The organism is Pragia fontium DSM 5563 = ATCC 49100 (assembly GCF_900112475.1).
GTDB lineage: Bacteria > Pseudomonadota > Gammaproteobacteria > Enterobacterales > Enterobacteriaceae > Pragia > Pragia fontium.
Genome location: NZ_FOLW01000005.1, coordinates 57,672 through 254,654, shown reverse-complemented (window position 1 = coordinate 254,654; position 196,983 = coordinate 57,672). Strand labels below are relative to the sequence as shown.

Below are 196,983 nucleotides of genomic sequence, written 5' to 3'. Positions count from 1 at the left end.
GGGATCTTGACTAATAAATGAACGTGATCTAATTGAACATTTAATTCCACTATTTCTATATGGAGCTGTTCACTCAAAATTCTTATTTGTCTGTACACCTCTTTCCCTACATTATTTTTCAATATTCGGAATCGGCATTTGGGCGTCCAGACTATATGGTATTGACAATGCCATAGCACATGCGATGCTTTTTCGAATCTACTCATGGTTAAATCCTTATCAGTTATGGGGATAACAGATTCGGATTTTCCCATGAGTAGCCTTACTGGCAGAGCCTAAAGTCGATAACCACGTCCATAGGACGTGGTATTCAGTTAGAAATAAAAATAGCCAACTTCGGTTGGCTATTTTATTGTCAAACCTTGGTTAAATTAGGTTCTATGGATATTCTGCTCGTCATTAATCGAATCCTAAACTAATCCTCACTCAAAGAAGACGCTTCAATCCCCTTGCCATTGTTTCTGATTACATAGCCAAAGCTTAAGAACGTATGCAGCAACAGCGTAGAAAATAGCAGCACGCCAAAAATGTCCACTACAGGCAGATAAAATAGCCCACAAAAGGCCAATAGCAGGCCGATCGCAATCCATCCTAACCAACCCCATACCTTACCGTCAGAAATAGCGCCTAGCGTTAATGTCGCGCTCAGAATTAAAGTAAACAGTATCGGTTGATGCCACTTCTGTTCCCAAGTGCCTTCATGGTGAATATAATAGAGCACGATACCAAATAGCAGCACGCCTCCCGTCGCCAGCAGCTTAATCGATACCGGAAAGACCTTACCCGGTTTAATATTTGGTTCTTTTAACCGTAAAAACCGAAAAAATGGTAGGTTACTGGCCCAGAATGGATTATTGGTTTTGGTCGTCTTCGGTACACCATAAACAATGCTGACCTCGGTTAATTCCGGCTGGAAACTCCCAAACAACTTATCCCACCACAAAAACGTGCCGCCATAATTGGTGTTGATATACTGCTTATTGGCACCATGATGAATACGATGATGTGCTGGAGTAATCATAAAGCGCTCCAGAATGCCCGAATGGCCGACAACATCATTATGGTTATAAAACTGTACCGCATAATGAATGCTCGATACGGTAATGAAAATCTCCAGCGGCACACCCATCACTGCCAAAATGGTAAAAAACGGGATAGAACTTAATGAGGAATACCACGAGTTACGAATTCCCAAGGACAAATTATAGTGTTCTCCCTGATGATGAACTTCATGGATAGCCCATAAAAAGCGCCACTGATGATGCAACCGGTGTAGCCAATAAAAACAGAAATCCCAGGCGAAAAAGGTAAATACCCAACACACCCAAGGGCTAACCGATGAAAACAAATCAAAGCTGAAATAATTAAGTACCCAGGCAAAACAGGCAATTTCCACACCGCGAAATAGCCACATTAAAATATGACCGGAATTCAGATTGAAAATAACATCAACCCAAGGAATAACCTGCCCGCGAAAGTTTTTTAATACCCACAGCTCAAATAACATTAGGCCAATCATAACCACCAACGGTATTGCCAGTGCATTCATTTTTAGACTCCTTTCCTTACTCTTCCTGATGACAACATGCTGATATTCGCTTCCTCACCTTCCTATCGGTAAGCCTTAAGCAAATCCATCCAGATATCACGGCCAACGCGATACCACCGCCAAGATCTATCGCCAAATGTCTACGGGTTTGAATGATTGAATAACAAATAGCGATTCCCCAAAGGCTAGCCACTACGCGATAAACCTTGCGCCGATTTCCCAACATAGCCCAGCCACACAGCAACGTTAGCGCTGCATGTAATGAAGGAAAACAGTTCTGACTTGAATCAACTGTAGCCATCAAGCGCCATATCTCGTCATTAAAATCACTACCGGTAACCGGCGGATAATCCAGCGTTGTTGGAAATAATAAAAATAGTGCGCCGCTAAAACAGGCACACAGTTGCATTGAGCGCCTTAACCAAAGAATTCGATTGCTGTCGGCCAACCAAAAAACCGCTGGGATAAAGAGAAAAAATGAACAGTAAAGCCAAATCCCGGAGGTACTAAAAGGAATTAACCGGTCAATAAAAGATTCGCCGATCGTTCGAGCCGGTGCCTGAATCAGCCCGGTAGTGGCATAAACGATACCAACAAACCCCCAACCATATATCAGCTGTCGCAGTCGACCTTGAAAGTCCATTATTCCGCATCTCGAATATGTAATATGCGCCGCCTTTTCTGCATAAAAGTCGCTGAAGTTAGCTGCGAAGACAGACTCCAACTCAGGCGGGAAGTCTCCACACCCAACTGCTCAAATGTCTGAATCAGTCTCTGCTGACACTGTACAACCAACGCGTCATCCCCTTCGACCGACAGGGTAAGATGGGTTTGTTGACTTAAAGTAAGCTGATAATCTGCCGTTAACGGTAACGTCTGAGCAAAGACCCGTGAGCATACGTCGGCAAAAACCGAAATAACTGAGCTATTCTCTTTACCCGGTAGAGTTAATACGTCATCACAGCGCCCTTCTATACGCTCAATCGCCATGCTATGGCTACCGCATGGGCATGGCGTATTACGTTTGATAAGGACGTCATCCAGACGATAACGAACAATCGGCTGCGTAGTGCGGGTAAAATCGGTAATGATAGGCACAAAACGCTGTTCATCCAGCCACTGCGGTTCGAAATGAATAAACTCTTCGTTTAAGTGCATGGTGCCGTGGGCGCAGGTCACGCCGAGAAATCCTTCCGTTGCCTGATACACTTCCCGCACATCACCGAAAACCTCTTTTAATAAAGCTTTATCTATCGGTTCCAATACTTCCGCAACGGAAATTACGCACTGTGGTTTTAGGGTCGTCTGCTTATTCACCACGGCCAAAGCCAGCGCTCTTAATACCTGAGCCGGTGCCACCACAATGGTTGGTGAATACCTTTCAAGCTGTCGAATGTGGTGGTCAAAAGGGGAAAACAGATCAAAAAATCGGAAAGAAATCCAACGGCTGTCTATCGATGAATAAAGATTATTATTAGCCCTTAAGAATAGAGCTACTCGTTCGCCGTAGAATAAACCTCTGGGTAATAATTTAGCCAATAATGTGCCAGCCCAACGCGTCTGTTCCTGCGGACTCACCACAAACACACCACGACGGTGGGAAGTCCCGGAGGAAAGTCCAACACTATAGCCGTTCACCGTCGGTGAAAAATCCCGTGAATTCTCTGATTGCAAAGCACAATTCAATACCTGTTCCAGCTGTAAACCCGCGGTATTCATCTGATCAAAGTTAGCCATCATGACTGCCTTATCCATCATCGGCCATTCAGTTCTGGGCTGATTCACATAATGTTGAAAATAAGGACTGGCAGACATCACCCGCCGGGCAAAATGGACTAAGCGGCGGTCTTGGTAATTTTCCAATGCTTGTCGGTTAGCAAAATGACGTTTTCTGGTCTGGTAATAGGACCAGAGTATTTTCACCAGACGCATTACAAATTACCCTCATGACTTAAATATATTCTGACATTTCCTTTATCTAGCTGATGCAAATCACTCAGGGTTCGATAATAAGCTTTGCTATCCGCCATGATGATATTTGCCAGACGGGAAGGTCCCCTTAATTCACGATAGTTTTTATCCGACCAAGCTGCATCAGCGGCAAGCAACACCCACCCTTCAGCCGTGAGCACAAAGGCGCCAATATGCCCTGCCGCATGGCCAGGCAGTTCAACCAGCATCACTTCCTTATTACTGTCCGGTAATACATAAGCACGTTGAAATGGCCGTAACTCAGCAGGTAAATCAACTTGCTCAAACTGCTCAATAAAAGAAACTTGAGATTCAAAAGACGCTGGAATTAACGCTGGTACAAAACCCTGCTTCAACGCACTAAACCCGGTTAAGGGACGAATATCATGCCATCCGCTACCAGAGCAGATATAGCGGGTATCGGTAAAGTCACGTAATCCAGCAATATGATCGCCGTGGAAATGAGAAAGAATCAGACCATTCAGATCCTGCGGTAAGATTCCTTTTTGCCTCAACTGGTTGGCAATCGATGCTGAAGATTCAAAATAGACCGGGGTAACCTTACGGTAAAGAGCAAATACGCCATGGCGAGTCGCATCATAGAAATGGGTTGCATATCCGGTATCCCACAGCCAACGTCCAGAACCTGCCTCTATCAACCAAGTTCTGGCCGGAAAGGCGCAGACGGATAAACCTGCCCCTTTCAATGCGACGCAGGCAACGTGAGTACAGTATCCAGCTTCAAACGAGGTAATGGTTGCCATACGGTTTATGCTTCCCCATTCTCTTTCAGCCACTGAGCTGTCAGCGCCAATCCCTGCTCCATACTATAACGCGGGAAATACCCCAGTTCTCTTTGGGCTTTCGATGAATCCAACGTCATATCAAAATTCAATGCCCCCATACTATATCGGGTAAACGCCGGCTCACGGTGGCTATAACCAGAATATCTTTCCATCAGTCCAGCCACACGACTGAGCAACCAATAAGGAACAGACTTAATCCGGTATTGCATATTCAGCATGTCCAATAGCTGGCCTACGGCTTGCTTCAACATCACCGGCTGTTGGTTAGTAATATTATAAACCGCGCCAGAAGGAAGCGGCTCCACATGCGTTGCCAGTTCCATCGCATGAACCACGTTCATCACATAAGTCATATCCATCAGCGCTTCTCCTCCTCTGGGTAAAGGAAGAACGCCCCGACGTTTTTTCAACAGCGATAAAATACGAGGAAGCAATACGCGATCCTGAGGCCCAAACAGCGCTCTGGGACGCAGGATAATAAATCGAGTGTCCGGATATTGAAGGACTAAACGTTGGATCTCCCGTTCCGCTAATAGCTTTGTTACTGCATAGTGATTAACCAACTTAGCGGACTTGAAAGTTTCAGGAATATCACGGAAGTGGCGATAGTTAAAATAGATAGAAGGCGTGGAGATATGAACAAAGCGTTTAACTTTCCGCTCTCCCGCCATGGTGGCCAATAAACGAGTGGCTGTCACATTGGCTGAAAAGAAATCGGTGTAATCTCCCCAAGGAGAAGACTTTGCAGCACAATGCCAAACGGTATCTACCCCATCAAACAATGCGTCTTCCTGCTCAGGCGTTATCATGGATAAATCGGCCTGTACAAAAGGCACGTCGAGCTGTCGCAGTTTTTCACCCTGTTCAATATCTCGCCCAGTGGCAATAACAGGGGTATTATGTTGTTGTAAATACTCTACCGCATTTCTACCCAATCCGTGCGTTGCACCGGTTACTAATATCGTCATACCGTCAACACCATCCCACCCAACGTTAGGCCGGCCGCAGTACCGACAAGTAAGACTTTAGCACCTTCCGTCAAACGTCCGGTCACCATCGCTTCATGTAAAGCCGTTGGTATCGATGCCGATACCTGATTACCATGACTGTGATAAATATCAATGATCGCACTTTGGGGCAGCCCTAAACGCCGGGACATATGCTGCATTGACAGATAACTGGCCTGATGAGGAACCACTAAATCAACCTCATGATAGTTATAACCTAAAGGTTCAAATAGTCTATCCAGAAAGCCTTCCATCAGTTTCGATGCCAGCTTAAAGACTTTTTTGCCATCCATATGAAATAAGAAATCACTGTCTTTCATGCCGCTGGTTGGATTACAGCGTGTGCCACCGGCCAGAATCTCGCAGTAGGTTTTCCCTTCAGGATAGGTTTCCATGCGGTAAGCTTGGCACCCTACCGTCTCCGATCCTATTTCAACGATGGCCGCTGCTGCGCCATCGCCAAAAATCAGCGAGCTCTCTGGGTCGCTCCAATCAAGCCCACGTGACGGGATCTCTGCAGAGACAATGGCAATACGCCGATACGTTCCGCTGTTTAATAGCGTCGCCGCAAGCTGTAAGCCCGCCATGAATCCTAAGCAACTCGCGTTGATGTCAAAAGCGCTTATCCCAGCAGGCAAGCCTGCTGCCTGCATAATTCGGCAGGCCATCGAGGGCAAGGCTTGATCGGGAACCGCTGAAGTAGACAGGAGTAAATCGATTGAAGATGAGTGGATCTGAGCTGCATTAATAGCATCACGTAATGCTGCCGCAGCCAAATCAGATTGGAAATCATTCACTGAAGAAAAATAACGATAATCTACCCCTGATTTTTTCTTAACAAATCCACTTGTTTTATTTAAACGTAAATCAAGTTCTGAAGAGGATATCTTTTCTGCAGGCAATGCCTTACCGGTTGATATAATCCTTATAGGTAACATAAATTCCTCTTTACCCGTCCTTAGAGGAGGGGGATATTACGTTTCCCCCGCCAAAATAGCACTAAGCCAGAACTTATTTTTACCAAATAAAAACTTAAATAAGTATTAGTAAAGGTAACTGAGTATTATTTTACTCATCGATTGATCTACAGATCCGATATAACATTTAGATAACAGATATAAAAAACGAGGATAGTTATGTTCAATTTCGATTACTACAATCCAACTCGGATTATTTTCGGTACCGAGCGTATTAAGGATCTTGATCTACATATTCCGGCTAATGCAAACGTACTGATCACCTATGGTGGAGGCAGTGCCAAAAAATTCGGCACGATTGATGAAGTCAAACAGGCACTGGGCTCACGTAATTATATTGAGTTTGGGGGTATTGAACCCAATCCACATTACGAGACGTTAATGAAAGCCGTCAACATTGTAAAATCTGAAAAAGTCGACTTCCTTATTGCCGTTGGTGGTGGCTCGGTTATTGATGGCACTAAGTTTATCGCGGCGGCAGCCTATTTTGAAGGTGATGCTTGGGAGACCTGGATCAGTAATCCACCACTGGATCGCGTCTTACCTATGGGTTGTGTTGTCACCCTGCCGGCCACCGGTTCTGAAATGAATGGCACTGCCGTGATCAGCAATACAGCCTTAAATGCAAAGTTAAGCCACAAACACCCTCTTCTTTTTCCACGCTTCGCTATTCTCGATCCAAGAAAATCCTATACGCTACCGACCAAACAAATTGCTAATGGTGTGGTTGATACTTTCGTACATATCGCAGAACAGTATTTGACTTATCCGGTATATGGCAAGGTTCAGGATCGTTTTGCCGAAGGATTAATGCTGACTCTGATAGAGGAAGGTCCAAAAGCGCTGGCTGAACCGGATAATTACCATGTCAGAGCGACAATTATGTGGAGCGCAACTCAGGCCTTGAATGGACTGATTGGCGCGGGTGTTCCCCAAGACTGGGCAAGTCACCGTATCGGTTACTATTTTACTATTCATCACGGACTCGATCATGCCCAGACACTCGCTATTCTGCTTCCCGCCGTCTTGGATGTTCAAAGGGAAAGTAAGCGCCTCAAATTACTCCAATATGCTGAAAGAGTATGGGGAATCACGCAGGGGAGCGATGATGAGCGGATAAATAGTGCCATACAATTAACAAGAAAATTTTTTGAAAATATGGGTCTTCCTACCTACATAAGGGCGTATGGCATACCAGAATCATCCATTGACGAAGCAATTAACTATTTAAAAAGATTTAATTTATTACCCCTAGGTGAACATAAAAACATCACAGCGATTGAAGCCAGGAAAATTCTGAGCTTAAGTTACTAAATGAAGCGACAGGAAATAATAACGTTATAAAGACTTGTTCATTTCCTGTCGACATACTATTATATATAGCGTATCAGGTTAGATTACCTGCCTATACACTGTATATAACTCACCAAGCATTCTACCACCTGACGTAACATTCGTTATCAATGCTACAGTGTCTCGCTTGGGCTACCATTTAATTAAGTCTGAAATAAAGTAAATATAATGAGCGATATCGATTATTTAATGATGTTCCGTAAATGTTCTAATCACGATAGCTTAGAACGCCTGTATGACAAACTAAACTATTCTTTAGTAGATAATAATATACTAGCTAATATGTATCGTGCTGCCGATCATCGCCGTGCAGAACTAGTTGCTGGCAAGTTATTTGATTTAGGTAAAGTACCAAAGACTATTTGGTCTCAGGTAAAGTAACCTTATTTAAGCAAGACAATATATAAATAGTTTATAAATTATCATCAGTCTTAAGCGCTACGGATGATTGTATGATTAATATCTATTGTACTGCTTTATGCTGTTACTAAGTGTTTAACCCTTATATACAGTAAATCATTATGATCGCTATCTACCATTAGCTATCCTGACACGATAGCTACTTGTGCTGGTTAATGCACATTATCTCTTCATCCACTGACGATACTTCATAAAATTTAAGTCCTTATATAATACGAACCTCGAAATAAAGATATCTAAAGTAATACTCTTTCTGTTTAGTATTACATTGTCTTTATCACCTGATAAAACAAACCAAATAGATATAAAAATAACGGGGAAAAGCCTATCATTATTCCTTTAACTTCTCTTTAATAGACATTAAATATGAGTTTTTATTCTTCCTCCCCTATTAAAATCTTACTAAACCTCAATTATTTCTAACTCGCAGCGACCATGTAAGCACCATAATATGCCTACACATATAAAATAGAATAAATTAGCTCATCATCTTGACCTGGCTCAATTATTATTGAATGTTTAGATAACGGGTTAATGATTTACATCTTGCTCACAGAATTTTTCATTTTTAACTAATTCATCACTTTTATTCAGTATATAAATTGCCAGCACAAGACAAAACCAGACTATCTACAACCTGTTTAAACTATTCTGGCTAATATCATGATAGTTTCTTAAGCCAGACCAGCCTGACAATAGCTTTAACTATCTGCTTATCTTTTAAGGTTTATTACCCCGCTAACTCTGGCTGATTTTTTCTAACGGCCCATCGCCATACATCTAAAAAGTCACTAAAAACGATACAACGTCTTGGAAGGGACAAAACAGGCCAATGATAAAGAGAAGTGCTCTCGGAGCTACCAACGTCATCATTTCCCGAGGAAAGCATATCTTCCAACTGACAGGATAGTTAAACAATCACGCAGCATAAAAAATCAGCCAACTCGACAGTAATTTTGTTTAACATCACACCAATTTGCTCAGTTGATGAACACTCAAACAGAAGATGATAATTTAGCGTTGACAGCCCCAATAGAGATAGATATGATTCGCCCCGTTCAAACGATTCCTCTGTAGTTCAGTCGGTAGAACGGCGGACTGTTAATCCGTATGTCACTGGTTCAAGTCCAGTCAGAGGAGCCATATTAGCATTTCAGATAGTTTGGATGCGTCCATACAAGACCTGAAATGAATAAAGTTAAAATCCTCCTTTTGGAGGATTTTTGCTATCTGGCGGTAAATAACAGCGTTAGTTGTTTTAGGCCAGCATACAAACGCAATATCACTTCTGTAAACCTACCCTAGTCTACTTCCAGCAGTTATATCAGTTTCCTTAACACAGCAACCGGCTCATATTCTCATGATGCTATTTATCATAGATGGGTATCGGCCACTCATTTAACGGTATTGGTCGTCCAAAATAATATCCCTGCCCTCTCGGGCAGCCAAGTTCACGAAGCTGTTCTGCAACCTCGGCGGTTTCAATCCCCTCAGCAACCAACGGCACGGACAACCCAGAGGCTAAACGAATAACCGAAGAGATAATCGCCTGACTTCGGGCATTCTCCAATACACCGCTGACAAAATCCCGATCTATCTTCAAACAGTCAAACTTCAGACGATATAGATAGGAAAGGCTGGAGAATCCTGACCCAAAGTCATCTATGGCTATCGAGACACCCAACGCCCGAATACGCTCAAGCTGTTCAGTAATAATGGTCCTTTTTTCAACAAACAGGGATTCCGTTAACTCTAACGTTAGATTAATCGGGGAAAGGTTAAATTCACTGATGGTTTCAACGATTAAATCATAGAAATCAGCCTGCATTAATTGCCGAGCAGAGACATTAATATGAATATCGAAATCAGCAGGCCAGCCAGACTGAATTTTTAATGCCAGTTGGCGGCAGGACTCTCTTAAAATCCATCGGCCGATAGAAAGAATCAATCCCGACTCTTCTGCCAATGGAATAAATACATTAGGAGGTACCATTCCGTACGCTTTACTACGCCAACGAATCAGTGCTTCAGCGCCGACAATATGGCTATCACTTAAATTAACGATAGGTTGAAAATAAACCAGTAATTCATCATTATTTTGTGCCTGACTAAGCTCCGCCAACATTTGAGTATTTTCAACCGCTCGACTCATCATTTCAGGATGATAAACCTCATAGGCGCCGCTGCCTTTCTTTCTGGCGGCAACGAGTGCCACCGAGGCATTTCTCAGGCTATCAGCCAAAGACCGATCGTCAAACTCATCCTGTAAGAATCCAATATTGCCTGAAAACAATAAGTGTTCACCTTCATAGCCCTGAGAACGCGCATACAGTTGAATATATTTATTCATTTCCTGAGAGCAGGCTTCACTACTACAGGTTTTTGGATAGCAAATAGCAAACTCCACATCATTGACCTTTGCTAATAAAGCGTCTGGAGGAACGATGGCTAACAGGTGCTTAACAAACTCACGTAATAATGATTCTCCTTTCTGGTAGCCAAGACTATTGTTCATTTCAGTCATATTATCCAGACTAACCAGAATCAGGCATTTCCACTGTTGCTGTTCCCCCTGAGCCACCAGCTCACGCATTCTTTCCTGTAATCCTTCTTTACTCAATAACCCGGTAACAGAATCGTAATACACTTGATGTTTTAAGCTGGAAAAGGCTTTAGATAACGTTGATGACATATCATTAAATGCATCATTTAACAGCTTAATCTCTTTAATCTCAAAATGGGATTGCTGGGTCGGCGACCATTTCAATTTAGCAATCAAACGGGCTTGCTTAGCCACTTGCAGAATAGGCGTGGTAATTTTTGATAAGATTATCCAGGCTAACGCTACCCCTACGATAAAGATAAACAGGATCAGTGAAATAGTCACTTTACGGTTAACATCGAGAAAACCGACAAAATCACTACGAGGGACAGCAACGATAATCCGCCAGTTATGCAGCCCTAACTCCTCACCAAAAGGAACCATTCGCCCATAATAGGTTTCATCTCCAACGGTAAATTTAGTTTTATGGATGCTCATATCAGACAGGTAAGGTGCCATTGTACGCACAATGATACTTTCGCTATCTACCGGCTTAAGTAATTGCACATTTTCCTGCTGGGTCAATTCCGACGTTTGTATGGTGGTCTTTTTTTCATCGGTTGAATGTGAAATGATTTCGTTGGCACCATTCACAATAAAAATGACACCATTGCCTAAATTAGGTAACTCCTGCAAATAACGATTAAATTTATCTAGTTTAATATCCGTAGAAACAACCCCAACATAGCGCTGTTCAATATCATAAACCGGGGTGCTATATGAAATACTGATCCCCCTGACCGCATCTAAGTCCCAGTATGCTGTGGTCCAGAATGATTTTCTGGTTTTATCCGCCATCCTAAACCAAGGACGCACTCTGGGATCATAGTCACGAACGCGATTAATCACCGGCGTATTCACATCCAGTCCGGAATAAAAATTCAATACCCCATGCGTTCGTTGGTCTTTTAAAATTAAAGTCAATTTATCAGTGACGGTTTCACGACTAACACCAATATAGTCGCCATTTACCGAACCAAAGGCGAGCAGACTAAGCTGAGGGGAGTAAGGAAAAACGCGTTGTAGAGTTCCAATCAGTGACGGTTCCAGCTTCATCATATCAACGCTATCGCCGGTCAAAGCCTGTTGCATACTCATTTCAACCGATGCATTGGCCTGTATCGGGACTTTAAGAAAGTTAAATAAATTAGTCTGAACAGATTCAATATAAGCAGAAGTCACTTTGTCACTGAGACTATCAAAAACCCGGTTTTCGCTGCGAAGCTGTAAGAAAACGGCTAAGCCAAACATAATGGTCAATATAGAAACAAAAAGCGATATAACAACCAGTTTTAATGATACTGTGTTTAATAATCGCACATACTCACCACTCACATATATAAAAAATAATCAGCGTTTAAAAACAATAATGACGCTATCATCAAGATGATAGCTAATGTTTTTTACCCGAGTTAAATGCCTCCTGCATGACCTGTTTTAAGTCTATATCACTTTCTGTTATTACTACACTGAACATCAACACATTTTCTGACAATTATCCGTTTTCTTCATTTTTCTCGATCATAAAGCCAGTATTGATTTTACCCACAGTGAATTAGCTATGATAAAATTTCATGCCGAATAATTCAGCTAACTGATTAAAATAAAAGCGGATAAGCCTAATTCTGCACGAAGTATAAGCAAACGCACCGGATTAATTTTTTGATCGGTTGACAGAGTTCCGGTTGGCAGATATCATGCGCCCTGTTCAGACAATTCCTCTGTAGTTCAGTCGGTAGAACGGCGGACTGTTAATCCGTATGTCACTGGTTCGAGTCCAGTCAGAGGAGCCAAATTCGAAGAAGCCCGCTTTTTAGCGGGCTTTTTTATTGCCTGTCATTCTGTAGCAGCTCAAAAACGACAATAAAAAAGCCCCAACAAGAGATTGTCAGGGCTTTAGGATAAAACATATTGTAAATTAAACATTAATACTTCAATTAATTATCACTAACACAACTAGATGTACAAGTTTTTCATAAGAGAAAAATTAAGCATTTATAGTTAAAAATCCCTCCGATTTATTGACCGAAACACTATACTTTTCTACACATTTAAACCAATGATGTTAGTTCGTTTCCAATATTCGACTAACTCAGTACACCACCTGCGTAACAAGCTTCCAACTCACCAGTCTGAAACTGCTACACGCCCTTTCGTTCCCAGTACGCGATGTTACTTTAACCTACATGACCTGACTTCTATCGCGATGCAAACAGTACTAACTTAATAACAAACCTCAATCGCGATTTATTTCAAATTAACATCCGTTAACTACAAGGCCCTTATCGCGTTTTAACTAACGCGCCGACGCTATTGAATCAATCCAGAAGACTGATTGCGCCTGCGTTACAGACCAATTTAACCCTTTATTTAATCCTGTCAATACTGTTTTTTAATACAGTAAAAATAACATCTCAGAGCATAAATTTTTTGCCATCCAAACAATCATTTACCCCCCTACTCTAAATTACTGTCACAGATAAATTTCAAGATACAGGCTTTAGTATTCTCATCTCAATGTGAATACATTTGCATTCTGCAAGCGAATGATTAAACAGCGACTATACTTGTTTAAAAGCTGAATATCGCAACAGCCATAAACTATATATTCAATTGATTTATATAAATTTTATCAAAACAAAGCATACGGAATATTTATACGAATTTAGAGATTTGTGACAATAGTCACCTTATGTTAACAACATTTATTTTACGCTATAAAATAAATAAGCTAAGTGAAATTACCCGTTAAATTTAAACTTGTTCTCAACTAACAACACACCAATTTAAACCATAGATTATTCTGGAGTACTTCCATGTTTAAAAACCTCTTTGCAAATTTGCAAAAAGTCGGCAAGGCACTGATGTTACCCGTATCAGTTTTGCCTATCGCCGGTATTCTTTTAGGTGTTGGTGCCGCTGATTTTAGTTGGTTACCCACCATTGTATCAAAAGTCATGCAGCAGGCTGGTGGCTCCATTTTCGATCAAATGCCCCTCTTATTTGCTGTAGGTGTCGCTCTGGGCTTTACCAATAATGATGGTGTTGCTGGTCTGGCATCCATTGTTGGATACGGAATTATGGCCGCTACCCTCAAAGTTATGGCTGAAACTCTTGGCGTTGCCAAAATTGACACCGGTGTTCTGGGCGGGATTCTGGTTGGTGGTTTAGCGGGTTATTTATTTAATCGCTTCTACCGTATCCAGCTACCGGATTATCTCGGCTTCTTTGCGGGTAAACGGTTCGTGCCAATTATTACCGGCTTTGTTTGTATTGCGCTGGGTATCATCCTGTCATTTATTTGGCCTCCGGTAGGAAATGCAATTAGTGCGTTCTCTCAGTGGGCTGCTTACCAGAACCCGGCGATGGCTTTTGGTATTTATGGTGTGGTTGAACGATCGTTGATTCCTTTCGGCCTACACCATATCTGGAACGTGCCGTTCTTCTATGAGGCAGGCCAGGCTTGCGTAATTAATAACAAAGTCGTGGCCGGTATTGCTAATGAAGCAGCCTGTACCGCCGAGAATGGTCGGTGGATCACCGGTGAAATCCAACGTTACCTTCAGGGCGACCCAACGGCAGGCAATATGGCCGGTGGTTATCTGTTTAAAATGTGGGGCCTGCCAGCGGCTGCCATCGCAATGTGGCACACCGCGAAACCAGAAAACCGTGCTAAGGTCGGCGGTATCATGGTATCTGCTGCACTAACCTCATTCCTGACCGGTATCACAGAACCTATTGAATTCGCCTTTATGTTTGTGGCTCCGGTTCTGTATGCTATTCACGCCCTACTTGCTGGTCTGGCCTATGTGATAACCATTCTGTTGGGGGTTAAACATGGTATGACCTTCTCGCACGGTGCGATTGACTTTACACTGTTCTACCATCTATCAACCAAAGGCTGGATGTTCTTTGTTCTTGGCCCTCTATATGCCCTGTTCTATTACGTTGTCTTCCGTTTTGCTATTGTAAAACTCAAGCTTAAGACGCCTGGCCGTGAAGATGATACTTCCGCTGAAACAATAACTGGCACCAGTAACGGTATCGCCGCCGATCTGGTTGCGGCTTTCGGCGGTAAAAACAATATTACCAATCTGGATGCCTGTATTACCCGTTTACGCGTTGGTGTCGCTGATGTGTCTCAGGTCGATCAAGATAAACTGAAAAAACTGGGCGCCGCCGGTGTTGTCGTTGCGGGCTCGGGGATTCAAGCTATTTTCGGAACCAAGTCTGATAATCTGAAAAGTGATATGGATGAATATATCCGTAACCATTAACCGTTTCTCTGGTTAAACGTACGAAAATGCCGTGTTTAACACGGCATTTTTATTTCTTGAATCAAGGATATTCTATTCATATTCAGTGCTCTGTTTACCTGTCAGTAGAATCCCAGACATAAAAAAGCCCCGCATAGCGAGGCCTTAGCAATAAAAATAAATACTTATTTCACTTCGGACTTAGTTTTCATTTTCTGAGAGATATCGCGACGCTCTTTGGAGAGTTCAGCATTTTTGATGATGTATTCATCAACGCGCTCTTCATAGTCGCCTTTCATGTTGGCGATAATCGCCTGAATATCCTCAATGCTCATACCCGGCTTGATGTATTCGCTCAGGTTCTCAAGCAGTAATACGCGCTTTTGGTTATCACGGATTTTCTTTTCGTTATCCACAATTTCACGTTTTAGTTTATTTTTACGGCGGGACAAGCGTACATACTCCAGCACATTTTGAAATGAAGGTTTCGCGTTTTCCATCATAATACCCTTACTTAATAAATAAACAGTTCATCATCACAACGTTAACGACGATACTACGTAAGTCAGACCTGAACTGCTACTGAAATGATATCTTTCTGCTCTATCGACTATAGATAAAAAATCCGGACTATGCCGGATTTTTAATTTCATCAAAATTAACTTATTCCATCCACTCGGTATGGAATACGCCATCTTTATCGATACGCTTATAGGTATGAGCCCCGAAGTAATCACGCTGAGCCTGAATCAGGTTAGCTGGTAATACTTCTGCACGATAGCTGTCGTAATAAGCAATCGCCGCTGAAAGGGTTGGCGTTGGAATACCGTGTTGTACCGCATAGGCAACAACATCACGCAGCGCCTGCTGATATTCATCAGCGGTTTTCTTAAAGTAGCTAGCCAATAACAGGTTAGCAATATCACCATTTTCAGCATAAGCATCGGTAATTTTTTGCAGGAACTGGGCGCGAATAATACAACCAGCGCGGAAGATTTTCGCTATCTCACCGTATTGTAAGTTCCAGTTATACTCGTCTGAAGCCGATTTCAATTGAGCAAAACCTTGCGCGTATGAAACGATCTTACCTAAATACAAGGCACGACGAACTTTCTCGATGAACTCGGCTTTATCACCAGCAAATGCCTGAGCTTTAGGTCCGGTCAGAACTTTTGAAGCAGCCACACGCTCGGTTTTCAATGCTGACAGGAAGCGGGCAAACACAGACTCAGTAATCAGCGATAAAGGTACTCCGAGATCCAGCGCGCTTTGGCTGGTCCATTTACCGGTACCTTTCTGAGCGGCTTCATCCAGAATAACATCCACTAAATAATTGCCGTCTTCATCTTTCTTACGGAAAATATCGGCGGTAATTTCAATCAGGTAGCTATCCAGCTCACCTTTGTTCCATTCAGTAAAGGTTTCAGCCAATTCGCTATTACTCAGGCCAACAGCCTGTTTCAATAGTGAGTATGCTTCAGCAATCAGTTGCATATCGCCATATTCAATACCGTTGTGTACCATCTTCACGTAGTGACCTGCACCGTCGGAACCGATATAAGTAATACACGGTTCACCGTTTGCTCTGGCTGCAATTTTCTCCAGAATCGGGGCCACTAACTGATAAGCTTCTTTTTGTCCGCCCGGCATGATTGAAGGCCCTTTTAGTGCGCCCTCTTCACCACCGGATACGCCAGTACCAATAAAGTTAAATCCTTCGGCTGACAGCTCTTTATTACGACGAATAGTGTCTTGGTAATAGGTATTACCGCCATCGATTAAGATGTCACCTTTGTCCAAATAAGGTTTCAAAGAGTCAATGGTTTTATCCGTTGCCTCACCTGCTTTTACCATTAACAAAATACGACGCGGTTTTTCTAACGAATGAACAAACTCTTCAACGGTATAACAGGGAACCAGTTTTTTTCCTGGATTCTCAGCAATAACTTCATCAGTTTTATCGCTGGAGCGGTTAAAAATAGAAACAGAATAGCCACGGCTTTCAATATTTAACGCTAAATTGCGGCCCATTACCGCCATTCCAACGACACCAATTTGCTGTTTAGACATAAAGACTCCTAGCTGACAGGACATATTCACCGGTTAAAATCGGACGACAAGTGAACAACTTATTTATAACAAATATCATAACTCACGAAAGTGACAATTGGTACGATAGAAATCGCTATCGCAGTAATTGCTAACCATGATGTTGACTAGCTCATCAATCAGAAAAAACTATCGGGTCACGCAGAATCAATCGATTAAATTGATATTGATTAATGGATAAATTTTCCGAACAGCGCTACAGGCGAATAAAAAAGGTCAAATTATCAGCAACCAACCGACCATTGCGCTTCAGCAAGCATTAACCATGAGATAAATTATTGTCGTCATCACATTTACCCCCTACAATCATTGCCGCAGCATGTGCTGTCAATCTGAAGGTAACCACCTGACTTATGGAATGGATCGCTGATCCAACAATTTGGGCCGGCCTCGCAACCCTGGTTGTGCTCGAAATCGTTCTGGGTATTGATAACCTTGTCTTCATCGCTATTCTGGCGGATAAGCTCCCTAAAAAGCAACGTGACCGCGCACGCGTCGTTGGTTTAGCCCTCGCTTTAGTTATGCGTTTAGGGCTGTTAGCCAGTATTTCCTGGCTTGCCACGTTAACCACGCCTTTATTCATCATTTTTGAACAGCCTTTTAGCGGCCGTGATTTGATCATGCTGGTTGGTGGTCTATTCCTGTTGTTCAAAGCCACCATGGAGCTAAATGAACAATTAGAAGGTAAGGATCACCAGGACTCATCCCAGCAAAAAGGGGCTAAATTCTGGGCCGTTGTTGCCCAAATTGTGGTGTTGGATGCTGTTTTCTCCCTAGACTCCGTCATTACTGCGGTAGGTATGGTCGATCACTTGGCGGTAATGATGATCGCCGTGTGTATTGCTATGAGCCTGATGTTAATGGCCAGCAAGCCGTTAACCCGTTTTGTCAATGCGCACCCGACCATTGTTATTCTGTGCCTAAGTTTTCTGTTGATGATTGGCTTTAGCCTGGTCGCTGATGGTTTTGGCTTCCATATTCCGAAAGGCTACCTCTACGCGGCTATTGGTTTCTCCATTCTGATTGAAGTGTTCAACCAGCTATCGATAGCTAACCGTCGTAAATATTTGTCATCCAGCCGCCCGCTACGCCAACGTACCGCTGAGGCGGTTCTCCGTATGCTCAGTGGTAAACATGAAGAAGCCGAGCTGGATAACTATAGTGCTAATCTGATCGCTGATAAGCCAAGCGATGAAGTCTTTAACCAACAGGAACGCCATATGATTGAGCGAGTGTTGGGACTGGCTCAGCGCTCGGTTGGCAGTATCATGACTTCTCGTCATGATATTGAAAACATTGATTTAAGCGAATCCGATGAAGAGATTCGTCAAATTCTGCATAAAAATCAGCATACGCGTTTGGTTGTGACGGAAGATGGATCGGTTGATGAACCGCTCGGGGTGATTAATGTTAACGACCTGCTGAAACAGCAATTGGAGCAGTCTGAGCTGGATATTCGCTCATTGCTCAAGCAACCGGTCATTTTCCCAGAAACGGTTTCGTTGCTAATGGCGCTGGAACAGTTCCGTCAGGCGAAAACTCACTTTGCCTTTGTCGTTGATGAATTTGGTTCTGTTGAAGGTATCGTTACCCTAACTGACGTCATGGAAACTATCGCCGGTAACCTACCAGTTGATGGTGAAGACATTGATGCACGCCACGATATTCATCATGAAGCCGATGGGAGTTGGATTGTGAACGGTTATATGCCGCTAGACGATCTGGCTATTTATGTTCCAATCGATATCGAAGAGAAACGCGAATACCATACGGTCGCCGGTCTTCTTATGGAGCATACTCAGCGAATTCCTGACGTGGGTGAACAAATTAAAATCGGTGACTGGTTATACGAACCACTGGAAGTCAGCAGCCACCGCCTTCTTAAGGTACGAATAACTTGCTTGCGAGAACCGGAACCTGACGAGGAATAGTTGAAAAATAGACAATAAAAAAGGCGCAAATAGCGCCTTTTTTATTTTATCCCTCAGAAGCATCAGAATATTTTATCCAACAGCTTCTTAACCTCTTGGGTTTCTTTCTTATCTTTATTCTTATCGATCCACTTATCGATCGCTTTCCCAACCTGCCCTTTTATCTGGTCACGTAGTAATTGCTCAACGTTAAGCTGATAACTTAACTTACTCCAGGGGCCATAAATCCGCAGGGGAATCGTACTATTTTGCAGAGCGGTCACAATATCTGACTTACCGCTCCATCCTTGGGTTACGCGAATTTTCAAATTCATATCACAGGACTTTCCAGGCAAATTCAATACGCCAGTACCCGCAACCGCCAGCATCTCAGAAGCACCATTTAACCGAGTGATTCTAACCTGTCCTTGATTCAATACCGTATCAACTACCAGACGTTGTACTTCTGTATAACGCTCATAGCGCTCTGCCCCTTTTACATCTTTATTACTGCGGGACACGGCCTGTTGAATAAGCTGTTGTATATTTAAACCGTGTAAGCGAGCGCCATCAATTGCGATATGGGCATTCCCCTGCCAGTCCTTATCAAACCGGCTGATATCATTCCCAATGTTGTGAAAGGTACCTTGCAGGCTCAATTGCCCGGTTAACGTTTCGGGATAATTTAACGCTTTTAAAATATCGCCCATGGCAACATTCTGCACTATCGGTTTAAGCGTGATTTTTGGCGTCGCTGCCGTGGTATCTACCGTTCCCGTCACGCTAACTGAACCGCCAACCACATTGCCTTTTAGGGTTTCAATGATCGCGGTACCCTGCTGATTATTCGCCTTCAACACCAGATTACCAACGGATAGATTGCGAAACGCCAGCTGACTAACCTCAACTGACAGCTTGGCGTTAAAATCCTTCAGGAAAGAGAGATCGGGTTGCTCCGATAATCCATTAGCTGAAGAGATAACTGGTGCTGGTGTTTCCTTGCTCTCATTACCTGACGTTGATGCATCGGTTGATACCACAGGAAAAATTTGATCCAAATTAAGACTGTCAGACTTGATTGCCAAATCGTATTGAGGAACATCACCGAGTGAAGCTGAAATATCCAGCGTTAGCTGATTATCATTAAAAGTTAAATTCATCGGTGAAATTTTGATGCTTTGAGGTGCACTTTGATACACCAAACTAAATGCACTCGTTCCTTTAAATCCCTCACTTGGGATATCCGCCCCCTCAAGCTGATAATCAATATTGCTAATATCAAGCCCTAACGTTTGCGGAAAGTGGCGTAAGTCGACCGCACCGTCTAAAGAAAAACTTAATTCTCGCTGGTCACGGTTAATACGTGCCTGTGCCGAGATATCCGCCTGCCGCGCTTCGGTGCGCGATAATGTCAGATTAATATCCCTGACATTGATAATATCATTTTCACTGCGCTGCCAAACTAACAGGCTATCAGTAACAATTATTTTATCCAGTTCCAACGACCAGCCGGATGCCGATGCTGAAACAGTAGGCTTACTTTCATGGCTATTGCCCGGAGCGATGGGTGCATTTTGCTCTGTCTGCATTTGGCTTTCAGGCAACAGTTGAATAACCCCGCCCTTCAATACCACATTCTTGACCACTAATTGATGGGAAAGCAGCGGAAAAAGCTCAACGTCCAAACGCATATTATCTGAACTGACCAGTGGCTTGGTTGCACCTGGCGCCGTCAACGTCATTTGACCGGCTAAAATACTGAGCTGAGGCCAAACATGCCAGCGTAAATCGCCATCGATTTTGAGCTGGTAGCCGGTTTTATCCTCAACTTTCTTAACCATATAGCCACGAAACTCATTGGGATTGACCAACAGAATAAGGGCGGCCATTCCGGCGAGGAGTACCGCCAGAATAATGGCCAATACGGTTAAAAGTCGTCTCATGGTATATTGTCCCCAACGGTAACGATTATAAACTTAATCCATTAAAAAAATTGGTTTAATCTTTATCAATACGGCTGGCAACCGCGCCTTGCTGGTCTTTATACTTAGCATCTTCTCGGCGATGATAAGGTCGAGCCGCCGGGCCACTCAAGGGCTCAAAACTCAATGCACCAATAACCATGCCCGGGCGCAAAGCCAACGGTAGCTTACCTGAGTTATAGAACTCCAACACAATATTGCCCTGCCAACCAGGATCAATTCGATGGGCGGTCACATGAACCATCAATCCTAACCGCGCCAGCGAAGAACGACCATCCAACCAACCCACCAGATCGTCAGGAATAGAAACCGACTCCAGCGTTACCGCCAATGCCAGCTCTCCTGGATGTAAAAAGAAGGCTTGGTCTGCAGATAAATTAATCTCATCACTCATCACCCGTTCAAGCGCTGCTGAGACTTCTTCTTTTGGCCCACTCAGATCGATATAAGCTGCCGTATGACCGAGAAACACACGAAATTGATTGCCTAAACGTACATCAACAGTTGCACCATTAATGCGTTCAACAGGTGGTCTTGGGGTAATTTCCAGCTTGCCGCTGTCGAGGTAAGCTTCAATATCCCGATCGCATAATCTCATTCCGGTCATTCTCCTGTTTTTATTCTCTAATAACTGATGGATTCAATACTGATTGTTGGCACGGTTCAAACTTTTACGCGCTAACGAATACCTATTATATTATCACCAGTTGGTAAGAGTATCCTTTTAATAATAGCGAGATTTTTCCGTCACCCACGGATTAAGCGAGAAAAAACTATCCTGCTTATCTGTCATAACAGATAAACGAAAAATATCGACCTGATGATGGTGAGGGTAAAGAACTACGCCAGACTCCGTGACGGGCTGGCGTATCTTATATAAAGCGTTTAACGATAGATCACCGTTAAAGCATAGTTCTGATATTAATTTCTGACGGAATCGCCTGACCTTGCCAGTAAAGCTCAGCAGCCACGTTTGCCGCAAGCTGACGATAAAGCTGGCTATACTCACTTGCCGGATTAGAAACAACCGTTGGTTCACCACGATCCAAATCTTCACGAATACTGATATGTAACGGAAGTTGCCCCAGCAGTTGGCTACCGTGTTTAGCAATCAGCTTTTCAGCACCGCCGGTACCAAATATCGCTTCCTGATGACCACAGTTGCTACAAATATGAATGCTCATATTCTCAATAATGCCCAGCACTGGCACATGAACCTTCTCAAACATCACCAGACCTTTCATCGCGTCGACTAATGCAACGTCCTGAGGGGTGGTCACGATAACAGCGCCGGTAACTGGAATATTCTGTGATAACGTTAGTTGTATATCCCCGGTTCCCGGCGGCATATCAATCACTAAATAATCCAGATCGGGCCATAATGTATCTTGTAATAGTTGCAGTAACGCCTTACTGGCCATCGGACCACGCCATACCATCGCGTTGCCGTCTTCCACTAAATAACCAATCGAGTTAGTCGCCAAACCATGAGCCATAATCGGCGCCATATGCTCGCCATCCGGCGAGGTTGGTCGTTCACTTACCGTCCCCAACATGGTTGGAATAGATGGGCCATAAATATCCGCATCAAGAATACCCACTTTGGCACCTTCAGCCGCTAAGGCTAACGCTAAATTCACTGCCGTACTGGATTTACCGACGCCGCCTTTACCGGAACTAACGGCAATAATATTTTTTACGCCTTTAACGCCGGCCTGATCGTTCGCCCGTTTTAACGTGGAAATATTGTGCTGTAAACGCCATTCAATTGAAGCTGCACCGGTGAGCTTGATGATCTCAGCGGTTTTTTCAGCTTTTAGTGCCGCAAAGCCACTCTGCCAGGCAAACGGCATGTGTAATTCGATATGCAGTACATTATCAAGCAGTGCACAGTGATGAAGCGCTTTTAATTGAATTAGATTTTTCTTCAGCGTTGGATGGGCAAAGGTGGCAAGCAGTTCTGTTACCTGATGATTTAACGCTTCTGGCGTTAATGGGCCCTGGGATTGTTGATTCATCCCTACTCCTTTTTTATTATCAGTGATGTTAACTACAACTATTATGAATGACGACACATATTGCCATTAGCATAACAGAAGCTGAATAAAAACGCGTAAGCAACTGCACACCAGAACAAACTTTATCGTGCCTCCTGCATCGTTAAAATCCCTCCAGCCCCCGACCGATTATAAATTTATCACGGTCAGAACCGAATACGCCCTAGCCGAGTTAGGTTCAATCAGTTAACATCATCAGTTCCCATTGATTACACATTCAAAAGATAAGACTCACACTATGGCTCAAGTCGCGAAAAAAATACTGGTGACCTGCGCGCTCCCATACGCAAACGGTTCAATTCATCTCGGTCATATTCTCGAGCATATTCAAGCAGATATTTGGGTTCGCTATCAACGAATGCGCGGACATCAGGTTAACTTTATCTGTGCTGACGATGCCCATGGCACGCCAATCATGCTTAAAGCTCAACAGCTTGGCGTGACGCCGGAGAGTATGATTGATGAAATGAGCCGTGAACACCAGCAAGACTTCGCCGGCTTTGCTATCAGTTATGATAACTACCACTCTACGCACAGCGAAGAAAACCGTGAGTTATCCGAACTTATCTATGGTCGTTTAAAAGCCAATGGCTTTATTAAAAACCGGACCATTTCTCAGCTATTCGATCCTGAAAAATCGATGTTTCTGCCAGACCGCTTTGTTAAAGGCACCTGTCCGAAGTGTAAAGCACCGGACCAATATGGTGATAACTGTGAAGTCTGTGGCGCAACCTATAGCCCTACCGAGCTGATTAATCCGCGTTCGGTGGTCTCCGGTGCCACGCCGGTGATGCGTGAAACAGAACACTTCTTCTTTGACCTGCCAGCGTTTCAAGACATGCTACAGGCCTGGACCCGCTCCGGAGCCTTGCAGGAGCAAGTGGCTAATAAAATGCAGGAGTGGTTTGATTCCGGTCTGCAACAGTGGGATATCACCCGCGATGCCCCTTACTTCGGCTTTGAAATTCCGGATGCGCCGGGCAAATATTTCTATGTCTGGCTAGATGCACCAATTGGTTATATGGGGTCATTTAAAAACCTGTGTAATAAGCGCGATGACTTAAGTTTTGACGAGTACTGGCGCGAAGGTTCTGACGCGGAGCTGTATCACTTTATTGGTAAAGATATTGTCTACTTCCATAGCCTGTTTTGGCCGGCCATGTTGGAAGGTAGCCAATTCCGTAAACCCACTAACCTGTTTGTTCACGGTTATGTGACAGTGAATGGCGCGAAAATGTCGAAATCTCGCGGCACCTTTATTCAGGCCAGCACCTATCTGAAACATTTGGATCCGGACTGTCTGCGTTACTACTATGCCGCTAAACTCTCTTCACGCATTGATGATATCGACCTGAATCTGGAAGATTTCGTACAGCGCGTTAATGCCGACATCGTCAACAAAGTGGTCAATCTGGCTTCACGCAACGCCGGCTTTATCAATAAACGCTTTGGTGGCCAACTATCGGCTAAATTAGCGGATAGCGAACTGTATAAAACCTTTACCCAAGCAGCGAAACAAATCGCTGAATACTACGAGCAGCGTGAGTTTAATAAAGCCATTCGTGAAATTATGGCGCTGGCCGATATTGCCAACCGCTATGTTGATGAACAGGCTCCGTGGGTGGTCGCGAAAGAAGAAGGTCGTGATGAAGACCTACAGCTAATTTGTTCGATGGGCATCAATATGTTCCGCGTATTAATGACCTTCCTGAAGCCGGTACTGCCAGCGCTGTCAGAACGAGCTGAAGCCTTCCTGAATCAGGAACTGCACTGGAAAAATATTGAACATCCGCTGTTAGACCACAAAGTAAATGGCTTTAAAGCGCTGTTTAATCGTATTGACCGCGATAAGGTTGATGCCATGGTGGAAGCGTCCAAAGCAGATCTGTTGGCAACCCATGCAGCCCCTAAAGCGGCAGTCAGTGGCCCGCTGGCGGAAGAACCTATTTCCGAGACCATTACCTTTGATGATTTCGCTAAAGTAGATTTACGCGTAGCGTTAATCAAGCAAGCTGAAAACGTCGAAGGTTCCGATAAGCTGTTAAAGCTGACCTTGGACCTCGGTGGTGAAATCAGACAGGTGTTCTCCGGTATTAAGTCTGCCTACCCCGATCCGAAAGCCCTTGAAGGTCGCCTGACGGTAATGGTGGCTAATCTGGCACCAAGAAAAATGCGCTTTGGTGTATCAGAAGGCATGGTCATGGCAGCAGGTCCTGGCGGCAGCGATATCTTCCTGCTAACCCCAGACAGCGGCGCTCAGCCGGGAATGTCAGTTAAATAATTCCCATCGAAATAAACGTAAAAAGGCTATGGTAACTCCATAGCCTTTTTGTTTACCTCAGGACATCTATCAGAATGAATAGTCCGCAGCAACGAAGTAACGACGCCCTTCTTCGTTATAGCTGTACACATCCCTATCCAGATCTTTATCAATCAGGTTAAGAACCCCAGCACGTAATTTAAGATTTTTAGTCGCCTGATAGGCTCCACCGGTATTCCAAACCACATAACCTCCCGGCGTCTTGCTGGCTGAGGTCGTTGCCCGTTGTTTGCCGGTATAGTTAGCCGCTAAATAGAAAGACCAGTCGTCTACCGGTTTCCAGTCCAACGTTCCATTTGCCGTATGGAATGGGCGCTCTTTCAACGGCTTATTACCACCATTACTTAAATCACGCGCATCGTTATAGGTATAGTTTAACTTCGCTTTCCAGGCATCGTTAATCGGTACCGCTAATTCGGTTTCAACACCGCGGACTCTGGCTTTATTCACGTTATAATAAGCAAACACTGGCTTTCCGGTAGTGGGATCAAAACCAACAAAGTTCGGGTAGCCCGGTGCATCCGCTTTATTTTGCGTCCGATTAATACTGATCATATTATCGAGGTTGTTTTCGAATACGGTAACGCTACCGCTGACGCCATCCAGAATCCCTTCATCTCCGGCATAATAAAGGCCGAGCTCGTAGTTCTCACTGGTTTCCGGCTTCAAATCCTGGCTACCAACAATAGTACAGGCACCACGACACGAATTTGATTGCCAGTCTGGGCTAAGCTGTAAGAGCGATGGTGCTTTAAATGCTTTCGCCCATCCGCCTTTCACCGTTACCGTATCCGTTGCGGAATAAACCAAATAAGCCCTCGGGCTCCAGTGATTACCATAGTTCTCGTGATCGTCAACCCGCGTACCGGCAGTTAATGCCAAGCTTTCCAGAATACGCCATTCATCTTCAATAAACAGCGCATGCTGTTTGGCTGAGGTCGAGCCACTGCCTTTTAGGTTCACCGTATCTTTCAGTTCATCCTTTCTCAACTCACCACCAAAGGTCAGCGTCTGATTAATTGCGTCAATAGGCAGAACAAATTTACCATCGGCAGAGTTACTTTCAGACGTTAATTTGGCCGTGCTGTAGTTATCAATTTTTTCACCATAGAAACGGAGCTCTGAATTAGCAAAACCCCAATTACCATTATGAGAAAGGCCATAGTTCTGGCGCTCAAGACGAGTGCTGTCTAATGAGTCTGACTCACGATCCTGCCGGTCAAAACCATAATTGACCAAAAACTCATGATCCTGATTCGGAGTAACAGAAAATTCGACGTTACCATCACGGCTCTTATATCCTTCGATACCGCCGGTAATACCATCAGCCGCCGTTGCGGATTTATTTGGCGCGTCTTTATCTCGATAAGCGAAATTACCATAGGTTTTTACCGACAACAGGTCATCAATCAATGGACCGCTGGTATAAATACTGGTGTTATAGCTATCCCCTTTATCACGGTTCTCCTGAATGGTACCATCTACGCTCACGGTTCCAGTCCAAGTCTTCTTCACTTTTTTGGTGATAATATTCACTACACCACCTAGTGCATCAGAGCCGTATAACGATGACATTGGCCCGCGAACCACTTCAATACGCTCAATCGCATTGACCGGAACCCAACTTAGGTCATAGTCATTATGACGAAACACCGCATTACGGGAGTTTACGCGTTTACCATCAACCAAAATCAGCGTATAGCTGCTATCCAGCCCCCGAATGCTGACGCCTTTACGGTTATCCCCTTCATTCGTCAATTGAATACCCGGAACTTCCTGCAAAATATCCTTCAAATTTTGAACCGGTTTCTTTTGTAGTTCTTCCGCCGTAATCACGCTGATACTGGCTGGTGCATCCTTTACGTTTTGAGCAACTGACGATGCGGTGACTACCATCGTGTCATCGGTAGCGGCAACAAGTGATGCACTGGTCAATAAAAGTGGGGCAAATATTCCTGCCCGGGTAATTGGGTTAAATCTTAACCTTGCCATCTGAATCCTCATCCTCAATATATTGATATCATTATAATAATTATTATTTTATGTAATTAGTTAAATGCTCACTTAACCTAATACGCAAAATGAGCCCATACATTAATAGAAATGGTTATCATTATCAACAGTTAAAATAACAAGATTATATATTGATTTATATGGTTATTTTTAAGAAATGCAGGAGGGCGGCCAGCAAAATAGTCTGGCTCATTATTTAAGCTCGTCATGTTACTGTAAATGGCCGAGCGTCAAGTTAAGGTATCAGTCCTAAGAGGAGTAACGGATAGTTATCGTTATCAGCCCGGTAAACAAGGAACGAAATCTATAAATTTTATTAGACTTAATTGAATCATTCCCTCGGCTAAAATTAATTATTAAGAATGATAATAAATATCATACTTATTTAATATATTGTTAGTGATTTTTTGCGATAGAAATCTAACTTTCTGTTGAATCTAACGGGTTTTAATTGACCGATTGCTCAACCAAACCATCAATCAATACTTGGGGCCGTCCTTGTGAGCAACACTCTATACGACCGCATACACCATACACTTTTGCTAAACTATCTGGCGTAATCACCTTGTCAGGTTTACCATCAGCGATAAGTTGCCCATTTTGCAACATCAAAACATGATCTGCATGGCGCAGCGCAATATTAATGTCATGGACCACTACCACCGTGATGATGTTGCGCTTTTGCGTTTCTTTACGTACCAAATCCATCACATGGAATTGATAGTTGAGATCCAATGCACTGAGCGGCTCATCCAATAATAACAGCGAAGGCTGACGAATCAGAGATTGAGCCAGGCCGACTAGCTGTTTTTGACCGCCGGAAAGCTGATCGAGATAGTTTAATGCCAAATGAGAGATGCCTAACTGCTCAAGTAAAGCCATGACTTCCGCTTCACCCTTTTCAGAGTGCCCATCACCCGATGCCCGTTGTGCAACGACAATCGACTCCAATACGTGTAAATGTACGCCCGCAGGTAATGACTGCGGCAAATAGACCACACTTTTTGCCCGTTGAGCAAAAGGCTGCTGCATCAGATCTTGACCATCTAACAAAAGCTCACCGGTTGCATGATTCAATCCGGCCAACGCTCGTAACAGCGTTGATTTTCCACTACCGTTAGGACCAAGCAATACAGTAATTTCCCCTCTGGACAAATTAGGGATCGACAAATCGGTAATGATTTTCTTTTTCGGATAACCCGCATTGAAATGTTTTGCCTGTAAACCGCTCATCATACTTGCCCTCTATGGCGCAGAATGATGCTCAGAAAGAACGGAACGCCAACCAATGAAGTTACAATACCAACAGGAATAATCACGCCCGGAATCAGATTTTTGGAAGCAACGGACGCCATAGATAATACCAGCGCCCCAATCAGAGCACTGGCAGGAAGATAGAAACGGTGATCTTCGCCAAAAATCAGGCGAGCAATGTGTGGAGCAACCAAACCAATAAAGCCGATTGGCCCCACAAAAGCCACCGCCAGCGCCGACAGAATACTAATACGTAACAAGGTCGTTAATCGTAAGCGACGGACATCAATACCAAAGCTGATGGCCCGATCTTCCCCTAATCTGAGGGCAGTTAGTTTCCAGGCATTCCACATCGACCATGGGAATAACACCAGAAACACCACCAGCAGAATAGCCAGTTTAATCCACGTCGCTCTTGCCAGACTGCCCATGGTCCAGAACACCAAACCTTGTAAGGTATCTTCTGAAGCAATGAACTGCATCATGGAAACTAATGCGTTAAAGCTAAATACCAGCGCGATGCCAAACAACACCACGCCGGAGGTCGCAACACGAGTCCAACGGGTAACCGCATCCAGCATAAACGCCGCCAATAGCGCAAAAATAAACGCATTGGCCGAGATAAACCATTGCGGATCGATACCAGGAATACCAATGCCCAATACGATGGCTAATGCCGCACCAAATGCCGCAGCCGAAGAAACACCCAACGTAAATGGACTGGCTAAAGGGTTATTCAGAATGGTCTGCATTTCCGCACCAGCGAGTCCCAGCGCCATCCCAACCACAATCGCCATTAAGGCATACGGCAGCCGAATATCCCATACGATAACTTGCGTACCGGCATCCACACTCTCCGGATGCCATAACGTTTGCCATAATTCCGCTATCGTGAGGCCCGAAGGCCCCAGGATAAAATCAAGCACAAGGGATCCAATAATGGCTAATAACACCACGGCCAGGATCATTAAGCGTTTCCGTAAAATATGACGATAACGCCCCATTACACCCGTTTCTGCCTGGGCTTTGGCTTCAGCTATTGGATCTGTACTTATGCTCATTCAATGACAACCGTTGTGACTCTAATTATAAATTATTTACGTTCTTCAGTCGGTAAACCAACCCAATAGGTACCTGATGGCTCAATGGCCAGAAACTCTTTATATAAGGTTTCCATGGTTTTCTGCGTATCAATATCTTTAAATTGTTCAGGATAGAACCATTTACCAAACTCTTGAATCGCCAGAACATTATAAGGAGAGTTATAGAAACTGTGCCAAATAGCGTAAGTCTTACCCTCTTTTACTGCGGGTAACGTATCAATTCCTTTGCGTTTTAATACGCTGTTTAAACTATCACGAGCAACCTGATAAGGTACGTCTGCGCCCAGTTTAACCCCAGGACCTTTCGCATCAGTGGCGCGAGCACCGCTGGCAATATAAACATCAGGATTGGTAGCTATAATTTTTTCAAGGTTAACCGTGCCTAATGCACCCGGTAATAAACCTTTAGCAATATTAATGCCGCCAGCCTGATCGATGAAGTCCCCCATATTACCGTTACCGGCAGTACCACAGCAGTCTTCCGCAGTACCGGCTTTCAGCTCGATAAAGACTTTAGGTTTCTTATCTTCAGGAATATTTTTGGTTACGTCGGTAATTTTCGCCACGTTATCCTGATAAAACTGGATATAACGTTCAGCCTGCTGCTCTCTGTGCAGTGCTTTACCTAAAATACGCATGCTTGGCACGGTATTTTTCAACGGCGCAGTACGGAAATCAATAAACACAACGGGCACACCCGCTTTTTCCAACTGGGTCACCAATTCACTATTACGGCCAGGCCCATGACCTGACAAGCCGAAAATGGCCACGTCCGGTTTTAGCGTCAATACTTTTTCCGGACTGATACTTTCAGCCGTTGTGTTGCCAATCAGTGGAATTTTATCAATTTCAGGAAATTTGGCTTTATAAGCCGCGTAGGTATGAGGATCAAGCTTACGAAAATCACCTTGCCAACCAGCAATACGCGCCAATGGCTTATCGCCTTCTAATAGTGCAACGGCGTAAATCAGACGCCCTTCACCCAGCAAAATCCTATCGACTTTCTTTGGTAATTCAACCTTGCGGTCTGCAATATCGGTAATCGTTTCAGCCCATGCGCCTGCACTTAACAGCAGTGAACTACCTAACAATAAGGATACGCCGAAATGTTTGGTCAACGAACGCTTAAGTTGCCTCATAATGATGTCTCTTCCCTACGGGTTTAAAGAATGCAAACAATAATGCAAAAGAGAACGATTATCAATAACAAACACAATAAAAGCGACAAAATATAGAGCTTGATCGTTAAGCAGGAAGGGATTTTGATACAATCGAGGAGGTTATTTAATGCTAAAAACAACAAACCGGAAATGGCTGCGATCGACATCACGCCCATTTCCGGTCTTAAGAACTAAAACGACATCAACAAAAAACTATTCAGCTACGCTCTTTTTAGGTGCATAGGTCGCAATATATTGCTGTGCTAATTTTTTGGAAGAAGCGTATTTACCCACTTTGCTCAGAGAAGGTACTAACCTTTTCATCACCATCTTAGCGGTTTCTGCTATCTCAGCATTACCATATTCAGCAACAGTGGCATACCAGGCATAAGCTAACTCATCGTTCTTATTAATGCCCCGGCCTAAATAATAAGAACCAGCCAGATTAAACTGAGCTTCCGTAATACCCTGATTAGCAGCTTTGGAATACCAATAAACCGCCCGCTCAGCATTTTTCTTCACGCCTTCGCCATGAGTATAAGCAGCACCCAGATTATTTTGAGATTTAGCGATACCTTTTTCAGCGGCCAATCGATCCCAATGGATGGATTGTTCAAGGTTATATGCCGTTCCCTTACCATTTAAATAGAAGGAAGCGACCTGCCCCTGTGCATGGGCATTGCCCTTCTCAGCGGCTTTCTTATACCAAACGAACGCTTCAGCATAATCTGGTAGCAGATTCATACCGTTAACATACATATCACCCAGTTTAACCTGAGCATCAACATCGCCGTTATTCGCTGCATCTTTCAGCCACTGTATGGCTTTTTGCTTATCACCAGACGCTAAAAAAATCTCACCCATCTGACGCTGAGCCTGCTGATTTCCCGCATTCCCTTGATTTTGCAATTGAGAGAGATATTGCTGTAACCCTCCCAGCATATCCTGCCGAGAAACGTCGATCGGCTGACCAAACGAAGAGTCTTCTCCCAGCTCCTGTTTTTTGGTCGCTACACAGCCAGACAAGATCAGAGATAAAATCCCCAATACCAGCGCATAGTGACAGCCTTTAATCCGCATAACGGTTATTTCCTATCAGCTTGCTGTAACAATAAGGTAAAGATCTGGTTGTCAATTAATTGGCAGCTACGGGCAAGCTTTGCCTGATAAACGCTATCCATAACGTTAACCATATCTGGTGAAAGCGTGGCGCGCATTGACAGGTATTTGGTCGCGGATTGCATATCCGCATCCATTACCATTTTGTTTTCATTGTAGCTATTCCAGTCCAGCTTTTTTAATGCTTCAAGTCTGGTCATGCATCCCTGAAAACGTTGACTATAGGCCGACTGTTCACTCACAGCCGCTGCCTGAGGAACTTTCTTCTTTTGCAAATTCGCACAACCGCTGGCACTAACAATCGCAACTCCCAACGTGGCCAACATCAATGTTCTTTTCATCAATCTGTTACCTTAAATAAATTGATTGCAGTTTTATGAATTATAATTAAATAGCAATGCACAAACCAAGATCTATCACATACTATGTGAGCAATGAATTGAATATGACTAACAAATCTCAGCTCATGTTGAGCGTTAAATAACGGTAAAACGGCTATCTAAAGCAATTCTCACTCAATACTTTGCCTAGTTTAATATAACACCGCCAAAAGAGATACGATTAAAAAGGCTCTGAAGATTACGGATATTCAGATCGTTAAATTAAACCAGCCCAGATAGCGAATGCTTATTTGCTTAATAATTATTCATCCCGCCGATTAAACGAAAAAGCGGCATATAAAATGCCGCTCTGTTCTCAGGATAATGACGCTTATTCCTTAGTAATCTGATCGCCAGGAAAATCCATCTCTTTATACTTAACAAATTTGGTTCGCTTAGCAATTTTATAACCAAACCAAATCGCTAAAAATAGCGGTATACCAATATAAGTGGCCGCAACCCCTGCCCAGTCAATATTATCTTCCAGGAATGCCTGATAGTTTTGCCCAAGGGTAATAATCAAGCACAGTACGAAAGCAAAAATAGGACCCAGCGGGAAGAAACCTGAACGATAAGGCAAGTCACTCAAAGAACGCCCCTGAGCAATATATCCTCTGCGGAAACGGTAATGACTAATGGCAATACCCAACCAAGCAATAAATCCGGTCATACCCGAGGTATTCAACAACCATAAATAGACTTGCTGATTACCAAACATTGAAGTCAGGAAACAAAGTCCAGCAACAACGGTGGTGGCAATCAGTGCATTACGCGGTACACCACCGGATGAGAGTTTGGCAAAAATCTTCGGTGCTTTACCTTCCGCGGCCAGCGCATACAACATGCGTGTTGATGCATACATACCGGAGTTACCAGCAGACAGCACCGAGGTTAAAATCACCGCATTCATTATCGCAGCAGCGGATAACAGACCGGCATGCTGGAACACCAGGGTAAACGGACTCACGCTGATATCAGTTTCATCATTGCGCAATAGGCTAGGATCGGTATAAGGAATTAATACGCTGACAATCAAAATGGCAAAGATATAAAACAGCAGAATACGCCAGAACACCTGACGCACAGCACGAGGAATATTTTTTCCTGGATCCGCTGACTCACCGGCGGCAATACCAATCAGTTCCGTTCCCTGAAATGAGAAACCCACGATCATCGCTACCCCAATCATGGCGGAGAAACCGCCGGAGAATGGCGCATCACCAATCGTCCAGTTATGCCAACCTGACTCTGGCCCACCTTTCATGATGCCAAAAATCATTAAGATACCGAGCCCAATAAAAATGATCACCGTGACCACTTTAATCAGCGCAAACCAAAATTCAGCTTCACCAAATCCTTTAACTGAAATGTAATTCAGTAAGAATATTATGGATAAAAACAGCGCACTCCAGATCCAAGTGGGCAACCCAAACGGCGGTTCCGGAAACCAGTATTGCATCACCAACTGCGCAGCAACCAAGTCAACCGCTACTGTTACCGCCCAGTTATACCAATAGTTCCATCCCAGTGCGAAACCAAAACCCGGTTCAACATATTTAGCGCCATAGGTAGAAAACGAGCCGGAAACCGGCATATAGGCAGCCAGTTCACCCAAGCTGGTCATCAAAAAATAGACCATTAGACCAATCAGTGCATAAGATAACAGCGCGCCACCCGGTCCAGCCTTCGCAATAGTTGCACCGGATGCCACAAACAAACCAGTACCAATCGAACCGCCAACGGCAATCATAGTTAAATGCCGAGCTTTCAATACCCGGCGCAATCCCGGTGCTTGTTTGCCCTGTGAACTCTTAGTCTCTACCGATGCCATTCGTAACCTATCTGTCTACACATAAAAAGAGCGCGATTGTAACAAAGGATAGGTTTACCGATAACCGATAACCTCTCAATATTAGATTCGTTCATAATTAAACAAATATTATTAGCAAAACCCTATAATGTTACTTTTTATTGTCGGTTACTCTGGACGCTGAATTTCATTCAGCACCTCAGTAGAAAAATCACAGTAGGTTAAAAAACGCCGTAAACTGGCGGAAATGTGCTTTTGACGATGATAAATCAGGTACAGCGTGCGCTTCAACGGAGCAAATGGAATGGTTAACTCAACCAGAGAACCACTTGCAAGCTGTTCTTCTACCACTCTGCGGGACAGACAGCTAATACCAATACCATGCCGTACCGCATGTTTTATGGCTTCAGAATTACCCAGTTCCAAAATGGGCCGTGCTTTGGGTAAGTGTGACATCAAGCTATGCTCTAGAACGTCACGCGTACCCGACCCTGTTTCTCGTAATATCCACGGTGCATTGGCCAAGTCTTCAATAGAAATGGAGCCTTTGGTTAAAGGGTGACCTGCGGCGGCAAACACCACCAGCTCATCACTCAGCCATGGGCGAGAAATTAGATCCGGACTGTGGCAAGGGCCTTCGATTAATCCTAAATCTACCCGAAAATCTGTCGCCGCCTGAATCACATCACGGCTATTACCGACGATCAACTCTAATGGCGTATGAGGAAAGTCCTGACGATAGTGAGCAAGAATTTCAGGCAGCATATAATTGCCAATAGTGGTACTGGCACCAATTCTTAGGGCACCACTATGTTTATCAAATAGTTGTTCTACTTCCTGAGCCTGCTCCAATAGTATCAACGCCTTTGGGTACAGTAGCCGACCATTTTCATTCACCACCAAACGCTTACCCACCCGATCAAATAGAGAAGCATTTAGTTGCCCTTCCAAATCGGCAAGAGCAGCACTAACCGCTGATTGAGACAATGACAATGCGGATGAAGCCTGAGTGGTCGATCCACTTTTCAACACGCTGACAAATATTTCAAGCTGACGCAAAGTAATATGCATGTTCTGTTCCTTACCACTTATAGCGATAGGTTATAAATATATAATCAATTTCTCTTTTATAGCTAATTACTTTATTTTGTAGACCTATCTCAGTTACTCAGGCCGTTTTGACTTATGCCACAAACCAACAATCAGACTACCGCAGAACATACTCCACCAAAACTTATTATTCGGTTATTACCGGGCCTACTGCTTACTGGTGCTATTACCGGACTGTCTATTTACGCAGCAAACCAACCCGCCATTGCACAGCTTGGTCTTAGTGCCCTGACGCTGGCCATTGTTATCGGTATGGTACTGGGTAATGTGGTATATCCTTCCATTGCATCGAGTTGTGATGCCGGTGTCCATCTGGCCAAACAAAAACTCTTGCGTTTAGGCATCATCCTGTATGGTTTTCGCCTTACTTTTCAGCAAATCGCTGATGTTGGCGTCAGCGGTATTATTATTGATGCCTTAACGCTGATTTCAACCTTCTTCTTAGCCTATTGGTTAGGAATGCGTATTTTCAAAATGGATAAACAGACCACCATTTTGATTGGTGCCGGCAGCAGTATTTGCGGTGCTGCTGCGGTAATGGCTGCCGACCCGGTGGTTAAAGCTGAATCAAGTAAAGTGGCGGTTGCCGTAGCTACCGTGGTCATCTTCGGTACCATCGCCATGTTTCTTTATCCATGGCTCTATCAACTGGACATGCAATACCATTTGTTAGGCTTTTCTGACAATGAGTTCGGTATTTATATTGGCTCAACTATTCATGAAGTTGCTCAGGTTGTGGCCGCCGGACGTGCCATCTCTGATGATGCCGGAAATAGTGCAGTTATTGTAAAAATGATTCGCGTTATGATGCTAGCTCCCTTTCTACTAATACTCTCCAGCTATATAAGCCGAGGAGAACAAGCGACACAACTGGGCAGTGGTGAAATACAGAAATCACCCATCGTCATTCCATGGTTTGCAGTATTTTTTATCATGGTTGCGGGATTCAACTCACTAAACTGGTTACCTCATGCCGTTGTTAGTGCTCTGGTCTATATTGATACCATTATGCTATCCATGGCGATGGCCGCTTTAGGCCTGACAACTCACGTTAGCGCCATTCGACAGGCGGGTATCAAACCCATGTTACTGGCTTCTATCTTATTTATCTGGCTTATTGCCGGCGGTGCCTTAATCAACATGGCCATTCTTCATTTTGGTATCTAAACTCACCTGATTCTCCTGCTGTTAAGGTTAAAGATTTGTTAATAGGTGTCACAGGGTAAAATGTGAGATAATCAAAGCCGATAACACAGGAGAATAAATATGAAGTTTGTTGGTGCGCACGTTAGTGCATCCGGTGGGGTAGATCAGGCAGTGATCCGCGCTCATGAGTTAGAAGCTACAGCGTTTGCATTATTTACTAAAAATCAACGCCAATGGCGGGCTGCACCGCTAACGGAAGAAGTGATTAGCGCTTTCCGCCATGCCTGTGAAAAATACCACTATGAAGCCAAACAGATTTTACCCCACGATAGCTACCTGATTAATCTTGGTCATCCCGTAGAAGAGGCGCTACAAAAATCTCGTGAAGCTTTTATTGATGAAATGGAACGTTGCCAGCAGTTGGGTTTAACGCTACTGAATTTCCATCCGGGCAGTCATCTGCTACAAATCGATGAAGATGAATGCTTGGCTAAAATCGCTGAATCAATCAACATTGCCTTAGATAAAACCCAAACTGTCACGGCAGTCATTGAGAATACCGCCGGTCAAGGAAGTAATCTGGGGTTCAAATTCGAACATCTGGCGGCAATTATTGACGGTGTGGAAGATAAAAGCCGAGTTGGCGTTTGTATTGATACCTGTCACGCCTTTGCCGCTGGTTACGACCTTCGTACTGAAGAAGCTTGTGATAAAACCTTTGCCGATTTTGACAGAATTGTCGGTTTTCAATACCTACGCGGTATGCATTTAAACGATGCTAAAAGTGAATTCGGTAGTCGAGTCGACCGCCATAATAGTTTGGGTGAAGGCAATATTGGTAAAACGCCATTCAGCTATATTATGCGCGATAGTCGCTTTGATAATATTCCGCTGATATTAGAAACCACTAATCCTGATATTTGGAAAGATGAAATCGCTTGGCTAAAGAGCCAACAGAAAGTGACAGAAACGGCATAATCAGCCAGTCCGCCAATCAAAAAGCCACTGATTTTATCCAGTGGCTTTTTAATACTCTGAATCTATCAACCATTAGTTAAAGGGCTTTAACTCAACTTTCGACATCATCGATGCCAGTTGCATCCGATCTTTAATGCCGACGTTGCTCTGACTAACAGCCAAGACCGCCACCGCAGTGGCCAAACGCAATGTATGTTCGCTGGATTCACGCATCAGCAAACCATAAATCAGGCCACCTACCATCGAATCACCGGCACCGACGGTGCTGACAACTTCACAAGTTGGCGGTTTCGCTAACCAAGCACCGGAGGCATTAACCCATAACGCCCCTTCGACACCAAGGGAGATCACCACATGGGCAATACCATCTTCACGCAACGCATGAGCCGCTTCCACCACATCTTCCAGTGTTGGTAATGGACGCCCCATCCAAATCTCCAGCTCGCGTCGATTAGGCTTAACTAACCACGGAGAGGCTTTCAAACCGGCAGAAAATGCTTCCCGACTACTATCAAAAATAATGCACGGACACTGGCTACGTAGTTGGCGCATCCAGTCGCTAAATGATTCGGGATCAACACCGGCAGGTAGACTACCGCTGACGGCAACCATATCAAACTGCCCTAACCACGACAGGGAGTCCGCCATAAAGCGCTGCCAATCAGCCGGACTCACTTCAAAACCTGAAAAATTAAAGTCAGTCACATCATTATTTGCTTCAGTCAACTTCACGTTAATTCGGGTGCGCCCCGGAACAACCTGAAAGCGGTTGGCAATACCCAGTTCACTGAATAACTGCTGAAAACCATCCTGATTATCTTTTCCTAAAAAACCACCGACGGTGACATCAATACCTAAGTCTTTTAATACCTTAGCGACATTGATTCCCTTACCGGCCGCATGTAACCCTGCCGTTCTCACTAAATTAACATCACCCAAAGCAATATTTGGGCAATAGCCAACTAAGTCATAAGCAGGATTTAAGGTTATTGTCGCTACACGTCTGTTCATCGATCTCTTCTTTCATCTGTCAAATCTGTCAGCCACCACCGTTTAAAAAGCAAAAAACGCTGATGCGTTCCCCTGTTTATCTTTGGTGGATCGTTTCAGGTGATTCTAGCGTGATTTTTGTGCAATTGCTCGACTATTACCTGAATATTTGATTTTGATAGAGGAAATTTACCGTTCGATTAACAAGGTGTGGTTAATATTTCTAGTTCTCGCAGATAATCCAGTGCTTCATCCCGGTTATTCAAGCACATATCAAGACAGGGCTTTAACTGAGCACACACTTTAGGTCGTTCAGGATGATGAAAAATATTGCAGCGGAAATTCTGATCTAAATGGATACACGGAACATCAGCAGGTTTACCGTCAGGCATGCCGGGAATAGGACTGGATATTGATAATCCGATACAACATGCACCACAACCAGAACGACATTCCATGGAACATTTTCCGTAATAACAAGAGCAGGCGGTGACCATAGCAGTCCTGCATCATAATAACCAGTGGTTACTAATAGACAGGTTAAAATAGCTAACCCACCGCGAACAAACCGGTTTAATTATCGCTATCGACAAACAAAAATTTGTTTACAAAAACCGGCATCCGCGTATCATCCCACTAGTACAATACAACATCCAATCAGGAAAGCATTAACATGTCCCAAACCCAGCCTTTTAAGCGCCCTTCTGTCTTCGGTGGCGCGATGATCATTGCCGGTACTGCCGTTGGCGCAGGAATGTTCTCGATTCCTATTGTTACCTCTGGCGTTTGGTTCAGTGGCTCGACACTTATGCTTATCTATACTTGGTTTTGCATGTTTATGTCCGGGTTAATGTTGTTGGAAGCTAACCTCAATTACGCGATGGGCTCTAGCTTTCATACGATGGTGAAGAGCCTGTTAGGCAATCTGTGGAACACCATCAATGGCTTGTCCGTCGCCTTTGTGCTTTATATTTTGACCTATGCCTATATTTCAGCCGGTGGCTCGATTATCAGCCATACCTTAACGTCGGTCTTACCGATTAATCAGACCATGGCCGGGCTGATATTCGCGATCTTAGTCGCATTTATCGTTTGGTTATCCACCAAAGCCGTTGACCGAATTAATAGCATTCTTATTGGCGGTATGGTGATTACTTTCGTTTTTTCCGTTAGCGATATGTTTACGCAAGTTCAGCCAGACGTGCTATTCAATCGGAATGAAAGCCATGCTGAATATCTGCCTTATGCGCTGGCAGCCTTACCTTATTTATTAGCTTCATTTGGTTATCACGGTAATGTGCCGGGCCTGGTGAAATATTACGGCCAACATACCCAGTCAGTGGTTCGTAGTCTGTTGTTTGGTACCTTAATTGCGTTGGTGATTTATTTACTGTGGCAGTTCGTTATTCAGGGAAACATCCCTCGTTCAGCCTTTAAACAGGTAATTTCTGAAGGCGGTAATATCGGGAATCTTCTGGCACAGTTGGATAATGGCACCGTAACCCCAATTGTAAAACAACTGCTTAACGCTTTCTCTTATATGGCATTAGCCAGTTCATTTTTGGGTGTATCCCTGGGTTTACTCGACTATATTGCTGATTTCTTCAAGTTTGAAGATACCTCCAGCGGCCGGACAAAATCGGCGTTAGTGACCTTTGTTCCACCGACTCTGGCCGCATTATTCTTTCCTGATGGCTTTCTCTATGCCATTGGCTTTGCGGGTTTAGCCGCGACCATCTGGGCAGTCATTGTGCCTGCCATGTTGGCGCGTTCAAGCCGTAAGCGGTTCCCAGCAGCGAAATATCATGCCCCTGGAGGCAATTTCATGATCTATTTCGTTATTCTGTTCGGCGTGATAAACATCATTGCCCACATTAGTTCAATGCTTAACCTGCTGCCCGTCTATAAATAACCCACTCAGGCATCAGACGTTTTGCTCAGTTCTGATGCCTCAACCACCTCCATCGACTGTTTATGACTTTTATTTGTTTGCTGACATCTTTTTTCTTGCCAGTTTTCCTGCTCACGAGTAATTTGTCGCCAATCATTCTAATCAGTGAAAAACAGGTCACTTTATATGCCAAGAGCAAATGAAATAAAACGCGGTATGGCGGTTAACTACAATGGAAAAATGTTGTTAGTGCGCGATATCGAAGTCCAGAGCCCAAGCGCCCGCGGTGCAAGTACACTCTATAAAATGCGTTTCTCGGATATTCGTACCGGACTTAAAGTAGAAGAACGCTTTAAAGGTGACGACATTATCGATGAAATCAACCTGAGCCGTCGTCAGGTGACATTTTCCTATATTGATGGTGATGAATATGTCTTTATGGATGATGAAGACTATACCCCGTACATCTTCAAAAAAGAGCAAATTGAAGAAGAGCTGTTATTCATTCCTGAGGGTGGCATTCCTGGTATTCAGGTATTGACCGTAGAAGGTCAAGTCATTGCGCTTGAATTACCGCAAACCGTCGATATGGAAATTATTGAAACGGCACCCGGCATTAAAGGCGCCTCAGCCAGTGCCCGTAATAAACCGGCAACGATGAGCACAGGTTTGACGATTCAAGTGCCTGAATATCTGGAATCCGGCGAAAGAATTCGAATTCATATCCCAGAACGTCGTTATATGAGCCGTGCAGATTAATAACCTATAAAAACGCCCTGTCTGCAACGACAGGGCGATTCTTGATAATTCCAGCTATTTATAGGTAACTTCGGTTATGCCCAGCCCTTTCGCTTTATCTAACCAGTAAAAATGGACATTCGAAGAATGATCGACAGAAGCCATCTCTACATTATCCCGCGTTTTACTGATCGCCATCTGGCTTGTCACGACCTTATTACCTTTTGCACAAGTTTGGGTAATACCTGTATCGTTAGTTGAAAATTGGCACCCGGTGTCTACTACAACACCATAAAATGTAATTCGACCAGTATTATCTGCGTAAGTCACTGATAACGGTACAATCCATGTAATAAGTAATAAAAGCGCTTTCGCACAGAACGAGGTTTGATATTTCATAATGAATATCTCCACCAGTATACTTATTAACAAACGAACCTTTAGCAGTCACTCCTATATAACTCGTTGTTACCCCATATCCCTTCGATGCCAAAGAACCTAGTAAGATATAGCGGCTATTAATAACCAAACTTAAGTAAGCCATCCAAAAGGAACCAATCACCATCGTGTTTAGTCACCTTTTATTACTAAGTTATAGTTTGCTATTGCAATAAATTCAGCCCTCATCCGTAAAGTAACGTAAATATTTATTACTCAGAATGGCATCGCCTCATAAAGCACAATACAAATAGGTAATTAACAATCATTCGCTTATTCTTTCCACCTTATCTATAATTCCGGGCGTTGTTTAGCCCTGATGGAGAGCCTGATTCATGACCAATGTAAACTTAATTACCGGATTTCTCGGCAGTGGGAAAACAACAACCATCCAACACTTACTGAACCAAAAACCGGAACATGAAAACTGGGCTATTTTGGTTAACGAATTTGGTGAAATTGGTATTGATGGTGCACTGTTAGCCAATCAAGGTGCGGTCCTGAAAGAAATTCCCGGCGGTTGTATGTGCTGCGTGAATGGGTTACCAATGCAGGTTGGTTTGAATATGCTGCTAAAACAGGCCAAACCCGATCGATTACTGATAGAACCTACAGGTTTGGGCCACCCAAAACAGATATTAACCATGTTAACTTCTGAAGTTTATCAACCATTGCTCAATCTTCAGGCCACGCTATGCCTGCTCGATGCCCGACAATTATCAGAAGAGCGCTATCAGGAAAACGAAAATTTCCGCGATCAATTGGCCGCAGCCGATATTATTTTAGTTAATAAATGCGATACCTATAGCGTAGAAAATAAAAACACCTTTATGCAATGGTATGAAAACAATGGGCTTAATCGGCCATTTCACTATATTGAGCAGGGGAATATTGCGGCGGAATTACTCAATAGCCCACGCCTTAATATTCAGGCATTACCAGACGGTAACCACCATCACTCACCTCGCCCAAACGGTCTGGCCGCGCTTCAACTACAAAATAATAAGGGTTGGCGTCGCGCCCTTAATCAGGGCCAGGGTTATACCAGTTGCGGATGGATCTTTGATGCAGAAACCTGCTTTTCAACAGCAGCGCTGCTGGATTGGGTCAGACTTTCTCCGGTTGATCGCGTAAAGGGTGTAATGCGTATTCCGGAAGGAACAATTGTCTTTAATCGCCAAGGTTTCGATCTTAAGATCGAGACCCAGCCAGTGGCTCCAGTCGACAGCCGGGTTGAATTAATTCACAGCGCTGATGCTGCATGGAACGATTTGCAAAACGCACTGTTAAAAGCCCGTGTTAATATAGAGTAACTCACCGGAGCTCCGGAAAGGGTAATTATTTGTTAATTTTAAAAGGTATTTCAATGAGCTTTCGCCAACTTCCTGCGATTCTATTACTCAATATATTTGGCATAGGTTTATTCCTTTCCTGGTATTTACCCGAAAACCATGGTTTTTGGTATCCAATAGATTCCACCATTTTTTACTACTTTAATGCCCATCTGGCGGATAACTCAGGGTTTCTAAAGCTGGTAGCAATCACTAATAATCGAGCGTTCGATGGCGTTTCCCTACTCGCTATGGGCATTCTGTTTCTACACTTTTTCCTTAAGCAAGATGCAACAGGAAAACGCAGAATGATTATTATGGGTGTGGTTATGCTACTTACTGCGGTTATTCTTAACCAATCTGGACGACTTTTTCCGATTGAACGCCCCAGCCCAACGCTGACCTTCAGCGGAATTAATCGAGTAAGTGAATTAACGGGTATCCCAACTAAAGACGCTTCCCGAGATAGCTTCCCTGGCGATCATGGGCTAATGCTGATGATTTTCGCTGGATTTATGCTGCGTTATTTTACTCGCTGGTCATTTTGCATAGCCGTAGTGTACGTCGTTGTCTTTTCCTTACCACGCATTATGATTGGCTCCCATTGGTTTACCGATATTTATGTGGGTGCACTCAGTATGGTCTGCATCGTATTGAGCTGGTGGCTACTCACCCCGGCTTGTGATGCTGTTATCGATGGAATCAATCGACTTATTCCAGGTAAACACAGGCCTGTAAAGTAATTATCGCAACAGGCCGGTTCTGTTTTTAATACCGGCCTTAGCTCACAAAACAGCCAAAAAAATCGTTTTGTAACACTTTTAAAGTAAAAAAAATCTCGCAATCGCGCTTTTAATCAAGTAGTCTCCCAACGTTTGTGCGCATTAATTGCGGATAAGAGCATAGTTGAGAGGTTAATTTTCTCTGGTGTCATGCTCAAGTATAAGTGTTTGATGTTTCCATATCGGAGAGCATCAAACCAGATTACAAACCCGTTGAATAACGACTTTGTCGTTAAGGACTACACAGGAATTCCACAAAAATGGTCAAATCTCAACCAATTCTGAGATACGTTCTACGATTAGCGCCTGCCGTAGCCGCAATCGTAATGCTATCTGGCTGTGGCACGCTTACCTCAACGGCAGAGGCGTCGAATTCAAGAAATTCACAAACGCACGCTGCTAAAGAAAGACAGGGCTTAGCTCTACAAACGTCTCAGGATGAGTTTGAATCAATGGTTAAGAACGTTGACATCAAGTCGCGTATCCTTAATCAATATGCTGGTTGGAAAGGCGTCCGTTATCGGATGGGCGGTTCCACCAAGAGTGGCGTTGACTGCTCCAGCTTTGTGCAAATTACCTTTCGTGAACAGTTTGGTTTGACGCTACCGCGCTCTACCTCTATGCAGCAAAGCGTCGGTAAACAGATTAATCGTGGGAAGTTACGTCCGGGCGATTTAGTTCTGTTCCGTGCCGGCTCTACGGGTCGTCACGTCGGCATTTATATTGGGAATGATAACTTCGTTCATGCTTCAACCAGCAATGGCGTCATGATTTCCAATCTGAATGAAAAATACTGGAACAACCGTTATCATCAGGCTCGTCGAGTATTAAGTAAAAGTTAATTTATTAAAAAAGCCAGCCTGAATACATTCAGGCTGGCTTTTTTATTCAGTTTTTTCATCATCCCCTCTTTCCTTTGCCGATTCCGCACTATCTTCCCACTGAACCAACTATATAACCGCCATAACATGTTATATACTAAACAATACTTTATGCTAACAGTGTCACGGTGAGCAGGGCGTGTTTGTCTGATATATTATGCCTCTCTCATTTACGAGTCAGAAACCCTTATGAATACATTGCAGTCAAATCAGTGGAAAAAGTTAACCGCCATTTCCTTTCTTCTATTTATCTTGATATCTGCATTAGTATTCAGTGGCAGTTCGTGGGCAGAAGCAACCCCGGATACTTCTAAAGTAAAAGAAAGCTTTTCCCTTTCACTATTGGGAACACCAAAATACCCCAAAGACTTTAAGCACTTCGACTACGCTAATCCAAAAGCGCCCAAAGGCGGAAAGATCACGTTACCGGCTATCGGTACCTATGATAACTTCAACGTTTATGCCTTACGCGGTAATCCGCTAAGTGGCTACGAGCGGCTCAACGATACGCTGTTTACCTCTTCAGAGGATGAAATCAGCAGCATCTATCCACTGATTGGCTTATCCGTCCGCTATAGCGATAGCTACCAGTGGGCAGAGGTTTCCATCAATCCTGATGCTCGTTTCAACGATGGAACAGCAATTACCGCAGAAGATGTAGCATTTACCTTTGAAAAGTTCATGACAGAAGGCGTTCCCCAATTTCGTAGTATTTATAAAGGCGTCAAAGTTCAGGCAGTCTCTCGCTTAGTGGTGCGGTTTGAACTGCCTAAACCAGACCGAGATCAAATGCTTGGCCTAATCGGTGGACTTCCGGTATTACCTAAACATTTCTGGCAACATCACAGTCTTGGCGAACCTCTGTCCACCCCGCCCCTCAGCAGTGGCCCCTATACGATTAGCGACTATAAATTAGGCCAATACATCGTTTATCAACGGGCTGAGAATTATTGGGCAGCCAATCTGCCAGTCAATCAAGGGCGCTATAACCTGAATACCATTCGCTACGACTACTATCTGGACGATAATGTGGCACTGGAAGCCTTTAAAGCCGGCGCTTACGATCTGCGTGTCGAGTCTTCCCCTAAAAACTGGACCACCCAGTATCAGGGCAAGTTTTTTGATCTCGGTTATATCGTGAAGAAAGATCTGGAAAATCACTCGGCTCAGGATACGCGCTGGCTGGCGTTCAACGTTAAGCGCCCTATTTTTGCCGATCCGAAAGTGAGACAAGCGCTTATCCTCGCCTTTGATTTCCACTGGATGAACAATGCCCTGTTTTACTCTGCCAACCAACAACCGCGCAGCTTTTTTCAAAATACCACCTATGAAGCCACTGGTCTGCCTGATAAAGATGAGCTGGACTGGCTAATGCCGTTAAAAGATAAAGTGCCGGAGGAAGTGTTTACTCAAACATATCAACCTCCCATCACCGATGGCTCCGGCAATAACCGCCGCAATTTACTTCAAGCCGTTAAGCTATTGCAGCAGGCCGGCTGGGAAATAAAAAATAATCAGTTGGTTAATAGTAAAACCGGTCAACCTTTTACCTTTGAGTTACTGTTGCTCAGCGGCAGCGATGCACTGTACGTTTTACCCTTCCAACAAAGTTTGGCCAAGCTGGGAATTAAAATGAATGTCCGAACCGTTGATAGTTCGCAGTATGTCAGCCGTTTACGCAGTCGTGATTTTGATATGATTCCCCGTCGTTACCCAGGCATGGAATATCCATCAACCTCACTGTTGATTTATTGGAACACCGCTTATCTCGACTCTACGTACAATACCCCTGGTCTTAGCGATCCGGCGGTGGATGAGCTAACGCAAAAAATTTCCGATCATCAGGGGCAGGAAAAACCGCTGCTCTCCCTTGGTAGAGCCTTGGATCGGGTATTAACCTGGCATTATCTGATGATTCCAATGTGGTACACCAATCACGACCGTTTTGCCTATTGGAATAAATACGCGATGCCAGCGATACGTCCCAAAAGTTCACTGGGATTAGATACCTGGTGGTACGACGCCGATAAAGCCGCTCAGTTACCTGAACAGCGTCGCTAAGGAGCACTTGTGATTTCATACATACTTCGCCGACTTCTGCTGCTTATTCCCACCCTATGGGCAATCATTACCCTTAACTTTTTTATTGTACAAATCGCCCCTGGCGGTCCAGTTGATCAAGCGATTGCCACCATTGAACTCGGTCATCAGAGCGGATTTGGCGCAGGAGGACCGAGTTTAACCGGTCCCGAAAAAGGGGGGCTACTTCCAACAGGCGATCGACAATATCAAGGCTCCAGAGGATTAGATCCTGAAGTGATTGAGGCCATTAAAAAACGCTTTGGTTTTGATAAGCCCTTACACGAGCGTTACTTCGACATGCTGTGGAGCTATATCCGCTTTGACTTTGGTGACAGCCTGTTTAGAGGCTCTTCCGTCATGGGACTGATTAAGCAATCTCTGCCGGTCTCCATTACCCTTGGCCTATGGAGTATGTTAATCACTTACCTGATATCCATCCCGCTGGGTATCAAAAAAGCGGTGCGCAGCGGTTCCTCTTTCGACGTTTGGACCAGTAGCATGATTATTGTTGGCTACGCGATTCCTTCATTTCTGTTTGCCGTCTTACTGATCATCATTTTTGCTGGCGGTGGCTATCTGGACTGGTTTCCTCTACGCGGACTGACCTCAAATAATTTTGATAGCCTGCCTTGGTATGGCAAAGTTACCGATTACCTGTGGCATATCGTATTACCGGTAACGGCAACGGTTATCGGTGGTTTTGCCACCCTAACTATGTTGACCAAAAATTCATTTATGGATGAAATTCATAAGCAATATGTGATTACCGCCAGAGCCAACGGATTAGAAGAAAAACGGATTCTATACGGTCACGTATTCAGAAATGCTATGTTGCTGGTTATCGCTAGCTTCCCGGCAACATTTATCGGCATGTTCTTTACCGGTTCCCTCTTGATTGAAGTGATATTCTCCCTGAATGGATTAGGCCTGTTAGGTTACGATGCCACCCTGCAACGTGACTACCCGGTAATGTTCGGTACGCTGTATATCTTTACCTTGATCGGATTACTGTTGAATATTATTAGTGATATTACCTATACGCTGGTTGATCCAAGAATTGATTTTGAGGCCCGAGGATGAGTAGATTAAGCCCCATTAATCAAGCCCGCTGGCTAAAGTTTAAGCATAATCGCCGCGGTTACTGGTCCCTATGGATCTTTGCTATTTTGTTTATCGTCAGCATGGGGGCTGAGCTTATTGCCAACAACAAACCACTGCTGGTTAATTATCAAGGGCAATATTACACACCATTTCTGGTTAACTACCCTGAAACCACTTTCGGCGGTGAGTTTCAGACCGAAACCGATTATAAAGATCCCTATGTCGTCGATCTGATTAACAAAAACGGCTGGGCTATTTGGCCACCGATTCACTTTAGCTACAATACCATTAACTATCAGAGCTCATCCCCTTTCCCCGCTCCTCCGTCACTCTCTAATCTATTGGGGACTGACGATCGTGGTCAGGACGTGCTCGCTGGTATTTTATATGGCTTTCGTATTTCCGTTTTATTCGGCCTGTCTCTGACGTTGATCTCCAGCGTTATCGGTATCTCCGTTGGCGCAACTCAGGGGTATTACGGTGGTAAAATCGACTTGGTTGGCCAACGATTAATCGAAGTATGGTCCGGTATGCCCACCCTATTTTTGATTATTCTGCTTTCCAGCGTTATCCAGCCGAATTTTTGGTGGCTACTGGCCATTACCGTGCTATTTGGTTGGATGGGATTAGTGAGCATTGTCCGGGCTGAATTTCTACGCACCCGAAATTTTGACTATGTCAGAGCCGCCAGAGCGATGGGGGTAAAAGACAGAACAATCATGCTGCGCCACATCCTGCCCAATGCCATGGTGGCAACGCTAACTTATCTGCCTTTTATTCTGTGTGCCTCCATCACGCTGTTAACTTCGCTGGATTTTCTGGGATTTGGTTTACCTTTAGGTTCCCCGTCTCTCGGTGGGTTACTCCTACAGGGAAAAAATAACCTTCAAGCGCCATGGCTGGGTATCAGCGGATTTATCGTACTGGCACTTTTATTATCACTGCTGATTTTTATTGGCGAAGCAGTACGCGATGCATTTGACCCGGCTAAGGCTTACTAATATGACAATGAAACCGATACTGGATATTCAAGACCTGAGCATCGCTTTCCGTCAAAACGGTCAGGAAAATCAGGTTGTCGACCGGCTCTCTTTACAAATTGAAACCGGTGAAACGTTGGCGCTAGTCGGCGAATCTGGCTCGGGCAAGAGCGTTACTGCGCTATCGGTCTTGCGCCTGCTGCCGACGCCCCCGGTTGTCTACCCTTCTGGTGATATTTTGTTTAACGGCGAATCACTGCTCCATGCCGACGATAAAACGTTACGCTATCATCGCGGTAACAGTATCTCTATGATATTTCAGGAGCCGATGGTTTCTCTTAACCCGCTACATCAAATTGAAAAACAACTATCGGAAGTGTTATTGATTCACCGCGGTATGGGAAAGCAGACGGCCAGAGGCGAGATTCTTGAAGTTCTACAGCGTGTACGCTTACGCGATGCCAAAGCACGCCTGAATGCCTATCCTCACCAGCTGTCTGGCGGTGAGCGCCAACGAGTCATGATAGCCATGGCTATTCTTACCAAACCTAAATTATTAATTGCCGATGAGCCAACCACCGCACTGGACGTGTCTGTTCAGGCTCAGATTCTACTGCTACTCAAAGAGCTTAAGCAGGAAATGAACATGAGTATGCTGTTTATTACCCATGACCTGAATATCGTGCGTAAATTAGCGGATAATGTCGCCGTTATGCATCAGGGGAAATGTGTTGAACAAAATTCCCGAGATAAGCTGTTCAGCTCTCCACAACACGACTATACCCGAAAACTGCTTAATTCTGAGCCTAAAGGCCAACCCTTACCCATTCAAGAAAACAGTAAAACTTTACTGGAGATAAAAAACCTGACTATCGGTTTTCCTCGCCCTGCTGGATTTCTCAAGCCAAGAATTGAAAATCGAGTGGTTAACAACATCAGTTTTTGTATCCGCAAAGGAGAAAGTCTGGGTTTAGTTGGGGAATCCGGCTCAGGAAAAAGTACTACTGGTCTGGCCTTGTTACGCCTGTTAGCATCCCAGGGAGAAATCTGGTTTGATGGTCAGCCACTTCATACGCTGAATATGCGCCAAATGCTGCCTTATCGCAGTCGAATACAAATCGTGTTTCAAGACCCTTTCTCTGCTTTAAACCCACGCTTAACTATCAGTCAGATTATCGCTGAAGGCCTGGAAGTTCATCAGACTCTGTCTTCGCAAGAACGGGAAAGTCGAGTAATAAAAACTATGCAGGAAGTCGGACTCGATCCTGATACTCGCCACCGCTATCCGACAGAATTTTCAGGCGGCCAGCGACAGCGCATCTCCATTGCCCGAGCGCTTATTTTACAGCCTGAACTCTTGATATTGGATGAACCAACCTCCTCGTTGGATCGTTCCGTACAAGCACAAATTCTGGCGCTACTAAAAACGTTGCAACAGCAGTACCAGCTCACGTATTTATTTATCAGTCATGACTTACAGGTAATACGCTCACTCTGTCATCAGATTATCGTGATGCGTAATGGCGAAATTGTTGAGCAAGGAGCCTGTGAAAGCGTCTTTAACGCACCACAGCATCCTTATACCCAAAACTTATTGGAAGATTCTCGCTAAACAGTTTCGGCTATGAGGGCAAACAGAAAACGTCAGAAGTGAAGAACAATTAATAGCGTATTGCCACTATTAATTGTGGGGTTGAAGAGGAATAAAGTCAGCAATCGCAACACCCAGGTTTTTCAAATAACCTAATGCAATCGCTTCATCGTTGGAGTTGACGAACAGGCAAGGCTCACCATCAACTTCAATAACGCTATTTTGGATATTGATACCGTTTAGATACTGACTAATTTTGCCCATCACTTCCCATGAATGAGCACTAGGATAACCTAATAGTTTTAAACCAATCAGATTACCGTTATTACCCATACCATCATCAAATACCTCGGGTAATTCCGTTGGCTCGACTCGACTTCCTACCTCTCCGGCATACCAATGGTAGAATTGAGGCAAGCGCTGAAGAACAGATAGCTTCATAAAATCCACTCAATACTCATAAAAATAATATACAATTTTTTCACAAATTAATCACATCGTAAAGGACATTCCTTATTATTCTTCTGTTTTTATATAAATAACCAAACCTAACTGAATAAACAGAAACATCCCCTAATTTTCACCCAAAAAAATGCAATAAAACGTACATATTAAGAAACAGATAAATCAACCCTTTATTTTTACTGCTGTTTATACAGCAAATCAAAACTATTTATACTCTGATAAATAATCACTTGAGTCATTAATCCAGAAAATATCTAAGGGGGAGATTTCAACAAATATATCGTTTGATTATGTCGCCGTTAAGACGACATATAGATCAGGAAAACTTTAAGCTTTAGTTAAATTAATGTGTATTTTTGCGCCATGAACGCCAATAGAAAAATACGGCACCTATCACGCAAAATGCCATGGAAGAAACCATTGGCCAAGCGGTATTCGCAGTCATTAGCGCTAACCCCCCACCCACCGCTGCACCCACCCCAAAACGCAGGGTGCCAGCCAGTGAAGCTGCCGTACCGGCCATATGTGGGAAGTCCTCTAAAATAATCGCCATCGCATTAGAAGAGATCATAGAAATGCAGCCCATATAACCCGCAACGCCAATCACCAAAGACCAAAAACCCAGTCCGGCGACCAGAGAAAACACCAACCACATTCCCATAATAAACTGAACGGTTAGCCCTAAACGCAACATTTTAACCGCCCCCATACGACGGACATTGCGGCTGTTAATCGTTGTCATAATAAACAGACAAACGATGTTTAAAGCAAAGTAATAGCCGAAATTTTGCGGTGATACACCATTCAAACCAATATATACAAACGGACCGGCACTCAAAAAAGAGAACATACCGGCAAAAGAGAATGCGCTGGATAACATATAGCTAATCACCCGGCGATGGCGAAACAGAGAGGCAAAGTTACGCAGCGTGGTCATAAAATTGAATTTCTGCCGATTCTCTTTACGCAGCGTTTCAGGAATACAAAACTTAACCAACAATACCGCTAATAATGCGGTACCACTTAATACCCAGAAAATAGCGTGCCAACTGAACCAAATCAGTAAAAAACCGCCAATAATCGGCGCCATTAGCGGGGCGATTGTCATCACTAATGTCACAAATGACATCATGCGTGAGAATTCTTCTTTACTGAACATATCGCGCATTAATGCACTAATGACCACGCTTGCAGAAGCAGCAGCCAGCCCGTGCAAACAACGTAATAAAATGAGTTGCTCCACCGTTTGTACCAGCGCACAGCCTGCCGCAGCCAAAGCAAACACAAAAACACCGCCGATAATCACCGGCTTACGACCAATACTATCCGCCATCGGGCCATAGAACAGTTGTCCAACGGCAAATCCGATAATGTAGGCACTCAACGTTAGCTGTACCATGCCATCACTAACGCCAAAATCCAGCGCGATGCCAGGCATAGCCGGTAAATACATATCGATAGATAGCGGCATTAACATCGATAACAGGCCAAGAATGAATATCAGGCCACGTCGGGAACCTCCCGGCGTTATCTGCTCAGTCGTATATTGTGGTGCAGGATTTGACACTAAAAACGTTCTCCTGATACAGGACGTATCTATTAATAACGGTAAACTCAGGCGTTGGACTCGCTCCAACTAATGACGCAAATCACTACTATTTGCTCAGCCCAACGCTATCGATTTCTTGCTGCGTTAGCGCACGATACTCACCAGGCTGCAAATCTTCATCCAGAACAATATCGCCGATTCGCTCGCGATGCAGCTCAACCACATGGTTCCCTACCGCAGCAAACATTCTTTTAACCTGATGATAGCGTCCTTCCGAGATGGTCAGGCGTACCAGATTATCTTCAACCTGCTCAAGCAAAGCCGGTTTAGTCAGATTCTTCTCGCCGTTAAGCTGAATACCAGCAGCAAACTGCTCAGCGGTATTTTCCGCCACAGGATGTTCCAACGTCACCAAATATGTTTTTTCACAGTGATGACGAGGCGACGTTATTCGATGAGACCATTGCCCATCGTCAGTTAAGAGCACCAACCCGGTCGTATCCATATCCAGACGTCCGGCGGAGTGCAACTTTTCCGCAACCGGTTCATCAATAAAATAGAGGATGGTCGGATTGATTGGATCGTCAGTGGAACAAACATACCCTTGAGGCTTATGTAACATAAAATAACGCGGCCCACTGAGCTGCTGGAGTGAATTGCCATCGTATGCCACATCATCTTCCGGCTGAATTTTATAAGAACCGCTTTTCGCGATTTCACCATTAATTGTCACCAGCCCAGAACGCAATTCACGCACCACTAAGCTACGGCTAATACTTAACTGTTGTGACAAAAACTTATCCAATCGCATGCATTGTATACCCAATAATAAAGTAGCCCATTAGTATACTCTTTCCCCTTGTCCAAACCTATAAAGACTCGCCCTGAATACATAGGAAAGGCATAATAAACAGAATTTCTCGTTAACTCCGGAGATAAAAATGTCTTCAATTCATGGTCATCAAGTATTGGAAATGATGATTGCTGCTGATGAACTCTATACCACGGAAAGTCTGATTGCGGCTATCCAACAACGTTTCGGTCAAGAAGCCCGCTTTCATACCTGTGCTAAACAAGGCCTGACCGTTGCTGAGTTAGTCGATTTTCTGGCCTCTAAAGGTAAATTTATTCCTGCCAATAGTGGTTTCACCACGAATATCAGTAAAATCTGCAATCACTGATGGCTTTTACCTTACGCCCTTATCAGCAGGAAGCGGTTGATGCAACGCTGAATTATTTCCGCTCACGCCAGGAACCGGCGGTCATAGTCTTGCCTACAGGGGCAGGAAAAAGTCTGGTGATCGCGGAATTAGCCCGCCTTGCCCGCGGAAAAGTGTTGGTGCTGGCCCATGTTAAAGAGCTGGTGGCGCAAAACCACGCCAAGTATTGTGCTTACGATCTGGAGGCGGATATCTTTTCCGCCGGGCTACAGAAAAAACAGAGTTCCGCCAAGGTGGTATTTGGCAGTATTCAGTCCGTTGCCAAAAATCTCCACGCCTTTAATGATAAATTCTCTTTACTGATTATCGACGAGTGCCATCGCATCAGCGATGACGGCGAAAGCCAATATCAACAGATTATTCAGCACCTGCGTCAACAGAACCCTAAACTCTGTCTGCTGGGATTAACCGCAACCCCTTATCGACTAGGTAAAGGTTGGATATATCAATATCATTATCACGGAATGATTCGCGGTGACGAAAATTGTCTGTTCCGCGATTGTATCTATGAACTGCCGCTGCGCTATATGATTAAACATCACTTTCTGGTACCACCAGAACGATTGGATATGCCCATTGTGCAGTATGATTTTAGTCGACTGGAAGCCAGCAGCAATGGACTATTTCGCGAGGTTGATCTTAACCGCGAGCTAAAACAGCAGCAGCGTATTACTCCGCATATCGTTAGCCAAATTATGGAGTATGCGCAAACTCGTAAAGGGGTGATGATCTTTGCCGCTACCGTTGAACATGCCAAAGAAGTTTATCACCTATTACCAACGGGTGAAGCCGCGTTTATCAGTGCCGAAACGCCATCGGATGAGCGGGACCAACTGATAGAGGAATTTAAAGCACAACGGTTACACTACTTGGTTAACGTGGCGGTCCTGACCACCGGATTTGACGCACCGCACGTTGATTTAATTGCCATATTACGCCCAACGGAATCTATCAGCCTGTATCAACAGATTATCGGACGCGGGCTACGCCTGTCACCGGGTAAACAAGATTGCTTGATTCTGGATTATGCCGGTAATCCTTATGACCTATTTACCCCTGAAGTTGGCGGAGCCAAACCAAAAAGTGACAGTCAACCGGTGCAGGTTTTTTGCCCATCCTGCGGTTTCGCCAATATGTTCTGGGGAAAATGCAGCCCAACCGGAGAAGTCATCGAACATTTTGGCCGCCGCTGTCAGGGAATATTAGAAGATGATGAGGGCAATCGCGAACAGTGTGATTATCGCTTTCGCTTTAAAACCTGTCCGCACTGCGGAGCAGAAAATGATATTGCAGCCCGTCGCTGTCATCAATGTCAGGAAGTATTAGTCGATCCTGACGATATGCTGAAAGACGCGCTCAAGTTAAAAAATGCCAAAGTTTTGCGCTGTAGCGGCATGCAGCTAAAACGCGGACAGGATGATAAAGGGGAATGGCTCAGTATCACCTATTATGATGAAGACGGAGCGGATATTACCGAACGATTCCGCTTAAAGACCCCAGCCCAACGCACGGCATTTCAGCAGCTGTTTATACGCCCACACCAAAAAGCGCCTGGTGTTCCTTTGCTATGGAACAATGCCAACGACGTTATTCGACAGCAAGATTTGCTCCGTGCCCCTGACTTCGTTATCGGCACGCTACGTGGGGAGTTTTGGCGGGTGCGCGAAAAAATGTTCGACTACCAAGGACGCTACCGCCGAGCCAATGAACTACGTGGATAACGGTTTTATTTGCCGTAGGCGGTGAATTCCGTTAGAATCCCGTCCGCTTAAAAAGCAAGATCGCTCAACCTGCTGCTGGGTCGCCTGTAGCGGGATTTAACATTCTTTAAGAGAAAAGAAAATGTTTACTATTAATGCTGAAGTACGTACCGAGCAGGGAAAGAGTGCGAGCCGCCGCCTGCGTCATGCTAACAAGTTCCCTGCTATCGTTTATGGCGGAGCTGAGAAGCCAGTTACCATTACACTGGATCAAGATACTCTGATGAACATGCAAGCTAAGCCAGGCTTCTATGAAGAAGTTCTGACTCTGGATATTGCTGGTAAATCAGTAAAAGTTAAGATTCAGGCGACACAACGCCACCCGTTCAAACCAAAATTCGCTCATATCGACTTCGTTCGCGCTTAATTGCTTGATGTCATGAGTGCTGTTAATTGTTAAATTAACAGTGAACGTAAAAAACGCCGCATTAGCGGCGTTTTTTGTGGGTAATAACCACTAAAATGACGATTAATTATCACCACCGCTTAAACGGCGCTGTAATTGATCGCGTAAGTTTGGTGGCAGCCCTTTCAAGGTCAATGAATCACTGGCCGGATCCCAGAAAATTCTTTCCCCCAACAGCAATGCATCAAAGCTGATGGTCACTCCGCCACCGCTGCCAGAGAACTTGGTTAACTGACGCAATGTCCCACGGTCTGCAGGAAAGTGTTCTTCTAGCTCATAACCATTATCATTGGTAAATTGCTGAAAATCCTTCTCCCCTACCGGCGGTAACTCTTTCGCCAAATCTTCAATGGCAATCTCTTCCCCTGCCTGTAGCTGACCATTGCAGTAGGTATAAACCTGCTGGCGATAAGATTGACGCTCATTCTTATTCAGTTGGCCTTCCGCACAGTAATCATCCACCGCCTGAAGTAAACCACGGTTCTGTGCTTTAGCATCCAGCCCTTCGCTAGCCGACAGAAAATCCATAAAGAAATCGGAGACTTTTCTTCCTACTCGCCCTCTGAGGAAAGTCAGGTAGCGCACTGATTCCGGATTGGTTTCCCATTCAGTTAAGTCTACTCGAGCAACGATATCTGCCCGATCGATATCCAGATAATGGGTTGTGGTAATATCTAGCTGATCGTTAACCAGCATACTGTTACAGCTGCTTAATACCGCCACCAGCAGATATTCAACTGCAAGATAACGGTACTGACAAAAAACAACGATACCGCCTTCGGCAAAAGGGTATTTCGCCAGTTCATCCCGTAATAGCTCAGTGCTGTTACGTGTGAACTGTAGAAAGGTCTCATCACCTTTACGCGCGCTTTTTAATGCTTCGGCGAACTGGCTCTCGACATTAAATAATCCAAATGCTTTACTTTTTCCGCTATAGACTCGGTGCAGCTCTGCCACCATGTCTTCCGTAGCCTGATTATTAGTTAACGGTGAATCACGCAGTACAACATCAAGCGTTTGTTCATCACGTTTAATCAACTGATGTAAAACAATCTGATCAAGATCCAGACTCATAAAAACTCCTCTCAGCATCCCAAAACACGGTGCTTAACGACCTCAAATAATGGCGTACATCATAACAGATGCCATTGTGCAAATTCAGTATTAAATGCTCGGCTTCGCGCAGTTTTGTTTTATAGGCTATATACCTTATATCAGCAAATAACCTTTTTCCTGAGAAGGGTAATCGCTCTATTCGTCTTATTAATCAGGATTAGAAGTAAGATTTTCTATATAAACTACAGAAAAGAATCTATCTATACGTTAAGATAGGCGACTTTAAATCATTAGATAAGTACATAAAGCACAAACTTATGCCACAAGCTTCCCGTTATAGTGATGAACAAGTAGAACGATTACTCACCGATCTGGTTAACGTTCTGGAAAAAAACCATACGCCGACTGACCTGTCGCTGATGGTTTTAGGTAATATGGTGACTAACCTGATTAATACCAGTGTTGCACCCGCCACCCGACCGGCGATTGTTCGTTCTTTTGTTGAAGCGTTACAAGCTTCCATCAGAGATGATAAGGCCCATTAATTTGTTTACCCGAAAGTGAATATGGTAACAAACCGTCAGCAATATAAAGAGAAAGTCTCCCAGATGATAAGCTGGGGACACTGGTTTACTCTCTTTAATATCATACTCAGCCTGGTGCTGGGCAGCCGTTATTTGTTCATTACCGACTGGCCAGGCACCCTATTTGGCCGAATATATGCGTTGGTAAGCTGGCTGGGACATTTTGGCTTTATCACTTTCGCGGTTTATCTACTGATTCTGTTCCCGCTGACGTTTATTATTATGTCTCAGCGGTTGATGCGGGTGATCTCTGCGATTCTGGCTACCGCCGGACTAACCTTACTCATTATCGATACTGAAGTATTCTTCCGCTTCAGGCTACATCTCAACCCTACCGTCTGGAGTCTGTTAATCAACCCGGACGAGAGTGAACTGGCTCGCGACTGGCAAATATTGTTTATCAGCGTACCGATTATCTTCCTGATTGAGATGCTGTTCGGCACCTGGAGCTGGCAGAAATTACGCAGTCTGAACCGACAAACGTTCGGCAAGCCATTGGCCGGTATTTTTATCAGCGCCTTTATTTTTACTCATCTGGCCTATATCTGGGCAGATGCTAATTTCTATCGTCCGATCACTATGCAGCGGTCCAATCTACCGCTGTCTTATCCGATGACCGCTCGCCGTTTTCTGGAAAAACACGGTTTATTGGATGCTCAGGCCTACCAAAGCAAACTCACCCAGCAAGGAAATCCTGAAGCGGTTGAGGTTGAATATCCACTGGCAAAACTGAGCTACCTCGATAGCCAAAGCAATACCAACCTATTGATGATTGTGGTGGATGGGATACGCAATCAGAGCATCGCTCAAGATATGCCTAATTTGGTATCTCTGGCTGATAGCAACGTTCAATTTACTAACCATTACAGTACCGGCAACCAGCAAGATACCGGTCTGTTTGGCCTGTTTTACGGCATTTCCCCCACGTATATTGATGGAATTTTAGCCGGCAGAAAACCTTCGGTGTTAATTAGCGCCCTTAGTGAGCGTAATTATCAGTTTGGCCTGTTCTCTTCATCTGGATTTAATACCCCACTTTACCGTCAGGCTCTACTGTCAGATTTCTCATTACCACAGCCAATTGCTCAGGCTAACCAATCAACTACAGCCCAGTGGCAAGAATGGTTAGAAAGAGTATCGGGTAACTCGCCTTGGTTCTCTTATATCCAATATAGCAATAATGATATCCAGAAGATCAACGGTAACACCGCCCCTAATAGCTTTATTAAGGCATACCGCTCTTCAGTTCAGGATATTGACCAACAAATATCTGATGTGATGCAAACCTTATCACAACGTGGTTTGCTGGATAAAACCGTGGTTGTGATTACTGCGGCCCATGGTGTGGAGTTTAACGACTCAGGCCAAAATAATTGGGGATTTGGTCAAAACTACAGTCGTTATCAATTACAGGTTCCGCTGGTGATTCACTGGCCGAATACGCCTGCGCAAAAAATTGATAAGCTGACCAATCACGAAGATATTATGGCCACGCTAATGCAGCGTTTGTTACAGGTAAAAAATGCCGGTAGCACCTATACCCAAGGTGAAGACCTATTTAATGCTCAACGCCGCTACCCATGGATTACCGCTGGGGATGGAAAACAATTGGTAGTCATTGAACCCAATCACACTATCTTGATTGGCACGGATGGCCACTATAAGACTTACGATGCCAATTACCATCGCCAGAAAGATGAAAAACCGAGTCTGGCGCTGCTACTACAGGTGCTAACCGAAGTTAAACGTTTTATCGCTAACTGATTAAAACTAAAGCAATCGTTGCGTTCTACTCTTGCAATAATGATAATAAACGGTAGTATTACCCACTGTGTTCGGCACGTAGCGCAGCCTGGTAGCGCACCGTCATGGGGTGTCGGGGGTCGGAGGTTCAAATCCTCTCGTGCCGACCAAATTACCCTGAATAATCAGCCTATTATGGCTGATTTTTTTATGTCTGAATTTAAATTAGGGTAAAACTAGGGTAAAAACCATATCAAAAAACCCTCCGAAGAGGGTTTGGTTTAATGGGTTGGGTTTTCTCTGGTGTCTTCCTTCTCAAGTGCTCTCAATATTTCAAATGCAAGTGTGAATAACTCATTCTTGTTGAAATAACCGGAGCAACGCAGAAAGGAGCATAGCTGAAAAATTGACACTTCTTGATTACCATCCAGGTGTAAAGTCTCCATCATGCCAACCACCTCTGTTCATTAAACAGAGTATGTAGCTTGGTTAACCCCTTACCCGTGACCAATGTAGTGATAGATTGCTGTAATCCATTTTCTGGATGATTGTATTTGCTGATCTTCACATCCAGAAGGCCAGCTTCAATCTTAGACTGGTACGGTTCGTTTTTTCGCGTCATCCAGCCTTTCTGGCGCATAAATGAGCATAGGCGATTACGACCAGTGTTTAATGACTTAGCAGCCTGAGCAATACTGATTGCATCCTCCGCCACTGCTACCGCATCGTGAAACAAGGCTTTAGTTGCTAACTCTTGGTTTTCTATTAATAACTTTTGCTCTACCTCATCAGCCCAAGCCCGTGCAGCTAAAGCAGAATTATTAAAATCAGGAAGTGATACAGATGCTTTAACTTCATTAGACTCCAGAGTAAACAACAGCGTTGAACATGATTACTCAGTCAGTACTATGTACTCGTCACTTACTCTCTATTCGTGACAACTCCACCTAGCCCCTCTTCGGGGGAGGTAATCATTATCAAGCCCACGCAGTGAATGAGCTTTGTAATAAAAGCCGGAAATGAAAAAGCCCCGACAGATGTCAGGGCTAAACTTTCATTACGGATATAGTTATTCGATACCGTATTTGTTATTGGTTACAAATTTTGGTTCTTTCCAGTTCGGGTCTTTTTCTGGAAGCGGTTTTCCATTTTCTAACAACTTACCTTCGCGGATTACTCGCTGATATGTTTCCAATAAATGACCATTCGCAACAATCTCGAATTTGTAATTAACATACATCCGATCGATACTTGGGTAAGGAGTTCGTGGAGCAAAATGCAGAAGAACATCTTCTACACTCTCGTTTTTATAAATACCTTCAAGATCTAACATCACTTTCCCTCCTCTGCTTTGCGATAGGCTTCCTCAGCCTCAGGCGTATATAACGAGTGCATTTTCTCATTAATCTTATAGTCTTCTAGAGTGGCAGTATGGGTGTTATTCCAAACCTCAGATGGATTTTTGGGGCGTTCACCATCTTTAATCCCCAGATTTCTATAGCGTTCAAGTTCCCTGATCTCATGGGTATAAAAACGCTTATCGGTATCAGTGACTGCAAGTTCACCTTTCAGGATCTTTTCCAAGCGGTCAATCTTAGCCCCTTTCCAGTCCATATTCTGGATCGGACCACCGGCCTTATCCGTATTGTAGTTACGCCCGCTATACTCACCCTTTGCGTTAGGTAGAACACAACAGCTTTTCCATCAATTTTAATGAGTATTGGGTCTGGTAATTCAATGGCAATACTTTTGAGAATTAGATCCCAAATATTAGAAAAGCTCTCCCATTTTTGAGATATATCTAAATTAATATATTACCCATCTTCTTTACTTAATCGATATGCCGCGTGGTCGTGAGTTTCAGATATCATTTTCTCAAACTCTTTCCGTGATTGTTCCATAGCTAAGCCTTCCAAATTAATACGATAATAACGATAGCGCTGGAGATTGCACCGATGCTGTATGCGAACGTTTCAGGCCAGTTCATTACCACTCGCCTTCAGACGTAAAAAAGGCCACCGATAGCATATCGACAGCCTGTTGTACAAGTTCACCATTGATTAGAAGGGGAGTATTAGATTACTTTGCAGTTAAACTCATTCTTAGAGAACTATATGCACCACATGTATCACAGGTCAGATGCCGCTCAAATTCTAAAGGATTAGCTTTATTTTTTACATCCTGCACTTTTAAAAAACCTTGTTGGCAAACGGGGCAAAGAGTTTTTGCTGTTGAATCTGCTTTTAATGCTATTGCTGCATCAACCCATCGTTTTGTTATTTCACTATTCATACTACTTACTCCTTAAAGTACTAGATGCTTTTTCTGCAAAATCATAAGCTGCGTAAGTCTCTTGAGAAGCTAAAGCCTCAGAAACTCCGTTACCAGAATTTGAGGTATTTAATCGATATAATTCGTGTAACACCGTTTTTTGTAATTCAACTTTTGATTTAAAGGCTTCAGGTCCAAGATAGAAACCATTGTCACCAAACATTGTCATTCCTGAAGCTGGTAAATTAGGTTCGTATTGTATTATCCGATTATTAATCACAACAGTTACTGCCTGACCTTTTGAGTGTGCTTGCTTGATCTGATCCATAACTTTGGAATCTAAAATTCCCTGAGCCTCATTGATGATTTTTATTTCAGTTTGATTAAAACCTTTTGATGCATCGCCATTACTACTAACCACCACATAAACCGGCTCAACCCCTGAGCCCTTAGCATCCAGTTGCCAGTAAATAAAGTCAAACGTTTCATCTGGTACTGGTGTGGTGAGGATCAGCGGCTTATCAATCGTCTCGATTGTCGTACCGGTATGCACCGGCGTGACCGGCTTCGGCGAACTGTTTCCGGTATGAGGGGGAAACATTGGCCCCGTTGGTGCTGGATTGATCAGGATAGTTCGTTCTGGTACTCCACCCATAGCGGGTATAATGATACTGTCCAGTCCGGTCACTGCATCCCGTACCGCATTAAGCACTGGTACCGCTTTTGACAGTGCCCCACCTGTTTTCAGCAGTTTAAACTCAAGCTGGTTGCCATTCATCATCAACGAACCCCGGGCAGGTAAGTCGATGGTTGGCCTGCCCGGCAAGACGGTCTGTTTTCCTGACAGGGTTGTCAATGGTAAGGATAATAGCGCCAGATTTTGCCCGTTCCATTTATCACTGCCTTGTCCAGCCTCTGAAGGCCACATTCCCATGACGACTGCCGCTGCAATTGGACCCGCTGTACTTGCCGTCGCTGTTGCGGCCAATGCCGCAAGTGCGCGTGCAATGGCTCCGGACACAGCGCTCGCAACTTGTGTAACGGGGGTCAATACCCCGCTCCCTGCAATTGAGAACTGTATCGCTCCCGGTGCACGACTTAACGCCATAATGCCCGCTGCCTTTAATGCATTGCTCGACGCAGTGGCCATTTCTGGGGTATAAACAGGCACAGGTTGAACGCCGGTAAGCTTAAATAAAGCCAGGCAATTCTCTTCCTCCGTGGTAAAACACAATGAAATACCCCCTCTATTGTTATCGGCAACCCAGCCTAATGGATGCATATAGCAGGCTGCGTCCTGTGACTTAAATTTAAATTTTCCCTCTCCGAGATAATTAATAATAGGTTCCTCATCACGGGATGAGAGGGTACGGCTCTCTTTACTCATGTATTAACTCCTTTTTGAACCAATGATAACTGTATATATATACAGCACCATTAATATACAACTAATAGTTGTTAACACCTAATAAAGGAGATCTCGTATTTCACTAAACTTCAGCATAAAACAAAACGAATATCGTAATCATCAGCATAATGCACGATAGATTTACCTTATATCCCTAAGTTTCTAACTGACTTACGGCTTACCCGTCAACAAGATTGAATCACCTCCCGCGAGAGTTATCCACCTTCTCTATCGCTGATATCTGGTTATTACACTGCTCAATCACTGCCAGCAGCTCAGCGACATAACAGGGATAATCGCCGTAATAACGCACCTGATAATCAGGGGCTAGGCACGGTCGAAATAGCGCCTTTGGTATTAGCAGCGGTGGCCTTGACCTCGGCGACTCGTTCACGCAGCCGCTGAGTGACAGAGTCAGGCACAGTAACGCACTTACTATTGACCTGCGTGGCTGTAAGTTGTTTTTGCAGATCTTGGTCCGATTATCACTAACCTGCTTTTGCTCAGCCACATTATCTATCACCTCCTAAATCTGCCGGTGCTGTTTCTGGAGTTTGGCTGAATAAGCCCGCTCCTCTGCTAACGCCACCACAGCCTGTTGCTTCTCATTTCTTAACTGGCTCAGTTGATTACCAAGCCAGCAGGCATGGAGCAGCAACAAAACAATGCATCATAATTGCCCCTGAGTTAATGGCCCCTAACAAGCTGAGTGACATCTCTTTCGAACTTAACGAGATCAACTTTAAGCAATTGTTCAGCTTCTATCGCGGTAATGATATCGCCACACCTAACACCCTCAATGTGTCCGTATCCGATCGTTAACACACCAGCTGGACAAACATCAGCTTTCAATTCCCGAGACTCGAAACCTTAATTAGGTCGATGCCCTTTTGACTAATTATCATCGCCTTGACCTCCGATTCTTTTAAGAAAACGCTTTTCGAGCACTTTGATAAATTCAGCTCCAGACCAACCAGCTAGGCCAGCAATACCACTGGCAAACTCAGCTGCCCATGTGTAATAACTCGCGGCAAGCAAAACCAGAGCACCAGCAAAAATAGCGACAATCGCCTGTAGTAGAAGAATCGACCAGCGGAATTCTTCACCGTTTAGGATTCGATAGGCGTAGCTTGCAACGGCACCAAGCAACGTCATGACTAAAATCAGCACATAACTAAATGAGCTGTAGTTTTGGGGTTCTTTTATTGGCATATGTATTTATCCCCTTCAAGGGGAGCGGTGTGGAAGATAACCAAAATCACGTTGATTAATGACAAAAGCATTTGATTTTTTAGCTCGCCTTAAGCAAGCGGTGCCGAGTCACATTGAACCGAAGTTTAAAACCGCTGATGAACTGAGGGCGTGGCACGATGAGCAAGGCCTCATTGCTAGCGCTCAGATCGCCGAGACTATCAAGCAAGCTAGAATCCGCACAGTGATGGGACGCTCAAGCATTCAGAAATTATATGAGAACTGTACACTCGATAACTACAACGCAGAAACGGAAGGGCAACGGAACGCGTTAACGAAGGCGAAACCATTAACCAGTTAAGTTAGAAACAGAATAAATTACCAGCGTTACAATATATTAAAAATCTCTGTAATATAACGTTATACAACGTTAAAAATCATATATTTTTATTATCATGATTTATTTATAGAAACAGAATTAACATTATAATAAATATTTCAGAATAAATAAGAGATTTATAAAAACATTTATTCCTATCTGGACACCTCCTTCAAAACCCATCATAAAAAACATTATAAAACCTGTGGTTATAATTAGATTTTGGATAAACAAAACACCTTACAAGATATAAGTAAAAAATACGCCATACTCTAGGAAAATAATTAGCACTAAGAATCAAGAAAATAAATAAAGATAAATCCCATAAGATTAATGACCAGCAGTTATGTACTATACGAATGCAACAAAATAAATACTATTTTTTATCATTCTTATAAGGAAGTACATAATGAAAGAATTAACTCTGGCAGAAATTGAAACGGTAAATGGCGGATTTGGCTTATTAGCAGTACCAGCTGGAATTGGTCTTAGTTTGTTTATTCCGACCATCGTTTTGGGAGCAATTAGTGGGCCGCTTACCGGTGGTCTGGGTTTCGCAGTTATGGCGGCAGGGATTGTCGGGACTAGCCTCTCTGGTGCCGCAATGGTAGCAAGTATTGCCCTTCCTATTCTTTAATAACCTATAAATCCAAAGCTGCTGATTTATTAGCAGCTTTTATTTTGCGATATTATATAAAACTTACTACCGAATAATCAGTGGCAAGTAACTAGTTAATTCCATCGATAACTTTATTTTCTATCAACAGCTTCACAATGTGACATTCATCCGATTTATATATGCTATTCGCTGACTATAATAATAATTCGTACATTATTTTAGGGAGGTGTTATGTTTCCAGAATACAGAGATCTAATCTCTCAGCTTAAAACTACTCATACTCGTTTTCATTCGCTGTTCGATAAACATAATAAGTTAGACCACGAAATCCTCCGGCTAGAAGCCGTCAGCCGTAATACGCTTAACGATCAAATTTCACAGTTAAAAAAAGAAAAGTTGCGCATCAAAGATGAGCTCTACAATATCTTGCGCGAAGAATCTAACGCCTAGACTTTCGGCGCAGTAAGAACCCGCTCAATGCGGGTTCTTTTAAGTTATTATCATTCTTCCTATGACCAACATCGCTCTTCTCCATGAGTTTTCCCCTTCCGCAAATTAAGATATCAGAATGAATATCCTTAACTAAAGCGCGTTTACCTCATTATACGCAAACAATACTTATGGATATCTTAATGAAATTATTATAGTTATTGCAATAAACAGCCTATTGACCGCGTTAAAAATCAATATCCTGTTGCATTATAAAATCGCCTTAATATACTATATATATATACAGTATTTTAAACAGTGCTATTGAGGTTCAAGATGCAAGTTGAAATTTCTATACGCAAAGAAGATCGATTGCCAGCAGGGGCTGAAGCCGCATTAAAGGAAGAGCTTGAAAAACGCCTGTTTTGTCATTTTGCCGATGTTCGGGTCAGGGTTCGTCGTGGCACCGCCAATGACGTTACCGTGCTGGGCGGAATGAAAACGGATAAAGAACTGGTCACTGAAATCTTACAGCAAACTTGGGAAAGTGCAGATGACTGGTTTGATGCTTACCAGTAATGCTTAAGTTTAAGTTATCAAGCAATCTACAAGCACATAAATATGTGTATACAAAAACTGCACCTTAACCAGTTGATATCCAACTTTTTAGGTGCAGTCTAGTTTTTCTAACAATTCGCTATAATAACGTTGCTTATTGAGAGCGTATCGCTAGTATCGTAGCTCTATTTTCGATTAAATGATCGACCGATGTATCTGACAATTTAACCGTAAAAGTACTGTCTTTTTTCACGGCCAGATCGCTGTAAATAATAGGCGTATATTTCTTATCACCAAAATTTACATACGAAGATAAGAAAATTAATTTTAAGTCGCTGGCTGAATCGTTTTTTACTTCAACTAAAATATTAAGCTTTGTTACACCCAGCGATAATCTATCCATTGATTTCTTTATCTTATTTTTAAAAGACTCCGAAATAGCAATACCTAAACCAATATTTTCATTGCCGTAAAATAGAACGTCTTGTGTAATATTTCCGTCAACCACTTTACCCGCATGGAACACGGTGTCAAAAACAGCCAGAGACTTCATATTACTGGTGTAACACTCTTTAAATTTAGCTCCAGCAAACACACCTGGGATCTTAGTCTTAGCTTCAGTCAATGACTTGGATTCTTTTCTTGAATCTCGATAGTCGTTACAAGCAGGAACTTCGACGGTAATCATACCCGATACTTCTTTGGGCGTTTCTGACGTTAAATCAGAAAAATTCATCTTTGATGCCATATCAATTTTACACGCCGAAAGCGCTAAAATCATAGGAACAACCAGTAGTATTTTTTTCATCCCTACCTCAAAAATTATAATTAATATTAGTATGTTATTTTCTTTTTCATCATATCAATAGCAAATGTAAAACTCACCAAGCGAAAAAATTCAATGCATTATTCTTGAACGAGCTCACACATTTAAGACACTAAAAAATCAACATTATCAAATAAATAGGAAAATTTAATAATAAAAACCCTATTACTTAAAAACCAATAAGAGTAGTTAATTAAAAGATATTATTATATTTTTATATCACTAGCTTCAGCCGGTAGTATTTTATTCAATTTATATATACCGCTTATATCGATGACCAAACCACTTATTTCCGATAGCTGATTTAACGCTTAAATAACAGCCAATAAAAAAGCCAGCATTATGCTGGCTTTTTTAATAGATTAAGCTGACAGATTATTCGTCTTTCGGCTCATCTGTAGCATCACCGGCAACGTCTGCTGATGGTGCATTCGACATTTCTTGCTCATCTTCATCACCGCAAGAAATTTCTTCATCATCGTCTTCAGGCTCAACAACGCGCTGCAGACCAACCACATTCTCATCTTCCGCTGTACGAATCAGCGTTACACCTTGAGCATTACGGCCAACTACGCTAACTTCCGATACGCGAGTACGCACTAAAGTACCTGCATCGGTAATCATCATAATTTGATCGCAGTGATCGACCTGAACCGCACCGACAACATTACCGTTGCGCTCACTCACCTTAATCGAGATAACGCCTTTAGTACCGCGAGACTTGACTGGGTAGCTGGACAAAGGCGTACGTTTTCCGAATCCGTTTTCAGTTACGGTAAGAATATCGCCAATACCAGTGGAAGAATCTTCCTCTGAACCGTCAATATCTTCATCTTCTTCAACGATTAACTCTTCGGCTTCGATATCTTCAATATCCAACGCTTCAATATCCAACGCTTCAATATCAGCATTTTCAATATTGAGATCTTCAGCATCGCTTACCAGTAGTTCATCAGCATTGCCGACTAAAACAGCACCATCAATATTAGGAATGATCAGTGAAACCACTCTATCATCATCCGCTAATCTGATACCGCGAACGCCACCAGCGGTACGTCCCATAGAACGTACGTGTTTCTCAGAGAAGCGAACTACTTTACCTTTGGCAGAGAACAGCATGACTTCACTACTACCATTAGTTAAGTCAACGCCAATAAGCTCATCGCCTTCCTTCAGATTAACCGCAATAATACCAGCGCTACGTGGGCGGCTGAATTCAGTTAATTGCGTTTTCTTCACGGTACCGCTAGCGGTAGCCATAAAGATGTTCAGCCCAGCTTCATATTCACGCACCGGTAGAATAGCGGTAATACGCTCATTCGGTTCCAGCGGCAGAATATTAATGATTGGACGACCGCGGGCTCCGCGGCTGGCTTCTGGCAACTGATAAACTTTTAGCCAGTACAAACGACCACGGCTGGAGAAGCAAAGAATCGTATCATGGGTATTGGCTACCAACAGACGATCAATAAAGTCTTCTTCTTTAATGCGTGCTGCTGACTTACCTTTACCACCGCGACGCTGTGCTTCGTAATCAGACAGAGGCTGATACTTCACATAGCCCTGATGCGATAAGGTCACAACCACGTTTTCCTGCTCAATCAAATCTTCGATATTGATATCGGCAGTATTCGCAGTAATTTCAGTGCGGCGTGGATCGTTATACTGATCGCGAATGGCTTCAAGCTCTTCACGAATCACTTCCATTAAGCGCTCTGGATTTTCCAAAATAAAGATCAGTGCCGCAATTTGCATCAACAGTTCTTTATATTCATCCAGCAGTTTTTCATGCTCAAGGCCGGTCAAACGGTGTAAACGCAGCTCAAGAATAGCCTGTGCCTGTTGTTCGGTCAGATAATACTGGTTATCACGAATTCCAAACTCAGGTTCCAACCACTCAGGGCGAGCGGCATCATTACCAGCGCGCTCAAGCATCGCTGCAACGTTACCCAGATCCCATGCCCGAGCCAATAGCGCGACTTTTGCTTCCGCAGGCGTCGACGCAGAGCGAATCAGTTCAATAATCGGATCAATATTGGCCAGTGCAATCGCCAGACCTTCCAGGATGTGTGCACGCTCACGGGCTTTACGCAGTTCAAAAATAGTCCGGCGCGTAACCACTTCACGGCGGTGGCGAACAAACGCCTCCAACATCTCTTTCAGGCCCAACAATTTTGGCTGTCCCTGATGCAGGGCAACCATGTTGATACCAAAAGTGACCTGAAGTTGAGTTTGTGAATAAAGATTATTCAGCACGACTTCCGCAACGGAATCACGCTTCACTTCAATCACAACACGCATACCGTCTTTGTCCGACTCGTCGCGCAGAGCACTAATGCCTTCAACTTTCTTGTCTTTTACCAGCTCGGCAATCTTTTCGATTAAGCGAGCTTTGTTCACCTGATACGGGATCTCATGAACAATAATCGTTTCACGACTCGTCTTCTCATCGGTTTCGATTTCAGCACGAGCGCGGAGGTAAATTTTACCACGGCCAGTTCGGTATGCTTCTTCGATACCACGACGGCCGTTAATAATCGCGGCGGTCGGGAAGTCAGGTCCTGGGATGTGTTCCATCAGCCCTTCAAGGGTAATGTTTTCATCCTCTATAAAAGCCAAACAACCGTTGATGACCTCAACCAGGTTATGTGGCGGTATGTTAGTTGCCATACCGACCGCAATACCAGAAGAACCATTAACCAGCAGGTTAGGTATTCTGGTAGGCAATACGGTAGGAATTTGTTCTGTTCCGTCGTAGTTTGGCCCGAAGTCAACGGTTTCTTTATCAAGATCCGCCAACAGGTCGTGAGCCATCTTCGACATACGAATTTCGGTATAACGCATTGCTGCGGCTGAGTCACCGTCAATGGAACCAAAGTTCCCTTGACCATCGACCAGCATATAACGCAAGGAGAATGGCTGTGCCATACGAACAATCGTATCGTAGACAGCACTATCACCGTGCGGATGGTATTTACCGATTACGTCGCCGACTACACGCGCCGATTTTTTATATGGTTTATTCCAATCATTACCGAGTACGTTCATTGCGAATAATACGCGACGGTGTACTGGCTTCAGTCCATCTCGAACATCTGGTAATGCGCGCCCAACAATAACGGACATCGCATAGTCAAGATAAGAGTTTTTAAGCTCATCTTCGATATTGACCGGCATAATTTCTCTGGCAAGGTCGCTCATGGAGCCGCTATCCCTCTAATATTATCAGCCCGGAAAAGGTGCAAAATTATATCACATAACGCAGCTTGTTTCTAATTTTCACCGCTTTATCTTAGTCTACGAAGATAAATCTTCACACCCTATGATAAGTAAGGTCTTATCAACGCTGATGAATCCGGAAAAGCTAACGCATTTATTTAGTTAGAAAAAACAGTTCACAAAGACAAGATGACAAATTTATTATGAACTCAGGTATAATTGCCCTTCTCTAATATCACCCATTCAGGTATGCCGTATGAACTCATCAGAAAACGTCGATCACAAAGAGATTGCTAAATTTGAAGCAGTCGCCTCACGCTGGTGGGATCTCGAAGGTGAGTTTAAACCATTACACCAAATAAATCCGCTGCGTCTGGACTATATTCAGCAACGCGCCAACGGTATCTTTGGCAAGAAAATTCTCGATGTCGGCTGCGGTGGCGGTATTCTGTCTGAAAGTATGGCCAGAGAAGGTGCACTGGTCACGGGATTGGACATGGGCTCAGAACCTTTACAGGTTGCCCGTTTGCATGCACTGGAAAGCGCCCTACCGGTTGAATATGTTCAGCAAACCGTTGAAGCCCATGCCACAGAACACGCCGAACAGTACGATATTGTAACCTGTATGGAAATGCTGGAGCATGTTCCCGATCCGGCATCGGTTGTCCAAGCCTGTGCCCGGTTAGTCAAACCAGGTGGTCATGTATTTTTCTCAACCATTAACCGTAATACCAAAGCTTGGCTCATGCTGGTGGTTGGTGCAGAATATGTGATGAACATGGTGCCGAAAGGCACCCATGACGTTAATAAATTTATTCGTCCATCCGAACTAATAAGCTGGATTGATAGCACTACGCTACGTGAACGCCATATGACCGGGTTACATTACAATCCCCTCATGAAGTCATTTAAGTTAGGCGGAAATGTTGACGTTAACTATATGGTTCACTGTACGCGCGATGAATGATTATTATGTTGCTAAAGCGTTAACAACGTCGTTTGTCAACGCTTATTGTTGAGTAAAAGTCCAAGTGTTGAATAAAGCGGCAGTTGAAAAATATTTTACCAAAAATAAGTATCCTATTATCATAAGACCATTGGTTAATAACCTCCGATACCACGGTAACTTAGCGCGCTTATCCCAAAAGTTATCCACACATTTGCCCGATTTTGTTCACTTGCAAAAAACATCATAGAACACTATCTTGTAGCTTATATTCCTAAACACCCCTATATATTGTGTTTTAGTTACGAAACCACACAAGGCTCGTAACATTACGAATACCTGAATTAAATCACACAGTCCTTACGGAAAGGTAGTATTACGCTATGAATCAAAGTCTATTAGTCACTAAACGCGATGGCAGCAAGGAACGCATTAATCTCGATAAGATTCATCGGGTTCTCGACTGGGCAGCGGAAGGCTTAGAAAACGTTTCTGTTTCTCAAGTTGAGTTACGCTCACACATCCAGTTTTATGATGGGATTAGAACCTCAGATATCCATGAGACGATTATCCGAGCTGCGGCAGACTTAATTTCACGTGACTCTCCTGACTATCAATATATGGCAGCCCGTCTGGCCATTTTCCACCTGCGTAAAAAAGCCTATGGTCAGTTTGAACCACCAGCGCTATATGCACATGTGAAAGACATGGTTGAACAAGGCAAATACGATAAACATCTGCTGGAAGATTATACTCAGGAAGAGCTTGAGCAGATGGATTCCTTTATCGATCACTGGCGTGATATGAATTTCTCCTATGCGGCCGTTAAACAGCTGGAAGGGAAATATCTGGTTCAAAACCGCGTTACTGGTGAAGTATACGAAAGTGCCCAGTTCCTTTATATTTTAGTGGCGGCCTGCCTGTTCTCACGTTACCCACGCGAAACCCGTTTGGACTATGTGAAACGTTTTTATGACGCCATTTCCACGTTTAAAATCTCACTGCCAACCCCGATTATGGCTGGCGTGCGTACCCCTACTCGCCAGTTCAGCTCTTGCGTATTAATTGAGTGTGGCGATAGTTTAGATTCAATCAATGCCACTTCTAGTGCCATTGTTAAGTATGTTTCTCAACGCGCAGGTATCGGGATTAATGCCGGTAGAATCCGTGCTCAAGGTAGCCCGATTCGCAACGGTGAAGCATTCCATACTGGCTGTATCCCATTCTATAAACACTTCCAAACGGCGGTAAAATCCTGCTCTCAGGGCGGCGTACGCGGCGGAGCAGCCACCGTATTTTATCCGTTATGGCATTTGGAAGTGGAAAGCCTGCTGGTATTAAGAAACAACCGCGGAGTGGAAGAAAACCGCGTGCGTCATATGGACTACGGTGTTCAGTTGAACAAACTGATGTATCAGCGTTTGGTTAAAAACGAAAGTATTACTCTGTTCAGCCCGTCAGATGTTCCGGGACTGTACGACGCCTTCTTCGCCGATCAGGACGAATTTGAGCGGTTATATACGAAATATGAGGCTGATTCCTCTATTCGTCAGCGTCAGATAAAAGCTGTTGAACTGTTCTCTCTGATGATGCAGGAACGTGCTTCTACCGGCCGTATTTATATTCAAAACGTTGACCACTGTAATACCCATAGCCCGTTTGATCCGACTGTTGCACCGGTTCGTCAATCTAACCTGTGTCTGGAAATTGCCCTGCCAACCAAGCCGCTGGACGATATCAATGACGAAAAAGGTGAAATTGCCCTGTGTACGCTTTCAGCATTTAACTTAGGTGCCATTGACAGTCTGGACGAGCTGGAAGATTTAGCCGTGCTGGCGGTTCGTTCTCTGGATGCATTGCTGGACTATCAAGACTACCCAATTCTGGCCGCTCAACGCGGTTCTATGGGGCGTCGTACCTTGGGTATTGGCGTGATTAACTACGCTTATTATCTGGCTAAAAACGGCGTACGCTACTCAGACGGCAGCGCCAACGGCCTGACCCACAGAGCTTTTGAAGCCATTCAATATTATTTGTTAAAAGCCTCCAACGAACTGGCTCGTGAACAAGGCCCATGCCCATGGTTTAACGAAACGCGTTACGCCAAAGGTATTCTGCCCATTGATAACTACAAAAAAGATCTGGATTCATTATGTAATGAACCACTTCATTATGATTGGGAAGCACTGCGCCAAAGCATTAAAACTCATGGTTTACGCAACTCCACGCTGTCAGCCCTAATGCCATCAGAGACTTCATCGCAGATCTCTAATGCCACTAACGGTATTGAACCACCGCGCGGTTATATCAGTATCAAGGCATCGAAAGATGGTATTCTGCGTCAGGTAGTACCGGATTACGAAAAACTGCACAATTCCTATGAATTATTATGGGATCTACCGAGCAACGACGGTTACCTGCATCTGGTTGGCCTAATGCAGAAATTTATCGATCAGTCGATTTCCGCCAATACTAACTACGATCCAAGCCGCTTCCCGGGTGGAAAAGTCCCGATGAAGCAACTATTGAAAGATCTGCTAACGGCTTATAAATATGGTGTAAAAACCCTTTACTACCAAAACACCCGTGATGGTGCTGAGGATTCTCAGGAAGATTTATTACCGGCTAAGCAAGACGACGATGGCTGCGAAAGCGGCGCTTGTAAGATCTAATGAATTTCAGGGGGGCATTTGCCCCCTTATGACAGGGATAAATTATGGCTCACACTTACACGACGTTCTCTCAAAATAAGAACGATCAACTACAAGAACCCATGTTCTTTGGCCAGCCAGTTAACGTGGCCCGCTACGATCAGCAAAAACATGAGCTGTTTGAGAAACTGATTGAAAAACAACTCTCTTTCTTCTGGCGTCCGGAAGAAGTGGATGTCTCGCGCGATCGTATTGACTATCAAGCCTTGCCTGAACACGAAAAACATATTTTCATCAGTAATCTGAAGTATCAGACCCTACTGGATTCTATTCAGGGCCGTAGCCCAAACGTGGCTTTTCTGCCGTTGATCTCTATTCCTGAGTTAGAAACCTGGGTGGAAACCTGGTCATTCTCCGAGACCATTCACTCCCGTTCTTATACTCATATTATCCGTAATATCGTTAATGACCCTGCAATTGTCTTTGACGATATCGTGTCTAACGAAGAGATTCTCAAGCGCGCCAAGGATATCTCCGGCTATTACGACGATCTGATTCGACTGAGCAACTACTATCATTTGCTGGGTGAAGGTACCCACCAAATTAATGGTAAAAGCGTTACCATAAGCCTGCGTGCCCTGAAAAAGCAGCTTTATCTGTGTCTGATGAGCGTTAACGCACTAGAAGCCATTCGTTTTTATGTTAGCTTCGCCTGCTCATTTGCTTTTGCTGAACGCGAACTGATGGAAGGTAATGCCAAAATTATCCGTCTGATTGCCCGTGATGAAGCGCTGCACTTAACCGGCACCCAGCATATGATTAATCTGATGCGTTTGGGTAATGACGATCCGGAAATGGTGGAAATTGCCAAAGAATGCCAACAGCAATGCTACGACCTGTTTGTGCTGGCTGCTCAGCAAGAGAAAGAATGGGCTGACTACCTGTTCCGCGACGGCTCGATGATTGGCCTGAATAAAGATATTCTGTGCCAGTATGTGGAATATATTACTAATATTCGTATGCAAGCGGTTGGGCTGGAATTACCGTTTGAAACTCGCTCTAACCCAATTCCGTGGATCAATGCTTGGTTGGTCTCTGATAACGTTCAGGTCGCCCCACAGGAAGTAGAAGTGAGCTCTTATCTAGTCGGCCAAATTGACTCTGAAGTTAATGCTGACGACCTGAGTGATTTTGAACTATAAGTTTTTATCACTCGAGTAAACAGCAGACCGACAGTGAAGTTATACCTCATTGACGCCGATATCCCGGTTAAAACCGGGATATCGATTAACATTCAATACACTTTAACTACTCATCAAAACCGCGAAGCTGTGGCTTATGTAGTTTCGCTACCCATTCGCCATCAGTTTTCACAAAGCCTACCTTATCGCGATTACTTCTGACTTCATGAGATCCCGCCGGTTTAAAATCAGAATAAACGTCACACACCATCGCATCCGGTTCCTGAATTTCGCAATTATCAACCGCCATAATCTGTAAGCTACCAATATCGTTTTTTACCATATCCATTGCCATTGAATTATCATGCTGTTTGGCATCGTGTAAAAACGCATTTTTTACCGCACTATCAGCTTCAGAGATGGTCGGTATCATTGCTTCCTCATTCGGAGCAACACAAGCCGTTAATAACAGAATGCATATCCCTACCCAATAACGCTTTTCCATAAATGTCCTTATATCTGTCATTTCACCATTACAATTTGCCTACACAATAATGGACTAACTCTTTCATTTCCTTCGATATGGTCAAGTTTTCTGTTATTAACTGATAAAAAAATCAGAGGTCATGAACCTACATAACTAACAAAAATCCCTACAACATCATATTAAGCATGCTGTAGGGATTAGGGTAACTATTAATTGCGATTAATGAGCCAGAGTTTCAGCCTGTTCCAGCCACTCGTAATGACCAAAAATAGTGCGCTGGTTTAACCAGCGAGACAACATATCTAACATCAGCATCACACTAACATCTTGCTGAACCTTCACGCTGTGGTGACGAGGCATATAGCGTACGCGTTGAGCATAGCAACCGGTTGGGGTATAAAGCGCCAAAGACAGACAGCCTTCATGATACTGGCCAATCGCCATACCAATCTGGGCATTATTTTTCACGGCAATATCTGAAGCACGGGAAAGCAGTGTTTCCAGCGTCTGCTCATCCCCCTTAACGTAAACTTCTGCCCCGTTGAGTACTGTTCCTACCAAAGACAGATTCCAACTGAGTAAACCCGCACTAAACTGTTCACTTAAAGCAACTTGCAACTGCCGTTGATGCAAAGCACGACTCACTAAAACCGGTAACCCTTCGGTTCCTTCATATAATAGATTGTCATCGACGCCTTGCTTGATGATCTGCCAGTTTCGTAGCATTTCCTGTCGCTGGCTAGCCGGGCCGGTCAGTTTCAATTCAATAATTGGCATTGAAGAGCGGTAGCCCATCACACAGCCTTCCGGCAACGTCAGGACATCAAACTGCTGAGCCAGACTACTTTCGGTACGACCAAAGCTGGTTAAACGCAAACAAAGAGGCGGCTCATCCAAAGTATAACGCTGGCGTAAGCGCGGTAGAATTTGGTCTTTTACCATCACTTTGAATTCTGAAGGCACCCCTGGCGTAAAAAACATCAGACAATCATTAAGCATAAATGAGAAACCACAGGCCGTACCCACCGGATTATCCACTAATTCTGCACTTGCCGGGATCATCGCCTGCTTACGGTTAGTATCAGACATCACGCGCCCACGGGATGCAAAATAGTTTTCCATATAGGCTATCCACTCAGGGTGTTCAACCAACCCTTCTCCCAGCGCCGTTGCTGCCGCCAGTGCGCTCAAATCGTCACTGGTTGGCCCTAAGCCACCGTTAACAATCAGTACATCCGCATGATGACTGCGCTCAAGGATCGTATTCACCAGACTATCCAAATCATCCCCCACAGTTGTCCGGCTACTGAGTGGTAATCCCTGTTGGAAGAAACAGTCTGCCAGCCAGGCTGCGTTGGTATCAACGATTTGCCCATGCAGAACTTCATCTCCCGTACTTAACATCTCAACCACTAACATCTTAATGACTCCTGTTCACGATGACTGGATTACCCCGCCGCTGGTCAATCTATTTTATGCCGGATAAAACCGACATTCAGCTAAAATAATACGCTCAACGATGCATTTATTTGTTTATTTAATCAGCTCAATGGTTAAATAAAAACCACAAACCCAGCTTAATGTAAAGATAAAATTACACCTCGTATCAATAGTTTGACAGCTTTGATTATCTCACATACCCTACTTCAACCCTCCGGTAGCCATGCTTTCGGGCTATCGAGCAATGAATAAACAATGAATAGCCACAGTGCTATTTTGTCGTTTATCAAACCTATTCACATAACGAAAATAAATCGAGGTTCGTGTGAGGAATCGCACCCTAGGCAGTATATTTATCGTCGCAGGTACCACCATCGGTGCCGGTATGTTAGCTATGCCACTCGCTGCGGCAGGCGTCGGATTCGGCGTAACCTTTGCTATGTTGGTTATTCTATGGATGATGATGTGCTACACCGCCTTGCTGCTGGTGGAAGTTTATCAATACAGTGATGCCGATGACGGCTTGGGGACTTTGGCTCACCGTTATCTGGGCACCAAAGGAAACCTGATCGCCGGGTTTGCCATGTTATTTCTGATGTATGCTTTGGTCGCTGCTTATATTAGCGGTGGTGGTGAATTACTGTTAGTTAGTATGAATGATTCCCTCAGTCTCGATTTACCTCATATGTCCGGGCCACTGATCTTTACCATCGTTGGTGGTGGCGTGGTTTGTATCGGTACCCATTCCGTAGACCTTATTAATCGCTGTTTATTTACCGCCAAAATTGTTTTTCTGGTGATCATGCTTTCCTTAATGATGCCACACGTACAGAGCGTCAACCTGACCACGCTACCGCTGGAACAAGGTTTGGCTATTTCAGCCATTCCATTAATTTTCACCTCATTCGGCTTCCACGGCAGCATTCCCAGTATTGTGAAATATATGGGAGGGGATACCGCCAAGCTGCGTAAAATCTTTATTATTGGTAGTGCCATTCCGCTGGTAGCTTACATTTTATGGCAACTGGCTACGCTGGGCGCTATTAGCTCAACCACGTTTGTCGGTATTATTGCTGCGGAATCTGGCCTTAACGGGCTCCTGCAAGCGGTGAAAGAAGTGGTGAATACTCCAAGCGTTGAAATCTCGGTGCGCTTGTTCTCCGCATTGGCATTAGCCACCTCATTCTTAGGCGTTGCCCTGGGATTATTTGACTATCTGGCTGACCTGTTTAAGCGCAACAATAGCACCTCAGGTCGTTTACAGACGGGCCTGATCACCTTTTTACCACCGCTGATGTTCGCCCTGTTTTATCAGAAAGGTTTTATTATTGCGCTAGGTTATGCGGCGATTGCCCTGTCGGTTCTGGCGTTGCTACTACCAGCTATGCTGGTCATTCAAGCGCGTAAACAGCACACCGAAGGTTACCGGGTACCTGGTGGGTCTTTGGGGGTAATACTGGCTCTGTGTTTTGGCGTTGCTATTATTTTTATCCAAATAGGTATCGTATTTGGCCTGCTACCGCAGGTTTGATATCCCCTAATCGGTTCCCCTGATACGCTTTGCCCGCCTTTAGTCATATGGCGGGTTTAAGTCAGGGGAATATCAATTTCTGTCATTTAATCAAACGGCGTTAGCACTCAGCCCAGAGCAGCAACGCATCAAAAACCGCACTGCGGCGTCAGATTAAAAGAGCGGCCATCATGCAATGGCCACCCTACTTCCATTATTTCCGATTAAGTTGATAAGCTTGCTGTATGGCTAACAGACTCATAAACCCGACGACAATTAAATAATAACTCGGGGATAAGTTGTCTCCAGTCATGCTAATCAATAAGGTGCAGAACATCGGTGCAAAACCACCAAATAGCGTGACGGCTACGTTATAGCTGACGGCCATACCGGTAGCTCGCGTTCTGGTTGGGAAAATATCGGCCATCATCGAAGGCACGGTGGCAAAATAAATCGACTTTAATATCGCCAACCAACCTACCAGTAAAATTAATGATACTGCGCTGAGGTAGTGAATCATTAACCAGAATCCAGGATACACGGTGATCAATAACACCACCAGCGAACCGACCATCAACGGGAAACGACCTTTTTTCTCCGCCCATAATCCCACAAACGGCGTCAATATCATGAGAATAGCGCCGGAAACGATCGTTGCACCAAATGCAGTCGTCGCAGGCAAGCCCAGCGTTTTAGTGGCATAGGCGGGAATATAGTTCAGCATATAGTTAATCGCCGTGGAGATAACCATCAGTCCGCTGGCAATAAAAAACAGTTTCTTCTGCGTCTGAACAATCTCTTTTATCGGATTTGCCGACTTCTCCGCCTGAGAAAACGTTTTTGACTCATGCACATGTCGACGAATGTACAGTCCTACCGGGCCGATTATCAAACCAAAAAAGAATGGAACGCGCCATCCCCAATCATACAATTGTTCTTGGGTTAATACGCTGGACAAAACAAAGCCAAATAGTGCAGCCAATAGTGAGCTCACGCCTTGAGTCGCAAACTGCCAACTGGCAATAAACGTTTTACGTTCTGGAAAATGCTCAACTAAAAATGCCGTGGAACTACCAAATTCACCACCGGCGGAAAATCCTTGAATCAACCGGGCAACCATAATCAAAATTGGCGCACTAATACCTATGGTGGCGTAAGTGGGCATCACGGCGATCATCAAGCATCCCAGCATCATTAATGCAATGGACATCAAGAGTGACGCCTTTCGCCCCGCTCTGTCAGCATAAGCCCCCAGAATAACAGCACCAAAAGGTCGGATTAAAAACGACAGTCCAAAAGTACCGAAAGTAATAATTAACGAAATGGTTTCATTTTCATTGGGGAAAAATGCCCGCGCAATGTAACTGGCAAAGAAAGCGTAAACCGCAATATCAAACCATTCCAGCGCATTACCAATGCAAGTGGCAAACAGCGTTTTATATAAATGAGGCTGGTTATTCTGTTTATTTATTGATGCATCCATGACTATCCCTTAGGTTTACCTGTTGTTGCTTGATATTGCTTGTGCTGGTTAATAATTTGTTCTCCTTGCTCACCAAGTTGCCAAAACAATCGCGCCATAATGTGCAATCCTTCATAAGCGATGCTTTTTAGCATATGTTCATTGACGGCATGTTGACCACAGGCCGGGTAAGAGTGAGGGATCCAGAGCGTAGGAAGCCCTAATATGTCACTGAAAATATCATTCGGTAACGATCCACCTAAATTAGGAAGCAAGGCTGGTACTTTATTGGTTGCCTGCTGCATGATATCTAATGTCCAGTTCACCAATGGATCGGCTGGGTCAAAACGGGTGGCCGGAGTCATGCCACCAATTTCTACATCGACCATGGTGAAACCATGCTGGTCTAAATGCTGTCGCAGGTATTGAGCAATATTCTTATAGTCGGTACCCACCACAAAGCGTAACTGACAGGTAGCCTGAGCTCGTGCGGGAATCGCATTCATCGGGGCTTGGGGGTTACCGGTGGTATAAGCCAACACTTCTAAACTGTTCCAGGCAAAAAGCTTTTCCGCCGCCGTCAGCCCGGCCTCTCCCCAATCATGATTGACTTCAGGATCGCCTTCTTGACCTGCGGGTTCAATATCACTAAGAATCTGACGAACCGTTTGGCTTATCGCCGGTGGCTTGAGTCCTTCAACTAAAATGGCGCCACTGGCGCTAACCAATGACGCAATGGCGTTGGCTAACTGAGTCCCCGGATTCGTCAGTAATCCGCCCCAATTACCCGAGTGATAAGCCTGCTGTCTGGCATGAATTGATAAAGAAAAATTTACGCATCCTCGGGAGCCCAAAAATAACGTTGGTCGCTGTTTATTCAGGCGAGGGCCGTCAGAAGCAATAAAAACGTCTGCCTTAAGTTGTTCTTTATAGCGCTGAGCAATTTCTGCTAAACCTGGGGATGATATCTCCTCACCCATTTCAAACAGAATTTTGCAGTTAAAGCCTAGCCGCTGTTGGCGGGCATGATAGACCTGTTGTAACGCTGATAGATTAATTGCATGCTGTCCCTTATTATCGGCGCTTCCCCGCCCATACCAGCGTTCCTCCTCTTCAACCAGCTGCCAAGGGGATAATCCTGCTCGCCAATTTTCCGCGTCACCCCAAACCACATCGCCATGTCCATAACAAAGTACGGTTGGTAATGCCGCATCTTCTATTCGTTCAGCAATCAATAAAGGGCGGCCTTCCACAATAGGATTATCAACTTTCTGTAGGGTAAATCCCATCGAGGTTAACTCTGGAGCAATCACCTCATCCAGATAACTATCAATAGCCGAATTACTGCCTATTTTCTGGCTTTCTGTTTGGTAAGCAATTTTTTGTGCCAGTCGATCTTTAAATTCATTTTTAAAAAAATCATCAATATTATTTAATAGCACTTGAAACATAATGTTTCCCCTGAATTTACTTTAGAATCAACTTATACCACATCAAAATGATACTTACGATTCTAAGCTAATGTTACGTAACTCCCTTGGTATTAAAGGCGTTACCCCCCCAATCAATAGGCTTAATATTCACCAGATTGACTACACTGATAGTGACAATAGGCAGTAACAATTAGCTATCCCTGACGAATAACCATACTAATAGTAGAGATTTCCAACGATAGTCTCTGACAGTTTTACCGTGGTACGACAAATATTTGTCCGATGTTTAACAGGAGAAAGTGATGAGTGATAAGAAATTAACGACGACAGCCGGTGTACCCGTAGTAGACAATAATAACGTAATAACCGCAGGCCCCAATGGCCCAATGTTATTACAGGATATTTGGTTTCTGGAGAAATTGGCACACTTTGACCGGGAAGTGATTCCTGAACGCCGCATGCACGCTAAAGGTTCCGGTGCTTACGGTACTTTTACCGTAACTCACGATATCAGCAAATATACCCGAGCCAAGATATTTTCCGAAGTGGGTAAAAAAACCGATTTATTTGTCCGCTTCTCTACCGTTGCTGGTGAACGTGGTGCCGCCGATGCCGAACGCGATATCCGCGGTTTTGCTATCAAGTTCTATACCGAAGAAGGCAACTGGGATCTGGTGGGTAACGATACCCCGGTATTCTATTTACGCGATCCACTGAAATTCCCCGACCTCAACCACGTGGTGAAGCGCGATCCACACACTAACCTACGCAATCCAACCTACAAATGGGATTTCTTCTCTCAGCTACCTGAATCTCTCCACCAATTAACGATTGATTTCAGCGATCGTGGATTACCAAAATCCTACCGTCATATGCACGGCTTCGGTAGCCATACGTTTAGCTTTATCAGTGCCGATAATCAACGCTACTGGGTGAAATTCCACTTCCGCTGTCAACAGGGTATCGAAAACCTGATGGACGATGAAGCCGAACTGCTGATTGGTAAAGACCGTGAAAGCTCACAGCGCGATCTATATAACGCCATCAAAGAAGGTAACTTCCCGCGCTGGAAGCTGTTTGTTCAGGTCATTGCTGAAAAAGATATCGGTAAACTCTCTTACAGTCCATTTGACCTGACTAAAGTCTGGTTACATAAAGATGCACCATTAATTGAAGTGGGCGTTATGGAGCTAAACCGGAATCCGGACAACTACTTCGCCGAAGTTGAGCAAGTTGCCATGAATCCGGCAAACATCGTTCCGGGTGTCAGTTTCTCGCCGGATAAGATGCTACAAGGTCGTCTGTTCTCCTATGGCGATGCCCACCGTTACCGTTTAGGCGTCAATCACCATCAGATTCCGGTGAATGCGCCACGTTGCCCGTTCCATAACTACCATCGCGATGGCGCGATGCGCGTTGACGGCAACAGCGGTAACACCGCAACCTATGAGCCAAACAGCTTTGGCTTATTTAAAGAACAGCCTGACTTCAGCGAGCCACCATTGAGTCTCGAAGGCGCAGCCGACCATTGGACTCAGGATGATGATTACTTCAGCCAGCCTCGTGCACTGTTCAACCTGTTAAGTGCCGAAGAACATCAGCGCATGTTCAAGCGTATCGCCGGTGAACTGTGTGAGGTTCCATCAGAAATTCAGCAGCGCCAAATTGCTCTGTTTACCAAAGTCCACCCTGACTATGGTAACGGTGTAGCGAACGCGCTGAAAAACATGAAGTAATCACCATGTATTAGCCCTGTGCCCGTTGATTAATCATCAACGGGCACTTTTCGGTCTTCCTATTCCCTTTGCTTTGGTTAGAATAGCCACCTTAATCCATTGACCATAATGCGCCGTTTGCTACCGCCGATCTTCTTATGATTCTACTGATTGATAACTACGATTCCTTTAGCTACAACCTGTACGACTATCTTTGTCAATCTGGTGCTCAGGTCGAAATCATCAAAAATGACCAGCTCTCGCTACCACAAATTGCGACGATGAATCCGGCTGCCATCATTATCTCTCCCGGCCCCGGCACGCCAGAAAATGCCGGAATCACATTAGCTGCCATTCGACAGTTTGCTGGCAAAATCCCTATGTTAGGCGTTTGCCTTGGTCATCAAGCTATTGCTCAGGCTTTTGGCGCAAAAATAATTAAGTCACCGGCACCGGTTCATGGCAAAACTGAACAAATAAAACACGATAATCAGACCCTATTTCATAACTTGCCTAATCCGCTTCAGGTCACACGCTATCATTCACTGATGATTGATCCTTCCTCGCTATCCGATAAGTTCACTATTTCAGCGGCTACCGATGACGGGATTATCATGGCGATTCGCCATCATCAATGGCCGTTGGAAGGGGTGCAGTTTCATCCGGAAGCAATACTGACCGAGTGCGGTTTGCAGCTACTAAAACAATTTTTAACCACTTATACCCATGAGATTGCCTGATATGACACTACGCTTCGATTTTCATCAGCAGCCTCTATTTTTTCATCATCCTGAGAAGATTATCCAAACCTCAAAAGTTGATGAAGTTATCGAAAAACTGGCTCAGGTAGAGCAAGCCGTTGCCGATGGATTTTATGCCGCTGGTTATCTTGCCTATGAAGCCGCCTCGGCATTTCAGCCCTACTATCAAACCCCACCGCAGGGAAATATGCCGCTATTGTGGTTTGGTATTTATACTAAACCAGAAACAGACTGTTCCGACTCCCCGAACGAGTTTCCTCCCAATAGCTTAAGTCCATGGCAGCCGCTCACCAGCGTAGATGAATATCGTCAGGCTATTACCCGTATCAAATCAGAAATAGAAGCGGGCAACACCTACCAGACCAACTACACTATTCGGTTGACTGCCGATATTACCGATGCCAGTGATAACGCCAGCTATGAGTTTTATCGTTATCTGCTTAATGCTCAGCAGGCCAACTATGCGGCCTATCTGGATATCGGTCGGTTTAAAATTCTTTCCGCCTCACCAGAACTGTTTTTTCACTGGCGGCAAGGAACCCTGACCGCGAAACCAATGAAAGGAACCGCGGAAAGAGGCACCAGTTCAGACAACGATTTATTGCATCAGCAAATGCTGGCGAACTCGGTCAAAGATCGGGCGGAAAACGTGATGATCGTTGATTTGCTGCGAAATGATATGAGCCAGGTGGCCATTCCCGGCACGGTGAAAGTTCCTTCCTTGTTCGATGTGGAGCAATATCCTACCGTCTGGCAGATGACCTCAACCATTACGGCTCAAACCAAACCGGAAACTCAATTAACCGATATTCTACGGGCGCTCTTTCCCTGTGGTTCTATTACCGGAGCCCCTAAAGCCAGCACCATGAAGCTGATTTCACAGTTGGAACCTCAGGCACGGGAAGTTTATTGTGGCGCGATTGGTTATATTACGCCACAGCGAGAAGCGCTGTTTAGTGTACCCATTCGTACCGTGGTATTTGATAGCCAAACAGCCAAAGCCAGCTATGGCGTTGGGGGAGGAATTACCTGGGATTCAACGGCGGAAAATGAATATCAGGAAGTATTAAATAAAGCGCAAATACTGCGTGGTATTACCCTGCCTCAACAATTATTAGAAAGCCTGTTACTGCGGGATGGGCAATATCACTTGCTGGAACTGCACCTAAAACGTCTGGCCGCCTCTGCCCGTTACTTTAGCTTTAACTATCATCATCAAGCCATTACCCAACAGCTTAAAGATTTTTCATCAACCCGAACCAAGGGAAGTTGGAAAGTACGACTGCTGCTTAATAAAACAGGCGACCTCACGCTAACCGGTGAACAGATCCAACCATTAACCGAGGTTCTGAGCGCAAGCTGGGCAGCAGAGCCCATCAATAGCCATAATCGTCTGCTCTATCATAAGACCACTCGCCGCGAATTCTACCCATCGGCTACGCTACAACATGAGTTTTTACTGTATAACCAGCACGATGAAATCACAGAGTTCGTAAACGGCAATGTGGCATTATTGATTGATGGTCAATGGCTAACGCCAGCGCTTTCCTGTGGTTTACTGGCAGGTACCGAACGTGAGTCTCTATTGCTGGCGGGAAAAATTAGCGAAGCGGTATTACCAAAAGAAATGCTGAATAAAGCGGAGAAAATCGCTTTTATTAATAGTGTCAGAGGATGGCGGGAAGTTAAGTGGCAGAATAACCATTAATCAGCAAAGCCATTGTGGGCTAATCAACAATGGCTTTGCCGTTATTTATGCTGAGGTAATCCGGTTACCCATTCTTTTAACGCCTGACGTGAAATTTTAATGCCGCCAGACTTCAAGTTTTCGGGTAAAAGGTAATAAAAATCGGGCTTTTGAAAACTGGCAACTTTGCCCTCTAACCAATCCGCGAGTTTATCGAGTTCCAATCCGGGCAAAGCATCAATCACCGCAACCGGGCGTTGGCCAAACTCTTGGCTCGCAACGGGCACTACAAATGCTTGCTCGATCAATGGATGACCAACCAGCACCCGCTCAATATCTTCCGGCTGAATCCCCTCTCCGGCACTGAAGAACAGGTTATCCAGACGACCTACAATATACAACTCACCGTCTCTTATCTCACCACGATCGCGAGTATGAAACCAACCTTGCTCATCACACAATGGGCGAATATCGCCGTTCAACCAATAACCTAACGCTTGACCACTGCCGCGTAACCAAATCTCATGCTCAACAATACGCAGCTCTCGGCCCGGCAATGGCAAGCCTACGCCAGATGTTTCATCGGCCGGTTTAGCGCAGGTCGTCGATGCCATTTCGGTCATGCCATAACCACACCAACAACCAATACCTGCCTGTTGAGCACGCTCGGTTAACTCAACGGGAATTGCCGCACCACCCAGTAGAACCTGTTTTAACGACAGACTATTAGCATCATGTTCAAGCAGGCGCCACAATTGAGTGGGCACCAAAGAAGCATGAGTACAGCCGCTCAACGCCGCTGATAAAGGATGCATATGGCGTTGAACCAAGATTGCCCCTTTTAATAGCCAGCGCCATAACACACCCTGCCCCGACACATGAAACAGCGGCAACGATAGCAGCCAACTGTCTCCTGCTTCAAACTGCATACGCTGCAATAATCCATGAGCATTGGCTAAGTGAATCTGTGGCGTATGTACCGCCGCTTTTGGTAATCCACTGGAGCCGGACGTCAATGTCATGGTTAACGCCGGTTGATCAGACCAAGACGCGGTAGCAATAGCATCTGACTCAGGAATATTTTCCCAGCAAAATTCGGACAGTGGTTTAACACCGGGGGGCCAACTGCCTTGCTGAGCACACCAGCCATAATCGATATTCAGCATGGGTAGCAGTTGAATTTGTAATGATATGGGCAGTTGAGGATTTAGCGGTAAAACTCGCGCCCCTAACTGAAGTAGCGCTAAATAGGCTAAGAGCAGTTCAGGACTATTTTTCCCTCTCAGAGCAACGCCATTTCCCTTTCTTACGCCATCGCGATAGAAAACAGCGCTGAGGGCATTTAATTCATCAGCCAGCTGCTGCCAGCTAACTGAACGTTGTTCTCTGATTAGCGCCGTGGCATCAGGGCGCTGTTTTGCCCATTGTTGCCACGGCCAGTCATCAAACTCAGGACAATCTAACGACGCCATACCACGTCCAGCGAATCCACATCCAGCACCGGTAACTCACTCTCCGGCCAAGGACGTACCAGCTGAGATTTCATCAAAGACAGCGTATCTAATCCAGGAATGGTATCCGGAGTCAACCAAGCCGCCATTCGAGCTAACTGGGTCAGACCAAGGCTGCTTTCAATAGAAGAGCTGATAACCGCCATTAATCCCGCTTGATGCGCTTGCTGTACCAGCATCTGGCAATGCTGAATACTCCCCACCAGCGTTGGTTTAATCACGATTGCCGCCAACCCGGACTCAGCCTCTACCATGAAATCTGCTTCGCGCACGCTTTCATCCCAGGCAATGGCAATACCGGTATCGCGGGCAAACTCACGAGATTCATCGCGAGTTTTACACGGCTCTTCCAGAAACTGAATGCGGCTACGAAACTCTGGCTGCACGTATTTGGCGAAACCGTCTGCTTTAGCTCGAGTCCAGCTACGATTAGCATCCAAACGCAGCTTCAAATCGGGAATCGCTTCCAGCAGCAAATTGACAATCATACCGTCGCGTACCGCTTCATATAGACCGACTTTGACCTTAGCGACTTTTTCCCCAGGCATACTGCCTAATGCGGCAAACAGTTCATCAGGATCGCCGTTACACAAAGGAGCTTTACGATAATCAGCCTTTTGCGGTAAAAAACCATTCAGTTCCGCCATGGCACAGCTTAAACCAAACGCCACCGATGGTAACGCACTCTCAAATGCCTGCTCACCGTTAACCCAGCTATGTAGCCATCCTAGCGTTGAGGCCTCCGCTTCATCCAACGTCTCTTCAGAAAACTCCGGCAGTGGGGAGATTTCTCCCCAGCCCTGCTTACCGTTTTCCGTCAGACAAACCAGAAGTCCATCGCGCGTTTTCAGCCGCTGATGACGTAGAATCACCCCTGCCTCCATCGGCAGGCTAAAGCGGTAAAGTTCAACCTTACGCATTATGGATTACGCTTAAATTTAGTGAAGTCTGGCTGGCGTTTTTCATTAAACGCATTGCGTCCTTCCTGACCTTCATCAGTCATATAGAACAACATCGTGGCATTACCCGCCAATTCCTGTAGACCGGCCTGACCGTCACAGTCAGCGTTCAGCGCAGCTTTCAAACAACGCAGCGCCATCGGGCTGTTTCTTAACATTTCACGACACCAGCGAATAGTCTCTTTTTCCAGATCGGCAACCGGTACCACGGTGTTAACTAATCCCATATCCAACGCTTCCTGAGCATTATACTGACGGCACAGGAACCAAATTTCACGGGCTTTCTTCTGACCAACAATACGTGCCATGTAGGAAGCACCCCAGCCACCGTCAAACGATCCAACCTTAGGACCGGTTTGGCCAAAAATTGCGTTTTCTGCGGCAATGGTCAGGTCACACATCATATGCAATACATGGCCACCGCCGATAGAGTAACCAGCAACCGCAGCTACAATAGGCTTAGGACAGGTACGGATCTGGCGCTGGAAATCCAGCACGTTCAAGTGATGTGTACCGCTGTCATCTTTATAACCGCCGTAGTCCCCGCGAATTTTCTGGTCTCCGCCGGAGCAGAATGCTTTTTCACCTTCACCAGTGAGAATAATGGTACCAATCTGATCGTCATAACGGGCATCTGCCAGCGCCTGAATCATCTCTTTCACCGTCAACGGACGAAATGCATTACGCACCTCAGGACGGTTAATGGTAATTTTAGCGATGCCGTCAGCAGACTTATGGTAACGAATGTCCTGAAAACCTTCAGAGCAGTCCTGCCATTCAATCGGTGCGTATAGTTCCTGTTCACTTGGATAAAGCATAGTTAGCATTCCTTCAAAAAATTAATCAATTGATCGGCAAACCCCTTCGGGTTAGCAACGTGTGCATTGTGGCCCGCAGCAGCAACGATACGCAGCGGAAAATGGTTCTCCAGCGCAATCTGTTGAAACTTTGCATCCTGTTCACCACATAAATAACAAAAAGGTAAATTCCGTTGTGTTACTAACTGACTAAGCCGTTCCGTCAACCAAGGCTGTTGACCCAGAGACGTTGACTCCAGCATCTTTGCCACCCCTGCACTGCTATTGGTACCACGGCGTAAAATCAACCGTTGGCGAGCCTCTTCATTTAAGCTGGCAAATACCGGCTGGCGATACCATTGGTCCAATACGTCAGGTAACGGATGGTGACGAAATTTATCCGCCCAGAGCTGGTCATGTGCCTGACGCTCATCCCGCTGTTGTTGATTGATTAATCCGGGATTTCCTCCTTCAATCACCAACCCCGCTAAACCATCATCAGCGGAAAAACAACCATGATACATGGCACAGCGTCCACCTAATGAATAGCCAATAAGTATATAACGTTGAATGTCATGAGCCAGCAAGGTTTCCCTTAGTTGGCCGCTCATTTGTTCAAAGTTCTCTACCGCAACCGGCTTCGAGCCACCGTGCCCCGGTAAATCAATTGTCATACAGGACCAACCGCTGATGTGAGGTAACACCTCTTGCCAGTCCTGACCATCACCTAACAAACCGTGAATAAATACCAACCAAGGCTGACACTTATCAGCTCCCTCTGCTGGATAACACTTCGCCGCCAACATCAAAACTGAGCCGCGTCTTGAACCATTTGGCTCAACGTTTGTGCTCCGTCATGGGGCGCAACCTGTAATTCCAACAGGAGTATGCCACCTTGCTGCCAGCATTGTTTAACCGCCGCTTGCAGTTCATCCCAGTTTTGTGGGCTGGCATAGTTTAAACCAAACATGGCGGCGGCATGTTTAAAATTCACACCATGCGGCATACGGTAGAAACGTTCTCGTTCTGCTTGCGGCGTGGGTAACAGGGAGAAAATAGAACCACCATCATTGTTCACCACTACCAGCACGGTTGGCGCCGTACATTGGCTTATTAAAGCCAATGAGTTCAGGTCATACAACGCAGAAATATCGCCTATCACCGCCAGCATAGGTTTATCGACCGCGCGCTGAACGCCAGCCGCGGTAGACAGTAGGCCATCAATTCCACTGGCGCCCCGATTACTGTAAACCGGATAGCCTGCGGGAAGCTGCCCCAGCGCATCAATTAATCGAACAATTAAGCTATTTCCAGCCCAGAAGATACCGTCTTCAGGCAGTAAACGTTCCAATCGGCTGGCCATCTGGGCTTCACCAAATTTATCAGCCAATTGCTTCTCTACATACGCTTTGGCGGTATTCGCGATTGATTCCAGTTCAGGAGCCCATGGTAAATTCTGCTTCGCGGGGTGCAACTGCAACCAAGCCGAGATATCCGCCACCAAACGCCTTCCACGATGGTTTGCCGGATCCAAGCGACCACTAAAATTATCAATTAACCAATATTCCTGCGGCTGGCAATTAGCCTGCCACTGCAACATACGTTTGCCCGTCAGGCTGGCGCCAAACTGCACCACAATTTCAGCCTGTGCTAATAGCGCCTGGGCTTTAGGATTATTTAGCCATAAATCGGCGCAGGGTAACGGTTGTCCTGAGCTGGACAGTACATCCCCTAATAGTGGCCAGCCTAAAGTCTGAGCCCATTGCGCCACCTGACGCCCCTGCTCCGCGCTCATTCTCGCCGCCACAACAACGCCACGGCGCTGCTGCCAGTTTCCCCAATCGGGCTGCTTAGCCAGCGTATATTCTGCGCCGGTGATTAACCACGGTTTATCGCTTTGCCACCAGTCACCCAGCGTATCTGACCATTCAGCATAGGCTGATGTCTCTCCACCGTACAACGGTTCGGCAAACGGGCAATTAATATGTAAAGCCCCTTGCTTGAGTTCGCCCATAGCCCGATCGACGGTAGACGTCAGCCAAGCCGCCGAAATATCCGGCGTTGGACGAGGTAACGAAACCGATTGAGTTAAATGATGGGAAAAAATTTCTTGCTGATAAATCGCCTGATTAGCACCGCAGTCAATCAGTTCTGGCGGTCGATCTGCCGTTAACAGCACCAGCTTTTCTCCAGTTAATCCGGCTTCAATCAGTGCCGGATAAAGATTAGCCACCGCGGTACCGGAGGTCACAATCACCGCTACCGGCGCCTGTGTAACTTTAGCAATACCCAGCGCTAAATGACCCAAACCGCGTTCATCAAAGTGGGTATGACAAATTATTTTAGAATTAGCCGCTGCTTCCAGCGTCAGAGAGGTAGAGCGAGACCCCGGAGCAATACAAACATGTTGAACCCCGTGACGGGTCAATGTTTCCAATAGTACTGCCGCCCAACGGCGGTTAAACACACTTATCGACATGGGGAACTCACCGAAACTCAGCTTAATCGATTGATTTTGCTAAGGAATAGAATTCATAATTGACACATATCTTACACCAACACCCCATGAGCGACAATAAAACCAACAGGATGAAAAGGGTTACGAGTAAAACGTATTGATTTTTAAGTCAATCTATCGATATTGATAAACCATATTTTATCGTTACAGCCATCGCTAAGTTATCAATAAGTGAAATAAAACGGTTTAGGTAACAATCAGACACATTTATTTTCCGTTGATAACAGTTGGTATCGTGAGGATAGCCCTTTAATTCAACCGAACAACGGGAGAATCCAGCAGCGCACTTAGCCGCACCTCGCTGTTTTCCGGCTCTTCATCATGATCGTAGACCAGTACTTTAAAATCCTGATATTTTGGGATCGCCTCATATTCTGGCGTTTGTAGAAACTCAATCATAAGCTGCGCCAACAGGCTCAACCAATATTGGTATTTTTGTTCTTCATTAATCTCAAAATAGGAATAATCAGGGTCTTCAACGCAGTTCATACTGCTAAAGCACTGATACTGCCAGTCACCGGTATTGTATTTCAGGCTTAAAATGCCCTCATCAGACTGGTAGTAGGCTCTACGGGCGCCCGTTTGGTAGTAATGCAGGATATCATTCAGATGACTATGAGTGGTCAGACATAAATTCAGCTCGACGCCTTCTCGGATATGGCAGTCAAAAGCAAAAGCGGAGAACACCTCTCCCGGATGAGCGTTAACAAACTGGCTCACTTCATTTTTGACAAATAGCATAATCTTATCGGCAGAGGCCTGATTGTATTTATCCAAGGCGGATAGTCTCCTGTCCATAGAATCCGAATTAATGATAATACCAATCAGGCTCCGTTTCGCCCGCATTTGGATGACTGTTATATACCGGTACTAATGATGGATAAAACCACAAACTGGCTGGTGTAACGGTCTTTCTGTTCCAGGGAATCGAACCTAAAAACCAAAAGTGCCAGAATTGTAACTTCGCCTCAGGATTACTACTGAGCAGTTGGTCAAAAGTTTCAAGTTTCCCTACCGATATGGCTAAGGCATGGCGATAAATATCGAAAACAAATTTGGAACAAAACTGGCGGGATGACTCATAGTTAAACCCGGTGTGATAGAGCACGTTCAAACGAGGCGGCACTTCTTCCACCAAGGCCTGTTTTTGCTGTTCGGATAACCCGCCCTGCAAGCGACGGACGCCATAACGACCGTCAACAGAACGGGCAACAAATTTAGTTAACGTGGTGGTTTGCGACAGCGGCACTCGGCTTTCTGCCACGATATAATCGTTCCCATCATGACCGATAATCACACCAACATGATTACTCCAGCAGGCAGAGGCGGCTGAAATCTGGCGAAACAGTACATTACCAATACAGGTAAAAACCACATCACCCACTTCGTAGGGGGTAGGATAATTAACGTTCATAGCGATTCCCTTAACTGACAGACGTTTTATCTAATCCGATATTTCCCACAAATTAGCCAGAGTTTGGTCAGGAATCAACGGCAACGACAAACCTTTACCCTGCCTGACAAATCTTATACATCAGTAAGTTAGTGACTATTCATTCTCGTTTGAATCCCTGTCGTCTTCCTGAACTTCCAGCACATAATAGGCTACGGCACAGAATAAAGAATTCAGCCTGCGCATATCCGCCAACAGTCCCATATGCAATGAGCTGGTTTCCATGCTCTGTACATTTTGCTGATGAAGACGATCGACGTGCGCCAGTGCATAACGCTGATTCACTAATCGAAAACGGTGCTTAGCTCGACGTAAGCGCTTAGCATTATCAATATCACCGGACAGGAACACAGACATGGCCAAATCCAGATTTTTCACCAGACGCACATGCAATGTATTCAGTTCCTCAATGCCCTTGATGGAGAAAGAACGATTTTTACTCAGCGACTTAGAAGCCATTTCTGACGTCATACGGTCAATAATTTCACCGGCCTGCTCTAGATTTACAGTGGTCTCAATAATCTCTGCCCAGCGACGGGAGTCCACATCACTGAGCCCATCCTGAGGAAGGCGTGCCAGATAGAGCTTAATTGCCCCATATAGCATATCGCTTTCATCTTTCAGGTGTGCCACTTCCCGTTTATGCTGCTGGTTTCCCTGCAATACTTCATTAAACCCTAACAGCATTTGTTCAATGACATCCCCTAACCTCAGCGTTTCTCGTACCGCATTAGCTAGCGCCAATGATGGCGTATCCAAAGCCGCAGTATCCAGATAACGTGGGGTTAATTGACTGGTCAGCGTCGGGTCTTCTGAGATGAGACGCGTCGTTAGTCTGGCCATCGGCTCCACTAAAGGCAGCATCAGCAAACAGCGCAACAGGTTGTAAATGACATGAAAATAAATCACCACTTCCGCCGGTGGAAGTGAGTACTGACGAAGCCACTGAGTAAACAGACCAATCCACGGCACCACCAAAATACAGCCGATAATTTTGAACAGCAAACTACCCAGAACTAAACGGCGAGATATGGCACCTTGACCTCGGCTACTCAGCATGGCCAAAAATCCACTGCCAAGATTAGAGCCAATCACGATACACAGCGCAATATTTAAGGGAACCAATCCGGTTGCTGCCAGCGTTGCCGTCAACAAGACCGCCGCCAGACTGGAATAGCTGATCATCGCAAACAACGCACCAATCAGCAAAGCCAGAACGGCATCTCCCGCCAGCGATGAAAACACTTCGCGCACCGCGCTGGCCTGAGTGATCGGTTCAGCGGATACCACGATCAATTGCAGGGCCAGTATTATCAATCCCAAACCGATACAGGCACGACCAACCTGACCAATACGATTTTTCTTCTGGCTGAGAAAGGTGATTACCCCAAACAGTATTAATAACGGCGAGAGCCAGGACAGGTCAAAGGTTAATACCCGCGCCATCAGCGCAGTCCCCACATCGGCACCCAACAAAATCACCAGCGCTGGGGACAACCCGATCAACCCCTGAGCAACAAAAGAAATCACCAGCAACGCTGTCGCGTTACTGCTCTGCACCAGTGCCGTTACGCCAACGCCAGCAACAAATGCTCTGCCCTTCTTCTGGATGCTGGCACTCAGCACCCGACGCAGATCCGAGCCAAATACCCGCATAACGCCAGTACGCACAATATGCGTCCCCCAAACCAGCAGGGCCACCGAAGAAAGTAAATGAAGCAAAGTCAGCATAACAATATCCTGTTATTCAATGTCAGGAAAACAACCCTTACTGATTAAATGAGATCGACCACCTGTTTGAAATTCAAATAAAATAGAGACATAAGACGCAGATGATAACGTCCTATGCCTATTATGGACAATTAACGATAAATATTCAGATTATGATGAATAATTGACAATAATTTTTGATTATCTACGTTTTTCAATACGGTAACCGGTTTGCCTTGCGGTAGCGCAATCCCCACATCTAAACGAAGATTATGCGGATCACGCTGCCAGGTCGTCCCGCGAGTCAATACCCCCTCCAACGCAACATCCACGTATCGAGTCACTGTCGTCGCGACACTATGATCCAATAACCAAGCCACCACCAAAACATCATGAATCCAACAACCGGGTAACTTACGGGTTTGGATAGAATAATCAATCCACGGGCGTATGGTTTCAACCAGAAACTCACTCAGCGGTGTATTGATCTCAGCAATCCGATCGAGATCCTGATGTAACATCTGTGTTTGAACCGTCGCATCCATCGGCACCAGGGTAATATTAGCTCCACTGGTCAACACCACGTGCGCCGCTTCAGGATCAATACCAAAATTGGTATCTTTGATATAACCCTCTACGTTAAATACGCCGCCCATAATCACAATTTCAGCCACCGCATTAACCATCTCTGGATAAAGCTGTATCGCATGAGCGATATTAGTCAGTGGCCCGATCGCCACCAGCGTAATCTCTCCCGGATTATTGCAGATCAGCTCACCAATAGCGTGCGCTGCCGCTGGCGCTTCATAAGGTGCAATACTGGGTGCGGGTACGCCACGCCATAAGTCAATCAGACCGCTGCGTTCAGCACCATGATCGAGCCTGTCCCGCCACGGTGCGGCTGGCTCCACCAGCGCTTGAGACGCCCCACGCCGCACGGGAATATCTAACCCTAAACGTTCCACCATCGAGCGGGCAACGGAAAACCCCACCGTGCTGGCGGTATTACCCGCCACCGTCGTAATCAACTCTAAAGAAATATCTGGTGCAGCAATGGCTAATGCTAACGCCAGACCATCATCAACATTGGCACCAGCTACGCCATTTCCCGGATCGCAATCAATAATTAAACGCATATATTTATCTTTTCAGTTTAACGGAGTGTGCCGGAACTACTGGCGAACACCCACAAGATTCACCAATCTGCAAATCAAAAGCAAACTCACGTAAGTCAGGAGAATTATTCCAGTTTTTCAACATTTCAATGGCCGCTTTCGCCATTTTACTAACGGGTTGGCGCACGGTGGTTAATGAGGGCACATTAAACTGTGACTCATCCGTCCCGTTAAAACATACCAATGCCAGTTCATCAGGAACCGAAATCCTTTGTTCCGATAGCGCCCGTAAGCAGCCTAGCGCCTGTAGTTCATTGGTCGTAAACAGTGCTCTGGGTAACGTTCCTTTCAGCATCTGCTGCGCTGCCTGATACCCCCCTTCACGGGTATAGGTAGTCGCGAAGATCCATTCTTCTCTAACGGTTAAGCCTGCATGTTGTAATGCTTCACGCCAGCCGCTAATGCGATCCTGAGTGTTTAGCATATCCCGTGGACCACAAATAATGGCAATATCTTGATAACCATGTTCAATCAAATGAGAGGTAGCCTGAAACGCCGCCGCTTTTTCATCTACCCGAATAGAACTAACGTTCATCTCGGGATCAACCCGATCCAACATAACAAATGGTGTACCGCTGGCCTGAATCAATTCAATGTAAGGGTGACGGTCAACGCTGGTATACAGCAAGCCATCAACCTGTCGAAGTAACAGGTTATTTATTAGTTCCAATTCTCGTTGGCGATCGTCACCGGCATCTCCCAATAACAACACCTGCCCATGCTTAAACGCTTCTTGTTGCAGTGCATGAGCCATAGAAGAGATAAACGGGTTAGAAATATTGGGTACCACCAAACCATAGGTGCGTGTTGTTCCGGAAGCTAACGCCCGCGCAATCCCATTCGGGCGGTAACCGGTTTTTTTAATCGCAGCCAACACGCGTTGCCGGGTTGCCTCTGCAACCGGGCGCGGCCCGTTATTCATCACATAGCTGACGACAGCAACCGATGTTCCTGCTTCACGCGCCACATCAGAACGCGTAACCCGGCGAGGATGTTGATTCAACACTGAATGACTCACTTAATCTACCCAATAAGTATCACGAATACTGGATTATCAAACGGTTATATAGGGTAAAACGCCCTACTGACGAAAATACCCGGTTCAGGCAGTAACATACCATTTTACCGGGTATTAATCGGTACTCATTGTGTTAAATTGCGTCGTCCGGCAAATTGAGATCGCGTCCGCGCGTTTCTGGCGCAAAGAACGTCGTTACCAGACCAATACCGGCCATAAACATAAAGTAAGCCGCAATAGGCCACCAGTGACCGGTATACGACAACATAGCAGAAGCAATCAACGGAGCCGTACCGCCAGACATAATGGAACCCAGCTCTTTAGCTACTGCCATCTTGGTATAGCGATTGGTCACGCCAAACAGTTCAACGCCCCATGCTGCCTGTACGCCAAAGATACCTAACGATGCCAAGCCCATACCGACAATAATGGTGCCGATAACAATAATAGGCTCACGAGTTTCTAACAGCATAAAGGCCGGGAATGCATACAGCACCAACAGAATACAGAACCAACGATAGGTAATACGACGACCGAAACGGTCAGATAACCAGCCCGCCAGTGGGATAATCAAGAAACCAAGCAGCGAAGCAATAAATACCGCCATGGTTGGTACCGATTTATCCACCATCAATACTTTGGCGACATAACCAATAATAAAGCCTTGTGCCAGATAAGAAGGGCCATTCTCACCGATACGTAAACCCACCATAATCCAGAACGCTTTGGTACGTTTCCAGAAGCTACGGGTATCTTTCTCTTCAATATGCTTACGCCCTTCTTCCAACGCCTGACGGCGCTGTTGCTCCAGCAGTTCTTTTTGGCGTTCAAATACTGGGGTTTCACGCATATTACGACGAATAAATAGCGCTACCGCAGCAATCAGAATGCTGGAAAGGAACGGAATTCGCCATCCCCAATCCAACAGGGTTTGCTTATCCATCTGTAGCACAATCAGCCAGACCAATGACGCCAGCAATGTCCCACTGTTTGATCCCAGCGCAATAATCGAGGAAACCAAACCGCGCTTCTCAGCTGGCGCATATTCCCCTAGCATCACCGCACCGCCGGATAATTCAGCACCAGCCCCCAAACCTTGCATAAAGCGCAACAGAGCCAGACAGGCTGGCGCCCATAGGCCAATAGCCGCATAGCTTGGAATTAAACCGATTAAGGTGGTTGAAGCCCCCATCAGGGTAATGGTTATCACCATGACCGTCTTCCGGCCTTTGCGATCCCCTAACCAGCCAAAAAACAATGCGCCAATCGGCCGGGCAACAAAGCCAACTGAATAGGTTGCGAAGCTGGAAATCAACGCCACTACCGGCGTGGCATTCGGGAAGAATACATCACCAAAAATAATACCCGCCGCCAGACCATACAAAGCAAAGTCAGCATATTCCATGGTTGTACCAAGCCAACATGAGAATGTGGCTCGCCAGAAATCCTTGCGCCCTTCCTGTGTCGATAGCCTTTCGTCGGCAGCCAGCATTTCTGTTGGTGCCTGAGTGGCTGACTCAGAATGATTTATTATTGTCATTAACGATCCCCTGCATTAATACAGATTAATTACCGGTTTTCCCGGCGATCACTTGGTTAAACCGTGCGGTTCTGATAAACACCAACACTGAAAAAAATAGAATGGATCCGTCCACCATTCTGTAAAGTTTATCTACTCGCGTAGATATATCAAATCTACTCGCGTAGATTTTGATGTGATTCACAGAATGCGTTGTTTTTTACTCTGGGAATATGACAAATAGATGAATCAGGGAAAAAATATCAGATCACAACCAGCGCCGAACTCGCTTACGGTAAGCCTGATAACGCTCACCAAACACTTCCATCAGGGCTTTCTCTTCAGGAATAATCTGAAAGCGCGTAATAAACAGCACAAAAAACAACACGCTCAGCACTGTCCATGGATTAGCCAAATACAGACAGACGCTCAACAACAGTAAAGCTAACGCTAAATACATCGGATTGCGGGAAAAAGCATATAGCCCATTCACTACCAGAGTACTGGCTGATTGCACTTTAATCGGATTAACCGTGGTCTTCACACGTATAAAAGCCCTCAAGCTGATTAAGCCAATCAGGCCAGAAGCCAGAAAACTTACACCACAAAGTGCCATTAACAAGGTTGTTTGAGGGAAATTGACGGGCAACAGCCAGTTCAATAAAGCAATTAATAATAGGGAGATCATAAAAATGATCGGAGGTGGGATGCGTAGCTCTAAACAGGACAGATTCATGTTGTTCTCCACAATTAACATTTAACGGGAACAGAGATCGGACAATTACTCCCCTTCTCTCTCCAACAACGTTCTAAGCCCAGCCGCTTTATTCTCTATCTCCAGCCATTCTTGCTGTGGATCCGACTCTGCAACGATACCCGCCCCAGCATACAGGTGAATATTGTTACCCTCTATCAGCGCAGAACGCAGAGAAACCGCAAACTCAGTCTGATTTAAAGAAAGATACCCGGCTGAACCGGCATACCAGCCGCGAGTAAAAGGCTCAAACTGCAGAATAAACTGACGGGCCGGTTCGCGAGGTAGTCCTGCAACCGCTGCGGTTGGCTGTAAGCGCTGTAAGCTATCAGCATCATCGATCTTGGCCAAATCAGCATGAATGCAGCGACGTAGATGTTGAACCTTACGCAAACGCACGATCTCCGCAGGCAATACATCAATAACCAAAATACCGCCCTGCAAGCGCTGACAAATATCATCGACTACCAGCAAGTTCTCATGCTGGTTCTTCTTGTCCCGCATCAGCCAATCGCCCAATCGCTTGGCTTCCTGATTATCCGGCGAACTCGCCACGGTTCCCGCCAGCGCTTCCGTTGTCAAACTACGCCCCATGCGTAAGAACAAACATTCTGGAGACGAGCCCAGAAAGGCGGTTTCGCGATCCATACGCATCATAAAATGGAAACAGTGATGATTGACCGCAGCACTGGCGTTCAGAAACGCCGCAGGATTCAAGGGCGCATTGAGGGAAAGTGTGGACTGGCGAGCTAATACCACTTTCTCAAACTGACCTTGGCTAATGGCTTCCAGTGCCTGATCCAATAAATCACACCATCCCTGCTTTTCAGGTTGATGGTGAACCGCATTAATTTTTACATTAAGAGGAGCCAATGGCTCACCGGCGGTTAATAACTTCAGGCTTTGCTGTGCAAGAGCAACATCATCCGCCAGCGATGTTTCACTGTAGAGATTCACCACCAAACGAGCACCGTCGGCATCGCGTAGCATCTCAATACGCGGTAGAAATAACGCGCTTTTTGGCCTATCCGCCGATGGCGCTTCAACCTGATCAAAGGTATTCAGCCCCCAGATACGCATGTTGCCAACGTCATTGCTAATCAGAAATTGACGGGCTGAAGCGGCATCATTAAATCGCACCACTTCACCGCATACTGCGGCCTCTTCTTTATCGTCACGCTGACGCCAGTAGAACTGAGGAAAAATCGGTTGTGCTGCCAGCCAAGGCAGTAATGAAGAGCGTTGTTGAAGCGTTAAAGGAACCGAAATACGTTCCCTTCCTGGTTGCGGGCGAGCAGCCTCTTGCAGGCGCTGATGCAGCAGCTTTACCAGTTCAGACATTTGCTTCACTACAACCTCTCGGGACATAAAACTAAAGAAACGGATTATACGGCGGATTTCGTCGAAAATCAGATAAAAAAACACCTGCCCACATCGAGCGATATTATCAAATTGATGAAGAAAGGTATTAATTGCCAAACGACAGGGGCGATTTACAGGCTACATCCTATAACCTGCCCTTCGGGCCAACACTTCATGTTGTTCAACGCCATTCCTGACGGCGGTGTCCGTGGGGGGGCGTAGGAAATCCAGGCCTGTCGCACTCCACGACTAAGTATTGGTGATTTTCCGACTACGCACGATGATCATATTCATGCTTGTTTTTTACCGCCGGAACGTTCACCACACTTAATAAAAAATTTGTCCACAATATAAAATACCGGCCATATTGGCCGGTATTTTATTATCTGAAAATCAACCAGAATTACATTGGCAATGCGTATTTGGCTAACGCAATCAATGGCTCCGGATACAGACCGAAGAACACCACCGCCAGCGCAGACAATAGCACCACGACACCACCGGCCGTTAATGCCCAATTGCTTGGCGTATCACGGCGCAATTCCTGAGGTGCGTCCAGATACAGACTGACCATAACGCGCAGGTAGTAGTACAAGCCAATCGCACTACCTACCACCACAGTGGCAGTTAACCACCACAGATCGGCGCTGACACCAATGGCGATAATGTAGAACTTACCAATAAAGCCTAATGTCATCGGCACACCGGCCAAAGAAAGCATCATCACGGTTAATACCGCAGACAGAATCGGCTTATGCCAGAACAGACCGCGGTAAGAGAACAGCGACTCAGCATCAGGGCCAGTATACGGACTGGACATCAGGCTAACTACACCAAAGGCACCCAAGCTGGCAAACAGGTAACCTGCCAGATAGACGTTAACCGTTTCAATGGATAGCTGATTACCCTGAACAGCAATCAGTGCCACCAACAGATAACCAAGATGGGCAATAGATGAATAACCCAGCATGCGTTTAATGTTGCTTTGGGTGATAGCCAGAATGTTGCCAAATAAAATTGAACAGAAGGCAATAATCGCCAGCACAGTACGAACGGACTCACTGTCGGCAACCGGTGCGTACATAAACATACGCACTAACGCGCCAAAAATTGCAATTTTACTGGCGGTTGCCAGGAAAGTTGATACCGGCGCAGGCGCGCCTTGATAAACGTCTGGCGTCCATAATTGGAATGGCACTAATGACAGCTTAAAGCCGAAACCAACCAACATCAGACCTAAGCCAATAATCAGCAGCGGTTGATGCAGCGCCTGATCGCCCATCGCCCGACCAAGGTCAGCGAAGGACAAGCCACCGGTTCCGGCATACAGCAGCGCCATACCAAACAGCAGGAAAGACGATGCAGCAGCGGACAGAACCATGTACTTAATGGCCGCTTCCAAAGAACGACGCTGGCGATAGGCATAGCCCACCAGACCAAACAACGGCAGTGAAAGCAGTTCGATACCGATAAACAGCGATGCCAGATGGTTGGCGCTAGCTAATACCACGCCACCCAATGTCGCAATCAGCACCAGTAGATAAAACTCTTCTTTATTATCTGGGTAACCACTCAACCATGGGTAGGCAAAAGTACAGGTAGCCAGACTGGCCAGCAGGACCAGAGCAGTAAAGAAGATGGCAAATCCATCGACTCTTAATAGCGGCGTCACATCCATTGCCGGTTGCTGTCCAACAATGAACAGCGAAAGCAGCGCAACGTTGAGGCCGATAACCGCAATAGTTGCATTAATGAAGTGATCGCGTCGCCACGCAATGGATAGCATCACAACGACCACGGTCAATCCAACGATTAACAGCGGTAACAGAGCAAGCATATGTTGTGCAGTTAGTGTCATGGCGATTTACTTTCCTATAGACATGTCTGGAGATACGGAAGCCGCAGCGTTATACCATTGAGAAATGGTGCTAACCGCTGAATGTGACGTATCCAGAACCGGCTGAGGGTAAACGCCTAACAGTACCAGCAATACCACCAGCAGCAGAACCATCGACAATTCTCGTGCGTTCATACCAGCAATGGGCTTATCGGATTTTGGTGCACCGTAGTAAGCACGCTGCATCATAACCAGTGAGTAAACTGATGCGAATACCAGACCAAAGGTTGCCACAACTGTAATAACCGGAACTACAGGATAGCTACCAAACAGAATCATAAATTCACCAACAAAGTTACCGGTTCCTGGCATACCTAAAGTGGCAACCGCGAAGAACAGCGACAGTGCAGGTAAATAACGGATGCGTTTCCACAAGCCACCCATTTCACGCATATCACGAGTATGCAGGCGCTCATATAACTGACCGCTGATGATAAACAGGCCAGCAGCTGACAGGCCGTGGGCAATCATCTGCACCACTGCGCCTTGATAAGCCAACACGCTGCCGCTATAAATAGCGATCATCACGAAGCCCATATGGGAAATACTGGTGTAGGCAATCAGACGCTTAATATCGGTCTGAACAAATGCCATCCACGCACCGTAGAAAATACCCAGTACGCCCAGCCACATTGCTATTGGCGCAAATGCCTGAGAAGCTTCCGGGAAAAACGGTAGGCTGAAGCGCAGTAAACCATATGCCGCGGTTTTCAACAGCAGACCGGCTAAGTCAACGGAACCCGCAGTTGGTGCCTGACTATGGGCATCCGGTAGCCAACCGTGTAACGGTACAACCGGCATTTTCATCGCAAAAGCGATAAAGAAACCCAACATCAACAGATACTGCACTTCATAAGACATTGGCGTGTTCAGCAAATCTTCATAGTTGAAGGTCATAACGCCAGTGGCTTTAAAGTGAACAAACACCAAACCAATGATGGCAATCAGCATGAACAGGCTACTGGCCTGAGCATAAATAAAGAATTTGGTCGCGGCACCGATACGGGTTTTACCGTCGGATCCTTTATGACCCCACAGGGCAATCAGGAAGTACATCGGAACCAGCATCATCTCCCAGAAGAAGAAGAACAGGAACAGATCCACCGCCAGGAACACGCCCATAACCCCGCCAAGAATCCACAGCAGGTTTAAGTGGAAGAACCCTTGAGAACGCTGACCTTCTGTCCATGAACAGACGATAGCCAGCAAGCCCAGAAAAGCCGTCAAAACAACCATCAGCAATGACAGTCCATCTAATGCCAGATGGATCTGAATGCCAAGGCTTGGGATCCAGTTGATACGGAAAGGTTCAGCTAACCACAGATTCTGTGGAGAGGTCACGGTAAATCCGCTGTCCATCCACAAATACAGGGAAAGAACCAACGTTAACCCCATCGTTATCAGCGCAACCCAGCGAGGCACTGCTTTGCCCAGGCGCTCACTCGGCCAGCAAAGGAAACCGCCGATAAAGGGTAAAAGTATTAGCCAAGGTAGTAGCATGGCGTTTTATGTCCTTTATTTGAATAAACTTTATTAGAAAACGTTAAATTTTTCGCGTCTAAGTTATTCAGTTAAACCAACAACAACAGAGCCAATACGACCACTGCACCCAAACCTATTGACGCGGCATACCAGCGCAACAGACCATTCTCACTGACGACCAGCGTACGATTGCATAAGCGAACAAACATCGCGGTCAGATTCATCAGAGAGTTCAGTGGATCGCGTTGCAGCAGTTTGGCCACGGCCAGATAAGGTTTAACAAATACTTTGTCATATAACCAATCAAAGCCCCACGCGTTATACCACCAAGTAGAGAGCAGTTTGCCCGGTCCACTTTGTGCAATGCTGGTCACCAGCTGACGTTTGCCAAGGTACAGCATTGCTGCCAGCAAGATACCTACGATGGCCACGCCGCCGGATACCATCTCCAGAATCAGTTTGCCCTGCTCCGGCCACTCATGAACGGGTAACACACCGTTCAACGGTAGCGCGACAAAGGCACCAATCGCAGTAGACAACACCAGCAGAACCACCAGCGGTAAACTATGAGCAATACCACCAACGGCATGCGCCTTAGTCTTCTCTTCACCGTGGAACACGATAAAGATCATCCGGAAGGTATACAGTGAAGTCAGGAACGCCCCAACCAAACCGGCCAGCATAAGATTAAAGTGACCTGATGCGTAGGCTTCAAACAGGATCTTATCCTTACTAAAGAAGCCAGAAGTCACCATTGGCAGCGCAGACAACGCAGCGCCACCTACCAGGAAGCAGATATAGACCAGTGGAATCTTCTTACGTAATCCACCCATCTTGAAAATATTCTGCTCATGATGACAGGCTAAAATCACCGAACCGGATGACAGGAACAACAGCGCTTTAAAGAACGCATGGGTCATCAGGTGGAAAATTGCCGCATCCCACGCCTGAACGCCCAGAGCCAGGAACATATAGCCCAGTTGACTCATGGTTGAATAGGCCAGTACGCGTTTGATATCAGTCTGTACCAGTGCAGCAAAGCCAGCCAGCAACAGGGTTACACCACCAATCACACCGACCAGATTCAGCACATCAGGCGTCAGCAGGAATAAACCGTTGGTACGCGCAATCAGATAAACACCGGCGGTCACCATGGTTGCGGCGTGAATCAGCGCAGATACCGGAGTTGGACCAGCCATCGCATCCGCCAACCAGGTTTGTAACGGTAACTGAGCCGATTTACCGACCGCACCGCCAACTAACATTAGCGTTGCCCAGTTCAGTGCCGTTGAGCCCACTGCGAATTTCTGCGGAGCCAGTTCCATCATGTCACGAATATTCAACGTACCTAATTCGTGATACAGGATAAACAGGCCAATTGCCAAGAACACGTCACCCACTCGGGTAACGATAAAGGCTTTCATTGCCGCAGCGCCATTGCTTGGGTTGGTATAGTAGAAACCGATAAGCAGATAGCTGCACAGCCCTACCCCTTCCCAGCCCAGATACATCAGCAGCAAGTTATCAGACAGTACCAAAATAACCATACTGGCGATAAACAGGTTGGTGTAGGCGAAGAAACGGGAGTAACCCTCTTCACCGCGCATATACCAAGACGCATACAGGTGAATAAAGAAGCCCACACCAACCACCACGGATAACATGGTGACTGACAGACTATCCAATATTAGCGTTACGCTAATATCAAAATCGCCCACCTTCATCCAAGTCCAAAGCGGCTGATCGACAACGGCAGCGTTATCACCCAGAGAAACAAAATTGAATACTATCCACGCTGTGACTAGCGCCGCCAGGCCAATAGAACCCACACCAACAATGGCAGAGGTGTTCTCAGACCAGCGACCTCGCGAGAATGCCAACAGCAAAAAGCCCAGCAGAGGTAGCAGAATAGTTAAAAATAGTAGGTTATTCATCCGCGCATCTCACTGACAGAGTCTATATTCAGGGTTTGACGACGACGATGAAGCTGTAACAACAAAGCAAGACCAATACTGGCCTCTGCCGCTGCCAGGCTGATAACCAGAATGTACATTACCTGTCCATCCGGTTGTTGCCAAAAGCTACCCGCCACTACAAACGCCAACGCTACGGCGTTAATCATGATTTCAAGGCTGATCAACATAAACAACATATTACGGCGAATCAGCAGACCGGTCAGACCCAGCGCAAACAAAATCGCGGCGAGTATCAGACCATGTTCCAATGGGATCATGCTTGTTCCTCCGTCTTGTTGATTGACGCTTCAGCGCTCTTGTTTTCACGACCTAAGTGGTAGGCAACAACAAGACCAGCAAGAAGCAACATCGATGCTAGTTCAACCGCCAGAACATAAGGCCCAAACAGTGCAATACCCACGAGCTTAGCATCCACCATCTCACCGTGAATAGGTTGACCGGCTGCGCTATAAATACCAATACATATGATAACTAACAGAACCAAGCAAAGTGCCGCAGGACCAATCCATACGCTAGGCTTTAACCAATCACGTTCCTGATTATTCACTTTATCGCCAAGATTAAGCATCATCACGACGAAGACGAACAGCACCATAATGGCACCGGCGTAAACGATAATCTCAAGCGCAGCAGCAAAGTAAGCGCCCAGTGAGAAAAACACACCAGAGATCGCTAACAGTGACACGATTAAATAAAGTAATGCGTGTACTGGGTTGGTATGAGTAATTACCCTTAGCGTCGCCAGAACGGCAATCGCCGCTGAAATATAAAATGCAACTTCCACGTTCCGCTCCTTTAAGGTAACAGACCTTTGAGGTCAATGGGTTTAGACTCGTTTTCCGCTTCGCCTTTACCCTTGCCGTCAATCGCCATACCGGACATACGGTAGAAGCTATATTCAGGGTATTTACCCGGACCAGAAATCAGCAGATCTTCTTTTTCGTACACCAAATCCTGACGCTTAAAGTCAGCCATTTCAAAATCTGGCGTTAGCTGAATTGCCGTGGTTGGGCAAGCCTCTTCACACATTCCGCAGAAAATGCAGCGTGAGAAGTTAATACGGAAAAACTCCGGATACCAGCGGCCATCCTGCATCTCGGCTTTTTGCAGCGAGATACAGCCAACCGGACAGGCAACCGCACACAGGTTACAGGCTACACAACGCTCTTCCCCATCAGGATCGCGGGTCAGGACGATGCGGCCACGGTAACGCGGCGGCACATAAATAGGTACATCGGGATACATCCTCGTGTCACGCTTATGGAACGCGTGAAGAAAGATCATCCACAGGCTACGCAGTTGGGTACCAAAGCCAACCACCAACTCTTTTAATGTCATGGTTATCTCTCTCCCTTATTGCGCTCTTAGCAAGATGACGGCTGCAGTGACCAGCAGATTAAGTAACGTTAGCGGCAAACAAACACGCCAGCCGAAGGACATCACCTGGTCATAACGAGGACGCGGTAGCGACGCACGCACCAGAATAAACATCATCATAAAGAACCCGGTTTTCAGCGCAAACCACACAATCGGTGGTAAGAATGGCCCCTGCCAGCCGCCGAAAAACAGCGTCACAATTAAGGCAGAAATGGTCACGATACCGACATATTCACCCACAAAGAACAAACCGAATTTCATACCGGAATATTCAATGTGGTAACCATCGGCCAGTTCCTGTTCAGCTTCTGGCTGGTCAAACGGATGACGGTGACAAACGGCAATACCGGCGATAACAAAGGTCACGAAGCCGAAGAACTGAGGAATAACAAACCAAACGTCGGCCTGTGCTTCAACGATATCGCGCATATTGAAAGAGCCGGTCACCGCAACAATACCCATCAGAGACAAACCCAGAAACACTTCATAGCTCAAGGTTTGTGCTGAGGCGCGCATCGCCCCCAGCAAAGCGTATTTGTTGTTACTTGACCAGCCAGCAAATAGCACCGCATAGACCGCCAAACCTGCCAGCATAAAGAAGAACAGAATGCCGATATTCAGGTCGGATGCACCCCAGGTTGGGGTGATCGGTACAATAGCAAACGCCAACAGCATCGAGCTGAAAGCAATAATCGGCGCCAGCGTAAAGATCATCTTGTCAGAGAAGTTGGGAACCCAGTCTTCTTTAAAAAACATTTTGATCATATCGGCAACGATTTGCAGTGAACCAAACGGCCCTACGCGGTTCGGTCCATAGCGATCCTGAAACAGAGATAACAAGCGGCGCTCACCGAAACTCATCAGCGCACCACAGGTTACCACGACCAGTAGGATCACTACGGCTTTACCAACTGAGATTAAAATGTCGGTAACTTCCGGAGTCAGCCAACTCATACTGTTGCCTCCTTCAGATTTTCTACGCGCTCACCGACCAATGCAGGAGAGATACCCGGCAGGCCTAGTGGTAAACCGATTAACCCTTGCTCCAGCGACTCACTGATTTTTACCGGCAGCTTCAGATCGGAGCCTGAACAGCTGAAGGCAATAACCGAACCGGCGCTAACGCTAAGTTTCGCCGCATCCTGAGGATTCAGCATGGCATAGGCTTCAGGCATACGCTCTTGAATCACGTCTGAACGCTGAGAGGTCTCATCACTACCAAACAAATGGTAGTAAGGCGCTACACGCCAGCTATTTTCATCACCGGCTTTCGCCTGCACTGTCGCATCAAAGTAAGCGAAAGAAGCGTTGTCAGGTTTCTCAAATAAGCGAATACCCGGATCTCCTGCACGCAGCTTACCACCCACTTCAGACTGGAATTTATTCCAGGCTTGCGGTGAGTTCCAGCCTGGAGCCCAGGCAAATGGAATTTGCTGACGGTTAGCTTCAGGAGCACTGTAACCTTCCATCGAGTAAGAGAAGGCAGTGTCATTATCCTGAGGCTGACGTTTTTCATGTACGCTCACATCAGCCATCATCGCGGTACGACCGCTGTAACGGTGAGGTTCACGGGCAAGTTTCAAGCCTTTAATGCGGAAAGAAGCATCTGGAGCAGCATTCACAATACCGGCTAAATGCGGGAACTCTTCAGCCACTGCGCTGACAACGTGATCCAACAGCGTCCAGTCAAGACGACGGCTGTTATATACGCTATCCAGCGAATGCAGCCAGCGCCAACTTTCCAGAATATAAGTTTTCTTGGTCGGGTCTTTATCGTAGAAAGATGGCTCATAAACCTGGAAGAAGCGCTGAGCACGTCCTTCTTGGTTCACCAACGTCCCATCGCTTTCTGCGAAGCTAGCCGCAGACAGAATCACCGTTGCCTTATCCATTAGCTCAGTACGCTGATGGTCAAGTACGATCAGATTCTCTAATTTAGCCAGTGCGTTATCGATACGGGCTTTAGAGCCGTGACGATAAAGGTCATTTTCCATCACGATCAGGGTATCAGCATCACCGCTTTCGATTTGCGCCAATGCCTCATCAATAGAACTGCCGCCTAACATGGCGACGCCCATACTGTTTGCTTCAGCAGCCACAAAAGTGATGCCAGTTTCCAAACCCTGCTTATTCAGAGCCAGCGCAATATTGGTAGCTGCCTGAATAATCGCGTCGCTGCCAGCACCGCTGCCGGTAACAATCAGTGGTTTCTTCGCACCGGACAGTGCCTGAACGATGATATCCACTTTACCTTTCAATTCGGCCGGTAAATCAGTTGCCGGAGCAGAACCGTCGATGGCGTGTGCAATAGCAAAGCCTAAACGAGCCTGATCTTCAACTGAAGCGCTGTAGTTCCACGCGGCAATATCGTCAAGACGGGTTTTATCTACGTTGGTCACAAACAGCGGATACTTAGCGTGTTGACCAATGTTCTGTACCGCAGCGATTTGCCAGTCGGCAACGCGCTGGGCAGCCGCCATGGCGCGAGCTTTACCCTTAACTGCCTGACGCAGCGCCAGCGCAATACGTGCGCCGGTTTGCGTGACGTCTTCACCCAGCACCAGCACCGCATCATAGCTTTCCATATCGCGCAGTGAAGGCGTATGCAAACCGCTGTCACGCAATACTTGCTGCATCAGTTGAACGCGAGCTAATTCGCCAGCTTCCATACCGGTAGAGAAATTCTCTGCACCAACCAGCTGACGTAACGCATAGTTACTTTCCAGACTGGCACGCGGTGAGCCGATACCAACGATCTTCTTCGCCTGACGCAATACGTCTGCGGTACCCTGCATCGCCTGTTCCGGATTCAGTGCAATCCAGTCCTGACCGCGTAACTGCAACGGACTACGAGGGCGATCTTTCAGGTTGACATAACCGTAGCCGAAACGACCGCGGTCACATAAGAAATAGTGGTTTACCGTACCGTTATAGCGGTTTTCGATACGGCGTAATTCGCCATAGCGTTCACCCGGGCTGGTATTACAGCCGACGCTACACTGCTGACAAACGCTCGGAGCGAACTGCATATCCCATTTACGGTTATAGCGTTCAGAGTGCGTTTTATCAGTGAATACACCGGTCGGACACACTTCAACCAGGTTACCGGAGAACTCGCTTTCCAGCGTGCCGTCTTCCGGACGCCCAAAATACACGTTGTCATGGGCACCGTATACGCCAAAGTCTTCACCACCCGCATAATCTTTGTAGTAACGCACGCAGCGATAACAGGCGATACAGCGGTTCATTTCATGGTTAATGAAAGGTCCGAGATCCTGATTGTTATGGGTACGCTTGTTAAAACGATATTTGCGGAAGCTATGACCGGTCATCACGGTCATATCCTGTAAGTGACAGTTTCCGCCCTCCTCACAGACCGGACAGTCGTGAGGATGGTTTACCATTAAGAACTCCACGACGGCTTCGCGGAATTTTTTGGCTTCTTCATCTTCAATAGCAATATAGCTACCGTCAGATGCCGGTGTCATACACGACATAACCAGACGCCCGCGTTTATCATCAGGCCCCTGGAACTGCTTCACCGCACATTGGCGGCAAGCGCCGACGCTACCCAGCGCCGGATGCCAACAAAAGTAAGGAATATCGAGGCCCAGTGAGAGACATGCTTGTAGCAAGTTCTCCGCACCATCAACTTCGTATTCTTCGCCGTCTACATGAATCGTTGCCATAGTCAGCATGCTTCCTGTAGCCCGCAACTGCGGGCATATAACTTTAAAAAATTCGTTCCCGGATCCTGTCGTCTATATGACTAACTTTACCAACGCTGCTTCAGCAGGTTTGGTTGGATCCCGGCGATCGGATTCAGGTTATTAAAGGTTTTCTCTTTAATGCCCGCTTCAAACTCTTCACGGAAATACTTAATCGCGCTCTGTAGCGGCTCAACGGCTCCCGGTGCTAATGCACAGAAAGTATGGCCTGGAGACAGGAAGCGACACAGTTGCTCAAGGGTTTCAACATCCCCCGGCTGGCCCTCTCCCCGCTCTAACGCAGTTAAAATCTTCACGCTCCACGGCAGACCGTCACGGCATGGCGTACACCAACCGCAGGACTCGCGCGCGAAGAACTCCTCAAGGTTGCGGGTCAATCCAACCATACTTATTTTGTCATCGACGGCCATTGCCAACGCAGTACCTAAACGGCTACCCGCTTTGGCAATATTGGCAAAGTCCATCGGTAAATCGAGGTGCGCGTCGGTCAGGAAGTCGGTTCCTGCCCCACCCGGCTGCCAGGCTTTCAGCTTCAGACCGTCCTGCATCCCACCGGCGTAATCTTCCAGCAGTTCACGAGCGGTGATACCAAAAGGCAGTTCCCACAAACCCGGATTTTTTACCCGGCCGGAGAAGCCCATCAGTTTAGTACCCGCATCTTCACTCTTACCGGCAGACAAACCGCGGTACCAGTCTGGACCGTGCTGTACAATTGACGGCACGTTACACAGGGTTTCCACGTTGTTTACGCAAGTCGGTTTACCCCATGCGCCGGACGTTGCCGGGAATGGAGGCTTAGAGCGAGGATTGGCGCGACGACCTTCCAGTGAGTTAATCAGTGCGGTTTCTTCACCGCAGATATAACGACCAGCACCGGTATGCACAAACAGCTCAAAATCAAAGCCGCTGCCTAGAATATTTTTGCCTAAGAAACCCGCCTGTTTCGCCTCTTCAATAGCGCGACGCAGGTTTTCTGCCGCTTCAATATACTCGCCGCGTAAGAAGATATAGCCACGATAAGCTTTCAGAGCAAAACCACCGATAAGCATACCTTCAACCAACAGGTGAGGCAGTTGCTCCATCAGCAGACGGTCTTTATAAGTGCCCGGCTCCATCTCATCCGCATTACACAGAATGTAACGGATATTCATGCTTTCATCTTTCGGCATCAGGCTCCACTTAAGACCAGTGGAGAAGCCCGCACCGCCGCGACCGCTTAGGCCAGAATCTTTAACCGTTGCTACCACGTCATCAGGTGCCATCCCTTTAAGGGCTTTCTCTGCACCAACGTAGCCACTCTTACTACGATATTCTTCGAACCACACCGGCTGCTGGTCAGCGCGCAAGCGCCAAGTCAGCGGATGCTGCTCTTCAGTAAGAATGCGTTGAGTTCCTAATAATGTTGGCCCGCTCATTGATATTGCTCCAGTAGTTTCTCAATATCTTCCGGCTTCAGATGCTCGTGTGTATCTTCATCGATCATCATGCTTGGTCCTTTATCACAGTTACCTAAACAGCAGGTTGGTAACAGCGTAAAGCGGCCGTCAAACGTCGTTTGACCCGGTTTGATATCCAGTTTTTTCTCAAGAGCAGCCTGAATTCCCTGATATCCATTGATATAGCACACCACGCTATCGCAATAGCGAATCACGTGACGGCCAACCGGACGGCGGTAAATCTGGCTGTAGAATGTCGCAACCCCTTCAACGTCACTGGCCGGAATGCCTAATACCTCAGCAATAGCAGGAATGGCGCCATCCGGAACCCAACCACGTTTCTTTTGCACTAGCTTCAGTGCTTCGATTGATGCTGCACGCGGATCTTCGTAATGATGTTTCTCGTGCTCAATCGCCTCGAGTTCTTCCGCGCTCAGCGTGAAATTTTCTTTATCGGTCATAACTAGCGATCCACGTCTGACATAACAAAATCAATACTGCCCAGATAGACAATTAAGTCGGATACCAGGCAACCACGAATGACGGACGGGATCTGTTGTAAGTGTGCATAGCTTGGCGTACGAACCCGAGTACGGTAGCTCATGGTGCTGCCGTCGCTGGTTAAGTAGTAGCTATTGATCCCTTTCGTTGCTTCCACCATCTGGAAAGATTCATTGGCCGGCATAACCGGACCCCATGACACCTGTAAAAAGTGGGTAATCAACGTTTCGATATGCTGTAGCGAACGCTCTTTCGGCGGCGGCGTAGTCAGTGGATGATCTGCTTTAAACGGCCCTTCAGGCATGTTTTTCAGGCACTGATGCAAAATACGCAGGCTCTGACGTAGCTCTTCAACTTTCAACATCACGCGGTCATAACAGTCACCGTTGTGACTAACCGGAACGTCGAATTCAAAGTTTTCATAACCAGAGTAAGGACGCGCTTTACGAACGTCGAAATCGATACCCGTTGCACGCAGACCAGCACCGGTAACGCCCCATGCCAGCGCTTCTTCAGCACTATACTGGGCAACGCCGACTGTACGGCCTTTCAGAATGCTGTTTTGCAACGCGGCTTTCACATAGGAATCGAGACGCTTCGGCATCCACTCCAGGAACTCCTGTAGCAGCTTATCCCAACCTTTTGGTAGATCGTGTGCAACGCCGCCAATGCGGAACCAAGCCGGATGCATACGGAAACCAGTGATGGCTTCCACAATGTCATAGATACGAGCACGGTCACTAAAGGCGAAGAACACCGGTGTCATCGCACCAACGTCCTGAATATAGGTCGAGATGTACAGCAAATGGCTGTTAATGCGGAAAAGTTCAGACAGCATCACGCGGATGGTTTTTACTCTGTCTGGAACTTCAATACCGGCCAGTTTTTCAACTGCCAGTACATAAGGCATTTCGTTAACGCAGCCGCCCAGATATTCAATCCGGTCAGTAAATGGAATATAGCTATGCCATGACTGGCGCTCACCCATTTTTTCAGCGCCGCGATGGTGATAACCGATATCCGGTACACAATCGACGATCTCTTCACCGTCTAACTGCAGAATGATACGGAAAGCACCGTGAGAAGATGGATGGTTAGGACCCAGGTTAAGGAACATAAAGTCCTCATCTCTGGTTCCGCGCTTCATACCCCATTCTTCAGGTTTGAAGGTTAATGATTCCATCTCCAGATCTTCTTTTGCCTTAGTCAGAACAAAAGGATCGAATTCAGTCGCACGAGCCGGATAGTCTTTACGCAGCGGATGCCCTTCCCAAGAGTCAGGCATCATGATGCGACGCAGATTTGGGTGACCATCGATGGTAATACCAAACATTTCCCAAGTTTCACGCTCATACCAGTTAGCGTTCGGGAACAGGCTGGTTACTGTTGGCACATGCAGGTCGTTTTCCGCCAGCGCAACTTTCAACATAATGTCTTTGTTGCGATCGATAGAGATCAGGTGGTAGAAAACGGAAAAATCCGCAGCCGGTAAACCGTTGCGGTGGGTGCGTAAACGTTCGTCCATACCGTGTAAGTCAAATAGCATGACGTACGGCTTTGGAAGTTTACGTAAAAAGGTCATTACCTCTAAAAGCTGCTCGCGTTTAACCCACACTACCGGTACGCCGGTACGGGTAGGTTGAACGGTAAAGGCATCTGGCCCAAAACGGTTGCGCAGTTCACCTATTACCGGATCATCAAGATGATCCCTGGTTTCCCAAGCGGGTTGGGCGAGCTCTTGCGTCATCGGTTCTGTCATAATTGTTTTCGCCGCTCATTACTCAAATAAAATTCTGGTGTTTACTTAATCATGCTGATTCACACGGATTAAATTTCGTCAGGGGTACGCAGATTTGTTACAGCAATACGCTCAGCGCGTTTGCGTTCTTTTTCTGACTGCATCTCTTTACGATAAACGCCCTGCTCACCGACAACCCATGAAAGCGGACGACGTTCCTGACCGATAGAATCACGTAATAACAGCAGAGCCTGCATATAGGCTTCCGGACGAGGCGGACAACCGGGAATATACACATCAACCGGAATAAATTTATCAACGCCTTGAACAACTGAATAAATGTCGTACATACCGCCGGAGTTAGCACAGGCACCCATGGAGATAACCCATTTAGGTTCCAGCATCTGATCGTATAAGCGCTGGATAACCGGAGCCATTTTTACGAAACAGGTACCGGCCACCACCATAAAGTCAGCCTGACGCGGAGAAGCACGCAATACTTCTGCACCAAAGCGAGAAACGTCATGAACGGCGGTAAAAGAGGTCACCATTTCTACATAGCAACAGGAGAGGCCAAAGTTAAAAGGCCAAAGAGAGTTTTTACGCCCCCAGTTCACCACATCATGAAGGGCATTATCGAGCTTGCCCATGAAAATGCCTTTATGGGCATCTTGTTCCAGGGGATCGGTGACAATTTCCTGTTTTTGTAGCGGATAACGGTCGTTTTCACCGTCAAGATCTACGCGAGTGAGCGTATATTTCATCTTCAAGCCTCGCTTTACTGCAAGTTACTGGGGTTGTTCTTGATCTGCCGTTTAGAACGCTGTGGCGTCCAATCCAGCGCACCGATGCGCACCAGATAAAATAATCCGGCTAACAGAACAAAAATGAAAATGGCAGCTTCGATAAAGCCAATCCAGCCGCTTTCACGCACAGATACGGACCAAGCGAACAGATACAGGGCTTCTACATCGAAGATAACGAAAAACATGGCAACCAGATAAAACTTAGCGGAGAGGCGCAAACGCGCGGATCCGACTGCGTCAATACCTGATTCATAAGGCGTATTCTTTGTTCTTGCTCTGGCGCGACCGCCAAGGAAATAAGCTGCAGTTAACATGACGGCACAAAGGCCCAGTGCAACAACAATAAATACGGCAAAAGCCCAATGATGGGCGGCGACTTCAGTACTTGTAGGCATATGCTCTTACTACTCTTTAAAAAAATAGTATTTACCGGGTTGTTCTCAGGGAGCCAATCCGATGACTACGACAATTAAAAGGGAGATAAAACGTCCGTACCTAAAACATCTTCAGGTTCATTGTCTTACGCAATGATTAGCGTGGAGCTTCACTCTTTTTCACAACATTCTATCAACATCGACAAAACATTTTCTAATACAAATCACAAAACAGAGATAAAAACAGCCGATCTAACTAAATCGAGTCAGCTGAGAAATAACTGAACCCAATCAAACGACTATTCTGACAGAAATAGATATTTTTACCACCATTGCACAAGAAGTTTTTCTTTGATGTAGAGCACATCATGAAACATTTTTAGCCTAAATCAGGCATATCTATAGTGCCTCGTTTTCTATTATCCGCTTTCTACGCCTGATCGCAAAGAAATGCTTGGCATAACTAAAACTATCACTATTGGAAATAATTCTAAGAGAAATGAATAGCACCGTTAAGACGTGTTCACACCGTAGTAACATTACTGGTAATTATCTGACAAGTGATAACCACTCAATATAGAAGCATTGGTATAAGATGAGGCTGAATTACGCCCTGTTTTACTTGACTAACTCACTCTTGATGACAATCATATTGCCACAAAATAAAAGCATACTGCATTCCCCCAAGGTCAATGTTACATGGACATCAATAAAATAATCATTGTAAGTAATGCTCTTTCTGGTTTTGGCGGTACAGAAACAGTAGTCAGGGCGGTCATTGACTTTCTACAACGTGATAACCCAGAAATAAAAATAAAATTATGCTTTATTAATCATGGTAATGGGGTAGAAAACAAAGCATGGCTAGGGAACAATGATAATATTTCTCTTACATCAAAGATTTCCAATAATAAATTAAAACGTTGGAGTATTAGTTTATCTCTTGCCAGGCAAGTAAAACGCTATCAACCAGACGTTATTATTGCGCTGGATCCCCTATCTTGCTATTTATCTGATTTATCGAGAAAATTTTTATTTAAGCAAATTCCATTGATATCATGGGGGCACTATACTCTTGATTGTATCTATCGCCCCGACTATTACCGCTGTGCAGACGCACACTTGGCAATTAGTTCAGGTATCGCACGACAATTACAAAACATGGGAATTCCAGCTCAAAAAATCGATACTATTTTCAATCCAACCAGTAAGAGCTGTATCACGATTCCCCGGCCAACAGCTGGAACCACATTCCTCTATCTAGGGCGGATTTTATTTGAAGAGCAAAAGAGAATTAAAGATCTGTTAGATACGCTTGCTCATATAAAAGGTGATTGGTCTTTAGATGTTGTGGGAGATGGAGCCGATCTGGAGCGCTGTAAACACTACGCCCTAAGTTTAGGTATCGCAGAAAAAGTGACCTGGCACGGATGGCAAGCATCACCTTGGGAATATATTAATCAATCAATAAAAATGGTTACAACCCAAGTAATGACATCAGCTTATGAAGGGTTCAGTATGACTATTGGTGAAGCCATGTCACGAGGAATTTATTTTGTTAGCTCAAACTGCCCTACCGGGCCGGAAGACATTATCATTGAACATGTTAATGGCGAAGTCTACCAACCAGGCGATCTCCAACATTTACAACATATTCTACAAAGTATTGTTGATGGAAAAATACTACCAGAATCCTTGGCTATCAAAAACTCAATCCAGAAATTTTATGATGAACACTATTTTCCTCGTTTTAAAGCAGCACTGATAGAATCAATAAAAAAATCCCGACACTAAACAGCCTGGGGTTTTAATATCCTACATACTCCTCAGATATCATTATCCAAGATAATATAGATGTCATCACCAGATTAACGATGGCCGCAGCCGTCATCGTTAATACCGTTTGTTTAACCATCCTAAAATAGTGATACGGTAGCGATGGCTAAAACTGCTCCGGTAACCGCTAAAACCGTCCAGCCAAAAGAATGCTTATAATTATGTTTAGGGTATTTATCAGTGTGATAAACCATATACATTTATGCCCAATTCCCTTTATTGATGAATAAAATGACTAATTTGGCTAATTTTCACTCACTCTCTTCACTAAACTAGCAATCAAATCCACTATTAATGGTATAACTTACCTTAAATACCAACGTATAAAATCAAAAAACCAATCACAAAAGCCAGTAAAAACAAAAAAACCAGTTCATAACTCTAATAAAATCCTTTTCTCACCAAATAATCATATATTTTATGCTAAAAGGCTTGCGTAAAACCTGTCAATCATAGAGTATCCACTTCGAATAGTAATCCACTGAAATTTTTACTCTCAGGAGAGGAATAATTCACTTTATTCAAGAAAAGTGAATTTAAATTCATAAAGAGTGGGTTACTGCATAATAAACTATTAGAAACCGGTCACTGAATTGATTGTTTATTAATCTAATCAATCTATTACTGGTTTTTGTACGACAAGGAATAACTCATGACCCAGCGTTTAAGCCGAGCCGATACCATTGGTTTAGGTTTGATGACTTTCGCTTTCTTCTTAGGTGCCGGTAACATTATTTTCCCTCCTCTGGAAGGTCAATTGGCAGGTACCAATGTTCTTTCAGCGATGTCTGGTTTTCTACTCACCGCCGTAGGTCTTCCTCTTATCTCGATTATTGCCGTTGCTAGCGTTGGCGGTGGCCTGCCATCGATGACTAAGGATTTACCAAGAGGCACCGGTACTTTTGCCGCCGTACTGCTGTTTATTATTATCGGTCCTGCTTTTGCGACCCCACGTACTGGACTCGTCGCTTATGAAATGGCTATCAAACCGCTATTTGGTACTTTTGGCGGCGATAACCAATTAGTTTTGTCTGACAGTATTAAGCTGGATAAAACTCAAGCGATGGTAACAACGCTGTTCTTTATTGTGACCCTGATGTTTTCATGGAGCCGCGGTAAACTGATCGATAATATCGGTAAAATCCTGACGCCTGCGCTGTTCCTGCTACTGATTTGTCTGGCTATCGGCGTGTTGGTCGCTCCGCAGGGTGAGTTGGCCGCCCCCGTTGCCAGTTACCAAGATACCGCCTTCTCCAAAGGTTTTATCGGTGGTTATAACACCATGGACACTTTTGCTGCCCTGATGTTTGGTATGTTGCTGGTCGATGTATTGCGTGGTAAAGGCGTTACTGAACAGAAAGCCACCTATAAATATCTGGTTATCGCTGGCTTTATCGCCGCAGCCGGACTGGCATTTGTTTATATTTCACTCTTCTGGTTGGGTGCAACCTCTTCAACCGTCGCACCCGGCGCGGCAAATGGCGGTGTAGTGCTGGCCGCTTATGTGCAAGCTCTGTTTGGACAACCAGGCCAGTGGATTCTTTCCGGCGTTGTGTTATTAGCCTGTTTGACCACTGCGGTTGGTTTAGTCAGCGCCTGTGCTGATTACTTCTCAACCTTAACGCCGCTGCGCTATCGTCAGTGGGTTATTGTGCTATGCATCATCTGTGCGTTAGTTGCTAACGTTGGGTTGAGCCAGTTAATTGCCTTATCGGTACCGGTTCTGTTGGCCCTCTATCCCCTGACTATAGCTCTGGTGGTACTAACATTCCTTCGTCGTTGGTTACCTAATCCTAAATATGCTTTCCGTACCGTAATGTTTGTCGCACTGATTTTCAGTCTGTTAGACGGTATGCGTGGTATTTCTGCTTTACAGAACGTTGCTTGGGTTAAAGGTCTGTTGGATGGCCAAACTAAATATATGCCGCTTGCTGAGCAAGGTATGGCGTGGATGATACCGACCGCTATTGTTATGGTGTTGGTATTTCTGATACCTGCAAGTAAAAAGCAGGCTGATATTAAGTAATCTGGTTGTTGTTTTTGATTAAGGCAGCGGAAACGCTGCCTTATATTTTTGACCGGTCCAGTTAAATAATGGTGGATGTGACTCATGTCATTACTGGAACTCGTCTTGATGGGGTAACGTAAACATTGTTCTAGTTGCTCCGCAGGAAGACAATTAGTACTCGATACCAAAATGCGTCGTGCCTGGAATGGCTACGGGCACTCCGGCTGCTACGACCCCCACGCCATTCCCTCCCGCCGATTGAGTGTATTAAAGTAAGTTAATCATCAACCTAACACAGATTGTTTTATTGTTTAAAAACCGCTTTACCCCCTAATTTGCTAGCCAATTATGTATATACATCCCAGTCGTTAATCCGCTAAAAATGCAGAGCCATTCTTTTTCTTCGATAAAAGCAAACAATCCCTTGTCAATTTGTATATCCAGTAGTAGGATTTTGCAATATACAGGATGATATACATTTTATTAAGGCGGTATAGCATGACGGTTTCAAACGAGTGGATCGATCTAACCTCTTTTAAAAGCGGTAATTCACAGGCTCTGCGTTTAAAGAAAGAGCTGTTGGATGCGGCTCCAGCTTTTGCTTCCGGGGCGACGTTGCGTCTACTATCTGATAATACGGGTATTATCGTCGCATCAGAAGAGAATCAGGTTGAGCAGCCGAACAATGATCCGATGGTTAACGCTATGTTGGATGCAGCCGAGCAAAGTCTGACCACACCAAAGATCGCCCCTACCGTTACCGTTGATGCTGCCGGTCATAAGACCGTTGAAAAATCCAGAAAGCTGGATAATGTCTGCTATGACATTCGTGGTCCAGTGCTGAAAGAAGCTAAACGCTTGGAAGAGGAAGGTAACAAAGTCCTTAAGCTGAATATTGGTAACCCGGCTCCGTTTGGTTTTGAAGCGCCGGATGAAATTCTGGTAGACGTTATCCGTAATTTGCCAACCGCTCAGGGCTATAGCGACTCAAAAGGTCTGTACTCTGCTCGTAAAGCGATCATGCAGCATTATCAAGCACAGGGCATTATGGATATCACCGTTGAAGATATCTATATCGGTAATGGTGTATCAGAACTGATTGTTCAGGCGATGCAGGCTCTGCTTAATATGGGCGATGAAATGCTCATCCCTGCACCGGATTACCCATTATGGACCGCAGCGGTATCTCTTTCCGGTGGTAACGCCGTTCACTATATGTGTGATGAAGAATCTGACTGGTTCCCAGATCTGGATGATATTCGTAAAAAGATTACTCCACGTACCCGCGGTATTGTCATTATTAACCCTAACAACCCAACGGGTGCGGTTTACAGCAAAGAATTACTGTTAGAGATCGTTCAGATTGCCCGTGAACATAACCTGATTATTTTTGCCGACGAAATCTACGACAAGATTCTTTATGATGATGCCCAGCACCACTCTATTGCAGCACTGGCACCAGATCTATTGACCGTAACCTTTAATGGTTTGTCTAAAACCTATCGCGTTGCTGGTTTCCGTCAAGGTTGGATGGTGCTAAGTGGCCCGAAAGGACACGCTAAAGGCTATATCGAAGGTCTGGAAATGCTGGCCTCGATGCGTCTGTGTGCTAACGTGCCAATGCAACACGCTATCCAAACGGCAATTGGCGGCTATCAGAGTATCAATGAATTTATTCAACCGGGTGGCCGTCTGTATGAACAGCGCAACCGCGCTTGGGAATTAATTAATGATATACCAGGTGTATCCTGCGTGAAGCCGAAAGGTGCGCTGTATATGTTCCCAAAAATTGACGCTAAACGTTTTAATATTCATAACGACCAAAAAATGGTGCTTGACCTGTTATTACAACAGAAAGTTCTGCTGGTTCAGGGCTCCGGCTTTAACTGGCCATACCCTGACCATGTGCGTATCGTTACCTTACCTCGGGTAGACGAACTGGAAATGGCGATTGGTAAGTTTGCCAAATTCCTTGAGACCTATAAGCAAGCATAATCTGTTCGCTTTGGCGGTGAGCTTTTCACCGCCATATACATTTCTTGATTCCCCCACCAGTTAAAAATATTCACATATTCAGTTTGCACTCTGCGCAATAACTCCCCACAATCTAGCCCTGTTTTATACCTACTGAGGTGCCCATCATGAGCCAGAACCAAAGTCATTTTTTTGCCTATTTATCCCGACTGAAACTGATTAGTCGCTGGCCTCTGATGCGAAATGTGCGTACTGAAAACGTCTCTGAACATAGTTTACAAGTAGCCTTTGTTGCCCATGCGTTAGCAGTAATTAAAAACCGTAAGTTCAACGGTAATCTAAGTCCCGATCGGGTGGCGCTATTAGCGATGTATCACGATGCTAGCGAAGTCCTGACCGGCGATATGCCGACGCCAATCAAGTACTACAATCCGCAGATTGCCCATGAATATAAGAAAATTGAAAAAGTCGCCCAACTCAAACTAATTGAGATGTTACCGGAAGAAATTCAGCAGGATTTCCGCGCTATTCTGGATGACGATTATTACAACGAAGATGAAAAACTGGTTGTGAAACAGGCTGATGCCCTGTGCGCTTATCTGAAGAGCTTAGAAGAACTGTCTGCGGGAAATAAAGAGTTTAAACTGGCTAAACAGCGGCTGGAAAAAACCCTTAAGCTACGCCATAGCCCGGAAATGGAATACTTTATTAAAGTATTTGTGCCTAGTTTCAGCCTGTCGCTGGATGAGATTAGTCAGGATAGCCAGCTATAGCTAAATGAACTGGTTATCATCCAACAAGATGATAACCAGAATCAGTGACTAGCCTCTTAGCGCCTGAGCCGGAGAATAGCGATAGGTCAACAATGCAGGAACCAGCAAAATTACCGCTAAAACACCCCACATTATTGCTATCATCAGCAAATCTTGCTGTTTAATCTCAACCGGCAGCGCCATACCGTAACGCGTGGTAATGTTCGCCGATATCCATAGAGTCGCCAGATATCCAATCAGCACACCCAACGCCATACCGATGGTCATTATCAGCATCAAACCGCACCAAACCAACGAAATGACTCCCCTCTGTGGTGCGCCAAAAGCCCGTAGAGCCCCCAGTTGACGCTTGCGCTGCTCTAAATGAATAACTACTACCATCAAAATAGCCACCACGACCAGAAATTGAGTACCGGTTGCTACCCAGGACAGAATTTGTCGGGCGTCCCCCAGTGTGCCATATAACCGCACCAGTACTTCGCCCGGGAAAACCGCTTGGCTTTCTCCTCCGCGATATTGCGTTCTGAGCTGATAAGCCCCGGCGATGCTTTTTGGTTTAACGATTATTGCCGATATAGCGCCAAATTGCTCATCATGAGTATCCCCCTCTTTATGAACCACATGGTGTAAATCCCATACTGATTTAATGGGAACCAAAATCGCCTTATCCCACGTATCGTGACTTAGCGGTAACACTTTGGTTACGGTATAGCTGGCCTCATTATGTTGATGCGCACCTTCAGCGCCAATTTGACCGTGAATCGGTATAATCTTGTCGCCAATAGCCAGTCCACTCGCCCCACCAACAATCGCATCATGATCACTTTGGAAAACTTTATCACTGGTCGATAAACGATCGGCGATAAGATGGTCATCAGTACCGATAACCGGCATTCCCATATAGCTATCGCCAAAAGCGAGCGGAGCGGCCCACTCCACCAGCGGATTATGTTGTAATTCACTGAGCACTTTTCCATCCAATAAAGGCAGCAAAGATGGTTGAAGAAAGACGGTAGACAGAACGAGCTGCGTTTCACTGCCTGCGGCGCCAATCACCAAATCAAAGCGATCGGCAGCTCTGGCACTGCCTTCACGCAGCGCTCTTTCCTGAAGATTCACCACCATACTAAAAGCAATGGCGCACGCGATCAGGATAATCAAAACCAATGCACCGCCCCACAAACGTTTAAAGTCTGCGTATATCACGCCAAAAGGGATCATAATGGCCTTCCTACGGCAATATCCTTCACCGGTCGGCCGTTCTGCAGAGTGATATGGCGGTACATCTCGTTAGTCAGGCGAGAATCGTGGGTAATACAGATGAGTGTTGATTTTTCTTCTCGCGCAAAATGAGTCAACAGTTGTATAACCTGTAAACCATTTTCCTCATCCAGACTAGCGGTTGGTTCATCAGCAATCACAATAGACGGCTGTGGTAACAGCGCTCTTGCAATAGCTACCCGCTGTTTCTCACCGCGAGATAACGTGTCAACGCACTGCTTCCCTTGCCGAATACCCACCTGCTCCAACAGGTCTTCCGCTCTGGCTTTTAACGTCGACGGGATACGCCAGCGATAAAAACGTGACGCTAGCAATACATTATCCAATGCACTTATTCCCGGATAAAGATGAAAGTCCTGCATGACAAGGCCTATTCTGGCCGCTCGCCAACGGTCGCGTTTGCTTTCTGACAATCGACCAATATCCTGCTCATCCCAGAAAACCTGCCCGATATCGCATCGCTCAAGACCACTGATGGCATTAACCAGCGTGGTTTTACCACTACCTGAAACACCGGTTACCGCCACATGAGAGCCTGTGGCTACCACCAATGTTGGGATAGACAATGCAGCCTGTAAGCTACCGTTAAATCTTACCTGTAGTTGATTAATAAACAGTTCTGACATGATTCCCCCTGATTAAAGCTGGCTGAACTCGGCATCTCTTAGCCGCAGTAAGCTGACAAATCCGCTCTGTGGATCGCGCCATGTGCCGTACTCTAACGTTCCACTCACCTTAATCATGCTGTTATTCTGCACAAAGGTTTGCCGCTTTGTCAGATACACCACCAAAATGTCTTCCGGCCAATCTGCGTCGGATGAACAGAATGGGCACAGCGCCATTGGCATCTTAGTTAACACAAAGAACTGCGACTCCGCTTTCAAAGGTGGTGCCATAAATCCCTTTATCTCTATCTCTTGACCAGATAGCTGTTTAACCCGATCGGAAAACTCCAAACCTAAAACGCCAACATGACCATAAAACTGTTCAAATGACAGCGTAGGTTTAGCTTTAAGTTGAATGGAAATCAGACACAGCAGCAGGAGTAGAAAAGCGCAGTAAACGGCAGAAACCTTTTTAAAACCGATAGGGCCGGGATTATCCCGGCCGCTGTTATCAACAATCGTCATGATTATTGCCCTTGCTTACCATGACCTAATGACAGTGCATCGGTAATTACTCGAAACAGTTCGGTATTATCCATATAGCCACGAATACGTTCAGAACCAGGACCGGATGCTTGAACAATCATGTCATCGACGGAATGTACGCCAGTGTCGGCATCACGGGGAATATTTCCGGTTCTTAATACTGCTCCCGGAACATCTTTATAGGCCGCATTGGCAATATACTCACCTTTCTCATTCTGAATGGCCGGGACAAAACGTCCATCCAGCTTAGGCCGGAAAGTTTCATAATAGTCAGGGAAGTTATTGAAGAACACTGCCAGGCGTTTGGATACATCGACTTTATCCGGATAACCGTCGCCATTTTTATCCTGATAGTTCGGATAGCCTGCCGTCTCATACACCCCAACCTTTTCACGCATGTCGCTACCCGGTTTATTATCGTCAACGGTACCAATAATTGAGATACCGTGAGTATGATCGCCAGTGACGATAATCAGCGTATCTGGGTGAGTTTCGGCAAATTTCTTGGCCACGGCTACCGATTGATCCAGCATGATGGTGTTATAGATGGAGCGCTCCCAATCCAGCGGATGAGAAGCCTTATCGATCAAGGCTGACTCTACCATCAGGAAGAAGCCATTATCATTTTTCGACAGTACATCCAACGCCGTTTGCGTCATTTCCGTCAGATCTGGCTGGTTAGGGAATTTTTTGGTGACATCATTTTTCAGAAAACGACGATCCAGCACATCATCCATATTACCGGTATGGAACAGTCCCAAGAGTTTACTGGCACTGGCTCCCTGTTGCTTGAGGGAATCAGCATCGGTAGCTAATTGATATCCCGCCTGCTGAAAACGTTCAATATAGTTTTGGTCATCTTTACGCTTAGAGCCCGGCGTGGTTTGCGGCAGGAAATAGGCCGAACCTCCTCCCAACATCACTTCCGGTTTGACGTCATAAAACATGCTAACGATTTCAGACTTATCCGCACGACGACGAGTATGGGAAACAACGGCAGCAGGTGTGGCGTCTTCCAGTTCGGCATCACTCACAATACCCACCGACATATTGGTCGTGCGTTTCAGAAGTTCCCCTAACGTTTCCTGCTTGGGATGATTAAGGGAATCTTTGGCGCGGCTGACGTAAACGCCCAACGCGTTAACGCCAGATTTATGGCCAGTCATATAGGCGCTCATGGTATTGGCGCTATCAGCAGCAATTGAGTCGGTGCTGGAGGTGCCAATAAAGGCCATATTCGATAAATCATCCATCGCCAGACGACCATCGGCTTTTCCTTCGGTAATGCCCTTGGACAGAATACGAGCGCCGGTACGATGCGCTACGGAGAGGCCATCACCGATAAACAGAATCACATTTTTAGCCTGGCGTTTTGCTGGGGTTTGATAGATATTCCAGCTTACGCTGCCTTTTTCATCACCGGCAGAAACCTCCACTTTATAAGCACCCGGTGACGTTAAATCGACGTTTTTCACTACCAATGAAGAGGCTTTAGCACCGTCTTCATTTTTAATAAATTCACTCTTCTTGCCCCAGACCTGCTGGTAATCCTTTCCGTTGATTTTTACGCTAACCTTTTCGGGGTTAACTTCCTGCTCAAACTCAACTTTAAAATCAAATTTTCCACCGGTTAGCATCGTTGCGCGATCGATAGGATAGATATTCACGGCAGACGCCGTAACGGGAACTAAAACCGGTACCAATGCCAAAGTCATGGGAATAAACCAACTTGCCTTCATCCTGTTTCTCCTGATGTTTTCATTTTCAGAAGCAAGATTACTCAGCGTAAATGTCAGTTTTATGAACGAATGATGACTGAAATATGTATCAGAACGGGAACAGTAACGGAATAATGACCACGCTAATCACCATCACCAATAGCGTAAACGGTACGCCAATACGGATAAAATCGCTAAATTTATATCCCCCCGGCCCCAATACCATGGTATTCACCGGTGAAGAAACAGGCGTCATAAAAGCTGCCGATGCAGCAACCGCCACCACCATCGCAAAAGGTAAGGCTGAAACACCCATTTGGTTAGCAGCACCGATCGCAATCGGTGCCATCAATACTGCCGTTGCGGTATTGGATATAAACAAACCAATCACAGCACACAGAACAAACAGGCTAAGTAAAACCACCCTCGGCCCCATATCCCCGACGGTATCCATCAAACCCTGTACCACTAAATCAATACCGCCGGTTTTTTGCAGGGCCTGAGCAAACGGCAACATACCGACAATCAGTATCAAAGTTGGCCAGTGAATGGATTTATATGCCCCTTCCATATCAATACAGCGGAATTTTCCCATCAGCAAACAGGCCAACAGTGCGGCAATCACGTTTGGCACAATATCGGTCACCATCAGGAAAATCATTAAAATCAAGCAAAGCAGCGCATGAGGAGCCTGACTGGTAGCTGGCGCGACCTCGTCGACTTCGGCAGGTAAATTCATCACCAAAAAATCGCGAGTATTGGTTTGTAATTGACGAATCTGACGCCAGTCACCAATAACCAACATCATATCGCCAACCTTCAGCTCTTCATCTATTTGGCTGTTTTCAATCAATTTGCCATTGCGACGTATACCGATAACGTTCAAATTATAGCGGGTACGAAACGTCATCTGGCGCAAGGTCTTGCCAATATATTCAGAATCCGGAATGAGAGACACCTCAGCCATACCCACTTCACGCGCCTGTTCAGAAAAATACTCACCGCGCAAAATCATCGGCTCAAGCAGCTCTTCGGTACAAAAATGGCGTACGTCAACTTCCGGACCGTGAATATCCACCAGCAAAATATCATGTACCCGCAGTTCAGTGGCGGCAAAGGCGCTAATCATCACCCGACGAAATTTACGCCAACGTTCAATACCAATAACGTTGGCACTGTAGCGCGAGCGTAGATGTAGTTCATCCAACGAGCGCCCAATCAGCGGAGAACCCGGACGAATTGACAACCGACGAGCGCGGCCGCTGAGTTTATAATCATGAATCAGATCGCGCATGGTACGACGAGAGCGAGATTTAGGGCTGGTCTGATCCACCGGCTTCACCAACCAACGCCGCACCAGCAGCATATAGCCAATACCAAACAACAAAATCAAAATGCCAATGGGCGTAAAGCTGAAGAAACTGAATTGTCCGGCACCATAGCGTTCCAATTCACTGTTAACCACCAGGTTTGGCGGCGTTGCTACCAGCGTCATCATACCGCTGATAAGGCCAGCAAAAGCCAGTGGCATCATTAAACGACCCGGTGGCCGTTCCATACGAGAAGAAACACTCATCACAACGGGAATAAAAATGGCCACTACGCCGGTTGAGCTCATCACCGACCCCAAACCAGCAACGGCCAGCATAAGCAGCACCAACAACTTAGTTTCGCTGCTGCCCGCGACTCGCACCAACCAGTCTCCAACCTGATAAGCAATACCGGTACGTACCAGCCCCTCGCCGATAACAAAAAGTAAGGCAATCAGAATAACGTTAGGATCGCTGAAGCCGGAAATAGCTTCAGGAAGAGTAAGAATACCGCTGGTGACAAAAACAGTGATCAGCAATAGCGCGACAACGTCCATTCGGACTTTATTGGAAACAAACAAAATGATTGCGACAAACAGGAAGCATACCACCCAGAAAAGCTGGCTATCGGCTAAGGTACCCATCATGGTTAGTAATCGATCAATCACGGTTGCTCCCTACTGTTTAGCTAAACATACTGCTCCACATCAATATATTATTAGAATTCAAGTTATATAAAATACCCGGTTCAATGCCGTTTTTTATTATGAATGACAAAGTTAACCTATTTTTAACCATTAAAGTGAAAAAATATGCGATTTAACTTAAAAAATTAAAATAAAATACGTTGTGAGATGAATTTCAATGAAAAGAAAAATCTTCAACCATCATAATGAAGTTACAGATAAATTCTATTTTCAAGGCGATAAAAAAAGCTCCTTAATATGGAGCTTTTTTAGATTTATGCGGCTAATAACGCATTGGACTAGCGAAATTGGATTCTGACAATGTTATCAGCATAATCTAGCGTAATCTGCTCAAGTGAATCCAATACCTTATCCACTCGTGCCAGCTCTGGCGTATTCGCCGGTACGTTAACTGCAATCACTTGGCAACCTGCCGCCAAACCGGAGGCCAGACCTGCCGCCGCATCTTCCACGGCGATACAGTGAGCAGGCTCTAATCCTAAACGTTGCGCGCCGAGTAAATAAGCATCCGGCTCCGGTTTACCACGCGCCACTAATTCAGCGGTAATAAACACCTCAGGAAATGGAATACCCGCCGCTTTACATCGAGCATGAGCAATCGGCACCGTACCGGATGTCACAATAGCCCATGGAATACTTAATGTATCCAACTGATTAAGCAACTCTATCGCACCCGGTAACGCCACAATCCCCTCGGTATCAGAGGCTTCGATTTGTTCCAATCGGTCAAACTCATGCTTAATCTCTTCATCACTGCGCCCTTTCATAAAGTGGCGTAGGGAAGTGATAGCCTGTTTACCGTGGATAAAATCCAGTACTTCCTGAGGATCGGCGTTTAGACGTTGCGCCAATCCCAGCCACGCCCGCTCAACAACCGCCAGAGAACTGACCAACGTACCATCCAGATCAAACAGAAAACCTTTACCTTTCAATTCGCTATTCCCATCAATAAATATCATTACACTCGATACCCTATCGGTTTAAACCGATAGGGTATCGAAATCTATTAGGCATTAATGATTTGTGAAATCTCGATAGCGCACAAATGGTACTGGCGCGGACAGGATTGCCAGATTGCCAACATGCGCTGATATTTATCCCACATTTTAGTCTGTGCGTTAAAACCGTGGGTGCCGGAGTCAAAGTGAGTATAACGACCTTCGGTATTGACCAGGAAGCGAACATAGCTTAAGTAGCGTGCTTCTGTGGCGGCATCAAAACCGAGAAATGCGATACGGCGTTCATCAATTTCCGCTTTATCTTTCAGATGGTCGCGCAGGTTTTCAAAGGAAACGCCTAGCGCATGATGCATTTCCATAATATTAATAATAGTACGGCAGGTGTCTTCATTCAGTTCACCGAACTCTCGCTCCAGTTCCTTCATCTGCAAACCAAAACCCCGCTCGATAATGGTCTGTAAACGACGATAGCGCTCGGCGTTTTCAGGATCCATCATGGTCATCATTTTATATTGGTTTGAGAGGATTAGCCGTTGGGCATTAGTCATTTCCACGATAACAACTCCTAAGATTCAAAAATAAAAAATAAATCTGTGTGTGAATAAAAACACCATCACTAATGCCTAGAGAATGTCATATTGCGCAACAGAGTGATACACATTCAGTGTAATTTTTTGTTTAGTCTATCGGTGATAAATAAGCAGAAAATAGAGGTGAATGGGTATCAGGATAAGTGAACGTATCGTTAATTTATTGATTAAAGTAATTCACAGCACTCACATCGTCATTCCGGCGAAAGCCAGAAGCTCGCCCTTAAACCAAACGCTGCCATTAAGCTAAAAACCAGATTCCGGTTTTCACCGGAATGACGAGGATGGTGTGAATGACTGTGATTACAGTGATAACAACGATGGCAACGATGGCAACGATGGCAGGAATTATGGTTCAGTTGATCAATTCAAGTCTATCCACAGCACTCACATCGTCATCCTGGCGAAAGCCAGGATCTCGCCCTTAAGCCAAATGCAGCCATTAAGCTAAAAACCAGATTCCGGTTTTCACCGGAATGATGAGGATGGTGTGAATAACTGTGATTACGGTAATGACAACGATGACAGGAATTATGGTTCAGTTGAGCAACTCAAGTCTATCCACAGCACTCACATCGTCATCCTGGCAAAAGCCAGGATCTCGCTCTTAAGCCAAATGCTGCCATTAAGCTAAAAACCAGATTCCGGTTTTCACCGGAATGACGAGGATGTTTTCAACTGTTCTAAGCTGTCAAACTAAAGCTCATCCAGAAAGGTTTTATCCAACTGCTTAAAGGCGTGGTTTAGTAGTTCAGCCAAATGCTGATAGGTAGGTTCCTGCTCCAACGGTGCGATTTCCTGCCCCGCCTCATTCAGTTTGTCACATAATTCATGAAACCATTGCTTTAACGTTGGTGGCAAAGTGGAAACGGATCGTTTCCCCAACCACCATAGTCCTTGCATCGGTAGGCTACAGGCAAAAATAGCTGCGGCTATTGCTGGCCCAAGTTGGCCATTCATTGCAATCTGCCATGCTAAAGTAAAGATGGCGATGGGTGGCATAAAACGTACCCCAAACCGCGTTGCAGTCGTAATGCGGTTTTCGGGAAAGACTACCGCCAAACGTTTTTCATTCGGCCATGTCTTCATGTAGGTTTGCCCACGTTGAAATATCTGCACCCAACGAATAGGACCTGATGAACGTAACATTTTGTTTGCCGCCTTTGATTTCAGAACGCGCTAATATGTACATTATGTCGCCATCCGGATTATAATGCACTTTCAAATAATTTCGTAAATTTTAAAACATTTGCATAAAAAACTTGATGTAGTTTAATAAATATCAATTTTTTTTGCATTTCAGTTTTGCTTTTACACTGGCAGGCATTATCCTAGCAGCGGCCTTTCGGCCATGTATTATGATTACGAATTATTGTGGATAAATAATTACCAATAACCTGTCTTCAGGCAATTGTGTACAATAATAAAGATCAATACGCGGGTACGCAGCAAACGATCGCTTTTAGGGTTCGCCCATAATTGTGATGCTACGCTTGCCCTACTTTTGTTTTCCCAATCACGAATAAAATAGGTACTTCTTATGTCGAGTAAGCTGGTTCTGGTTCTTAACTGTGGTAGTTCTTCTCTGAAATTTGCCATCATTGATGCTGCCAATGGCGAAGAACACCTTTCTGGTTTAGCCGAGTGTTTTAACCTTCCAGAAGCCCGTATTAAATGGAAAATGGACGGCGGTAAACACGAAGAAGCCCTTGGAGCTGGTGCGGCACACAGCGAAGCTCTGAATTTCATTGTTAATACTATTCTGGCTCAAAAACCGGAACTGTCAAACAACCTGACGGCTATTGGCCACCGTATCGTACACGGCGGAGAGCAGTTCACTCAATCAGCCGTTATCAACGCGGATGTGTTGAAAGGTATCCAGGCTGCTGCGCCATTTGCGCCTCTGCATAATCCGGCTGGTTTAATCGGTATTGAAGAAGCATTCAAAGCGTTCCCTGCCCTTAAAAATAAAAACGTGGCCGTTTTTGACACTGCCTTCCATCAAACAATGCCTGCAGAATCTTATCTGTATGCTCTACCGTATAGCCTGTACAAAGAGCACGGTATCCGTCGCTATGGCTTCCACGGTACCAGCCACTACTACGTTAGCCGTGAAGCAGCCAAAATGCTGAACAAGCCGGTAGAAGAATTGAACGTGATTACCTGTCACTTAGGTAACGGTGGTTCAGTTTCCGCTATCCGTAACGGTGAATGTGTTGATACTTCTATGGGTCTGACTCCGCTGGAAGGTTTGGTCATGGGTACTCGCAGCGGTGATATCGATCCAGCGATCATTTTCCATTTATACGATGTAATGGGAATGAGCATGGAACAGATCAACACCATGCTGAACAAAGAATCTGGTTTACAAGGCCTGACCGAAGTAACCAGCGACTGTCGTTATGTTGAAGATAACTATGCAGACAAAGAAGACGCTAAGCGTGCTATGGACGTATTCTGCCATCGTTTAGCTAAATATATCGGTGCTTACTGCGCATTGATGGATGGTCGTCTGGATGCCGTTATCTTTACCGGTGGTATTGGCGAAAATGCGGCAATGGTTCGCGAATTAGCCTTAGGTAAATTAGCCCTGTTAGGCTTTGATATTGACCATGACCGTAACTTGGCTGCCCGTTTTGGCAAATCAGGTAACATTGCTAAAGACGGTACCCGTGCTGCATTAATCATTCCAACTAACGAAGAATTAGTTATCGCTCAAGACGCCTCCCGTCTTACAGCGTAAAAACAATAACACCGTCAGCTCATGCTGGCGGTGTTGTTTTGACGAAAGCATAACCTAAAAGAGGTTTAGTCGTGTCTCGTACCATTATGTTAATCCCTACCGGCACCAGCGTCGGGCTGACCAGTGTTAGCCTAGGTGTCGTTCGCGCTATGGAGCGCAAAGGTGTCCGTTTAGGCGTCTTTAAGCCAGTAGCCCAATCCCGTTCTGGTTCTGATGTGCCAGACCAAACCACTACAATTCTTCGTGCCAATTCGAATGCGGTTACCGCACAGCCGTTAAGCATGAGTCAGGTGGAAAGCCTGCTGGGTAGCAATAAACAAGACGTCCTGATGGAAACGATTGTTGAACGTTACCAGGAATGTGCCAAAAATTCTGAAGTGATACTTATTGAAGGTTTAGTGCCCACTCACCAGCACCAGTTTGCTAATGCACTAAACTATGAAATTGCTAAAACGCTGGGCGCAGAAATTGTGTTCGTTATGGCATTAGGTAATGATTCTCCGGCGCAGTTAAAAGAACGCATTGAATTAGCCCGTTCCAACTTCGGCGGCAATAAAAACGAAAACATTACCGGCGTTATTATCAATAAACTGAATGCTCCGGTTGATGAACAAGGCCGTACTCGCCCTGACCTGTCAGAAATGTTTGACGATTCATCGGCTAAACAGCCGATCACCGTTGTAGATACGGCACAATTATTTACTAATTCTACGCTGCCAATTTTAGGCTGCATCCCGTGGAATCTGGATCTGATTGCTACCCGTGCTATTGATATGGCTCATCACCTTAAAGCTCGTATCATTAACGAAGGTCAAATTCGTACTCGTCGTATCAAGAGCGTCACTTTCTGTGCTCGTAGCATTCCAAATATGCTGATGCACTTCCGTCCAGGTTCACTGTTAGTAACCTCTGCCGATCGCCCTGACGTTCTGGTTTCAGCTTGCTTAGCTGCAATGAACGGCGTAGAGATCGGTGCGATTCTGTTAACCGGCGACTATGAAATTGACGAACGCATACACAAACTATGTGAACAAGCGTTTGAAACTGGCCTACCGGTATTTATGGTGAACACCAATACTTGGCAGACCTCTCTGTCACTGCAAAGCTTCAGTCTGGAAGCACCAGCAGATGACCATGAGCGTATTGAATTATCACAGGATTATATTGCCAGCCACATCAATAGCGAGTGGATTGATACGCTGACGGCTAACTCTGAAGGTTCCCGCCGCATGTCTCCTCCTGCCTTCCGTTATCAGCTCACAGAGCTGGCACGTAAAGCCGGTAAACGCGTCGTTTTACCTGAAGGTGATGAGCCGCGTACCATCAAAGCTGCAGCTATCTGTGCAGAGCGTGGTATTGCGCAATGTATCCTATTGGGTAATCCGGAAGAAGTTAAGCGCGTTGCTGAAGCGCAAGGCGTTGAGCTGGGTAAAGGCGTAGAAATCGTTGATCCGGCAGAAGTCCGCGAGCGTTATGTTCCTCGTTTAGTGGAACTGCGTAAGAGTAAAGGGATGACCGAGGTAGTTGCCCGTGAGCAACTGCAAGATAACGTGGTTCTGGGCACTCTAATGCTGGAACAGAGCGAAGTTGACGGTCTGGTTTCCGGTGCTGTTCATACCACCGCTAACACCATCCGCCCACCGCTACAGTTAATTAAAACAGCACCGGGAAGCTCACTAGTTTCTTCTATCTTCTTCATGCTGCTACCTGAACAGGTTCTGGTTTACGGTGACTGTGCGATTAATCCAGATCCAACCGCAGAGCAACTGGCTGAAATTGCTATTCAGTCCGCTGACTCCGCCGCTGCTTTTGGTGTTGATCCTCGCGTCGCCATGATCTCCTACTCTACCGGCAACTCCGGTACCGGTAGTGATGTTGATAAAGTCCGTGAAGCAACCCGTCTGGCTCAGGAAAAACGTCCTGACCTGGTGATTGATGGTCCGTTACAGTATGACGCCGCCATTATGGAAGATGTTGCCCGCTCTAAGGCACCTAATTCTCCAGTTGCCGGTAAAGCGACCGTATTTATCTTCCCTGACCTGAACACCGGTAACACCACTTATAAAGCCGTTCAGCGTTCTGCTGATTTGGTTTCTATCGGTCCGATGTTACAAGGTATGCGCAAGCCAGTGAACGACTTATCTCGCGGTGCACTGGTTGACGATATCGTGTATACCATCGCACTGACGGCTATTCAGGCTGCACAGAACCAGAACTAATCTGCTATTGCAGGCATAAAAATGCCGGGCTCTGATAAAGAGCCCGGCATTTTTTATGACCGAATAGAACGTTAGCCTGATTAATTTACTGTGATTCGACCTGTTCCTGCTCCATCTGTTGTACAGGATTTCGGGTCAACCAGAGATTCAGCGCTTTTAGCGAATCCGGCGTAAATTCATCAGCTCGGCTCTGAATATCTTCCAGCGTCAACCAGTGTACGCTTTCAATCTCTTCTTCCTGTAAGGCAAACGGGCCGTGTGACACACAGCTAAATAACGATCCCCAAACCATACAGCTATCTGATTCGTAATAAAAAGTGCCATGGTCGGCAAAAGGAACATCCGCAATCCCCAGCTCTTCTTCTGCTTCACGACGAGCCGATGCCAGCATATCTTCACCCTGCTGTACCACTCCGCCTGCAGTCGCATCCAGCCATCCCGGATAGAAGTCTTTTATATCAGTACGACGCTGAACCAAAATTCTTCCCATACCATTATGAACCACAATATAGGTGGCTCTGTGGCGCAAGTTTTTCTCTCTCATTTGCATACGGGTAACTTGAGCCATCACGTTATTGTTTTCATCAACAACATCGACCCACTCAACCTGTTCGGTCTGGTTTTGTTCTTCCATCTATGAAAGCCTTTTTATAACGATGCCTGAACAATGGGTTCCGCGTGCTGCAAACTCAACACTTGCAGTTCCCCATCCCTCAACATACCAAAACTTGCTGGGTATCCACCTTTCGGTAAACTGGCAGACCCCGGATTAAATAGATAAACATCCTGCCGCTTTTCGGCCTGCGGGATATGTGTATGCCCATAAACAAAAACATCCCCGGCACGTAGCGGAGGAAGTTTATCAGGGTAATAGTGATGGCCATGGGTCAAAAACAAGCGCCGCTCGTTGAGCAATACCTGTTGCCATGTTGCCTCTATAGGGAAGTTTAATAGCATTTGGTCAACTTCACTATCACAATTCCCACGAACCGCAACAATTCTATCAGCAAACCGATTAAGTTGCAGTGCCACTTCTGCCGGATTATAGCTATCCGGCAATGGGTTACGTGGCCCGTGATAAAGCAAATCCCCCAATAAAATTAACCAGCCGGCACCTGAATGCTCAAACCGCTCTAATACCTGATGAGTAGCAGATAAAGAACCATGTAAATCAGAAGCAAACATCAGTTTCATTGGTCATGACCCCAAGTATGAAGTGAATTTGGGTTAATATTTTATGATTAATCGCTTGATAAAAAGGACCTAAGTCAGCGCATTCTACTGCATAAAAATCATCTTATCTCGTCATAATATACATAATGGCATTAAGGAGAAACTAAGCGAATCGGTTTGTCTCAGACGTTTATGGCATGAACAGCGCCAAAATGAGGTCCCCCCCCTCAATTCGCGGCCAAAAGCACCATTACCTTAATCAGCAGCGATCGATCATCATTGCACAAAAATACAGATTAACGAGCAATGATCAGGTTAAAAAATAAAGTTGTGAGCAAAAGGAGTATTTTACGCTAACTATCCGCTATTATTATCAATACAGACAAGACGGTTTCATTGCTTATGACTGCTTTAGGAGTTCCCTCATGCATATACTGATCACAGGTGCCACAGGACTCATTGGTCGCCATCTGACGAAAAACCTGCTATTGCAGTCTCATCGCATTACTGTCCTCAGCCGTAATCCGCTGCATGCTCACACCCTTTTTGATGATAGCGTTAATTATCTGGATTCGCTGGATACTCTAAATTCACTGGATGGATTTGATGCCGTCATTAACCTTGCTGGTGAGCCTATTGCCGATAAACGCTGGACCAGTGCACAAAAAACACGCCTGTGTAACAGTCGTTGGCAGTTGACCGCTCAACTCAGCAAATTAATTACCCAAAGTGAAAATCCACCATCGGTGTTTATTTCTGGCTCTGCGGTAGGCTATTACGGTAATCAGGGGCAAAGCGTAGTAACCGAAGATGACAGCCCCCACCCTGAGTTTACCCATACCCTATGCCAACGTTGGGAAGAGGAAGCCTTGCTGGCCAAAAGCCCGCGCACCCGGGTCTGTCTGATACGTACCGGTATTGTGCTCTCTACTGAAGGGGGAGCATTAGCCAAAATGCTACCCATTTTTAAAATTGGCTTAGGTGGCCCTCTGGGTTCAGGTTTGCAGTATATGCCGTGGATTCATATTAACGACATGGTGGGTGCCATCATATTTTTGCTCACCACTCCCGGTCTTGAAGGCCCATTTAATATGGTTTCACCTTATCCGGTACATAATGAGCTATTCACCGATCTACTCACATCGGCTATCGACCGACCCCACTTCTTCCGTACCCCTGCATTTGTAATTCGTCTTCTGATGGGGGAATCGGCTGTTTTGGTGCTTACTGGTCAGCGAGCGCTGCCGAAACGTCTGGAGAATGCGGGCTATCGTTTTGAATTTACGGAGCTGGATAAGGCGTTTGAGAATCTTTTCCAGAATAAGTAAAGCAAGGTCGGTGTTCATTTCGTCATCCCGGTGAAAGCTGGGATTTGCTCTTAGGCTATCCGTTGCTATTAAGCTAAAACCCAGATTCCGGCTTTCGCCGGAATGACAGGGGTGATGGGAGTAATGAGAGTAGCGAAAGTGGCGGGCGATAATGACTCAGCTTATCCATTCAAGTCTCCCCACAGTACTCATATTGTCATCCCAGCGAAAGCTCTGATGAATCCCCAGAAATTTTTTCTTTGGGGATTCAAAGGATTAAAGTGGGTATTTTGTGAGCGATTTATTCCACTTATTAGTGACTCATTCAGAATATGCTCGCATTCCCCCCTTCGTCGTTCCGGTGAAAACCGGAACGCGTAGCCGCAGGCGTAGCAAACATTCGCATAGCGAATGGCCCGAAGGGGAGCGCAGCGAATCATCTAATGTTTTAGCTTAACGACAACGCTTGGCTTAAGAACGAGGTCCCCGCTTTCGCAGGGATGACGGTATAAATGCGGGAATGACAATATAAATCATAGTTAAGAATTCATGTTTATTTTTCTGGGAATTCCTCAGAGCGAAAGCTGGGATCTGTCCTTAGACTACCCGCTGCTATTAGGCTAAAACCCAGATTCCGGCTTTCGCCGGAATGACTGGAAGCTATGGGAATAATGAGAGTGGCGGAAGTGGCGGAAGTGGCGGAAGTGGCGGGCATAATGGCTCAGCTTATCCATTCAGGTCTACCTATAGCACTGATATCGTTATCCCAGTGAAAGCTGGGATCTGCCCTTTTTAATCACGCAACACATTTAATTTCTTGATTAACCATCAAGACTTACCCTGCCAGCGTTTAAACAGGTCCTGCTCCAACTGAATATCAAACTGATCTAACACCCGGTTAATCGTCTGATCAACAATATCCATGATGCTTTCAGGGCGATGATAGAAAGCCGGTACCGGAGGCATAATCACCGCCCCCAGCTCGGCGGCCTGAGTCATTAAGCGCAGGTGTCCAAGGTGTAGCGGGGTTTCTCTCACGCACAATACCAGCGGTTTTCTCTCTTTCAACGCTACGTCAGCCGCTCGGCTTAATAGGTCATCGGTATAACTGTTAACAATGGCCGACAGGGTTTTCATTGAACACGGTAAAATAACCATTCCATGACAGCGGAACGAGCCAGATGAAACGGATGCAGCAATATCACGAACATCATGCACCACCGAAGCCAACGATGTGACATCCTTCAGGCTGAAATCCGTTTCCAACGCCAGCGTTTGGCGCGCGGCATTACTCACGATCAAATGAGTTTCAACCTCCGGGCAATTTTGCAGTATCTGCAATAAACGAATGCCATAAATCGCACCGCTGGCACCAGAAATGCCGATAATTAAACGTTTCATGATAAAGACTCTTTTGCATTCGCTGATAATGGAAGACTGTGCCGCAATCATTAAGGTTAATCAATCATAATCAAACAGCAATAAAAATGCCGGACTGAATCATTCACCCCGGCACAGTTTAGCAGAGAACGATTTACCCTTCGTTATACAACTCCAGATTTTCAGCATTGTGCTGTTCGGTATCCACTTTAGTATCGTCGCTACGCAATGTATCAAGATAATCGAGATAATTCTGATCGATATCTTTTGTCACATAGATACCGTCAAATACTGAACACTCAAACTGCTCAATATCGTGGTTATCATCGCGAACTGCCTCGATCAAATCATCAAGATCTTGGAAAATCAACGCATCAGCACCGATAATCGCATTAATCTCCGCCACTTCCCGACCATGTGCAATCAGTTCATTAGCGCTTGGCATATCAATACCGTAAACGTTAGGAAAACGCACTTCTGGCGCAGCCGAAGCCAGATAAACCTTCTTCGCCCCCGCTTCTCTTGCCATTTCAACAATCTGTTCAGATGTGGTACCGCGCACAATGGAATCATCCACCAGCAGGACATTCTTATCACGGAACTCTGCACGATTGGCATTCAATTTACGGCGAACTGACTGTTTACGCGCCTGTTGGCCGGGCATAATAAAAGTACGACCAACATAGCGATTCTTCACAAAGCCCTGACGATAAGGTTTATCAAGAATACGCGCAATCTCCAGCGCAATATCACACGATGTTTCTGGGATAGGAATCACCACATCGATATCTAAATCGTCCCATTCACGGGCAATTTTCTCTCCCAGCGTTTTCCCCATACGCACACGAGCGCTGTATACCGAAATTTTATCGATAAATGAATCCGGTCGAGCAAAATAAACGTACTCAAACAGACAAGGGTGGCTTTCAGGATTGTCGGCACATTGTTGAGTAAACAATTGCCCTTGCTCAGTGACGTAGATAGCCTCTCCCGGCTCGACATCGCGAAGGAACTCAAAGCCCAATGTATCTAACGCGACGCTTTCTGATGCCACCATATACTCAACACGGTTATCCTCTAGCTTACGTTTACCAATAACTAGCGGACGAATGCCATTAGGATCGCGAAATGCCAGCATACCGTGACCAATAATCATCGCCACACAAGCATACGCGCCACGAATCATCTTATGAGTATTACGCACTGAGGTAAAAATATCTTCCGCCGTTAAGGGGTAATGGCGAAAGTTATCCAGTTCACTGGCCAGAATATTCAGCAATACTTCAGAATCAGAAGTGGTATTGATATGGCGACGAGCCACTTCAAACATCTTCTGTTTCAATTCATGGGTATTGGTCAGATTACCATTATGGGCCAGAGAGATACCGTAAGGGGAGTTAACGTAGAATGGCTGCGCTTCAGAAGCGCTGGAGCCTCCAGCAGTAGGATAGCGAACGTGGCCGATGCCCATATTGCCTTGCAAACGCTGCATATGCCGCATTTCGAACACATCTTTTACCAGTCCGTTGGCCTTTCTTAAACGAAAACTATTATTTGCATCTATCGTTACAATCCCTGCTGCATCTTGCCCACGGTGCTGAAGCACTGTAAGCGCATCATAGATGGATTGGTTAACGGGCGTAAAACCAACAATACCGACAATACCGCACATGTTGTCTTTTCCTCATCAGTATCACCGCACGCCCATCTAACAATCATGCTATTACATAGTGTGCGGCAAGAAACTCGACGAACTCTGCAAGTAGTCAAAGAACCACTTGATAATATGGCTAAACTGCGGGATTAGCTGGGATTGAGCCCAGTCTGAACTATGTGAGAACGATGTAAACGAGTCTAGGAAAAACAGTAGTGCTGCCACAATCAGGGCGCCACGCAATGCACCAAAACAGATGCCTAAAACGCGGTCAGTACCTGAAAGGCCAGTATGTTTTACCAGCGATCCGATCACATAGTTAACAATAGCGCCCACAATCAGCGTCGCAATAAATAGCGCGGCAATAGCGATTCCATTACGTACCAGTTCATCCTGAAACTGGGTAAAGTAAACCGTTAGATATGGGTAAAACTGACTGGCAACAAAGAACGCTGCTACCCAAGTCACTAACGACAAAGCCTCGCGAACAAATCCGCGAATCAGGCTGACCAGTACTGAAAAGCCAATAACACCAATAATGACATAGTCAACCCAATTCAACATACGTACATCCATGCATTTATATTGTGAAACTTCATAAAATCAGCCTATATAAAAACTACGCCATCTGATTTTCAGCGCATTCTAACAGAAAAAGAAAACGTTTGCGTATCGATTTTATCATTACGCAAACGTTATCGTACGGCACTATATGCTTTAACCTGTCCACTCAAACCCGTCAAGCGTTTAAGTTCAGGCAATGCAGCCTCAAGCTTTTGCTTTGATGGATCCGGACCTACTACCAACCGGGTAATTTTCCCCTGCACCGGCGTTGCTGGGATCGTATAAACCCGATGGCCTGACAAACGAAGCGTTGCGACCAACTCATTAACTTTGTCCGCATTCTTTAGGGCACCAAGCTGAACAATATAGGCCTGACCTACCGGAGGTTTCTCTTTCGGTTTTTCCGACTCTACCGGTTTATTATTGGCAACGGGCTTTTGCTCAGTTGGCTTCGGTACAACAGGTTTGGGTTCAGGTTTACTCTCTGGGGGCTTAGTTTGAGTGACCTGGGGTAGCGTTTCCGGCTGAGCATTTACCGCTGTATTACCAGCGGTAGTCGAAGCCAGCGGCGGTGGGGCTATCCCGGTGTTCGCATTATCAACGACTTGACCGTTGCCCACTGTCGCCGTTGCACCAGGATTAACCGGCGGCAAATTATGGTTTACCGAAGGTAAAATTTCGGTATTCCGATCGTCACCTTCTTTTGGTACCAACGGTATTGCCGCAAACTCTTCTTCATAGTGTTTCTTCTTACCATCAAACAAACTGGGAAGTACGATGACACCAATAGCAACAATAATGACGGCCCCTACCAATCGGTTTTGAAATTGACTAGCCATCCTGTTCTCCTGTACTTGACGCCAGTATTTCCATCACATGTGCAACGGTATGGAAAGAACCACAGACGATAATCATGTCCTGACTACCGGCATCCTGTAGCGCCTGTTGCCAGGCCTGTTTAACATCAGTAAACACGCTTGATTGCGGTAAATATTGAGCCAGTTGCTCTGCGTTAGCGCCACGAGGTCCTTCTAGAGGCGCGCAGTACCAGATATCTACCTGTGGCTTAAGCAACGCCAGCGTGCCTTCTATATCTTTATCTGACAACATTCCCACTACAGCATAGACTTTTCCATCACGATGCGGCAGTGCCGCAAGACGCTGGGCTAAATAGCCAGCGGCATGAGGATTATGGGCAACGTCTAATATCCTCAACGGTGATTGTCCAATAACCTGAAAACGTCCCGGTAAGGCAGCCTGCATCAACCCTTGACGGATGGCCTCATGACTCACTTTCAAAGATGAATAATGCAATGCTGATAGCGCTGTCGCCGCATTAGGCAGAGGAACGTTTGGTATCGGTAAGCCTGCAAGTTTTTCCTCAGCAGCCTGCCAGCACCAGCTCTCGCCCGACGCTTCCAGTTCAAAGCACCAGTCATATCCACGACGATACAGCGGAGAACCAAGTTCAGCAGCAACATCAGCAATGCTTTGCGGCATATCAGGTTCACCCACTACCGCAGGTTTATCTGCACGGAAAACGCCAGCCTTCTCACGGCCAATACTCTCACGGTCGAAGCCTAACCAGTCGGTATGATCCAGCGCAATACTGGTCACTACAGCCACATCTGAATCCACAATGTTGGTGGCATCCAGACGCCCACCTAAGCCAACCTCTAAAATCACCACATCCAAATTGGATTGTTTAAACAGTTGAAGGGCAGACAGAGTACTAAATTCAAAATAGGTTAAAGACGTCTCCCCTCTTCCCTGCTCAATCAAAGCAAAGGCTTGGGTATGCGCACTCTCAGGTAGTTCTTGCCCCTGTATTCTTGCTCTTTCAGTATAGCGAATCAGGTGCGGGGAACTGTAAACACCCACGCGAAACCCTGCTGCCATAAGAATCGTTTCCAGAGTGCGGCAAGTGGTACCCTTGCCATTAGTACCGGCAACGGTGAAGACATAAGGCGCGGGTTTAAGCAGGTCGAGGCGCTCTGCAACAGAACGAACACGTTCCAGGCCTAGTTCGATAGCCTGATTATGCAGATGCTCAAGATAATAAAGCCACGAGGCAAGAGGCGACGTGGCTTGAGGTATATCTAGATCTTTCATGATTCCCGTTCACTTAGCTACGGTTTCACTCTTGTGCAACCCGACCAGATAATCATGGCCGGGTTGTTCGTTTATAATTAATGAAGTAACCAATACGGCTTACTTTTCAGTATCTGATACAGATACTGAAGCCTCGGCTTCATTAACACCTTCATCAGGCAGAGGCTGATTAGTCATTTTGGCTAACAGACTCGCCAAACGTAGGCGCATTTCAGGACGACGTACAATCATATCAATCGCCCCTTTCTCAATCAGGAATTCACTACGTTGGAAGCCCGGCGGTAACTTTTCACGCACGGTCTGCTCAATAACCCGTGGACCAGCAAAACCAATTAATGCTTTAGGTTCAGCCACATTAACATCACCTAACATCGCTAAACTGGCTGACACGCCGCCCATCGTTGGGTCGGTCAACACGGAGATGTAAGGCAGTCCGCGTTCTTGCATTTTAGCCAGTGCAGCACTGGTTTTCGCCATTTGCATCAAAGAAAACAGCGCTTCTTGCATACGGGCACCGCCGCTGGCAGAAAAACAAACCAGTGGACAATTATCTTCTAATGCCTGCTCAACGCCGCGAACAAATCGAGCGCCAACCACGGATGCCATTGAACCGCCCATAAATGAGAACTCAAACGATGCCACAACCACTGGCATACCGTACAGCGTTCCCTTCATGACGACTAAGGCGTCTTTTTCATTGGTTTCTTTTTGTGCAGCCGATAAACGGTCTTTGTATTTTTTAGAATCTCTGAACTTTAGCAGATCTTTCGGTTCAAGCTCACTACCCAGCTCGACTTCACTCCCCTTGTCCAGGAAACTGTGCAGGCGCACGCGGGCACCCATACGCATGTGATGATCGCATTTAGGGCAAACGTCTAAATTACGATCCAACTCAGCGCGATAAAGCACTTGTCCGCAGCTGTCGCATTTGGTCCAAACCCCTTCAGGGATATTAGCTTTACGCGTTGGAGCGCTACTTTTACTTAAAATTCGTTCAATCCAGCTCATTGATGACCTTTCTGTTTAAACCAAGCATAGCGTTGGTCAGCTATTCAGACGGATATCTTCCCGTGATAATGACTGTCAATGTCAGACACAAAATACGCCGCCCATTAAACCATATCACCCTGACAGATTGGACTAAAACTTGTCAGGGCCCCTTTATTCTCTCTGGCAAAAAATATAATCGATTGAATTATTGTATTTTTTTATTTTTTGCTGCAGCTCGCCGATGGCGTAAAACTTCAATTACCCCAGGCATAACGGAAATAATAATGATGGCAACAATCAATAATTTTAAATTTTGCTGCACAATTTGCAAATCCCCGAAAATATATCCTGCATAGGTGAATAGCACAACCCAAACCACCCCACCGATAATATTATATGCGGCGAAACGACGATAGCTCATCTCACCCATACCCGCAACAAAAGGGGCAAAAGTGCGGATAATCGGTACAAATCGCGCCAGAATGATGGTTTTTCCACCGTGGCGCTCATAAAATTCGTGGGTTTTAACCAAATAGCTGCGGCGAAATATTTTGGAGTCCGGATTTTTAAACAGTTGGGCGCCAAATAATTTACCGATGGTGTAGTTTACCGCATCACCTAAAATAGCTGCAGCAATCATCAATCCTACCATTAAATGCACATTAATATCATTGCCCGGTAAAGCGGATAATGCACCTGCGACAAACAGCAATGAATCTCCGGGTAAAAATGGCGTAACCACTAAACCGGTTTCACAAAATAAAATCAAAAACAGAATGCCATAAACCCATGGGCCGTAATTTTCAAATATCTGAGCCAGATGCACATCAATATGAAGAATAAAATCAATCAAGTAAGTAATATATTCCATAAAGGGTGTTAATCATCCACAAAAATTATCGTTTAAAAAAAGCGGCCCTAAAGGCGATTTAGGTAATTGAAAGGTATCCGGATAATCTACCGCAACCAAATACAATCCTTCCGCTTTCGCCGTTGCTGCAGCTAAAGTGCGATCTTTTTCGGCCAAAAGCTCAGCCATCCATTCTTCACTTTGGTTGCCACAACCTATTTCCAGCAAACTACCAACAATATTTCTAACCATATGATGAACAAAGGCATTAGCCTTAATATCTACCACGACATAGGCACCCTGTCGTGTCACCTTTAAATGTTTTACATTACGCCATGGCGTACGCGACTGACATTGAACAGCCCGAAACGAAGTAAAATCATTTTCACCCAATAAACATTGCCCGGCACGGTGCATACGCGACTCATCCAGCGGTAAATGAAAATGCGTTACCCCGTGACTCAGTATAGCTGGGCGTAAACGATGGTTATAAATAATATAGCGGTAACGGCGTGCCGTTGCACTGAAGCGTGCATGAAAATCCTCATTAACGCTTTTCATCCATCGTACCGCAATATTAGAGGGTAAGTTAGCATTTACCCCCATCGTCCAAGCGACATCTTTTCTGATGACATCGGTTTCAAAATGCACCACTTGCCCGGTCGCATGCACACCTGCATCCGTCCTGCCGGCACAAAAGACGCTAACGGGCTGATTAGCCACCGTCGTTAAGGCTTTTTCCAAATGCCCCTGAACACTGGCGACTTCTTGCTGACGCTGCCAGCCGTAATAACCACTGCCATCATATTCAATGCCGAGCGCAATCTTCGTTTTGCCTACGGCAGACATTAGTACATGTACTCCTGAATCAGGCTTTCTGCTGTTTTAACCGCCATTAGAGCACCACCAAAACGCACATTATCCGCCACAGACCAGAACTGTAATTGTTCAGGAATGCCATAGTCATTGCGTAAGCAGCCAATACTCAAGTGTGGATTACCGGTCGCATCCCCTACTTGGGTAGGATAATCATCCGCTTCACTGATTTGCAAATCATCGGCATTCAGCAGTTCACCCATCGCCTCTTCGGCGGACAATGGACGCAGACCTTCCATATGTACCACCTGCGCATTACCGTAGAACACCGGAGACTGGATGCAGGACACAGAGATAGCCAGACCGTCATCCTGTAATACTTTACGAGTTTCATCCACGATGCGGCGCTCTTCTCGCACACTGCCTTCTGAATCTGGCAACAGCGGTAATAGGTTAAACGCCAATTGTTTACGGAAAAATCCCTCTTCTACCGGTAAACCGTTCAGTAAACGCGCACTTTGTCCCGCCAGATCGTCAACCGCCGCTTTACCATGAGCCGAAGCAGACAACATGGCGATAACTTGAATACGTGACAAACCAGCCGCTTCGGACAATGGTTTAATCGCGGTTAACAGTTGGCTGGTTAAGCTATCCGCTACTGCAATAATATTGCGATTACGATACTCTGCCAGTGCATGATTGTTCACGCCCGGCACCACTAATGGCACATCATGCTCCAGAGCAAATAATCCACTGTTATCAATCACTAAACAACCGCTATTAGCCGCTTCTTCAGCATAGCGAGCTGCAGCTTCTGCGCCGCCCACAAAAAATGCCAGTTGAGCCTGTGACCAATCGAATTCAGCCGCATTCTGTACAATAATACTTTTGCCATTAAAACGAACTGTTTCACCAGCAGTACGCTCACTGGCTAACAGATAAAGCTCTCCTACCGGGAAATTACGCTCTTGTAATAGCTCAATCAGAGCCTCTCCCACAGCGCCAGTAGCACCGAGCACGGCAATTTGCCAACCATCAGTCATGCTGAATTCTCCGAAATAATTGCATTATGCGTTTCCCAACAAACTCTCTCTGTTATTCAGAGAAAAAATGTTTAAACGCTATTTGATCGTCTGAGTCTGGTATTAGGCCAGCCTGGCGCTGAAACCCAGTTGCTGTAGCAGTGCAGCGCTGTCTGCATTATCACACGCTACGGTTAGCGAGGACCACTCTCTGCGCTCAACATACTCTTTACGTAAACGGTCAAATTCACCACGTTGACCGGCAACCCGTCTTAACGGGGCGTCATCACGACGCACATCATACACCAGATGGATTAATCGTTTTAGCCTGTGTTCATCCAATTCACCATTAAAGGTTATATGATTGAACTCGGCCTGAGGTAATAAGCCGGTTAGGTCGACGCTTTTGGGTTGGCCGAGAAACTCACTGAACGCCTGATAAATCTGAGTAGTGCCACGCGCTTTGCCTTCCAGGGTATAACCAGCAATATGTGGCGTCCCAATATCCACCATCTTCAGCAGGGGCAGTAATAAATCGGGTTCGGGTTCCCATACATCGAGTATGGTGCTGAGGCGCTTGCCTTTTTCTAAGGCTCTCATCAAAGCAATATTATCAACAACCGCACCACGACAGGCATTGATCAAAATACGCCCCGGTGGCAGTGCCGCCAAGACCGCCTCATCAACCATATGGAAGGTTTTATCAATCCCATCTTTATACAGCGGCGTATGAAAGGTTAATATATCCGCTTCTTTGACCAGCTTTTCCAGCGGCCAAAATGTTTCGCTGTTATCGGTTCTGGCGCGAGGGGGATCGCACAATAGCGTTTTAATACCCAGCGCCTTCAGGCGATGATTCAATCGAGAACCAACATTGCCAACCCCGATAATCCCGATAGTTTTATCTGCAAGCCGGAAGCTATCCCGTTCCGCCAGCATTAGCAGGGAAGAAAATACGTATTCCACCACCGCAATGGCATTACAGCCCGGCGCGGCAGAAAATCCGATGCCGTTCTGCTTTAACCAAACCTCATCAACATGATCGGTGCCTGCCGTAGCTGAGCCAACAAAACGCACCTGAGAGCCACTAAGCAGCGCCTGATTGACTTTAGTGACTGAACGCACCATCAAGGCATCAGCATCCACCAGTGATTCACTATTTAGCTGACGACCAGCCACCAAACGTACATCGCCCAATTGCCCAAACAGCGCCGGGGCATAAGGCATATTTTCATCAGCCAAAATTTTCACGTGATTGTTCTCTTTTTAATTCTGCATCGGCTTAAATAATCCATTGCGTTGGAACCATTGATAATAAAACATGGCATCAATGACCGCCAGTCACTATGATAAACGGGTTTATCGGTACTAAAGTTTGCCTATTACCCTATTAACAGCCGCTAACTCACACAATGTAATCAAGAAACCATCGGTTGTACACGCATTCCCTGATTTATCATGGTGAGAAGTAAGTGGTTATGAATGTCTTAGCCGAACGATTAAGTATTACTGCTATTTTGGTTGCAAGGATATGGAGTTTATATGAAACGTGCAGTTGTGGTTTTCAGTGGCGGTCAGGACTCAACAACCTGTCTGATTCAAGCGTTAACACAATATGATGAAGTGCATTGTGTCACGTTTGATTACGGTCAACGTCATCTGGCTGAGATAGAGGTCGCCAGAAATTTAACCAAACAGCTTAACGTTGCCGCCCATAAAGTGATGGATGTGGGTTTATTAAATGAATTAGCCATTAGCAGCCTGACGCGGGATAATATTCCCGTTCCGAAAAGCTCAGATGATGGCATTCCAAATACCTTTGTTCCTGGTAGAAATATTCTGTTCCTAACGCTGGCAGCCATCTATGCCTATCAAATTAAAGCAGAAGCAGTGATCACTGGCGTGTGTGAGACCGATTTCTCCGGCTATCCTGATTGCCGAGACGAGTTCGTTAAAGCGCTTAACCACGCTGTTGCTTTAGGTATGGATTACCCGGTCCGTTTTGATACGCCGCTGATGTGGCTGGACAAGGCCGAAACCTGGGCGTTAGCTGACTACTATGGCAAGCTGGATTTGATCCGCAATCAAACCTTGACCTGCTATAACGGTATTCAAGGTGATGGCTGTGGTGAATGCCCTTCCTGCCATTTAAGAGCCAATGGTCTGAAAACTTATCTGGCAAATAAACAGCAAACCCTGCAACAGTTAAAAATTAAGCTGAAACTCAACTAATATCCAATGATGCAACAGCGAGCCCCGTTACTTAACGGGGCGGTAAATAGATACGTTTATCTCCCTTGATTATAGATGGCTAAACCTGACGCTTTCATTATCAGTGTTATGCTATCTCAAAGCTTAAGGCGGGATAAATTACGCTCTACGGTCGCTATACCAATCCCCGGCACCTCTTGTAACTGCTCCAGACTGGCAAACGGGCCATTCTGCTCACGGTAGTTAACAATATTTTGAGCTTTCTTAATCCCAATACCGAGCATCACCTCAGCAAGCTGTTCAGCGGTGGCCTGATTAAGGCTAACCTGAGGTTCTAACACCTCTTTCGCTGTACTGGAGGATTGAATACTGGCAACAGGTGCCGTTTCCTGAACCGAACCTTGCTCCGGTGCAGCATTGCTTACTGCTGGCAATAATAATGCGCTGATAAACAACATATGGTGTAATTTCATAACTGATTTTTTCATACGGATATCCTTATATAAATTCACTGCGTCATCTGGCAGTCGCATTACATTGTCAATATCGGTAAAAACAGACAATCGGTAGATTACAGATATGCAAAAGGCCGCTAAAGCGGCCTTTGACTATAAGGAACGGTTACATATAAATGCGGTAGTTACCGCATTTATTCCTATTACTGTGCCAGTTCGCCAATCTTGATTTTCGCTTGCTCACGCAAATTACCGACCAGCGCATCCAGAATCACACCGCTATCCTGTTGTACCAGTGAGGCATTGAAAGCCTTGGTCTGGTCTGCATCCAATTTACCCGGATGTACCGCATCCAGAGCAACCAAAACCACAGCATCGTTCTTATCGGTAGAAACGCCATAAACCGGCTGCCCTTCTTTTGGCAACGCTAAAGCAAATACGCTGTCGGCCAATTGGGTATCTTCCGATAAACGGGTGATCACTTGCTTATCACCGAACTTAACGTTTGCTGCCTTCAGGGCTTCATCCCCTTTACCAGCTTTCAGTTCAACCAAAAGTTGGTCTGCTTGTGCTTGCGCCATCTTCATCACGTTCTGACGCTTCAACAATGCAGTGATATCCCCAGAAACCTGTTCAAACGATTTGATCGCTTCCGGACGATGATCGGCAATACGCAGAACAAATGCACGATCGCCTTCCACGGTAATCAGCTCAGAGTTAGAGCCTGGTGCCCCTTTAACTCCAAACAGTTCACCACCAAAAACGGCCTGAGCAACTTCCGGATAAGAAAGCGCTTTTGGCATATTGTCGCGAGTGAACCAATCACTTTCTAATGCTTTCAAACCAGATTGCTTTTCAGCATCTGCCAGTGACAGATTATTACTACCCGCACCATCAATAAGCTTAGTCTGCAGGTCTTCGTATTTTTGATAGGATTTATCCTGTAATAGATTCTGCGCGATTTCATTTTTCACTTCATCCAGCAGTTTTTCTTTTGCCGCCTGAGTATCGTTCAAACGCACAATCAAATAACCCATATCTGAATGAATAACGCCAGAAAGCTGACCTTTTTCCGTCAACTTGGCATTAGCAATTTCATCAGGAACCGCAGTGGCCTCTAACCAACCGATATCACCACCTTTAGCAGCGGAGTCTTTCTCGATGGATTTTTCTTTGGCTAGCGTCACAAAATCAGTACCATTCTTCAGCTGTTCCAGTGCGTCTTTTGCTTCGCTTTCTTTTGCCAGCACAATAATGCTGTAGCTAGTCCGCGCTTTCTGAACATACATCGGTTTATTTTTTTGGTAGAAATCCGCTATTTCCTGATCGCTCACTTTCAAACCATCAGCCAGCGATGCAGCATCAACCTCAATATAGCTAACCTTCACGCTTTCAGGGGCAGTAAAACGATTTTTATTCTGCTCGTAAAACTCTTTCACCTGCTGCTCTGAAGGCATCGCCTCTTTTTTATCTGCCAGCGCTTTCATATCAATGTTGGCTAAACGCACATCACGCTGTTGATGAATCAGGGCAATAACCGATTGAGCCTCTGTAGGCAGCGCAAAGTTGCTTCCGGCAAATGCCGCCAGCAGTTGTTGTGTTAACAGCTGTTTACGCACCATCTCAGCATACTGCTCAGGCGCTATCCGAAAACGATTTAATAAATCGCGGTATTTGCCGTTATCAAATTTACCATTGGTGGCAAACTCTTCTGAATTTTGAATATTTAACTTAACTTGATCGTCACCAATCGCTAAACCGATCTTAGCCGCATACTGGTCGAGCAGCGTGTCATTGATCATACGGTTAAGAACCTGTTGACGCATTTGCTTTACGTAGCTTTCATTGCCGGCCAGCTGAGAAAATTGCTCGCCAAGCTGCTGTTGTAAACGGTTTCGCTCATCGATAACAGCATTCTCAAACTTAGCGCGGTCGATTTCTTGCCCGTTCACTTCAGCAACAGATGAATTAGAGCCGCTGCCCAGGTAGCTACCTACACCGGTTAAAACAAACGACAATATAATCAAAGCAAGGATAACTTTAAGCACGACACTATTCGAGGCCGCGCGTAGATTGTCCATCATAGGGTGACAACTCTCCGCTGTAATAGGCTAAATCATGAAACGAGCAGATTAGCCGTTCATTAACGACTGACCAACCGGTTTACGTCCACCTTTAAAAGGCATAAAAAAAGCGCACCATCATGATGCGCCTCTATTCTATCAGTTCATTGCCCGAAGGTAATACCTAACTGAGCAAAAACCGCTAAAATCTTAGTTAACAGCGTCTTTCAGTGCTTTACCAGCGCGGAATGCTGGAACTTTCGCTGCTGCAATTTTGATTTCTTTGCCAGTTTGTGGGTTACGGCCAGTACGGGCAGCACGCTCACGAACAACAAATGAACCAAAACCAACCAGAGAAACCTGATCGCCTTCTTTCAAAGCGTCAGTTACTGCATCAATGATGGCATCTAATGAACGGCCAGCTGCAGCCTTGGAAATATCTGCTCCCGCAGCAATTCGGTCGATCAATTGTGATTTATTCACTATAAAATCCCCTTAACGATAAATTGTCGTCCCTGATCATCGATAGGGATACGACACCACTGCTTTTATATCAAGCCAGACAAGCGATAGCAAGTAAGCTCAATGCATTAATTTAACGATACTCAAAAAAACTGGCAAGAGAGAAATCCCTTGCCAGCCCTGATTTTATCAACAAAATTTGCTCTGCATCACTTTTTTGACTTTTTTGGTGCCACAGGTTGGGCTCCAAAAGCAGGATTTTGTAGCGCAAGCGCCAGAACCTGCTCAATGCTTTCCACTGGATGGATATCCAAATCAGCAATAACGTTATCCGGAATATCTTCCAAATCACGTTTATTTTCCGCCGGGATCAGCACCGTTTTAATTCCACCGCGATGAGCAGCCAACAATTTCTCTTTCAGGCCACCAATAGGTAATACCTGACCACGCAGCGTAATTTCTCCTGTCATGGCAACATCGGCACGAACCGGATTGCCAGTCAAACAAGAAACCAGTGCAGTACACATGGCAGTACCCGCGCTTGGGCCATCTTTCGGCGTAGCACCTTCAGGTACGTGAACGTGGATATCACGTTTCTCGTAGAAATCGCCGTTAATTCCCAGCTTCTCAGCACGCGCACGAACCACAGTTAAAGCGGCCTGAATAGATTCCTGCATCACTTCGCCTAACGAACCGGTATAGGTCAATTTACCTTTACCCGGCACACAGGCCGTTTCAATAGTCAGCAAATCACCACCAACTTCAGTCCATGCCAGACCCGTTACTTGACCTACGCGGTTTTCATTATCGGCCCGACCATAGTCAAAGCGTTGAACACCCAGAAACTCTTTCAGATTATCGGCATTAACCGTAATGTGTTTGGTGTCCTTGTTCATCAACAGGGTTTTTACTGCCTTACGACAAACTTTGGAAATTTCACGCTCTAAACTACGTACCCCAGCTTCACGCGTATAATAGCGAATCATGGAAACAATGGCGGAATCGTCCATGGTTAACTCGCCTTTTTTCAACGCATTACGCTCAATTTGTTTTGGCAACAAATGTTGTTTGGCAATATTGAGCTTTTCATCTTCGGTATAGCCCGACAGACGAATCACTTCCATACGGTCTAACAACGGCGCAGGGATATTCATCGAGTTAGATGTAGCCACAAACATCACATCAGACAGATCGTAATCTACTTCCAGATAGTGATCGTTAAAAGCGACGTTCTGCTCAGGATCCAGCACCTCCAGTAAAGCGGAAGCCGGATCGCCACGCATATCGGAAGACATTTTATCAATCTCATCCAATAGGAATAACGGGTTTTTTACCCCGACCTTGGCCATTTTCTGAATCAGTTTACCCGGCATAGAGCCAATATAGGTACGACGATGCCCACGAATTTCCGCTTCATCACGCACTCCGCCTAATGCCATACGGACATACTTACGTCCGGTCGCATTAGCAATAGATTGCCCTAATGACGTTTTACCTACGCCTGGAGGCCCTACCAAACACAAGATAGGCCCTTTGATTTTGCTGACTCGGCTCTGAACCGCAAGGTACTCAAGAATGCGATCTTTAACCCGATCCAAACCATAATGGTCAGTATCCAAAATCTCCTGAGCTTTATTCAGGTCTTTTTTCACTTTGCTGCGGGCATTCCACGGCACCTGAATCATCCAGTCAATGTAGCCGCGCACCACAGTGGCTTCGGCAGACATTGGTGACATCATTTTCAGCTTTTGCAGTTCCGCTTCGGTTTTTTCCCGAGCGTCTTTCGGCATTTTGGCCGCTTCAATTTTACGCTTCAGCGTTTCAATTTCATCCGGCGCATCATCCATTTCACCCAGCTCTTTCTGAATGGCCTTCATCTGCTCATTCAGATAGTACTCACGCTGGCTTTTCTCCATCTGCTTTTTAACGCGGTTACGAATGCGCTTTTCAACCTGTAACAGGTCGATTTCAGATTCCATCATCGCCATCAGAAATTCCAGACGCTCTCCCACGTCGATCATTTCTAATACGGTTTGTTTGTCACTGAGTTTCAGCGACATATGAGCAGCGATGGTATCCGCCAGACGAGCCGGATCTTCAATACCGTTAAGAGAGGTCAGAACTTCCGGTGGTATCTTTTTATTTAATTTAATGTAGCCATCGAACTGATTCACCGCCGTTCTGATCAGCACTTCCTGCTCTTGCTCATCAATGCTGGTACTCGGCATATATTCAGCCTGAGCAGCAAAATGTTCGCCGTTATCAGTCAATGTGGTAATACGCGCGCGCTGCAAGCCTTCTACCAATACTTTTACCGTACCATCAGGTAGCTTCAGCATTTGCAAAATAGAGGCAACGGTTCCCACAGAGAACAAATCGTTAACGCCAGGATCGTCCATCGTGGCATCTTTCTGCGCAACCATCAGGACCTTTTTATCCTGCTCCATTGCCGATTCAAGACAGCGAATAGACTTTTCCCTGCCGACAAATAGTGGAATTACCATGTGCGGATAAACCACAACATCTCTCAGTGGCAGTACGGGGATTTCAATGCGTTCGGAACGCTCAGTATTCATAGAGCTCTCTCTTTGTTCGTTTTCCGCCAACCCAAAAATGTTAACGAAAATGGGGATACGCTATCAACGTAATACATGCAAGAGTATATGGGGACAATTAATTTACATTCAACGGTCAGTAAAGATAAAAAAGCAGGAGAATAACATTCTCCTGCTTTTTACGCTTAACGCAGAGATAAGTAACAAAATTGTTGCACCAATTTGTTATTGCCCCTGACGCTCATTTACTCACCAGAAGCCTGAGCCTCTTGTTTGCTATAGATAAGCAAAGGTTCTGAATTATTATCAATCACCGATGCATCTATGACCACTTTCTCGACGTTTTCCATCGAAGGAATGTCGTACATGGTGTTCAACAATGCCGCTTCAACAATAGAGCGCAGACCACGAGCACCGGTTTTACGTGACATTGCTTTCTTCGCAATCGCGTTCAGCGCTTCATCACGGAATTCCAGCTCCACATTTTCAATGTGGAATAGTGCTTGATACTGTTTGGTTAAGGCATTTTTCGGCTCTTTTAAAATCTGAATCAGTGCCGCTTCATCCAGTTCACCTAGCGTAGCAACCACGGGTAAACGGCCGATAAACTCAGGAATCAGACCAAACTTAATCAAGTCTTCAGGTTCAACCTGTCTGAATAGCTCACCGGTTGAAGCTTTATCTGATTCTTTCTTCACCTTAGCACCAAAACCGATGCCAGAACCTGTATCAACCCGTTGACCAATCACTTTATCTAAACCGGCAAATGCACCACCACAGATAAACAGAATCTTGGAAGTATCTACCTGCAAAAACTCTTGCTGTGGATGTTTACGACCACCTTGAGGTGGAACAGCAGCAACGGTGCCCTCGATCAGTTTCAGCAGAGCCTGTTGTACACCTTCGCCGGAAACATCGCGAGTAATTGACGGATTATCAGACTTACGGGAGATCTTATCAATTTCATCGATATAGACGATACCGCGCTGTGCTTTCTCAACGTCATAATCGCATTTTTGCAACAGTTTCTGGATGATATTCTCTACGTCTTCACCCACATAACCAGCTTCAGTTAACGTTGTCGCATCAGCCATGGTGAAAGGCACATCCAGTAAACGCGCCAGCGTCTCTGCCAACAAGGTTTTACCGCTACCGGTCGGTCCGATCAGCAGAATATTACTTTTGCCCAGTTCGATATCGCTGTTACCGTCGCCGTTACGCAAACGCTTGTAGTGATTATAAACTGCGACCGCAAGAACCTTTTTAGCCTGATCCTGACCGATTACATAATCATCCAGATGCTGGCGAATTTCGTGTGGCGTCGGTAACGCATTGCGTTCTCTGTGCGGTATCAGCTCTTTGATCTCTTCACGAATAATATCGTTACATAAATCAACACATTCATCGCAGATATACACTGACGGGCCAGCGATTAACTTGCGAACTTCATGCTGGCTTTTACCACAGAAGGTACAGTACAGCAGCTTTCCTGAACCGTCTTTGCCCTTATCTGTCATCAGTCAACCTCATAAATTTAATCTTTTCTTGGTGCATCCTGCGTCATTCCCCTGAATCAACAAGAGGTATACGACCTATTATCACTATAGTATACCCAACTTTTCATATAGCCTGATAAATCTATATATGGTGTTCAGGGGTGATGATTACAACCGAGTAGTGACAATTTCATCGACCAAGCCGTATTCCAGAGCTTCCTGTGCTGACAGGAATCTGTCTCGATCGGTGTCTTGCTCAATCTTATCAAGCGGTTGTCCAGTATGATGAGCCATTAGCGTATTCATACGGTTTTTAACTTTTAACATTTCTTCCGCATGAATTTGAATATCTGAAGCCTGTCCCTGATAACCACCGAGCGGTTGGTGAATCATAACGCGCGCATTCGGTAAACACAGACGCTTACCTTTGGCACCCGCAGTCAACAGGAAAGAACCCATTGAGCATGCCTGCCCCAAACACATGGTACTCACATCCGGTTTAATAAACTGCATGGTGTCATATATCGCCATACCTGAAGTGATAACTCCACCCGGTGAGTTGATATATAAGAAAATATCCTTTTCCGGATTTTCTGATTCTAAAAACAGTAACTGCGCCACAATCAAGTTAGCCATATTATCTTCAACCTGACCGTTCAGGAAAATAATACGCTCTTTTAGCAGGCGGGAGAAAATGTCATAGGAACGCTCTCCGCGAGAAGTTTGTTCAACGACCATTGGCACCAAAGCCATACTCTGCTCCATACTTGATGAAATATTATTTAGATTGCCACTGTAGGACATTAGAATCTCCTGATAGAAAAATGGCCCGGAAACAGAGCCCCCGAGCCATATTTGCAGAAGAATAGTGACGAAGTCAACTATCTACCTGCTCTCAAAGCAATATTATGCCGCTGGAGTTTGATTCATTAACTCGCTGAATGACATTGCTTTTTCAGTTACTTTAGCGTTAGCCAGCAGAGTCTCTACTGCTTCTTCTTCCAGAGCAACGTTACGCATATTGTTCATCAGTTCGCTGTTCTTATTATAGAACTCGATCACTTCTTGTGGATCTTCGTAAGCAGAAGCCATTTCTTCAATCAGAGCGTTAACGCGAGTTTGATCGGCTTTCAGCTCATGCTTGCGAATCACTTCACCTAATAATAGACCAACGATAACGCGACGTTTAGCTTGCTCTTCGAATAATTCACGCGGCAATTGCATAGCTTGTTCTTGGTTTCCACCAAAACGCTGTGCAGCCTGCTGACGCAGTACATCGATTTCGCCATCAACCAGTGAAGCAGGAACATCAACTTCATTAGTTTTGATTAGACCGTCAATAACCTGAGTCTTAACGCGGTTACGGATTGCGCCTTTCAGCTCACGCGCCATATTTTTACGCACTTCAGCTTTTAAGCCATCCAGCGTACCGTCACTCACGCCAAAGCGAGAAATGAATTCTGGAGTAAATTCAGGCAGTTCACGTTCTTCAACTTTCTTCAGAACGATAGCAAACTTAGCCGCTTTACCTTTCAGGTTTTCAGCATGGTAATCTTCAGGGAAAGTCACTTCGATAACGAACTCTTCACCTGCTTTGTGACCAACAACGCCTTCTTCAAAGCCTGGAATCATACGGCCTTGACCCATTGCCAGTGCAAAATCAGTCGCTTCACCACCTTCGAACACTTCACCGTCAATTGAACCGGTGAAATCCATGGTGACGCGATCTTCAGCAGTCGCTGCGGCTTCGGTTTCTTTCCAAGTTGCCTGCTGCTTACGTAAAGTATCCAGCATAGTCTCAACGTCGGCTTCACCTAATTCAACTGTTGGTTTTTCGACTTCAATACTGTCTAAATCTTTCAGCTCAACTTCTGGATACACTTCAAATTCAACGGCATAGCTGAAGTCTTCACCCAGTTTGTATTCGCCCGGTACATATTTTGGTGCACCAGCCGGATTAATTTTTTCTTTGATGATGGCATCAATGAAATTGCGCTGCATCAGCTCACCCAGCACATCCTGACGTGCAGAAGCGCCATAACGCTGAGCGATGATGTTCATTGGTACTTTTCCTTTACGGAAACCATCAATGCGCACTTTTTTAGCGATATCAACCAGCTCTTTTTTTACTGCTTCTTCAATCATGTCTGCTGCGACAACGATTGACAGACGGCGCCCTAGGCCTTGAGTTGTTTCAACTGAAACTTGCATCTTGTTACCTCAAAAAATCACAGTGCTCGGTCAACTCCAGAAGCTATTTTCAATATATGCACTGAGCTATTTTGAAAACGCCTCTTAAGACCGGGACGGCCGCGCTTTACGGTACCCTATCCCTTTTGTCAGAAGCATCCCGAATAAAGTCCGGAAAATTAGACGCAGCATTATAGCCGCGCATTGTTAATGAGTCGAGAAAAGAGAAGGGATAGATGCCAGATAAATCACAATTATGCCCCAAATCCTGACCCAACGTGGCCTGACAAGGTGGAAAAAAAACCATCACCACCTATTTTTAACGCCAATTTTCACATAAATTCATGTTGTTATGCGTTCTTACTGCCGCCTCGACATTCTGGAGAAGCAGGAATGGCATGTTGCTGAGTTTGCCACTCTTCTGGCGTATGAGTATGCAGCGCCAGTGCATGAACCTGTTGCTGTAGCTCTTGCGCCAAAATCTGATACACCATTTGATGACGTAGTACCGGACGTTTACCCTCAAACGCAGCGGACACAATCACCACTTTAAAATGGCTCTCGGAACCTGCGGGAACATTATGTCGATCGCTTTCGTTGATGATCTTTAAATAAACCGGCGATAGCGCTGCTAATTTTTGCTCAATTGTTTGTTGCATCATGATTCATTCAATCCCATACGCTTTTCAGTCGGCGTCAATAGTAGCCTTTTTTCAGCAGAGTTAATATTAAGACGATAATTTTCCCCCTTAAATCCAATCAAACCGGTTCAGGCATGAAAAAAATCGCTTAACTTGACTGAATTCACCCTGTTCCCTCTTCCCCACCACCGGAGCAATGATATGATATAGCCCGTTTTGCTCTTTGCGCATTTTTCCATGCCATAATGAATGAAACGTGCTGTTGAACTAATAAGCCATTGTTGGCTCTTATTGTTCAGGTATCAGCTGCTGATGCAACCATCAAAGCGGTACAAATGGAATAACAATTGAATCTAAAAGGTTTACCGTGAAAAAAATGACTATGTTCCAACGCATCCTTTTCCCATTACTGGCCCTATTTATTTTAGCCGGTTGTTCAAACCGTCCGAATACCACATTAAATATTAATCCGACCATGAATGTACCCCAGCAAGATCCAAGCCTGATGGGGGCAACAATCAGCATTACCAGTGCCGATCTACGTCAGGATAGCGCGCTAGCTAAAGTAAATCGTGAAGGTCAGATGCTGTCTTTAACACCGTCGCGCGATATGCGGTTCCTGTTACAGGAAGCGCTGGAAAAGCAAATTCGTGCCCGTGGTTATATGGTTGGCCCTGAAGGCAGCGTGAATGTTCAAGTGGTGATTAATAACCTGTTTGCCGATGTTCAAGAAGGCGACTTGCGCTATAACATTACCACTAAAGCCGATATTTCCATTATCTGCCAGGCCAAAAATGGTTCCCAGCAGACCAAAAATTTCCGCTCTACTCATAATACTAAAGGGGCCTTTCGCGCCACCAATAAGAATATCGAGAACGTAATCAATGATGCGTTAACCGACCTCATCAATGAAATGTCTCAGGATACCAGTATCAGTGACTTCATTCGTCAAAACGCCCGTGGGTAATCTGACACAATCCCCTACTTTCAACGGTAGGGGTTAACAAACCTTATGACTCATCACTATTTTAAAGTTTTTACTCAGCGCAATACCGCGGTTCTCTTGTTGCTTGGTTTCGCTTCAGGTTTACCACTGGCGTTAACATCCGGCACCTTACAGGCATGGATGACCGTGGCTGGGTTGGATTTGACCACCATTGGTTTTTTCTCATTGGTTGGTCAGGCCTACGTTTTCAAGTTCCTCTGGTCTCCGTTGATGGACCGCTATAGCCTGCCATTTCTTGGTCGTCGCCGTGGCTGGATGCTGTTAACTCAGGTATCGCTGATCATTCTGATTTTTGCTATCGGATGTTTGAATCCACAGCATGACCTTTGGCTGATGGCGGCATTAGCGGTCATGATTGCCTTCTTTTCGGCCTCACAAGATATTGTTTTTGATGCCTATAAAACCGATGTCCTCAGCGCCGAACAACGGGGAAACGGAGCGGCGATTTCAGTGCTCGGCTATCGCTTGGCGATGCTGGTTTCCGGCGGTTTAGCTCTGTGGATCGCTCACTATTATATCGGCTGGCGTTCAACCTATTGGTTGATGTCATTGCTGATGTTTATTGGTGTTTTCGCTACGTTATGGGCAAAAGAACCTGAATCCGAGATCGCTACACCACGCACCATTGAACAGGCCATCGTTGAGCCACTGAAGGACTTTTTTGGCCGCAATAACGCATGGCTAATTCTGCTGCTGATCGTGTTATATAAGATGGGTGATGCCTTTGCTGGCAGCCTGAGCACGACATTTCTGATTCGCGGCGTTGGTTTTAATGCCGGTGAAGTGGGCTTGGTGAATAAAACCCTTGGCCTGTTTGCCACCATCATTGGCGTACTGATTGGCGGCATCCTGATGCAACGTTTAACCTTATTCCGTGCCCTGATGCTATTTGGCATCCTGCAAGCCGTATCCAACTTCGGTTACTGGATACTGGCGGTGACGGATAAAAACATCATGACCATGGGCAGCGCTATTTTCTTCGAAAATCTGTGTGGCGGGATGGGAACCGCGGCTTTTGTGGCCTTGTTGATGACCCTGTGTAACCGGTCATTCTCTGCTACGCAATTCGCCCTGCTATCCGCGCTGTCTGCCGTTGGTCGGGTTTATGTTGGCCCCGTTGCCGGCTGGTTCGTCGAACATTACGACTGGCCGCTGTTTTATCTGTTCACCATTGTTATGGCCCTTCCTGGCTTATTCCTGTTGGCTATTTGCCGACAAACCCTGGAGTACACCCAGAAAAACGATAGCTTCCTGCCTCGCCTGCACTTTTCACAGCAATATCACTCCGCCATTCGTCTGGTTATTGCTGGCGCAGTTTTACTAGGCACTTGGTTGATTCTCCTGTTTTGGTCCGCGGCAGACTTCAGTGCTTTTTACTATCTCAAAGAGGTGCTGCTGAGCCTTGGCGGTTTGCTGTGCTTGATTGGCATTATTATGGGATGTCTACTGGATTATTTGGCGATTCGACAAAAAACTGCCAACTAAAAAGGCCATCTGCGGTTCTTTTTAGATCGGGTAAAACAAAAAGGCCTCAACAGAAATGAAACCTGCTGAGGCCAATTCAATCGGGATAACGGCTTAGTCGCGGAAATTATTAAACTGGAACGGCTGCCCCAATTCACCATTCTTCACTAGCGCCATCACACCCTGTAAATCATCACGAGACTTACCAGTAATACGCACCTGGTCGCCCTGAATTTGTGCCTGAACTTTCAGCTTGCTGTCTTTGACCAGCTTAATAATTTTTTTAGCGATATCTGATTCAATACCCTGCTTTAACTTCACTTCAACACTGTAGGTTTTGCCGCTGTGATCCATACTATCCGGGATCTCCATAGAAGCCCCTTCAATGCCTCGCTTAGATAGCTTGTCACGCAGAATATCCAACAGTTGCTGTACCTGAAACTCAGATTCACTGGAAACTTTAATCGTTTCGTTCTTTTCATTCAGATCAAAACTGGCTGGCACATTGCGGAAATCCCAGCGGTTGGTCAATTCACGGCTCGCATTCTCAACGGCGTTACGAACTTCTGGCATCTCAATTTCGGAAACAATATCGAAAGATGGCATAATTTATTCCTTTTTAATTCTGGCTATTTTAATGACAGATCATACTACCCATAAAAAATGGCCAATGAAAATCATCAAATATTATTATAATTAATAAATTAGAATAAAATCAAAGCGCCTGCATGCCGATTGTTTATACCCTAAAGAATTCATACTGTTGTTTTATCTGCCGCCCTCAACACAGCTGTGGGCGGCAAGATGTCAAAAAACTACTTATTGCCGCTAGCTTTGATCTCTTCAGCGGCCTTGATTATCTCATCAGCGCTCTTACCACCTAGCGCTTTAAGCAGTGCTTTTTCCCCTTCATCTTCTGACTTGGCTGACATCATCTCTTTTAATGAAATCAACACCAGAGAACCAGCAAACTCTTTCTGTTTTTCCTCAGGTAATGCTTTCATAATTTTCTCAACAGAGGCTTCCATTGCCGCCCGATTTGAGCCATCAATTTTATCACCACCACACCCTGCCAACATAAAAACAGCCGCACAAACTAAAATAAACTTTTTCATATCTTATTACCTATTATTAATGTAAGTGGGGATAATAGCAGGTGTAAAATTTGTTTAAATCGAAATAGTAATAAAACTTGCGCTTTGTCGCTGAAACGCGGTTAAAATCAACATGATGTTTACATCAATTTTAAATCTTCTACTTTTAATTATATAATCTACAAGTATTTTTCTAACCCCCACGCGATGACATCGGCAACATTTTTGACCGATAGTCTTATTGATTAAGGAACATCACATGGCACCAAGAGCATTAGTCTGTCTGGCCCACGGTAGCGAAGAAACTGAAGCCGTCACCACTATCGATCTATTGGTGCGCGGTGGCATCGAAGTGGTTACCGCCAGTGTAGAAGGTGACGGCTGTCTGCAAATTGTCTGTTCCCGCGGCGTTAAACTGCTCGCTGATTACCCACTGGTCGAAGTCGTCGATCAACATTTCGATGCCGTGGTTTTACCCGGTGGAGTGAAAGGGGCAGAATGTTTTCGCGATAGCCCGCTCTTGGTAGAAAGAGTACGCCAAACGCATATGAGTGGAAATATTGTGGCGGCCATTTGTGCCGCACCCGCACTAGTCTTGGAACACCATAATCTGTTTCCGCTTGGTAATATGGCGGTCAATCCGAGCTTTAAACATCTTATCCCGGCCGATAAATGGGTTGATCGACGGGTCAATTTTGACGCTCGCGTCAATTTAGTCACCAGCCAAGGGCTGGGCACCTCTATCGATTTTGGGCTAAAGCTAATTGAATTACTGGTTAATCGGGAAAAAGCAGCGGAAGTCGCAGAACAGCTGGTGGTTGCCCCCGGTATCTATGCCTATCTCTAAATGATTAAGCGGAGCATATTGCTCCGCTTAAAAACACCGATGATTGATAACCAGAATGCTGGTAAAAACGCCCAACATCCTGCTATATCAATAAAATCAGGCGCGATACACTTTCACATTATTGTATCCTTGCTCTTGTAGATAAAGTGCCTGTAACCGGCTCATTACCCCACGATCGCAATACAATAGGTAAGTTCTGGATTTATCCAGTTCACTGAATGCGCTCCCAAGCTTATAGAATGGGATATGTTGTACCGTAACGCCTTCCAGTTGTAACGGCTGGCTTTCATGCTCTTCAGACGAACGAATATCAATAATCACATCTTTAGCACCAAAAGCAGCGACGGTCTCAACCTCAGTAATCTGCTGCTGAGCCTGCTCGGCAATCTGACGGATATCAATATTCACCGCTTCTGCCACCACACGCTCTAAAATAGTGAAATCAAATTTGGCCTCTTCAGCCTCAATTTTCTCTTTCACTGCTTTCACCGTTGGGCTTTTGGAAATCACACCACAAAACTCAGGCATGGTTTTAGCAAAATCTTCTGTGCCAATCTGACGAGCCATATTAATAATATGCTCTTTATCATGGGAAATGAGCGGACGCAGAATTAACGTATCGGATGCATTATCAATCAGACGCAAATTGGTTAATGTCTGACTGGAAACCTGACCTAACGCTTCACCGGTCACAATCGCTTGCACGCCATAACGCTCGGCAATTGCAGATGAGGCTCTGACCATCATGCGTTTTAGCACCACGCCCATTTGGCCATCGTCCACTTTCTCCAGAATTTCGCCAACCACTGGAGCAAAATCCACGGAAATAAAGCGTACTTTGTGCGAACTGCCAAAACGGTTCCAAATATAGTGAGCCACCTGTTTCACCCCAATTTCATGGGTTGCCCCACCTAAATTGAAGAAACAGTAGTGCACACGACAGCCGCGACGCATCAACATATAGCTGGAGACGCCAGAATCGAAACCGCCGGAAATCAGAGAAAGTACATCTTCCTGAGTACCAATCGGGAAGCCACCTAAACCTTCATAACGCGCCTGAACCAGAATCAAACGATCGTCTTCAATTTCTAAACGCACCGTGACCTGAGGCTTGGTCAAATTAACTTTGGCCGATTCAATATGTTGATTCAAGCCACCGCCAACGTAACGCTCTACGTCCTGCGAGTTAAAAGGTTGCTTACCGCGACGCTTTACACGTACACAGAAAGTCTTGCCTTCCAATTGCTCGCGATAGTTCGCTAACGTCTGCTCGAAGATATCATGCATATCCGTATACGGACGTTCATCCACTTCCAGAATATGGTGAATACCCGGAATTCGCGTCAATGCCTCACGAATAATCGGCGCATTTGACTCATCTTTGGTTCTGACTTCCAGATAATCCCAGTGGCGCACCACGGCACACTCTTCAATCTGCTGCCTTAATACGTTACGGACGCTTCCGGTGAGTATTTTAATAAAGCGCATACGAACAGACTGGCTTTTGATGGTAATTTCTGGGAACAGCTTAATGATAAACTTCATGATAGTTGCGAATACTTACGTAGTTAGAACAAAAAAAGGATGGGTGTATTTTCTGGGCGAGGAGTATACACCCTGAAGGGGAACCGGCGCACTAAACAATCAACGCCGGCGGCGATATTTTACCAATTTCACCAAAAAATCAGCTGGAACAGGAAATTTCCAGCGTTTTTCCCCATTCCGGCGGCAGCGCGGTAAGGTCATCAAATTCAGTAGCGTCCTGATAAGGCACCTGCAATCCCTGATGAAGGTGAGCCAGTATGCTAATGTCATCTTGCTCTGCGGCTTCGATAGCTTGCTGGGCAAGATAGTTGCGCAGAATACGCTGAGGATTAGCTGACTTCATGGTCTGCTGGCGCTGTTCATCACTCACCTGTTCCTGCTGCAAACGCCCTCGATATGCCTGATACCATGTATCAAACGCTTGGCGATCGATAAATTCATCACGTAGGGCAACCTGACTATCAGACTGTTCTACCTGACTGAGTAAACTAAATGTCCGGGTATAATCTCGTTTTTCTTTGGCCATTAAATCCAGCAGTTGATTTAATAAATCATTATCCTGCGTATCTGTAGTAAACATACCCAGTTTGGCGCGCATCAGTTGACCATAAGCGCTCATTAACGCAGGCTCATACGCGGCCAATCCGGCCTGCAACTGTTCCATGGTCATCAATCCAGATAACGCATTCGCCAGTTTATGTAGATTCCAATAGGCCACCGATGGCTGATTATTAAAAGCGTATCGCCCATTATAATCACTGTGATTACAGATATACTGCGGGTTGTAATCATCCAGAAAACCGTAAGGGCCAAAATCGATGGTAAGCCCCAAAATCGACATATTGTCGGTATTCATCACCCCATGGGCAAAACCGACGGACTGCCACTGGGCAATCAATCTGGCGGTACGTTCAACGATATCTTTAAACCATAGAAAATAGCTATCGCTCTGACCAACCAACTGCGGCCAGTGATGAGCAATCGCGTAGTCAGCCAATTGTTGAACCTGCTCCTGCTGATTGCGATGATAAAAATGTTCAAAATGACCGAAGCGAATATGGCTTTCCGCAATGCGCATTAACATGGCACCACGTTCCGGCTGTTCACGAAATACTGGTTGTTGGCTGGTGACAATCGTCAATGCTCGGGTGGTTGGAATGCCAAGATAATGCAAAGCCTCAGAAGCCAGAAATTCTCGAACTACCGAGCGCAACACCGCTCTGCCATCCCCCATTCGTGAATAAGGTGTGAGCCCTGCCCCTTTCAGGTGCCAGTCCACTTTAGGCCCATGTTCAGGTAATTGCTCACCCAATAAGATACCGCGCCCATCGCCTAATTGACCGGCCCAGACACCAAACTGATGACCGCTGTAAACTTGTGCCAGCGGTTTCATACCCGGCAGCAGTCGTTCCCCTGACCATATTTTCTGGTTATCGCCAACAAACAGTGCGTTATCCAATCCCAGTTCTTGCGCTAACGGCTGACTATGATACAGCAGCCTAGACTGTGTTAAAGGCGTTGGATTAAGCTCGGTATAGAAACCCGGCAGTTCATCGTAATAATCGTGGCTAAATGTTGGCATCATCAGAAAATGCATCCGTTTATCTTTAACAGGTAAATCAGTGTAGAGCCGTTGAACACAAATTAACACGGACTAATCATGGGGAAATTAAGATTTATCGCCTTTGGCGGTATGGACGCTAGGTTACTTATTCAACTTATTCATGGGTAACATGTTAATATTATGTACAAGAGCACAATTTCATGGTCAAAACACATTCTTATAAGCCATTTAATGGTAAACTCCGTTACATTGATAAGGTATGGTTTAACCATCGCCAATAGAATAATCAGCGTAAGGCCACATTAGTGGTGTTATGATTAGCGACAACACAAAGATATCAAATCACCCGTGATTGCTTACAACATTTAATCGAAACCACTACTAAATATGCCCAAAATGCCAAAAAAAGCGCCTCAGCCAGCCAGTTTTGAAACTGCGCTCAGTGAACTGGAACATATTGTTAATCGCCTTGAAAGCGGTGATTTACCGCTGGAAGACGCGTTAAATGAGTTTGAACGCGGTATCCAACTGGCACGTCAAGGTCAGCAACAGCTACAGCAAGCAGAACAACGGGTACAAATCCTGTTGAACGGCGATGCACAGGCTCAACTTTCACCTTTTGAGCCGGATGAAGCCTGATGAGTTCGTTTATTGAGCTTCAAACCCAACATCGCCATCGTGTTGATCGCGCCATTGAAGGATATATTTCCTCTCTGCCGTTTAATCAATCAGCAATGGTAGAAGCCATGCGTCACGGAGCCCTGCTTGGGGGAAAGCGGCTAAGACCATTTTTGGTCTATGCCACCGGAGAAATGCTTGGGCTGTCACCAGATAATCTTGATGCGCCGGCAGCAGCGATTGAATGTATTCACGCCTACTCCCTGATTCACGATGATCTACCGGCGATGGATGACGATGACTTACGCCGCGGCCAACCAACCTGTCATATCAAATTCGGCGAAGCCCATGCCATTTTAGCCGGTGATGCGTTGCAAACGCTGGCATTTTCGATTTTGTGCGATGCGCCAATGCCCGACGTTCAGATCGCTGACCGCTTGGCCATGATCGGTGAACTGGCTCATGCCAGTGGCGCTGCCGGTATGTGTGCCGGACAAGCGCTGGATCTGGAGGCAGAAAAACGTAAGGTTAATCTGCAAGAGCTTGAACGCATCCACCGCCATAAAACGGGTGCCCTGATTCGTGCCGCTATCCGCTTGGCCGCTTTAGCCGCAGGCGAACCGGGCAAAGCGGCGTTGCCATTGTTGGATCGCTATGCTAATGCTATCGGTCTCGCCTTTCAGGTGCAGGATGATATTTTAGACGTAGTTGGCGCAACGGAAAAAACCGGTAAGCGTCAAGGTTCCGATCTGCAACACGAAAAAAGCACCTATCCAGCGTTACTGGGTATCGCCGGCGCACAGACTAAGGCTTTAGATCTGTACCGGGAAGCAATGGATTCGCTATCCGAATTAGCTGCGCAGTCTTATAATACCGCGGCACTGGAAGCACTGGCCGGTTTTATTATTGAACGTGATAATTAAACTGTACTTTTAAGCACACTATTTTAGACGAGTTTTGGATGAGTCTTGATATAACCCAATACCCAACGTTGGCGTTAATAAATAACCCCGACGATTTACGACTGATATCAAAAGATAAGCTGCAGTTGCTTTGCGAAGAGCTGCGTCAATATCTGCTGAACAGCGTTAGTCGCTCCAGTGGTCATCTGGCCTCTGGGCTGGGGACGGTAGAACTGACGGTAGCATTACACTATGTTTATAACACACCGTTCGACCATATCGTCTGGGACGTAGGTCATCAGGCCTATCCGCACAAGATTCTGACTGAGCGGCGCGATCGCATGCCGACCATTCGCCAAAAGGATGGCCTCCATCCTTTCCCATGGCGTGAAGAAAGTGAATACGATGTGTTATCGGTGGGTCATTCCTCGACTTCTATCAGTGCAGGTCTGGGTTTGGCCGTTGCTGCCCAGCGGGAAGGCAAAGGCCGTCGCACCGCCTGCGTTATCGGTGATGGCGCGATTACCGCCGGTATGGCATTTGAAGCGATGAACCATGCTGGTGATATCAAACCCGATATGCTGGTTATTCTGAATGATAATGAAATGTCGATTTCAGAAAACGTCGGGGCTTTGAATAATCATCTGGCGCAAATTCTATCCGGTAAGCTCTACTCAACTCTACGCGAAAGCGGCAAGATGATGTTATCCGGCTTACCGCCAATTAAAGAGCTGGTAAAGCGCACCGAAGAACATCTGAAAGGCATGGTCGTTCCCGGCACGCTATTTGAAGAGTTTGGCTTTAACTATATCGGTCCGGTTGACGGCCATGATGTACAAGCCCTGGTACAAACGCTGAAAAACATGCGTAGCCTGAAAGGTCCTCAGTTCCTGCACATCATGACCAAGAAAGGCAAAGGTTATGCGCCAGCAGAGAAAGATCCTATCGGCTGGCATGGCGTGCCTAAGTTTGATCCTGAAACTGGCACCCAACAAAAAGGCGGTAGTTCATACCCAAGCTATTCCAATATCTTCGGTGACTGGCTCTGTGAAACCGCCGCCACCGATGACAAACTGATGGCGGTAACGCCAGCCATGCGTGAAGGTTCAGGCATGGTGCGTTTCTCTCGTGAATATCCTGAACAATATTTTGACGTCGCCATTGCAGAACAGCATGCGGTAACCTTTGCTGCCGGTCTGGCTATTGGTGGTTATAAGCCTATTGTGGCTATTTATTCTACTTTCCTACAGCGCGCCTACGATCAGGTTATCCATGATGTAGCCATTCAAAAACTACCGGTCATGTTTGCTATCGATCGCGGCGGGATTGTCGGCGCTGACGGCCCAACCCATCAAGGCGCCTTTGACCTCAGCTATCTGCGTTGTATACCGGATATGGTGGTGATGACGCCAAGCGATGAAAACGAATGTCGCCAAATGCTGTTTACCGGCCACCATTATCAGCAAGGTCCGGTGGCCGTACGCTATCCACGCGGCAACGGAACCGGTGCAGAATTAACGCCGCTGGCCATGTTACCCATCGGGAAAGCCAAAGTACGTCGTGAAGGGGAGAAAATCGCTATTCTTAACTTCGGTACGTTATTGCCTGAAGCCCTGCTGGCCGCAGAACAGCTCAACGCCACCGTCGTGGATATGCGCTTTGTTAAACCGTTGGATCAGTCGCTCATCCTTTCATTAGCAGAAAGTCATGACGCGCTAATTACGCTGGAAGAAAATACCATTGTGGGTGGTGCCGGCAGTGGCGTAAACGAAGTGCTAATGGCTCATCGCAAGATGATTCCGGTGCTGAATATTGGTTTACCTGATGTCTTTGTTCCGCAAGGGAGTCAGGACGAAATACGGGCTGATATAGGCTTAGATGCCAACGGTATTATTCGGCAGATAGCCGACTGGCAGAATCAATAATACTCACAAGCGATGGCAATGATGTTTATCTTTGCCATCGCTTAGTGAAACTCAATAGCGACCAGACATCCATTCATCCCTAGTACCCCAGAGGCCTGATACCAATTCACTACTCACCTAATCCGCAGTCTTGCCCCATCAACTAAAGTGGTCAAAACCATGGCCTGCAAACTTTACCGGTTGATTACCATCGAACAGCTGTAATCCATTATTTGCCGTAATCTGACCGATACAGGTATAGGGAATCCCCAATCCAGAAAGCGCCGTATCCAATGCACCACGATTATCTTCCGGTACGGTAAAGCACAGTTCATAATCTTCACCACCGCTCAACGCCCAACGAATGGCTTGCTCTCGATGGCAATTGTCTGATAAAGCCTTAGAAAAAACCAAACGGTCGAGATAAACCTTGGCACCGCATCCACTGGCTTTCAGGATATGTCCTAAATCAGAGATCAGGCCATCGGATAAATCGATAGCTGACGTTGCCAACTGGCGCATCCCCTGCCCCATCAAAATTCGCGGCGTCGGACGTAGATGGCGCTTAACCAGATAGTCACGGGCCTCCTTATCTTCAACCTGCAACTGGTCTTGAAGAATCGCCAGACCAGCGGCGCTGTCGCCCAGCCAGCCCGTCACATAGATCCAGTTACCCACTTTGGCACCACCACGGGTCAATTCTTTATTCATCGGCACCCAACCGTTAATGGTTAAGGTCAGGCTAAGAGGACCTTTGGTGGTATCACCGCCAATCAACTGCATACCGTAATAATTCAACTGCCGGAAAAAGCTGTCACTGAAAGCGTCTAACCAAGGCTCATTAATTTCAGGTAACGTCAGCGCCAGAGAAACCCATGCAGGGTCGGCTCCCATCGCAGCAAGATCGCTTAAGTTCACCGCCAATGCTTTATAGCCTAAATCGGCAGGATCAATATCGGGGAGAAAGTGAATACCAGAAACCAAAGTATCAGTACTGATGGCCAAATATTGCTTCTGGGAAGGGACTAACAGCGCACAATCGTCACCAATACCTAGTCGGACGTCTTTGCGAGTATTACCCTGACGATTGAAATAGCGGGCAATAATATCAAACTCACCACTGGACATAACGGCGATACTCCAGAATTACTTAGCAGTAAGGCCGGCAATGCCGGCCTTACTTGGCTTCTAAATTGTAGTTTAAACTGCACAAACTATTTTGCATTGCGTACGCGCAAACGGGGAACGACTTTATCCAGAACACCGTTAACAAACTTATGGCTGTCATCTGCACCAAAAGTTTTAGCCAACTCAATAGCTTCGTTGATAACCACTTTATAAGGGATATCTTCGCGTTTACTCAGTTCATAGACTGCAACACGCAAAATTGCCCTTTCTATTTGCCCGAGCTCATCTAACGTACGGGACAAATAAGGTGCCATCAGCTTATCCAGTTCACCAGCATGGGTTGCCGCACCAGAAAACAGCTCACGGAAATAGGTTAAATCAACGTCTTTGACGTCCTGTTCCGTCAGAAATTCTAACTCAACATCGGCAATATCATTTTTAGATAGCTGCCAAGAGTAAAGCGCCTGAACGGCACATTCACGGGCGCGGCGGCGAGCTGCAGGTTTCACGGAATTCCCCTTAAATCTTAGTCAGACAATCAATCCTTCAGAGTGAACATTCACTCTTAGGCTTTAATCGCCTTAATTACATTAATCATTTCCAGCGCGGTCAACGCCGCTTCAGCACCTTTGTTACCGGCTTTAGTTCCGGCACGCTCGATAGCTTGCTCAATATTTTCAGTGGTTAATACACCAAAAGAGACTGGAATTTGGCTGTTCATCGCAACGCTGGACAAGCCTGAGCTGCTTTCACCGGCAACAAATTCAAAGTGCGCTGTACCGCCACGAATTACGGTACCTAAAGCAACAACCGCATCATAACGACCGGTATCAGCCAATGTACGGGCAGTTAATGGCAACTCATAAGCGCCAGGAACCCATACTACGGTAATATTCGAATCAGAAACCTGACCAATACGTTTTAGTGCATCGATAGCACCTTGCAACAGGCTATCATTAATAAAGCTGTTAAAGCGTGCAATAGTAATAGCAACACGGGCTTCTGGTGCTGCCACAATACCTTCAATAACGTTCATAAAAGTATACCCTTGGTTTCTTGATTCATTAACCCGATTAAGGGGGCGGATTCTATCATACTCTTTCGTGCGCCGCGCTGCGGATTTACGCTCTACGGGTAATTATTGGTGTCAACTGTGGGTAAACAGGCGTAAACGCAGGTCATCACCGGTTTGCTGAACATCATGTAGTTTAAATTGCAGCGCCTGAGACAACCGCTCAAGACCGGGTAATTTACACAACCCCATCGCCCCATCGCCCAACAGTTTCGGCGCCAGATACAAAACCAATTCGTCCACTAAGCCAGCCTGTAGCAATGCGCCAGCAATAGTAGGCCCAGCTTCCGTCCAAATAGTATTAATCTGCCTACGACCCAATTGCATCATTAATACCACCAGATCGAGACCACCATTATGTTCAGGCACAATCAGTTGTTCAACATGCGGCGGCCAATTTTCATGGCCTTTTTGGCTACGCACCAGCCAAATATCACCCGGCAGGGAAAATAGCTTTAGATCTGGCGTTAAGCGATTATGCCTATCCAGAATAACTCGCACCGGCTGACGAAGCGCATCCTGAGGGTAATATTGCTGAATCTCATCGTTCAATTCAGACCAGCGCACGTTTAAGGATGGATTGTCTGCCAGCACTGTCGCACTGGTGCTTAAAATGGCTGAACTTTGCGCTCTGAATTGCTGAACATCACGACGAGAATCCACCGAAGTGATCCACTGGCTTTCACCTGATGCCATGGCCGTTTTACCATCCAGAGAAGCCGCCAGCTTTAGTTGAAGATAAGGGAAACCGGTGCGCATCCGTTTAAAAAAGCCACGGTTAACCGCTTCGGCTTCCGCCATCATCAGTCCGTGTTCAACCGCAATGCCGGCCTGCTGTAAACGGTACAACCCCCGGCCTGCAACTTCAGGATTGGGATCCTGCATTGCAGCGATAACCCTTACCACCCCCGCATTAACCAATGCGTCAGCACAGGGAGGCGTTCGCCCATGGTGGCTACAGGGCTCTAAAGTCACATAAGCCGTGGCGCCTTTCGCCTGTTCACCCGCCATGCGTAGAGCATGTACTTCGGCATGGGGTTCCCCGGCCTTATGGTGATACCCTTCTCCGACAATGACGCCATCGCGCACCAGTACACAGCCGACGTTTGGATTAGGCGTTGTGGTAAAACGCCCCATCCGCGCCAGTTCCAGCGCTCGCGCCATAAATTGGGCATCATTTTGCATGTGTATTAATCCTGCAGTTTAGCGATCTCTTCACCAAATTCACGAATATCCTCAAAACTGCGATAGACGGAAGCAAAACGGATATAGGCAACCTTATCCAGTTTTCTTAAGGCTTCCATCACCAAATTGCCAACCATAGATGCCTGAACCTCTCGCTCTCCGGTAGCACGCAGTTGGGATTTAATATGGCTAATGGCCATTTCGATATCGTCCGAATTCACCGGACGCTTTTCCAATGCCTTCAACATACCCCGACGCAGCTTTTCCTCATCGAACGGTTCGCGAATTTCATTGCTCTTAATAATTCTCGGCATAACCAGTTCGGCAACTTCAAAAGTTGTAAAGCGCTCATTACAAACCAGACATTGGCGACGACGGCGAACCTGTGAACCATCGCCGACCAAACGTGAATCAATCACTTTGGTATCAACAGCGGCACAAAATGGGCAATGCATAACGTCTCCTGAAAATAGTCCCAAGGAACAAGCGAATAGTTACTTCTTGATATTATTCTAAACGGCTGCGATCAATAGTGATATAGCCATAATACTCAGAAATTGGATATTTATTAAGTAATCAATAAGGTTACGTCTCTAATCGTCTATTATCTCAGCAATATATATAGCTTATTTTATTAAACGACCAACGCCTTACTCCATCGACAGATATTTTGCTATCAGGTGAAAACCAACACTTATATCGCTATTCGCATTATAAAAACATACTCTCTATTGCCATCAACATCATTCTCATTTGAGCTAATGGCAAAAATAAATAGTCTATTCGCCGAAAACCACATCGGGCCTTGATACCGCCTCGCTAATGGCCGTGGTTAATCGAATAAGTTGCTCAGAACTGATAATGAAAGGCGGCATCAAATAGATCAATTTACCAAACGGTCGAATCCATACTCCCTGTTTAACAAAAAATTGTTGCAGGCTGGCGACATTCACCGGTCGGGTCATTTCAACAACACCTATCGCCCCTAACACCCTAACATCTTGCACTTGCGGGTGCTCCAACAAAGGCATTAACCCTTTGTTCAGTCCTTCTGCAATCGCGGCCACCTGCCCCTGCCAATGATTTTGCGCCAATAAATCGAGACTGGCGCAGGCTACAGAACAGGCCAAAGGATTTGCCATAAAAGTTGGGCCATGCATAAAACAGCCAGCCTCACCCTGACTAATCGTTTGAGCGATATTTCTCGTGGTTATCACAGCGGAGAGCGTCATATAACCACCGGTTAACGCTTTCCCCATACACTGAATATCCGGCACAATTTGCCCATGCTGACAGGCAAACAGCTTACCGGTTCGGCCAAAGCCGGTGGCAATTTCATCGCTGATTAACAAAATCTGGTATTCATCACACAGTTGGCGAATCCGTGTCAGATAGTTAGGATGGTAAAAACGCATACCGCCGGCCCCTTGAACAATGGGTTCCAGAATAACGGCGGCAATCTGTGAATGATGCTGATTCAGCAACGATGAGAAATGTTCAAGACCGTTATCGTTCCATTGACCATCGAAAGGAATATCAACCCCATCGGCAAACAGATTGTCAGGTAAGAATCCCTGATAAAGCTGATGCATCGAGTTTTGCGGATCGCACACCGACATGGCACCAAAAGTGTCACCGTGATAGCCATTGCTCAACGTAAGAAATTTTTGCCGGGGTTGCCCCTTTGCCTGCCAGTATTGCAAAGCCATTTTCATGGCCACTTCCACCGCCACCGAGCCTGAATCAGCCAGAAATACACAGTCCAATCCATCACCGGTGATATCCACCAAGCGACGACACAGCTCAACCGCTGGCTGATGAGTAATGCCGCCAAACATCACATGAGACATCTTATCTAACTGCTCACTCACCGCTTGATTGAGGAACGGATGATTATAGCCATGAATCGATGCCCACCAGGAAGACATGCCATCAATTAAGCGCCTGCCGTCTTCCAGTTGAAGTTCAACGCCTTGCGCTGAATGCACCGGATAGCAAGGCAACGGCTCCGTCATGGAGGTGTAAGGATGCCAGATATGGCGACGATCGAATTCTAAATCAGTAAGCATAAAAACCAGTAGTAAACCAAATTGACATAAATTTAGTTTACATATAAAGTTTTTTGAAACCAATAAAAGATTGAATAGAGCAATATAATGAGCCAAATGCCACGTTGGACGCCAGAACAAACTCAGGCGTTATTCGATACGCCACTGTTAGAACTCATCTTCACCGCCCAAACGATACATCGGCAGAATTTTGATCCTCTTAAGATTCAGGTCAGTACTCTGCTATCCATCAAAACCGGTAATTGCCCGGAAGACTGTAAGTATTGCCCGCAAAGTGCCCGTTATAGAACCGGTCTGGACACCGAACAGCTCATGGCAGTGGAACAGGTTCTGACGTCGGCTCGGCAAGCTAAGGCCGCAGGCTCCAGTCGTTTTTGTATGGGCGCTGCCTGGAAAAATCCTCACGATCGCGATATGCCTTATCTGGAACAGATGGTCAAAGGGGTCAAAGAGATGGGAATGGAAACCTGCATGACGCTGGGCACGTTATCCGATCAACAGGCTAGTCGTTTAGCACAGGCGGGGCTGGATTATTACAACCATAATCTCGATACCTCCCCCGAGTTTTACGGCAATATCATCACTACCCGAAGCTATCAGGAGCGTCTGGATACGCTGGAAAAAGTGCGTGAAGCCGGCATTAAAGTGTGCTCCGGCGGTATTGTCGGGCTAGGAGAAACGGTACGCGACCGTATCGGTTTACTGGTGCAATTAGCTAACCTACCCAAAGTCCCGGAAAGCGTTCCCATCAATATGCTGGTGAAAGTTAAAGGCACACCTTTGGCAGATAATGACGATATCGACGCATTTGATTTTATCCGTACCATTGCAGTAGCGCGCATCATGATGCCAACCTCTTATGTTCGCCTTTCTGCTGGCCGTGAACAGATGAATGAACAGACGCAGGCAATGTGTTTTATGGCCGGTGCCAATTCAATTTTCTACGGCTGTAAGCTCCTGACCACGCCAAATCCGGGTGAAGACAAAGACGTGCAGCTGTTCCGTAAACTTGGCCTAAATTCACAGTTAACCGAAACCGTACACGGTGATAATCAACAGCAGCAACTCCTGACCGAGCAGCTATTGCACGCCGATACCGAACAGTATTACAACGCAGCCCTATAATCTGATGAGCTTTCAACACCGAATTGAGCAAGGTTTAGCTGAGCGCCGTGCTGCTGACGCTTATCGCCGGCGCGCTGTGAGTCAAAGCGGTAGCGGCAGAGAAATTAGCCTCAATGGGCAGCGTTATCTTAACTTTTCGTCTAACGATTATTTAGGATTAAGCCGGGATCCCACCGTGATCCGCGCATGGCAATCAGGCGCCGAACGCTATGGCGTAGGAAGCGCCGGTTCAGGCCATGTCACGGGATTTACCACCGCTCATGCCGAGCTGGAACAGCAATTGGCTGACTGGCTGGGCTATCCGCGCGCATTACTGTTTATTTCTGGCTATGCGGCAAATCAAGCGGTGATTGCGGCGTTAATGCAGAATAACGATCGCATTTTGGCCGATAAATTCAGCCATGCCTCGCTTATTGAAGCATCGATGCACTCTCCCGCTACACTGCGCCGCTTCCAGCATAATCAACCGACATCTCTTGATAAGCTATTGCAGGCTGAACACTCCGGACAAACGCTGGCAATCACTGAAGGCGTGTTCAGTATGGATGGCGATAGTGCACCGTTGGCTGCGCTGCATCATGCCTGTCAACAGGCAGGTGCTTGGTTGATGGTCGACGATGCCCATGGAATTGGCGTAAACGGTAGCCAAGGGCGTGGAACCTGCGCGGCACAAAAGGTAAAGCCGGAGCTGTTGGTGATCACCTTTGGTAAAGCCTTTGGCCTCAGCGGTGCGGCGGTGCTCTGCTCCGAATCGGTGGCCGAGTACTTTATTCAGTTTGCCCGCCATTTAATTTATAGCACCAGTATGCCGCCAGCACAGGCCTGTGCACTCAGCGCCGCACTGCAACGGGTTATCGCCGGTGACGATTTACGTCAGCAATTGCAGCAAAACATTACTCAGTTTCGCAACGGGCTAGCCGGTTCTGGTCTGCAATTAATGAATTCACAATCGGCGATTCAACCGGTGCTGGTTGGTGAAAACCAAGCTGCCATAGATTTAGCCCGACATCTGAGTGAACAGGGAATTTGGACCAGTGCCATTCGCCCGCCAACGGTTCCTCCTGATACCGCACGTTTACGCATCACCCTCAGTGCTGTGCACCATGAACAAGACATCAACCATTTGTTGGAGGTACTCAATGCTGTTACAGCCACTCAAGGTGAATAAGCCGGCAATCGCGACAGCCTTTAGCCGGGCGGCCAACAGCTATGATCAAGCCGCAAACTTTCAGCGCTTATGTGGTGAAAAACTCTTGGCGAAAATCGGTGATTATACGGGCTTAACCATGCTGGATGCAGGCTGTGGCACCGGCTATTTTAGCCGTCGTTTTCGTGACGCAGGTTGTCATGTGCTTGCACTGGACTTGGCCGCAGGCATGCTGGAACAATCTCGCGCAACAGACAGCGCCGATCAATATCTATTAGCCGATATCGAACATATTCCTCTACCTGACGGTAGCGTAGACCTGTGCTTCAGTAATCTGGCCATTCAATGGTGTAGCAGCTTAACCGGCGCATTAAGGGAAATGCACCGCGTCGTCCGCCCCGGAGGACGGGTAGTATTCTCATCATTAGCTCAGGGCTCGCTAACAGAATTAGCGCAAGCGTGGCAGCACGTGGATGGACAATCACATATCAATCAGTTTCTTTCCTTTGAGGCAATAGCACACGCATGCCAGCCGTTTCCTCATCAGTTGAGCCTGCAACAGGAAACTGAATTTTATCCTGATGTTATCGCACTAATGAAAACCTTAAAGGGCATTGGGGCAACCCATTTACATCAGGGCCGCGAGGCAGGACTCACTGGTCGCCGTCGTCTGACACAATTGGCAGAAGCCTACCCACACCAAGAACAGGGACTTCCCCTTAGCTATCAGTTAGTAACCGGAGTTTTATATCGTGAATGATACACCCGCCAATCAGCCCGCATTAGCCAAGGTATGGTTTGTGACCGGTACCGATACCGACGTGGGGAAAACTGTTGCCAGTTGCGCCCTGCTACAGGCGTTTTCATCAGCATCATATCGCGTGGCCGGTTATAAACCGATTGCCTCCGGTAGTCAGATGACCTCCTCTGGCTTACGCAATAGTGATGCGCTGGCATTACAACGCTATTCCTCGGTGAGTCTGACTTATCCGGAGGTTAATCCGCTTACCTTACTGGAACCGACCTCTCCCCATATCGCCAGCCGTCTGGAACAACGCCCTATTGTTGTTGAACAACTATCTGCCGGATTAACCCATTTGAAACAGAAAGCGGATATCGTGGTAGTCGAAGGTGCCGGTGGCTGGTTTACCCCATTAAGCGATCGACAAAACCTCTCTGACTGGGTGACCCAGCAACAAATTAGCGTGATTTTGGTGGTGGGAATGAAACTGGGTTGCATTAACCACGCCCTGCTCACTCAACAAGCTTTACTGAGTGCAGGCGTTTACTTTAGCGGCTGGATAGCCAACAACATTCAAGCCCCAAATAAACATTATTCTGCCTATCTGGAAACATTAAAACAGCGGCTTACTGCGCCGATGATTGGTGAAATACCCTATTTAACGGAACCAGAAGAACATTCTGCGCTACAGCAGTATGTAGATATATCGACGTTAGCATAATTGGCGGGTTTTAAAGCCGGAGGCTATATAGCTTCCGAATATTCCCTCTAAAGCTTGAATAGGATAGTTAACCAAGCATAAACGGAAGGAGAGGATTCTGTTGGGGTCGTAGCAGCTTTAGCTGCCGGAGCGCCCCTAAGAATCGTAGGCCTGACGCCCACTTAACTCAAAAACATTCCCTTTCGTCCGTAAGGAAAAGTGAATATTTCGACGTTCTTTTTACGGACGAAACATTCGCTGAAATCAAATTAAATGACTTTATCTCCCCTCTCAAGAAGCCCCCTGATACAATCCGGGGGGCTCTATTTATTAACCTTATTGCCCTACTTTCTATGATGTAACCACTAACTACTGACTTCACCGTTTACGACCGGCTTTTCCTCTTCAGAATTATTGGCACATAACACTTTGGCTAAAATCATACAGCTAACTACGCAAATAATAATCGATGCATAACCGCCACCGAAAGGTAATATCGCGAAAACGCCGATCACGCTTAATACCTTAGCGATGAAGATAACCGGAATAGCACTGAGTGATAGCTTCATCGGACTATTGAGTAAACGATCCATAAATAACGCACCAAACAACGCCGGTAGCAAAAACTGTAAAGCATCCAACATAGTTTGCGGCAACATTTGAATAATCATGTTACCGGCGATTGCTAAGAAGGTCATTAAACTCAAGCTAATGAAAATGGAGACCGAGATACCGATGGCCGAAATAACGGTACCTTCTCGAGTTCCCAACTGATAACCCGCCGCATTCAGCGCCTGAGTTGAAGCGGGTACGCGCACCTCTTTCGAGTTTCCTGCCATATAGGTTAAATACATCCCAGGAACACCCAGCACCGACTGTAAAGAGATTGGATCCACAATATACCAGGGTAATAAAATCGATAGCATCGACACCATTCCGGTGAAAATACTATCCGCCGTTGGGTTGGCGTCAAAATAGAACAGTAAAACCAGAACCGGTATATAAGCAACTAACAGTACGATCCGAGTACAAAATTTACCTCGGCTAACTATATATGGCATATAGTCATTTTCAAATATTTCTTGATTGGTTTTAGACATGACATACGCTCCAGCTTATTTTGCGATGACCGCAGCAGACATTCCTATGATCATACAGATGGTCAATCCCCATTCTTTTAGCCACTGCAAGTTTGCTTTTCGGTTATAAATCACGATAGTCGCCATCGTGGCTGCCGAGACAATAATTGCCACAGTATTTGCACCGAGGGGATAAGCAAAATTCATGGTCAGCGCACCAAAACTGCCGATCATGGCGCCACCACCAATAATCGGAATCAGTTTGACGTTACCACCGGACATTACCTTGTTAACTTTGTCCATTTTGTTAGCGAAAAAAGAGACAAATAACAAAAACGGTAAACCACAGGTGGTCATCACAATGGTGGCCGCACAGAGAAAATTAACGTCCAATTCACTCTGCCCAAGGGTGATGCCCATTCCTTGAGCGGTAAATGCCGCTTCCATCAAGGCATCCGCTACCGAACCGATAAAATCGACCCGCAGCCAGGCAATAGGAGAACCAACGTATAACATCAACGTCAATATGCCGGACAGCATCATAAAACAAGGGCCGATTGAAGATATCGATGCGCCACGAATCGCACTTTTCACCTGTGAATCGGAAATACCGAGCGCCTTCGCAGTCTTCACACTTTTACGAAAAAATAAGCAAGCCTGTAAGAAAACGAAGAAGAGGGATGGCGCTGCCGCCACCCATAAAACCCAACTGTTCGCTATTTCATTATATTCGGGCGTCATTACTCTGTTCCTTTTTCCATTTTGAAACAGAACGTACATTCACCGTGGGTAAAGAAATGCTTTTCATGAATACACTTCAGATTAGGGTTGTATCCATAAGCAATAGAAGGATCGATCATTTCACAATACAGAATGCCATACTCTTCCATGCCGTCTTTTTGGAACTGCTTGGCAAAAGCGCATTTAGAAAAGATCTGCTCGACCTGATCGTCACCATAGGTATCCACGGAATCGAACTCATCGCTGCGATCCATATCATAACTAACCAGATAGTTAGCCGCGTCGTTTGGCTTACCTCGAGCTTTAGCACGGCGGGCGATATCTTTACCGCGCTCAACGCCAAAATTCCATACGCCGCGCTTAACCGCTTCACGCCCGGCATCACCAAATTCATCCGACACTTCTTTCGCCACCAAAGCAAACATTTTGGCAAACATTTGATACATAGAAACCGGCTCTAAGTCATCAGCGATTTTATTACTTTCTACTTTTTTTTCAGTGCTCATGATGTTTTCCTTAAATTAACTTTATTTTTGACGTTATTGTTTAAAATTGAGAATCCAGACGCAAAATGGTTTCCAGAAGCAGTTCTGTTCCTTTACGCATATCTTCCCATTCCACTTTTTCCAATGGGTGGTGAGTAATCCCCCTGTCGCAAGGGATAAAGATCATTGCCGTTTTACACAGATTCGCCATGATCATGGCATCGTGCCCTGCACCGCTATTAATATTGCGGTAGCTTAAGCCCAATTTGTCACAACTTTCGGCAATCAGTTGCTGCAATCCTTGGTCCATAACGACTTCGTCTTTATAAGAATCAATGTTGACGTCAATCGTTACGTTATATTCCTGTTCTACCAGCTTCTTCATGTCCTGCAAATAGTCGAGCACATTATCGACGATGGCCTGAGTCCCGGAACGCAAATCAATCGTGAAACTACAGTTATTGGGAATGCAGTTGGATGAATTTGGCAGCAGGGAAAATTTACCCACGGTAAACGTTGCTTCGTTAGTGTATTTCCGCAGAACATAGCTGGTCATGCGGCTTACCAGCGAACAGCCAGCGAGGCCTGCATCCTGACGCAGATTCATCGGTACGGTGCCGGCATGACCAGCAAAGCCGGTAATCGAGATACTCAGCTGTGAAAGCGCAACAATGCTTTGAACAATACCAATATCGGTATTGGTTTCCTGCAATACCGGCCCTTGTTCATCATGCACTTCCAGAAAAGCCAGAATATTGTCGTTCTTACGACAAGCTGGCACGGTTTCAATGCCCTGCATATAGTTGGATAACACTTCGCGTAGTGGCTGCTTATCTTTGCTGATAAAGCGGTCTTTATCCGCATCCGTTAAATCGCCGGAGATAAAGCGACTACCAAGCAGCACCTGACCAAAATTAGTGCCTTCTTCCTCAATGAAACCGAGCACTTCATAGGTATGCTTAAGCTTAATGCCCCGTTCTTTAATTACTCTTGCCGCTTCCAGCGCACAAACGACCCCGGCAATCCCATCAAACGCACCGGCATTTCTGACGGTATCAAGATGAGAACCACTGATAATTTTCGCGGCGCTGCTGTCCTGCCCTTCCATCACGCCATAAAGATTACCAATCTCGTCTTCATAGGTGGTTAAACCACATTCCTGCATTCTTTGCTTAACGTACTCCACACCCTGACGATAGCGCTCAGTGAAACCAATACGGGTCACGCCACCATTGCAGGGGTCGCTAATCGCGCGTAAGGCTTCAATATCAGCTTGTAGACGTTCTGTCTTAATCATTTTTACACTCCGCTGTTATCAAGCATGATGCTCAAAATTTCACTATCGGTTTTTCTCATACCTTGGCTGGCAAGGCGCCCAACCATTTTCACGGTTGAATCCAAATTACTCTTTATAATCCCTTCTCCATCATTCAGCACCCGATTACGCATCGCCATCTCATGACAACTAATGGCAGTATCGATACAGGTCGCAATTTTGGAGGCGCAAGAAGGTTTTGCTCCGTCACAAATCATCCCGGAGAGCGTACCCAATGTGTTAATTACCGCATATTGAATCTGTTCATCCGTTCCCTCTTTTAACATAGTAATACCCGCGGCACTACCGCTGGCGGCACACACTACGCCACAATAAGCCGAAAGCTTACCGATATAACTTTTCTCATAGATCGCTACCAGATTACTCAGTATTAACGCCCGGTGTAACTGCTCCTGACTGGCGTTCAACTCTTTGGCATATTCAATCACCGGTAACGAGACCGTTAACCCCTGATTACCACTACCGGAGTTAATCACTACTGGCATATCACAACCGCTCATCCGCGCATCTGAGCCGGAGGCCGCCAGCGCTCTGGCTCGATTTCTAACATTATTATCATTGGTCATCAGGATGGTTTGCCCAACGCTGATACCATAATCATTTTCCAACCCTTCCTGAGCAATACTGGAGTTACAACGAATCTCTAAATCCAGAATATCAATCAGCGGAGAATAGTCACCGTAGCGAGAAAAATGGATAATGTCCTCTATTGAAAACTTATCATCCTGCTCTTCATCAACCTCATCACCTATCGCGGCCGTATTCTGCGAAAAGATAACCTGGCCATTTTTGATAATATTCACCACATTGGTGTGACTGTCTTTAATCTCGACGCTCACCACATCAGACTGATAATGGCCGGTGAGAATAATATGTAATACCGTCGGGCTGTCTAACAAAGTCACTTCACAAATAGATTTGTCTAATAAGTCCTTACAAACGTCTACCTGTTCTGCGGTAACGTCCGATAATACTTCCAGACGTTTATCCGAATTACCGGCATAAGCGCCCACTATCGCTGCGGCATCAATGCCTTTCATTCCCCCTGAATTCGGCACAATCACACTTTTCACATTTTTAACAATGTTTGCGCTGCACTCCGCCTGCAAACGCTCAGGCATATGACCTAAAGTCTTAGAAACAATCGATGCTGCATACGCAATAGCAATCGGCTCGGTACACCCTAATGCAGGTACCATCTCGTCTCGAAGAATGTTTATCAACCTTAAATTCAGCATTACTCGTTATCTCACTTTTATTAGCACTATTCTTATATGCTATGCAACGGGCATGCCAAAATAACCAAAACAGGTTATAAATAAACATAACATATTGATTTAATTTAATTTCACTGTTTTAAAAGATCTGGTTATGAGATAGCAATCACATTTTATAGACTTAGCGAAAGGGAATAATCAGAAGTCAGATTTCTTATAAATGGGAATAAAAAAGAAAAGGATTGGAATTAAAAAGGAGAGCTTGATCAACAAAATCGATTTTCAACTTAGCGATGATGACCGATAAAAATAAAAATAGCTTTAAAAACAATAAGTAAAGAGTGTACTTTCTTTATGCAATTAATTTCCAAAATTTGAGAATGAATTTCCAAAATTTAAGAATAATTTATTGCAAATCATATTGCCCCATTTTCCGATAAAGGGAAGAGAGAGAAATGCCGAGTCTTTCAGCCAGATCTTTTTTATCCGGCAGCGTCGGGGCGGAAACCAACAAATTTTTCAAAATCTGCTTTTCCTGCGCTAACAGCAGTGATTTGAGCGAAGCGTTTTCACTCTCCTGAAGTAAGCGACTGGAAATAAAATGGGAGGGTAAGTCTTCCAGCTCAATATCGCCACCGTCTTTAATATTGACCAGATACTCAATAATGTTCTTTAATTCCCGAACGTTACCCGGCCATGAATAACCGGTAAAAATATCAATCACCTCCTGTTTAGCCAGCGTGATATTTTTCCGCAACTTATCATTAAAATCATTCAGGAATACCTGACTTAACACGGTGATATCCTGCAGCCTCTCGCGCAGTGGTGGGATTTCAAACGGCAGCACATTAATACGATAGTAGAGATCCATTCTGAACTTATTTTCTGCCACCAATGTTAATAAGTTCTGATTTGTGGCGCAGATAACCCTAACATTAACCGGAATGCCAATATCACTCCCGATGCGAAAAACCACTTTCTCCTGAAGAACCCTGAGTAGCTTGGTTTGAGCAGACAGCGACATTTCGCCAATTTCATCCAGAAACAGCGTGCTGTTATTCGCTAACTCAAATTTACCAATCTGGCCTTTCTTATTGGCACCGGTAAACGCACCGGCAACATAGCCAAATAGTTCGCTCTCAATCAGGCTTTCTGGAATCGCTCCGCAGTTAATGGATATCATCATTTTATCTGCTCGGGTACTCATACCGTGGATCACTTTGGCCAGCACATCTTTACCGGTACCGCTTTCACCAGTGATCAAAATGGTAGAGTCTGAATTGCACACCCGCCCAGCCAAATTGAGCATATTGATGATTTTGCTATCCTGCCCAACAAAATGGCTATTGTTGATCTCCTGCCGGGCAATTGACATCACGCCATCCAGCTTTTCTTCCAGCTCATGATTTTGTCGTAAAGTCAGTAACTTACTTTCCAGTAACATACTCATATGCATGAGAAAATTCTTATAGTTACTGTCATTTTCAATCAGTTTATGTTTGGCTTGTTCGGAAAAGGCAATAATCCCAATAACGCCCACCACCTCATCTTCATAACGAATAGGATAAGCAATATCGGCTAATTCTGGACATTCATCATAGAAATTACATTGGCTACACAGCTGATCGTCCAGCGATTTGCACATAATGCCGGGGTTGCCAGTAGAAATGATTTTCTTATAAAACGAGGCGTGGTTGATGGTTTGACCTATTTGGTCAGAATAAGGGGAAGTGCCACCAATACGAACCAGATCTTTATCGACAACCGTTACCCCAACATTAAGGATAACGGCAATCGCGTTAACATAAGACTGAATGAAATCTTGAATCTGAATTAAATGTACTGACATAGTTATCCCTAAAAATAGCCATTCACAATACTTCCATTACAAGATTTAACGCTCAGTATAGATAACAATAATGAGCGTTTTCTCATTCAGTCTTGATGTTTATTTACGGCAGAATTGAAGGCTGATCGGCACCCTCTTTTTCTATTTTCTGCGGAATCATATGCTCACGCTTCACGCCCATCTTCAGAGCCATATAAGCAGCAACCCAAATCGAAGAGACCGTTCCTAACAGGATACCGATCGCCAACGACTCCGAGAAGCCCTTCAGCATTTCGCCACCGAAGAATAACAAACACAGTACCGCTAACAAGGTGGTACCAGAAGTCATCAAAGTACGGCTTAAGGTCTGAGTCAATGAAACGTTCATAATATCGTAAGGCGTACCGCGGCGAATCTTACGGAAGTTCTCACGCATCCGGTCAAACACTACGATGGTATCGTTGAGCGAGTAACCGATGATCGACAGCATAGCGGCCACAATGGTCAGATCCACTTCACGTTGGAAAAATGAAATGATACCCAGCGTTATCACCACGTCATGCGCCAGCGCAAATACTGCACCGGCGGCCAGACGCCATTCAAAACGGAAGCCGACATAGATCAGAATACAGATCAAACAGACGATAATCGCCATCAGACCCGACTGAGCCAGTTCAGCCCCGACGCTTGGCCCCACGAACTCAATACGCTTAACTACCGCGCCGTCATCTGAGTTACTATGGAGAATATCCAGCACCTTGTTGCTCAGAACTTCACTGTTCATCCCTTCAATAGGCGCCATGCGAATCATCACATCACGGCTACTACCGAAGTTCTGCACAATAGGATCTTTAAATCCTTCCTGATTTAACTGGTTACGTACTTTCTCCAGATCGATCGGATGGCTTAGTTTTACTTCAATAACGGTACCGCCAGTGAAGTCCAAACCCCAGTTAAAGCCCTTCATTCCCATAATAACGAATGAGGCAACCACCAGGACCATGGAGATGATAAAAGCCGCATTACCCACGCGCAGAAAGTCATAGACTCTGCGTCCGTGGTTAAGCTGCTCTACTTTATATTCCTCTGCCACAACAGACTCCTTAAATAGACAGCTTAGTAACGCGCTTGCCACCGTACACCAGATTTACAATGGCGCGGGTACCTACAATCGCAGTGAACATGGAAGTCAAGACGCCGATAGACAGCGTGATGGCAAAGCCTTTAATCGAACCGGTACCAACAGCGTACAGAATCGCGGCGGTAATCAGTGTAGTCAGGTTAGCATCGAGAATACTGCTGAATGCGCCTTTATACCCTTCATGAATCGCCTGTTGAACGCTACGACCGTTCTTCAGCTCTTCTTTTATTCGCTCGTTTATCAGTACGTTGGCATCAACCGCCATCCCCACCGTCAGTACAATACCGGCAATACCCGGCATGCTCAGCGTTGCCCCCGGCAACAGCGACATGGTACCCACGATAAGAATAACGTTAACCACCAGTGCAGCACTGGCCATCAGACCGAAGAAGCGATAAACCAGCAGCATAAAGATCACGGACACCATCAGTCCCCAGAAGCAGGCTTCCAGACCCTGGGTGATGTTCTGCTGTCCCATTGATGGGCCAATAGTACGCTCTTCCACAATCTGAATTGGCGCAATCAAAGCACCAGCACGCAGTAACAAGGAGAGTTGACGGGCTTCTGCCGGGCTATCAATACCGGTAATGCGGAAACTGTTACCCAGACGAGACTGAATAGTTGCCACGTTAATCACTTCTTCTTGTTTTTCAAGAATCGATCTACCGTTAGCATCTTTCTTACCGCTGTCCTTATACTCCACAAACAGCGTCGCCATATTTTTACCGATGCTGTCTTTGGTGAAGTTGGACATAATATTACCGCCGGCGCTATCCAGAGAGATATTAACCTGCGGGCGGCCATATTCATCCGCGCTGGACGTGGAGTCGGTAATGTGATCGCCTGTCAGCACCACTTTCTTATACAGTGCGACTGGTGAACCATCACGACGATATTTCACTTCAGTTTTGCTGCGGTCACGACCGCGCAATACTGAAGCCGCATCGATGCTGGTATTCACTAAACGGAATTCCAACGTCGCGGTAGCGCCCAAAATCTCTTTCGCGCGAGCCGTGTCCTGAATACCCGGTAGCTCAACCACAATACGGTCAGCACCCTGACGCTGAACCACTGGTTCGGCAACACCCAACTGGTTCACCCGGTTACGCAGAATATTCACGTTCTGCTGAACCGCATATTCACGGGCTTCGCTTAAACGTTCTGCTGTCATCGAAGTGGTAAAGCTGTTGTTATCGCCCATGGTTAACACCAGGTCGCGATGACGAGGGGTAAGATAATCAACGGCTTTTGAGCGGGCATTTGAGTCAGGGAAACGCGCCTCAACACCAAAGTTGCTGCTTTTAACCACTTCAGTATAAGGAATGCCCTGAGCATGCAATTCACTTTCAATGGAATCTTGAGTCTGTTCTTGCAGCTTCGACATGGCGGTTTCCATATCCACTTCCATTAAGAAGTGCACACCACCACGCAAGTCCAGTCCCAGCTTCATTGGCTCAGCACCAATAGCCTGTAACCAGACCGGGGTCGCTGGGGCAAGGTTCAACGCAATAACAAACTTGTCTCCCAAAGACTCGGCCAGAACTTCTCTGGCGCGAAGCTGAACGTCAGTACTATCAAATCGAACCATCAAAGAGCCATTCTCTTCTAATGCGGCCGACTTAATTTCAATATTCTGTTGTTTTAGAGCATCTTCAACCTGACCCAGCGTAGCATTACTGGCGGCGCCACCGCGCACGCCAGTAATCTGAATTGCCGGATCCTCACCATATAGGTTGGGAAGTGCGTAAAGCAAACCAATGCCGATCACAAAGACCAGCATCAGGTACTTCCATAAAGGATAACGGTTTAACACAATAGTTTCCCTTCGGGAAAAGCAAAAAACATAGCGCTTAATTAAAGCGCTTTCATTGTGCCCTTAGGCAGAACTGCAGCAACAAAGTCACGCTTGATAGTTACTTCATTATTCTCGTTCAGAGCGATAACGATATAACCTGTTTCAGATACTTTAGTTACACGACCAACTAAGCCACCACTGGTTAATACTTCATCACCCTTAGCAATTGAGCTCATCAGATTTTTATGATCTTTTGCACGCTTTTGCTGTGGGCGCAGAATCATAAAATAGAAAATCAGACCAAATACTACCAGCATGATAACTAAAGAGTATGGGCTACCTTGAGCCGGTGCGCCTGCTGCTGCCACTGCGTCAGAAATAAAAAGACTCATTAACGAGATTCCTCATTGGTTGGTTATGTAAATTAATTAGCTAAAGGTGGAATAGTTTTACCTATCCGACCATAAAAATCAGAAACAAACTGCTCTAATGTACCCTGCTCAATGGCTTCTCGTAAACCGGCCATTAAACGCTGATAATATCTTAGGTTATGGATAGTATTTAATCGCGCACCTAATATTTCATTACAGCGATCCAGATGATGCAAGTAGGCTCGACTATAGTTGCGACAAGTATAACAGTCACAGTGTTCATCCAGCGCTGCTGTATCATCCTTATATTTAGCATTACGGATTTTAACCACTCCATCCGTAACAAACAAATGTCCATTACGCGCATTACGCGTTGGCATCACACAATCGAACATATCGATACCACGACGCACGCCTTCCACCAAATCTTCCGGTTTACCTACCCCCATTAAGTAACGAGGTTTATCTTCCGGAATCTGAGGGCATACATGCTCTAAAATGCGATGCATATCCTCTTTTGGTTCACCTACGGCCAAACCGCCCACAGCGTAACCGTCAAATCCAATCTCTACCAGCCCTTTTACTGAAATATCACGTAAATCTGGGTATACACTGCCTTGAATAATACCGAACAACGCATTGTTATTATTCAATTCATCAAAACGATCGCGGCTACGCTTCGCCCAACGTAATGACATTTCCATTGAACGCTTAGCATAGTCCCAATCTGCCGGATATGGCGTACATTCATCAAAGATCATCACGATATCAGAACCGAGATCGTATTGAATTTCCATTGATTTTTCAGGACTGAGGAAAATGGCATCACCATTAATTGGGTTACGGAAGTTCACCCCTTCTTCGGTGATTTTACGAATATCCCCCAGACTAAATACCTGGAAGCCACCGGAGTCCGTCAGAATCGGACCGTGCCAGTTCATAAAGTCATGCAGATCGCCATGCTGGCGCATGATTTCTTGCCCCGGACGCAGCCACAGGTGAAAAGTGTTGCCTAAAATGATTTGTGCACCAGTGTCTTTAACTTCTTCCGGCGTCATTCCTTTCACCGTACCGTAGGTTCCCACAGGCATAAATGCCGGTGTTTCTACCACGCCACGCTCAAAAATCAATCGACCGCGTCTTGCGCGTCCATCTTTGGTTTGTAATTCAAACTTCACGTAAACCTCCGCCACCAGATAAACAGTCTGGAGCTCGTTTTTAATTAATAATTAGTTCCCACCTGGGATTTCATTAACCGCTTGCGGGTTCCGCGTGATGTACATCGCGTCGCCATAGCTAAAGAAGCGGTATTGTTTCTCGACCGCCTGCTGATACGCTTTCATGGTATTGGTGTAGCCGGCAAACGCCGACACCAGCATGATCAGCGTAGATTCAGGCAGGTGAAAATTGGTAATCAATGTATCAATAATTTGGAACCGATAACCGGGATAAATAAAGATATTGGTATCGCCAAAAAATGGCGCTATCAGACCATTTTTAGTCGCCTGCGCTGCACTCTCCAACGATCTGACTGAGGTTGTTCCTACAGCAACCACTTTACCACCGCGGGATTTACAGGCCAGTACAGCATCAACCACATCCTGAGGCACTTCGGCATATTCAGAGTGCATTACGTGCTGCTGGATATCATCCACCCGCACCGGTTGGAATGTTCCCGCCCCAACGTGCAGAGTCACAAAGGCCATTTCTATGCCTTTCGCGCGCAGTGCTTCTAATAACGGTTGGTCAAAGTGTAGCCCCGCCGTTGGCGCCGCGACAGCCCCCGGACGCTCGCTATACACGGTCTGATAAAGTTCCCGATCGGACGCTTCATCAGGTCGATCAATATAAGGAGGCAGTGGCATATGGCCTGCGGTATTGAGAATCGACAACACATCACGCCCATCGTCAAAACGCAGTTCAAACAGTGCATCATGACGCGCCACCATGGTCACCGGTATAGATTCATCATCACCCAACAGCAGTTCTGCCCCCGGCTTCGGTGCCTTGGAAGCACGAACGTGTGCCAGAACCCGCTTATCATCCAACACCCGCTCCACCAGCACTTCAATCTTGCCACCGCTGGCTTTCTTACCAAATAAGCGAGCTGGGATAACCCGGGTATTGTTAAACACCAGTAAATCACCCGCTTCCAGCTTATTCAGCACATCAGTAAAGACATCGTCAGCTAATGAACCACTGGGGCCATCCAGTGAAAGCAAACGACAGGCACTACGCTCGGCCTGAGGATAGCGGGCAATCAACGATTCCGGGAGTTCAAATGAAAAATCAGTAACGCGCATGGGTTTTCAAATCTCAAAAAATAAGCGGTCTAGTCTAGAGCCACTCTGATTATGCTGCAACCAATAAGGTAATAAAAGTAGAAGAAAGAAGGTTATCGGCCCACCAAACAACCATAATGCTCCAACAACCTGAATATAATATGTCTTACGTTATGCTTTAAAAAAGAATTTTAACAACCAACCAGATACACAGTAGATAAGAAATAAGAATTATTAAGATATCTTTCAAGTACTTTTCATATTTTCATATACCATTAGTCCCCTGATTATCTTCTGGATAAGCCGCGTGGGAAACCAAAATAAAATAGCAGTACTTATTGATGTTGAAAATGTTAGCTGTGCTGTTATGCCAGACGTCATAAAGTCCCTCGAAAAAAATAAAAAACCTCATTTGATAAGGGCTTATGCCGATTGGGCAAAACATAATCTAAATAAATGGCAAGAAACCATTGTGCATTATGGAATTCATCCTGTTTACCAGCCCTCCTATGTTTCCGGCAAAAACTCTTCTGATATTGCGTTAGTGATAGACGCTATGGATTTGATGTATTCAGGGCAATTTAATACATTCGTACTCGTCACAAACGATAGTGATTTCGTAAGATTAGTCATTCGATTAAAAGAAATGGGCGCTTATGTTATTGGTATCAGTGAAAACAAAGTTACCCCAGCCTTTAAACATGCTTGCAATCAATTTGTTATGAGTAAAAAGCTTTCCACCGAAGAAATGCGTATTTTGGGCATATGGCCTAGCGAAATAAAAGATTGGATTTCTATAAGTCAATTAGCAAAGTACTGGATAGCTGCCGGATATCCATCCCAAAAAGGCAAGTATGTTAAATTATTTGAAAAATACCCTGATACCTTTTTAGTACAGCGCGATCCTAAAGGGGCAATGATGATTAAGCGTCGAGTTGATACTCTCTAACAGACAATAAAAAATCATCTCAGAAATCCCCCTCATTGATTAATTCAATACAAAATTAATTAACATTATCAGGAATATCAATCAGCGTTACCTCTATAATTAAAAACTGACTACATCTAACAAACTACACTATACTCATGCCATGAATTTTCTTGCTCACCTTCATTTAGCGTCTCTGGCCGAGAGTTCTCTGCTGGGAAACGTCATGGCAGATTTTGTCAGAGGCAACCCTGATGCTGATTACCCGGCGGACATTGCCAGCGGCATTAGGCTACATCGTCGAGTTGATAAGCTTACCGATAGTTTGGAAGCCGTCAGGCAAGCACGTCGCCTGTTTAGTCAGGCGCATTACCGAGTCGCTCCGATTGCCCTTGATGTACTTTGGGATCACTTTTTATCCCTGCATTGGGAACAGGTTGAATCTCAAATACCACTGACCGATTTTATTCATCAGGCTCGCGACAACATTTTACCGCAATTGCCTTCAACGCCACCCAGCTTTCAGCATATCAATCAATATATATGGAAAGATCGCTGGTTAGAACGCTACGCTGAACTGCCATTCATCGCTAATACCTTGCATAACATGGCGATCCGACGCCCCAAACTGGCCGCGTTATCCTATTGCATTCAGGATATTGAGCTGAATTATGCTCAATTGGAAGAGACATTTATGCAGTTTTACCCCTTGATGATGCAGCAAGCAAAATCGAAAAATTTATAATTAAATCAGCAAACTAAATAATCAACCTAAAGTAAATAATCGTATAACCGCTTTACAGGCGTATAGTAATATAGTTATGTTACTGGCTGTAACACGTAACAGATTCATTCATAGGCAGAAGCTATCTCAACAATTGGCCTTATATCCTTTAAGAACGGTACCTGACTGCCTATACTAACGTACAAATTCTACGTTCATTTCTTTATTAACCTAATTGACAGGAGAGTTATTATGGTTCTGGTTACTCGCCAAGCCCCTGATTTTACCGCTGCGGCTGTTCTTGGTAACGGCGAAATCGTTAACGATTTCAACCTGAAAAATCACCTGAACGGCAAACCAGCTGTTCTGTTCTTCTGGCCAATGGACTTCACTTTCGTATGTCCTTCTGAACTGATCGCTTTTGACCACCGTTATGAAGAATTCAAAAAACGCGGTGTTGAAGTTGTAGGCGTTTCTTTTGACTCAGAATTCGTACACAACGCATGGCGTAAGACTCCGATCGACAACGGTGGCATCGGTGAAGTGAAATACGCAATGGTTGCTGACGTTAAGCGTGAAATCCAACAAGCATACGGTATCGAACATCCGGAAGCTGGCGTAGCATTACGTGGTTCATTCCTGATCGACAAAAACGGCGTTGTTCGTCATCAAGTGGTTAACGACCTGCCATTAGGCCGTAACATCGACGAAATGCTGCGTATGGTTGACGCACTGCAATTCCACGAAGAGCACGGTGAAGTATGCCCAGCTCAGTGGGAAAAAGGTAAAGAAGGTATGAAAGATTCACCAGAAGGTGTTGCTAAGTACCTGTCTCAGAACGCTGCTAAACTGTAATTAGTTAACTGTTCTGATTAAGAGCCGCTATGCGGCTCTTTTTTTTGGCATTAGAAATACACTAATCGTTCTTGACCTTAAGTTGGTTCTATTTAGGATAAGTGTACATTTCGTCCGTAATAGTCCAGCGACTACCTCAACTAAGGTGCAACGGCCGAGCAGAGGAGATTAGCGAATCCCCTCTGCACTCCCACGCTTCCGCACGGGAATTCCGGTCGCTTAGGCGACTTCCTTCCTCTTTCGCTCAGCCTTAACGCACCGGCACAGAGCCGCTCCCGGCGCCGCTGTGCCTCGCCCCACATCCATGTGGGGCGTGCTGGCTTCTCTCTCTCGTCAGCTGAATTCAAGTGCTCGTAGTTAACTAACACCAATAAAAAAGCAGCCCCGATATTACTCGAGGCTGCCTTAAATCAATTCCAACTATCGGCGATTAATTGGTGTTCTTCGTCGATCCCATTCCTTTCAAATAGTAGACACCAACTAACAGCGCTATCCAGGCAAAACCAACGTACAGAGATACTCGAGTAGTTGGGAAATAGCCGATCAGGCCAATAATTCCCACCAGGAAAATCAGCGCAATCACCGAAGTTATTGAACCACCGCGCAGCGGGAAATCCAGTTTACTGGCTTGTTCTGCGGTAATCTTACGGCGGAAACCAATCTGTGAAAGCAGAATCATGATCCACACCCACACCGTCGCAAAAGTCGCCAGTGAAGCAATAATCACAAAGACGTCTTCAGGAATAATGTAGTTCAGATAGGCGGCAAACAGCAGTCCCACCATCATAAACAACACCGTGACCCAAGGCACTCCACGCTTAGAAACCGTGGTAAACATTTTAGGCGCTTGCCCCTGCTCTGCCAGACCAAACAGCATGCGGCCCACGCCGAACACGTCGCTATTAATTGCAGACAGTGACGCCGTGATTACTACAAAGTTCAGAATGCCTGCTGCCGCCTTAATGCCAAGATTCTCAAACGTCAAAACAAACGGGCTACCGTGAGTACCAACCTGATTCCATGGATAAATGGACATAATGACAAACAGCGTTCCCACATAGAAAATCAAAATGCGGAAAGGTACTGAGTTGATGGCTTTTGGAATCGATTTCTTCGGATCCTCAGCTTCTCCTGCGGTGATACCAATAATTTCAATACCACCGTAGGCAAACATCACCATTTGCAGCGACAAGACCATACCGATAAAACCGTTAGCGAAGAAGCCACCATTGGCCCACAGATTGTGAATCCCGGTGGGTTCCCCTTGATTGCCGAATCCCCAGACGATAATACCGATACCTGCCAGAATCATAATGATAATGGTGGCGACTTTGATAAATGATAGCCAGAATTCGAACTCACCGAATACCTTCACATGAACCAGGTTAATGGCGCCGATAATTAATACCACGCTCAATGCCCAGACCCACAGTGGGACATTCGGGAACCAGAAACTCATATACAGCCCAAATGCAGTAACGTCCGCAATGGCCACTATCAGTATCTCAAAACAGTAAGTCCAGCCGGTAATATAGCCCGCCATTGGCCCTAAGTAATCCTGAGCGTAGCGAGAAAAAGAGCCCGCCTGTGGGTTATGAACCGACATTTCCCCCAACGCGCGCATGATAATAAAGGCGAAAATACCACCAATCAGGTAGGCCAGTAACACACTCGGACCCGCCATCTTGATTGCACTAGCAGAACCATAAAATAACCCAGTTCCGATCGCCGAGCCCAGCGCCATAAAACGAATATGCCGGGCGGTTAAACCTCGTTTAAGCTTATTGGTTTGTTGTTGTTCCATGCCAAAGTTACTCATATTTTATCGTTATAACGCCGCAGTTATCATCCGCGGCGCATTGGTCAAAATGAAATGAAAATCAGTTTTACGACATTTTAGTGGCTTCACGATGCAACGGCATAAACCGATCAACAATCGCGGCAAGCGCCAATACAACCAAGGCTGGAGGTAACCATGCCAATCCTTGGTTTGCACCGGGTAGATGCCCTACCCAAGCAGGTAGGAAATCCGATAACACAGAGGCTTTTATACCATCCAGAATGCCAACGAGTGATGTTACCAGCATTACTGGGATCATAATACGACTTTCAGAGCGCCACAGGCGACTAGTAAAACTGAGTACCACTAAGGCGATACACGGAGGATAAATTGCCGTTAACACCGGAACAGAAAACTGAATCAAATGGCTCAATCCAAGATTTGATATCACCATGGCAAAACCGGACAGAATGAATACCAGCGTTCGGTAGGATAACGGTATTAGCTTTGAAAAAAACTCGGCACAAGCGCAGGTCAGGCCGATAGCCGTCACCATGCAGGCAATAAAAATCATCACCGCCAGGAATAGACTGCCAAAATCACCGAAAGTCTGTTGAATATAAGCATGTAAAATCACCGCACCATTTGCTGCATCCGGTACCAAAGAGCCACTGCTGGAGCCCAGATTAAACAGGCTAAGGTAAACCAACGTCAGTCCAATACCAGCAATCAAACCAGCAATGATAGTATAACGAGTTAGTAACCTTGGGCTGGAAACGCCCCGTGAACGCGCAGCGTTAACAATAATGATGCCAAATACTAAAGCGCCCAAGGTATCCATGGTCAAATAGCCTTCAACGAAGCCTTTGGAAAATGGAATATTCTGGTAAATATTGAGCGCAGGTAAGTGATGACCAGCAGGCCATAGCAAGGCAGCAAGCCCCAGAATCGCCAGAGAAACAATTTTTAACGGGGCCAAAACCCGCCCAATGGAATCCAACAGTTTTCCCGGATAAAGCGAAACCAGCGTCACGAATGAAAAATAGACCACGCTATAAATAAATAGTGGCCAAGGGCTCTCTTTATCGGTGAGTAGCGGGGCAATCCCAAGTTCAAAAGAAACCGTGGTGGTACGCGGTGTCGCAAACAGTGGCCCGACCGATAAATAACAGATCATCGCCAAAATCAGCCCAGCCGTTTTGCCAATCGGTGAACTTAGCGCTTCAATGCCCCCCCCCACTCGCGCCAAGGCAATAACGGTAATCACCGGTAATCCCACGGCGGTTAGCAAAAAGCCCAGAGCAGCAATCCAGACGTTTTCGCCGGACTGTAAACCAACTATTGGGGGGAAAATAATATTACCGGCACCCACGAACAGCGCAAAGGTCATGAAGCCCAATGCGATAATGTCTTTAGAAGTCAATTGTTTCATATTGAATGGTTACTGTATCTGTAAAATAATTATTTTTGCCTGTTCGCCACATCCCGATTACATTGTATATAAGCTATACAACAGCACAGCTCACTGCCTGAACAATAATCAAGCAAAATAAAGAAGATGGATTTGTCCGTTATAAGGATACTTTTATGACGAAGCTATCAACAACACTGACAAGTAAACACAATAACAGTGATAAAAAACAAGCCCTATTGCCAATCATAGAGTAATCATCTAAATAAAAATCAAATACCAGTTAAAACAGCAGGGGAATTAGCATAAACATCTAATAAACCGCACCACATCAGATTATATTTTAACCAGCATATAAGTTTGGCATTTCTCGTACCATTACATAGATATTAAGCGGAGACTTATCCGCGCGATTTCACTAAAAAATATCTAACGGTGTCATTG

170 protein-coding genes, 3 tRNA genes and 2 pseudogenes are annotated in these 196,983 nt (G+C 45.6%); 56 read left to right on the top strand and 119 right to left on the bottom strand.

Annotated elements, in window-relative coordinates:
• From tnpA to BMZ28_RS09890, 7 genes are all read right to left on the bottom strand, one after another.
• A partial coding sequence (gene tnpA, locus BMZ28_RS09920) for an IS200/IS605 family transposase (protein ID WP_139211632.1) occupies positions 1–206 on the bottom strand: 206 nt, incomplete at its 3' end.
• Between the two features lie 209 nt (positions 207–415).
• Complete coding sequence (locus BMZ28_RS09915; RefSeq protein WP_074822819.1) at positions 416–1,549, bottom strand: sterol desaturase family protein; 1,134 nt, start codon at positions 1,547–1,549, stop codon at positions 416–418.
• A 16-nt stretch (positions 1,550–1,565) separates the two neighbouring features.
• Positions 1,566–2,192 carry a phosphatase PAP2 family protein gene (locus tag BMZ28_RS09910; protein WP_074822817.1) on the bottom strand — a complete coding sequence of 209 codons (627 nt, stop codon included), beginning with the start codon at positions 2,190–2,192 and terminating at the stop codon, positions 1,566–1,568.
• Entirely contained in the window at positions 2,192–3,481 is a 1,290-nt protein-coding gene (locus BMZ28_RS09905) for a F390 synthetase-related protein (RefSeq protein ID WP_074822813.1), read from the bottom strand. The genes BMZ28_RS09910 and BMZ28_RS09905 overlap by 1 nt, the downstream gene beginning before the upstream one ends.
• Complete coding sequence (locus BMZ28_RS09900) at positions 3,481–4,284, bottom strand: MBL fold metallo-hydrolase (protein WP_047781392.1); 804 nt, start codon at positions 4,282–4,284, stop codon at positions 3,481–3,483. Before BMZ28_RS09900 ends, BMZ28_RS09905 begins: the two co-directional genes overlap by 1 nt.
• A 5-nt stretch (positions 4,285–4,289) precedes the next feature.
• The gene (locus BMZ28_RS09895) at positions 4,290–5,294 is read right to left on the bottom strand and encodes an NAD-dependent epimerase/dehydratase family protein (RefSeq protein ID WP_047781393.1); all 1,005 of its coding nucleotides are present in this window, start codon (positions 5,292–5,294) and stop codon (positions 4,290–4,292) included.
• A complete protein-coding gene (locus BMZ28_RS09890) occupies positions 5,291–6,271 on the bottom strand; it encodes a 3-oxoacyl-[acyl-carrier-protein] synthase III C-terminal domain-containing protein (RefSeq protein ID WP_074822810.1) in 981 nt (326 codons plus the stop codon). Before BMZ28_RS09890 ends, BMZ28_RS09895 begins: the two co-directional genes overlap by 4 nt.
• A 198-nt stretch (positions 6,272–6,469) precedes the next feature.
• Here BMZ28_RS09890 and BMZ28_RS09885 point away from each other — a divergent pair, with 198 nt between their 5' ends.
• From BMZ28_RS09885 to BMZ28_RS09875, 3 genes are all read left to right on the top strand, one after another.
• Positions 6,470–7,624 carry an iron-containing alcohol dehydrogenase gene (locus BMZ28_RS09885; RefSeq protein WP_074822806.1) on the top strand — a complete coding sequence of 385 codons (1,155 nt, stop codon included), beginning with the start codon at positions 6,470–6,472 and terminating at the stop codon, positions 7,622–7,624.
• Between the two features lie 207 nt (positions 7,625–7,831).
• Positions 7,832–8,044, top strand: a complete 213-nt coding sequence (gene ydgT, locus BMZ28_RS09880; RefSeq protein ID WP_047781396.1) for a transcription modulator YdgT — start codon at positions 7,832–7,834, stop codon at positions 8,042–8,044.
• Positions 8,045–9,150: 1,106 nt separating this feature from the next.
• A tRNA-Asn gene (locus BMZ28_RS09875) sits at positions 9,151–9,226 on the top strand.
• Positions 9,227–9,449: 223 nt separating this feature from the next.
• Here BMZ28_RS09875 and BMZ28_RS09870 read toward each other — a convergent pair.
• The gene (locus BMZ28_RS09870) at positions 9,450–12,005 is read right to left on the bottom strand and encodes a bifunctional diguanylate cyclase/phosphodiesterase (protein ID WP_136655884.1); all 2,556 of its coding nucleotides are present in this window, start codon (positions 12,003–12,005) and stop codon (positions 9,450–9,452) included.
• 397 nt (positions 12,006–12,402) lie between these two features.
• Here BMZ28_RS09870 and BMZ28_RS09865 point away from each other — a divergent pair.
• A tRNA-Asn gene (locus BMZ28_RS09865) sits at positions 12,403–12,478 on the top strand.
• Positions 12,479–13,501: 1,023 nt separating this feature from the next.
• Entirely contained in the window at positions 13,502–14,962 is a 1,461-nt protein-coding gene (ptsG, locus tag BMZ28_RS09860; protein ID WP_047781398.1) for a PTS glucose transporter subunit IIBC, read from the top strand.
• Positions 14,963–15,126: 164 nt separating this feature from the next.
• Here ptsG and tmaR read toward each other — a convergent pair whose 3' ends face one another.
• Both tmaR and gnd read right to left on the bottom strand, forming a co-directional pair.
• Positions 15,127–15,441, bottom strand: coding sequence for a PTS system regulator TmaR (tmaR, locus tag BMZ28_RS09855; protein WP_047781399.1), 315 nt, complete (start codon positions 15,439–15,441; stop codon positions 15,127–15,129).
• Positions 15,442–15,604: 163 nt separating this feature from the next.
• Complete coding sequence (gnd, locus tag BMZ28_RS09850; RefSeq protein ID WP_047781400.1) at positions 15,605–17,011, bottom strand: NADP-dependent phosphogluconate dehydrogenase; 1,407 nt, start codon at positions 17,009–17,011, stop codon at positions 15,605–15,607.
• Positions 17,012–17,403: 392 nt separating this feature from the next.
• Here gnd and BMZ28_RS09845 point away from each other — a divergent pair, with 392 nt between their 5' ends.
• Positions 17,404–18,981: a TerC family protein gene (locus BMZ28_RS09845; RefSeq protein ID WP_074822800.1), complete on the top strand. Its 1,578-nt coding sequence runs from the start codon at positions 17,404–17,406 to the stop codon at positions 18,979–18,981.
• A 62-nt stretch (positions 18,982–19,043) separates the two neighbouring features.
• Here BMZ28_RS09845 and asmA read toward each other — a convergent pair whose 3' ends face one another.
• From asmA to apbC, 3 genes are all read right to left on the bottom strand, one after another.
• Positions 19,044–20,903: an outer membrane assembly protein AsmA gene (gene asmA, locus BMZ28_RS09840; protein ID WP_074822797.1), complete on the bottom strand. Its 1,860-nt coding sequence runs from the start codon at positions 20,901–20,903 to the stop codon at positions 19,044–19,046.
• A gap of 55 nt (positions 20,904–20,958) precedes the next feature.
• The gene (gene dcd / locus BMZ28_RS09835) at positions 20,959–21,540 is read right to left on the bottom strand and encodes a dCTP deaminase (protein ID WP_047781403.1); all 582 of its coding nucleotides are present in this window, start codon (positions 21,538–21,540) and stop codon (positions 20,959–20,961) included.
• A 304-nt stretch (positions 21,541–21,844) separates the two neighbouring features.
• A complete protein-coding gene (apbC, locus tag BMZ28_RS09830; protein ID WP_047781404.1) occupies positions 21,845–22,960 on the bottom strand; it encodes an iron-sulfur cluster carrier protein ApbC in 1,116 nt (371 codons plus the stop codon).
• A 277-nt stretch (positions 22,961–23,237) separates the two neighbouring features.
• Between apbC and metG the strand changes: the two genes are divergently transcribed.
• The gene (gene metG / locus BMZ28_RS09825; protein WP_074822794.1) at positions 23,238–25,280 is read left to right on the top strand and encodes a methionine--tRNA ligase; all 2,043 of its coding nucleotides are present in this window, start codon (positions 23,238–23,240) and stop codon (positions 25,278–25,280) included.
• A 69-nt stretch (positions 25,281–25,349) separates the two neighbouring features.
• On the opposite strand, the gene cirA is transcribed toward metG, so the two are convergent.
• The 8 genes from cirA to yieE form a co-directional block, all read right to left on the bottom strand.
• On the bottom strand, positions 25,350–27,311 hold the full coding sequence (cirA, locus tag BMZ28_RS09820; RefSeq protein ID WP_074822791.1) for a catecholate siderophore receptor CirA: 1,962 nt from the start codon (positions 27,309–27,311) through the stop codon (positions 25,350–25,352).
• Positions 27,312–27,779: 468 nt separating this feature from the next.
• Positions 27,780–28,568: an ABC transporter ATP-binding protein gene (locus BMZ28_RS09815; RefSeq protein WP_047781407.1), complete on the bottom strand. Its 789-nt coding sequence runs from the start codon at positions 28,566–28,568 to the stop codon at positions 27,780–27,782.
• Positions 28,565–29,647 (bottom strand): FecCD family ABC transporter permease, encoded by a 1,083-nt coding sequence (locus BMZ28_RS09810; RefSeq protein ID WP_047781408.1) that lies wholly within the window; start codon positions 29,645–29,647, stop codon positions 28,565–28,567. Before BMZ28_RS09810 ends, BMZ28_RS09815 begins: the two co-directional genes overlap by 4 nt.
• 32 nt (positions 29,648–29,679) lie before the next feature.
• The gene (locus BMZ28_RS09805; protein WP_047781409.1) at positions 29,680–30,828 is read right to left on the bottom strand and encodes an ABC transporter substrate-binding protein; all 1,149 of its coding nucleotides are present in this window, start codon (positions 30,826–30,828) and stop codon (positions 29,680–29,682) included.
• A gap of 234 nt (positions 30,829–31,062) precedes the next feature.
• Positions 31,063–31,929, bottom strand: a complete 867-nt coding sequence (locus tag BMZ28_RS09800; RefSeq protein WP_053007622.1) for a tetratricopeptide repeat protein — start codon at positions 31,927–31,929, stop codon at positions 31,063–31,065.
• A 5-nt stretch (positions 31,930–31,934) separates the two neighbouring features.
• The gene (locus BMZ28_RS09795) at positions 31,935–32,309 is read right to left on the bottom strand and encodes a YuaE family lipoprotein (protein ID WP_074822789.1); all 375 of its coding nucleotides are present in this window, start codon (positions 32,307–32,309) and stop codon (positions 31,935–31,937) included.
• Between the two features lie 370 nt (positions 32,310–32,679).
• A complete protein-coding gene (locus BMZ28_RS09790) occupies positions 32,680–34,179 on the bottom strand; it encodes an amino acid permease (protein ID WP_074822787.1) in 1,500 nt (499 codons plus the stop codon).
• 147 nt (positions 34,180–34,326) lie between these two features.
• The gene (yieE, locus tag BMZ28_RS09785) at positions 34,327–35,229 is read right to left on the bottom strand and encodes a DNA-binding transcriptional regulator YeiE (RefSeq protein WP_047781412.1); all 903 of its coding nucleotides are present in this window, start codon (positions 35,227–35,229) and stop codon (positions 34,327–34,329) included.
• Between the two features lie 114 nt (positions 35,230–35,343).
• Here yieE and BMZ28_RS09780 point away from each other — a divergent pair, with 114 nt between their 5' ends.
• Together BMZ28_RS09780 and nfo are read left to right on the top strand one after the other, a co-directional pair.
• Positions 35,344–36,435, top strand: coding sequence for a YeiH family protein (locus BMZ28_RS09780; protein WP_074822784.1), 1,092 nt, complete (start codon positions 35,344–35,346; stop codon positions 36,433–36,435).
• A gap of 99 nt (positions 36,436–36,534) precedes the next feature.
• Positions 36,535–37,392, top strand: a complete 858-nt coding sequence (gene nfo / locus BMZ28_RS09775; protein WP_047781414.1) for a deoxyribonuclease IV — start codon at positions 36,535–36,537, stop codon at positions 37,390–37,392.
• A gap of 72 nt (positions 37,393–37,464) precedes the next feature.
• Here the strand turns inward: nfo and fruK are convergent, their stop codons facing one another.
• Both fruK and BMZ28_RS09765 read right to left on the bottom strand, forming a co-directional pair.
• Positions 37,465–38,403: a 1-phosphofructokinase gene (gene fruK / locus BMZ28_RS09770; protein WP_047781415.1), complete on the bottom strand. Its 939-nt coding sequence runs from the start codon at positions 38,401–38,403 to the stop codon at positions 37,465–37,467.
• A 179-nt stretch (positions 38,404–38,582) separates the two neighbouring features.
• Positions 38,583–38,840 (bottom strand): YkgJ family cysteine cluster protein, encoded by a 258-nt coding sequence (locus BMZ28_RS09765; RefSeq protein WP_074822781.1) that lies wholly within the window; start codon positions 38,838–38,840, stop codon positions 38,583–38,585.
• A 215-nt stretch (positions 38,841–39,055) separates the two neighbouring features.
• On the opposite strand from BMZ28_RS09765, the gene mtr reads away from it, so the two are divergent.
• Together mtr and yeiP are read left to right on the top strand one after the other, a co-directional pair.
• Complete coding sequence (gene mtr, locus BMZ28_RS09760; RefSeq protein WP_074822778.1) at positions 39,056–40,294, top strand: tryptophan permease; 1,239 nt, start codon at positions 39,056–39,058, stop codon at positions 40,292–40,294.
• A 165-nt stretch (positions 40,295–40,459) separates the two neighbouring features.
• Complete coding sequence (gene yeiP / locus BMZ28_RS09755; RefSeq protein ID WP_047781417.1) at positions 40,460–41,032, top strand: elongation factor P-like protein YeiP; 573 nt, start codon at positions 40,460–40,462, stop codon at positions 41,030–41,032.
• Positions 41,033–41,086: 54 nt separating this feature from the next.
• On the opposite strand, the gene BMZ28_RS09750 is transcribed toward yeiP, so the two are convergent.
• Positions 41,087–41,410, bottom strand: coding sequence for a YmdA family protein (locus tag BMZ28_RS09750; protein ID WP_047781418.1), 324 nt, complete (start codon positions 41,408–41,410; stop codon positions 41,087–41,089).
• A gap of 374 nt (positions 41,411–41,784) precedes the next feature.
• On the opposite strand from BMZ28_RS09750, the gene BMZ28_RS09745 reads away from it, so the two are divergent.
• The 7 genes from BMZ28_RS09745 to yejF all read left to right on the top strand — a co-directional run bounded on the left by BMZ28_RS09745 (position 41,785) and on the right by yejF (position 50,218).
• On the top strand, positions 41,785–42,762 hold the full coding sequence (locus tag BMZ28_RS09745; protein ID WP_074822775.1) for a CobW family GTP-binding protein: 978 nt from the start codon (positions 41,785–41,787) through the stop codon (positions 42,760–42,762).
• A 53-nt stretch (positions 42,763–42,815) separates the two neighbouring features.
• Positions 42,816–43,523, top strand: coding sequence for a phosphatase PAP2 family protein (locus BMZ28_RS09740; RefSeq protein WP_047781420.1), 708 nt, complete (start codon positions 42,816–42,818; stop codon positions 43,521–43,523).
• A gap of 299 nt (positions 43,524–43,822) precedes the next feature.
• On the top strand, positions 43,823–44,404 hold the full coding sequence (gene mepS / locus BMZ28_RS09735; RefSeq protein ID WP_047781421.1) for a bifunctional murein DD-endopeptidase/murein LD-carboxypeptidase: 582 nt from the start codon (positions 43,823–43,825) through the stop codon (positions 44,402–44,404).
• A 228-nt stretch (positions 44,405–44,632) separates the two neighbouring features.
• Positions 44,633–46,504 (top strand): extracellular solute-binding protein, encoded by a 1,872-nt coding sequence (locus BMZ28_RS09730; RefSeq protein WP_074822773.1) that lies wholly within the window; start codon positions 44,633–44,635, stop codon positions 46,502–46,504.
• Positions 46,505–46,513: 9 nt separating this feature from the next.
• Positions 46,514–47,605, top strand: coding sequence for a microcin C ABC transporter permease YejB (locus BMZ28_RS09725; RefSeq protein WP_074822771.1), 1,092 nt, complete (start codon positions 46,514–46,516; stop codon positions 47,603–47,605).
• Positions 47,602–48,627, top strand: coding sequence for an ABC transporter permease (locus tag BMZ28_RS09720; RefSeq protein WP_047781423.1), 1,026 nt, complete (start codon positions 47,602–47,604; stop codon positions 48,625–48,627). The genes BMZ28_RS09725 and BMZ28_RS09720 overlap by 4 nt, the downstream gene beginning before the upstream one ends.
• Before the next feature lies 1 nt (position 48,628).
• Positions 48,629–50,218, top strand: coding sequence for a microcin C ABC transporter ATP-binding protein YejF (gene yejF / locus BMZ28_RS09715; RefSeq protein ID WP_074822767.1), 1,590 nt, complete (start codon positions 48,629–48,631; stop codon positions 50,216–50,218).
• A gap of 69 nt (positions 50,219–50,287) precedes the next feature.
• Here the strand turns inward: yejF and BMZ28_RS09710 are convergent, their stop codons facing one another.
• From BMZ28_RS09710 to rsuA, 3 genes are all read right to left on the bottom strand, one after another.
• Positions 50,288–50,638, bottom strand: coding sequence for a YejG family protein (locus tag BMZ28_RS09710; protein ID WP_053007623.1), 351 nt, complete (start codon positions 50,636–50,638; stop codon positions 50,288–50,290).
• Between the two features lie 367 nt (positions 50,639–51,005).
• Positions 51,006–52,193 (bottom strand): Bcr/CflA family multidrug efflux MFS transporter, encoded by a 1,188-nt coding sequence (locus tag BMZ28_RS09705; protein WP_047782686.1) that lies wholly within the window; start codon positions 52,191–52,193, stop codon positions 51,006–51,008.
• A 124-nt stretch (positions 52,194–52,317) separates the two neighbouring features.
• A complete protein-coding gene (rsuA, locus tag BMZ28_RS09700) occupies positions 52,318–53,022 on the bottom strand; it encodes a 16S rRNA pseudouridine(516) synthase RsuA (protein WP_074822764.1) in 705 nt (234 codons plus the stop codon).
• A gap of 130 nt (positions 53,023–53,152) precedes the next feature.
• On the opposite strand from rsuA, the gene BMZ28_RS09695 reads away from it, so the two are divergent.
• The 3 genes from BMZ28_RS09695 (at position 53,153) to rplY (ending at position 55,558) form a co-directional block, all read left to right on the top strand.
• Positions 53,153–53,392: a YecH family metal-binding protein gene (locus BMZ28_RS09695; protein WP_074822761.1), complete on the top strand. Its 240-nt coding sequence runs from the start codon at positions 53,153–53,155 to the stop codon at positions 53,390–53,392.
• Entirely contained in the window at positions 53,392–55,152 is a 1,761-nt protein-coding gene (gene radD / locus BMZ28_RS09690; protein WP_074822757.1) for a DNA repair helicase RadD, read from the top strand. Before BMZ28_RS09695 ends, radD begins: the two co-directional genes overlap by 1 nt.
• Positions 55,153–55,273: 121 nt before the next feature.
• Entirely contained in the window at positions 55,274–55,558 is a 285-nt protein-coding gene (gene rplY, locus BMZ28_RS09685) for a 50S ribosomal protein L25 (protein WP_047781429.1), read from the top strand.
• Positions 55,559–55,660: 102 nt separating this feature from the next.
• Here rplY and yejK read toward each other — a convergent pair whose 3' ends face one another.
• Positions 55,661–56,671, bottom strand: a complete 1,011-nt coding sequence (gene yejK / locus BMZ28_RS09680) for a nucleoid-associated protein YejK (RefSeq protein ID WP_047781430.1) — start codon at positions 56,669–56,671, stop codon at positions 55,661–55,663.
• 299 nt (positions 56,672–56,970) lie between these two features.
• Here yejK and BMZ28_RS09675 point away from each other — a divergent pair, with 299 nt between their 5' ends.
• The 3 genes from BMZ28_RS09675 (at position 56,971) to BMZ28_RS09665 (ending at position 59,150) form a co-directional block, all read left to right on the top strand.
• A complete protein-coding gene (locus BMZ28_RS09675) occupies positions 56,971–57,198 on the top strand; it encodes a YejL family protein (RefSeq protein WP_047781431.1) in 228 nt (75 codons plus the stop codon).
• A gap of 21 nt (positions 57,199–57,219) precedes the next feature.
• Complete coding sequence (yejM, locus tag BMZ28_RS09670) at positions 57,220–59,001, top strand: LPS biosynthesis-modulating metalloenzyme YejM (protein WP_074822751.1); 1,782 nt, start codon at positions 57,220–57,222, stop codon at positions 58,999–59,001.
• A 72-nt stretch (positions 59,002–59,073) separates the two neighbouring features.
• A tRNA-Pro gene (locus tag BMZ28_RS09665) sits at positions 59,074–59,150 on the top strand.
• 275 nt (positions 59,151–59,425) lie between these two features.
• Here BMZ28_RS09665 and BMZ28_RS09660 read toward each other — a convergent pair.
• The 8 genes and pseudogenes from BMZ28_RS09660 to BMZ28_RS09635 form a co-directional block, all read right to left on the bottom strand.
• Positions 59,426–59,857: a phage antirepressor KilAC domain-containing protein gene (locus BMZ28_RS09660; protein ID WP_074822749.1), complete on the bottom strand. Its 432-nt coding sequence runs from the start codon at positions 59,855–59,857 to the stop codon at positions 59,426–59,428.
• Between the two features lie 192 nt (positions 59,858–60,049).
• Positions 60,050–60,313, bottom strand: a complete 264-nt coding sequence (locus BMZ28_RS09655) for an immunity protein (RefSeq protein ID WP_074822740.1) — start codon at positions 60,311–60,313, stop codon at positions 60,050–60,052.
• Positions 60,313–60,657 (bottom strand): annotated as a pseudogene (locus BMZ28_RS09650) (S-type pyocin domain-containing protein); the annotation flags it as partial. The pseudogene BMZ28_RS09650 and the gene BMZ28_RS09655, both read right to left, overlap by 1 nt.
• Positions 60,658–61,059: 402 nt before the next feature.
• Positions 61,060–61,272, bottom strand: coding sequence for a hypothetical protein (locus tag BMZ28_RS09645; RefSeq protein ID WP_074822736.1), 213 nt, complete (start codon positions 61,270–61,272; stop codon positions 61,060–61,062).
• A 1-nt stretch (position 61,273) separates the two neighbouring features.
• The gene (locus BMZ28_RS09640) at positions 61,274–62,638 is read right to left on the bottom strand and encodes an S-type pyocin domain-containing protein (RefSeq protein WP_074822733.1); all 1,365 of its coding nucleotides are present in this window, start codon (positions 62,636–62,638) and stop codon (positions 61,274–61,276) included.
• Between the two features lie 220 nt (positions 62,639–62,858).
• A complete protein-coding gene (lysC, locus tag BMZ28_RS17730) occupies positions 62,859–63,170 on the bottom strand; it encodes an Rz1-like lysis system protein LysC (RefSeq protein ID WP_437438249.1) in 312 nt (103 codons plus the stop codon).
• A gap of 176 nt (positions 63,171–63,346) precedes the next feature.
• Positions 63,347–63,514 (bottom strand): annotated as a pseudogene (locus BMZ28_RS17725) (glycoside hydrolase family protein); the annotation flags it as partial.
• Positions 63,515–63,553: 39 nt separating this feature from the next.
• Positions 63,554–63,871 carry a phage holin family protein gene (locus BMZ28_RS09635; protein WP_074822728.1) on the bottom strand — a complete coding sequence of 106 codons (318 nt, stop codon included), beginning with the start codon at positions 63,869–63,871 and terminating at the stop codon, positions 63,554–63,556.
• A 58-nt stretch (positions 63,872–63,929) separates the two neighbouring features.
• Between BMZ28_RS09635 and BMZ28_RS09630 the strand changes: the two genes are divergently transcribed.
• From BMZ28_RS09630 to BMZ28_RS09615, 4 genes are all read left to right on the top strand, one after another.
• On the top strand, positions 63,930–64,211 hold the full coding sequence (locus BMZ28_RS09630; protein ID WP_074822725.1) for a P-loop NTPase family protein: 282 nt from the start codon (positions 63,930–63,932) through the stop codon (positions 64,209–64,211).
• A gap of 427 nt (positions 64,212–64,638) precedes the next feature.
• Positions 64,639–64,866, top strand: coding sequence for a hypothetical protein (locus BMZ28_RS09625; RefSeq protein WP_047781433.1), 228 nt, complete (start codon positions 64,639–64,641; stop codon positions 64,864–64,866).
• A 213-nt stretch (positions 64,867–65,079) separates the two neighbouring features.
• A complete protein-coding gene (locus BMZ28_RS09620; protein ID WP_047781434.1) occupies positions 65,080–65,298 on the top strand; it encodes a DUF465 domain-containing protein in 219 nt (72 codons plus the stop codon).
• 315 nt (positions 65,299–65,613) lie between these two features.
• Positions 65,614–65,856 (top strand): DinI-like family protein, encoded by a 243-nt coding sequence (locus tag BMZ28_RS09615; RefSeq protein ID WP_047781435.1) that lies wholly within the window; start codon positions 65,614–65,616, stop codon positions 65,854–65,856.
• A 133-nt stretch (positions 65,857–65,989) separates the two neighbouring features.
• On the opposite strand, the gene BMZ28_RS09610 is transcribed toward BMZ28_RS09615, so the two are convergent.
• Together BMZ28_RS09610 and gyrA are read right to left on the bottom strand one after the other, a co-directional pair.
• A complete protein-coding gene (locus tag BMZ28_RS09610) occupies positions 65,990–66,643 on the bottom strand; it encodes a DUF7424 family protein (protein ID WP_074822721.1) in 654 nt (217 codons plus the stop codon).
• A gap of 393 nt (positions 66,644–67,036) precedes the next feature.
• The gene (gene gyrA / locus BMZ28_RS09605) at positions 67,037–69,862 is read right to left on the bottom strand and encodes a DNA topoisomerase (ATP-hydrolyzing) subunit A (RefSeq protein ID WP_074822718.1); all 2,826 of its coding nucleotides are present in this window, start codon (positions 69,860–69,862) and stop codon (positions 67,037–67,039) included.
• Positions 69,863–70,136: 274 nt separating this feature from the next.
• Between gyrA and ubiG the strand changes: the two genes are divergently transcribed.
• From ubiG to nrdB, 3 genes are all read left to right on the top strand, one after another.
• Positions 70,137–70,847, top strand: coding sequence for a bifunctional 2-polyprenyl-6-hydroxyphenol methylase/3-demethylubiquinol 3-O-methyltransferase UbiG (gene ubiG, locus BMZ28_RS09600; protein WP_074822715.1), 711 nt, complete (start codon positions 70,137–70,139; stop codon positions 70,845–70,847).
• A gap of 362 nt (positions 70,848–71,209) precedes the next feature.
• Positions 71,210–73,498: a class 1a ribonucleoside-diphosphate reductase subunit alpha gene (nrdA, locus tag BMZ28_RS09595; protein WP_047781438.1), complete on the top strand. Its 2,289-nt coding sequence runs from the start codon at positions 71,210–71,212 to the stop codon at positions 73,496–73,498.
• Positions 73,499–73,542: 44 nt separating this feature from the next.
• On the top strand, positions 73,543–74,679 hold the full coding sequence (gene nrdB, locus BMZ28_RS09590) for a class Ia ribonucleoside-diphosphate reductase subunit beta (protein WP_047781439.1): 1,137 nt from the start codon (positions 73,543–73,545) through the stop codon (positions 74,677–74,679).
• A 106-nt stretch (positions 74,680–74,785) separates the two neighbouring features.
• On the opposite strand, the gene BMZ28_RS09585 is transcribed toward nrdB, so the two are convergent.
• Both BMZ28_RS09585 and BMZ28_RS09580 read right to left on the bottom strand, forming a co-directional pair.
• Positions 74,786–75,163, bottom strand: coding sequence for a hypothetical protein (locus BMZ28_RS09585; RefSeq protein ID WP_074822712.1), 378 nt, complete (start codon positions 75,161–75,163; stop codon positions 74,786–74,788).
• Between the two features lie 201 nt (positions 75,164–75,364).
• On the bottom strand, positions 75,365–76,564 hold the full coding sequence (locus BMZ28_RS09580) for a nicotinamide mononucleotide deamidase-related protein YfaY (protein WP_074822709.1): 1,200 nt from the start codon (positions 76,562–76,564) through the stop codon (positions 75,365–75,367).
• Positions 76,565–76,910: 346 nt separating this feature from the next.
• On the opposite strand from BMZ28_RS09580, the gene tyrP reads away from it, so the two are divergent.
• Positions 76,911–78,116: a tyrosine transporter TyrP gene (gene tyrP, locus BMZ28_RS09575; RefSeq protein ID WP_047781442.1), complete on the top strand. Its 1,206-nt coding sequence runs from the start codon at positions 76,911–76,913 to the stop codon at positions 78,114–78,116.
• Between the two features lie 193 nt (positions 78,117–78,309).
• Here tyrP and BMZ28_RS09570 read toward each other — a convergent pair whose 3' ends face one another.
• Complete coding sequence (locus BMZ28_RS09570) at positions 78,310–79,578, bottom strand: MFS transporter (protein ID WP_047781443.1); 1,269 nt, start codon at positions 79,576–79,578, stop codon at positions 78,310–78,312.
• Positions 79,579–79,580: 2 nt separating this feature from the next.
• Entirely contained in the window at positions 79,581–81,008 is a 1,428-nt protein-coding gene (locus tag BMZ28_RS09565) for a M20 family metallopeptidase (protein ID WP_047781444.1), read from the bottom strand.
• A 284-nt stretch (positions 81,009–81,292) separates the two neighbouring features.
• On the opposite strand from BMZ28_RS09565, the gene BMZ28_RS09560 reads away from it, so the two are divergent.
• From BMZ28_RS09560 to pabB, 3 genes are all read left to right on the top strand, one after another.
• A complete protein-coding gene (locus BMZ28_RS09560; RefSeq protein WP_074822707.1) occupies positions 81,293–82,726 on the top strand; it encodes a catalase in 1,434 nt (477 codons plus the stop codon).
• A 137-nt stretch (positions 82,727–82,863) separates the two neighbouring features.
• A complete protein-coding gene (locus BMZ28_RS09555; protein ID WP_074822704.1) occupies positions 82,864–83,445 on the top strand; it encodes an anthranilate synthase component II in 582 nt (193 codons plus the stop codon).
• 1 nt (position 83,446) lies between these two features.
• Positions 83,447–85,174 carry an aminodeoxychorismate synthase component I gene (gene pabB, locus BMZ28_RS09550; RefSeq protein ID WP_211201779.1) on the top strand — a complete coding sequence of 576 codons (1,728 nt, stop codon included), beginning with the start codon at positions 83,447–83,449 and terminating at the stop codon, positions 85,172–85,174.
• 41 nt (positions 85,175–85,215) lie between these two features.
• Here pabB and menE read toward each other — a convergent pair whose 3' ends face one another.
• From menE to BMZ28_RS09420, 26 genes are all read right to left on the bottom strand, one after another.
• On the bottom strand, positions 85,216–86,625 hold the full coding sequence (menE, locus tag BMZ28_RS09545) for an o-succinylbenzoate--CoA ligase (protein WP_074822699.1): 1,410 nt from the start codon (positions 86,623–86,625) through the stop codon (positions 85,216–85,218).
• On the bottom strand, positions 86,613–87,584 hold the full coding sequence (gene menC, locus BMZ28_RS09540) for an o-succinylbenzoate synthase (protein WP_047781449.1): 972 nt from the start codon (positions 87,582–87,584) through the stop codon (positions 86,613–86,615). Before menC ends, menE begins: the two co-directional genes overlap by 13 nt.
• Entirely contained in the window at positions 87,584–88,441 is an 858-nt protein-coding gene (gene menB / locus BMZ28_RS09535; protein WP_047781450.1) for a 1,4-dihydroxy-2-naphthoyl-CoA synthase, read from the bottom strand. Before menB ends, menC begins: the two co-directional genes overlap by 1 nt.
• 2 nt (positions 88,442–88,443) lie before the next feature.
• Positions 88,444–89,226 (bottom strand): 2-succinyl-6-hydroxy-2,4-cyclohexadiene-1-carboxylate synthase, encoded by a 783-nt coding sequence (gene menH, locus BMZ28_RS09530; RefSeq protein ID WP_074822696.1) that lies wholly within the window; start codon positions 89,224–89,226, stop codon positions 88,444–88,446.
• Entirely contained in the window at positions 89,226–90,899 is a 1,674-nt protein-coding gene (gene menD / locus BMZ28_RS09525; protein WP_074822693.1) for a 2-succinyl-5-enolpyruvyl-6-hydroxy-3-cyclohexene-1-carboxylic-acid synthase, read from the bottom strand. Before menD ends, menH begins: the two co-directional genes overlap by 1 nt.
• 288 nt (positions 90,900–91,187) lie before the next feature.
• The gene (locus BMZ28_RS09520) at positions 91,188–91,715 is read right to left on the bottom strand and encodes a DUF4303 domain-containing protein (RefSeq protein WP_053007624.1); all 528 of its coding nucleotides are present in this window, start codon (positions 91,713–91,715) and stop codon (positions 91,188–91,190) included.
• A 31-nt stretch (positions 91,716–91,746) separates the two neighbouring features.
• The gene (locus tag BMZ28_RS09515; protein WP_047781453.1) at positions 91,747–92,352 is read right to left on the bottom strand and encodes a YebB family permuted papain-like enzyme; all 606 of its coding nucleotides are present in this window, start codon (positions 92,350–92,352) and stop codon (positions 91,747–91,749) included.
• A 135-nt stretch (positions 92,353–92,487) separates the two neighbouring features.
• Positions 92,488–94,122, bottom strand: coding sequence for a Na/Pi cotransporter family protein (locus BMZ28_RS09510; protein ID WP_074822690.1), 1,635 nt, complete (start codon positions 94,120–94,122; stop codon positions 92,488–92,490).
• Between the two features lie 131 nt (positions 94,123–94,253).
• A complete protein-coding gene (locus BMZ28_RS09505; protein ID WP_074822687.1) occupies positions 94,254–95,237 on the bottom strand; it encodes a nucleoside hydrolase in 984 nt (327 codons plus the stop codon).
• A gap of 4 nt (positions 95,238–95,241) precedes the next feature.
• Positions 95,242–96,279 carry a LacI family DNA-binding transcriptional regulator gene (locus BMZ28_RS09500; RefSeq protein WP_082119031.1) on the bottom strand — a complete coding sequence of 346 codons (1,038 nt, stop codon included), beginning with the start codon at positions 96,277–96,279 and terminating at the stop codon, positions 95,242–95,244.
• Between the two features lie 148 nt (positions 96,280–96,427).
• A complete protein-coding gene (locus tag BMZ28_RS09495; RefSeq protein ID WP_047781456.1) occupies positions 96,428–97,834 on the bottom strand; it encodes an MFS transporter in 1,407 nt (468 codons plus the stop codon).
• 247 nt (positions 97,835–98,081) lie between these two features.
• A complete protein-coding gene (locus tag BMZ28_RS09490; protein WP_074822684.1) occupies positions 98,082–98,549 on the bottom strand; it encodes a methyltransferase family protein in 468 nt (155 codons plus the stop codon).
• 45 nt (positions 98,550–98,594) lie between these two features.
• Entirely contained in the window at positions 98,595–99,917 is a 1,323-nt protein-coding gene (menF, locus tag BMZ28_RS09485; RefSeq protein WP_126467824.1) for an isochorismate synthase MenF, read from the bottom strand.
• A gap of 415 nt (positions 99,918–100,332) precedes the next feature.
• Positions 100,333–101,787, bottom strand: a complete 1,455-nt coding sequence (gene nuoN, locus BMZ28_RS09480) for an NADH-quinone oxidoreductase subunit NuoN (protein ID WP_047781458.1) — start codon at positions 101,785–101,787, stop codon at positions 100,333–100,335.
• A 6-nt stretch (positions 101,788–101,793) separates the two neighbouring features.
• Complete coding sequence (gene nuoM, locus BMZ28_RS09475; RefSeq protein WP_047781459.1) at positions 101,794–103,326, bottom strand: NADH-quinone oxidoreductase subunit M; 1,533 nt, start codon at positions 103,324–103,326, stop codon at positions 101,794–101,796.
• A 71-nt stretch (positions 103,327–103,397) separates the two neighbouring features.
• Complete coding sequence (gene nuoL, locus BMZ28_RS09470; protein WP_074822682.1) at positions 103,398–105,242, bottom strand: NADH-quinone oxidoreductase subunit L; 1,845 nt, start codon at positions 105,240–105,242, stop codon at positions 103,398–103,400.
• Positions 105,239–105,541 carry an NADH-quinone oxidoreductase subunit NuoK gene (gene nuoK / locus BMZ28_RS09465; RefSeq protein WP_047781461.1) on the bottom strand — a complete coding sequence of 101 codons (303 nt, stop codon included), beginning with the start codon at positions 105,539–105,541 and terminating at the stop codon, positions 105,239–105,241. Before nuoK ends, nuoL begins: the two co-directional genes overlap by 4 nt.
• Positions 105,538–106,068, bottom strand: a complete 531-nt coding sequence (nuoJ, locus tag BMZ28_RS09460) for an NADH-quinone oxidoreductase subunit J (RefSeq protein ID WP_074822680.1) — start codon at positions 106,066–106,068, stop codon at positions 105,538–105,540. The genes nuoK and nuoJ overlap by 4 nt, the downstream gene beginning before the upstream one ends.
• An 11-nt stretch (positions 106,069–106,079) precedes the next feature.
• On the bottom strand, positions 106,080–106,622 hold the full coding sequence (gene nuoI / locus BMZ28_RS09455; RefSeq protein ID WP_047781463.1) for an NADH-quinone oxidoreductase subunit NuoI: 543 nt from the start codon (positions 106,620–106,622) through the stop codon (positions 106,080–106,082).
• Positions 106,623–106,637: 15 nt separating this feature from the next.
• Positions 106,638–107,615 carry an NADH-quinone oxidoreductase subunit NuoH gene (gene nuoH, locus BMZ28_RS09450; protein ID WP_047781464.1) on the bottom strand — a complete coding sequence of 326 codons (978 nt, stop codon included), beginning with the start codon at positions 107,613–107,615 and terminating at the stop codon, positions 106,638–106,640.
• Positions 107,612–110,350, bottom strand: coding sequence for an NADH-quinone oxidoreductase subunit NuoG (gene nuoG / locus BMZ28_RS09445; protein WP_136655885.1), 2,739 nt, complete (start codon positions 110,348–110,350; stop codon positions 107,612–107,614). Before nuoG ends, nuoH begins: the two co-directional genes overlap by 4 nt.
• 86 nt (positions 110,351–110,436) lie before the next feature.
• Positions 110,437–111,804, bottom strand: a complete 1,368-nt coding sequence (gene nuoF / locus BMZ28_RS09440; protein WP_047781466.1) for an NADH-quinone oxidoreductase subunit NuoF — start codon at positions 111,802–111,804, stop codon at positions 110,437–110,439.
• Positions 111,801–112,286 (bottom strand): NADH-quinone oxidoreductase subunit NuoE, encoded by a 486-nt coding sequence (gene nuoE / locus BMZ28_RS09435; protein ID WP_047781467.1) that lies wholly within the window; start codon positions 112,284–112,286, stop codon positions 111,801–111,803. The genes nuoF and nuoE overlap by 4 nt, the downstream gene beginning before the upstream one ends.
• Positions 112,287–112,288: 2 nt before the next feature.
• The gene (gene nuoC / locus BMZ28_RS09430; RefSeq protein ID WP_074822675.1) at positions 112,289–114,085 is read right to left on the bottom strand and encodes an NADH-quinone oxidoreductase subunit C/D; all 1,797 of its coding nucleotides are present in this window, start codon (positions 114,083–114,085) and stop codon (positions 112,289–112,291) included.
• A gap of 68 nt (positions 114,086–114,153) precedes the next feature.
• Entirely contained in the window at positions 114,154–114,828 is a 675-nt protein-coding gene (locus tag BMZ28_RS09425; RefSeq protein WP_047781469.1) for a NuoB/complex I 20 kDa subunit family protein, read from the bottom strand.
• A gap of 14 nt (positions 114,829–114,842) precedes the next feature.
• Positions 114,843–115,265 (bottom strand): NADH-quinone oxidoreductase subunit A, encoded by a 423-nt coding sequence (locus BMZ28_RS09420; RefSeq protein ID WP_047781470.1) that lies wholly within the window; start codon positions 115,263–115,265, stop codon positions 114,843–114,845.
• A gap of 678 nt (positions 115,266–115,943) precedes the next feature.
• On the opposite strand from BMZ28_RS09420, the gene waaB reads away from it, so the two are divergent.
• The 4 genes from waaB to yfbR all read left to right on the top strand — a co-directional run bounded on the left by waaB (position 115,944) and on the right by yfbR (position 121,835).
• Positions 115,944–117,038 (top strand): lipopolysaccharide 1,6-galactosyltransferase, encoded by a 1,095-nt coding sequence (gene waaB, locus BMZ28_RS09415; protein ID WP_074822672.1) that lies wholly within the window; start codon positions 115,944–115,946, stop codon positions 117,036–117,038.
• 694 nt (positions 117,039–117,732) lie between these two features.
• Positions 117,733–119,106, top strand: a complete 1,374-nt coding sequence (gene brnQ, locus BMZ28_RS09410) for a branched-chain amino acid transport system II carrier protein (protein ID WP_074822669.1) — start codon at positions 117,733–117,735, stop codon at positions 119,104–119,106.
• A 480-nt stretch (positions 119,107–119,586) separates the two neighbouring features.
• Positions 119,587–121,083 carry a pyridoxal phosphate-dependent aminotransferase gene (locus BMZ28_RS09405; RefSeq protein WP_235432605.1) on the top strand — a complete coding sequence of 499 codons (1,497 nt, stop codon included), beginning with the start codon at positions 119,587–119,589 and terminating at the stop codon, positions 121,081–121,083.
• 146 nt (positions 121,084–121,229) lie between these two features.
• Positions 121,230–121,835 (top strand): 5'-deoxynucleotidase, encoded by a 606-nt coding sequence (gene yfbR, locus BMZ28_RS09400; protein ID WP_074822665.1) that lies wholly within the window; start codon positions 121,230–121,232, stop codon positions 121,833–121,835.
• Between the two features lie 48 nt (positions 121,836–121,883).
• Here yfbR and BMZ28_RS09395 read toward each other — a convergent pair whose 3' ends face one another.
• The 8 genes from BMZ28_RS09395 to yfbV form a co-directional block, all read right to left on the bottom strand.
• Complete coding sequence (locus BMZ28_RS09395; RefSeq protein WP_074822660.1) at positions 121,884–123,056, bottom strand: FtsX-like permease family protein; 1,173 nt, start codon at positions 123,054–123,056, stop codon at positions 121,884–121,886.
• Positions 123,053–123,742, bottom strand: coding sequence for an ABC transporter ATP-binding protein (locus BMZ28_RS09390; RefSeq protein ID WP_074822659.1), 690 nt, complete (start codon positions 123,740–123,742; stop codon positions 123,053–123,055). The genes BMZ28_RS09395 and BMZ28_RS09390 overlap by 4 nt, the downstream gene beginning before the upstream one ends.
• Positions 123,743–123,754: 12 nt before the next feature.
• The gene (locus tag BMZ28_RS09385; protein WP_074822657.1) at positions 123,755–124,246 is read right to left on the bottom strand and encodes a hypothetical protein; all 492 of its coding nucleotides are present in this window, start codon (positions 124,244–124,246) and stop codon (positions 123,755–123,757) included.
• A 2-nt stretch (positions 124,247–124,248) separates the two neighbouring features.
• The gene (locus BMZ28_RS09380; RefSeq protein ID WP_074822654.1) at positions 124,249–126,006 is read right to left on the bottom strand and encodes an alkaline phosphatase; all 1,758 of its coding nucleotides are present in this window, start codon (positions 126,004–126,006) and stop codon (positions 124,249–124,251) included.
• Positions 126,007–126,094: 88 nt separating this feature from the next.
• Positions 126,095–127,939: an SLC13 family permease gene (locus tag BMZ28_RS09375; protein ID WP_074822842.1), complete on the bottom strand. Its 1,845-nt coding sequence runs from the start codon at positions 127,937–127,939 to the stop codon at positions 126,095–126,097.
• A 341-nt stretch (positions 127,940–128,280) separates the two neighbouring features.
• The gene (locus BMZ28_RS09370; protein WP_074822839.1) at positions 128,281–128,934 is read right to left on the bottom strand and encodes a sugar phosphatase; all 654 of its coding nucleotides are present in this window, start codon (positions 128,932–128,934) and stop codon (positions 128,281–128,283) included.
• A 74-nt stretch (positions 128,935–129,008) separates the two neighbouring features.
• The gene (locus tag BMZ28_RS09365; RefSeq protein ID WP_074822651.1) at positions 129,009–129,515 is read right to left on the bottom strand and encodes a YfbU family protein; all 507 of its coding nucleotides are present in this window, start codon (positions 129,513–129,515) and stop codon (positions 129,009–129,011) included.
• A 732-nt stretch (positions 129,516–130,247) separates the two neighbouring features.
• Positions 130,248–130,700 carry a terminus macrodomain insulation protein YfbV gene (gene yfbV / locus BMZ28_RS09360; protein ID WP_074822647.1) on the bottom strand — a complete coding sequence of 151 codons (453 nt, stop codon included), beginning with the start codon at positions 130,698–130,700 and terminating at the stop codon, positions 130,248–130,250.
• A 391-nt stretch (positions 130,701–131,091) separates the two neighbouring features.
• Here yfbV and ackA point away from each other — a divergent pair, with 391 nt between their 5' ends.
• Together ackA and pta are read left to right on the top strand one after the other, a co-directional pair.
• Positions 131,092–132,294 carry an acetate kinase gene (ackA, locus tag BMZ28_RS09355; RefSeq protein WP_047781478.1) on the top strand — a complete coding sequence of 401 codons (1,203 nt, stop codon included), beginning with the start codon at positions 131,092–131,094 and terminating at the stop codon, positions 132,292–132,294.
• 71 nt (positions 132,295–132,365) lie between these two features.
• Entirely contained in the window at positions 132,366–134,513 is a 2,148-nt protein-coding gene (gene pta / locus BMZ28_RS09350; protein WP_047781479.1) for a phosphate acetyltransferase, read from the top strand.
• Between the two features lie 85 nt (positions 134,514–134,598).
• Here pta and yfcD read toward each other — a convergent pair whose 3' ends face one another.
• Together yfcD and yfcE are read right to left on the bottom strand one after the other, a co-directional pair.
• The gene (yfcD, locus tag BMZ28_RS09345) at positions 134,599–135,147 is read right to left on the bottom strand and encodes an NUDIX hydrolase YfcD (RefSeq protein WP_047781480.1); all 549 of its coding nucleotides are present in this window, start codon (positions 135,145–135,147) and stop codon (positions 134,599–134,601) included.
• 14 nt (positions 135,148–135,161) lie between these two features.
• Positions 135,162–135,707: a phosphodiesterase gene (yfcE, locus tag BMZ28_RS09340; protein ID WP_047781481.1), complete on the bottom strand. Its 546-nt coding sequence runs from the start codon at positions 135,705–135,707 to the stop codon at positions 135,162–135,164.
• 404 nt (positions 135,708–136,111) lie between these two features.
• Between yfcE and BMZ28_RS09335 the strand changes: the two genes are divergently transcribed.
• Positions 136,112–137,014, top strand: a complete 903-nt coding sequence (locus tag BMZ28_RS09335) for a TIGR01777 family oxidoreductase (protein ID WP_074822644.1) — start codon at positions 136,112–136,114, stop codon at positions 137,012–137,014.
• An 807-nt stretch (positions 137,015–137,821) separates the two neighbouring features.
• Here BMZ28_RS09335 and BMZ28_RS09330 read toward each other — a convergent pair.
• The 10 genes from BMZ28_RS09330 to pdxB all read right to left on the bottom strand — a co-directional run bounded on the left by BMZ28_RS09330 (position 137,822) and on the right by pdxB (position 147,632).
• Positions 137,822–138,394 (bottom strand): UbiX family flavin prenyltransferase, encoded by a 573-nt coding sequence (locus BMZ28_RS09330; RefSeq protein WP_074822641.1) that lies wholly within the window; start codon positions 138,392–138,394, stop codon positions 137,822–137,824.
• Between the two features lie 133 nt (positions 138,395–138,527).
• Entirely contained in the window at positions 138,528–140,045 is a 1,518-nt protein-coding gene (gene purF / locus BMZ28_RS09325) for an amidophosphoribosyltransferase (protein WP_074822638.1), read from the bottom strand.
• 51 nt (positions 140,046–140,096) lie between these two features.
• Positions 140,097–140,588, bottom strand: a complete 492-nt coding sequence (cvpA, locus tag BMZ28_RS09320) for a colicin V production protein (protein ID WP_047782696.1) — start codon at positions 140,586–140,588, stop codon at positions 140,097–140,099.
• 134 nt (positions 140,589–140,722) lie between these two features.
• Complete coding sequence (gene dedD, locus BMZ28_RS09315) at positions 140,723–141,430, bottom strand: cell division protein DedD (protein ID WP_074822635.1); 708 nt, start codon at positions 141,428–141,430, stop codon at positions 140,723–140,725.
• Positions 141,423–142,703, bottom strand: a complete 1,281-nt coding sequence (gene folC / locus BMZ28_RS09310; RefSeq protein ID WP_074822630.1) for a bifunctional tetrahydrofolate synthase/dihydrofolate synthase — start codon at positions 142,701–142,703, stop codon at positions 141,423–141,425. The genes dedD and folC overlap by 8 nt, the downstream gene beginning before the upstream one ends.
• Positions 142,704–142,802: 99 nt before the next feature.
• Positions 142,803–143,711, bottom strand: coding sequence for an acetyl-CoA carboxylase, carboxyltransferase subunit beta (accD, locus tag BMZ28_RS09305; RefSeq protein ID WP_047781487.1), 909 nt, complete (start codon positions 143,709–143,711; stop codon positions 142,803–142,805).
• Between the two features lie 187 nt (positions 143,712–143,898).
• On the bottom strand, positions 143,899–144,564 hold the full coding sequence (locus BMZ28_RS09300; protein ID WP_047781488.1) for a DedA family protein: 666 nt from the start codon (positions 144,562–144,564) through the stop codon (positions 143,899–143,901).
• Positions 144,565–144,576: 12 nt separating this feature from the next.
• On the bottom strand, positions 144,577–145,392 hold the full coding sequence (truA, locus tag BMZ28_RS09295; RefSeq protein WP_047781489.1) for a tRNA pseudouridine(38-40) synthase TruA: 816 nt from the start codon (positions 145,390–145,392) through the stop codon (positions 144,577–144,579).
• Positions 145,392–146,402, bottom strand: a complete 1,011-nt coding sequence (locus BMZ28_RS09290; protein WP_047781490.1) for an aspartate-semialdehyde dehydrogenase — start codon at positions 146,400–146,402, stop codon at positions 145,392–145,394. Before BMZ28_RS09290 ends, truA begins: the two co-directional genes overlap by 1 nt.
• 102 nt (positions 146,403–146,504) lie before the next feature.
• A complete protein-coding gene (gene pdxB, locus BMZ28_RS09285; RefSeq protein WP_074822628.1) occupies positions 146,505–147,632 on the bottom strand; it encodes a 4-phosphoerythronate dehydrogenase PdxB in 1,128 nt (375 codons plus the stop codon).
• A gap of 291 nt (positions 147,633–147,923) precedes the next feature.
• Between pdxB and queC the strand changes: the two genes are divergently transcribed.
• Positions 147,924–148,613 (top strand): 7-cyano-7-deazaguanine synthase QueC, encoded by a 690-nt coding sequence (queC, locus tag BMZ28_RS09280; protein WP_047781492.1) that lies wholly within the window; start codon positions 147,924–147,926, stop codon positions 148,611–148,613.
• 116 nt (positions 148,614–148,729) lie between these two features.
• Here the strand turns inward: queC and BMZ28_RS09275 are convergent, their stop codons facing one another.
• From BMZ28_RS09275 to bolA, 8 genes are all read right to left on the bottom strand, one after another.
• Positions 148,730–149,080, bottom strand: coding sequence for a ComEA family DNA-binding protein (locus BMZ28_RS09275; RefSeq protein WP_047781493.1), 351 nt, complete (start codon positions 149,078–149,080; stop codon positions 148,730–148,732).
• Between the two features lie 170 nt (positions 149,081–149,250).
• Positions 149,251–151,131, bottom strand: coding sequence for a peptidylprolyl isomerase (ppiD, locus tag BMZ28_RS09270; RefSeq protein WP_074822626.1), 1,881 nt, complete (start codon positions 151,129–151,131; stop codon positions 149,251–149,253).
• 189 nt (positions 151,132–151,320) lie between these two features.
• Complete coding sequence (hupB, locus tag BMZ28_RS09265) at positions 151,321–151,593, bottom strand: nucleoid-associated protein HU-beta (protein WP_047781495.1); 273 nt, start codon at positions 151,591–151,593, stop codon at positions 151,321–151,323.
• Positions 151,594–151,781: 188 nt separating this feature from the next.
• Positions 151,782–154,148, bottom strand: coding sequence for an endopeptidase La (lon, locus tag BMZ28_RS09260; protein ID WP_047781496.1), 2,367 nt, complete (start codon positions 154,146–154,148; stop codon positions 151,782–151,784).
• 224 nt (positions 154,149–154,372) lie between these two features.
• Complete coding sequence (gene clpX, locus BMZ28_RS09255) at positions 154,373–155,644, bottom strand: ATP-dependent protease ATP-binding subunit ClpX (RefSeq protein WP_047781497.1); 1,272 nt, start codon at positions 155,642–155,644, stop codon at positions 154,373–154,375.
• A 147-nt stretch (positions 155,645–155,791) separates the two neighbouring features.
• Positions 155,792–156,427, bottom strand: a complete 636-nt coding sequence (gene clpP / locus BMZ28_RS09250) for an ATP-dependent Clp endopeptidase proteolytic subunit ClpP (protein WP_047781498.1) — start codon at positions 156,425–156,427, stop codon at positions 155,792–155,794.
• A 102-nt stretch (positions 156,428–156,529) separates the two neighbouring features.
• Positions 156,530–157,834 (bottom strand): trigger factor, encoded by a 1,305-nt coding sequence (tig, locus tag BMZ28_RS09245; protein WP_047781499.1) that lies wholly within the window; start codon positions 157,832–157,834, stop codon positions 156,530–156,532.
• A gap of 329 nt (positions 157,835–158,163) precedes the next feature.
• On the bottom strand, positions 158,164–158,475 hold the full coding sequence (gene bolA / locus BMZ28_RS09240; protein WP_175474939.1) for a transcriptional regulator BolA: 312 nt from the start codon (positions 158,473–158,475) through the stop codon (positions 158,164–158,166).
• A gap of 361 nt (positions 158,476–158,836) precedes the next feature.
• Here bolA and BMZ28_RS09235 point away from each other — a divergent pair, with 361 nt between their 5' ends.
• The gene (locus tag BMZ28_RS09235; RefSeq protein ID WP_047782697.1) at positions 158,837–159,421 is read left to right on the top strand and encodes a YajG family lipoprotein; all 585 of its coding nucleotides are present in this window, start codon (positions 158,837–158,839) and stop codon (positions 159,419–159,421) included.
• A 45-nt stretch (positions 159,422–159,466) separates the two neighbouring features.
• Complete coding sequence (gene ampG, locus BMZ28_RS09230) at positions 159,467–160,945, top strand: muropeptide MFS transporter AmpG (protein WP_074822621.1); 1,479 nt, start codon at positions 159,467–159,469, stop codon at positions 160,943–160,945.
• A 93-nt stretch (positions 160,946–161,038) separates the two neighbouring features.
• On the opposite strand, the gene BMZ28_RS09225 is transcribed toward ampG, so the two are convergent.
• Both BMZ28_RS09225 and BMZ28_RS09220 read right to left on the bottom strand, forming a co-directional pair.
• Complete coding sequence (locus BMZ28_RS09225) at positions 161,039–161,530, bottom strand: YajQ family cyclic di-GMP-binding protein (RefSeq protein ID WP_047781502.1); 492 nt, start codon at positions 161,528–161,530, stop codon at positions 161,039–161,041.
• A gap of 209 nt (positions 161,531–161,739) precedes the next feature.
• Positions 161,740–162,039, bottom strand: coding sequence for a DUF6694 family lipoprotein (locus tag BMZ28_RS09220; RefSeq protein ID WP_047781503.1), 300 nt, complete (start codon positions 162,037–162,039; stop codon positions 161,740–161,742).
• A 238-nt stretch (positions 162,040–162,277) separates the two neighbouring features.
• Here BMZ28_RS09220 and yajL point away from each other — a divergent pair, with 238 nt between their 5' ends.
• A complete protein-coding gene (gene yajL, locus BMZ28_RS09215) occupies positions 162,278–162,865 on the top strand; it encodes a protein deglycase YajL (RefSeq protein ID WP_074822619.1) in 588 nt (195 codons plus the stop codon).
• Positions 162,866–162,961: 96 nt separating this feature from the next.
• On the opposite strand, the gene thiI is transcribed toward yajL, so the two are convergent.
• On the bottom strand, positions 162,962–164,410 hold the full coding sequence (gene thiI / locus BMZ28_RS09210; RefSeq protein WP_074822615.1) for a tRNA uracil 4-sulfurtransferase ThiI: 1,449 nt from the start codon (positions 164,408–164,410) through the stop codon (positions 162,962–162,964).
• A 139-nt stretch (positions 164,411–164,549) separates the two neighbouring features.
• Entirely contained in the window at positions 164,550–165,992 is a 1,443-nt protein-coding gene (locus tag BMZ28_RS09205) for a protein adenylyltransferase SelO (protein ID WP_074822837.1), read from the bottom strand.
• A gap of 378 nt (positions 165,993–166,370) precedes the next feature.
• Here BMZ28_RS09205 and xseB point away from each other — a divergent pair, with 378 nt between their 5' ends.
• Genes xseB through dxs form a run of 3 tightly spaced genes read left to right on the top strand, consistent with a single transcriptional unit; the run spans position 166,371 to position 169,419 of the window.
• On the top strand, positions 166,371–166,613 hold the full coding sequence (gene xseB / locus BMZ28_RS09200) for an exodeoxyribonuclease VII small subunit (RefSeq protein ID WP_074822835.1): 243 nt from the start codon (positions 166,371–166,373) through the stop codon (positions 166,611–166,613).
• On the top strand, positions 166,613–167,515 hold the full coding sequence (gene ispA / locus BMZ28_RS09195; RefSeq protein WP_047781506.1) for a (2E,6E)-farnesyl diphosphate synthase: 903 nt from the start codon (positions 166,613–166,615) through the stop codon (positions 167,513–167,515). Before xseB ends, ispA begins: the two co-directional genes overlap by 1 nt.
• 38 nt (positions 167,516–167,553) lie before the next feature.
• Positions 167,554–169,419 (top strand): 1-deoxy-D-xylulose-5-phosphate synthase, encoded by a 1,866-nt coding sequence (gene dxs, locus BMZ28_RS09190; protein WP_074822612.1) that lies wholly within the window; start codon positions 167,554–167,556, stop codon positions 169,417–169,419.
• Positions 169,420–169,557: 138 nt separating this feature from the next.
• Here the strand turns inward: dxs and thiL are convergent, their stop codons facing one another.
• From thiL to bioA, 6 genes are all read right to left on the bottom strand, one after another.
• Positions 169,558–170,526: a thiamine-phosphate kinase gene (gene thiL / locus BMZ28_RS09185; protein WP_074822609.1), complete on the bottom strand. Its 969-nt coding sequence runs from the start codon at positions 170,524–170,526 to the stop codon at positions 169,558–169,560.
• 86 nt (positions 170,527–170,612) lie between these two features.
• Positions 170,613–171,035: a transcription antitermination factor NusB gene (gene nusB / locus BMZ28_RS09180; protein ID WP_047781509.1), complete on the bottom strand. Its 423-nt coding sequence runs from the start codon at positions 171,033–171,035 to the stop codon at positions 170,613–170,615.
• A gap of 56 nt (positions 171,036–171,091) precedes the next feature.
• Positions 171,092–171,562 carry a 6,7-dimethyl-8-ribityllumazine synthase gene (ribH, locus tag BMZ28_RS09175; RefSeq protein ID WP_047781510.1) on the bottom strand — a complete coding sequence of 157 codons (471 nt, stop codon included), beginning with the start codon at positions 171,560–171,562 and terminating at the stop codon, positions 171,092–171,094.
• A 111-nt stretch (positions 171,563–171,673) separates the two neighbouring features.
• A complete protein-coding gene (gene ribD / locus BMZ28_RS09170; protein ID WP_074822607.1) occupies positions 171,674–172,783 on the bottom strand; it encodes a bifunctional diaminohydroxyphosphoribosylaminopyrimidine deaminase/5-amino-6-(5-phosphoribosylamino)uracil reductase RibD in 1,110 nt (369 codons plus the stop codon).
• A gap of 5 nt (positions 172,784–172,788) precedes the next feature.
• The gene (nrdR, locus tag BMZ28_RS09165; RefSeq protein WP_047781512.1) at positions 172,789–173,238 is read right to left on the bottom strand and encodes a transcriptional regulator NrdR; all 450 of its coding nucleotides are present in this window, start codon (positions 173,236–173,238) and stop codon (positions 172,789–172,791) included.
• Positions 173,239–173,562: 324 nt separating this feature from the next.
• Positions 173,563–174,852 (bottom strand): adenosylmethionine--8-amino-7-oxononanoate transaminase, encoded by a 1,290-nt coding sequence (bioA, locus tag BMZ28_RS09160; protein ID WP_074822605.1) that lies wholly within the window; start codon positions 174,850–174,852, stop codon positions 173,563–173,565.
• 87 nt (positions 174,853–174,939) lie between these two features.
• On the opposite strand from bioA, the gene bioB reads away from it, so the two are divergent.
• From bioB to bioD, 4 genes are read left to right on the top strand one after another with little or no spacing between them, the layout of a single operon-like run.
• A complete protein-coding gene (gene bioB / locus BMZ28_RS09155) occupies positions 174,940–175,977 on the top strand; it encodes a biotin synthase BioB (RefSeq protein WP_074822603.1) in 1,038 nt (345 codons plus the stop codon).
• 4 nt (positions 175,978–175,981) lie between these two features.
• A complete protein-coding gene (gene bioF / locus BMZ28_RS09150; RefSeq protein ID WP_074822600.1) occupies positions 175,982–177,145 on the top strand; it encodes an 8-amino-7-oxononanoate synthase in 1,164 nt (387 codons plus the stop codon).
• Positions 177,117–177,884 (top strand): malonyl-ACP O-methyltransferase BioC, encoded by a 768-nt coding sequence (gene bioC, locus BMZ28_RS09145; RefSeq protein WP_074822597.1) that lies wholly within the window; start codon positions 177,117–177,119, stop codon positions 177,882–177,884. The genes bioF and bioC overlap by 29 nt, the downstream gene beginning before the upstream one ends.
• Complete coding sequence (bioD, locus tag BMZ28_RS09140; RefSeq protein ID WP_074822595.1) at positions 177,877–178,587, top strand: dethiobiotin synthase; 711 nt, start codon at positions 177,877–177,879, stop codon at positions 178,585–178,587. Before bioC ends, bioD begins: the two co-directional genes overlap by 8 nt.
• Positions 178,588–178,931: 344 nt before the next feature.
• Here the strand turns inward: bioD and BMZ28_RS09135 are convergent, their stop codons facing one another.
• From BMZ28_RS09135 to queA, 11 genes are all read right to left on the bottom strand, one after another.
• The gene (locus BMZ28_RS09135) at positions 178,932–179,666 is read right to left on the bottom strand and encodes a hypothetical protein (protein ID WP_074822590.1); all 735 of its coding nucleotides are present in this window, start codon (positions 179,664–179,666) and stop codon (positions 178,932–178,934) included.
• A gap of 15 nt (positions 179,667–179,681) precedes the next feature.
• Positions 179,682–180,386 (bottom strand): DUF5058 family protein, encoded by a 705-nt coding sequence (locus tag BMZ28_RS09130; protein WP_047781517.1) that lies wholly within the window; start codon positions 180,384–180,386, stop codon positions 179,682–179,684.
• Positions 180,386–180,892, bottom strand: a complete 507-nt coding sequence (locus BMZ28_RS09125) for an L-2-amino-thiazoline-4-carboxylic acid hydrolase (RefSeq protein WP_047781518.1) — start codon at positions 180,890–180,892, stop codon at positions 180,386–180,388. The genes BMZ28_RS09130 and BMZ28_RS09125 overlap by 1 nt, the downstream gene beginning before the upstream one ends.
• A 40-nt stretch (positions 180,893–180,932) precedes the next feature.
• Positions 180,933–182,168 (bottom strand): M20 family metallo-hydrolase, encoded by a 1,236-nt coding sequence (locus BMZ28_RS09120; RefSeq protein ID WP_074822588.1) that lies wholly within the window; start codon positions 182,166–182,168, stop codon positions 180,933–180,935.
• Between the two features lie 2 nt (positions 182,169–182,170).
• Positions 182,171–183,445 (bottom strand): L-cysteine desulfidase family protein, encoded by a 1,275-nt coding sequence (locus BMZ28_RS09115; protein ID WP_053007627.1) that lies wholly within the window; start codon positions 183,443–183,445, stop codon positions 182,171–182,173.
• A 385-nt stretch (positions 183,446–183,830) separates the two neighbouring features.
• Positions 183,831–185,273, bottom strand: a complete 1,443-nt coding sequence (locus tag BMZ28_RS09110) for a sigma-54 interaction domain-containing protein (protein WP_074822585.1) — start codon at positions 185,271–185,273, stop codon at positions 183,831–183,833.
• A 103-nt stretch (positions 185,274–185,376) separates the two neighbouring features.
• Positions 185,377–186,345: a protein translocase subunit SecF gene (gene secF / locus BMZ28_RS09105; RefSeq protein ID WP_047781521.1), complete on the bottom strand. Its 969-nt coding sequence runs from the start codon at positions 186,343–186,345 to the stop codon at positions 185,377–185,379.
• 10 nt (positions 186,346–186,355) lie between these two features.
• The gene (gene secD, locus BMZ28_RS09100; protein WP_074822582.1) at positions 186,356–188,206 is read right to left on the bottom strand and encodes a protein translocase subunit SecD; all 1,851 of its coding nucleotides are present in this window, start codon (positions 188,204–188,206) and stop codon (positions 186,356–186,358) included.
• Between the two features lie 41 nt (positions 188,207–188,247).
• Positions 188,248–188,580: a preprotein translocase subunit YajC gene (gene yajC, locus BMZ28_RS09095; RefSeq protein ID WP_047781523.1), complete on the bottom strand. Its 333-nt coding sequence runs from the start codon at positions 188,578–188,580 to the stop codon at positions 188,248–188,250.
• A gap of 32 nt (positions 188,581–188,612) precedes the next feature.
• Entirely contained in the window at positions 188,613–189,737 is a 1,125-nt protein-coding gene (tgt, locus tag BMZ28_RS09090) for a tRNA guanosine(34) transglycosylase Tgt (protein WP_047781524.1), read from the bottom strand.
• 51 nt (positions 189,738–189,788) lie between these two features.
• Entirely contained in the window at positions 189,789–190,862 is a 1,074-nt protein-coding gene (gene queA / locus BMZ28_RS09085; RefSeq protein ID WP_074822578.1) for a tRNA preQ1(34) S-adenosylmethionine ribosyltransferase-isomerase QueA, read from the bottom strand.
• 286 nt (positions 190,863–191,148) lie between these two features.
• Between queA and BMZ28_RS09080 the strand changes: the two genes are divergently transcribed.
• The 3 genes from BMZ28_RS09080 (at position 191,149) to BMZ28_RS09070 (ending at position 193,348) form a co-directional block, all read left to right on the top strand.
• Entirely contained in the window at positions 191,149–191,790 is a 642-nt protein-coding gene (locus BMZ28_RS09080; protein ID WP_074822576.1) for an NYN domain-containing protein, read from the top strand.
• A gap of 142 nt (positions 191,791–191,932) precedes the next feature.
• The gene (locus BMZ28_RS09075; RefSeq protein ID WP_047782703.1) at positions 191,933–192,514 is read left to right on the top strand and encodes an acyl carrier protein phosphodiesterase; all 582 of its coding nucleotides are present in this window, start codon (positions 191,933–191,935) and stop codon (positions 192,512–192,514) included.
• A gap of 231 nt (positions 192,515–192,745) precedes the next feature.
• Complete coding sequence (locus BMZ28_RS09070) at positions 192,746–193,348, top strand: peroxiredoxin C (protein ID WP_047781526.1); 603 nt, start codon at positions 192,746–192,748, stop codon at positions 193,346–193,348.
• A 430-nt stretch (positions 193,349–193,778) separates the two neighbouring features.
• Here BMZ28_RS09070 and proY read toward each other — a convergent pair whose 3' ends face one another.
• Positions 193,779–195,152 (bottom strand): proline-specific permease ProY, encoded by a 1,374-nt coding sequence (proY, locus tag BMZ28_RS09065; protein WP_074822832.1) that lies wholly within the window; start codon positions 195,150–195,152, stop codon positions 193,779–193,781.
• Positions 195,153–195,234: 82 nt separating this feature from the next.
• On the bottom strand, positions 195,235–196,560 hold the full coding sequence (brnQ, locus tag BMZ28_RS09060; protein WP_074822573.1) for a branched-chain amino acid transport system II carrier protein: 1,326 nt from the start codon (positions 196,558–196,560) through the stop codon (positions 195,235–195,237).
• Positions 196,561–196,983: the final 423 nt, after the last annotated feature.

Excerpts from the sequence above, each read along its gene's own strand:
- BMZ28_RS09915 (WP_074822819.1), bottom strand. The coding sequence starts at position 1,549 with ATGAATGCACTGGCAATACCGTTGGTGGTTATGATTGGCCTAATGTTA.
- BMZ28_RS09910 (WP_074822817.1), bottom strand. The coding sequence starts at position 2,192 with ATGGACTTTCAAGGTCGACTGCGACAGCTGATATATGGTTGGGGGTTT.
- BMZ28_RS09905 (WP_074822813.1), bottom strand. The coding sequence starts at position 3,481 with ATGCGTCTGGTGAAAATACTCTGGTCCTATTACCAGACCAGAAAACGT.
- BMZ28_RS09900 (WP_047781392.1), bottom strand. The coding sequence starts at position 4,284 with ATGGCAACCATTACCTCGTTTGAAGCTGGATACTGTACTCACGTTGCC.
- BMZ28_RS09895 (WP_047781393.1), bottom strand. The coding sequence starts at position 5,294 with ATGACGATATTAGTAACCGGTGCAACGCACGGATTGGGTAGAAATGCG.
- BMZ28_RS09890 (WP_074822810.1), bottom strand. The coding sequence starts at position 6,271 with ATGTTACCTATAAGGATTATATCAACCGGTAAGGCATTGCCTGCAGAA.
- BMZ28_RS09885 (WP_074822806.1), top strand. The coding sequence starts at position 6,470 with ATGTTCAATTTCGATTACTACAATCCAACTCGGATTATTTTCGGTACC.
- ydgT (WP_047781396.1), top strand. The coding sequence starts at position 7,832 with ATGAGCGATATCGATTATTTAATGATGTTCCGTAAATGTTCTAATCAC.
- ptsG (WP_047781398.1), top strand. The coding sequence starts at position 13,502 with ATGTTTAAAAACCTCTTTGCAAATTTGCAAAAAGTCGGCAAGGCACTG.
- tmaR (WP_047781399.1), bottom strand. The coding sequence starts at position 15,441 with ATGGAAAACGCGAAACCTTCATTTCAAAATGTGCTGGAGTATGTACGC.
- gnd (WP_047781400.1), bottom strand. The coding sequence starts at position 17,011 with ATGTCTAAACAGCAAATTGGTGTCGTTGGAATGGCGGTAATGGGCCGC.
- BMZ28_RS09845 (WP_074822800.1), top strand. The coding sequence starts at position 17,404 with ATGGAATGGATCGCTGATCCAACAATTTGGGCCGGCCTCGCAACCCTG.
- asmA (WP_074822797.1), bottom strand. The coding sequence starts at position 20,903 with ATGAGACGACTTTTAACCGTATTGGCCATTATTCTGGCGGTACTCCTC.
- dcd (WP_047781403.1), bottom strand. The coding sequence starts at position 21,540 with ATGAGATTATGCGATCGGGATATTGAAGCTTACCTCGACAGCGGCAAG.
- apbC (WP_047781404.1), bottom strand. The coding sequence starts at position 22,960 with ATGAATCAACAATCCCAGGGCCCATTAACGCCAGAAGCGTTAAATCAT.
- metG (WP_074822794.1), top strand. The coding sequence starts at position 23,238 with ATGGCTCAAGTCGCGAAAAAAATACTGGTGACCTGCGCGCTCCCATAC.
- cirA (WP_074822791.1), bottom strand. The coding sequence starts at position 27,311 with ATGGCAAGGTTAAGATTTAACCCAATTACCCGGGCAGGAATATTTGCC.
- BMZ28_RS09815 (WP_047781407.1), bottom strand. The coding sequence starts at position 28,568 with ATGATGAGCGGTTTACAGGCAAAACATTTCAATGCGGGTTATCCGAAA.
- BMZ28_RS09810 (WP_047781408.1), bottom strand. The coding sequence starts at position 29,647 with ATGAGCATAAGTACAGATCCAATAGCTGAAGCCAAAGCCCAGGCAGAA.
- BMZ28_RS09805 (WP_047781409.1), bottom strand. The coding sequence starts at position 30,828 with ATGAGGCAACTTAAGCGTTCGTTGACCAAACATTTCGGCGTATCCTTA.
- BMZ28_RS09800 (WP_053007622.1), bottom strand. The coding sequence starts at position 31,929 with ATGCGGATTAAAGGCTGTCACTATGCGCTGGTATTGGGGATTTTATCT.
- BMZ28_RS09795 (WP_074822789.1), bottom strand. The coding sequence starts at position 32,309 with ATGAAAAGAACATTGATGTTGGCCACGTTGGGAGTTGCGATTGTTAGT.
- BMZ28_RS09790 (WP_074822787.1), bottom strand. The coding sequence starts at position 34,179 with ATGGCATCGGTAGAGACTAAGAGTTCACAGGGCAAACAAGCACCGGGA.
- yieE (WP_047781412.1), bottom strand. The coding sequence starts at position 35,229 with ATGCATATTACTTTGCGTCAGCTTGAAATATTTGTCAGCGTGTTGAAA.
- BMZ28_RS09780 (WP_074822784.1), top strand. The coding sequence starts at position 35,344 with ATGCCACAAACCAACAATCAGACTACCGCAGAACATACTCCACCAAAA.
- nfo (WP_047781414.1), top strand. The coding sequence starts at position 36,535 with ATGAAGTTTGTTGGTGCGCACGTTAGTGCATCCGGTGGGGTAGATCAG.
- fruK (WP_047781415.1), bottom strand. The coding sequence starts at position 38,403 with ATGAACAGACGTGTAGCGACAATAACCTTAAATCCTGCTTATGACTTA.
- BMZ28_RS09765 (WP_074822781.1), bottom strand. The coding sequence starts at position 38,840 with ATGGAATGTCGTTCTGGTTGTGGTGCATGTTGTATCGGATTATCAATA.
- mtr (WP_074822778.1), top strand. The coding sequence starts at position 39,056 with ATGTCCCAAACCCAGCCTTTTAAGCGCCCTTCTGTCTTCGGTGGCGCG.
- yeiP (WP_047781417.1), top strand. The coding sequence starts at position 40,460 with ATGCCAAGAGCAAATGAAATAAAACGCGGTATGGCGGTTAACTACAAT.
- BMZ28_RS09750 (WP_047781418.1), bottom strand. The coding sequence starts at position 41,410 with ATGAAATATCAAACCTCGTTCTGTGCGAAAGCGCTTTTATTACTTATT.
- BMZ28_RS09745 (WP_074822775.1), top strand. The coding sequence starts at position 41,785 with ATGACCAATGTAAACTTAATTACCGGATTTCTCGGCAGTGGGAAAACA.
- BMZ28_RS09740 (WP_047781420.1), top strand. The coding sequence starts at position 42,816 with ATGAGCTTTCGCCAACTTCCTGCGATTCTATTACTCAATATATTTGGC.
- mepS (WP_047781421.1), top strand. The coding sequence starts at position 43,823 with ATGGTCAAATCTCAACCAATTCTGAGATACGTTCTACGATTAGCGCCT.
- BMZ28_RS09730 (WP_074822773.1), top strand. The coding sequence starts at position 44,633 with ATGAATACATTGCAGTCAAATCAGTGGAAAAAGTTAACCGCCATTTCC.
- BMZ28_RS09720 (WP_047781423.1), top strand. The coding sequence starts at position 47,602 with ATGAGTAGATTAAGCCCCATTAATCAAGCCCGCTGGCTAAAGTTTAAG.
- yejF (WP_074822767.1), top strand. The coding sequence starts at position 48,629 with ATGACAATGAAACCGATACTGGATATTCAAGACCTGAGCATCGCTTTC.
- BMZ28_RS09710 (WP_053007623.1), bottom strand. The coding sequence starts at position 50,638 with ATGAAGCTATCTGTTCTTCAGCGCTTGCCTCAATTCTACCATTGGTAT.
- rsuA (WP_074822764.1), bottom strand. The coding sequence starts at position 53,022 with ATGCGATTGGATAAGTTTTTGTCACAACAGTTAAGTATTAGCCGTAGC.
- BMZ28_RS09695 (WP_074822761.1), top strand. The coding sequence starts at position 53,153 with ATGTCTTCAATTCATGGTCATCAAGTATTGGAAATGATGATTGCTGCT.
- radD (WP_074822757.1), top strand. The coding sequence starts at position 53,392 with ATGGCTTTTACCTTACGCCCTTATCAGCAGGAAGCGGTTGATGCAACG.
- rplY (WP_047781429.1), top strand. The coding sequence starts at position 55,274 with ATGTTTACTATTAATGCTGAAGTACGTACCGAGCAGGGAAAGAGTGCG.
- yejK (WP_047781430.1), bottom strand. The coding sequence starts at position 56,671 with ATGAGTCTGGATCTTGATCAGATTGTTTTACATCAGTTGATTAAACGT.
- BMZ28_RS09675 (WP_047781431.1), top strand. The coding sequence starts at position 56,971 with ATGCCACAAGCTTCCCGTTATAGTGATGAACAAGTAGAACGATTACTC.
- yejM (WP_074822751.1), top strand. The coding sequence starts at position 57,220 with ATGGTAACAAACCGTCAGCAATATAAAGAGAAAGTCTCCCAGATGATA.
- BMZ28_RS09655 (WP_074822740.1), bottom strand. The coding sequence starts at position 60,313 with ATGTTAGATCTTGAAGGTATTTATAAAAACGAGAGTGTAGAAGATGTT.
- BMZ28_RS09645 (WP_074822736.1), bottom strand. The coding sequence starts at position 61,272 with ATGAATAGTGAAATAACAAAACGATGGGTTGATGCAGCAATAGCATTA.
- BMZ28_RS09640 (WP_074822733.1), bottom strand. The coding sequence starts at position 62,638 with ATGAGTAAAGAGAGCCGTACCCTCTCATCCCGTGATGAGGAACCTATT.
- BMZ28_RS09635 (WP_074822728.1), bottom strand. The coding sequence starts at position 63,871 with ATGCCAATAAAAGAACCCCAAAACTACAGCTCATTTAGTTATGTGCTG.
- BMZ28_RS09630 (WP_074822725.1), top strand. The coding sequence starts at position 63,930 with ATGACAAAAGCATTTGATTTTTTAGCTCGCCTTAAGCAAGCGGTGCCG.
- BMZ28_RS09625 (WP_047781433.1), top strand. The coding sequence starts at position 64,639 with ATGAAAGAATTAACTCTGGCAGAAATTGAAACGGTAAATGGCGGATTT.
- BMZ28_RS09620 (WP_047781434.1), top strand. The coding sequence starts at position 65,080 with ATGTTTCCAGAATACAGAGATCTAATCTCTCAGCTTAAAACTACTCAT.
- BMZ28_RS09615 (WP_047781435.1), top strand. The coding sequence starts at position 65,614 with ATGCAAGTTGAAATTTCTATACGCAAAGAAGATCGATTGCCAGCAGGG.
- BMZ28_RS09610 (WP_074822721.1), bottom strand. The coding sequence starts at position 66,643 with ATGAAAAAAATACTACTGGTTGTTCCTATGATTTTAGCGCTTTCGGCG.
- gyrA (WP_074822718.1), bottom strand. The coding sequence starts at position 69,862 with ATGAGCGACCTTGCCAGAGAAATTATGCCGGTCAATATCGAAGATGAG.
- ubiG (WP_074822715.1), top strand. The coding sequence starts at position 70,137 with ATGAACTCATCAGAAAACGTCGATCACAAAGAGATTGCTAAATTTGAA.
- nrdA (WP_047781438.1), top strand. The coding sequence starts at position 71,210 with ATGAATCAAAGTCTATTAGTCACTAAACGCGATGGCAGCAAGGAACGC.
- nrdB (WP_047781439.1), top strand. The coding sequence starts at position 73,543 with ATGGCTCACACTTACACGACGTTCTCTCAAAATAAGAACGATCAACTA.
- BMZ28_RS09585 (WP_074822712.1), bottom strand. The coding sequence starts at position 75,163 with ATGGAAAAGCGTTATTGGGTAGGGATATGCATTCTGTTATTAACGGCT.
- BMZ28_RS09580 (WP_074822709.1), bottom strand. The coding sequence starts at position 76,564 with ATGTTAGTGGTTGAGATGTTAAGTACGGGAGATGAAGTTCTGCATGGG.
- BMZ28_RS09570 (WP_047781443.1), bottom strand. The coding sequence starts at position 79,578 with ATGGATGCATCAATAAATAAACAGAATAACCAGCCTCATTTATATAAA.
- BMZ28_RS09565 (WP_047781444.1), bottom strand. The coding sequence starts at position 81,008 with ATGTTTCAAGTGCTATTAAATAATATTGATGATTTTTTTAAAAATGAA.
- BMZ28_RS09560 (WP_074822707.1), top strand. The coding sequence starts at position 81,293 with ATGAGTGATAAGAAATTAACGACGACAGCCGGTGTACCCGTAGTAGAC.
- BMZ28_RS09555 (WP_074822704.1), top strand. The coding sequence starts at position 82,864 with ATGATTCTACTGATTGATAACTACGATTCCTTTAGCTACAACCTGTAC.
- pabB (WP_211201779.1), top strand. The coding sequence starts at position 83,447 with ATGACACTACGCTTCGATTTTCATCAGCAGCCTCTATTTTTTCATCAT.
- menE (WP_074822699.1), bottom strand. The coding sequence starts at position 86,625 with ATGGCGTCGTTAGATTGTCCTGAGTTTGATGACTGGCCGTGGCAACAA.
- menC (WP_047781449.1), bottom strand. The coding sequence starts at position 87,584 with ATGCGTAAGGTTGAACTTTACCGCTTTAGCCTGCCGATGGAGGCAGGG.
- menB (WP_047781450.1), bottom strand. The coding sequence starts at position 88,441 with ATGCTTTATCCAAGTGAACAGGAACTATACGCACCGATTGAATGGCAG.
- menH (WP_074822696.1), bottom strand. The coding sequence starts at position 89,226 with ATGTTGGCGGCGAAGTGTTATCCAGCAGAGGGAGCTGATAAGTGTCAG.
- menD (WP_074822693.1), bottom strand. The coding sequence starts at position 90,899 with ATGTCGATAAGTGTGTTTAACCGCCGTTGGGCGGCAGTACTATTGGAA.
- BMZ28_RS09515 (WP_047781453.1), bottom strand. The coding sequence starts at position 92,352 with ATGAACGTTAATTATCCTACCCCCTACGAAGTGGGTGATGTGGTTTTT.
- BMZ28_RS09510 (WP_074822690.1), bottom strand. The coding sequence starts at position 94,122 with ATGCTGACTTTGCTTCATTTACTTTCTTCGGTGGCCCTGCTGGTTTGG.
- BMZ28_RS09505 (WP_074822687.1), bottom strand. The coding sequence starts at position 95,237 with ATGCGTTTAATTATTGATTGCGATCCGGGAAATGGCGTAGCTGGTGCC.
- BMZ28_RS09495 (WP_047781456.1), bottom strand. The coding sequence starts at position 97,834 with ATGACAATAATAAATCATTCTGAGTCAGCCACTCAGGCACCAACAGAA.
- BMZ28_RS09490 (WP_074822684.1), bottom strand. The coding sequence starts at position 98,549 with ATGAATCTGTCCTGTTTAGAGCTACGCATCCCACCTCCGATCATTTTT.
- nuoN (WP_047781458.1), bottom strand. The coding sequence starts at position 101,787 with ATGACACTAACTGCACAACATATGCTTGCTCTGTTACCGCTGTTAATC.
- nuoM (WP_047781459.1), bottom strand. The coding sequence starts at position 103,326 with ATGCTACTACCTTGGCTAATACTTTTACCCTTTATCGGCGGTTTCCTT.
- nuoL (WP_074822682.1), bottom strand. The coding sequence starts at position 105,242 with ATGAATAACCTACTATTTTTAACTATTCTGCTACCTCTGCTGGGCTTT.
- nuoK (WP_047781461.1), bottom strand. The coding sequence starts at position 105,541 with ATGATCCCATTGGAACATGGTCTGATACTCGCCGCGATTTTGTTTGCG.
- nuoI (WP_047781463.1), bottom strand. The coding sequence starts at position 106,622 with ATGACATTAAAAGAGTTGGTGGTTGGCTTTGGTACCCAACTGCGTAGC.
- nuoH (WP_047781464.1), bottom strand. The coding sequence starts at position 107,615 with ATGAGTTGGCTGACTCCGGAAGTTACCGACATTTTAATCTCAGTTGGT.
- nuoG (WP_136655885.1), bottom strand. The coding sequence starts at position 110,350 with ATGGCAACGATTCATGTAGACGGCGAAGAATACGAAGTTGATGGTGCG.
- nuoF (WP_047781466.1), bottom strand. The coding sequence starts at position 111,804 with ATGAGCGGGCCAACATTATTAGGAACTCAACGCATTCTTACTGAAGAG.
- nuoE (WP_047781467.1), bottom strand. The coding sequence starts at position 112,286 with ATGACCGATAAAGAAAATTTCACGCTGAGCGCGGAAGAACTCGAGGCG.
- nuoC (WP_074822675.1), bottom strand. The coding sequence starts at position 114,085 with ATGACAGAACCGATGACGCAAGAGCTCGCCCAACCCGCTTGGGAAACC.
- BMZ28_RS09425 (WP_047781469.1), bottom strand. The coding sequence starts at position 114,828 with ATGAAATATACGCTCACTCGCGTAGATCTTGACGGTGAAAACGACCGT.
- BMZ28_RS09420 (WP_047781470.1), bottom strand. The coding sequence starts at position 115,265 with ATGCCTACAAGTACTGAAGTCGCCGCCCATCATTGGGCTTTTGCCGTA.
- waaB (WP_074822672.1), top strand. The coding sequence starts at position 115,944 with ATGGACATCAATAAAATAATCATTGTAAGTAATGCTCTTTCTGGTTTT.
- brnQ (WP_074822669.1), top strand. The coding sequence starts at position 117,733 with ATGACCCAGCGTTTAAGCCGAGCCGATACCATTGGTTTAGGTTTGATG.
- BMZ28_RS09405 (WP_235432605.1), top strand. The coding sequence starts at position 119,587 with ATGACGGTTTCAAACGAGTGGATCGATCTAACCTCTTTTAAAAGCGGT.
- yfbR (WP_074822665.1), top strand. The coding sequence starts at position 121,230 with ATGAGCCAGAACCAAAGTCATTTTTTTGCCTATTTATCCCGACTGAAA.
- BMZ28_RS09395 (WP_074822660.1), bottom strand. The coding sequence starts at position 123,056 with ATGATCCCTTTTGGCGTGATATACGCAGACTTTAAACGTTTGTGGGGC.
- BMZ28_RS09390 (WP_074822659.1), bottom strand. The coding sequence starts at position 123,742 with ATGTCAGAACTGTTTATTAATCAACTACAGGTAAGATTTAACGGTAGC.
- BMZ28_RS09385 (WP_074822657.1), bottom strand. The coding sequence starts at position 124,246 with ATGACGATTGTTGATAACAGCGGCCGGGATAATCCCGGCCCTATCGGT.
- BMZ28_RS09380 (WP_074822654.1), bottom strand. The coding sequence starts at position 126,006 with ATGAAGGCAAGTTGGTTTATTCCCATGACTTTGGCATTGGTACCGGTT.
- BMZ28_RS09375 (WP_074822842.1), bottom strand. The coding sequence starts at position 127,939 with ATGGGTACCTTAGCCGATAGCCAGCTTTTCTGGGTGGTATGCTTCCTG.
- yfbV (WP_074822647.1), bottom strand. The coding sequence starts at position 130,700 with ATGTTACGTTCATCAGGTCCTATTCGTTGGGTGCAGATATTTCAACGT.
- ackA (WP_047781478.1), top strand. The coding sequence starts at position 131,092 with ATGTCGAGTAAGCTGGTTCTGGTTCTTAACTGTGGTAGTTCTTCTCTG.
- yfcD (WP_047781480.1), bottom strand. The coding sequence starts at position 135,147 with ATGGAAGAACAAAACCAGACCGAACAGGTTGAGTGGGTCGATGTTGTT.
- yfcE (WP_047781481.1), bottom strand. The coding sequence starts at position 135,707 with ATGAAACTGATGTTTGCTTCTGATTTACATGGTTCTTTATCTGCTACT.
- BMZ28_RS09335 (WP_074822644.1), top strand. The coding sequence starts at position 136,112 with ATGCATATACTGATCACAGGTGCCACAGGACTCATTGGTCGCCATCTG.
- BMZ28_RS09330 (WP_074822641.1), bottom strand. The coding sequence starts at position 138,394 with ATGAAACGTTTAATTATCGGCATTTCTGGTGCCAGCGGTGCGATTTAT.
- purF (WP_074822638.1), bottom strand. The coding sequence starts at position 140,045 with ATGTGCGGTATTGTCGGTATTGTTGGTTTTACGCCCGTTAACCAATCC.
- dedD (WP_074822635.1), bottom strand. The coding sequence starts at position 141,430 with ATGGCTAGTCAATTTCAAAACCGATTGGTAGGGGCCGTCATTATTGTT.
- folC (WP_074822630.1), bottom strand. The coding sequence starts at position 142,703 with ATGAAAGATCTAGATATACCTCAAGCCACGTCGCCTCTTGCCTCGTGG.
- accD (WP_047781487.1), bottom strand. The coding sequence starts at position 143,711 with ATGAGCTGGATTGAACGAATTTTAAGTAAAAGTAGCGCTCCAACGCGT.
- BMZ28_RS09300 (WP_047781488.1), bottom strand. The coding sequence starts at position 144,564 with ATGGAATATATTACTTACTTGATTGATTTTATTCTTCATATTGATGTG.
- truA (WP_047781489.1), bottom strand. The coding sequence starts at position 145,392 with ATGTCTGCCGTAGGCAAAACGAAGATTGCGCTCGGCATTGAATATGAT.
- BMZ28_RS09290 (WP_047781490.1), bottom strand. The coding sequence starts at position 146,402 with ATGACTGATGGTTGGCAAATTGCCGTGCTCGGTGCTACTGGCGCTGTG.
- queC (WP_047781492.1), top strand. The coding sequence starts at position 147,924 with ATGAAACGTGCAGTTGTGGTTTTCAGTGGCGGTCAGGACTCAACAACC.
- BMZ28_RS09275 (WP_047781493.1), bottom strand. The coding sequence starts at position 149,080 with ATGAAAAAATCAGTTATGAAATTACACCATATGTTGTTTATCAGCGCA.
- ppiD (WP_074822626.1), bottom strand. The coding sequence starts at position 151,131 with ATGATGGACAATCTACGCGCGGCCTCGAATAGTGTCGTGCTTAAAGTT.
- lon (WP_047781496.1), bottom strand. The coding sequence starts at position 154,148 with ATGAATACTGAGCGTTCCGAACGCATTGAAATCCCCGTACTGCCACTG.
- clpX (WP_047781497.1), bottom strand. The coding sequence starts at position 155,644 with ATGACAGATAAGGGCAAAGACGGTTCAGGAAAGCTGCTGTACTGTACC.
- clpP (WP_047781498.1), bottom strand. The coding sequence starts at position 156,427 with ATGTCCTACAGTGGCAATCTAAATAATATTTCATCAAGTATGGAGCAG.
- tig (WP_047781499.1), bottom strand. The coding sequence starts at position 157,834 with ATGCAAGTTTCAGTTGAAACAACTCAAGGCCTAGGGCGCCGTCTGTCA.
- bolA (WP_175474939.1), bottom strand. The coding sequence starts at position 158,475 with ATGATGCAACAAACAATTGAGCAAAAATTAGCAGCGCTATCGCCGGTT.
- BMZ28_RS09235 (WP_047782697.1), top strand. The coding sequence starts at position 158,837 with ATGTTCCAACGCATCCTTTTCCCATTACTGGCCCTATTTATTTTAGCC.
- ampG (WP_074822621.1), top strand. The coding sequence starts at position 159,467 with ATGACTCATCACTATTTTAAAGTTTTTACTCAGCGCAATACCGCGGTT.
- BMZ28_RS09225 (WP_047781502.1), bottom strand. The coding sequence starts at position 161,530 with ATGCCATCTTTCGATATTGTTTCCGAAATTGAGATGCCAGAAGTTCGT.
- BMZ28_RS09220 (WP_047781503.1), bottom strand. The coding sequence starts at position 162,039 with ATGAAAAAGTTTATTTTAGTTTGTGCGGCTGTTTTTATGTTGGCAGGG.
- yajL (WP_074822619.1), top strand. The coding sequence starts at position 162,278 with ATGGCACCAAGAGCATTAGTCTGTCTGGCCCACGGTAGCGAAGAAACT.
- thiI (WP_074822615.1), bottom strand. The coding sequence starts at position 164,410 with ATGAAGTTTATCATTAAGCTGTTCCCAGAAATTACCATCAAAAGCCAG.
- BMZ28_RS09205 (WP_074822837.1), bottom strand. The coding sequence starts at position 165,992 with ATGCCAACATTTAGCCACGATTATTACGATGAACTGCCGGGTTTCTAT.
- xseB (WP_074822835.1), top strand. The coding sequence starts at position 166,371 with ATGCCAAAAAAAGCGCCTCAGCCAGCCAGTTTTGAAACTGCGCTCAGT.
- ispA (WP_047781506.1), top strand. The coding sequence starts at position 166,613 with ATGAGTTCGTTTATTGAGCTTCAAACCCAACATCGCCATCGTGTTGAT.
- dxs (WP_074822612.1), top strand. The coding sequence starts at position 167,554 with ATGAGTCTTGATATAACCCAATACCCAACGTTGGCGTTAATAAATAAC.
- thiL (WP_074822609.1), bottom strand. The coding sequence starts at position 170,526 with ATGTCCAGTGGTGAGTTTGATATTATTGCCCGCTATTTCAATCGTCAG.
- ribH (WP_047781510.1), bottom strand. The coding sequence starts at position 171,562 with ATGAACGTTATTGAAGGTATTGTGGCAGCACCAGAAGCCCGTGTTGCT.
- ribD (WP_074822607.1), bottom strand. The coding sequence starts at position 172,783 with ATGCAAAATGATGCCCAATTTATGGCGCGAGCGCTGGAACTGGCGCGG.
- nrdR (WP_047781512.1), bottom strand. The coding sequence starts at position 173,238 with ATGCATTGCCCATTTTGTGCCGCTGTTGATACCAAAGTGATTGATTCA.
- bioA (WP_074822605.1), bottom strand. The coding sequence starts at position 174,852 with ATGCTTACTGATTTAGAATTCGATCGTCGCCATATCTGGCATCCTTAC.
- bioB (WP_074822603.1), top strand. The coding sequence starts at position 174,940 with ATGAGCCAAATGCCACGTTGGACGCCAGAACAAACTCAGGCGTTATTC.
- bioF (WP_074822600.1), top strand. The coding sequence starts at position 175,982 with ATGAGCTTTCAACACCGAATTGAGCAAGGTTTAGCTGAGCGCCGTGCT.
- bioC (WP_074822597.1), top strand. The coding sequence starts at position 177,117 with ATGCTGTTACAGCCACTCAAGGTGAATAAGCCGGCAATCGCGACAGCC.
- BMZ28_RS09135 (WP_074822590.1), bottom strand. The coding sequence starts at position 179,666 with ATGTCTAAAACCAATCAAGAAATATTTGAAAATGACTATATGCCATAT.
- BMZ28_RS09130 (WP_047781517.1), bottom strand. The coding sequence starts at position 180,386 with ATGACGCCCGAATATAATGAAATAGCGAACAGTTGGGTTTTATGGGTG.
- BMZ28_RS09125 (WP_047781518.1), bottom strand. The coding sequence starts at position 180,892 with ATGAGCACTGAAAAAAAAGTAGAAAGTAATAAAATCGCTGATGACTTA.
- BMZ28_RS09120 (WP_074822588.1), bottom strand. The coding sequence starts at position 182,168 with ATGATTAAGACAGAACGTCTACAAGCTGATATTGAAGCCTTACGCGCG.
- BMZ28_RS09115 (WP_053007627.1), bottom strand. The coding sequence starts at position 183,445 with ATGCTGAATTTAAGGTTGATAAACATTCTTCGAGACGAGATGGTACCT.
- BMZ28_RS09110 (WP_074822585.1), bottom strand. The coding sequence starts at position 185,273 with ATGTCAGTACATTTAATTCAGATTCAAGATTTCATTCAGTCTTATGTT.
- yajC (WP_047781523.1), bottom strand. The coding sequence starts at position 188,580 with ATGAGTCTTTTTATTTCTGACGCAGTGGCAGCAGCAGGCGCACCGGCT.
- queA (WP_074822578.1), bottom strand. The coding sequence starts at position 190,862 with ATGCGCGTTACTGATTTTTCATTTGAACTCCCGGAATCGTTGATTGCC.
- BMZ28_RS09075 (WP_047782703.1), top strand. The coding sequence starts at position 191,933 with ATGAATTTTCTTGCTCACCTTCATTTAGCGTCTCTGGCCGAGAGTTCT.
- BMZ28_RS09070 (WP_047781526.1), top strand. The coding sequence starts at position 192,746 with ATGGTTCTGGTTACTCGCCAAGCCCCTGATTTTACCGCTGCGGCTGTT.
- proY (WP_074822832.1), bottom strand. The coding sequence starts at position 195,152 with ATGGAACAACAACAAACCAATAAGCTTAAACGAGGTTTAACCGCCCGG.
- brnQ (WP_074822573.1), bottom strand. The coding sequence starts at position 196,560 with ATGAAACAATTGACTTCTAAAGACATTATCGCATTGGGCTTCATGACC.